The sequence below is a fragment of the Bradyrhizobium sp. Pa8 genome (genome assembly GCF_052588265.1).
In genome coordinates, this window is the sequence record NZ_CP176767.1 from 8,884,736 (window position 1) to 9,107,029 (window position 222,294).

General features: G+C 64.7%; 219 protein-coding genes, 4 tRNA genes and 2 pseudogenes (1 of these 225 running past the window's edge). 98 read left to right on the plus strand and 127 right to left on the minus strand.

The window, feature by feature from the left end; genetic code table 11:
• On the plus strand, nucleotides 1-117 hold the 3' portion of the coding sequence (locus ACKWRH_RS42140) for a YkgB family protein (RefSeq protein ID WP_014498377.1). 393 nt of this gene lie to the left of the window's left edge; the window shows 117 of its 510 coding nt (coding positions 394-510); the start codon falls outside the window, past its left edge; it ends in the stop codon at nucleotides 115-117.
• 73 nt (nucleotides 118-190) lie between these two features.
• Here ACKWRH_RS42140 and ACKWRH_RS42145 read toward each other — a convergent pair whose 3' ends face one another.
• Nucleotides 191-1,078, minus strand: a complete 888-nt coding sequence (locus tag ACKWRH_RS42145; RefSeq protein WP_445218345.1) for a LysR family transcriptional regulator — start codon at nucleotides 1,076-1,078, stop codon at nucleotides 191-193.
• Between the two features lie 127 nt (nucleotides 1,079-1,205).
• Here ACKWRH_RS42145 and ACKWRH_RS42150 point away from each other — a divergent pair, with 127 nt between their 5' ends.
• The 6 genes from ACKWRH_RS42150 to ACKWRH_RS42175 all read left to right on the plus strand — a co-directional run bounded on the left by ACKWRH_RS42150 (nucleotide 1,206) and on the right by ACKWRH_RS42175 (nucleotide 6,447).
• The gene (locus ACKWRH_RS42150; protein ID WP_445218346.1) at nucleotides 1,206-2,309 is read left to right on the plus strand and encodes an NADH:flavin oxidoreductase; all 1,104 of its coding nucleotides are present in this window, start codon (nucleotides 1,206-1,208) and stop codon (nucleotides 2,307-2,309) included.
• Between the two features lie 591 nt (nucleotides 2,310-2,900).
• Nucleotides 2,901-3,197 carry a putative quinol monooxygenase gene (locus ACKWRH_RS42155; protein ID WP_445218347.1) on the plus strand — a complete coding sequence of 99 codons (297 nt, stop codon included), beginning with the start codon at nucleotides 2,901-2,903 and terminating at the stop codon, nucleotides 3,195-3,197.
• Between the two features lie 113 nt (nucleotides 3,198-3,310).
• Nucleotides 3,311-4,036, plus strand: coding sequence for an alpha/beta fold hydrolase (locus ACKWRH_RS42160; protein ID WP_445218348.1), 726 nt, complete (start codon nucleotides 3,311-3,313; stop codon nucleotides 4,034-4,036).
• Nucleotides 4,037-4,263: 227 nt separating this feature from the next.
• Nucleotides 4,264-4,536 carry a hypothetical protein gene (locus tag ACKWRH_RS42165; protein ID WP_445218349.1) on the plus strand — a complete coding sequence of 91 codons (273 nt, stop codon included), beginning with the start codon at nucleotides 4,264-4,266 and terminating at the stop codon, nucleotides 4,534-4,536.
• Nucleotides 4,537-4,894: 358 nt separating this feature from the next.
• Nucleotides 4,895-5,221: a hypothetical protein gene (locus tag ACKWRH_RS42170; protein ID WP_445218350.1), complete on the plus strand. Its 327-nt coding sequence runs from the start codon at nucleotides 4,895-4,897 to the stop codon at nucleotides 5,219-5,221.
• 188 nt (nucleotides 5,222-5,409) lie between these two features.
• On the plus strand, nucleotides 5,410-6,447 hold the full coding sequence (locus ACKWRH_RS42175; protein ID WP_445216676.1) for an IS110 family transposase: 1,038 nt from the start codon (nucleotides 5,410-5,412) through the stop codon (nucleotides 6,445-6,447).
• Between the two features lie 386 nt (nucleotides 6,448-6,833).
• Here the strand turns inward: ACKWRH_RS42175 and ACKWRH_RS42180 are convergent, their stop codons facing one another.
• Nucleotides 6,834-7,586: an SDR family NAD(P)-dependent oxidoreductase gene (locus tag ACKWRH_RS42180; RefSeq protein WP_445218351.1), complete on the minus strand. Its 753-nt coding sequence runs from the start codon at nucleotides 7,584-7,586 to the stop codon at nucleotides 6,834-6,836.
• A gap of 95 nt (nucleotides 7,587-7,681) precedes the next feature.
• On the opposite strand from ACKWRH_RS42180, the gene ACKWRH_RS42185 reads away from it, so the two are divergent.
• The gene (locus ACKWRH_RS42185) at nucleotides 7,682-7,993 is read left to right on the plus strand and encodes an ArsR/SmtB family transcription factor (RefSeq protein WP_445218352.1); all 312 of its coding nucleotides are present in this window, start codon (nucleotides 7,682-7,684) and stop codon (nucleotides 7,991-7,993) included.
• Between the two features lie 361 nt (nucleotides 7,994-8,354).
• Nucleotides 8,355-9,197 carry an enoyl-CoA hydratase-related protein gene (locus tag ACKWRH_RS42190; RefSeq protein ID WP_445218353.1) on the plus strand — a complete coding sequence of 281 codons (843 nt, stop codon included), beginning with the start codon at nucleotides 8,355-8,357 and terminating at the stop codon, nucleotides 9,195-9,197.
• Between the two features lie 128 nt (nucleotides 9,198-9,325).
• On the opposite strand, the gene ACKWRH_RS42195 is transcribed toward ACKWRH_RS42190, so the two are convergent.
• Nucleotides 9,326-9,402, minus strand: a tRNA-Met gene (locus ACKWRH_RS42195).
• A 310-nt stretch (nucleotides 9,403-9,712) separates the two neighbouring features.
• Between ACKWRH_RS42195 and ACKWRH_RS42200 the strand changes: the two genes are divergently transcribed.
• Both ACKWRH_RS42200 and ACKWRH_RS42205 read left to right on the plus strand, forming a co-directional pair.
• Nucleotides 9,713-11,158 (plus strand): coniferyl aldehyde dehydrogenase, encoded by a 1,446-nt coding sequence (locus ACKWRH_RS42200; RefSeq protein ID WP_445218354.1) that lies wholly within the window; start codon nucleotides 9,713-9,715, stop codon nucleotides 11,156-11,158.
• A 144-nt stretch (nucleotides 11,159-11,302) separates the two neighbouring features.
• Nucleotides 11,303-12,901, plus strand: coding sequence for a GMC family oxidoreductase (locus ACKWRH_RS42205; RefSeq protein ID WP_445218355.1), 1,599 nt, complete (start codon nucleotides 11,303-11,305; stop codon nucleotides 12,899-12,901).
• 168 nt (nucleotides 12,902-13,069) lie between these two features.
• Here ACKWRH_RS42205 and ACKWRH_RS42210 read toward each other — a convergent pair whose 3' ends face one another.
• Entirely contained in the window at nucleotides 13,070-13,831 is a 762-nt protein-coding gene (locus tag ACKWRH_RS42210) for an SDR family oxidoreductase (RefSeq protein ID WP_445218356.1), read from the minus strand.
• 150 nt (nucleotides 13,832-13,981) lie between these two features.
• On the opposite strand from ACKWRH_RS42210, the gene ACKWRH_RS42215 reads away from it, so the two are divergent.
• The 3 genes from ACKWRH_RS42215 (at nucleotide 13,982) to ACKWRH_RS42225 (ending at nucleotide 16,391) form a co-directional block, all read left to right on the plus strand.
• Nucleotides 13,982-14,494: a CvpA family protein gene (locus tag ACKWRH_RS42215; protein ID WP_085403574.1), complete on the plus strand. Its 513-nt coding sequence runs from the start codon at nucleotides 13,982-13,984 to the stop codon at nucleotides 14,492-14,494.
• Nucleotides 14,495-14,622: 128 nt separating this feature from the next.
• The gene (locus ACKWRH_RS42220; RefSeq protein ID WP_014498394.1) at nucleotides 14,623-15,405 is read left to right on the plus strand and encodes an SDR family oxidoreductase; all 783 of its coding nucleotides are present in this window, start codon (nucleotides 14,623-14,625) and stop codon (nucleotides 15,403-15,405) included.
• Nucleotides 15,402-16,391 (plus strand): NADPH:quinone reductase, encoded by a 990-nt coding sequence (locus ACKWRH_RS42225; protein ID WP_445218357.1) that lies wholly within the window; start codon nucleotides 15,402-15,404, stop codon nucleotides 16,389-16,391. Before ACKWRH_RS42220 ends, ACKWRH_RS42225 begins: the two co-directional genes overlap by 4 nt.
• Before the next feature lie 4 nt (nucleotides 16,392-16,395).
• Here the strand turns inward: ACKWRH_RS42225 and ACKWRH_RS42230 are convergent, their stop codons facing one another.
• A complete protein-coding gene (locus ACKWRH_RS42230; protein ID WP_445218358.1) occupies nucleotides 16,396-16,827 on the minus strand; it encodes a DUF3775 domain-containing protein in 432 nt (143 codons plus the stop codon).
• 134 nt (nucleotides 16,828-16,961) lie between these two features.
• Between ACKWRH_RS42230 and ACKWRH_RS42235 the strand changes: the two genes are divergently transcribed.
• The 8 genes from ACKWRH_RS42235 to ACKWRH_RS42270 all read left to right on the plus strand — a co-directional run bounded on the left by ACKWRH_RS42235 (nucleotide 16,962) and on the right by ACKWRH_RS42270 (nucleotide 25,249).
• A complete protein-coding gene (locus ACKWRH_RS42235) occupies nucleotides 16,962-17,813 on the plus strand; it encodes an MBL fold metallo-hydrolase (protein WP_445218359.1) in 852 nt (283 codons plus the stop codon).
• 225 nt (nucleotides 17,814-18,038) lie between these two features.
• Nucleotides 18,039-18,881 (plus strand): fumarylacetoacetate hydrolase family protein, encoded by an 843-nt coding sequence (locus ACKWRH_RS42240; RefSeq protein WP_445218360.1) that lies wholly within the window; start codon nucleotides 18,039-18,041, stop codon nucleotides 18,879-18,881.
• Nucleotides 18,882-19,039: 158 nt separating this feature from the next.
• On the plus strand, nucleotides 19,040-19,651 hold the full coding sequence (locus ACKWRH_RS42245; protein ID WP_135175567.1) for a glutathione S-transferase family protein: 612 nt from the start codon (nucleotides 19,040-19,042) through the stop codon (nucleotides 19,649-19,651).
• Nucleotides 19,652-19,754: 103 nt separating this feature from the next.
• A complete protein-coding gene (locus tag ACKWRH_RS42250) occupies nucleotides 19,755-20,624 on the plus strand; it encodes an MBL fold metallo-hydrolase (RefSeq protein WP_445218361.1) in 870 nt (289 codons plus the stop codon).
• A gap of 220 nt (nucleotides 20,625-20,844) precedes the next feature.
• The gene (locus ACKWRH_RS42255; RefSeq protein WP_445218362.1) at nucleotides 20,845-21,993 is read left to right on the plus strand and encodes an alpha/beta fold hydrolase; all 1,149 of its coding nucleotides are present in this window, start codon (nucleotides 20,845-20,847) and stop codon (nucleotides 21,991-21,993) included.
• 67 nt (nucleotides 21,994-22,060) lie between these two features.
• Nucleotides 22,061-23,032, plus strand: coding sequence for an iron exporter MbfA (gene mbfA, locus ACKWRH_RS42260; protein ID WP_445218363.1), 972 nt, complete (start codon nucleotides 22,061-22,063; stop codon nucleotides 23,030-23,032).
• Between the two features lie 228 nt (nucleotides 23,033-23,260).
• Nucleotides 23,261-24,733, plus strand: a complete 1,473-nt coding sequence (locus ACKWRH_RS42265; protein ID WP_445218364.1) for an amidase — start codon at nucleotides 23,261-23,263, stop codon at nucleotides 24,731-24,733.
• A 162-nt stretch (nucleotides 24,734-24,895) separates the two neighbouring features.
• Entirely contained in the window at nucleotides 24,896-25,249 is a 354-nt protein-coding gene (locus tag ACKWRH_RS42270) for a nuclear transport factor 2 family protein (protein WP_445218365.1), read from the plus strand.
• A gap of 215 nt (nucleotides 25,250-25,464) precedes the next feature.
• On the opposite strand, the gene ACKWRH_RS42275 is transcribed toward ACKWRH_RS42270, so the two are convergent.
• Together ACKWRH_RS42275 and ACKWRH_RS42280 are read right to left on the minus strand one after the other, a co-directional pair.
• Nucleotides 25,465-26,370 (minus strand): DUF4175 family protein, encoded by a 906-nt coding sequence (locus tag ACKWRH_RS42275; RefSeq protein WP_445218366.1) that lies wholly within the window; start codon nucleotides 26,368-26,370, stop codon nucleotides 25,465-25,467.
• A gap of 3 nt (nucleotides 26,371-26,373) precedes the next feature.
• Nucleotides 26,374-28,491, minus strand: coding sequence for a TIGR02302 family protein (locus tag ACKWRH_RS42280; protein WP_445218367.1), 2,118 nt, complete (start codon nucleotides 28,489-28,491; stop codon nucleotides 26,374-26,376).
• Nucleotides 28,492-28,669: 178 nt separating this feature from the next.
• Between ACKWRH_RS42280 and ACKWRH_RS42285 the strand changes: the two genes are divergently transcribed.
• Both ACKWRH_RS42285 and ACKWRH_RS42290 read left to right on the plus strand, forming a co-directional pair.
• The gene (locus tag ACKWRH_RS42285) at nucleotides 28,670-29,053 is read left to right on the plus strand and encodes a carboxymuconolactone decarboxylase family protein (RefSeq protein WP_008567285.1); all 384 of its coding nucleotides are present in this window, start codon (nucleotides 28,670-28,672) and stop codon (nucleotides 29,051-29,053) included.
• A gap of 232 nt (nucleotides 29,054-29,285) precedes the next feature.
• Nucleotides 29,286-30,194 carry an NAD(P)-dependent oxidoreductase gene (locus ACKWRH_RS42290; protein WP_445218368.1) on the plus strand — a complete coding sequence of 303 codons (909 nt, stop codon included), beginning with the start codon at nucleotides 29,286-29,288 and terminating at the stop codon, nucleotides 30,192-30,194.
• A 179-nt stretch (nucleotides 30,195-30,373) separates the two neighbouring features.
• Here the strand turns inward: ACKWRH_RS42290 and lysA are convergent, their stop codons facing one another.
• The 3 genes from lysA to argH all read right to left on the minus strand — a co-directional run bounded on the left by lysA (nucleotide 30,374) and on the right by argH (nucleotide 33,444).
• Nucleotides 30,374-31,639: a diaminopimelate decarboxylase gene (gene lysA / locus ACKWRH_RS42295; RefSeq protein ID WP_445218369.1), complete on the minus strand. Its 1,266-nt coding sequence runs from the start codon at nucleotides 31,637-31,639 to the stop codon at nucleotides 30,374-30,376.
• 23 nt (nucleotides 31,640-31,662) lie between these two features.
• Nucleotides 31,663-31,953, minus strand: a complete 291-nt coding sequence (gene lptM, locus ACKWRH_RS42300; protein WP_445218370.1) for an LPS translocon maturation chaperone LptM — start codon at nucleotides 31,951-31,953, stop codon at nucleotides 31,663-31,665.
• Between the two features lie 93 nt (nucleotides 31,954-32,046).
• The gene (argH, locus tag ACKWRH_RS42305) at nucleotides 32,047-33,444 is read right to left on the minus strand and encodes an argininosuccinate lyase (protein ID WP_445218371.1); all 1,398 of its coding nucleotides are present in this window, start codon (nucleotides 33,442-33,444) and stop codon (nucleotides 32,047-32,049) included.
• Nucleotides 33,445-33,553: 109 nt separating this feature from the next.
• Here argH and tlpA point away from each other — a divergent pair, with 109 nt between their 5' ends.
• On the plus strand, nucleotides 33,554-34,219 hold the full coding sequence (gene tlpA / locus ACKWRH_RS42310) for a thiol:disulfide interchange protein TlpA (RefSeq protein WP_445218372.1): 666 nt from the start codon (nucleotides 33,554-33,556) through the stop codon (nucleotides 34,217-34,219).
• A gap of 10 nt (nucleotides 34,220-34,229) precedes the next feature.
• Here the strand turns inward: tlpA and ACKWRH_RS42315 are convergent, their stop codons facing one another.
• The 6 genes from ACKWRH_RS42315 to ACKWRH_RS42340 form a co-directional block, all read right to left on the minus strand.
• A complete protein-coding gene (locus ACKWRH_RS42315; RefSeq protein WP_014491648.1) occupies nucleotides 34,230-34,424 on the minus strand; it encodes a hypothetical protein in 195 nt (64 codons plus the stop codon).
• A 204-nt stretch (nucleotides 34,425-34,628) separates the two neighbouring features.
• A complete protein-coding gene (locus ACKWRH_RS42320; protein ID WP_014491647.1) occupies nucleotides 34,629-35,510 on the minus strand; it encodes a 3-hydroxybutyryl-CoA dehydrogenase in 882 nt (293 codons plus the stop codon).
• A 210-nt stretch (nucleotides 35,511-35,720) separates the two neighbouring features.
• A complete protein-coding gene (locus ACKWRH_RS42325) occupies nucleotides 35,721-36,665 on the minus strand; it encodes an electron transfer flavoprotein subunit alpha/FixB family protein (protein ID WP_445218373.1) in 945 nt (314 codons plus the stop codon).
• A complete protein-coding gene (locus ACKWRH_RS42330; protein ID WP_445218374.1) occupies nucleotides 36,665-37,414 on the minus strand; it encodes an electron transfer flavoprotein subunit beta/FixA family protein in 750 nt (249 codons plus the stop codon). The genes ACKWRH_RS42325 and ACKWRH_RS42330 overlap by 1 nt, the downstream gene beginning before the upstream one ends.
• Nucleotides 37,415-37,552: 138 nt before the next feature.
• Nucleotides 37,553-38,125 carry a cob(I)yrinic acid a,c-diamide adenosyltransferase gene (locus ACKWRH_RS42335; RefSeq protein WP_445218375.1) on the minus strand — a complete coding sequence of 191 codons (573 nt, stop codon included), beginning with the start codon at nucleotides 38,123-38,125 and terminating at the stop codon, nucleotides 37,553-37,555.
• A 2-nt stretch (nucleotides 38,126-38,127) separates the two neighbouring features.
• A complete protein-coding gene (locus tag ACKWRH_RS42340) occupies nucleotides 38,128-38,322 on the minus strand; it encodes a twin transmembrane helix small protein (RefSeq protein WP_014491643.1) in 195 nt (64 codons plus the stop codon).
• A 162-nt stretch (nucleotides 38,323-38,484) separates the two neighbouring features.
• Between ACKWRH_RS42340 and ACKWRH_RS42345 the strand changes: the two genes are divergently transcribed.
• On the plus strand, nucleotides 38,485-39,378 hold the full coding sequence (locus ACKWRH_RS42345) for a YihY/virulence factor BrkB family protein (RefSeq protein ID WP_028147307.1): 894 nt from the start codon (nucleotides 38,485-38,487) through the stop codon (nucleotides 39,376-39,378).
• Here ACKWRH_RS42345 and ACKWRH_RS42350 read toward each other — a convergent pair.
• A complete protein-coding gene (locus ACKWRH_RS42350; protein ID WP_445218376.1) occupies nucleotides 39,305-40,579 on the minus strand; it encodes an ATP-binding protein in 1,275 nt (424 codons plus the stop codon). The two genes, ACKWRH_RS42345 and ACKWRH_RS42350, sit on opposite strands and share 74 nt — an antisense overlap.
• A 103-nt stretch (nucleotides 40,580-40,682) precedes the next feature.
• Nucleotides 40,683-41,552: a tRNA glutamyl-Q(34) synthetase GluQRS gene (gluQRS, locus tag ACKWRH_RS42355; protein WP_445218377.1), complete on the minus strand. Its 870-nt coding sequence runs from the start codon at nucleotides 41,550-41,552 to the stop codon at nucleotides 40,683-40,685.
• A 182-nt stretch (nucleotides 41,553-41,734) separates the two neighbouring features.
• Here gluQRS and ACKWRH_RS42360 point away from each other — a divergent pair, with 182 nt between their 5' ends.
• Nucleotides 41,735-42,388 carry a DNA-3-methyladenine glycosylase family protein gene (locus tag ACKWRH_RS42360; RefSeq protein ID WP_445218378.1) on the plus strand — a complete coding sequence of 218 codons (654 nt, stop codon included), beginning with the start codon at nucleotides 41,735-41,737 and terminating at the stop codon, nucleotides 42,386-42,388.
• Here ACKWRH_RS42360 and ACKWRH_RS42365 read toward each other — a convergent pair.
• Nucleotides 42,385-43,272: a LysR family transcriptional regulator gene (locus ACKWRH_RS42365; protein ID WP_445218379.1), complete on the minus strand. Its 888-nt coding sequence runs from the start codon at nucleotides 43,270-43,272 to the stop codon at nucleotides 42,385-42,387. The two genes, ACKWRH_RS42360 and ACKWRH_RS42365, sit on opposite strands and share 4 nt — an antisense overlap.
• Nucleotides 43,273-43,453: 181 nt before the next feature.
• Here ACKWRH_RS42365 and ACKWRH_RS42370 point away from each other — a divergent pair, with 181 nt between their 5' ends.
• From ACKWRH_RS42370 to ACKWRH_RS42400, 7 genes are all read left to right on the plus strand, one after another.
• Nucleotides 43,454-44,428, plus strand: a complete 975-nt coding sequence (locus ACKWRH_RS42370) for an NAD(P)H-dependent flavin oxidoreductase (protein ID WP_445218380.1) — start codon at nucleotides 43,454-43,456, stop codon at nucleotides 44,426-44,428.
• 54 nt (nucleotides 44,429-44,482) lie between these two features.
• On the plus strand, nucleotides 44,483-45,658 hold the full coding sequence (locus ACKWRH_RS42375; RefSeq protein ID WP_445218381.1) for an ABC transporter substrate-binding protein: 1,176 nt from the start codon (nucleotides 44,483-44,485) through the stop codon (nucleotides 45,656-45,658).
• A 10-nt stretch (nucleotides 45,659-45,668) separates the two neighbouring features.
• The gene (locus ACKWRH_RS42380; RefSeq protein WP_445218382.1) at nucleotides 45,669-47,195 is read left to right on the plus strand and encodes an acyl-CoA synthetase; all 1,527 of its coding nucleotides are present in this window, start codon (nucleotides 45,669-45,671) and stop codon (nucleotides 47,193-47,195) included.
• Nucleotides 47,196-47,293: 98 nt separating this feature from the next.
• A complete protein-coding gene (locus tag ACKWRH_RS42385) occupies nucleotides 47,294-48,379 on the plus strand; it encodes a DUF2855 family protein (protein ID WP_445218383.1) in 1,086 nt (361 codons plus the stop codon).
• A gap of 77 nt (nucleotides 48,380-48,456) precedes the next feature.
• On the plus strand, nucleotides 48,457-50,232 hold the full coding sequence (locus tag ACKWRH_RS42390; protein ID WP_445218384.1) for a flavin-containing monooxygenase: 1,776 nt from the start codon (nucleotides 48,457-48,459) through the stop codon (nucleotides 50,230-50,232).
• Between the two features lie 61 nt (nucleotides 50,233-50,293).
• Entirely contained in the window at nucleotides 50,294-51,271 is a 978-nt protein-coding gene (locus ACKWRH_RS42395) for a peptidyl-alpha-hydroxyglycine alpha-amidating lyase family protein (RefSeq protein WP_445218385.1), read from the plus strand.
• Nucleotides 51,272-51,492: 221 nt separating this feature from the next.
• Nucleotides 51,493-52,050: an HNH endonuclease gene (locus ACKWRH_RS42400; protein ID WP_254123568.1), complete on the plus strand. Its 558-nt coding sequence runs from the start codon at nucleotides 51,493-51,495 to the stop codon at nucleotides 52,048-52,050.
• Between the two features lie 90 nt (nucleotides 52,051-52,140).
• Here ACKWRH_RS42400 and ACKWRH_RS42405 read toward each other — a convergent pair whose 3' ends face one another.
• Complete coding sequence (locus ACKWRH_RS42405; protein ID WP_445218386.1) at nucleotides 52,141-53,430, minus strand: NAD(P)/FAD-dependent oxidoreductase; 1,290 nt, start codon at nucleotides 53,428-53,430, stop codon at nucleotides 52,141-52,143.
• A 341-nt stretch (nucleotides 53,431-53,771) separates the two neighbouring features.
• Here ACKWRH_RS42405 and ACKWRH_RS42410 point away from each other — a divergent pair, with 341 nt between their 5' ends.
• A complete protein-coding gene (locus tag ACKWRH_RS42410; RefSeq protein ID WP_445218387.1) occupies nucleotides 53,772-55,730 on the plus strand; it encodes a WG repeat-containing protein in 1,959 nt (652 codons plus the stop codon).
• A 42-nt stretch (nucleotides 55,731-55,772) separates the two neighbouring features.
• Here ACKWRH_RS42410 and ACKWRH_RS42415 read toward each other — a convergent pair whose 3' ends face one another.
• Nucleotides 55,773-57,257 carry a GH1 family beta-glucosidase gene (locus tag ACKWRH_RS42415; protein WP_445218388.1) on the minus strand — a complete coding sequence of 495 codons (1,485 nt, stop codon included), beginning with the start codon at nucleotides 57,255-57,257 and terminating at the stop codon, nucleotides 55,773-55,775.
• A 2-nt stretch (nucleotides 57,258-57,259) separates the two neighbouring features.
• Nucleotides 57,260-58,261: a glycoside hydrolase family 16 protein gene (locus tag ACKWRH_RS42420; RefSeq protein WP_445218389.1), complete on the minus strand. Its 1,002-nt coding sequence runs from the start codon at nucleotides 58,259-58,261 to the stop codon at nucleotides 57,260-57,262.
• Between the two features lie 332 nt (nucleotides 58,262-58,593).
• Here ACKWRH_RS42420 and ACKWRH_RS42425 point away from each other — a divergent pair, with 332 nt between their 5' ends.
• Complete coding sequence (locus ACKWRH_RS42425) at nucleotides 58,594-59,841, plus strand: glycosyltransferase family 87 protein (protein WP_445218390.1); 1,248 nt, start codon at nucleotides 58,594-58,596, stop codon at nucleotides 59,839-59,841.
• 5 nt (nucleotides 59,842-59,846) lie between these two features.
• Here the strand turns inward: ACKWRH_RS42425 and ACKWRH_RS42430 are convergent, their stop codons facing one another.
• Nucleotides 59,847-60,728 (minus strand): DMT family transporter, encoded by an 882-nt coding sequence (locus ACKWRH_RS42430; RefSeq protein ID WP_445218391.1) that lies wholly within the window; start codon nucleotides 60,726-60,728, stop codon nucleotides 59,847-59,849.
• A gap of 146 nt (nucleotides 60,729-60,874) precedes the next feature.
• Between ACKWRH_RS42430 and ACKWRH_RS42435 the strand changes: the two genes are divergently transcribed.
• The 4 genes from ACKWRH_RS42435 (at nucleotide 60,875) to ACKWRH_RS42450 (ending at nucleotide 65,181) form a co-directional block, all read left to right on the plus strand.
• Nucleotides 60,875-61,096 carry a dodecin gene (locus ACKWRH_RS42435; protein WP_445218392.1) on the plus strand — a complete coding sequence of 74 codons (222 nt, stop codon included), beginning with the start codon at nucleotides 60,875-60,877 and terminating at the stop codon, nucleotides 61,094-61,096.
• A gap of 181 nt (nucleotides 61,097-61,277) precedes the next feature.
• The gene (locus ACKWRH_RS42440) at nucleotides 61,278-63,182 is read left to right on the plus strand and encodes a sensor domain-containing diguanylate cyclase (protein WP_445218393.1); all 1,905 of its coding nucleotides are present in this window, start codon (nucleotides 61,278-61,280) and stop codon (nucleotides 63,180-63,182) included.
• Nucleotides 63,183-63,402: 220 nt separating this feature from the next.
• Nucleotides 63,403-64,428, plus strand: a complete 1,026-nt coding sequence (locus ACKWRH_RS42445; protein ID WP_445218394.1) for a helix-turn-helix domain-containing protein — start codon at nucleotides 63,403-63,405, stop codon at nucleotides 64,426-64,428.
• Nucleotides 64,429-64,557: 129 nt separating this feature from the next.
• Nucleotides 64,558-65,181, plus strand: a complete 624-nt coding sequence (locus ACKWRH_RS42450) for an HAD family hydrolase (protein WP_445218395.1) — start codon at nucleotides 64,558-64,560, stop codon at nucleotides 65,179-65,181.
• 24 nt (nucleotides 65,182-65,205) lie between these two features.
• Here ACKWRH_RS42450 and ACKWRH_RS42455 read toward each other — a convergent pair whose 3' ends face one another.
• From ACKWRH_RS42455 to ACKWRH_RS42480, 6 genes are all read right to left on the minus strand, one after another.
• Nucleotides 65,206-66,174, minus strand: coding sequence for an ABC transporter ATP-binding protein (locus tag ACKWRH_RS42455; protein ID WP_445218396.1), 969 nt, complete (start codon nucleotides 66,172-66,174; stop codon nucleotides 65,206-65,208).
• Nucleotides 66,171-67,166 (minus strand): ABC transporter ATP-binding protein, encoded by a 996-nt coding sequence (locus ACKWRH_RS42460; protein WP_014491616.1) that lies wholly within the window; start codon nucleotides 67,164-67,166, stop codon nucleotides 66,171-66,173. The genes ACKWRH_RS42455 and ACKWRH_RS42460 overlap by 4 nt, the downstream gene beginning before the upstream one ends.
• Nucleotides 67,166-68,083: an ABC transporter permease gene (locus ACKWRH_RS42465; RefSeq protein ID WP_445218397.1), complete on the minus strand. Its 918-nt coding sequence runs from the start codon at nucleotides 68,081-68,083 to the stop codon at nucleotides 67,166-67,168. The genes ACKWRH_RS42460 and ACKWRH_RS42465 overlap by 1 nt, the downstream gene beginning before the upstream one ends.
• Nucleotides 68,049-69,008 carry an ABC transporter permease gene (locus ACKWRH_RS42470; protein WP_445218398.1) on the minus strand — a complete coding sequence of 320 codons (960 nt, stop codon included), beginning with the start codon at nucleotides 69,006-69,008 and terminating at the stop codon, nucleotides 68,049-68,051. The genes ACKWRH_RS42465 and ACKWRH_RS42470 overlap by 35 nt, the downstream gene beginning before the upstream one ends.
• A gap of 30 nt (nucleotides 69,009-69,038) precedes the next feature.
• Nucleotides 69,039-70,829: a peptide ABC transporter substrate-binding protein gene (locus tag ACKWRH_RS42475; protein WP_445218399.1), complete on the minus strand. Its 1,791-nt coding sequence runs from the start codon at nucleotides 70,827-70,829 to the stop codon at nucleotides 69,039-69,041.
• Between the two features lie 260 nt (nucleotides 70,830-71,089).
• Nucleotides 71,090-72,508 carry a M20 family metallopeptidase gene (locus tag ACKWRH_RS42480; RefSeq protein WP_445218400.1) on the minus strand — a complete coding sequence of 473 codons (1,419 nt, stop codon included), beginning with the start codon at nucleotides 72,506-72,508 and terminating at the stop codon, nucleotides 71,090-71,092.
• A 284-nt stretch (nucleotides 72,509-72,792) separates the two neighbouring features.
• Here ACKWRH_RS42480 and ACKWRH_RS42485 point away from each other — a divergent pair, with 284 nt between their 5' ends.
• The 3 genes from ACKWRH_RS42485 (at nucleotide 72,793) to ACKWRH_RS42495 (ending at nucleotide 75,159) form a co-directional block, all read left to right on the plus strand.
• Entirely contained in the window at nucleotides 72,793-73,764 is a 972-nt protein-coding gene (locus ACKWRH_RS42485; RefSeq protein ID WP_445218401.1) for a S1C family serine protease, read from the plus strand.
• A 35-nt stretch (nucleotides 73,765-73,799) separates the two neighbouring features.
• Nucleotides 73,800-74,870 carry a phospholipase gene (locus ACKWRH_RS42490; RefSeq protein ID WP_445218402.1) on the plus strand — a complete coding sequence of 357 codons (1,071 nt, stop codon included), beginning with the start codon at nucleotides 73,800-73,802 and terminating at the stop codon, nucleotides 74,868-74,870.
• An 82-nt stretch (nucleotides 74,871-74,952) separates the two neighbouring features.
• Nucleotides 74,953-75,159 (plus strand): hypothetical protein, encoded by a 207-nt coding sequence (locus ACKWRH_RS42495; RefSeq protein ID WP_028159206.1) that lies wholly within the window; start codon nucleotides 74,953-74,955, stop codon nucleotides 75,157-75,159.
• Nucleotides 75,160-75,238: 79 nt separating this feature from the next.
• Here the strand turns inward: ACKWRH_RS42495 and ACKWRH_RS42500 are convergent, their stop codons facing one another.
• The 3 genes from ACKWRH_RS42500 to ACKWRH_RS42510 all read right to left on the minus strand — a co-directional run bounded on the left by ACKWRH_RS42500 (nucleotide 75,239) and on the right by ACKWRH_RS42510 (nucleotide 76,902).
• A complete protein-coding gene (locus ACKWRH_RS42500; protein ID WP_445218403.1) occupies nucleotides 75,239-75,898 on the minus strand; it encodes a DsbA family protein in 660 nt (219 codons plus the stop codon).
• A gap of 98 nt (nucleotides 75,899-75,996) precedes the next feature.
• Entirely contained in the window at nucleotides 75,997-76,473 is a 477-nt protein-coding gene (locus ACKWRH_RS42505; protein WP_445218404.1) for a PaaI family thioesterase, read from the minus strand.
• 3 nt (nucleotides 76,474-76,476) lie between these two features.
• The gene (locus tag ACKWRH_RS42510; RefSeq protein ID WP_014491606.1) at nucleotides 76,477-76,902 is read right to left on the minus strand and encodes an acyl-CoA thioesterase; all 426 of its coding nucleotides are present in this window, start codon (nucleotides 76,900-76,902) and stop codon (nucleotides 76,477-76,479) included.
• A 111-nt stretch (nucleotides 76,903-77,013) separates the two neighbouring features.
• On the opposite strand from ACKWRH_RS42510, the gene ACKWRH_RS42515 reads away from it, so the two are divergent.
• Nucleotides 77,014-77,562 (plus strand): TetR/AcrR family transcriptional regulator, encoded by a 549-nt coding sequence (locus ACKWRH_RS42515; protein ID WP_445218405.1) that lies wholly within the window; start codon nucleotides 77,014-77,016, stop codon nucleotides 77,560-77,562.
• Between the two features lie 46 nt (nucleotides 77,563-77,608).
• Here ACKWRH_RS42515 and ACKWRH_RS42520 read toward each other — a convergent pair whose 3' ends face one another.
• Nucleotides 77,609-78,100, minus strand: a complete 492-nt coding sequence (locus ACKWRH_RS42520) for a hypothetical protein (protein ID WP_445218406.1) — start codon at nucleotides 78,098-78,100, stop codon at nucleotides 77,609-77,611.
• A 200-nt stretch (nucleotides 78,101-78,300) separates the two neighbouring features.
• On the opposite strand from ACKWRH_RS42520, the gene ACKWRH_RS42525 reads away from it, so the two are divergent.
• Both ACKWRH_RS42525 and ACKWRH_RS42530 read left to right on the plus strand, forming a co-directional pair.
• Nucleotides 78,301-78,588 carry a PsiF family protein gene (locus ACKWRH_RS42525; RefSeq protein ID WP_445218407.1) on the plus strand — a complete coding sequence of 96 codons (288 nt, stop codon included), beginning with the start codon at nucleotides 78,301-78,303 and terminating at the stop codon, nucleotides 78,586-78,588.
• A 101-nt stretch (nucleotides 78,589-78,689) separates the two neighbouring features.
• Nucleotides 78,690-79,775: an AbrB family transcriptional regulator gene (locus tag ACKWRH_RS42530; protein WP_445218408.1), complete on the plus strand. Its 1,086-nt coding sequence runs from the start codon at nucleotides 78,690-78,692 to the stop codon at nucleotides 79,773-79,775.
• Between the two features lie 145 nt (nucleotides 79,776-79,920).
• On the opposite strand, the gene ACKWRH_RS42535 is transcribed toward ACKWRH_RS42530, so the two are convergent.
• Nucleotides 79,921-80,463: a disulfide bond formation protein B gene (locus tag ACKWRH_RS42535; RefSeq protein ID WP_445218409.1), complete on the minus strand. Its 543-nt coding sequence runs from the start codon at nucleotides 80,461-80,463 to the stop codon at nucleotides 79,921-79,923.
• A 158-nt stretch (nucleotides 80,464-80,621) separates the two neighbouring features.
• Between ACKWRH_RS42535 and ACKWRH_RS42540 the strand changes: the two genes are divergently transcribed.
• Nucleotides 80,622-80,706: transfer RNA gene (locus tag ACKWRH_RS42540), tRNA-Leu, on the plus strand.
• A gap of 134 nt (nucleotides 80,707-80,840) precedes the next feature.
• On the opposite strand, the gene ACKWRH_RS42545 is transcribed toward ACKWRH_RS42540, so the two are convergent.
• The gene (locus ACKWRH_RS42545) at nucleotides 80,841-81,578 is read right to left on the minus strand and encodes an SDR family oxidoreductase (protein ID WP_445218410.1); all 738 of its coding nucleotides are present in this window, start codon (nucleotides 81,576-81,578) and stop codon (nucleotides 80,841-80,843) included.
• Between the two features lie 165 nt (nucleotides 81,579-81,743).
• On the opposite strand from ACKWRH_RS42545, the gene ACKWRH_RS42550 reads away from it, so the two are divergent.
• Nucleotides 81,744-82,439, plus strand: coding sequence for a TetR/AcrR family transcriptional regulator (locus tag ACKWRH_RS42550; protein WP_445218411.1), 696 nt, complete (start codon nucleotides 81,744-81,746; stop codon nucleotides 82,437-82,439).
• A gap of 144 nt (nucleotides 82,440-82,583) precedes the next feature.
• Here ACKWRH_RS42550 and ACKWRH_RS42555 read toward each other — a convergent pair whose 3' ends face one another.
• From ACKWRH_RS42555 to ACKWRH_RS42565, 3 genes are all read right to left on the minus strand, one after another.
• On the minus strand, nucleotides 82,584-84,335 hold the full coding sequence (locus ACKWRH_RS42555; protein ID WP_445218412.1) for a TRAP transporter large permease: 1,752 nt from the start codon (nucleotides 84,333-84,335) through the stop codon (nucleotides 82,584-82,586).
• Entirely contained in the window at nucleotides 84,332-85,000 is a 669-nt protein-coding gene (locus tag ACKWRH_RS42560; protein WP_445218413.1) for a TRAP transporter small permease subunit, read from the minus strand. The genes ACKWRH_RS42555 and ACKWRH_RS42560 overlap by 4 nt, the downstream gene beginning before the upstream one ends.
• Nucleotides 85,001-85,092: 92 nt before the next feature.
• Nucleotides 85,093-86,232, minus strand: coding sequence for a TRAP transporter substrate-binding protein (locus tag ACKWRH_RS42565; RefSeq protein WP_445218414.1), 1,140 nt, complete (start codon nucleotides 86,230-86,232; stop codon nucleotides 85,093-85,095).
• 102 nt (nucleotides 86,233-86,334) lie between these two features.
• Between ACKWRH_RS42565 and ACKWRH_RS42570 the strand changes: the two are divergent.
• Together ACKWRH_RS42570 and ACKWRH_RS42575 are read left to right on the plus strand one after the other, a co-directional pair.
• Nucleotides 86,335-86,635: pseudogene (locus tag ACKWRH_RS42570) on the plus strand (transposase); the annotation flags it as partial.
• Nucleotides 86,636-86,955: 320 nt separating this feature from the next.
• Complete coding sequence (locus ACKWRH_RS42575) at nucleotides 86,956-87,258, plus strand: hypothetical protein (protein ID WP_445218415.1); 303 nt, start codon at nucleotides 86,956-86,958, stop codon at nucleotides 87,256-87,258.
• A gap of 34 nt (nucleotides 87,259-87,292) precedes the next feature.
• On the opposite strand, the gene ACKWRH_RS42580 is transcribed toward ACKWRH_RS42575, so the two are convergent.
• A complete protein-coding gene (locus ACKWRH_RS42580; protein WP_445218416.1) occupies nucleotides 87,293-87,754 on the minus strand; it encodes a DUF6314 family protein in 462 nt (153 codons plus the stop codon).
• Nucleotides 87,755-87,877: 123 nt separating this feature from the next.
• On the opposite strand from ACKWRH_RS42580, the gene ACKWRH_RS42585 reads away from it, so the two are divergent.
• The 4 genes from ACKWRH_RS42585 to ACKWRH_RS42600 all read left to right on the plus strand — a co-directional run bounded on the left by ACKWRH_RS42585 (nucleotide 87,878) and on the right by ACKWRH_RS42600 (nucleotide 93,763).
• Nucleotides 87,878-88,111 (plus strand): hypothetical protein, encoded by a 234-nt coding sequence (locus tag ACKWRH_RS42585; protein WP_445218417.1) that lies wholly within the window; start codon nucleotides 87,878-87,880, stop codon nucleotides 88,109-88,111.
• Nucleotides 88,112-88,282: 171 nt separating this feature from the next.
• Nucleotides 88,283-91,030 carry a DUF2235 domain-containing protein gene (locus ACKWRH_RS42590; protein WP_445218418.1) on the plus strand — a complete coding sequence of 916 codons (2,748 nt, stop codon included), beginning with the start codon at nucleotides 88,283-88,285 and terminating at the stop codon, nucleotides 91,028-91,030.
• Between the two features lie 121 nt (nucleotides 91,031-91,151).
• Nucleotides 91,152-91,835, plus strand: coding sequence for a response regulator (locus tag ACKWRH_RS42595; protein WP_445218419.1), 684 nt, complete (start codon nucleotides 91,152-91,154; stop codon nucleotides 91,833-91,835).
• Nucleotides 91,832-93,763, plus strand: a complete 1,932-nt coding sequence (locus tag ACKWRH_RS42600; protein ID WP_445218420.1) for a sensor histidine kinase — start codon at nucleotides 91,832-91,834, stop codon at nucleotides 93,761-93,763. The genes ACKWRH_RS42595 and ACKWRH_RS42600 overlap by 4 nt, the downstream gene beginning before the upstream one ends.
• Before the next feature lie 130 nt (nucleotides 93,764-93,893).
• Here ACKWRH_RS42600 and ACKWRH_RS42605 read toward each other — a convergent pair whose 3' ends face one another.
• Entirely contained in the window at nucleotides 93,894-94,175 is a 282-nt protein-coding gene (locus tag ACKWRH_RS42605) for a hypothetical protein (protein WP_445218421.1), read from the minus strand.
• A gap of 226 nt (nucleotides 94,176-94,401) precedes the next feature.
• Between ACKWRH_RS42605 and ACKWRH_RS42610 the strand changes: the two genes are divergently transcribed.
• Nucleotides 94,402-94,626: a hypothetical protein gene (locus ACKWRH_RS42610; RefSeq protein WP_014491555.1), complete on the plus strand. Its 225-nt coding sequence runs from the start codon at nucleotides 94,402-94,404 to the stop codon at nucleotides 94,624-94,626.
• Nucleotides 94,627-94,684: 58 nt separating this feature from the next.
• On the opposite strand, the gene ACKWRH_RS42615 is transcribed toward ACKWRH_RS42610, so the two are convergent.
• The 6 genes from ACKWRH_RS42615 to ACKWRH_RS42640 form a co-directional block, all read right to left on the minus strand.
• Nucleotides 94,685-96,583: a hypothetical protein gene (locus ACKWRH_RS42615; RefSeq protein WP_445218422.1), complete on the minus strand. Its 1,899-nt coding sequence runs from the start codon at nucleotides 96,581-96,583 to the stop codon at nucleotides 94,685-94,687.
• Nucleotides 96,584-96,585: 2 nt separating this feature from the next.
• Nucleotides 96,586-97,068, minus strand: a complete 483-nt coding sequence (locus tag ACKWRH_RS42620; RefSeq protein WP_445218423.1) for a hypothetical protein — start codon at nucleotides 97,066-97,068, stop codon at nucleotides 96,586-96,588.
• Between the two features lie 360 nt (nucleotides 97,069-97,428).
• Nucleotides 97,429-98,112, minus strand: coding sequence for a hypothetical protein (locus ACKWRH_RS42625; RefSeq protein WP_445218424.1), 684 nt, complete (start codon nucleotides 98,110-98,112; stop codon nucleotides 97,429-97,431).
• An 87-nt stretch (nucleotides 98,113-98,199) separates the two neighbouring features.
• Complete coding sequence (locus ACKWRH_RS42630) at nucleotides 98,200-98,907, minus strand: hypothetical protein (RefSeq protein ID WP_038933193.1); 708 nt, start codon at nucleotides 98,905-98,907, stop codon at nucleotides 98,200-98,202.
• A 131-nt stretch (nucleotides 98,908-99,038) separates the two neighbouring features.
• A complete protein-coding gene (locus ACKWRH_RS42635) occupies nucleotides 99,039-99,287 on the minus strand; it encodes a hypothetical protein (protein ID WP_014491549.1) in 249 nt (82 codons plus the stop codon).
• Nucleotides 99,288-99,455: 168 nt separating this feature from the next.
• The gene (locus ACKWRH_RS42640) at nucleotides 99,456-100,421 is read right to left on the minus strand and encodes an NAD(P)H-dependent flavin oxidoreductase (RefSeq protein ID WP_445218425.1); all 966 of its coding nucleotides are present in this window, start codon (nucleotides 100,419-100,421) and stop codon (nucleotides 99,456-99,458) included.
• A gap of 108 nt (nucleotides 100,422-100,529) precedes the next feature.
• On the opposite strand from ACKWRH_RS42640, the gene ACKWRH_RS42645 reads away from it, so the two are divergent.
• Complete coding sequence (locus ACKWRH_RS42645; RefSeq protein ID WP_445218426.1) at nucleotides 100,530-102,092, plus strand: AMP-binding protein; 1,563 nt, start codon at nucleotides 100,530-100,532, stop codon at nucleotides 102,090-102,092.
• 422 nt (nucleotides 102,093-102,514) lie between these two features.
• Here the strand turns inward: ACKWRH_RS42645 and ACKWRH_RS42650 are convergent, their stop codons facing one another.
• The 7 genes from ACKWRH_RS42650 to ACKWRH_RS42680 form a co-directional block, all read right to left on the minus strand.
• Nucleotides 102,515-103,288, minus strand: a complete 774-nt coding sequence (locus ACKWRH_RS42650) for a thioesterase family protein (protein ID WP_445218427.1) — start codon at nucleotides 103,286-103,288, stop codon at nucleotides 102,515-102,517.
• 148 nt (nucleotides 103,289-103,436) lie between these two features.
• Nucleotides 103,437-104,405, minus strand: a complete 969-nt coding sequence (locus ACKWRH_RS42655) for an NAD(P)H-dependent flavin oxidoreductase (protein ID WP_445218428.1) — start codon at nucleotides 104,403-104,405, stop codon at nucleotides 103,437-103,439.
• Nucleotides 104,406-104,560: 155 nt separating this feature from the next.
• Nucleotides 104,561-105,961, minus strand: coding sequence for an aspartate ammonia-lyase (locus ACKWRH_RS42660; RefSeq protein WP_445218429.1), 1,401 nt, complete (start codon nucleotides 105,959-105,961; stop codon nucleotides 104,561-104,563).
• A gap of 27 nt (nucleotides 105,962-105,988) precedes the next feature.
• On the minus strand, nucleotides 105,989-106,528 hold the full coding sequence (locus tag ACKWRH_RS42665) for a hypothetical protein (protein WP_445218430.1): 540 nt from the start codon (nucleotides 106,526-106,528) through the stop codon (nucleotides 105,989-105,991).
• A gap of 122 nt (nucleotides 106,529-106,650) precedes the next feature.
• Nucleotides 106,651-107,253, minus strand: coding sequence for a YqaA family protein (locus ACKWRH_RS42670; RefSeq protein ID WP_445218431.1), 603 nt, complete (start codon nucleotides 107,251-107,253; stop codon nucleotides 106,651-106,653).
• A 133-nt stretch (nucleotides 107,254-107,386) separates the two neighbouring features.
• Complete coding sequence (gene hisE, locus ACKWRH_RS42675; protein WP_028147364.1) at nucleotides 107,387-107,791, minus strand: phosphoribosyl-ATP diphosphatase; 405 nt, start codon at nucleotides 107,789-107,791, stop codon at nucleotides 107,387-107,389.
• 163 nt (nucleotides 107,792-107,954) lie between these two features.
• Nucleotides 107,955-108,332 (minus strand): hypothetical protein, encoded by a 378-nt coding sequence (locus ACKWRH_RS42680; RefSeq protein WP_445218432.1) that lies wholly within the window; start codon nucleotides 108,330-108,332, stop codon nucleotides 107,955-107,957.
• Between the two features lie 227 nt (nucleotides 108,333-108,559).
• Here ACKWRH_RS42680 and ACKWRH_RS42685 point away from each other — a divergent pair, with 227 nt between their 5' ends.
• The 6 genes from ACKWRH_RS42685 (at nucleotide 108,560) to ACKWRH_RS42710 (ending at nucleotide 116,169) form a co-directional block, all read left to right on the plus strand.
• Nucleotides 108,560-109,609, plus strand: coding sequence for an ABC transporter substrate-binding protein (locus ACKWRH_RS42685; protein ID WP_445218433.1), 1,050 nt, complete (start codon nucleotides 108,560-108,562; stop codon nucleotides 109,607-109,609).
• An 88-nt stretch (nucleotides 109,610-109,697) separates the two neighbouring features.
• Complete coding sequence (locus ACKWRH_RS42690; RefSeq protein ID WP_445218434.1) at nucleotides 109,698-111,494, plus strand: glucan ABC transporter ATP-binding protein/ permease; 1,797 nt, start codon at nucleotides 109,698-109,700, stop codon at nucleotides 111,492-111,494.
• 176 nt (nucleotides 111,495-111,670) lie between these two features.
• Entirely contained in the window at nucleotides 111,671-113,140 is a 1,470-nt protein-coding gene (locus ACKWRH_RS42695; protein ID WP_445218435.1) for a D-alanyl-D-alanine carboxypeptidase family protein, read from the plus strand.
• A 190-nt stretch (nucleotides 113,141-113,330) separates the two neighbouring features.
• Complete coding sequence (locus ACKWRH_RS42700) at nucleotides 113,331-115,016, plus strand: long-chain fatty acid--CoA ligase (RefSeq protein ID WP_445218436.1); 1,686 nt, start codon at nucleotides 113,331-113,333, stop codon at nucleotides 115,014-115,016.
• A 16-nt stretch (nucleotides 115,017-115,032) separates the two neighbouring features.
• Complete coding sequence (locus tag ACKWRH_RS42705; RefSeq protein WP_445218437.1) at nucleotides 115,033-115,587, plus strand: DUF924 family protein; 555 nt, start codon at nucleotides 115,033-115,035, stop codon at nucleotides 115,585-115,587.
• Nucleotides 115,588-115,683: 96 nt separating this feature from the next.
• Nucleotides 115,684-116,169, plus strand: coding sequence for a peroxiredoxin (locus ACKWRH_RS42710; protein WP_007597501.1), 486 nt, complete (start codon nucleotides 115,684-115,686; stop codon nucleotides 116,167-116,169).
• Nucleotides 116,170-116,305: 136 nt separating this feature from the next.
• On the opposite strand, the gene rnhA is transcribed toward ACKWRH_RS42710, so the two are convergent.
• Genes rnhA through ispH form a run of 3 tightly spaced genes read right to left on the minus strand, consistent with a single transcriptional unit; the run spans nucleotide 116,306 to nucleotide 118,725 of the window.
• Nucleotides 116,306-116,770 (minus strand): ribonuclease HI, encoded by a 465-nt coding sequence (gene rnhA / locus ACKWRH_RS42715; RefSeq protein ID WP_014491534.1) that lies wholly within the window; start codon nucleotides 116,768-116,770, stop codon nucleotides 116,306-116,308.
• Nucleotides 116,767-117,750, minus strand: a complete 984-nt coding sequence (locus ACKWRH_RS42720; protein ID WP_445218438.1) for a homoserine kinase — start codon at nucleotides 117,748-117,750, stop codon at nucleotides 116,767-116,769. The genes rnhA and ACKWRH_RS42720 overlap by 4 nt, the downstream gene beginning before the upstream one ends.
• Nucleotides 117,751-117,756: 6 nt before the next feature.
• Nucleotides 117,757-118,725, minus strand: coding sequence for a 4-hydroxy-3-methylbut-2-enyl diphosphate reductase (gene ispH, locus ACKWRH_RS42725; RefSeq protein WP_445218439.1), 969 nt, complete (start codon nucleotides 118,723-118,725; stop codon nucleotides 117,757-117,759).
• A 265-nt stretch (nucleotides 118,726-118,990) separates the two neighbouring features.
• On the opposite strand from ispH, the gene ACKWRH_RS42730 reads away from it, so the two are divergent.
• Nucleotides 118,991-119,686, plus strand: coding sequence for a DUF1013 domain-containing protein (locus ACKWRH_RS42730; protein ID WP_445218440.1), 696 nt, complete (start codon nucleotides 118,991-118,993; stop codon nucleotides 119,684-119,686).
• 305 nt (nucleotides 119,687-119,991) lie between these two features.
• Here the strand turns inward: ACKWRH_RS42730 and ACKWRH_RS42735 are convergent, their stop codons facing one another.
• The 5 genes from ACKWRH_RS42735 to ACKWRH_RS42755 form a co-directional block, all read right to left on the minus strand.
• Nucleotides 119,992-120,198 carry a DUF6494 family protein gene (locus ACKWRH_RS42735; protein ID WP_100232227.1) on the minus strand — a complete coding sequence of 69 codons (207 nt, stop codon included), beginning with the start codon at nucleotides 120,196-120,198 and terminating at the stop codon, nucleotides 119,992-119,994.
• A gap of 25 nt (nucleotides 120,199-120,223) precedes the next feature.
• Nucleotides 120,224-120,493: a hypothetical protein gene (locus ACKWRH_RS42740; RefSeq protein ID WP_354121469.1), complete on the minus strand. Its 270-nt coding sequence runs from the start codon at nucleotides 120,491-120,493 to the stop codon at nucleotides 120,224-120,226.
• Between the two features lie 276 nt (nucleotides 120,494-120,769).
• Complete coding sequence (locus ACKWRH_RS42745) at nucleotides 120,770-122,680, minus strand: propionyl-CoA synthetase (RefSeq protein ID WP_445218441.1); 1,911 nt, start codon at nucleotides 122,678-122,680, stop codon at nucleotides 120,770-120,772.
• 334 nt (nucleotides 122,681-123,014) lie between these two features.
• Nucleotides 123,015-124,400: a tetratricopeptide repeat protein gene (locus ACKWRH_RS42750; protein ID WP_445218442.1), complete on the minus strand. Its 1,386-nt coding sequence runs from the start codon at nucleotides 124,398-124,400 to the stop codon at nucleotides 123,015-123,017.
• Between the two features lie 127 nt (nucleotides 124,401-124,527).
• Entirely contained in the window at nucleotides 124,528-125,292 is a 765-nt protein-coding gene (locus ACKWRH_RS42755) for a tetratricopeptide repeat protein (RefSeq protein ID WP_445218443.1), read from the minus strand.
• Between the two features lie 118 nt (nucleotides 125,293-125,410).
• Between ACKWRH_RS42755 and ACKWRH_RS42760 the strand changes: the two genes are divergently transcribed.
• Both ACKWRH_RS42760 and ACKWRH_RS42765 read left to right on the plus strand, forming a co-directional pair.
• Nucleotides 125,411-126,988: a cation:proton antiporter gene (locus tag ACKWRH_RS42760; RefSeq protein WP_445218444.1), complete on the plus strand. Its 1,578-nt coding sequence runs from the start codon at nucleotides 125,411-125,413 to the stop codon at nucleotides 126,986-126,988.
• 214 nt (nucleotides 126,989-127,202) lie between these two features.
• Entirely contained in the window at nucleotides 127,203-127,973 is a 771-nt protein-coding gene (locus ACKWRH_RS42765) for a hypothetical protein (RefSeq protein WP_445218445.1), read from the plus strand.
• A 189-nt stretch (nucleotides 127,974-128,162) separates the two neighbouring features.
• Here ACKWRH_RS42765 and ACKWRH_RS42770 read toward each other — a convergent pair whose 3' ends face one another.
• From ACKWRH_RS42770 to ACKWRH_RS42790, 5 genes are all read right to left on the minus strand, one after another.
• A complete protein-coding gene (locus ACKWRH_RS42770; RefSeq protein ID WP_063985858.1) occupies nucleotides 128,163-128,969 on the minus strand; it encodes an SDR family NAD(P)-dependent oxidoreductase in 807 nt (268 codons plus the stop codon).
• 46 nt (nucleotides 128,970-129,015) lie between these two features.
• Nucleotides 129,016-129,429: a DUF1850 domain-containing protein gene (locus tag ACKWRH_RS42775; protein WP_445218446.1), complete on the minus strand. Its 414-nt coding sequence runs from the start codon at nucleotides 129,427-129,429 to the stop codon at nucleotides 129,016-129,018.
• Entirely contained in the window at nucleotides 129,390-131,507 is a 2,118-nt protein-coding gene (locus ACKWRH_RS42780; protein ID WP_445218447.1) for a TRAP transporter permease, read from the minus strand. Before ACKWRH_RS42780 ends, ACKWRH_RS42775 begins: the two co-directional genes overlap by 40 nt.
• A 159-nt stretch (nucleotides 131,508-131,666) precedes the next feature.
• Nucleotides 131,667-132,614 carry a TAXI family TRAP transporter solute-binding subunit gene (locus ACKWRH_RS42785; protein ID WP_445218448.1) on the minus strand — a complete coding sequence of 316 codons (948 nt, stop codon included), beginning with the start codon at nucleotides 132,612-132,614 and terminating at the stop codon, nucleotides 131,667-131,669.
• A 196-nt stretch (nucleotides 132,615-132,810) separates the two neighbouring features.
• Nucleotides 132,811-133,290 (minus strand): hypothetical protein, encoded by a 480-nt coding sequence (locus ACKWRH_RS42790; RefSeq protein ID WP_445218449.1) that lies wholly within the window; start codon nucleotides 133,288-133,290, stop codon nucleotides 132,811-132,813.
• 197 nt (nucleotides 133,291-133,487) lie between these two features.
• Between ACKWRH_RS42790 and ACKWRH_RS42795 the strand changes: the two genes are divergently transcribed.
• Entirely contained in the window at nucleotides 133,488-133,796 is a 309-nt protein-coding gene (locus tag ACKWRH_RS42795; RefSeq protein WP_445222575.1) for a hypothetical protein, read from the plus strand.
• 148 nt (nucleotides 133,797-133,944) lie between these two features.
• On the opposite strand, the gene ACKWRH_RS42800 is transcribed toward ACKWRH_RS42795, so the two are convergent.
• Nucleotides 133,945-135,159, minus strand: a complete 1,215-nt coding sequence (locus tag ACKWRH_RS42800; RefSeq protein WP_445218450.1) for a hypothetical protein — start codon at nucleotides 135,157-135,159, stop codon at nucleotides 133,945-133,947.
• Between the two features lie 56 nt (nucleotides 135,160-135,215).
• Complete coding sequence (locus ACKWRH_RS42805) at nucleotides 135,216-135,842, minus strand: NUDIX hydrolase (RefSeq protein ID WP_445218451.1); 627 nt, start codon at nucleotides 135,840-135,842, stop codon at nucleotides 135,216-135,218.
• Nucleotides 135,843-135,913: 71 nt separating this feature from the next.
• Between ACKWRH_RS42805 and ACKWRH_RS42810 the strand changes: the two genes are divergently transcribed.
• The 7 genes from ACKWRH_RS42810 (at nucleotide 135,914) to ACKWRH_RS42840 (ending at nucleotide 141,448) form a co-directional block, all read left to right on the plus strand.
• Nucleotides 135,914-136,339 (plus strand): PaaI family thioesterase, encoded by a 426-nt coding sequence (locus tag ACKWRH_RS42810; RefSeq protein WP_028159161.1) that lies wholly within the window; start codon nucleotides 135,914-135,916, stop codon nucleotides 136,337-136,339.
• A gap of 308 nt (nucleotides 136,340-136,647) precedes the next feature.
• Nucleotides 136,648-137,670, plus strand: a complete 1,023-nt coding sequence (locus ACKWRH_RS42815; RefSeq protein WP_445218452.1) for an aldo/keto reductase — start codon at nucleotides 136,648-136,650, stop codon at nucleotides 137,668-137,670.
• Nucleotides 137,671-137,681: 11 nt separating this feature from the next.
• Nucleotides 137,682-138,998, plus strand: coding sequence for a tetratricopeptide repeat protein (locus ACKWRH_RS42820; protein ID WP_445218453.1), 1,317 nt, complete (start codon nucleotides 137,682-137,684; stop codon nucleotides 138,996-138,998).
• A 200-nt stretch (nucleotides 138,999-139,198) separates the two neighbouring features.
• The gene (locus tag ACKWRH_RS42825; RefSeq protein WP_445222576.1) at nucleotides 139,199-139,774 is read left to right on the plus strand and encodes a hypothetical protein; all 576 of its coding nucleotides are present in this window, start codon (nucleotides 139,199-139,201) and stop codon (nucleotides 139,772-139,774) included.
• A gap of 55 nt (nucleotides 139,775-139,829) precedes the next feature.
• Complete coding sequence (locus ACKWRH_RS42830; protein ID WP_445218454.1) at nucleotides 139,830-140,177, plus strand: DUF3088 domain-containing protein; 348 nt, start codon at nucleotides 139,830-139,832, stop codon at nucleotides 140,175-140,177.
• A 253-nt stretch (nucleotides 140,178-140,430) separates the two neighbouring features.
• Nucleotides 140,431-141,006: a cysteine hydrolase family protein gene (locus ACKWRH_RS42835; RefSeq protein WP_445218455.1), complete on the plus strand. Its 576-nt coding sequence runs from the start codon at nucleotides 140,431-140,433 to the stop codon at nucleotides 141,004-141,006.
• Nucleotides 141,007-141,127: 121 nt separating this feature from the next.
• On the plus strand, nucleotides 141,128-141,448 hold the full coding sequence (locus ACKWRH_RS42840) for a hypothetical protein (RefSeq protein WP_445218456.1): 321 nt from the start codon (nucleotides 141,128-141,130) through the stop codon (nucleotides 141,446-141,448).
• 32 nt (nucleotides 141,449-141,480) lie between these two features.
• Here ACKWRH_RS42840 and ACKWRH_RS42845 read toward each other — a convergent pair whose 3' ends face one another.
• Genes ACKWRH_RS42845 through ACKWRH_RS42855 form a run of 3 tightly spaced genes read right to left on the minus strand, consistent with a single transcriptional unit; the run spans nucleotide 141,481 to nucleotide 144,165 of the window.
• Nucleotides 141,481-142,749, minus strand: coding sequence for a flavin monoamine oxidase family protein (locus ACKWRH_RS42845; protein WP_445218457.1), 1,269 nt, complete (start codon nucleotides 142,747-142,749; stop codon nucleotides 141,481-141,483).
• A 9-nt stretch (nucleotides 142,750-142,758) separates the two neighbouring features.
• Complete coding sequence (locus ACKWRH_RS42850; protein ID WP_445218458.1) at nucleotides 142,759-143,469, minus strand: RibD family protein; 711 nt, start codon at nucleotides 143,467-143,469, stop codon at nucleotides 142,759-142,761.
• A 33-nt stretch (nucleotides 143,470-143,502) separates the two neighbouring features.
• The gene (locus tag ACKWRH_RS42855) at nucleotides 143,503-144,165 is read right to left on the minus strand and encodes an FABP family protein (RefSeq protein ID WP_063985871.1); all 663 of its coding nucleotides are present in this window, start codon (nucleotides 144,163-144,165) and stop codon (nucleotides 143,503-143,505) included.
• Between the two features lie 202 nt (nucleotides 144,166-144,367).
• Between ACKWRH_RS42855 and ACKWRH_RS42860 the strand changes: the two genes are divergently transcribed.
• Both ACKWRH_RS42860 and ACKWRH_RS42865 read left to right on the plus strand, forming a co-directional pair.
• Nucleotides 144,368-146,428, plus strand: coding sequence for an ATP-binding protein (locus ACKWRH_RS42860; protein ID WP_445218459.1), 2,061 nt, complete (start codon nucleotides 144,368-144,370; stop codon nucleotides 146,426-146,428).
• An 830-nt stretch (nucleotides 146,429-147,258) separates the two neighbouring features.
• A complete protein-coding gene (locus ACKWRH_RS42865) occupies nucleotides 147,259-147,486 on the plus strand; it encodes a DUF3551 domain-containing protein (protein ID WP_084795314.1) in 228 nt (75 codons plus the stop codon).
• Between the two features lie 126 nt (nucleotides 147,487-147,612).
• Here the strand turns inward: ACKWRH_RS42865 and ACKWRH_RS42870 are convergent, their stop codons facing one another.
• Entirely contained in the window at nucleotides 147,613-147,738 is a 126-nt protein-coding gene (locus tag ACKWRH_RS42870; protein WP_445218460.1) for a hypothetical protein, read from the minus strand.
• A gap of 156 nt (nucleotides 147,739-147,894) precedes the next feature.
• Here ACKWRH_RS42870 and ACKWRH_RS42875 point away from each other — a divergent pair, with 156 nt between their 5' ends.
• Both ACKWRH_RS42875 and ACKWRH_RS42880 read left to right on the plus strand, forming a co-directional pair.
• The gene (locus ACKWRH_RS42875) at nucleotides 147,895-148,278 is read left to right on the plus strand and encodes a PLDc N-terminal domain-containing protein (protein WP_445218461.1); all 384 of its coding nucleotides are present in this window, start codon (nucleotides 147,895-147,897) and stop codon (nucleotides 148,276-148,278) included.
• A 514-nt stretch (nucleotides 148,279-148,792) separates the two neighbouring features.
• Nucleotides 148,793-148,948 (plus strand): hypothetical protein, encoded by a 156-nt coding sequence (locus tag ACKWRH_RS42880; RefSeq protein ID WP_445218462.1) that lies wholly within the window; start codon nucleotides 148,793-148,795, stop codon nucleotides 148,946-148,948.
• A gap of 415 nt (nucleotides 148,949-149,363) precedes the next feature.
• Here ACKWRH_RS42880 and ACKWRH_RS42885 read toward each other — a convergent pair.
• From ACKWRH_RS42885 to ACKWRH_RS42925, 9 genes are all read right to left on the minus strand, one after another.
• Nucleotides 149,364-149,439: transfer RNA gene (locus ACKWRH_RS42885), tRNA-Phe, on the minus strand.
• A 184-nt stretch (nucleotides 149,440-149,623) separates the two neighbouring features.
• Nucleotides 149,624-149,806, minus strand: a complete 183-nt coding sequence (gene yacG, locus ACKWRH_RS42890) for a DNA gyrase inhibitor YacG (RefSeq protein WP_369719553.1) — start codon at nucleotides 149,804-149,806, stop codon at nucleotides 149,624-149,626.
• A 143-nt stretch (nucleotides 149,807-149,949) separates the two neighbouring features.
• Complete coding sequence (locus ACKWRH_RS42895) at nucleotides 149,950-150,579, minus strand: Maf-like protein (protein WP_148749902.1); 630 nt, start codon at nucleotides 150,577-150,579, stop codon at nucleotides 149,950-149,952.
• Between the two features lie 145 nt (nucleotides 150,580-150,724).
• Nucleotides 150,725-151,192 carry an arsenate-mycothiol transferase ArsC gene (locus ACKWRH_RS42900; RefSeq protein ID WP_028151427.1) on the minus strand — a complete coding sequence of 156 codons (468 nt, stop codon included), beginning with the start codon at nucleotides 151,190-151,192 and terminating at the stop codon, nucleotides 150,725-150,727.
• Between the two features lie 132 nt (nucleotides 151,193-151,324).
• The gene (locus ACKWRH_RS42905) at nucleotides 151,325-151,822 is read right to left on the minus strand and encodes a UPF0262 family protein (RefSeq protein ID WP_254123700.1); all 498 of its coding nucleotides are present in this window, start codon (nucleotides 151,820-151,822) and stop codon (nucleotides 151,325-151,327) included.
• Nucleotides 151,819-153,114 (minus strand): histidinol dehydrogenase, encoded by a 1,296-nt coding sequence (gene hisD / locus ACKWRH_RS42910; protein ID WP_445218463.1) that lies wholly within the window; start codon nucleotides 153,112-153,114, stop codon nucleotides 151,819-151,821. Before hisD ends, ACKWRH_RS42905 begins: the two co-directional genes overlap by 4 nt.
• Nucleotides 153,115-153,261: 147 nt before the next feature.
• Nucleotides 153,262-153,711, minus strand: coding sequence for a DUF2948 family protein (locus tag ACKWRH_RS42915; RefSeq protein WP_445218464.1), 450 nt, complete (start codon nucleotides 153,709-153,711; stop codon nucleotides 153,262-153,264).
• 81 nt (nucleotides 153,712-153,792) lie between these two features.
• The gene (locus ACKWRH_RS42920; protein ID WP_445218465.1) at nucleotides 153,793-154,452 is read right to left on the minus strand and encodes an NAD(P)H-binding protein; all 660 of its coding nucleotides are present in this window, start codon (nucleotides 154,450-154,452) and stop codon (nucleotides 153,793-153,795) included.
• Nucleotides 154,453-154,478: 26 nt separating this feature from the next.
• A complete protein-coding gene (locus ACKWRH_RS42925; protein WP_445218466.1) occupies nucleotides 154,479-155,417 on the minus strand; it encodes an SDR family oxidoreductase in 939 nt (312 codons plus the stop codon).
• Nucleotides 155,418-155,502: 85 nt separating this feature from the next.
• On the opposite strand from ACKWRH_RS42925, the gene ACKWRH_RS42930 reads away from it, so the two are divergent.
• Complete coding sequence (locus tag ACKWRH_RS42930; protein WP_445218467.1) at nucleotides 155,503-156,156, plus strand: TetR/AcrR family transcriptional regulator; 654 nt, start codon at nucleotides 155,503-155,505, stop codon at nucleotides 156,154-156,156.
• 137 nt (nucleotides 156,157-156,293) lie between these two features.
• Here ACKWRH_RS42930 and ACKWRH_RS42935 read toward each other — a convergent pair whose 3' ends face one another.
• The 5 genes from ACKWRH_RS42935 to ACKWRH_RS42955 all read right to left on the minus strand — a co-directional run bounded on the left by ACKWRH_RS42935 (nucleotide 156,294) and on the right by ACKWRH_RS42955 (nucleotide 160,438).
• Nucleotides 156,294-157,118, minus strand: coding sequence for an alpha/beta fold hydrolase (locus ACKWRH_RS42935; RefSeq protein ID WP_014491492.1), 825 nt, complete (start codon nucleotides 157,116-157,118; stop codon nucleotides 156,294-156,296).
• 114 nt (nucleotides 157,119-157,232) lie between these two features.
• On the minus strand, nucleotides 157,233-157,742 hold the full coding sequence (locus tag ACKWRH_RS42940) for a hypothetical protein (RefSeq protein WP_445218468.1): 510 nt from the start codon (nucleotides 157,740-157,742) through the stop codon (nucleotides 157,233-157,235).
• A gap of 233 nt (nucleotides 157,743-157,975) precedes the next feature.
• Nucleotides 157,976-158,284, minus strand: coding sequence for an EthD family reductase (locus tag ACKWRH_RS42945; protein ID WP_212484727.1), 309 nt, complete (start codon nucleotides 158,282-158,284; stop codon nucleotides 157,976-157,978).
• A 217-nt stretch (nucleotides 158,285-158,501) separates the two neighbouring features.
• A complete protein-coding gene (locus ACKWRH_RS42950) occupies nucleotides 158,502-160,208 on the minus strand; it encodes an FAD-dependent oxidoreductase (RefSeq protein ID WP_445222577.1) in 1,707 nt (568 codons plus the stop codon).
• A 41-nt stretch (nucleotides 160,209-160,249) separates the two neighbouring features.
• Nucleotides 160,250-160,438: a hypothetical protein gene (locus ACKWRH_RS42955; RefSeq protein WP_304491782.1), complete on the minus strand. Its 189-nt coding sequence runs from the start codon at nucleotides 160,436-160,438 to the stop codon at nucleotides 160,250-160,252.
• A gap of 318 nt (nucleotides 160,439-160,756) precedes the next feature.
• On the opposite strand from ACKWRH_RS42955, the gene ACKWRH_RS42960 reads away from it, so the two are divergent.
• Together ACKWRH_RS42960 and ACKWRH_RS42965 are read left to right on the plus strand one after the other, a co-directional pair.
• A tRNA-Thr gene (locus ACKWRH_RS42960) sits at nucleotides 160,757-160,831 on the plus strand.
• A 926-nt stretch (nucleotides 160,832-161,757) separates the two neighbouring features.
• Nucleotides 161,758-162,249 carry a septal ring lytic transglycosylase RlpA family protein gene (locus ACKWRH_RS42965; RefSeq protein WP_445218469.1) on the plus strand — a complete coding sequence of 164 codons (492 nt, stop codon included), beginning with the start codon at nucleotides 161,758-161,760 and terminating at the stop codon, nucleotides 162,247-162,249.
• Nucleotides 162,250-162,343: 94 nt separating this feature from the next.
• On the opposite strand, the gene ACKWRH_RS42970 is transcribed toward ACKWRH_RS42965, so the two are convergent.
• From ACKWRH_RS42970 to ACKWRH_RS42980, 3 genes are all read right to left on the minus strand, one after another.
• Entirely contained in the window at nucleotides 162,344-162,796 is a 453-nt protein-coding gene (locus ACKWRH_RS42970; protein ID WP_445218470.1) for a Crp/Fnr family transcriptional regulator, read from the minus strand.
• 197 nt (nucleotides 162,797-162,993) lie between these two features.
• Nucleotides 162,994-163,632: a ferric reductase-like transmembrane domain-containing protein gene (locus ACKWRH_RS42975; RefSeq protein WP_445218471.1), complete on the minus strand. Its 639-nt coding sequence runs from the start codon at nucleotides 163,630-163,632 to the stop codon at nucleotides 162,994-162,996.
• A gap of 11 nt (nucleotides 163,633-163,643) precedes the next feature.
• Entirely contained in the window at nucleotides 163,644-164,132 is a 489-nt protein-coding gene (locus tag ACKWRH_RS42980; RefSeq protein WP_445218472.1) for a Twin-arginine translocation pathway signal, read from the minus strand.
• A 370-nt stretch (nucleotides 164,133-164,502) separates the two neighbouring features.
• Between ACKWRH_RS42980 and ACKWRH_RS42985 the strand changes: the two genes are divergently transcribed.
• The gene (locus ACKWRH_RS42985; protein WP_445218473.1) at nucleotides 164,503-166,257 is read left to right on the plus strand and encodes a SulP family inorganic anion transporter; all 1,755 of its coding nucleotides are present in this window, start codon (nucleotides 164,503-164,505) and stop codon (nucleotides 166,255-166,257) included.
• A 13-nt stretch (nucleotides 166,258-166,270) separates the two neighbouring features.
• On the opposite strand, the gene ACKWRH_RS42990 is transcribed toward ACKWRH_RS42985, so the two are convergent.
• Together ACKWRH_RS42990 and ACKWRH_RS42995 are read right to left on the minus strand one after the other, a co-directional pair.
• Nucleotides 166,271-166,720, minus strand: a complete 450-nt coding sequence (locus ACKWRH_RS42990) for a DUF3085 domain-containing protein (RefSeq protein ID WP_445218474.1) — start codon at nucleotides 166,718-166,720, stop codon at nucleotides 166,271-166,273.
• Nucleotides 166,717-166,968, minus strand: coding sequence for a hypothetical protein (locus ACKWRH_RS42995; RefSeq protein WP_445218475.1), 252 nt, complete (start codon nucleotides 166,966-166,968; stop codon nucleotides 166,717-166,719). The genes ACKWRH_RS42990 and ACKWRH_RS42995 overlap by 4 nt, the downstream gene beginning before the upstream one ends.
• Before the next feature lie 397 nt (nucleotides 166,969-167,365).
• Here ACKWRH_RS42995 and ACKWRH_RS43000 point away from each other — a divergent pair, with 397 nt between their 5' ends.
• A complete protein-coding gene (locus ACKWRH_RS43000; protein ID WP_445218476.1) occupies nucleotides 167,366-167,584 on the plus strand; it encodes a hypothetical protein in 219 nt (72 codons plus the stop codon).
• Nucleotides 167,585-167,858: 274 nt separating this feature from the next.
• Nucleotides 167,859-168,866, plus strand: coding sequence for an LLM class flavin-dependent oxidoreductase (locus ACKWRH_RS43005; protein WP_445218477.1), 1,008 nt, complete (start codon nucleotides 167,859-167,861; stop codon nucleotides 168,864-168,866).
• Between the two features lie 12 nt (nucleotides 168,867-168,878).
• On the opposite strand, the gene ACKWRH_RS43010 is transcribed toward ACKWRH_RS43005, so the two are convergent.
• The 6 genes from ACKWRH_RS43010 to ACKWRH_RS43035 are packed head-to-tail and all read right to left on the minus strand — an operon-like array spanning nucleotide 168,879 to nucleotide 173,495.
• Nucleotides 168,879-169,754: an amidohydrolase family protein gene (locus ACKWRH_RS43010; RefSeq protein WP_445218478.1), complete on the minus strand. Its 876-nt coding sequence runs from the start codon at nucleotides 169,752-169,754 to the stop codon at nucleotides 168,879-168,881.
• A 13-nt stretch (nucleotides 169,755-169,767) separates the two neighbouring features.
• Entirely contained in the window at nucleotides 169,768-170,160 is a 393-nt protein-coding gene (locus ACKWRH_RS43015; protein WP_445218479.1) for a RidA family protein, read from the minus strand.
• Nucleotides 170,161-170,185: 25 nt separating this feature from the next.
• The gene (gene hpaH, locus ACKWRH_RS43020) at nucleotides 170,186-170,989 is read right to left on the minus strand and encodes a 2-oxo-hept-4-ene-1,7-dioate hydratase (RefSeq protein ID WP_445218480.1); all 804 of its coding nucleotides are present in this window, start codon (nucleotides 170,987-170,989) and stop codon (nucleotides 170,186-170,188) included.
• Nucleotides 170,990-170,992: 3 nt separating this feature from the next.
• Nucleotides 170,993-171,853, minus strand: coding sequence for a fumarylacetoacetate hydrolase family protein (locus tag ACKWRH_RS43025; protein WP_445218481.1), 861 nt, complete (start codon nucleotides 171,851-171,853; stop codon nucleotides 170,993-170,995).
• Between the two features lie 55 nt (nucleotides 171,854-171,908).
• On the minus strand, nucleotides 171,909-172,526 hold the full coding sequence (locus tag ACKWRH_RS43030) for a flavin reductase family protein (protein ID WP_028159130.1): 618 nt from the start codon (nucleotides 172,524-172,526) through the stop codon (nucleotides 171,909-171,911).
• Nucleotides 172,527-172,529: 3 nt separating this feature from the next.
• Nucleotides 172,530-173,495: a Bug family tripartite tricarboxylate transporter substrate binding protein gene (locus ACKWRH_RS43035; protein ID WP_445218482.1), complete on the minus strand. Its 966-nt coding sequence runs from the start codon at nucleotides 173,493-173,495 to the stop codon at nucleotides 172,530-172,532.
• 129 nt (nucleotides 173,496-173,624) lie between these two features.
• On the opposite strand from ACKWRH_RS43035, the gene ACKWRH_RS43040 reads away from it, so the two are divergent.
• From ACKWRH_RS43040 to ACKWRH_RS43050, 3 genes are all read left to right on the plus strand, one after another.
• Complete coding sequence (locus ACKWRH_RS43040) at nucleotides 173,625-174,425, plus strand: IclR family transcriptional regulator (protein ID WP_445218483.1); 801 nt, start codon at nucleotides 173,625-173,627, stop codon at nucleotides 174,423-174,425.
• Between the two features lie 184 nt (nucleotides 174,426-174,609).
• Nucleotides 174,610-175,905, plus strand: a complete 1,296-nt coding sequence (locus ACKWRH_RS43045) for an O-acetylhomoserine aminocarboxypropyltransferase (RefSeq protein ID WP_445218484.1) — start codon at nucleotides 174,610-174,612, stop codon at nucleotides 175,903-175,905.
• 4 nt (nucleotides 175,906-175,909) lie between these two features.
• The gene (locus ACKWRH_RS43050) at nucleotides 175,910-176,692 is read left to right on the plus strand and encodes an alpha/beta fold hydrolase (protein ID WP_445218485.1); all 783 of its coding nucleotides are present in this window, start codon (nucleotides 175,910-175,912) and stop codon (nucleotides 176,690-176,692) included.
• Between the two features lie 6 nt (nucleotides 176,693-176,698).
• Here the strand turns inward: ACKWRH_RS43050 and ACKWRH_RS43055 are convergent, their stop codons facing one another.
• Together ACKWRH_RS43055 and ACKWRH_RS43060 are read right to left on the minus strand one after the other, a co-directional pair.
• Nucleotides 176,699-177,652 carry a sulfonate ABC transporter substrate-binding protein gene (locus ACKWRH_RS43055; RefSeq protein ID WP_445218486.1) on the minus strand — a complete coding sequence of 318 codons (954 nt, stop codon included), beginning with the start codon at nucleotides 177,650-177,652 and terminating at the stop codon, nucleotides 176,699-176,701.
• A gap of 23 nt (nucleotides 177,653-177,675) precedes the next feature.
• The gene (locus ACKWRH_RS43060) at nucleotides 177,676-177,897 is read right to left on the minus strand and encodes a hypothetical protein (protein ID WP_445218487.1); all 222 of its coding nucleotides are present in this window, start codon (nucleotides 177,895-177,897) and stop codon (nucleotides 177,676-177,678) included.
• A gap of 392 nt (nucleotides 177,898-178,289) precedes the next feature.
• Here ACKWRH_RS43060 and ACKWRH_RS43065 point away from each other — a divergent pair.
• A pseudogene (locus ACKWRH_RS43065) lies at nucleotides 178,290-179,019 on the plus strand (SDR family NAD(P)-dependent oxidoreductase).
• A 204-nt stretch (nucleotides 179,020-179,223) separates the two neighbouring features.
• Here ACKWRH_RS43065 and ACKWRH_RS43070 read toward each other — a convergent pair.
• The 9 genes from ACKWRH_RS43070 to phnG are packed head-to-tail and all read right to left on the minus strand — an operon-like array spanning nucleotide 179,224 to nucleotide 186,203.
• Complete coding sequence (locus ACKWRH_RS43070; protein ID WP_028159122.1) at nucleotides 179,224-179,835, minus strand: pyridoxamine 5'-phosphate oxidase family protein; 612 nt, start codon at nucleotides 179,833-179,835, stop codon at nucleotides 179,224-179,226.
• Nucleotides 179,836-179,857: 22 nt separating this feature from the next.
• Nucleotides 179,858-180,454 (minus strand): phosphonate metabolism protein/1,5-bisphosphokinase (PRPP-forming) PhnN, encoded by a 597-nt coding sequence (phnN, locus tag ACKWRH_RS43075; RefSeq protein WP_445218488.1) that lies wholly within the window; start codon nucleotides 180,452-180,454, stop codon nucleotides 179,858-179,860.
• The gene (locus tag ACKWRH_RS43080; RefSeq protein ID WP_445218489.1) at nucleotides 180,451-181,608 is read right to left on the minus strand and encodes an alpha-D-ribose 1-methylphosphonate 5-triphosphate diphosphatase; all 1,158 of its coding nucleotides are present in this window, start codon (nucleotides 181,606-181,608) and stop codon (nucleotides 180,451-180,453) included. The genes phnN and ACKWRH_RS43080 overlap by 4 nt, the downstream gene beginning before the upstream one ends.
• A gap of 11 nt (nucleotides 181,609-181,619) precedes the next feature.
• Complete coding sequence (phnL, locus tag ACKWRH_RS43085; protein WP_445222578.1) at nucleotides 181,620-182,318, minus strand: phosphonate C-P lyase system protein PhnL; 699 nt, start codon at nucleotides 182,316-182,318, stop codon at nucleotides 181,620-181,622.
• Nucleotides 182,319-182,340: 22 nt separating this feature from the next.
• The gene (phnK, locus tag ACKWRH_RS43090) at nucleotides 182,341-183,138 is read right to left on the minus strand and encodes a phosphonate C-P lyase system protein PhnK (RefSeq protein WP_445218490.1); all 798 of its coding nucleotides are present in this window, start codon (nucleotides 183,136-183,138) and stop codon (nucleotides 182,341-182,343) included.
• On the minus strand, nucleotides 183,131-184,021 hold the full coding sequence (locus tag ACKWRH_RS43095) for an alpha-D-ribose 1-methylphosphonate 5-phosphate C-P-lyase PhnJ (protein WP_445218491.1): 891 nt from the start codon (nucleotides 184,019-184,021) through the stop codon (nucleotides 183,131-183,133). Before ACKWRH_RS43095 ends, phnK begins: the two co-directional genes overlap by 8 nt.
• Complete coding sequence (locus tag ACKWRH_RS43100; protein WP_445218492.1) at nucleotides 184,018-185,121, minus strand: carbon-phosphorus lyase complex subunit PhnI; 1,104 nt, start codon at nucleotides 185,119-185,121, stop codon at nucleotides 184,018-184,020. The genes ACKWRH_RS43095 and ACKWRH_RS43100 overlap by 4 nt, the downstream gene beginning before the upstream one ends.
• Before the next feature lie 4 nt (nucleotides 185,122-185,125).
• A complete protein-coding gene (phnH, locus tag ACKWRH_RS43105; RefSeq protein ID WP_445218493.1) occupies nucleotides 185,126-185,734 on the minus strand; it encodes a phosphonate C-P lyase system protein PhnH in 609 nt (202 codons plus the stop codon).
• A 4-nt stretch (nucleotides 185,735-185,738) separates the two neighbouring features.
• Nucleotides 185,739-186,203, minus strand: a complete 465-nt coding sequence (phnG, locus tag ACKWRH_RS43110) for a phosphonate C-P lyase system protein PhnG (RefSeq protein WP_445218494.1) — start codon at nucleotides 186,201-186,203, stop codon at nucleotides 185,739-185,741.
• A gap of 120 nt (nucleotides 186,204-186,323) precedes the next feature.
• Here phnG and phnF point away from each other — a divergent pair, with 120 nt between their 5' ends.
• Nucleotides 186,324-187,055, plus strand: coding sequence for a phosphonate metabolism transcriptional regulator PhnF (phnF, locus tag ACKWRH_RS43115; RefSeq protein WP_445218495.1), 732 nt, complete (start codon nucleotides 186,324-186,326; stop codon nucleotides 187,053-187,055).
• A 165-nt stretch (nucleotides 187,056-187,220) separates the two neighbouring features.
• On the opposite strand, the gene phnE (ACKWRH_RS43120) is transcribed toward phnF, so the two are convergent.
• The 4 genes from phnE (ACKWRH_RS43120) to phnC form a co-directional block, all read right to left on the minus strand.
• Nucleotides 187,221-188,069, minus strand: a complete 849-nt coding sequence (gene phnE / locus ACKWRH_RS43120) for a phosphonate ABC transporter, permease protein PhnE (RefSeq protein WP_445218496.1) — start codon at nucleotides 188,067-188,069, stop codon at nucleotides 187,221-187,223.
• Nucleotides 188,066-188,950: a phosphonate ABC transporter, permease protein PhnE gene (gene phnE, locus ACKWRH_RS43125; RefSeq protein WP_445218497.1), complete on the minus strand. Its 885-nt coding sequence runs from the start codon at nucleotides 188,948-188,950 to the stop codon at nucleotides 188,066-188,068. The genes phnE (ACKWRH_RS43120) and phnE (ACKWRH_RS43125) overlap by 4 nt, the downstream gene beginning before the upstream one ends.
• Before the next feature lie 74 nt (nucleotides 188,951-189,024).
• Nucleotides 189,025-189,960 (minus strand): phosphonate ABC transporter substrate-binding protein, encoded by a 936-nt coding sequence (gene phnD / locus ACKWRH_RS43130; RefSeq protein ID WP_445218498.1) that lies wholly within the window; start codon nucleotides 189,958-189,960, stop codon nucleotides 189,025-189,027.
• 59 nt (nucleotides 189,961-190,019) lie between these two features.
• Entirely contained in the window at nucleotides 190,020-190,829 is an 810-nt protein-coding gene (gene phnC / locus ACKWRH_RS43135) for a phosphonate ABC transporter ATP-binding protein (RefSeq protein WP_063979769.1), read from the minus strand.
• Nucleotides 190,830-191,003: 174 nt separating this feature from the next.
• Between phnC and ACKWRH_RS43140 the strand changes: the two genes are divergently transcribed.
• From ACKWRH_RS43140 to ACKWRH_RS43150, 3 genes are read left to right on the plus strand one after another with little or no spacing between them, the layout of a single operon-like run.
• Entirely contained in the window at nucleotides 191,004-191,675 is a 672-nt protein-coding gene (locus tag ACKWRH_RS43140; protein ID WP_445218499.1) for a transferase hexapeptide repeat family protein, read from the plus strand.
• Nucleotides 191,672-192,865 (plus strand): alpha-D-ribose 1-methylphosphonate 5-triphosphate diphosphatase, encoded by a 1,194-nt coding sequence (locus ACKWRH_RS43145; protein ID WP_445218500.1) that lies wholly within the window; start codon nucleotides 191,672-191,674, stop codon nucleotides 192,863-192,865. Before ACKWRH_RS43140 ends, ACKWRH_RS43145 begins: the two co-directional genes overlap by 4 nt.
• An 18-nt stretch (nucleotides 192,866-192,883) precedes the next feature.
• The gene (locus tag ACKWRH_RS43150; protein ID WP_445218501.1) at nucleotides 192,884-193,582 is read left to right on the plus strand and encodes a DUF1045 domain-containing protein; all 699 of its coding nucleotides are present in this window, start codon (nucleotides 192,884-192,886) and stop codon (nucleotides 193,580-193,582) included.
• A 3-nt stretch (nucleotides 193,583-193,585) separates the two neighbouring features.
• Here the strand turns inward: ACKWRH_RS43150 and ACKWRH_RS43155 are convergent, their stop codons facing one another.
• From ACKWRH_RS43155 to ACKWRH_RS43185, 7 genes are all read right to left on the minus strand, one after another.
• Nucleotides 193,586-194,179: a hypothetical protein gene (locus ACKWRH_RS43155; RefSeq protein WP_445222579.1), complete on the minus strand. Its 594-nt coding sequence runs from the start codon at nucleotides 194,177-194,179 to the stop codon at nucleotides 193,586-193,588.
• Between the two features lie 83 nt (nucleotides 194,180-194,262).
• Nucleotides 194,263-195,663 carry a selenium-binding protein SBP56-related protein gene (locus ACKWRH_RS43160; protein ID WP_445218502.1) on the minus strand — a complete coding sequence of 467 codons (1,401 nt, stop codon included), beginning with the start codon at nucleotides 195,661-195,663 and terminating at the stop codon, nucleotides 194,263-194,265.
• Nucleotides 195,664-195,953: 290 nt separating this feature from the next.
• Nucleotides 195,954-196,892 (minus strand): dihydrodipicolinate synthase family protein, encoded by a 939-nt coding sequence (locus tag ACKWRH_RS43165; protein ID WP_445218503.1) that lies wholly within the window; start codon nucleotides 196,890-196,892, stop codon nucleotides 195,954-195,956.
• 117 nt (nucleotides 196,893-197,009) lie between these two features.
• Nucleotides 197,010-199,091: a methyl-accepting chemotaxis protein gene (locus tag ACKWRH_RS43170; RefSeq protein WP_445218504.1), complete on the minus strand. Its 2,082-nt coding sequence runs from the start codon at nucleotides 199,089-199,091 to the stop codon at nucleotides 197,010-197,012.
• A 121-nt stretch (nucleotides 199,092-199,212) separates the two neighbouring features.
• On the minus strand, nucleotides 199,213-199,983 hold the full coding sequence (locus ACKWRH_RS43175) for an enoyl-CoA hydratase (RefSeq protein WP_445218505.1): 771 nt from the start codon (nucleotides 199,981-199,983) through the stop codon (nucleotides 199,213-199,215).
• A gap of 11 nt (nucleotides 199,984-199,994) precedes the next feature.
• On the minus strand, nucleotides 199,995-200,444 hold the full coding sequence (locus ACKWRH_RS43180; protein ID WP_445218506.1) for a MarR family winged helix-turn-helix transcriptional regulator: 450 nt from the start codon (nucleotides 200,442-200,444) through the stop codon (nucleotides 199,995-199,997).
• 45 nt (nucleotides 200,445-200,489) lie between these two features.
• Nucleotides 200,490-201,143: a TetR/AcrR family transcriptional regulator gene (locus tag ACKWRH_RS43185; RefSeq protein ID WP_445218507.1), complete on the minus strand. Its 654-nt coding sequence runs from the start codon at nucleotides 201,141-201,143 to the stop codon at nucleotides 200,490-200,492.
• A gap of 91 nt (nucleotides 201,144-201,234) precedes the next feature.
• Between ACKWRH_RS43185 and ACKWRH_RS43190 the strand changes: the two genes are divergently transcribed.
• From ACKWRH_RS43190 to ACKWRH_RS43200, 3 genes are all read left to right on the plus strand, one after another.
• Nucleotides 201,235-202,494 carry an HlyD family secretion protein gene (locus ACKWRH_RS43190; RefSeq protein WP_445218508.1) on the plus strand — a complete coding sequence of 420 codons (1,260 nt, stop codon included), beginning with the start codon at nucleotides 201,235-201,237 and terminating at the stop codon, nucleotides 202,492-202,494.
• On the plus strand, nucleotides 202,442-204,055 hold the full coding sequence (locus ACKWRH_RS43195; protein WP_445218509.1) for a DHA2 family efflux MFS transporter permease subunit: 1,614 nt from the start codon (nucleotides 202,442-202,444) through the stop codon (nucleotides 204,053-204,055). The genes ACKWRH_RS43190 and ACKWRH_RS43195 overlap by 53 nt, the downstream gene beginning before the upstream one ends.
• Before the next feature lie 120 nt (nucleotides 204,056-204,175).
• Complete coding sequence (locus ACKWRH_RS43200; protein ID WP_445218510.1) at nucleotides 204,176-205,885, plus strand: ATP-dependent Clp protease adaptor ClpS; 1,710 nt, start codon at nucleotides 204,176-204,178, stop codon at nucleotides 205,883-205,885.
• A gap of 50 nt (nucleotides 205,886-205,935) precedes the next feature.
• On the opposite strand, the gene ACKWRH_RS43205 is transcribed toward ACKWRH_RS43200, so the two are convergent.
• A complete protein-coding gene (locus ACKWRH_RS43205; protein ID WP_445218511.1) occupies nucleotides 205,936-207,597 on the minus strand; it encodes a tannase/feruloyl esterase family alpha/beta hydrolase in 1,662 nt (553 codons plus the stop codon).
• A gap of 298 nt (nucleotides 207,598-207,895) precedes the next feature.
• On the opposite strand from ACKWRH_RS43205, the gene ACKWRH_RS43210 reads away from it, so the two are divergent.
• The 4 genes from ACKWRH_RS43210 to ACKWRH_RS43225 all read left to right on the plus strand — a co-directional run bounded on the left by ACKWRH_RS43210 (nucleotide 207,896) and on the right by ACKWRH_RS43225 (nucleotide 212,375).
• Nucleotides 207,896-208,954 (plus strand): toxic anion resistance protein, encoded by a 1,059-nt coding sequence (locus ACKWRH_RS43210; protein WP_445218512.1) that lies wholly within the window; start codon nucleotides 207,896-207,898, stop codon nucleotides 208,952-208,954.
• Nucleotides 208,955-209,019: 65 nt separating this feature from the next.
• A complete protein-coding gene (locus tag ACKWRH_RS43215) occupies nucleotides 209,020-210,609 on the plus strand; it encodes a substrate-binding domain-containing protein (RefSeq protein ID WP_445218513.1) in 1,590 nt (529 codons plus the stop codon).
• Nucleotides 210,610-211,266, plus strand: a complete 657-nt coding sequence (locus tag ACKWRH_RS43220; protein ID WP_445218514.1) for a 5-bromo-4-chloroindolyl phosphate hydrolysis family protein — start codon at nucleotides 210,610-210,612, stop codon at nucleotides 211,264-211,266. It begins immediately after the preceding gene.
• A complete protein-coding gene (locus ACKWRH_RS43225) occupies nucleotides 211,266-212,375 on the plus strand; it encodes a hypothetical protein (protein ID WP_445218515.1) in 1,110 nt (369 codons plus the stop codon). Before ACKWRH_RS43220 ends, ACKWRH_RS43225 begins: the two co-directional genes overlap by 1 nt.
• 25 nt (nucleotides 212,376-212,400) lie before the next feature.
• Here the strand turns inward: ACKWRH_RS43225 and ACKWRH_RS43230 are convergent, their stop codons facing one another.
• The 7 genes from ACKWRH_RS43230 to ACKWRH_RS43260 all read right to left on the minus strand — a co-directional run bounded on the left by ACKWRH_RS43230 (nucleotide 212,401) and on the right by ACKWRH_RS43260 (nucleotide 222,196).
• Nucleotides 212,401-213,855: a GntP family permease gene (locus ACKWRH_RS43230; protein WP_445218516.1), complete on the minus strand. Its 1,455-nt coding sequence runs from the start codon at nucleotides 213,853-213,855 to the stop codon at nucleotides 212,401-212,403.
• Nucleotides 213,856-213,858: 3 nt separating this feature from the next.
• On the minus strand, nucleotides 213,859-214,878 hold the full coding sequence (locus tag ACKWRH_RS43235; RefSeq protein ID WP_445218517.1) for a patatin-like phospholipase family protein: 1,020 nt from the start codon (nucleotides 214,876-214,878) through the stop codon (nucleotides 213,859-213,861).
• A gap of 108 nt (nucleotides 214,879-214,986) precedes the next feature.
• The gene (gene serA / locus ACKWRH_RS43240) at nucleotides 214,987-216,231 is read right to left on the minus strand and encodes a phosphoglycerate dehydrogenase (protein WP_445218518.1); all 1,245 of its coding nucleotides are present in this window, start codon (nucleotides 216,229-216,231) and stop codon (nucleotides 214,987-214,989) included.
• 120 nt (nucleotides 216,232-216,351) lie between these two features.
• Nucleotides 216,352-217,584 (minus strand): rhodanese-like domain-containing protein, encoded by a 1,233-nt coding sequence (locus tag ACKWRH_RS43245; protein WP_445218519.1) that lies wholly within the window; start codon nucleotides 217,582-217,584, stop codon nucleotides 216,352-216,354.
• A gap of 73 nt (nucleotides 217,585-217,657) precedes the next feature.
• Nucleotides 217,658-218,839: a PepSY-associated TM helix domain-containing protein gene (locus tag ACKWRH_RS43250; protein WP_445218520.1), complete on the minus strand. Its 1,182-nt coding sequence runs from the start codon at nucleotides 218,837-218,839 to the stop codon at nucleotides 217,658-217,660.
• The gene (locus ACKWRH_RS43255; protein WP_445218521.1) at nucleotides 218,832-219,860 is read right to left on the minus strand and encodes an extracellular solute-binding protein; all 1,029 of its coding nucleotides are present in this window, start codon (nucleotides 219,858-219,860) and stop codon (nucleotides 218,832-218,834) included. The genes ACKWRH_RS43250 and ACKWRH_RS43255 overlap by 8 nt, the downstream gene beginning before the upstream one ends.
• A gap of 2 nt (nucleotides 219,861-219,862) precedes the next feature.
• Nucleotides 219,863-222,196 (minus strand): TonB-dependent siderophore receptor, encoded by a 2,334-nt coding sequence (locus ACKWRH_RS43260; RefSeq protein WP_445218522.1) that lies wholly within the window; start codon nucleotides 222,194-222,196, stop codon nucleotides 219,863-219,865.
• Nucleotides 222,197-222,294 lie beyond the last annotated feature (98 nt).

A 222,294-nucleotide genomic window follows, 5' to 3' on the forward strand; every position in this document is an offset into this window, starting at 1 on the left:
GCTGCGGGAGGCTTCCCCGCGATGACGGGCAACGTGCCCTTCCTGATGAAGGACGTCGTGCTGCTCGCAGTCTCCTTCTATCTGCTAAGGCAGGATCTGGTTCGCCTGACGCGGTAACGGTGGCATTCCGTCCAAGGCGACGCGTCGCCGGCGAGCTTTCCCGCTCGCCGGCGATTGCACGTCGCGACGATCACGGCAGTGTGCCCGCAAGCAGCCGTTTTCGCAGAGCATCAATGAACGCTCTTACCCGGACGGGCATTTGCGCGCGAGTCAGGAAAACCGCCCATATCCCAAGCTCAACCGGCGCGGCGTCCGCCAGAACGATGCGCTTCAACTCTCCGCGTTCAATCTGCTCGTACACATCCCAATAGGTCATCATGGCGACCCCCACGCCCGCAAGACAGGCCGCTCGAACAGCGTCGACTGTGCTGGCCGACAGCGGGCCGGCGATCCGGATCTGCTCCAATTCGCCTCCACGTACGAACGGCCAGGTCTCCATCGCATGAAGCTTGATGCAGGGGTGGCTCACCAGATCGCCCAAGGTTGCCGGTTCGCCGAAGCGCGCGATGTAGGCTGGCGATGCGCAGAGGATGTAAGGATTATCGGCGAGCCTTGTCGCGATCATGTCGGAAGGCTTCATCGGCGCCACGCGGATCGCAACGTCGAGACCCATCGAAGCGATGTCGACGCGATCGTCGCTCAGGACCAGATTGACCCGAAGCGCCGGGTTGCCCGCGATCAGCCCGGCCACGACGGGTACGATGACGGCATGGCCAATGACGTTCGGCGCTGTGACCTTGAGCACACCTGAGAGGCCCGAGCCGGCGGACGACACGGACTCGAATGCTGAATCGCGGGCGGCCATCAGGGCCGCGGCGTGAGGCAAAAAGGCTTCGCCCTCAGGGGTGAGCGATAGTGAGCGCGTCGTCCGATGAAACAGGCGCGCGCCCAGCTCAGCTTCGAGACCTGCGAGCCGTCGACTGACCAACATTGTCGTTGTGCCCATCTCTCGCGCCGCGGCGGACAGGCTGCCGGCGGTCACGATGCTGCGAAATAGGGCCACATCCGCGAAATCCATTTTATAACGATAATCGATAAAGTGCTTAGCTTCCAGCCGGACTTCTGTCGGCTCACGGCAGGCTCTAAATCGCTCTCCAGCAAGGGAGGCCACTCCCGAAGATAAAAGCCCTGGAGATTCAAGAATGATGGACAGCGAAGCGAAGGCCCTTTTTACGCCGATCGATATAAACGGCCGTACCGCGAAGAACCGTCTTGCTGTTGCGCCAATGACGCGCATCACGGCGACCCAGGATGGCCGGGCCACCGAAACCATGACGCGATACTACGAGCGGTTCGCGCGAGGCGGGTTTGGAGCGGTCATCACCGAAGGCATCTACACAGACCAGGCGTTCTCGCAGGGCTATGTCCATCAGCCCGGCATGACCGACGAAGTGCAGGCCAAGGCCTGGAAGCCCGTCGTCAACGGCATCAAGTCGCACGGAGCGGTGGCCATTGCCCAGATGATGCATGCCGGTGCGATCAGTCAAGGCAATCGCTTTCGCGATAGCACCGTGGGGCCGTCTGCCATTCAGCCCAGGGGCGAGCAGATGACATTCTATCACGGAAAGGACCGCTACGCGCTGCCGGCAGCCATCACCGAAGAGCAGATCGCCGACGCCATTGCCGGCTTCGCGGGCTCGGCTGCGCGAGCGATCCACGTCGCCGGGTTCGACGCCATCGAGATTCACGGCGCCAACGGCTACTTGCTCGACCAGTTCCTGACCGACTACGCCAACCGCAGAACCGATCGCTGGGGCGGCGCCACGAAGAACCGCGTGCGGTTAATCGTGGAAACCTTCAAGGCAGTGCGCGCGAAGGTCGGGAGCGCGGTGCCGGTCGGCGTCCGCATCTCGCAAGGCAAGGTGAACGACTATTACCACAAATGGGCGGGTGCGGAGCGTGACGCCGAAATCATCTTCGGCAGCCTCGGCGATGCCGGCGCCGACTTCGTCCATGTGACCGAGTTTGAAGCGTGGAAACCCGCTTTCGCCACGGACGGCCCGTCATTGATGCGCCTCGCCAAGCGCTACGCGCCCAAAGCGGCGATTTTCGCCAATGGCAGCCTGCACAACATCGAGCAGGCGGTGGCTGCGCTCGACGATGGCGCCGATGTCGTCACGATAGGCCGCGGGGCGTTGGCGAACCCCGACCTGCCCAAGCGTCTGTTGGACCGCAGCTCTCTGGATGAATTTGACGCTGCGATCCTCGGCCCCATCGCCGACATCAAGGACACCGAACTGATGGTGTGAGCGCATCCCGCGACGTCGATGCCGAGTGCCGGCGCTCTGAAGATAGTGCACGCATCGAAAGGAACGATCATGACGGACGCGATCTCCGATGCCTCGGTGGCGTTGTCGCTCATGCTGGAAGCATTGCGCATGCTCGATGGGCCCGAGCATTCGAAGGCTGCGGCCCACCTTCGAGCGGCCATCGAGGAGCTATCGCCTCACGCCGCGCAACCGTTGCTTCCACCTCTCGGTGAGGCTCCGAGCGGGTCCTAAGTCGTCGTCGTACGCGTGACCGCGACGATCTCATTCATCGTTTCGGCACCGCTCATCTCACCGCACGACCCGTGAAGACGGTCGGGCTGCGATGGTCGAGGCCACAAGTGATTTCATCAAAAGACTCCAGATATGAAGCTTATGAAGTTTCAAATTGATTCTCGATCACGACTCGCGACCAAAGGAATAGTTGGTATAAGCAACTGAATTTGCTTATTTATATTATTAACTTCGGTCACGACAAAGCGAACCAATCTCGCTCTAGTCTGATGTATTTTTATAAAAACGCATTTTAGTAGAGGCGTCCAACAGTCGGATGCAGCCGAAAGGATCAATGGCATGGCCAAGTTCGCCTTCTTCGTTGAGTTGAAAGCCAATCGTGGCAAAGAAGCGGAAGTCGAGGCGTTCCTGAAGCAGGGCGCCGTGATGGCGAAGGCAGAGGCCGGAATAGCGGCGTGGTACGGGCTCAAGGAAGAGGAGCCGGGACGTTACGGCATCATCGACACGTTCAATGACGAAGTCGGACGAGATGCGCATTTGAACGGCGAACTTGCAAAGGCGCTGTTCGCGAAGGCAGGCGAGCTGTTTTCCGAAGCTCCCAAGGTGCACCGGCTTCACGTCATCGCCCAGAAATAGAGCGTCTTACCGAGGCTCTTCGTTGCAAGACAGATGATGAGCTTGGGCGGCGCGACTTAACGAGCACTTCAGCGAAGCCACCTCCTCCGCAATTCTCCTGAAAAGGACTCACGATGAACCAGGAATCGCCCAAGCCCACTGTCGTCCTCGTGCACGGGGCCTTCGAAGACGCGTCAATCTGGAATGGAGTGATTGAGAGGCTCCAGCGCGACGGCTACCCGGTCGTCGCCTTCGGCAATCCGCTGCTGGGCCCGGCAATCGACACCGCGTACCTGCGCAGCCTGTTGGACAAGATCGAGGGGCCAGTGATCCTGGCGGCCCATTCCTACGGCGGGGCCGTCATCACGCAGGCCGGGGACGACCGCAAGGTCAAGGGCCTCGTCTACGCGGCCTCCATCATGCCCGCGGTCGGGGAGGCCGCAACCCATTTGCTCGAACGGTACCCCGGCAGCACATTCCCCACGTCCGTCGAGCCGACCACGTACACGCTGCCCGACGGTACCAGCGGCACGTACCTCCTCTACCAGCCCGACAATTTCCACAGCAACGTTGCCGCCGACGTGCCCGCGAGCGTGGCCGCCTTGATGCTCGCCGGCCAACGCCCCATGAACCTGGCGGCCCTGACCGAGCCTTTGACATCCGCGGCATGGACGAGCAAGCCGAGCTGGCAAGTCAGGCCCCTGCAGGATCGCGCCATTCCAGTCGACGAATACAAGTTCGAAGCCGATCGCGCCCACTCTACCGTCATTGAGGTGAACGCTTCGCACGCCGTCCCCGTCTCCAACCCGGACGTCGTGGCCGACGTGATCAAACAGGCCGCCCGCGCAGCAGCAAAGTAACGGCGTTCGCAAAGTGCGGTTGTTTGGCGTCATTCAAACAGGAGGCCCATCCGATGACGCAGGACGGTGAGCAAGAAGCAACGCCGCCCTGGGATGCGGCTCGGGTGAACCTCACATCGAACGAACTGGCCCCCGGCGTTTTCGCGGTCATGCCTCAAGCACCGTCTCCGGCGCTTCCGTGACTCCTCGAAGGGCGGCACAGGGAGACGATTACGACCCTTGCCCGCGTGCGCGACTTCCTGCCGGAAGAGGCGACCATCATTCCCGGCCACGGCCGACCGATGCGTCCCGCGGACATCGAATTCCCGCTTCGCTATCTTCGCGAGCTCGACAGCGCCGTCCGCACGGCGATCGCAGAAGGTCGATCGATCGAGGCCACGCTCGAGGCGGTCGCCATGGCGCACTACGGTGAGTGCAGCCTGTTCGATTGGGCGCACAACTCCGTCAACATGCCCGCCGCCTTCCGCCACCTGCAAGAGCCGGGCGGCGGATTGGCCTAGGGGAACACGCATCGGAATCGACCGCGAGCCCGGAGCATCTCGCCGTGTTCTCTCGATCGATGTAGCTGATATTACGTCGATTTTCCTTTGCATCGCCGGGAGAACGTCGATGCCGCTGAAGTGTGAACCCAGCAGCGATTGAAGCACTTGCTGTGCGCGTCACCTCATTGCCGGCTCGCAAGGCATCCCCTTTCGCTGATAGACACAGGGTCGGAGGCAGCTTTCGCCATGGAGCAGTTCGACTTGCTCCGAATCTTCCGGACCGCAAGTCGGAAAGCGACTGCGGATTGGTCGGTGCAAGGAAGTCTGCCCCCGTTGTGGTCTTCGCCCTTGGGCGATCAATTTGCGGGAGCAACCCTTGGCGAAAGGGTTACAGGAAGGGGAAATCAAGCAGGAGCTACAAAATGGCGGGCACCTGCGCAATGTCCTCATCATCACCAGGACGATTGAGGGTATGGCCGAGCACTTGGCCTATGTTCGGCCGAGCTGGCGACGCGAATTCCTGCCGCTGCGAACCTGGGGCGACAAGGAAGATCGTACCTACAAGGATCTGGACCGGCTGCTCGTGCTTCTCCGCGACGACTTCGGCTATCGGGGCTTCATTGGGCTCTACTTGGATGGTGATCCCGATCTCGTGCGCTATCGCGCGCTTTCGGAAAGCGAAGAGGCCGACGACAAGCCGTAAAGCTCGAATCTGACGGCGCCGCTGGCTCACTACGTGGCTCGCGGTGACATCAGGACTCTCACCCGCAGAAAAAAAATGGCTCGCTTGATGCGAGCCATTTTCTCATCGAGATGAAGTAACCGGGCACCGACCTCTCGGGCGCATAATACGTCGATCGATTCGCCCAACAAGATGAGCTGGAGATCCTGATGAATTACTTCGCTGGACTCGACGTGTCTCTGAAGCGCACCGCGATCTGCATCGTTGATCGAGATGGAAATATCGTCCGGGAAGGAGTGACGGATACCGAACCCGAGGCGCTAATTTCCTGGCTGAGAAATACCCGCTTCGCTTTGCAGCGCATTGGGCTAGAAGCCGGCCAATGTTCCTCCTGGCTGCACAAGGGGCTTTCGGAAGGCGGATTACCCGTCATTTGTGTTGAGACCCGGCACGCAAAGAGCGTGATGCAAGCCCAAACTGTCAAGACGGACCGCAACGATGCTCGTGCGCTTGCGCAAATGATGCGAACAGGGTGGTTTAAGGCGGTTCACATCAAATCTGAAGACAGCCAAAAGCTGCGCGCGTTGATGGGCAGTCGCCGGTGCCTGCTCGACAAGCAACGCGACCTCAACAATCATATTCGGGCGGCACTTCGAACCTTCGGATTCAAAGTGGGGCTTATCGGCCAAAGCCGCTTTGAAGAACGTGTCCGCGGGCTGATCGTGGCTGATGGAGATTTACAGGCCCTCGTCGTTCCATTGCTCGAAGCCCGGCGCATGCTCGGCGAACAAGCACGCGTGTTGACGCGCCTGATTGGGCGCCTGGTTCGGAGCGATGCTACTTGCCGTCGGTTCATGACGGTTCCTGGCGTTGGTCCCCTGACAGCTTTGGCATTCAAGACGACTATCGATAATCCAGGCCGCTTCCGTAAATCACGGCATGTTGGTGTCCATCTTGGACTGACCCCAGGCAAATACGCGTCGGGAGAGGTCGATTACAACGGGCGCATCACCCGGTGCGGCGATGCCTTTGCTCGAGAACACCTCTTTGAAGCCGCGCACTCATTAATGGTCAACACTAAACGGTGGTGCTCGTTGAAGGCGTGGGGCATCCGCATCGCTAAGCGTAGTTCAATGAAAAATGCGCTGGTAGCCGTGGCTCGCAAGATATCCGTCATCCTGCACCGTATGTGGTGCGACGGCAGCGACTTCCGGTGGGAAAGATCGGAGGTCGCAGCGGCAGCCTAACATCCGAATGCACTGATCAGCAGAACACGGCCGAAAGGCTGTCAAGGAGTCCGGTAGGACGAGGAATGGCGAGGGTGATAACCGGTCTGCAGCGCGAGCAAATCGCTCCGCGACTGCGTCCCCGAGATGGTCCCGCCACTTCTTCACGAACATCATCATGAGGCGGGGATCCCGACCTCGAAGAGAAGCGCGATCGCCGGATAGCTTTGACACCACGGTAGGTTCGGAAGGCACAACCACAATGCGGTAATTGGATCAGATTTCGTACTTGACGTCTCAACCCCGGTTAGAGAGGACCGGTTAAGTCCGAACCCGGCTGCGGGGGTACACCACCACCGACCATGCTGGCCCTTCAGCGATCTCGGGCCGCCAGGGCGCGTCACGCGTTAGCGAAGGCCGCCGGTGACGTGAAGTGTCTCGCCCGTGACGTAGGACGCTTCGTCCGAAGCGAAGAAGGCCACCGCGGCAGCGATCTCCTCCACCTTGCCGATGCGGCCAAGCGGGGTGGTGGATTCGATCCAGTTGCGCATGTCGCCCTCGTGCAGGCCGGCAGACACGACGCCTTCGGTGGCGATCATGCCCGGATTGACGGCGTTGACGCGGATCTTGCGCGGCGCGAGCTCCTTCGACAGGACGGAGGAGATCGCATCCACCGATGCCTTCGTCGCGGTGTAGACGGCGGTGTTGGCCGGCGCGATGGTCGACACGCCGGAGCTGATGTTGATGATGCTGCCGCCGTTGGGATTGAAGTGCTGCACCGCTTCCCCCGAGATCAAGAGAAGGCCGAGCACATTGAGGTCGAAATGCTTGTGGAAATGCTCAGGCGTGATCGCCTCGAGCGCCGCGAACTCGTAAATGCCCGCGTTGTTGACGAGGATATCGATCGCACCAAACGCCTTCACGGTCTCCGCGACGACGCTCTTCACGTCCTTGGCATCGGCCAGGTTGCCGCGCACGGCGACGGCTTTGCCACCCTTGGCGATAATGGCGGCGACCACGCGGTCGGCGGCCTCTTTGCTGGCGCTGTAGTTGACGGCAACCGCCGCACCCTCGGCCGCGAGCCGGGCGGAGATTTCGGCACCAATGCCTTTGGATGCGCCGGTCACGAGCGCAACTTTGCCTTCGAGTCTCTTGGTCATCGCATGTCTTCCGTTGTTCGGCGGGATGCCGATATTCAATAGTTCAATACTAGTGAACTATTGAATGAGTTCAAGGGACGTGCTATATTTTAGGCATGGTCCAGTTCGTTCACCCATCGCGGGACGAGATTACACTCGCCGGGGTGCTTGGAGCTCTCGCGGATCCGATGCGGCTGCGCATCGTCAAAAGCCTGGCCTCGCAAAACGATTGCATGTCGTGCACCGAGGCGGCGCCTTGCCCCGACATGGCGAAGTCGACCCTGTCGAACCATTTTCGGATCCTGCGGGAGGCCGGCCTGATCCGGACGTCAAAGCAAGGCGTCCAGCACCGCAACGTTTTGCGCGAAGAGGACATCAACGCACGGTTTCCGAAACTGCTGAAAATGATCCTGAGCTTTCCGGACTGAGGGCATTCGCGCACGCTGGCACCGGTCTCGGAATCAATCGGTTCGCGCAACCAGGAAATGCGACCGCAGGTTCCGGTGCCGCATGGCTCGAAACGGACATGCGAGCAGGCGTCAGCCGTCTGCCAGGCTCCGACGAGAGGTTCGGACCGCGCCGATTGCGCCGAGAAAGCCAGTACCGGCCGAGGCAAGACACAAAGCGGACTAACCGCACGACTTGGGACGCGCGCATGGGGCGTACCCCGGCAACCGTGCGTTTGCGTAATGGACGCCCCATCCCGGAATACGCTCGACGCCACGCTGATACGTTGGCCGTTGTTTTCGGACGGCCACGTTACAGGCCCAGAAATCGGGGGATCGGTCGATGATATCGCAAACCGACGAGACCGCGCGGTCCACGCTTATGGCCGACATTCCGTACGGTCAGCAGACGAAGATCACCATCGAGCGCAAAGGCCAAATCGTACTGATTGGCATCAATAGGCCCTACATCGACAACCGGCTGGATCCGGACGCGACAGAGAGCTTGGCGAGAGCATACTACGACTACGATCGAGATCCCTCGCTCCGTGCGGCGGTCCTGTTCGGCTATGGCGACCGTTTCTCCAGGGGTGTCGATGTCAATGCCTACAAGGCATTCGCTCAGTCGGGAAAAACGATGATGGATGGGCCCGACTTCATCGACCCTCTCGGGCGAACCAAGCCAGCACTCACGAAGCCTCTGGTTATCGCGGTGCATGGCGATACCTGGAATATGGCGCACGAGCTTTTCCTTGTGGCGGACATACGCGTAGCGTCGGAAGACGCGGAGTTCGGTCAGGATGAGAACACGCACGGTCGCTTTCCCGGAGGCGGCGCAACGGTTCGTTTCCCCAGAGAGGCCGGATGGGGAAATGCCATGCGCTACATTCTAACAGGCGATCATTGGGGTGCGAAGGAAGCCCTCCGAATGGGAACGGTTCAGGAAGTGGCCCCAAACCGAGATGCGGCTCTCGCAAAGGCTATCGAGATCGCCAACAAGATCGCCGCATGCGGCCCGCTCGGAATAAAGACGTCCCTGGCCTCCTCTCATATGGCGCTTGAAGACTCTCAGACGGCGCTGGCCAAGCTCGGCGACCAATATCGTGCGCTGCTCGCGACCAGGGATTTCCAGGAAGGCCGTGATGCCGAGGCCCAAAAGCGTCCACCCGTTTACGAGGGACGGTGACAACAAGCCCGCGGACGGCCGTGTGCGTTCGCATGCCCTTGCAAGACTGTCGGCACACAGGTCGCAAAACAAAAATGGCCCGCGTGATGCGGGCCATTTTCGTATCGGAACCGGTAAAAGTCCGAATTTGGTTGCGGGGATAGGATTTGAACCTATGACCTTCAGGTTATGAGCCTGACGAGCTACCGGGCTGCTCCACCCCGCGTTAATCGTTGCGCGCCTTCGTCAAAATGCCGGGGACGTGGTTGGAGGGCCGGCGCTGTTCGCGTGGCTTGCTCTCACGTCCCAAAGACTTCCTTGGAAGGCAACCCCGGGCAAAGCCCATCGGGTGCGAGGGGTATGTACCAACCCGGGCTGCCTTTGGAAAGGGCCGCGGGGACGTTTTTTTCGACTTTATGACAGTGAGTTGGGCCGATTTCCGGCCCGTTTGGTGCGCTCTTGCCAGAAGTTCCACAAAGGCCCAGCTTGCGGGCAATAAAACCAGGGGCAAACGCCATTTTCAGGGGAGACCGCCCATGGACCACATCCTCGACCAACCCTTGGTGAGTGCGCCACTCCCGGCGCTAAAGGATGCCTTCGAGGCGATGGTTGCGCGGGCGCGCGCCGAGCCTGCACCTGACCTGGCCGAGCGGCTCGACCGGCTGGCGCGGCTGCGCACCGTCGTCGCCGACAACGAGGAGCGTTTCCGGCAGGCGATCTCGGCCGATTTCGGCCACCGCTCGGCCGTCGAGACCACTATCGCCGAGACGATGCTGGTGTTCTCCGAGATCCGGCATGCGACCAAGCATTTGAAGAGCTGGATGGCGCCGCAGCGCGTGGCCACCGCGCTGCAATTCCTGCCCGCGCGCAACCGCCTGATCCCGCAGCCGCTCGGCGTCGTCGGCATCATCGCGCCCTGGAATTATCCGCTCCAGCTCGCGCTTGCGCCCGCGATCGGCGCCATCGCTGCCGGCAACCGCGTCATGATCAAGCCGAGCGAACTCTCGCCGCACTTCTCAGTGCTGCTGAAGGAGACGGTGGCCGCGAAATTCGATGCCACCGAGCTTCTGGCGACAGGCGTCGAGCACGAAATCGCAAAAGCCTTCGCACACCTCCCCTTCGACCATCTCGTCTTCACCGGCTCGACCCGGGTCGGGCGGCTGGTCGCGGAGGCCGCCGGGCGCAATCTCACGCCCGTAACGCTCGAGCTCGGCGGCAAGTCGCCGGCGATCATCGACGCCTCCGCCGATCTCGAGGAGGCGGCCGAGCGCATCGCCTACGGAAAGCTGCTCAATGCCGGGCAGACCTGCATCGCACCGGACTATGTGCTCGTGCCCGAGCGCTCGTTGCAGGCCTTCGCCGAAAAAGTACGCGCGCAGATGCGGCGCATGTTCGGCACCGACCCCGCCAACAAGGACTACACCTCCGTCATCTCCGACCGGCACTATGCGCGGCTGGAAAATCTCGTCGCGGATGCCGCCCAGCGCGGCGCAAAGATCCTGCAACCGGCGAAGGCGGACGATCCGAACTGGAAAGCACACCGCAAATTCCCGCCGACGCTGATCGTCGGCGCGACCGAGGCGATGGCGGCGATGCAGGAGGAGATTTTCGGCCCCGTTTTGCCGGTGCTGGGCTATCGCGATCCGGCGGAGGCGATCGCTTTCGTCAACGCCCGCGACCGGCCGCTCGCGCTCTACTGGTTCGGCAAGGATCGCGCCGCCCGCGACGAGGTGCTGTCGCGCACGATCTCCGGCGGCGTCACCGTCAACGACTGCCTGTTCCACTTCGCACAAGCCAACCAGCCGATGGGCGGCGTCGGCGCATCCGGCACCGGCGCCTATCACGGCGAATGGGGTTTTCGCACGTTCAGCAAACTGAAGCCGGTGTTTTATCGCTCCAAGTTCAACCGCCTCGCCGACCTCTATCCGCCCTATGGCGGCAAGATCGCGCGGCTGGAGAAGTTGATGCGGTTCATGTCGTAGGTTTCCGTCATTCCGGGGCGCGCATAGCGCGAGCCCGGAATCCATTTGGCCGCATCACAGGTGGCGAAATGGATTCCGGGCTCGCGACTTCGTCGCGCCCCGGAATGACGACCAACAAAAAGACGCTCAGAGGGGGAAACATCAGTGACTGACACATTCGATTTCGTCGTCGTGGGCGCGGGCTCCGGCGGCTGCGCGGTGGCCGGGCGGCTGTCGGCGGATGCGGCGACATCTGTGGCGCTGCTCGATGCCGGTGGACGGAACGACAATTGGCGGATCACCACGCCATTCGGGCTCGCCCTGCCGTACAGCGCGGCCAATTGGGCCTTCGATACCGTGCCGCAGAAGGGATTGAACGGCCGTATCGGCTATCAACCGCGCGGCAAAGGCCTCGGCGGCTCCTCGGCGATCAACGCGATGGTCTATATCCGCGGTCATCGCGCCGACTACGACCATTGGGCCTCGCTCGGCAATGCCGGCTGGTCGTACGCCGACGTGCTGCCCTACTTCAAGCGCTCGGAGAACAATTCCGATTTCGACGGCGAGTATCATGGCAAGGGCGGCCCGCTGCATGTCAACAGACTGCGCTCGGAGAATCCGATCCATGGCATCTTCCACCAGGCCGCGCGCGAGGCGCAGTTTCGCATCCGCGAGGACTTCAATGGTGAGGACCATGAAGGGCTCGGCAGCTACCAGGTGACGCAGCACCATGGCGAGCGCTGGAGCGCGGCGCGCGCCTATCTGCAACCTCACATGGACAAGCGCGCGAATCTGCGCGTCGAGACGGGGGCGCAGGCCACGAAAATCCTGTTCGATAGCGGGCGCGCGGTCGGCATCGAATATGTGCAGGGCAAGCAGACAAAGCGGCTGCGTGCCCGCCGCGAGGTGATCCTCGCCGGCGGCGCATTCCAGTCACCGCAGCTGTTGATGCTGTCAGGTATCGGCGATGGCGAGGCGCTTCGTACGCACGGCCTCGGCGTCACGCAACATCTGCCGGGCGTCGGGCGCAATTTGCAGGACCATCCGGATTTCGTGTTCGTCTACGCTTCCGACTATCCGCACTTCGTTCACTCGTCACTGGGACGGCTGCCATCCCTGCTCCGCGCGATCCAGCGGTACCGCAGGGAGCGACGCGGCCTCATGACCACCAATTTCGCGGAGTGTGGCGGCTTTCTGAAGACCAGCCCCGACCTCGATGTGCCGGATATTCAGCTGCACTTCGTCATCGCGATGCTCGACGACCACGGCCGCAAGAAGCACAAGGAGGCGGGCTACTCGTGCCATGTCTGCCTGCTCAGACCGAAGAGCCGCGGCAGCGTATGGCTGAAGAGCGCCGAACCGCTCGCTGCACCCATGATCGATCCGAACTTTCTGGGCGAGGCGGAAGATCTCGAGTCGATGGTCGCGGGCTTCAAGACCACGCGGCGGCTGATGGAGACGCCCGCGCTGCGCGCCTTGCAGAAGAAAGACATGTTCACGTCGGATGTAAGAACGGACGACGACATCCGCGCCATCCTGCGCAATCGCGTCGACACCGTCTATCACCCCGTCGGCACCTGCAAGATGGGCACCGATGCGATGTCGGTGGTCGATCCGAAGCTGAAGGTGCACGGCATCGAGGGCTTGCGCGTCGTTGACGCCTCGATCATGCCGACGCTGATCGGCGGCAACACCAACGCGCCGACCATCATGATCGGGGAGAAGGCGGCGGATATGATCAGGGCGGAGGTGCGTGCGAGTTAGCGCGACGCCGCCACCCAATTCTCCGTCGTCGTCCCCGCGAACGCGGGGACCCATAACCGCAGGGTGGAGTTCTGGGGCAAGATGGCAACTCCGAGTCTTCGCCAAACATCTCCCTGTGGCTATGGGTCCCGGGCTCGCGCTACGCGCGCCCCGGGACGACAGCGGGGCTCAATTGAGCAGAAACCCGCCATCCACAGTGATGACACTCCCCGTCATATATCGCGACGCCTTCGAGGCCAGCAGCAAAATCGCGCCATCGAGATCGGACTCGGCGCCGACGCGGCGCTGCGGGATGCGCTTGGTCAGGCGTTCGCCCGGCGGGGTGGACCAGAAGGCGTGATTCATTTCGGTATCGATATAGCCCGGCGCCAGCGCGTTGATGCGGATGTTCTGGCCTGCGAGCTCCAGCGCCATCGCCCTGGTCGCCTGGAGGATGCCGGCCTTGGAGATCGCGTAGGGCGACACCGCCTTCAGCACGCCGGTGCCGAGCACGGAAGCGATGTTGACGATGTTGCCTTCCTGCTTGCGCGCGATCATGCGGCGCGCGACTTCGGTCGCGAGGAAATAAGCGCCCTTCAGATTGGCGCCGATCACGGCGTCCCAATCGGATTCGGTCTGCTCGGTCGCGAGCTTCTCGATGGCGATGCCGGCATTGTTGATCAGCACCGTGATCGGACCGAGCGCGGCTTCCGTGGCATCCACGGCCCTCGCGATCGATGACATGTCAGTAACGTCGAGCGCGACCGCGGCAGCGCGGCCGCCCTTGCCGCGGATCTCCTCCTCCAGGCTCTTCAGCTTGTCGGTTTGCCGCGCAGCGAGCGCGACGGCCGCGCCATGGGACGCCAGAACCCGGGCAAATTGCCGCCCCAACCCCTGGCTCGCGCCCGTCACAAGGATGGTTTCTTTACTGACGTCGAATAGGTCTGACATGATGCTTGCCTTGACGCTTGCCTTGAGCGTTTTCCCTGAGCTTTGGAGCCACCAATACAGACGATTTTAACGATCTGAAACCGGAATGATCGGTCCGGCGTTCATTCGTTCCATCGACGCAAGCGTTCCATCGAGGCAGGCCTGACGCTCATGAACAGTTTCGATCTCGCGGTCTATGCGGCACTCGTCGTCGCGATCGGCTTCGGTTTCAGGACTGGCCTGCTCGGCAGCGCCATGACCATCCTCGCCTATCTCCTGGCCGCTCCCATCGCCGTCGCGCTGATGCCGCTGATCGTGCCGCAGGTCGCGACCAATCCGAACGCGCCGCTGCTGCAAAACTGGATCTGGTTCTTCGGCATCTTCGTGGTCGTCGGCATGCTCCTTGGATATATCGGCCGCCTGGCGCTGAACGACACGATACGCGAAGCCGGGATCGGCGACCGGCTCGCCGGCGCCGCACTCGGTGCCGTCAGGGTCGGCCTTGTCGCCACCACGCTGGTGCTGGTGTTCGACCAGATCGTGCCGGCCAACCGCCAGCCGCCGTTCCTCGCCGGTTCGCATCTGCGGCCGCTGTTCTCGGCGGCCGGCAAGATGGGCTTCAAGACATTGCCGCCGGAGGCCGCGGCCGCGATCGACCGCCTCAAGCAGGAACGGCGCATCTGATCCGGCGCATTTGCATCGCCGCGCGGACGTGCATGCATTTAGGTGCGAGCCCCTCCCTTATCAGCGGCGCCACGATTGGCTAAGGTGCGGCCCGTCCAAAACCTGCCTGACATTACGGGAGTGAAACAGTGGATCTTGGGATCAAAGGTCGCCGCGCCATCGTCTGCGCATCCAGCAAGGGCCTCGGCCGCGCCTGCGCCATCTCGCTGGCTGAAGCCGGCGTTGACGTCACGCTGACCGCGCGCGGCGCCGAAGCCCTGAAGAAGACGGCCGACGACATCCGCAAAGCCTATCCGGGCGTGAAGGTCACCGAGATCGTCGGCGACATCACGACGCCTGCCGGCCGCGAGGCCGTGCTGAAGGCCTGCCCCGAGCCGGATATCCTCATCAACAATGCCGGCGGCCCGCCGCCCGGCGATTTCCGCAACTGGACCCGCGACGACTGGATCAAGGCGATCGACGCCAACATGCTCACGCCCATCGAGCTGATCAAGTCGACCGTCGACGGCATGATGGCGCGCAAGTTCGGCCGCATCGTCAACATCACCTCGGCAGCGGTGAAGGCGCCGATCGACATCCTCGGTCTCTCCAACGGCGCGCGCGCCGGCCTCACCGGCTTCATCGCCGGCCTGTCGCGCAAGACCGTGATCAACAACGTCACCATCAACGGCCTGTTGCCGGGCCCGTTCGAGACCGACCGCCTGACCGGCACTGCCAAGGCCGAGGCCGACAAGCGCGGCACGACGCCGGAGCAGATCCTGGCCGAGCGTGCCAAGCTCAACCCCGCCGGCCGCTTCGGCCAGCCCGACGAGTTCGGCTATGCCTGCGCCTTCCTCTGCGGCGCCAAGGCCGGCTTCATCACGGGCCAGAACATTTTGCTCGACGGCGGCGCCTTCCCGGGAACGCTGTGAGAGCGGTCTGGTACGAGCAAACGGGACCGGCCGTCGACGTCCTCACCTATGGTGAGATGGCGACGCCGGTCGCGGGTCCAGGCGAGGTTCGCATTCGCCTGGAAGCCTCCGGTGTCAATCCGGCCGATGTCGGCCGGCGCGGCGGCAGCTATCGCGCGATGGAATTTTCGCGCGTCATTCCGAACAGCGACGGCGCGGGTTTTGTCGACCAGATCGGCGACGGCGTGACGCGCTTCAGGAACGGCGACCGGGTCTGGTTGTTCAACGGCCAACGCAACGGCCGCGCCTTCGGCACGGCGGCCGAATATATCGCGCTCGCCGAGCAGCTGGTGACGTCGCTGCCGGACAATCTTTCATTCGCGGAAGGCGCAACGCTCGGCATCCCCGCGATGATCGCATGGTGCTCGCTGTTTGCGGACGGGCCGATCGTCGGCAAGACCGTGCTGGTCACCGGCGGCGCCGGCGCGGTTGGCCATTATGCCGTGCAGCTCGCCAAATGGGGCGGCGCGCAGGTGATCGCGACAATCAGCTCGGCGATGAAGGGCGAGCAGGCCCGGCGCGCGGGCGCCGATCTCGTGGTCAATTACAGGGACGAGGACGTCGTTGCCAAGGCGATGGCGTTCACCGGCGGACGTGGTGTCGATCGCGTGGTCGATGTCGATTTCGGCGGCAACATCGCGACCACGTTGAGGTTGATGGCGGTCAATTCGACGATCGCGGTCTACGCCACCAACGGCAACCGCACGCCGGTTGTGCCGATGCGCGAGCTGATGGAAAAGTGCATCGCGCTGCGCTCGCTCGTCTTGTTCGCGCTACCGCCGGCGCTGCTTGCGGCGGCGCAGGCCGATATCACGAAATGGCTGGCGGCAGGGCCGCGCATTCACAACGTCGCGGCGCAGTTCGCGCTGTCGGACACGGCGCAGGCCCATCTCGCCGTCGAGAAGGGCGACAAGCTCGGCACCGTGATCGTCGACTGCGCGCGGTGACGACTTAGGATACCGGCGTGGTCCGCTCGTCGGTCCAATCGATGCCGAGCTCGTCCATGCCGTCGGCCAGGAGATCGCCCAGCATCGGCTCACCCAGCAGGTATTGCACCGCCTCGCGCCGGGGCGCCTTGTATTCGGCGCGGGCCTCGGCGGCGCGGGCACGCAGATCGTCCCACTCCTCGACTTCGCCATCGCCGCGGCCGAGCCACATCAGCGTGACGAGGTCGAGCTGCTCGTCCTCATTCATCGCCTGGATGAAGCCGGAGAGTTCGGCTGCGACCGGATCGGAATTGGTGTCCTCCAGCACGTCGATCTCGTCATCGTCGGTGGCGTTAGACCCCGAGTCCGGATCGGACGCCGCTTCCTTGACGTCGAATTCGCGGGCCTTCTCGATGATGAAGGCGACCTTCTCGGCGGAAATGGCAAGCTCTGGCATGGGTTTCCCCTTTGCTCGTGGTTCTTACTGGCTCGGGTTCCTGCGATAACGCAACATCGCGACAGATGATCCATTGCCTTCGACTGCGGAAGACCGCATCTTTCGCGAAAGCAAGAAAATGAGGGGCGCGCCGCATGCCGTGGACCGTGGGCAAGGTCAAAATCACCAAGATCGTGGAATTGGAGACGGTGGGCTCGACCCGCTTCATCCTGCCGGCCGCGACCAATGACGAGATCCAGAAGCTGCCCTGGCTGATCCCGCATTTCGCCACCGAGGAGGGCCGGCTGAAAATGTCGATCCATTCGCTGGTGGTGGAGACGCCGACGCGCCGCATCGTGGTCGACACCGGGCTCGGCAACGACAAGCAGGGCCGCGGTGTCCCGGTCTGGAATAACCGCAGCACGCCATTTCTGGAGACCATGACGGAAGCGGGCTTTCCGCCTGACAGCATCGACACCGTGCTGTGCACGCATCTTCATGTCGACCATGTCGGCTGGAACACGAAGCTGGTCGGTGGCAAATGGGTGCCGACTTTCGCCAACGCGCGCTACCTGTTCGGCAAGACCGAGTACGAATATTGGCGCGACTATATGGCTGAGCCGGACAAGGTCGCGGTGTTCAACGATTCCGTGAAGCCGGTCGTCGATGCTGGCCTCGCCGAGTTGATCCCGAGCGACCACCGGCTCTGCGAGGAGATCAGCGTGATCCCAACCCCCGGCCACAGTCCCGGGCACATGAGCGTCCTGATCGAGTCCGGCGGCGAACAAGGGTTGCTCAGCGGCGACGTCGCCCATCACCCCTGCCAGATGGCGCATCTCAACTGGTGCTCGGTCGTCGACACCGATATCGCCCAATCGGCGGCAACCCGCCACAAGGTGTTCTCGCGCTTTGCCGATACCCCGACGCTGGTGATCGGCGGCCATTTCTCGGCCGGGCACATCAAGCGGGACGGGGACGCGTTCAGATTTGTGGCGCTGCAATCGTAGGGTGGGCAAAGCCACCGGGTCGCGCGAAATGCGCGCCCGATGACAGGCTCCGCGTGCCCACCATACCGGGCCATCAGAAAGAATTGGTGGGCACGGCGCTCCGCGCCTTTGCCCACCCTACAAAGGAAGGGCTGCAATGCGCCCCGTTTTGAGCGGTTGAATTTCCCGCCGCCCTGTTCCATGAAGCTATTTAACCGATCGGTCCATCTCCAGGGAGAAACGAGAATGAAGCTTGTTCGTTATGGCGAAAAGGGTGCGGAAAAGCCCGGCCTGATCGACAAATCCGGCCAATTGCGCGACCTGTCTGCGCATGTGAAGGACCTGACCGGCGAGGCCTATTCGCCTGATAGCCTGAAGAAGCTGGCGGGCCTTGACCCGGCCTCCCTGCCCGCCGTCTCCGGCAAGCCGCGCTTCGGCGCGCCCGTGACCGGCATCTCGAAATTCGTCGCCATCGGCCTCAACTACAGCGACCACGCCAAGGAAACCGGCGCAGCGATCCCGACCGAGCCGATCATCTTCATGAAGGCCAACACCTCGCTGTCCGGCCCGAACGACGCGGTCGAGAAGCCGCGTGGCTCGACCAAGCTCGACTGGGAAGTCGAGATCGCCGCCATCATCGGCACCCGCGCGAAGTATGTCTCGGAAGCCGACGCGCTGAACTACGTCGCCGGCTATTGCGTCTGCAACGACGTCTCCGAGCGCGCCTTCCAGATCGAGCGCCTGGGTCAGTGGACCAAGGGCAAGTCGCACGACACATTCGGCCCAGTCGGCCCGTGGCTCGCCACCAAGGACGAGATCAAGGACGTGCAGAACCTGTCGATGTGGCTCGACGTCAACGGCCAGCGCCGCCAAACCGGCTCGACCCAGACCATGATCTTCTCCATGGCCAAGTGCGTCTCCTACGTCTCGCAGTTCATGACGCTGCTGCCGGGCGACATCATCACCACCGGTACCCCGCCCGGCGTCGGTCTCGGCATGAAGCCGCCGACCTTCCTCAATGTCGGCGATGTCGTTACGCTCGGCATCGAAGGCCTCGGCGAGCAGCGCCAGGAGATCGTGGCGGCGTAAGCCACGACCGGCGCACCACTCGTCGTCATGCCCGGGCTTGTCCCGGGCATCCACGTCTCACAGTCTTGCCGCGCGGCAGCGCGTGGGTGGCCGGGTCAAGCCCGGCCATGACGGAGGAGACGCCGTTCGCTCAAGACCGACCGCAGGGAATTGTCCCCATGAAACTCTCCTTCTCCGCCGCCTCGCCCTTCGCCCGCAAGGTGCGCATCGCCGCGATCGAGCTCGGGCTGATCGACAAGATCGAGCTGACGCCCGCGACCGTCGCGCCGGGCACGGCCAATGAGGATTATTCGCGCATCACGCCGCTGAAGAAGCTGCCGGTGCTCATCACCAATGACGGCGACGTCATCTTGGATTCCTACGTGATCGTCGAATATCTCAACGAGATGGCCGGCGGCAGCCTGATCCCCGATTACGGCCCGCGGCGCTGGAAGGCCAAGACCAATCACTCGCTGATCAACGGCATGCTCGATTCCATGCTGCTGTGCCGCTACGAGAAGATGGTGCGGCCGCAGGGCCTGCAGTGGCAGGCGTGGTCGGACGACCATTGGAACCGGGCCTGGACCGGCATGGCGCGGTTCGAGAACATGCCTGACGTTCTGAACGGTCCGTTCGACATCTCGCAGATCGGCCTCGTGTGCGTGCTCGGCTATGCCGACTTCCGCTTCGCCGATTGCGGCTGGCGCAAGGCCTATCCGAAACTCGACGCCTTCCACCAGAAGATGCTGGAGCGCCCCTCGGTCAAGATCTCGGTGCCTCCAGCCGCCTAAAGCGCGATGAACATCATCGCGCTTTAGAGTTGTTGTTTGAGCATGATCTTTTCGGAAAACCGCTGCACACTTTTCCGGATCATGCTGTAAAGCGGGAGTTCTCATGAGCCTGAAATACGCGGTCGGCGATCTCACCATCCATCGCGTCATCGAGCAGGAGACCTCGTTCGTCCCGGCGCTGGAAATGCTGCCGGGATTGACGGCCGAGGTGCTGGCCGAGAACCGGGCATGGATGCGGCAGGCCAAGGCACTGGACGAGCAGGACGTGCTTCTCCTGTGCTTCCAGTCCTATGTGGTGAAGACGCCGCATCACACCATCCTGATCGACAGCTGCATCGGCAACGACAAGCCGCGCCCGCAGCGGCCGAAATGGAACATGAAGACCGACGATACGTATTTGCGCGGACTCAATGCCGCCGGGTTCGCGGTCGACGACATCGATTTCGTGATGTGCACGCATCTGCATGTCGATCACGTCGGCTGGAACACGCGGCTCGAGAACGGCCGCTGGGTGCCGACCTTCCCGAAGGCGCGCTACGTCTTCGCCAAGCAGGAATTCGATCACTGGTCCGAGCAGAACGCGAAGGCGGAGATCCCGCCTTTCGCCGACAGCGTGTTGCCGGTGGTCGAGGCCAGGCGCCACGAGTTGGTCGGCAACGATCACCAGATCGGCGATCACGTCCGCATCCTGCCGACGCCGGGACATACGCCCGGCCATATCGCCATCGCGATGGGCCGCGGCAAGGACGATGCCGTGTTCTCCGGCGACCTCATGCATTCGCCGCTGCAAACGCTCTATCCGGAGCTGTCGATCAAGTTCGACGTCGACCCCGCCGCAGCGGCGAAAACGCGCCGCGGCTTTCTGGAGCGCTATTGCGACACCGACACGTTGTGCTGCACCGCGCATTTCCCCTCGCCCTCGGTCGGGAAGATCAGGCGCAAGGGCAGCGCGTTCGTGTGTGAGGCGGTTTGATGTAAGGCGGTTGCACCGCGAACTCCCATCCTCCCCTGGAGGGTCCGAGACGAGCGTAGCTCGCTCGTGGATCGGTTCGCATGCAGCGAAGCGAAATGTGAACCGAGGTGGGGTGGCGGCCTCTCCTCGCTGAACACTGCCCGAGTGGAGAGATCACCCCGCCCCGCTCGCGCTTCGCGCGATCGACCCTCCCCCTCCAGGGGAGGGTAAGGAGGAAATAATGACAACACTCCCCGACATCCCCCTCCCCGCCGGCATCCGCTCGCGTTATGTCGACGGCATCAACGGCTTGCGCATGCACGTGCTCGAAGCCGGCTTCGAAACCAAGGGGCGGCCCTGCATCCTCTTGCTGCACGGCTTTCCCGAGCTCGCCTTCTCCTGGCGCAAGGTGATGCCGGCGCTGGCCGCGGCCGGCTATCACGTGATCGCGCCGGACCAACGCGGCTATGGCCGCACCACGGGATGGACCGCCGATTACGACGGCGATCTCACGCCGTTCTCGCTCCTCAACCTCGTACGTGACGCGCTCGCCCTGGTGTCGGCGTTCGGCTACAGGCAGGTCGATCTCGCCGGACATGATTTCGGCAGCCCGGTCGCGGCGTGGAGCGCCCTAATCCGGCCCGACGTGTTTCGCTCGGTGACACTGATGAGCGCGCCGTTTGGCGGGGCGCCACCGATGCCCTTCAACACGGTCGACAGTCCGGCAAAGCCGCCGGCGGAAGATCCCGTGCATCGCGACCTCGCCGCGCTGCCGCGCCCGCGTAAACATTATCAATGGTATTACGCGACGCGGTCGGCCAACGCGGACATGCAGCACGCACCGCAGGGCGTGCACGATTTGCTGCGCGCCTACTACCACCACAAGAGTGCGGACTGGACCGACAACAAGCCATATCCGCTGCAGTCGTGGTCCGCGGGCGAACTCGCCAAGCTGCCGACCTACTACGTGATGGACGCCGGCGAGACGATGGCGGAGACGGTTGCGAAGGAGATGCCCTCGCCGGCCGCGATCGCCACCAACCAATGGCTGCCGGACAGCGACCTCGCCTATTACAGCGCCGAATACGGCCGCACCGGATTCCAGGGCGGCTTGCAATGGTACCGCTACGGCACGTCGGGCATGCTCAACAGCGATATGCAGCTGTTTGCGGGACGCAGCATCGACGTGCCCTCCTGCTTCATCTCGGGCAAACAGGATTGGGGCACCTATCAGCGCCCCGGCGTATTCGAAGCGATGCAGGGGCGCGGCTGCACGAAGATGCTCGGCTGCCATCTCGTCGACGGCGCCGGCCATTGGGTGCAGCAGGAACAGCCGGCCGAGGTGAGCCGCCTGCTGCTCGATTTTCTGGCGAAAGCCGGCGCGGCCTGATTTGACCCGGGAACCACGGCGCCCTATATATTTTAGAATAATTCTAAACTACTAGAACAGGGCCGCCGTGAAGAGTTTTGCCGATCTGACCGAGCGCGAAGTGCTTGCGGTCGCGATCTCCTCCGAGGAGGAGGACAGCCGCATTTACATGACCTTCGCCGAGGATCTGAGGGAGCGTTATCCGGATTCGGCCAAGATCTTCGAGCAGATGGCCGAGGAAGAGCGCGGGCATCGTCACATGCTGCTGGAGACGTACGAGCAGCGTTTCGGTCCGCACCTGCCTCCCATCCGCCGCGAGGACGTCAAGGGCTTCCTGCGTCGCCGCCCGGTCTGGCTCACCAAGAACCTGTCGCTCGACACCATCCGCAGGGAAGTCGAGACGATGGAAATGCAGGCCGAGCGCTTTTACGTGAAGGCCGCCGAACAGGCGCAGGATGTCGGCGTGCGCCGTTTGCTCGGTGATCTCGCCGAAGCCGAGAAGGGCCACGAAGAGATAGCCGCAAAGCTGGCAGACCAAATCCTCAGCCCCGATGTGCGCGCGGAGGAAGATCGGACCAACCGCCGCATGTTCGTGCTGCAATATGTGCAGCCGGGCCTCGCCGGCCTGATGGACGGATCGGTCTCGACGCTGGCGCCGCTGTTCGCCGCAGCTTTCGCCACCCACCAGAACTGGCAGACGTTTCTGGTCGGCCTCGCCGCCTCGATCGGCGCCGGCATCAGCATGGGCTTTGCGGAAGCGCTGTCCGACGACGGCTCGCTGACCGGGCGCGGCTCGCCATGGCTGCGCGGCATCACCTGCGGCGCGATGACGACGCTCGGCGGGCTCGGCCACACCCTGCCTTATCTCGTCCCAGACAGCTGGCCGAACGCATTCTGGATCGCGACGGGAGTAGCCGGCGTCGTCGTGTTCTTCGAATTGTGGGCAATCGCCTTCATCCGCGCACGCTACATGGACACTCCGTTCCTCCAGGCCGTGTTCCAGATCGTGCTCGGCGGCGCGATCGTGCTGGCGGTGGGGATCCTGATCGGGGCGGCATAGGGCCTCGGTGTCATGCCCCGCGAAGGCGGGGCATCCAGTACGCCGCAGCCTATCGATTCAATCACAACCGTCTCTGGAATACTGGATCGCCCGCCTTCGCGGGCGATGACACCGACTTTTTGGCCTGCACCGGGGGAGCCTCACCGGCATATCAATCGCGATCAAACGGCGGTTGCGGCTTTCGGCCAAACTGCGCATCATCCTTTCAGGGAAGCGCAGGAGCATGTCGTGGCGAAATCGGAATGGAGTTTCAAGAGCGCGGTCGAGCTGTCGGCCGCGTTGGCCGCAAAGAAGGTCTCCGCGGTCGAGCTCACGCAGGATGCGATCGACCGCATCGAACGTCACGACGGCAAGGTCAACGCGATCTGCGTCCGGGATTTCGACCGCGCACTGAGCGCTGCGCGTGACGCGGATGCAGCGTTGGCTCGCGGCGAAAGAAAGCCGCTGCTTGGCCTGCCCATGACGGTGAAGGAATCCTACAACATTGCCGGCCTGCCGACGACCTGGGGGATTCCTGCGCAAAAAGACTTCATTGCCAAGGAAGATTCGCTGCCGGTCACGCGGGTGAAGGACGCCGGCACCGTCATCGTCGGCAAGACCAACGTGCCGCTGGGGCTCGGCGACTGGCAGAGCTACAACGACATCTACGGCACCACCAACAACCCCTACGATCTCGGCCGCACGCCGGGCGGCTCGTCCGGCGGCTCCTCGGCTGCGCTCGCTGCGGGCTATGGCCCGCTGTCGATCGGCTCCGACATCGGCGGCTCGCTGCGCGTGCCGGCGTTCCATTGCGGCATCTATGCGCACAAGCCGACCTTCAATCTCGTCGCGATGCGCGGCCACACACCACCGCCGTTGCCGCCCTTGCCGTTCGAGCGTGACCTCTCGGTGATCGGCCCGATGGCGCGCAGCGCCGCCGACCTTTCGCTGGTGCTTGACGTGATGGCCGGGCCCGATCCGATCGACGCTGGCCTCGCCTACCGGCTCGAGCTGCCGGCGGCGCGCCACACGGCGTTCAGGGATTTCCGCGTGCTGGTGATCGACACCGATCCGGTGATGCCGACCGACACGGCGGTGCGCGGCACCATCAACCGGCTGGCCGACAATCTCGCCAAGGCTGGCGTCAAGATCGAGCGCGAGAGCCCGCTGCTGCCGGATTTCGCGGCCTCCTCGCGGCTCTATATGCGGATGCTGATGTCGTTCCTCGGCTCGACTTACGCGCCCGACATCTATGCCGGCGCCAAGGCAGCCGCGGCTGCGCTGCCTGAAGGCGACAACAGCCTCGCTGCCGAGCGGCTGCGCGGCATCGCGCTGCGCCACCGCGATTGGCAGGCGGCTAACGGCGGACGCACCCGCCTGCGCGCGCAATGGCGCGAGCTGTTCAAGACGTTCGACGCGGTGATCTGCCCCGTCATGCCCACGGCAGCCTATCCGCACGACCATTCGCCGGACCAGGAAACCCGCCGCATCAAGATCGACGGCAAGGAGCACGTCTATCCCGACCAGCTCGCCTGGCCCGGCATCGCGACGCTCCCTGGTCTGCCCTCCACTGCGATCCCGACGGGCTTTGCGGCTGATGGACTGCCCATCGGCGTGCAGATCGTCGGCCCGTGGCTGGAGGACCGCACGCCGCTCAAGCTCGCCGAACTAATCGAGCGCGAGTTCGGCGGGTTCGTGCCGCCGAAGATGTTTGATGATTAGTGCCGCCGCGTCATTGCGAACGAAGCGAAGCAATCCAGTCTGTCACCGCGGAGAGATTCTGGATTGCTTCGTCGCTTCGCTCCTCGCAATGACGGAGTAAAAAAAATATCGGGATTCCGGGGCCACGCTCGGCGCGCCCGGAATGACAGGGAGGACAATGCAATGAGCCAGGACCTCGACCAGCTCACCGCGCTCAACCGCGACTATGTCGCCTCCGTACAAAACTGCGACGTCAAGCGTTTCGACGAAATCCTGGCACCGGAGTTCTATTGCTCCAATCCAGACAAGACATTGGTCGATCGCGCAGCCTTCCTGGAGCAGACGGCACGGCCGATCGCGATCCGCAATCTGCATGCGCATGATGTCATCATCCGCATCATGGGCGATTTTGCCATCATCCACGCCGCAACCAGCTACACCACCGCCGACGGCCAGCAGGCGACGGGGCGGTACACCGATTGCTGGACGAAGAAGAACGGGAAGTGGCTCGCGGTATCAGCGCACGTGTCGCGGTGAGTTGAGGTCAGCCATCCTCACACTCCGCTGTCATGCCCCGGCCTTGACCGGGGCATCCAGTACGCCGCGGCCTCTCGATTCAATCACAACCGGTCTCTGGAATACTGGATCGCCCGGTCCCGTCTCAGCCAAGGGGCTTCGCCGGGCCAAGAACTCACTCGGCCGCCGAAGCCTTAGCGAAGGCGGCAAGCCGGGCGATGACACCGAGGGTGACGTCAAAAATCCTTCAGCAGACGCTCGAGGTAGTCGAGCTCGATCTGCGGACGCGCGGGATCGCTCAGGCGGCGGCGGAGCTCTTCGAGGATGCGGCGCGCGCGCTGGGCATCGATCTCGCCGGGAATCTTGACCGTGTAGTCGTCGCTATATTCCTTGCCGCGCAGCGGCCGGCCCAGCGGGTCGGTCCGTTCGCCGCCGCTCTGCTGACGGCCCACCGCCTGACCGGGGCCGTCACCGTCGCCCGGATCCTGGCCTTCGCCGTTCTGCTGTCCGCCGAGCGCGTCGGCGAGATCCTGCATGCCCTTGCGCAGGGCGTCGATGGCCTTGCCCTGCGATGCCGTCGCACCGTCGGCATCGCCTTCGCCGATCTGATTGCCGGCATCTCCCATGGCGTTCTCGGCGGCGTCGAAGCCGTCATCGCCATCCTGGTCGCCGTCCTGACCCTGACCTTGGCCCTGCTGACCTTGCTGGCCCTGCTGCCCCGGCTGCTTCTGCCCGCGCTGGCCCTTCTGGCCATCCTGCTGCAAGCCCATCTCGGCGAGCTTCTTCTTGAGGGCCTCCAGCCGCTTCTTCAGTTGCTCCTGCCGGCCCTGCGTATCCTGCGACCCTTCGCGCGAGGCGGAGGGATCGTTCGGATCGGGGTAGAGATATTTCTCCATGTCCCTGATAGCCCGGGACTGCTGGCCGATGCTCTCGTCCGAATTCTTGTCCTTCAGGCTGTCGGCGGATTGCTTCATCGACCGCTCGGCGCTGTCGAGCAGTGCATCCAGACTCTTCTGGTCGGCGCGCGACGACTGGGCGAGACCAATCGAAGCCGTGGAACAGGACAGCATAAGCACGAGACAAGCCGTGGCGAGCCTTCCGCGCGCGACCTTGCCGTTCTGCCAGAATGAGGTGTGTTTCATGAGCTATCTCGCTCCCTGGGATTCACGCCAGGTCCTGAGCTCTTCGCGCAAGGCGTCCTGCTGCCTTGCCAGGTCCTCCAGCTGACCGCTGGTCGCGCCGCGCGTCTTCTGCCGCAGCTCTCTCGATTTGCGCAGGATCTCCGCGACCTTGGGCGGCAGAGGCTTGGTACGTTGGCCGCGCTTGGAGTCCTTGCTCTGCCGGTCGGTTTCGTCGCGAAGCGCATTCTGCTCCCGGAGCAGATCGTTCAGCTCGCGCGCAATCTCGTCCATCTCCTTTTGCTCGGCGCTGGGCGGCCCCGGAGGATTTTCCAGCGCACGGGCCAGGCGGTCCAGCTCGCGCGCCGCCGCTTCGCGGTTGCCGCGCTGGATCAGCCGCTCGATGCGCTTCATCTGGTCGTCGAGGCCGATGGCCGGCCGCGCCAGCGGATTGCTGCGCATCTGCTGCGCGTACTGGCGCATGTAATTGTCGAGCGCGGTCCGCAGATTGTCCATGAGCTTCTTGAGCTCTTCGTCGCTGGCGCCGCGCTGAAGCGCCTGCTTGAGCGCGTCCTGCGCCGCGCGCAACGCCTTGGCAACGTCGCTGATGTTGCCGTCCTCGATCGTCACCGCAAGCGCCCACAGGCTCGCCACGACCTCTCGCAGCGAGTCGTCGGTGCGCGCCGCCTCGAGCTGGCGTGCGACACTGTGCAGGCCGAGATACTGCCCGGCCTCCGGCGTGAACATCTCGGGCGCGATCATCAGCGCGTCGAGCGCGGTGTAGACGTCGGAATTCTTGTTGGCGTCGAGCGCGAGGATGCGCCGTTGCTCGATCAGCGCGCGGGCGAGCGGCTTGGTGAACAGCCGGCCCGGCAAGCGCATGTTGAAGGGCTCGCTCTTCGCCTCGTTGCCGGCCTCGTCCTTGGCGGTGAGCGTCAGCGTCACGTCCGCACCGGAATAAGGATCCTCGCTGAGGTCCTTCACGGTCTGCCCGACGCCGTTGCGGGTCCGCGCATTGGGCAGGGTCAGCGCGAATTGCGGCGGCTGGAACAGCGGCCGCGCGGCCTTGCCGTCCGCGCCCTTGGTTCCGTCCTTGTCTTCGGTTGCGCGCGGAACGAATTGCGCCGCGGCGCCCGTGACGCCGTAATCGTCCTCGATCTTGTAGGAGAGCTGCAACGCGCCGTAGGCCTGACGCTCGGGATGCTTGGCAAGCGCGATCGTCGGCGGGCGGTCCGGCGTCGCCGCGAAGGCCCATTGCGGCTGGCCGGAAGGCGCGCGGACATGCGCGGTGCCGTCGCCGGTGATGGTAAAATGCTTCTCGTTGGTGCCCTTCGGCGCGGCCTCGGTGGGCGCGACCTCCTTGAGGCCACCGGAGGTGGCGACATCGAGGCTGCTGCCAGAGGAGCGTACGATGAGGGTCGAGCCGGCCGGAACTGCGAGCGGGCCGCTGGCAGGCAGCGCTGCGGCTTCCTTGTTGGCGGCCGACAGGATGACCGGCGGCTTGCCGGTGTAGAGCGGCGGGGTGATCCAGGCATCGACGCGGACATTGGTCGGCGCCAGCACGCCGTTCCAGTCGAACGCGGCACCTAACCGCATCGCGCGCTCGTCGCCGGCGGCGAAGAAGGTCGCGACCAGCATCACCATGACCAGCGCGCGCAGCGCCCAGGGATCGTGCAGGGCGAGGCGCGGATGCGGCAAGCCGGCACGGATGCGCTTGAGCGAAGCCAGCGTGCGCTCGCGCTGCGCCTGCCACAACGCCAGCGCGACCGGGTCCTTCGAGCTCAGCGTGTCCGTCAGCGTCGTCGCCGGGCGGTGACGGATACCGGAGCCACGGTCGAGCCGGCTCAGAGCCTCGTCGCGGCCCGGCCAGCGGAAGCGAATCAGCGGGACCAGAGCAGCGATTGCGATGCCGGCAAAAGCCACGAGACCGATGGCACGGATGACGGACGGCAGCACCAGCCAGAGGCCGGCCCACGACACCACCAGGAACAGGCCGACGACAGTCAGCACCCGCGCCAGATGTGGCCAGGCACGTTCCCACGCGATGGCATAAATGGCCCGATCAAGGGCCTGCGCCAGCTTCAGCCGCGACAGAGCGTCGCCATCGCGGATCGGGTCTGACGGGTCGGGGGTGACGCCGTTCAATCAACTCTCCAGGTTGCCCGGTAGAGAAGCGTATCACAACGGCAGCACTGAGGCATCCGTTCCGGTACGGGAGAGACCCCTTTTCCCGCATAACACGAGGACGTGACTGGCCGGGCGCAACCCCGTAATTTCCGCGCGCCATTCCCGAGGAAAACGCAAGGGACATAGAGGAAACGCCATGGACAAGAAGATGCACGACAAGGGCCTGGAAGTCCGCAAAGCGGTGCTGGGCGAGGCCTATGTCAACAATGCCCTGAAGAACGTCGACGATTTCAACCGTCCGTTCCAGGAGATGCTCAACGAATATTGCTGGGGCACCGTGTGGGGCCGCGAGGAACTGCCGCGCAAGACCCGCAGCATGCTCAACATCGCCATGATCGCGATCCTCAACCGTCAGCACGAGTTTCGCGCGCATCTGAAGGGCGCGCTGACCAATGGCGTGACCCGCGACGAGATCCGCGAGATCCTGATGCAGGTCGCGATCTATGGCGGCATGCCCGCCGCAGTCGACAGCTTTCGCATCGCGCGCGAGGTGTTCGCGGAGATCGACGGCAAGGCGTGAGGAAAGGCTTGAGGCCAACCTCTCTCCGACGTCGTCCCGGGGCGGGCGAAGCGCGAGCCCGGGACCCATAACCACGGGCAGATGTGGTTAGCGGGACTCGGAGTGACCGCTTTCGCGCAACAACTCCTCCCTGCGGATATGGGTCCCGGGCTCATCGCTTCGCGATGCCCCGGGACGACGAGCGGAAAATGTGACTCCGCTCTCATGCACAACAACAAGCAAAGGAAACACCATGCACATCGGATTCATCGGCCTCGGAAACATGGGTTTCCCGATGGCGCGGCGGCTGGTCGACGCCGGGCACAAGCTCGTCGTGTTCGACACCCGCAAGGAGGCCGTCGACAAGCTCGTGGCGCGCGGTGCCACCGCTGCAACCTCGCCGAAGGACGTCGCCGACCAGGTCGAGACGGTCATGGCGAGCCTGCCCTCGCTGCAAGCGTCGCTCGAGGTCGCGACGGGTGCGAACGGCGTGATCGAAGGTAGCCGCGCCAAGCGTTTCATCGATCTCTCCACCGTCGGCTCGACGATGGCGGCGAAGATCCACGGCCTGCTGGCGAAACGCGACATCGTGCAGATCGACTGCCCCGTCTCCGGCGGCGTCGGCGGCGCCGAGAAGGGCACCCTGGCGGTGATGGTCTCAGGGCCCAAAGCCGAGTTCGAGCTGCTCAAGCCCGCTCTCGACGTGGTCGGAAAAGTGTTCTTCATCGGCGAGAAGCCGGGCGCGGCGCAGACCATGAAGCTCGCCAACAATTTCCTGTCGGCGACCGCGATCGTGGCGACCTCGGAAGCGGTGGTGATGGGCGTCAAGGCGGGGCTCGATCCCGCCGTGATGATCGACGTCATCAATGCCGGCTCCGGCATGAACACCGCGAGCCGCGACAAGTTTCCGCGCTCGGTGCTGCCGCGGACGTTCGACTTCGGCTTTGCCACGGGGCTGATGGTGAAGGACGTGCGGCTGGCGCTGGAGGAAATGAAGCAGCTCGGCCTTTCGATGGAGGTCGCCGATGCCGTCGGCCGGCTGTGGGAGACCGTGATCAGCGCGGAAGGCGCCGAGTCCGACTTCACCGCGGCGATCAAGCCGATCGAGAAGAAGGCGGGAGTTGTGGTCGGTGGAGCGAAGGGTGGATTGGCAGGGAAGTAGCGCCACACACTCAGCTCGTCGTCCCGGGGCGCGCGAAGCGCGAGCCCGGGACCCATAACCACAGGGAAACGTGTGGCGAAGACTCGGAGTTACCAGCTTCGCGTACAACCACTCCCTGAGGTTATGGATCCCCGCCTACGCGGGGACGACACCGCAGTTGTTCAGCCGGCTTCGCCAACTCACAACCACGGCGCCGGCGTATCCATCGCGATCAGCTGCTCCACCTCGATGCGCGGGCGCACCACGGCGTATTGATCGCCCTTCACCAGCACCTCGGGCACCAGCGGCCGCGTGTTGTAGGTGCCGGCCTGCACCGCGCCATAGGCGCCGGCGGTCATGATGGCAATGAGATCGCCAGGCTTCGGCGTCGGCAGCGTGCGATCCAATGCGAGATAGTCGCCGGTCTCGCAGACCGGGCCGACGACGTCGGCCATGATCGTGGCGGCGCCCGCGGCCGGCCGCGTCACCGGCAGAATGTCGTGATGCGCCTCGTACAGCGTCGGGCGGATCAAATCGTTCATGGCGGCGTCGATGATGACGAAATTCTTGCCGTCGCCGTGCTTCACGTAGATCACCCTGGCGACCAGGATGCCGGCATTGCCGACGATCATGCGGCCGGGCTCGAACATCAGCGTGCAGCCGAGATTGTGGCTGACGCGCTTGACCATGGCGGCATAGGCGTCGGGCGCGGGCGGCGCCTCGCGATCCATGTAATAGGGAATGCCGAGGCCGCCGCCGAAATCGACGTGGCTGATGTTGTGGCCGTCGGCGCGCAACGTCTGCACGAATTCGGAGAGGATGCGGAACGCGGTCTCCATCTTGGAGAGATCGGTAATCTGGCTGCCGATATGCACGTCGGTGCCTGTGACCTCGATGCCCGGAAGCTTTGCGGCGCGCGCATAGACCTCGCGGGCATAGGCGATCGGAATGCCGAACTTGTTCTCGGACTTGCCGGTCGAGATCTTGGCGTGCGTGCCGGCATCGACATCGGGATTGACGCGCACGGAGATGCGCGCGGTCTTCCCCATCTCGGTCGCAAGCCGCGACAACAGCTCGAGCTCGGGCTCGGATTCGACGTTGAGGCAGAGGATGTCGGCGGCCAGCGCGGCGCGCAGCTCGTCTTCCGTCTTGCCGACGCCGGAGAACAGGATCTTGTTTGGCGGAATGCCGGCGGCCAGCGCGCGCTTCAACTCGCCGCCCGAGACCACGTCGGCGCCCGCGCCGAGCTTGGCCAGCGTGCGCAGCACCGACTGGTTGGAGTTCGCCTTCATGGCGTAGCAGACCAGCACCTTCTCGCCGGCGAAGGCGTCGACGAAGACGCGATAGTGCCGCTCCAGCGTCGCGGTCGAATAGCAGTAGAACGGCGTGCCGATTGTTGCGGCCAGCTCGGACAGGTTCACCGCCTCGGCGTGCAGCACGCCGTTGCGGTAGTCGAAATGGTTCATGGCGCTAGCTCAGTTGCCCCAGCCTATCGGCTGGGTCTTTCGTCCAGGAGCGGGTCGAGGATAAACGATTTCTTCTTGCCCTTGGCGGCGGCAGGCGCCGCGTCCGCACCGTAGGTGGGATTGAACACGCTCGGCGTCCTCTGGGCTTCGGCCTCGGTGTCGGTTGGACCTGCGACATTGGCCGTGGATGCACTGGAGGCGGTCGGCGGCAGATCCAGCGGGCCCTTGCGGCCGCAGCCGGCAAGCGCGAGCGCCGTCAGGCTCAAGACAATGATGGCCCACCCCGAGCCGGCCGGGCGAAACTTTGACGTCACGACGAAATCCCCACTACGCGGGCCGCACCATACAGAGATTGGCGCGCTCTGGCGAGAGCCGGATGACCATGAAACATAAGCGAAATTTTGCCCTCAGCCCAATTTTCGCTCTTTTTCCAGCCGCTTCGCCCAGGCCTTGGCCTGCGACGCCACGTTCTTCGGCGCGGTGCCGCCGAAGCTGGTCCGGCTCTTCACCGACGATTCGACCGAGAGCACGCCGAGCACCTCCTTGGTGATCTTGGGCTCGATCGCCTGCATCTCCTTCAGCGGCAGCTCGTGCAGCGCCACGCCGCCCTCGGCGGCCTTCGCCACGATGCGGCCGGTAACGTGGTGGGCGTCGCGGAACGGCATCTTTAGCGTCCGCACCAGCCAGTCGGCAAGGTCGGTCGCGGTGGCATAGCCCTCGCCCGCCGCCGCCTTCATGTTCGCTTCGTCGGGCACGAGATCGCGGACCATGCCGGTCATGGCCCGGATCGCGAGCGACAGGGCAGCAAAGCCCTCCATCGCGCCCTGCTTGTCCTCCTGCATGTCCTTTTGATAGGCGAGCGGCAGGCCCTTCATCACGATCAGGAGGCCATTGAGCGCGCCGATGACGCGGCCGGTCTTGGCGCGCACGAGTTCGGCGGCATCCGGGTTGCGCTTCTGCGGCATGATCGAGGATCCCGTGGTGAACTTGTCGCTGAGGCGGATGAGACCGACCAGCGGCGAGGTCCAGATCACGATCTCCTCGGCAAAGCGCGACATGTGCACGGCGCAGATCGAGGCCGCCGACAGCGTCTCCAACACGAAGTCGCGATCGGAGACCGCATCGAGCGAGTTCGCCATCGGGCGGTCGAAACCGAGCGCCTTCGCGGTGGCGTGACGATCGATCGGGAACGAGGTGCCGGCGAGCGCGGCGGCGCCGAGCGGCGATTCATTGAGCCGCTTGCGGGCGTCCTGGAAACGGCCGCGGTCGCGCGCCGCCATCTCGACATAGGCGAGCAGATGATGGCCGAAGGTCACGGGCTGCGCGGTCTGCAGATGCGTGAAGCCGGGCATGACGGTCGCGGCATGTTCGAGCGCGCGATTGACGAGCGCGGCCTGGAATGCGGCGAGCGCGGCATCAGTCTCGTCGAGAACGTCGCGGACATAGAGACGGAAATCGGTCGCAACCTGGTCGTTGCGCGAGCGCGCGGTGTGCAGCCGGCCGGCGGCGGGGCCGATCAGCTCGGACAGGCGGCTCTCGACGTTCATATGGATATCTTCGAGCGCGCGCTTGAACGTGAAGCCGCCCTTGCCGATCTCTGACAAAATCGTGTCTAGACCCTTGCCGATATTTTTCGCATCAGAGCCCGTGATGATGCCCTGCGCGGCAAGCATCGCGGCGTGCGCCTTGGATGCGGCAATGTCCTGGGCGAAGAGGTGACGATCGACGTCGATGGAGACGTTGATCTCTTCCATGATCTCATCGGGACGTTCCGAGAACCGGCCGCCCCACATCTTGTTGCTCATGATCGCCTGCTCACGCCTTGCTTGCCGCTGCTGCCGCACGTTTGCTGGCCGGAGCCAGCCGTATTAAGAGGCCCCTGATAGCCATATCTGCGACCGGATGACAAACGATATGCTCGACAAGACGCCCTCCGCCACGCGCCGCATCCCCCTCATCATCGCCACCGTGGCGATCGGAGGGCTGGCCGGCTTCGCCGCGCTGTACGGGCTGGGCCTGAACCGGGCGCCCTCAGGCGATCCGGCCTGCCGGGCCGCGGTGGCAACGGCGCAAAAAATCGCCCCCCTCGCCCATGGCGAATTGGCCGCCCTGACCATGGCGAGCGCGCCGCTAAAGCTGCCCGACCTGGTCTTCGAGGACGCCGACGGCAAGCCGAAGAAGCTGTCCGATTTCCGCGGCAAGACGCTGCTGGTCAACCTGTGGGCCACCTGGTGCGTGCCCTGCCGCAAGGAAATGCCGGCGCTGGACGAGCTCCAGGGCAAGCTTTCGGGCCCGAATTTCGAGGTGGTGGCGATCAACATCGACACCCGCGACGCCGAGAAGCCCAAGACGTTCCTGAAAGAGGCCAATCTGACCCGGCTCGGCTATTTCAACGATCAGAAAGCCAAGGTTTTCCAGGATCTTAAGGCGATAGGCCGGGCCCTGGGCATGCCGACCTCGGTGCTGGTCGACCCACAGGGCTGCGAGATCGCGACGATCGCGGGGCCGGCGGAATGGGCGAGCGAGGACGCGCTCAAGCTGATCCGGGCTGCGACAGGCAAGGCCGCCGCGTCGCTGTAGGCGGAGTGTCTTAAGCGGTGACGTTGAGGTTGCCGCCGACGCCGGCGCCGACATTGGCGAGCGAGGGCTGACCGGCGCCAAGCAGCGTCAGGACGGTGGACTTCTCCGCGTCCGCGTTCTGCTTCATCAGCGTCGCCGTGATATTCGACTGCAGCGCGCCTTGCTGAGCGGCCAGCATGGTGCTGACCATCGCCATCATGTCCATTACGCAAACCCTCGTACTGGGCGCAGCCTAGGGGCGAGCGGTTAACGCGACATGAATTGTCACGGTGCGGATGCGCGGCCTGAGGGCGAAAGCGCCGTAGGGTGGGCAAAGCGAAGCGTGCCCACCAATCTCCACCGCATAATTGGAGAGATGGTGGGCACGGCGCTTTGCGCCTTTGCCCACCCTACGGCACCGGAAATTGGATCAGCGCGTCGGAACCGGCTTGGCGCCGCGGTAGTCGTAGAAGCCGCGCTGGGTCTTGCGGCCGAGCCAGCCGGCCTCGACGTATTTCACCAGCAGCGGGCACGGGCGATACTTGGAGTCGGCGAGGCCCTCGTGCAGCACCTGCATGATCGACAGGCAGGTGTCGAGGCCGATGAAATCGGCGAGCTCGAGCGGGCCCATCGGATGATGCGCGCCAAGCTTCATCGCCGCGTCGATGGCCTCGACATTGCCGACGCCTTCATACAGCGTGTAGATCGCCTCGTTGATCATCGGCAGCAGGATGCGATTGACGATGAACGCCGGGAAATCCTCGGAGACCGCGACCTGCTTGCCGAGCTTGCCGACGAATTCCTTGGACGCCTCGAAGGTCTGGTCGTCGGTGGCGATGCCGCGGATCAGCTCGACCAGCTCCATCAGCGGCACCGGATTCATGAAGTGAATGCCGATGAAGCGCTCGGGCCGGTCGGTGGCGGCGGCAAGCCGCGTGATCGAGATCGAGGAGGTATCGGAGGCGACGATCGCCTCCGGCTTCAGCACCGCGCAGAGCTCATGGAAGATCTTGCGCTTGACCTCTTCCTTCTCGACCGCGGTCTCGATCACGAGGTCGCAATCGGCGAGGTCGTCGAGCTTCTCGGCGAGCTTGATGCGCGCCATCGCCTTGGTTTTGTCGTCCTCGCTGACGGCCTTCTTGGAGACCTGGCGGGCCAGATTACCGTTGATGGTGGCCATGCCCGACTTGAGCCGGTCGGCCGAGACGTCGTTGAGCACCACGTCGAAACCGGCCAGCGCCGCGACATGCGCGATGCCATTGCCCATCTGACCCGCGCCGATCACGCCGACCTTCTTGATCACTGCCGCCATAATGTCATCCACCGGAACGGCGCGCAGATCGCGCCTGCCTCATCCCCCGAGCCGGGAGGTCCGATTTAATCAGAAACCCGATTAGATCAGAATCCTGGCTCGAAACCTAGATTGGATCGCTTCCCCGGCGTGCCCCACGCCAAAGAAAACGCCTCGAAAAAGAAAAACCGGCCGGAGTGTACCACTCCGGCCGGTGTTTTTAGCGCGTTTTTACTTGCCGAGCTTGGCGAGCTCGTCGGTGAGCTCAGGAACCGCCTGGTAGAGGTCGGCGACCAGGCCGTAATCGGCGACCTGGAAGATCGGCGCGTCCTCGTCCTTGTTGATCGCGACGATCACCTTGGAGTCCTTCATGCCGGCCAGATGCTGGATCGCGCCGGAAATGCCCACCGCGACATAGAGCTCGGGGGCCACCACCTTGCCGGTCTGGCCGACCTGCCAATCGTTCGGCGCATAGCCGGCATCCACCGCCGCGCGCGAGGCACCGACGCCGGCACCGAGCTTGTCGGCGAGCGGCTCGATGTACTTGGCGAAGTTCTCGCGGCTCTGCATGGCACGGCCACCGGAGACGATGATCTTGGCCGAGGTCAGCTCGGGGCGGTCGCTCTTGGCGACTTCCTCGCCGACGAAGGACGACAGGCCCGGATCGGCCGCCGCAGCGATGTTCTCGACGGCGGCGCTGCCGCCTTCACCCGCCGCCGCAAAGGTCGAGGTGCGCACCGTGATGACCTTCTTCGCGTCCTTCGACTTCACCGTCTGGATGGCGTTGCCGGCATAGATCGGGCGCTCATAGGTGTCGGGGGCGACCACCTTGGTGATCTCGGAGACCTGCATGACGTCGAGCAGGGCCGCGACACGCGGCATCACGTTCTTGAAGCGCGAGGTCGCGGGCGCGACGATCGCGTCATAGCCGGAAGCCAGCGAGACGATCAGCGCGGCCAGCGGCTCGGCGAGATCGTGGGCGTAAGTCTCGCCCTCGGCAAGCAGCACCTTCTTCACGCCGGCAAGCTTGGCGGCGGTATCCGCCGCAGCTTTGGCGTTCTGGCCGGCCACCAGCACGTCGACATCCGCGCCGAGCGCGGCAGCCGCGGTCAGGGCCTTGTTGGTCGCGTCCTTCAGCGACGCATTGTCGTGTTCGGCAATCAGAAGCGTCGTCATCAGAGCACCCCGGCTTCGTTCTTGAGTTTCGACACCAGCTCGGCGACGTCCTTGACCTTGACGCCCGCCTTGCGGCCCGCCGGCTCCGTCGTCTTGAGAACCTCGAGACGCGCGGCGACATCGACGCCGTAGTCGGCGACGGTCTTCTCCGCGATCGGCTTCTTCTTGGCCTTCATGATGTTGGGCAGCGAGGCGTAGCGCGGCTCGTTGAGACGGAGATCCGTGGTGACGATCGCGGGTCCCTTCAGCTTGACGGTCTGCAGACCGCCGTCGACTTCGCGGGTGACCTTGAAGTCAGAGCCTTCGACCTCGAGCTTCGAAGCAAACGTCGCCTGCGACCAGCCGAGCAGCGCGGCCAGCATCTGACCGGTCTGGTTGCTGTCGTCGTCGATCGCCTGCTTGCCGAGGATGATCAGGCCGGGCTGCTCTTCTTCCGCAACCTTCTTCAGGATCTTGGCAACCGCGAGCGGCTCGACGGTGCCCTCGACCTTCACCAGGATGCCGCGGTCGGCACCCATGGCGAGACCGGTGCGGATCGTCTCCGAGGCCTGCGCCGGTCCAATGGAAACCACGACGACCTCGGTGGCCTTGCCGCCTTCCTTCAGGCGCAACGCTTCCTCGACCGCGATTTCGTCGAACGGGTTCATCGACATCTTCACGTTGGCGAGTTCAACGCCCGATCCATCGCCCTTGACGCGGACCTTGACGTTGTAATCAACCACCCGCTTTACCGGCACCAAGACCTTCATCGATCCTCTTTCACTCAATTTGGGAGGGGGGTTATCAACTGGCGCGGAACCTAAAGGCCTGATCCGGCCCGGTCAACGCGCGACAGAGCCAAATTTTAGACCTTAGAAATATCGAGCTCAATGGGCAGAATCTTGGGGTCAGCGATTCTGGCCCGGAACCCAGAGCACGTCGCCGGCACCGTTATGGTTGGCGGCACGGCTGGCGACGAACAGGAAGTCGGACAGGCGGTTCATATACTGGATACCAGCAGCGCCCACGGGCTCGCCGGGCCGGGCCGCCAGTTCCACCATCACGCGTTCCGCCCTGCGGCAAATCGTACGGGCAACGTGGAGGTAGGCGGCGGCGGGCGTGCCCCCCGGCAGCACGAAGGAGGTGAGCGGCGCCAGCTTGTCGTTGAGCGCGTCGATGTCGCGCTCGAGCCGCTCGACCTGGCTTGCCACCACCCGCAGCCGCTCGGCCTTGCCTTCGCGCTCGGGCACTGCGAGGTCGGCGCCGAGGTCGAACAGATCGTTCTGGATGCGGCCGAGCATCGCGTCGAACTCGGGCATGTCATGGGTGTGGAGCCTGACAACGCCGATCACGGCATTGGTTTCGTCCACGGTGCCATAGGCTTCGATGCGCAGATCGTATTTCGGACGGCGTTCGCCAGTTCCGAGCGCTGTCGTGCCGTCGTCACCGGTCTTCGTGTAGATGCGATTCAACGTGACCATTTTTAACGCCCCATCGCCCAGACCGCGAGCATGGCAATGACGATCGCCACGAACTGAAGCAGCACGCGCCAGCGCATCAGCTTCTGCGAGGTGTTGGGCGAGCCGCCGCGCATCATGTTGACGAGACCGAGCAGCAACACCAACGCCACGGCGCCGGCTGCCACCGGCAGGATGAAAGTACTCAGGAGAGATGCCATCAGCGGTAGATAACACCGTGTGCGCTGGTCCGCCATGGCGTTCCCGATCTGGCTTTTAAGCCAATAATATCAGAAGCTAGCTGGATGAATTCCGATTTGCGCTCGTCGCCTGTCTTCTTCGCCTCTCCCCGCATGCGGGGAGAGGCGAATCCGGAGTAAGCTGTGAAGGCCATCCGCTACATCTACGTTGTCGTGGAAGACGCCTTCTACACCTTCCTCGCCGATGACGGCTGGGCGATCGCGAGCCATATCGCGCTGTCGACCCTGATGGCGCTATTCCCGTTCCTGATCGTGCTGACCTCGCTCGCCGGCTTCTTCGGCTCCAAGGAACTTGCCGATCAGGCCGCAAGCCTGATGCTTCAGGTCTGGCCGAAGCAGGTCGCCGATTCGATCTCGGGGGAAGTCCACGACGTGCTGACCACGACCCGCACCGGCGTGCTGACGATCGGCGCAGCGCTGTCGGTATATTTCGCCTCCAACGGCGTCGAGGCGCTCCGCGTCGCACTGAACCGCGCCTATGCGGTGGTGGAGATGCGGCGCTGGTACTGGCTGCGCCTTGAATCGATCGGCTACACGCTGGTCGCGGCCTTCACCGCGCTTGCCATGGCGTTCCTGATCGTGCTCGGACCGCTCTTCATCGAGGCGGCGCGGCGCCATATCCCGCTGTTCGTCGAGTCCAACGAGAGCATCCTCACCTGGCTGCGCTACGGCATCACCGTGGGCGCGCTGGTGGTCGCGCTGATCATCCTGCATGCCTGGCTGCCGGCGGGACGGCGCACCTTCCTCCAGATCCTGCCCGGCATCGTCTTCACCATCGTGGCATCGCTGATCTCGGGCATCGTGTTCGGCCAATATCTGGCGCGCTTCGCCAACAACTACGTGACGATGTATGCGGGGCTCGCCTCGGTGATCATCGCGCTGGTGTTCCTGTATTTCATCGCCGCGATCTTCGTCTACGGCGGCGAGCTCAACGCCGCGATCATCAAGTCGCGGCTTCCTCACGGCGTTTCGCTTCAAGCAGCGCAGTCGCTAAAGCGCGCGGAGACACAGGCTTGACCAGGAAGGCGTCGGCGCCGGCCTCGCGCGAGGCCGCCTCGTCCTCGCCACGGCCGGACACGCCGATGATGGGGATCTGAGCCAGCGGCGCCGGCATGGTCCGGATCCGCCTGATGGCCTCAACGCCGTCGATGCCAGGCAGCACCATGTCCATCAGCACCGCATCGAACGCGCCTTGCGCAAGCCGGTTCACCGCATCCTCGCCGCGCCCGATGAACTCGGCATGGTGGCCGAGCTCGGTCAGGATGGTGTTGAGCACGACGCGGCCGAACGGGTTGTCCTCGACGCTGAGCACGCGCAGCGCGGCCATCGCGTCAGCCTCGGCTTCGCCCTTCGACTTGCGGGACTTGCGCGATTCCGTCGCGTCGAGCGACATGGTCAATGTGAAGGTGGCGCCGCCGCCGCGCCGCGGAGCGACCGTGATGTCGCCGCCCATCGCGCGCGCCAGTTGCTTGACCGAGGAAAGGCCCAAGCCGGCGCCGCCGAAGCGCGAGGCGATGGTGACATTGGCCTGGGTGAAGGGGCGGAACAGCCGCTTGATCTCGGCCATGGTCAGGCCGATGCCGCTGTCGGACACCGCGAAGGCGACGCCGACCTTGCCCTTCGCCTTGTCTCCGGCCTTGCCTTTGGCGGGACGCCAAGGCGCGACCGCGAGCGCGACACCGCCCTGCTCGGTGAACTTGACGGCATTGTCGATCAGGTTCTCGAGCGCGGCGCGCAGGCGGACGGAATCGCCGACCACCAGCCCCGGCAGCTTCTCGGAGATATCGACCTGGGCCTGGAGGCCCTTGGCCGCGGCGCGTCCGGCGAGGGAATCGCCGGCGCTGCGGGCGAGCGCGCGTAAATCGAACAAATCCTGCCGCAGGGCACTTCCACCCTTGCCCGCCCCCTTGCCGGTCCTGGCGGCATCGACGAACAGGGTGGCAAGGCTTGCCAGATGCTCGGCACCGGCCTTGATGGTGTCGGCCCAGCGCCGCTCGCGCTCGCCGAGATCGGATGTGGCGAGCAGGTCGCTGATCGCGAGAATACCGGTCAGGGGGGTACGGACCTCATGGGCAAACGCGGCGAGCGCGGCCTGGACCACGTCCGGCGCCACGGCCTTGGCGCTGCGCTTGCGCAACCGGCCGGTCGCCCCGGACCGCTTCCGAGGCGGTCGCCTGGACGTTCGCGTGGTGCGCGCTGAGCGCGTTTTCGCCGCCATGAATCCCTTCGAAGGGTCCCCTTCGATCCCCAGGCTCTCAAGCAAGCATCGCACGGCGGAACCCCTGGAGTCACGGCGGCGTTTTGCTAACCCCCAGAGAAACTTAACCTAATCCCACCAACCGGCGGATGCCGGCGGGCGCGGCGCCGTCAGCACGCAGCTCGTGCAGGCCGGTCGAGCGGCCCGATTTCGACAACTTCCGGCCCGCCTCGTCCAGAATCAGCACGTGGTGGCGATAGGCGGGTTCCGGCAGATCGAGCAGGACCTGGAGCAGGCGGTGAACCGAGGTGGCGTGAAACAGGTCCTGCCCCCGCACGACCTCGCTGATGCCCTGAAGCGCGTCGTCGACGACGACGGACAGATGGTAGCTGGTCGGCGTCTCCTTGCGGGCCAGGATGACGTCGCCCCAGGCCTCCGGTCGCGCCGCGACGATGCCGTGCTCGCCATCGGGCCCCTCGCCAAGCTCGTTCCAAGTCAGACCGGCAACGCGTCGGCAGGCGGCCGCCATGTCGAGCCGGAGCGCGTAAGGCACGCCGGATGCAATGAGCCGGCCGCGCTCGCCGGCCGACAGCGATCTGGCGTCACCCGGATAAAGCGGTGCACCGTCGGGATCGCGAGGCCATGGCCCGGCGGTCTCGCGCGCGGCCACGAGCCTGGCGATCTCCGCGCGGCTCTCGAACGCGGGATAGACGAGACCAAGCGCCGAGAGTTTTTCGAGCGCGGCGCGATAAGCCGCGAGATGCTCCGATTGCCGCCGCACCGGCGTTTCCCAGGCGATGCCGAGCCAGGCGAGGTCGTCGTAGATCGCCGCCTCGAACTCCGGCCGACAGCGCGTCGCGTCGATGTCCTCGATCCGCAGCAACAGCCGCCCGCCGGTCTCGCGCGCGCGGTCGAAATTGAGCAACGCCGAATAGGCGTGGCCGAGATGCAAGAGGCCATTCGGGCTGGGGGCAAATCGGAAAACGGGTGGCATGAGTTCTCGGTGTATTCGTCATTGCCGGGCTTGACCCGGCAATCCATCTTCCAGGACTCTGTTACGATAGGAGATGAATGCGCGGGTCCCGCCTACGCCGAAGGCTTCGGCGGGCGTCTCGGTATTGGGCCGGCGTAGCCTTAGCAGAGACGGCAAGCCCGCGCATGACAAGTTGAGCCACCATGACCATCCACCTCGAAACCCAGTCCGATCTCGAAGAAGCCGTCCACGCGCTGATCAAGCGCGACCCGCGCCTCAAGCCCGTACTCGATATCGCCGGCATGCCGGCCTTGCGGCGGCGGGAGCCGGGATTTGCAGGGCTGGCGCATATCGTTTGCGGGCAGCAGCTCTCAACCGCAAGCGCCGCGGCGATCTGGGGACGGCTGTCCGCCGCGTTCGATCCGTTCGACCATGACGCCGTGCGCCGCGCCCGCACCGATCGGCTGGGGCGGCTCGGCCTGTCCGCCGCCAAGATCAAGACGCTGAAACATCTCGCGCGCGAGATCAGCGCGCAGCGGCTGAACCTCGACGTGCTCGCCGAGGAAGACGCCGAGGCCGCGCACCATACGCTGATCACGCTGCCCGGCATCGGTCCGTGGACGGCCGATGTCTATCTGCTGTTCTGCCTCGGGCACGGCGATGCCTGGCCGGCCGGCGACATCGCCGTGCAGGAGGGGATCAAGGTTGGCCTGGGGCTCAAGGCGCGGCCGACGGAAAAGCAGATGGCGCCGCTCGCCGAACCCTGGCGGCCGCTGCGCGGAGCAGCCGCGCATCTGTGGTGGAGCTATTATCGCGTGATCAAGAAGCGCGAAGGTGTCATCGGCAACCAGCCCTAGCCCCGCAGCCGCTCGCGATCGGCGCGGGCGCATTCGGCCACGAAATCGACGACGGCGCGCACTGCGGACAACTCGACCAGATCGGGATGGGCGAGCAGCCAGAGATCGGCGACGCTGACGAGTTTCTGCGGCGCGACGCGCACGAGGTCCGGATAGCTTTCCGCAACGAAGCAGGACAGCGCGGAGATTCCGATTCCCGCGCGCACCGCGGCCAGCATGTCGCCCTGCGACGAGCAGCGCATCACCATGATTCCCTGGCGCGTGATCGCATCGCTCCAGCGCGCCAGCTGCGCGTTCGAATCCTGATCGGCAAAGCCGATCACGCTGTGCCCCTTCCACTCGCCACTCCGCTCCGGCAAGGACCGGCCGGCGGCGTAGTCGCGCGAGGCATAGAAACCCGTGCCGAGGCGGCCAACCCTGCGGCCGACCAGGTTTTCCTCGCCGCTGTCGACCGGTCGCAGCACGACGTCGGCCTCCCGCCGGCGCACGCTGGCCGGAAACGGATGGGTGATGATCTCGAGCCGGATATGGTCATGTGCGCCGAGAAAAGAGCGCAGCCGCGGCATCAGCCAGTGCGAGGCCAGCGTCGCCCCGATCGACAGCTTGACCGTGCCGCGCGCCTTGCGCCCACCGGCGCCAACGGCGGCTTCGGCGCGAAGCGCGGCAGCCGCCATTGCCTCGGCATGCTCACGCAGCGTACGTCCGTCGGCGGTGAGCACGAATCCATCCGCGGCACGCGCCAAGAGCTTGGTGCCGAGCTGCGCCTCCAGCGCCGCGATCTTGCGGCTGACGGTCGGATGACTGGCATGCAGACGTTTTGCCGCAGCGGTGAAGCTGCCGGTGTCGGCGACCGCGACGAAGGTCTTGCAGAGATCCCAATCCACCGCCGGCTCCGTACAAATCTGAATATCCGCTTGTTCAATATTGAACGATCCCCTGCCCGCCGTCCAACCCTATAGTGGGGTCAAACACGCAAGCGGCGGACGGCCCGCCCACGCGACAATCGACATGGAAGCGCTCACTCCCGGCCGGAAGGCTGGCGAAGCGCTTTGTCAGGAGGATCGGATGGCACTGCCCGCTCTGCTCAAGAACAATCTGGAGCTGCCCGTCGTCGGCTCGCCGCTCTTCATCGTTTCCGGCCCGGAGCTGGTGATCGCCCAATGCAAGGCCGGTGTCGTCGGCTCGTTTCCGGCGCTCAACGCCCGTCCGGTGGACAAGCTCGACGAGTGGCTGAGCCGCATCGAGGACGAACTCGGCGAATACAAGTCGCGCAATTCCGGCAAGAAGGTCGCGCCCTATGCGGTCAATCAGATCTGCCACGCCTCCAACGACCGGCTGATGAAGGACATGGAAACCTGTGTGAAGCACAGGGCGCCCATCATCATTACTTCACTTCGGCCGCCCGCCGAGATCGTCGAGGCCGCGCACTCCTATGGCGGGTTGGTGTTCCACGACGTCATCAACGTCAAGCATGCGCGCAAGGCCGCGGAGCAAGGCGTCGACGGACTGATCCTGGTGTGCGCCGGCGCCGGCGGTCATGCCGGCACGCTCTCGCCGTTCGCGCTGGTACGCGAGGTCAAGCAATGGTTCGACGGCGCGATCCTGCTGTCGGGCGCGATCAGCGACGGTTTTGGCATCGCCTCCGCGCTGACGCTGGGCGCCGACCTCGCCTATATGGGCACGCGCTTCATCGCGACGCAGGAAGCCAATGCCGACGAAGCCTACAAATCCGCGCTGACGCAGCACGCCGCGCACGACATCGTCTACACCAACCTGTTCACCGGCGTGCACGGCAACTATCTCGGCCCCTCGATCGCCGCTGCGGGGCTCGATCCGGACAATCTCCCGGTTGCCGACAAGACGAAGATGAATTTCGGCTCCGGCGGCAACATGAAATCCAAGGCGTGGCGCGACATCTGGGGATCGGGCCAGGGCATCGGTCAGATCCTGGATGCGCCGCCGGTGGCCGAGCTGGTCGACCGGATGAAGGGCGAATTCGATCAGGCGCGTCACGACCTTATGCTGCGCGCCAGCGCCTGACGGCTTGGTCCGACAAGAAAATTGGACTGACAAGACAAACGGGAGGAGGACACCATGAAGCTGACAGCCGCGCTGACAGGCCTGTCGTTGCTGACGCTTGCCGCCGGCAGCGCCGGTGCGGACGAGATCCGGATCGGGCAGACGCTGCCCTATAGCGGTCCGGCATCCGGCTTCGGCGCGATCGGACGGACGCAGGAGGCGTTCTTCGAGAAGGTCAACTCGGAAGGCGGCATCAACGGCCGCAAGGTCAAGTTCATCACGCTGGACGACGCCTACTCGCCGCCGAAGACGGTCGAGCAGACCCGCAAGCTCGTAGAGCAGGACGAGGTGCTGATGATCTTCGGCTCGCTCGGCACCGCCACCAACAGCGCCGTACAGCGTTACCTGAACGCCAAGAAGGTGCCGCAGCTGTTCGTGCTCTCGGGCGCCACCAAATGGGCCGATCCGCAGAAGAATCCCTGGACGATGCCGGGCATGGCGGCCTACGAATCCGAGGGCGTCGTCTATGCCAAGTACATCCTGCAGGCCAAGCCCGACGCGAAGATCGCGATCCTGTCCCAGAACGACGATTTCGGCCGCGACTATGTCGCGGGCTTCAAGCGCGCGCTCGGCGCCAAGGCGGCCGGCATGATCATCGCGGAGGCGAGCTACGAGACCAGCGCGCCGACGATCAGCTCGCAGCTCTCGACCCTGAAGGCGTCAGGCGCCAACGTGCTGTTCGGCGTCGTGCTCGGAAAATTCACCTCGCAGATGGTCAAGGGCGTGGCCGAGATCGGCTGGAAGCCGGAGCTGTTCTTCGTGCCGACCTCGGCCTCCTCGATCTCGTTCCTGGAACCGGCGGGCCTGGACAATGCGGTCGGACTGATCTCGTCGAGCAACCAGAAGGACACGATGGACCCGCAATGGGCCGACGATCCCGGCGTGAAGTCATATTTCGCGTTCATGAAGCAATACATGCCGACCGCGGATCTCTCGAACTCCAACTATGCCGCGGGCTATCACTATGCCACGCTGCTGATGACGGTGCTGAGCGCTTGCAAGGACGATGTCAGCCGCGACAACATCTTGAAGCAGGCCGCGTCGCTGAAAGAGGTGAAGCTGCCGCTGCTGCTGCCCGGAATGAGCGTGTCGACCGGTCCGGACGACTATCTGCCGTTCCAGCAGCTTCAGCTCCGCCGCTTCAACGGCAAGAGCTGGGTGCCGTTCGGCGACATTCTCGATGACCGGTAGAGGACGTCCCATGATCATCAGCGGCGAGCGCCGGATCGACTATGCAGAACTCCATGCGCGGATCAGACGGGCTGCAGGCGGGATCAGCACGCTCGGCGGACGCGAGAGCGCGCCGGTCGCCATGATGCTGCGCAATGACTTCGCCCTGTTCGAAGTGGTCGCGGCCTCCGCCGCGCTCGGCCGCCCGGTGGTGCCGATCAACTGGCACCTGAAGGCCGCCGAAGTCCGCTATATCCTGGCCGACAGCGGCGCCGACATCCTGATCTGCCATGCCGACCTGCTGCCGCAGATTCACGACGGCCTGCCGGAGGGCCTGGCGCTCATGGTCGTGCCGACGCCGCCGGAGATCGCCGGCGCGTTCGATATCCCCGCCGCGCGCACAAGGGTGCCGGACGGATTGACCGATTGGGACAAATGGCGGGATAGCCAGGCGGAACTCGCGCAGCCGCCACGTCGCGGCGCGCCGATGTTCTACACGTCGGGCACGACGGGCATGCCGAAGGGCGTGCGGCGCATGCCGATGCGCCCCGAGCAGGTCGCGGCCTCCGAGCGCGTCGGGGCGATCGCCTACGGCGTGAAGCCGAACGAGGATCAGGTCGTGCTGATGAACGGCCCGATGTACCATTCCGCTCCGCACTCCTACGGCATGCTGGCCTATCGGAGTGGCTGCACCATCGTGCTGGAGCCGCGCTTCGATCCCGAAGACCTGCTGCAACTGGTCGAGCGCCATCGCGTCACGCACATGCACATGGTTCCGACGATGTTCGTGCGCCTGCTGCGGCTGCCCGACGAAATGAAGCGACGTTACGACTTGTCCTCGCTGCGCTTTGTCGTTCATGGCGCGGCACCCTGCCCGCCCGACGTGAAGAAGGCGATGATCGATTGGTGGGGAGGCGTCATCAACGAATATTTCGGCTCGACCGAGACCGGGATTCCGGTGTGGCACTCCGCGGCGGAGGCGCTGAAGAAGCCCGGCACCGTCGGCCGCACCATCGAGGGCGGTGTCGTCAAGATCTTCCGCGCCGACGGCAGCCCGTGCGACGTCAACGAACCCGGCGAGATCTACATGCGGCAGGCCTCGGTGCCCGATTTCGACTATCACGGCAAGGCCGAGGCGCGCACCGAGGCCGGCCGCGACGGTCTCGTCAGCGTCGGCGACGTGGGCTATCTCGACGAGGATGGCTATCTGTTCCTGTGCGACCGCAAGCGCGACATGGTGATCTCCGGCGGCGTCAACATCTACCCCGCCGAGATCGAGAACGCGCTGATCGGAATGCCCGGCGTGCGCGATTGCGCCGTGTTCGGCATTCCCGACGCCGAATTTGGCGAGCGGCTCTGCGCCTATGTCGAGCCGGAGCCCGGCGCAGCGCTCTCGCCCGCCGCGGTCCAGTCGTTCCTGCGCGAGCGGCTTGCCAATTTCAAGGTGCCGAAGGACGTCGAATTCCGCGACGCGCTGCCGCGCGAGGCGACGGGAAAGATCTTCAAGCGCAAGCTGCGGGAGCCGTATTGGGCGGGCCACGCACGCGCCGGCGCGTAACGAACGGCTGCGAACGGCGTTTTAAACTATGTTGCTGTTGCAAAAGGATCATGGGTGAACGATGAAATGCCGGCACGGACAGAGCCGGGATCAAAGCCATGACATCGATCGACTTCGTCGTTACGAAAAATGACCTCGACCAGTGCAAGGTGATCACGACCGAGCTTCCCGGCGCGGATGAGCTGCCGCCTGACGCCCTGCTCGTGAAGATCGACCGCTTCGCCTTCACCGCCAACAACATCACCTACGCGGTGATGGGCGACGAGTTGAAATACTGGCAGCTCTTTCCCGCGCCGAACGGTTTTGGCAACATTCCAGTATGGGGCTTTGGCGAGGTGGTCGCCTCCAGGCATCCGAACGTCGCCGTGGGCGAGCGCCTGTTCGGCTATTTCCCGATGGCGACGCATCTCGTCATCGAGGCGACCGATGTCGGCAAGCGCGGCCTTCGCGATGGTGCCGCACACCGGCAGGGCGTGGCGCCGGTCTACAACGCCTATGCCCGCGTCAGCGGCGATCCCGCTTACGCCAACAGAAATGGCGACTACCAGGCGCTGCTGCGGCCGCTGTTCATGCTGTCGTTCCTGGTCGACGACTTTCTGGCCGAGAACGACGACTTCGGCGCACGCACCGTGCTGCTCTCCAGCGCCTCGAGCAAGACTGCGTTCGGCCTCGCCCATCTGCTGCACACCCGCGGCCGCAAGGTGATCGCGCTGACGTCCGCCGGCAATGCCGGCTTCGTCACTTCGCTCGGCTGCTATGACGAGGTCATCACCTATGACCGCATTGCGTCGTTGCCATCGGATGCGCCGGTCGCCTTCGTCGACATGGCCGGCAACAGCGCGCTGCGCGCCGGATTGCATCAGCACTTCGGCGACCGGATGAAATGCTCCGTACGCGTCGGATTGACGCATCGCGCTACCGAGCCGGACGAGGGCGCGCTGCCCGGGGCAAAGCCGCGCTGGTTCTTCGCGCCCGACCAGATCCGCAAGCGCGCCAAGGAATGGGGCCCGGGCGGCATCGAGCAGCGCTTTGGCGCGGCATGGTCCGGCTTTGCGCCGCTGCTGGAGAGAAGCCTGACCGTGGTCGAGGGCCGCGGCCCCGACGCGGTGCGCCAGGTGTTTCTCGACACGCTGAAAGGGCGTATTCCGCCGGAGCAGGGCCACATGCTCTCGTTGCTCGGGTAAACCGCTTTCGAGGCCCATCGAACCGGTATAGCGTCAACCTCAGAGGAAACGCCGCGAAGACGGCCACGAGGTCGCGCATGCTGGATAAGACGAAGGATATTTCCGTCTCGGCGCAAGCCTGGCTCGACGAGTTCGAGCGCACGCTCGGCAAGCCCGATGCGGCCGCACTCGACCATCTCTTCCTCACCGACAGTTTTTGGCGCGATGTGCTGGCGCTGAGCTGGAACCTGCAGACGATCGCTGGCCACGACCGGATTGCCCAAGCGCTGAGGGCGCTCGCGCCACCGGCGGTGCCGACCAGCTTCACGATCGCGCCCAACCGCGCGGCGCCGCGCTGGGTCACGCGCGCCGGCACCAGCAATATCGAGATCATCTTCAATTTCGAGACCGTGATCGGCCGCGGCAGCGGTATCGTCCGGCTCGTGCCCGATACCGGCGATGGCGACCGGCTGAAGGCGTGGACGCTGCTCACCGCGCTCGATGAGCTCAAAGGCTTCGAGGAGCAGCTCGGCACGTCGCGTCCGCGGGGGCAGGCCTATTCACGCGATTTCCGCGGGCCGAACTGGCTCGATTTGCGTAACGCAGCGCGCGACTACGCCGATCGCGATCCTGCCGTGCTGGTGGTCGGCGGCGGCCAGGCCGGCCTTGCGATTGCAGCACGGCTGAAGCAATTGAAGGTCGACACACTGATCGTCGATCGCGAGACGCGGATCGGTGACAATTGGCGCAAGCGCTATCACGCGCTGACCCTGCATAACCAGGTGCAGGTCAATCATTTGCCCTACATGCCGTTCCCGCCGAACTGGCCGACCTACATCCCGAAGGACAAGCTCGCCAACTGGTTCGAAGCCTATGTCGACGCGATGGAGCTGGATTTCTGGACCGGCACCGAGTTCGAGGGCGGCAGCTATGACGACGCGAAGGGCTGCTGGACCGTCACGCTGCGACGCGCCGATGGCAGCAAGCACACCATGCAGCCGCGCCATGTTGTGATGGCGACCGGCGTCAGCGGCATCGCCAACGTGCCTGATATTCCGACCCTCGCCAATTTCAAGGGCACGCTGCTGCATTCCAGCCGCTACGAGGACGGCGAGAACTGGACCGGCAAGCGCGCCATCGTGATCGGCACCGGCAACAGCGGCCACGACATCGCGCAGGATCTCTGCTCCAGCGGCGCCGAAGTAACGCTGGTGCAGCGGTCGCCGACGCTGGTCACCAATATCGAGCCGTCGGCCCAGCTCGCCTATGCGACCTACAACGAAGGCACGCTTGAGGATAACGACCTGATCGCAACCTCGATGCCGACGCCGCTCGCGAAGAAAACCCATGTGATGCTGACCGAGCAGTCGAAGGAGCTCGACAAGGAGCTGCTCGACGGCCTGCGCAAAGTCGGATTCAAGCTCGACTTCGGCGAGGCCGGCACCGGCTGGCAGTTCAAATACCTCACCCGCGGCGGTGGCTATTACTTCAATGTCGGCTGCTCCAACCTCATAGTCGGGGGCGCGATCGGGCTGAAGCAGTTCGACGACATCGAGGGCTTCACGGCCGAAGGCGCACGGATGAAGGACGGCGCGACCATTCCGGCCGACCTCATCGTGCTCTCCACCGGCTACAAGCCTCAGGAATATCTGGTGCGAAAACTGTTCGGCGACGGCGTCGCCGACCGCGTCGGACCGGTCTGGGGCTTTGGCGACGGCCTCGAGCTGCGCAACATGTATGCACGCACCGGGCAACCCGGCCTCTGGTTCATCGCCGGCAGCCTCGCGCAGTGCCGGATCAACTCGAAATATCTCGCGCTCCAGATCAAGGCGATCGAGGAAGGGATTTTGGGGCGTGAGGCGGGTACGGCTTGAGCCCCTGGTCATTGCGAGCGCAGACCAGCGGGTCAGACATAGCTAAAGGAAGGAAAGATCAATGCCTGCCACTCTCGGCACCGGCGAGCACCGCTACCGCGTCGTCGACAATTTTGCGAAGCTGCCCGACGGCTGGACGCTGACCGACGTCGCCTCGGTCGCCGTCGACAGCAAGGACCGCGTCTACGTCTTCAACCGCGGGGCCCATCCGATGGTGGTGCTGGATCGCGAGGGCAATTTCCTCCGGAGCTGGGGCGAAGGCCTGTTCTCCCGCGCGCACGGCCTGCACATCGATGCCGAAGACAATCTCTATTGCACCGATGACGGCGACCACACCGTGCGCAAATGCACCACCGACGGCAAGGTGCTGCTGACGATCGGCATCCCCGAGAAGCCGTCGCCGTTCATGAGCGGCGAGCCGTTCCATCGCTGCACCCACACCGCGCTGTCGCCGAAGGGCGAGATCTACGTCTCCGACGGCTACGGCAATGCGCGCGTGCACAAGTTCACGCCCGACGGCAAACTGATGAAGAGCTGGGGCGAGCCCGGTACCGATCCCGGCCAGTTCAACATCGTGCACAACATCGCCACCGATGCAGACGGCTGGGTCTATGTCGCCGACCGCGAGAACCACCGCGTGCAGGTCTTCAATGGCGAGGGCAAGTACGAGACGCAGTGGAACAATCTGCATCGCCCCTGCGCGCTATGCTGCTGCGGCGGAGCCAAGAGCCCGACCTTCGTGATCGGCGAGCTCGGACCCGGCCTCGACATCAACCGCAACGTGCCCAATCTCGGCCCGCGGCTGTCGATCGTGGACGCCAAGGGCAACCGCATCGCGCGGCTCGGCGGCGAGAACGGGCCAGGCGTAGCCAGCGGGAAGTTTTTGGCGCCGCACGGCCTCGCGCTGGACTCCAGGGGCGACATCTATGTCGGCGAAGTCGGCGTCACCAACTGGAAGGCCAGCTTCGGAGACCAGGAAATGCCGGCCGTGGTGCGCGCGACGCGGTGTTTGCAGAAGCTGGAGCGGATGCGGGAATAGTTGGGCGGGCGAGGCCGCGATGCGCTGTCGGGTCGACCCTGCCTCCCGCGGCGGCGTCCTCGCCCCCCCAAATCACGGCGGTTTTGAGCGCTTTGCCACCCCGCCGCCGCATTGCTTGCATCTGAATAAGTCGCTCAACGGGCTTCACAATCCCGTCACGCTGCATGTAGTATGTCAGTACATGCTGCTTCGCAGCGTATATTGGAGGCCGGGAGCGTTACTTGAACGCACATGTCTCGCAAGGTAGTTGGCCGGTGTTGGTGCTGAATGCGGACTTCCGGCCGCTGAGTTACTACCCGCTGTCTCTCTGGTCGTGGCAGGACGCGATCAAGGCGGTGTTCCTCGACCGCGTCAACATCGTCGCGCATTACGATCAGGCGGTTCACAGTCCCACGCTGCAAATGCAGCTGCCGAGCGTCGTCTCGCTCAAATCCTTCGTCAAGCCGACCACGCATCCCGCGTTCACCCGGTTCAACGTCTTCCTGCGCGATCGTTTCAATTGCCAGTATTGCGGCTCGCCGGAAGACCTCACCTTCGATCACATCATCCCGCGCAGCAAAGGCGGCCAGACCACCTGGGAGAACGTGGTCGCGGCATGCTCGCCCTGTAATCTGCGCAAGGGCAATCTGACGCCGGCGCAAGCAAAGATGTTTCCGCGCCAGCACGCCTTCGCCCCGACCGTGCACCAGCTCCACCGCAACGGCCGCCTGTTCCCGCCGAACTATCTGCACGACAGCTGGCTGGATTATCTCTACTGGGATACGGAGCTGGATCCGTAGGGCGACGCTGTTCGCGCTCGGCCGTTCGTGCGACCTGCTGAAATCGAAAGATCGACGACCCGTCGGGTCCTCGGTTCGTTTCATCGAACGTCACGCATTCTGCGCCAGCGAATGAGCCTCGATTCGTTGGCGGATATCGGGCGAATTGATCAGGTCGAACGGCTCTATGAGTTGCACGACATCCGAGAACGCGCGCTGGACCACCGGATCGGCCACGACAGCCCGGAATAGAGCGGCTTCGAACTGCCGGCTTTCCTCGTACCGCTCCGGGCGCTCGCCGTGCGTGGTTGGATAGGCGAAGTCAGCGTTCACGCCCATGTTCCAGGGTGCCTGAAGCAGCGCGCCCACTTCGGACATGAACCCAGCCTGGAGGGCCTCGATCGGGTCCGCCTCCCCGGCGACGCGATCCAGGATCTCGCGCAGCAACTTTGCCTCTCGCGCGGCGACCGTCATGCCCTGCCCGTAGACCGGATTGAACCGGCACAGCGAGTCCGCCACGGGGAGAATCCCGCGCGGCAGCCGCTTGAGCCGTTCAAAATGCCGCCAGCGGCTCGCGTCAAACACGAAATGCCGGAGGCCTCCGGGTGGCAAGAGCTTGTAGACTGCGTTGTAGATCGCCGGCGTCTTCAATTGGCGCGCAGCCGCAAGATAGTCCTCCCACGTGCCGGGGCGATTCGTCGCGCCGTGATGGGAGATCGATGTAAACCAGCGCCCGCCTTCGAGAGGAATGATCAAGCCGGCTGTCGCCGACGTGGCGGGATCGGGCAACGTGACCAGATTTTGCCAGTCGAACGAGGTTCGCCCCGGCCGCAGAACCGCGGTGGTGTAGCTGATGTCGACGCCCACGACGGTCTCCTGCGGCCGCTCCCAGCCAAGCACATCGAGCAGGCCGAGCGTCGGCGCGCCGCGGCCGGATGCGTCCACCACGAGATCCGCCTCGATCGCCGCACCAACACCTGCGTCGTTCTCGAATTTCACCATCGGCCGGGTTGCAGCCGGCACAATCTCCATCACGCGGCTCTGCGATTGCACTTTGACATTGGCGATCGCAGTCACCTTTCGGCGCAGCGTATGCTCGATCAGCGGCCGCGAGCCACACAGCAGCGACGTCCCGCAGTCACGCCTTGGCAGCGCGCCAACATCTGGCCGCTCGTACTGGACGTCCTTGAAGACATTCACGGGAACTGCACCGGCGGCGGCAAGATCCTGCGCGAAACCCGGGAAAAGGGAGTCGAGGGCCTGCAGTCCACCGGCCAGAAGAAGATGCGGATGCCGATCCTGGGGAACGCCGGCGCGGGACATGATCGAAGCCGGCAGGACATCGCGTTCGAGAATGACGACTTCCTGGAAGGAGGAAGAAAGCGCACCGGCGGCAGACAATCCTCCAATCCCAGCTCCGATGACAACCGCGCGTTGCCCAAAATGACGGCTCATACTTATTCCTTTGGTTCGATTCACCACCTTTCTGTGCGTAGACCGCACTACGGGAATGTTTCGAATCGCGGGATCTTTGTTTCGATTGCAACGGAGCGGCCGCGATGCCCAAGCGTTACGACAGAACGCCGCGTTCAGCTGCGGTACTCGCCAGACTCGATGCGGCGCAATCTCTTAGGTTGTAACATCATGTTTTGACACGTTCTCGCCACGGATCATCGGTATTCGACCAAAATCGGAATACCGGGAAAGTCGCGATGGGTGCATGCAGCTGGTTCAGAGTCGCATTGTTTGTTCTCGCGTTCACGAATGGCGCGACTGCACAGGACATGCCGTCGGAGCTTACGCCTGTCGGCAAGGCCGTCCTTCAAGCCGAGATCGCGGCCAAGGACCGCTCGGGATCCGGCAAGCTGGTGGACTCTCCGTTGGCCGTGTGCACCTTCCCGGGCGGCCTGTGCGGCGCGGTTCGGCCTGACGGTTCGGTGGCCGTGCCGCCGCGATACGATTGGGTCGGCGACTTCTCGGACAAACGCGCCGCAGTTCGCAGCGGAGGACTGTACGGCTTCGTCGACAACGAAGGGCACGAGGTCGCCGCACCGCAATACGGCCTCGTGGACGACTACAAGTTTGGCTTTGCGCAAGTCGAGGTCGGGGGCAAGTCGGGCCTGATCGATCGTGACGGCAAGATGATCTTCGCGCCGACATACGGCTTCATCGAGGCGATCGGTCCCGACCGCTTCCGCGTGTCGGATTTTCCGCGACGCGGCGGAACCATTGGCGCCGAGGATTTCTCGGGGATAAGGACCACCTACACCTCAAACAGCGTCAGTGTCTCCGCCCCCCTCGAATTCAAGACGAATGGCGTGATCGATCTCTCCGGACAATGGATAGAACCGGCGGCGCCGCCATCGCGCGAATTCGACAAGACAAGTCCATCAGTTCGCTGGGTTGAAAGAGGCGGATTGTGGGGGTTGTTGCAAGCCGATGGAAGCTGGCTGGTCGAGCCGAAGTTTCAGCGGGCGGAAGCCCTAAGTGACGGCCTGGCGCGCGTGACTCTCAGCAGCAAGGTTGGCTTCATTGATGGCACAGGGAAATTCGCCATCGAGCCCGTCTTCGACACGGCTTGGCCGTTCAGGCTCGGCCTTGGGCGCACATCGGCAAAACGAGACGGCAGCTTCGGCGTGATTGACAAGTCTGGATCCTGGATATTCCAAACCAATCACCAGCAAATTTATCTGGCGATTGCGCGTAACGGAGGCTCCTCCGAGGTGCCGTACGGATGGCACTTCAAGCAGGCGGACCACTGGGGTCTTCTGGACCTCGACGGCCGTACTGTGCTCGACGCAGCGTTCGATCAACCCGTCCAGTATTGTGAAGACAAGCGGCTGATCGCCTACAAGAACAAGCAATGGCTGTATTTCACGGAAGGCGGAAATCCTCTGCAACCTCCTGGAAGTCGGTTGATCGATGCGACATGTGGCGCCGCACCGCCGTACACCCTGCAAACCGGAGACACGTTCCAGCTTGTTGACGCACGCTTGCAGCCTATCGCGCCGATGCAGTTCGAGGCAGTCGTGCGAATAGGACGGGATGCCAGGAATGCCAAAGTCGATGGCAAATGGGGACGCATCAGGTCCGACGGGAGTTGGCTCGTCGAGCCCCGATTCGACTACCTTTCGACCAATCCCGATCCTTTTGTCGCGTCCATTGACGGTAAGCGCGGCGTCATGAAATCGGATGGGACATGGCTGATCGAGCCCAAATTCGACGCCGTTCGAATCCGACAAGACGGCACCGTCTTTGCTTCGACCGACGGAGCGACAGGCATCATGCGGCTCAAGGATCAATCCTGGGTCATGCAACCTCGCCCGGGCGTCATGTGCGATATCGGCAACGCGATCATGTCCCAAGCTGGCGGAAAACGCGTGATCCTGTCTCCCGCCGGCGAGGTCTGGATCGACGCCGACGCCGAACGCGTCGGTATCAACCTCGACTTCGGATTGCTGACGTTCTTGAGAAACGGAAAGTGGGGGCTGGTCGACACCGCCGGGCATGTGATGGTCGAGCCGCAATATGACGAGCCGGTCTATTTCGGGCCGCGCGATCGTGGCATTGCCTGGGCCAAGCAGGCCGGCAGATGGTGCCCGATCGACCGACGCAACCATTCAGTCCCAGGGATCGCCTGCTCCGATGTCAATCCGGCACCATCCCTGGCACCGCGGTTCGAATGCAAGATCGAGCCATGAGTTCGATCTACACAGGCCGATGATACGTGCTTTGGTTCCAGCTCAAACTCCGATCGCGTTACGCATCACCACATCCCGATAGAATGCCGCGCTCAGCTTCGGCACGCGCGCTTGGGTCTCGAAGTCGACCCGGTAGAGGCCGAAGCGCTTGCCGTAGCCGAAGACCCATTCGAAATTGTCCATCAGGCTCCACAGGAAATAGCCGCGAATCGGCACGCCCTCGGCGATCGCACGCTGCATCTGGGTCAGGTAATTGCGCAGGAACATGATGCGGTCGAGATCGTAGACCTGGCCGTCACTGGCGATCTTGTCCTCGGACGAGGTGCCGTTCTCGCTGATATAGATGGTCTCGATGTTCCAGATTTTTGCGGCGAGACGCGGGGCCCAGTAGATCACCTCGGGGCCGACCCGCAGCCATTCCGAGTTCATGTGCGGGAACGAGGTCGGGAACGGCAGCACGCGGAAGCCCGACGCGCGATCGGAGGCCGCGACGTAGTATTGCGGCGCGTAGATGTTGAGCCCGACGAAATCGTTCGGCGTGCCGATGATCTTCAACTCCTCAGGGGTGAATTTCGGCGCATCCGCGCCGGCATAGGCGAGGAAGCCGTCGGTGTACTTGCCCTCCAGCACCACGCCAAGAAACCCGGCGTTGAGCTCACGCGTTGCGATCTCGGCAGCGCGGATATTTTCCGGCGTTGCGATCGCGGGCACGCAGGCTGCGATATTCTCGGCCGCACCGACACGGGTGCCGGCGCGGCCCGACGCACGGATCGCCTGCACGGCGAGCCCATGCGCCAGCGCGACGTGATGGCGCGCCTGGTTGAGCTGCTGCACCGGCAGCTTGAGGCCGGGCGCGTCGATGCCCCAGCCATAGCCGAAATTCACGAAGCGCCCGACCTCGTTCACGGTGAAGATGGTTTTGACCCGATCGGTCAGGCGCGCGGCGACATAGGCGGCGTAATCTGCAAAGGCCTTCGAGGTGTCGCTCGACTGCCAGCCGCCGACGCGATCCTGGAGCGCCTGCGGCAGGTCCCAGTGATAGAGCGTCGCATAGGGCTCGATGCCGTTCGCGAGCAGCTCGTCGACGAGCCGGTTGTAGAAATCGAGCCCTTTCGGATTGGGCTGGCCCGATCCATCCGGAAACACCCGCGGCCACGCAATCGAGAAGCGGTAGGCCTTGACGCCGAGCGCCCCAATCAACGCGACGTCATCCTTGTAGCGGTGATAATGCTCATTGGCGCGGTCGCCGGTCGAGCCGTCCTCGATCTTGCCGGGCGTGTGACTGAAAATGTCCCAGATCGACTTGCCGCGGCCATCCTCATCGACGGCGCCCTCGATCTGGTAGGACGAGGTCGCCGTGCCCCACAAAAAATCCTTGGGAAAGGGCGCGTGCGCGTGGCGATCGGCCGGTGCGGGCGTCTCATTGTCTGCAGCCTTGTTATCTGCAGCCCTGGCACCCGCCGCTGCACCAAGCGCGGCGAGCCCCGCGAGCTTCGCAAGATCGCGCCGCGAGACATCAGCTGACATCGCTATCTCCGAGCCTGCTCCATATCGATCTGATAGGCGGAAATCCGGTCGATCTCGAATGCGACGGTGGGCGGCGATTCCGCATCGACGGGGCCGACGCCGACAAAGAATTTCGATCCGATCGCGAGATTGACGATCATGTACATGGGATCGTCGAAGCCGATCGGCACCTTGATGTCGGAGACCGGCTTGCGGTCGATGAAATAGACCAGGCGATCCTCCTCCCACAGCACACCATAATTGTGGAACACGCTGGAGGCGTCGCCGACCGCATAGTCGAAGCCACAGGACTGGATCTTCTGGGTCGACGGAATCCGCCAATGCGTAGTCATCACGAGATCGCCGGGCCGCTCGCCGCGGCCTTCCAGCACGTCGACCTCCGGCGGCCAGCCGCCGTCGTCCGCCAGCATCCAGAACGCCGGCCAGACCGCATGGCCGACCGGCACCTTGGCGCGGATTTCGAAATAGCCGTGCTTCTGCGCGAACGTGCCCTGGGTCGTCAGGATTCCCGAGATGTACTCGTTGTTGAACAGAACGGACTTCAGCTCCGGCGGCGTGCGGCTGGCGACGATCGAGAGCACACCGTCCTTCACCTTGAACGGATCAAGCCCAAGCGGCGTCCCCGCACGCCCCGAATAGCGCGGATCGACGTAGATCTGCTGCTCGCCATTGGCGCTGGTCTTGCGCTTGAAGTCGGAGCCGTCGCCGCCCCAATAGCGCGCTTCCGGCCACGCCGCACCGCCGGCGTAATGCGGCACCCAGCGACCTGTCGCAAGCGGATGCTCGTCAAAGTCATCGTTGAAAGTCCGGCGCAGCGGCAGGAACGCGAGCAAGGCGGGATTGGCCGTTTCAAGCTTGCGGCACTCGATCATGGAGGGATCGGTGGTCACTTGCAGCGTCATCGTGCCGGGCGCAGCATCGAGATCGTCCTGCGCGACGCCCGGCGCGGGCACGGCAGACAGGCCGATCGCAACCAGAGCGCCCTTTGTCCAACTGTCGATCATCACCGCACATCGAACATGGCAGAAAACTTGGCAGGATATGAGCAGGTTAGCTCGCCTGTCTTCGAGCGGGCAAGCACGGCCATCTGTGCGGGCGGGCGATTTCGAAGAGGTCATCTCGACATCGCATTCGCGTCGGCCGGAAATCGCGTCAGCCCGGGCGCACTATCGGCGCCAACCGGGCCAGTTCCGCGCGCCCCGGCGCCGCCAGAGAGGCGCCGGTCCCAAATCCTTCCGCATTCGTTACCGTCCCTTAAGCCTCCGATGGCAGTTTGGCCGGGATCCGCGGCCCTGCCCGTCGAACCGCCGATCCATCAGGTCCAAGGTCGTCGCTCATGTTTGCCGAGACGCTGGAAGCGGTTCAGTCCTCGCCGTCGAAGCGGGCTGCATATATCCGCTTCGTGCTGGTGGCGCTGGCGTCGATCGCGGTCTTCAAGGCCTTCTGGTTCGCACGCTTCGGCGGCTGGACGGATCGCGAGCTCGCCGACTTCGATGCCTTCCACATCGTCGCGCAGCACGTCTGGCGCGGCGATCTCGACCAAGTCTATCATTTCGATGCCCTGCTGAAGATGCAGATGGAGGCCGCCGGCGGCGCCACCGGCTTCATGCCCTGGACCTATCCGCCGCAATACGACCTCCTGCTCGCGCCGTTCGCATTCCTGCCGGTCGGCGTCGGCTATCTCCTGTTCACCGCCGCGACCCTTGCGCTCTATCTCGTGACGCTCCGGGCGATCGCCGGCCGGAATTTCGCGCAGGTGCTGGTGATCCTGTTTCCGGCGATGGCGATCACCATCGGCTGCGGGCAGAACGGCTTTCTGACGGGGGCGCTGATCGGGCTGGTCTGTCTCAACGTGGAGCGGCGGCAGCTGTTGGCCGGCCTCGCGCTCGGCGCCATGGTGATCAAGCCGCACCTGGCGATTGCCGCCGGCGTCTATCTGCTGGTGACGCGGCGCTGGATTGCGCTCGGAACGGCCGCGGCCGTCGTATTGGCGAGCTCACTGCTCTGCACGCTCCTCTTCGGGTGGCAGATCTGGTTCGCGTGGCTCGGGGCGATCAGGGAATCGGCAGGCTATCTCGAGCAGGGCTTCTATCCACTCTTCCGCATGATCTCGACCTATGCGGCGCTGTACAAAGCCGGCCTTCCCGCAAGCGCCGCCTTCTGGGGACAGACGGCCGTTGCCGGGCTGGCCTTGTTCGCCGTCCTTCTCGGTGCGGCGCGGGGCGCTGCACCGGCCTTCACGCTCGGTGCCGCCGTGATGGTATCCGTGATGATCAGCCCCTATGCCTATGATTACGATCTGCCGATGGTCGGGATCGGTCTGGCCCTGATGCTGCCCGATCTCGCCAGGATGGCGAGCCCGCGCGAGCGGAGCGTCATATACGGGCTGATCCTGTTTGCCGGAGCCTATGGTCTGTTGCAGTCGGGGCGGCTCGCGGTGCAATTCGGGCAGAAGGCCGATCCCGACCAACATTTCGCGCCCGCCCTGGGCGGCTTCGCCCTGATGACGCTCCTGATCCTGCTGCTGCGGCTGCTGTGGCGCGGGACGCAGCCGGCGCCCATCCTGTCGCAGGCCGCAGAATAACGGCTCTAGGCCCGCTGCAACGCCAGCGTCACGCCGCCGAGCGTTAGCGCCATCGCCGCCCATTCGCGCAGGCCCAGCGGCTCGCTCAGGATGATCGCGGCGGAGACGACGCCGATCACGGGGACGATCAGCATGCCGGTCGAGGCCGAGGTCGGCGGCAGGCGGCGCAACGTCTCGAACCAGGTGACGTAACAGACGCCCATCGGCACCAGCGTCATATAGACGAAGCAGCCGAGTCCCAGCGGGGTGATCGCGGTGATATCGGGTTGCTCGAACAGGATGCCGAGGATCAGCATCGTGGCGCAGCCGAGCCCAACCTGCCAGGCGACGACCACGAGCGGCGGCATCGGCAGCGGCTTGCGGTTGAGCACATTGCCGAGCGCGAACAGGATGGCGCAGAGCAGCGCGAGCGCGATGCCGAGCAGCTTGTCGGCGCCGAACGCAAAGTCGTGGCCGCCGAGGAGCAGCGCGACGCCGGCGACACCGAGGACGAGACCCCAAATATCCCGCATGGTCGGCCGCGTACCCAGCACCGGCCAGGCGAACAGCATGGCCCAGATCGGCATCGTATAGGCGAGCAGAGCCCCCTCGCTCACGGTCACATATTTCATCGCGACCGTGCCGAGCCCCATCCAGGCAAGGACGTTGGTGAGGGTCGCAAACAACAGCCGCGGAATCGCCTCGCGCGGAACGGCGAAGGATTCCTTCCGGCTCAGTGCCAGCGCGCCGAGAATGAGCGAGGCGCAGACGCCGGCCAGCCCGCGCGCGAACAGCGGCGGCCATTGCTGGAGCAGCAGCTTCATCAATGGCCAGTTCAGCGCCCAGCCGAACGCGGTCACACCGAGGCAGAGAAAGCCGATCGTCCTGTCGCGCCGCGCCGAATCCATGGACAGCGCTTAGCAGGCGGGTGCGGCGCACTCCACCTCGGCTGGCGCATGCGGGCCATGGCGGACGATGGAACCCGGAACGCCGGTACCCGTTCAAATGGGAGCGGGTGGCGGTGGTGCCGCAACGCAAACGAGGGAGACGTACCATGCCCACAGCCGAGACGGATCACGTCTACAAGATCCTGGAGCTGGTCGGATCATCCGAAACCTCCATCGAGGATGCGATCAAGAACGCGATCAGCCGCGCCGCCAAGACCATTCGCGAAATGAAATGGTTCGAGGTGGTGCAGACACGCGGTCACATCGAGAACGGCGCTGTCCGCCACTACCAGGTGACGCTACGCGTCGGCTTCACGCTGATGGACTGACGCGGCGGACGCCGCGCGAAACCGTCATGCCGCGGCGGCGTGGTTAACATCCGACGATGAGAGTCGATCAAAATATCGACGACCTCATCCGGCGGACTACGGACGCGCAAAATCATCGCGGAAGTTGCAACAGGCCGTTAAGACCAAAGTGAGAGGTTTGCACCGATTTGGAGCAAGCCCGATGGTGACGAGCCGCGAACTCGGCAAGACGCGCCTTCCGCTCTGGGCGGCGGGCTTCGTCGTGCTGATCTGCGTCGCGATCCTCGGCTTGAGCGTCTGGCGCGAATGGGAAACGCACAATGCCGATCTCAGGAACGCCGAGGTCGACGTCGCCAACCTCGCGCATTCGCTGGTCCAGCACGCCGACGACACGTTCGAGCTCGCCGATACGATCCTGGTCGGACTGGTTCATCGGCTCGAACTCGACGGAACCGGCCCGGACACGATCGCAAAGCTCCAGACTTATCTGCCGACCCGCAAATCATCGGACCGCATCCGCGGCATCTTCGTCTATGACGCGACGGGTCGCTGGCTTGCCACGACCGAGCGCCTCGACTTCTCCAAGCTCAACAACAGCGACCGCGAATATTTCCAGCACCATCGCGACTCTCCGGACACGGGCACGCTGATCGGACCGCCCATCAAGAGCCGCGCCGGCGGCCAGTGGATCATCACCGCGTCACGCCGGATCAACCACCCCGACGGCAGCTTTGCCGGCGTCGCGCTGCTCACGCTCGACGTCAGCTATTTCGTCAAGTTCTACGAGCGCTTCGATTTCGGGCCGAACGGCTCGGCGTCGCTGCTCAACAACGCCGGTATCATGCTGGCGCGCAGCCACGACGAGAACAGCGCCTTTGTCGGCCGCAACCTGTCCAAGGCGCCGCTGTTCAGGGATTGGGAGAGCCGTCCGGCGGCGGCGGTCTACTATTTCAAGTCACCGCTCGATGGCGTGCAGCGGCTGAGCTACTACCAGCGCAGCAGCCGCTATCCGCTGATCGTGCTGGCAAGCAAGTCGCAGGACGACGTGCTGGCGCCCTGGCGACGCGCGGCGGCCGTACGCACGGCCTTCGTGCTCGGCCTGGTCGTGCTGATCGCGGTGATCGGCTTCTACCTGGTCCGCCAGCTCTGGCAGCGGCAGCGAATGGCGCAGGCCCTGGTCGCGAATGAAGCCCATTTCCGCCTGCTCGCCGAGCAATCCAGCGATATGGTATCCCGGATCGGGCTGGACAACCGACTGCTCTACGTCTCTCCCTCGTGCGTACGCATCATCGGCTGGTCTCCCGACGAACTGCTCGGCAGCTCGGCGGTGGCCGGCATCCACGCGGACGACATGGAGCGGGTCGAGCAGGCCATCGCCGCGCTGAAGAACGGCGAGGCCGAGGAAGCGCGGTTCGTCTATCGCCAGCGCCATCGCGACAAAGGCGATATCTGGGCCGAGGCGGCGTTGCACGTGACCCGCGCCTCCGACAGCGGAGAGATCGACGGCGTCGTCGCGGTCGTGCGCGACATGACCGAGCAGAAGGACTTGCAGGACAAACTCGCCTCGCTCGCGACCACCGATGGCCTGACCGGCCTTGCCAACCGCCGCGCGTTCGACGAACGCCTCGCGGAGGAATGGGCGCGCGCCCGGCGCGACGGCACGCAGATCTCGCTCCTGTTGATCGATGTCGATCATTTCAAGAAGTTCAACGACCATTACGGTCATCAGGCCGGCGACGGATGCCTGCGCGCGCTCGGCCGGATCCTGTCCACTCAGGCCAGGCGCCCGGCTGACCTCGCGGCGCGCTACGGCGGCGAGGAATTCGCCGTGCTGTTGCCGAACACCGGCCCGGAGGGTTGCGCCGAAGTCGGCGAAGGGATTCGCCAGGCACTGCACGATCTCGCCATGCTGCATGCGCAGAATCAACCCTCCCGGCTGGTGACGGCAAGCATCGGCGCTGCGACGAGCCTTCCGTCTCAGACCGTGCTGGACTGCAACACGCTGGTCGCTGGCGCCGACCGCGCGCTCTACGCCGCCAAGGACAGCGGCCGTGACCGCATGGTGACGTCGGGACAGGTCGTGCCCTGGCCCGCGAAGAGCGCGTGACGAAGCCTGCCAGGCGCCGCCCTTTCCTGGGTAGCTGGCAAGCGCGGCTAGCGCGGTGTGCACATGCGGCACATCGGCGCGCGCCAAATCCTGCCCACCATCGCTTGCGCACTGATTTCTGAATGGCTACATGCCGAGGCGATGTTGGGGGACCGCCGGACTTCGACGATCGAGTCCGTGCGGTACGGCCTCATCGTGGGGCAATGCAGACGAGACGGCCGTGAACGAGACCATGCCGGCGGACATCCCGGGGCGCGGGGTGGACGCGCTGAGACAGTTGCGCGCCATGACGGCCGACATCTGCGATGTCGTTCCGCTCACCGCAGAGGACGATTTCCATGTCACCACCGTGACGATGATGACCCGCAATGCGTTGCTGGTCGATACGCGCGCGACCGATCAGGAATACGACCGGACACCCGCGCACGTCGCCCGCGGTGCGATGGATCACTTTCAGATCACCCTGTGTGTCGAAGGCGAGATGCGGTTCAGCTCGGGCCGACGCGAGGTGACGATGGAGCCCGGCGCCATCTGCCTGATCGACATGGCGCAGCCGAACCGGACCGTGCTGCGCGGCGGCGGCAGTCGTACCCGCCTGATGGCGATCATCCTGCAACGCGCCATGCTGGCACCACGGCTCGCGCATCCGGATTCGGCCACGGCAACCTTGCTGCCGTCAAACCATCCTCATACGCGCCTGCTTGCCAGCCATTACGCTGCGCTTACGCTGCCACCCGAGCCCGAGGCCGGCAGCGCCGAAGCCACGATCGAAGCGATCGCCGACATCGTTGCCGCAGCCGCCGGCGGGACCGCCGACATTGCGGCCGGAGTCGAACGCGCCGAGCGGCATCTTTATCTTGCGATGATCAAGCGCCGCATCGCGGACAATCTCGAGACCGATGCGCTCACCGCAGACGAGTTGTGCCGCCACTTCCAGATCTCGCGCGCGACCCTCTATCGGCTGTTCGAGGCGGATGGCGGACTCTCGCACTACGTGAGGGAGCAGCGCCTCAATCTCGCTTTCCGCCAGCTGATATCGCCGTCCGCGGAGGACACGCGGCTGATCGACCTCGCCGTCGGCATGCGCTTCAGCAGCGATTCCACCTTCATTCGCGCATTCCGCCGCAAGTTCGGCTTGACGCCGGGCGAACTGAGGGAGCTGGCCGACCATTGGCTCCGCGAGACCGGTGCGGTCCCGACCATCGACACGGTGCTGCATCAACTGGCCCGCCGCCGCACCTCGTAGCCACGAAGCTGCTACGCTCGACACCCGTATCGCAACGTTCGGCCTTTGCGCCCGGATTTGTCGCCCGCGTTCCGGTGGGATATGACTTTGAGCACGGCCGGATGTTTCGGTCCGGCCGGGAGCGTTCCCGTGCCTGACGAGATCAAGCTTGTCCTCTTTGACATGGACAATGTCCTCTGCGAATACGACAGAGGAAGGCGCGTCGCGTTTCTGGCGGAGCTTGCGGGGACCACCAGTGAGTTCGTCTACACGGCGATCTGGGAGACCGGATTCGAGCTTCTCGGCGACTCCGGCACGCTCGATGCCGCCGACTATTTGCGGGGATTTGGCGAACGCATCGGCTATCCTCTGTCGCTCGATGAGTGGGTGGAGGCACGCCGCCGTTCGATGAAGGCCGATCGCGCGATGCTGGAGATTGCCCGCCGCCTGCATGAGACCATCGATGTTGCCGTCCTGACCAACAATACCACGCTGGTCGCCGACCATATCGACACGCTACTGCCGGAATTGCGTCCGCTGTTCGGCTCCCGCATCTACACTTCGGCCCGGTTCAAGGCGGCGAAGCCGGACCCGCGCTGCTATCGCCTCTGCCTGTCGGAGCTACAGAGGACGCCGCAGACCGTTCTGTTCGTCGATGACCTCGCGGCAAATGTCGCCGGCGCGCGGGAAGCGGGCCTCTTCGCGCATCATCACACGTCGGTGGAGGCTTTCCGGCAGGCCCTTTCGGCGCACGGCCTGCTCAGGGACGGATGAACGGGCGCACCGCCTCGCGCGACGTCAGGCGAGGTGGCACGCCACGAAGTGCCCGCCCGCGCCTTCCTTCAGCTCCGGCGCGCTTTCCGAACACCGCGGCTGGGCGATCGGACAACGGGTGTGGAAGTGGCAACCGGACGGCGGCTTCATAGGGCTCGGCACGTCGCCCTTGAGGCGAATGCGTTCACGCTTGAGCTTGGGATCGGGCACCGGTACCGCCGACAACAGCGCCCTGGTGTAGGGATGCTGCGGATTGCGGTAGAGATCGCTCGCTTTCGCCAGCTCGACGATCCGCCCGAGATACATCACGGCGACGCGGTCGGAGATGTGCTCGACCACCGACAGGTCGTGCGCGACGAACAAATAGGTGAGGTTCAGCTCCGCCTGGAGATCCTCCAGCAGATTGATCACCTGCGCCTGGATCGACACGTCGAGCGCGGATACCGGCTCGTCGCAGACGATCAGCTTCGGCTCGACCGCGAGCGCCCGCGCGATCACGATGCGCTGGCGTTGGCCGCCCGAGAATTCGTGCGGGTAGCGGCGCATGTGCTCCGCCTTGAGGCCGACCTTCACGAGCAGGCTGGCGACGCGCTCCTCGCGCTCCTTGGCCGACGACCCGAGCTTATGGATGATCAGGGCCTCACCGAGGATGGCGCCGACCGTCATGCGCGGATTGAGCGAGGCGAACGGGTCCTGGAACACCAGCTGCATATTCCGCCGCATCGCGCGCAAATCATTGCCGCCGAGCTTGCGCACGTCCTGGCCGTCGAAAGTGACCTCGCCGTCGGTCGGCTCGATCAGGCGCAGCACGCAGCGGCCGGTGGTGGATTTGCCGCACCCGGATTCGCCAACGAGGCCAAGCGTCTCGCCGCGGTTGACCGAGAACGAGACCCCGTCGACCGCATAGACGCTGCCGACCTGGCGCGACAGCAGGCCGCCAAGCACGGGGAAATATTTCTTCAGGCCGCTGACGCGGAGCAAGGGCTCGGTCATGCCGTGCCTCCCAACTGCGTATCTCCGAGGTGACAAGCCATGCGATGGCCGGGCGCGATCTCGCGCAGCAGCGGCTCCTTCTCGGTGCAGACGTTCATGGCAAACTTGCAGCGCGGGGCGAAGCGGCAACCGACCGGCGGATTGATCAGGATCGGCACCGAGCCGCCGATCGCTTCGAGCCTTGTCTTGTGCTCGCTGTCGAGATCGATGCGCGGGATCGAGCGGATCAGCCCCTGGGTGTAGGGGTGGCCGGGATTGCCGAAGAGGTCGTCGACGAGCGCTTCCTCCACCACCTTGCCGGCATACATCACGACGACGCGCTGCGCGGTCTCGGCGACGACGCCCATGGCGTGGGTGATCAGCATCACCGCCATGCCGAAGCGCTCCTTCATGTCCTGCAAGAGGTCGAGGATCTGCGCCTGGATGGTGACGTCGAGCGCGGTGGTCGGCTCGTCGGCGATGATCAGCTTCGGCCTGCAGGCGAGCGCCATCGCGATCATCACGCGCTGGCGCATGCCGCCTGAGAACTGGTGCGGATAGTTGTGCACGCGGCCTTCGGCGTTGGGGATCTGCACCAGCTTCAGCATCTCGATGGTGCGCTCGAGCGCCTGCTTCTTCGTCACCGCTTCATGCCGGCGCAGGCTCTCTGCGATCTGCTCGCCGATGGTGAGCACCGGATTGAGCGAGGTCATCGGCTCCTGGAAGATGAAGCCGATCTCCTTGGCCCTGATCTCGTCGAGCTGACGACTCGTCAGCGGCACGAGATCGCGGCCCTCGAAGATGATCTGGCCCGCCGCGATGCGGCCGGGCGGCATGGCGATTAGCTTCAGGATCGACATCGCGGTCACGGTCTTGCCACAGCCGGATTCGCCGACGACACAGAGCGTCTCGCCCTTGTTGATCGAGATGTCGACACCGTCGACGGCCTGCAGGATGCCGTCGTCGGTCGAGAAGTGGGTTTTCAGCCCTTTGATTTCCAGCAGCGGCGCCATCAGATCACCCGCCGCGCATCGAGCGCATCACGCAGGCCGTCGCCGATGAAGTTGATGGCGACCACCGCGATGAAGATCGCGCCGCCCGGAAACAGCGCCCAGTGCGGGCCGATGTCGAGGAAATCCTTGGCGTCGTACAAGAGCCGGCCCCAGGTCGGCGTATCCGGCGGAAAGCCGAGGCCGAGGAAGGACAGCGTCGATTCCGCGATGATGGCGGCCGCGACGTCGATGGTGCCGGCGATGATCACCGGACCGAGCGCATTGGGCAGGATGTGCCGCACCACCTGGCGCACCGGACTTGCGCCGAGCGCACGGGCGGCCTCGACGAACTCCTTCTCGCGGATCGACAGGAACTGCGCGCGCACCAGCCGCGCGACCGGCATCCAGCGCAAGCCGCCGATCACGAGCACGATCAGGATGAAGATGCCGCCTTCGGGACCGAACGTCTGCTTCAGCCCGTCGCGGAAGAGATAGATCAGCAGCAGCAGCAGCGGCAGTTGCGGCAGGGACAGGAAGAGATCGGTGAGCCACATCAGGCCGTGGCCGAGCGCGCCGCGCGACATGCCGGCGAGCGCGCCGATCAGGACACCGATGAAGACCGAGACCAACATCGCGGCAAGGCCGACCGCGAGCGAGATGCGGCCGCCATAGATCATGCGGGCCAGGATGTCCTGCCCGAGATCGTCGGTGCCGAACGGATGGGCGAACGACGGCCCCTGCATGCCCGCCACGATGTCGATGTCGTCGATCTTGACCCGCCAGACGAAGGGGCCGGCCACCACCGCCAGGATCAGAATGAGGAGCAGAAACGCACTGACCACGGCGAGCTTGTGGCGGCTGTAGCGCCGCCACATCTCGCGCCAGGGCGAGTAGACGCGCCGCTCAGCGGAGGGAGATGCGAGGGTCAAGCCAGCCATAAAGGACGTCCGCGATGAGATTGAACAGCACGACGAGGCACGCGAAGACGAAGGTAACGGCCATCACCACCGGCGTGTCGTTGGAAAGGATGGAGGAGATCAGCAGCGAGCCGATGCCGGGGATGCGGAAGATCTGCTCGGTGACGATGGCGCCGCCGAACACGGCCGGCATCTGCAACGCAATCAGGGTGACGACCGGGATCATGGCGTTCCGCATGACGTGCTTGACGATGACCTTGGCCTGCCCAAGACCCTTGGCGCGGGCAGTGGTGACGTAGTCGAGCCGGATCACGTCGAGCATCGCCGAGCGAACGAAACGCGTCATCGACGCCGCCTGAAACAGACCGAGCACCGCCACCGGCATGATCGCCTGCCGGATCATCTCCAGCACCCAATGGATGCCGGTGCCCTTGATGTCGGTCGTATAGACGAAAGGCAGCCAGTCCAGCGTGACCGAGAAGATCAGGATGAACAGGATGCCGGTGAAGAAGGTCGGCAGCGAGAAGCCGATGAAGGCCAGCGTGTTGGCGATCTGGTCGAACAGCGAATAGGGCTTTGTCGCCGCGTAGACCCCGACCGGGATCGCGATCAGGAGCGCCAGAATCTGCGCCGAACCGATCACATAGAGCGTCGCCGGCAGACGCTGGAGGATCAGCGTGTCGACGTTCATCCGGCTGACGAAGGAGAAACCCCAGTCACCGTGCAGCATGGCGTTGAGCCAGTGCAGGTAACGAAGGTAGATCGGATCGTCGAGGCCGAACTTCGCCCGAAGCGCAAGAGCGACCTCGGGCGGCACGTTCGGATTGGTCGCCAGTTCCGAGAAGGGATCGCCGGGTGCCAGGGCAAGCACGACGAACAGCACCAGGGAGATGCCAAGCAGACTCGGAATGGCGATCAGCAGACGACGCAGGACATACTGACTCATAAAGGACGATCCCGGTTTAGGCCTGCGTGATCATTCCTCCCGGTACCAGTCGAACAGATTGTCGGTCTCGTTGGCCCAGCCGGAAACGACCGGCCGCAGATTATTGGCGGCCGCCTCGACCTTCAGGCGGTGCTGCACCGGAATGAACACGGTGTCCTGGTACATGAGGTCATTGGCCTTGATGTAGAGCTCGGCACGCTTGACCGGATCCATCTCGCCGTCCGCAGCCTGGATGGTCGCGTCGTACTCCTTGTTGACCCAGCGCGGGAAGTTGGTGCCCTGCCACTTGTTCTCCTTGGTGGCGACCAAGGTCGAGAGATAGCGGCGCATGTGCTGCGACGGATCGGGCTGGCTCAGCGGGATCTGGAACATCTCCATGTCGGCGTAGAACTTGGAATAAGTGTCGGGATTGCCGACGTCGGAGGAAAAGAACACGGAGGCGACGACGGATTTCAGCTCGACGTCGATCCCCGCCTTCTGGCAGGCCTGCTTGACGATCGCCTGCGTCTTCTGGCGCGGGCCGTTGATCGAGGTCTGGTAGAGGAGCTTCAGCTTCTTGCCGTCCTTCTCGCGGATGCCGTCGGCGCCCGGCTTCCAGCCGGCTTCGTCGAGGATCTTCGAGGCCTTCTCCACGCTGAATTCCCACGAGGTGTTCTTGGACACGAACTTTTCGGGACCGTTGAGGAAGTTGGCGGTGGTGCGGCCGGCGCGGCCGTAGATCGCCTTCTTGACCGACTCGCGATCGATCAGCAGCGAGATTGCCTTGCGCACCGCCGGATCGGAAAACAGCGGGTGCTTGGTCTTCATCGACGAGCGTTCGCCATCGACCTCGGTGTTGGGGTCGGTGAAGTTCAGTGCGATGAACTCGGTGTCGCCGCCGACCGCGTAGACGGTCTTGCCCTTGCCGCCCTTCTCCAGGCGCAGCAGCACGTCGTCCTCGACCTGGATGTTCCAGCCGAAATCATACTCGCCGGTCTGGATCACCGCGCGCGCGGCGGAGACGGCATCGCCGCCGCCCTTCATCTCGATCGAATCGAAATAGGGGCGGTTCGGCATGTGGTAATCGGGATTGATCACGCCGCGGACAAGATCGCCCGGCTTGAACTCGACGAACTTGTAGGGGCCGGTACCGACCGGCGAGAGGTTGGTCGGCGCCTCCCGCGATTTGGACCCCATATAGTCCTTGAACAGATGTTTCGGGATGATGGTGTTGGGAGCCCCGACAAAGGCGTCGGCCCAGAACGGCGTCGGCTTGTTGAAGAGGATGCGGACCGTGAGGTCATCGACCTTCTCGACCGTGATGTCGCGGAGCGTCGCGATCGTCAGTGCGGAGGTCGCCGGATCCTTGGCATATTCCCAGTTGAACACGACGTCGTCGGCTGTGAAGGGCGTGCCGTCATGCCATTTGACGCCGGGCTTGAGCTTCCAGGTCACCGACTTGCCGTCGGCGGCGAGGCCACCGTTCTGGATCGAGGGAATTTCGGCGGCCAGAACCAGCTTCATGTTGCCGTCGGGATCCCAACAGGCGAGCGGCTCGTAGAACAGGCGCGCGCCGTCCTGGTCCTTGGTGCCGGTGGCAAAGTGCGGATTGAGCAAGGTCGGTCCCTGCCACCACAACAGCTTCAGCGCACCACCACCTCCACGCTTGGTGGGCTTGTAGGTGGAGGCGCCCTCGGCCATGGCGACGCCGCCAAGCGCGAGGATCTGGTTGGCGAGCGGCGCCGTGAGGCCGACCGCGGCCATGCGCGTGATGAAGGCGCGGCGGTCCATCCGGCCGTCCTTCACCTGACCGATCATCGAACGCAGTTCTTTATCCAGCATCGTTGTCCCCCGTCTGGTTCCCGTATGGATGCAGGCAGCCGCGCCGCGGCCGCCGGGTTTTGCTGGCGGTAGATGGCACACCGAATGGGCCGCGCGTCAACTGGGACCGTGTGTATGCAAACGGTCTTCTGACTGTCTGTTGGGCAAAAGCAACGTTGGCAGCCCATCCGCTCGGCAATCCAGCATCAAAACTCGCTGGATTTCGCGCTGCACTGCGGAAAATTTGTTCGCCGGATCAGACGAAGTATCGAGGCGAAATTCTACGCCACGGACATGTTCAGCGGCGGCGAAACGTGGTCCGGCAGCGGACAGACATAAGGCGTCTTGGCGGTCCGCTTCTGCAAGTCCGCTTTAGCGGCCTTGATCAGCTCCGGATCCGTCAACGCCTTGATGCCGATCCCGGCCATCGCCTTGGCCGCCTGCACCATTGCCTTGTGAGCGTGTCCGCTCTTGCCCTGCGCCACCACCTGCCAGGTGTGGAACGGCGTGCCGATTGCAACCGTTGGTGCGTGAACCTGCACGGTCGGCACCACCCAGCTCACGTCGCCGACGTCGGTCGAGCCGACCAGCGGGTTGCGCTTGGCATCGAGCGGCACCAGGAAGTCGGCCAGCGGCCGATCGGTCGGCTCCATGCCGATCGCGTAATAGACCGACGCGATGTCCTTGTCGCTGAGCGTGGCGCGGATCTGGCTGGCAAAGCCCTTGTCCGCGTCGTCGAAATGCGGCGGCCCCAGCTCTTCCATCACCCGGTGCAAGGCCTGCTCCAGCGGCGTATTCGGCAGGATGTTGGAGACCGCGGAGATGATCTTCATCTCGACCTTGGTCTCGGTCATCAACGCCGCGCCTTCTGCGATCTTGCTGACGCGTCCGACCAGCTCGTTCATGCCGGGAAGATCACGGGCGCGGATCGAATAGCGCACGCGCGCATGCGCCTGCACCACGTTGGGGGCGATGCCGCCGGTATCGAGCAGCGCGTAATGCACGCGGGCGTCGCTCGGCATGTGCTCGCGCATGTAGTTCACGCCGACATTCATCAGCTCTACCGCGTCGAGCGCGGAGCGGCCGAGATGCGGCGAGGCCGCCGCATGCGAGGTGCGGCCGGTGAAGATGAAATCCGCGCGCGTATTGGCGAGCGACGGCGTCACCGCGACTTCCCAGAAGCTGTGCGGATGCCAGGTGATGGCGATGTCGGCGTCTTCAAACGCGCCCGAGCGCACCATGAAGGCCTTGGCTGCGCCGCCCTCTTCCGCCGGGCAGCCGTAATAGCGCACGCGGCCGGGCACCTTGTTCTCGGCGAGCCAGTCCTTCATCGCGGTCGCGGCGAGCAGCGCCGCGGAACCAAGCAGATTGTGGCCGCAACCATGGCCATGGCCGCCGGTCTCGACCGGACGGTGCTCGGCGACGCCGGCCTCCTGGCTGAGGCCCGGCAGCGCGTCATATTCCCCCATGAAGGCAATGACCGGACCGCCCTCACCCCACTCGCCCATCACCGCGGTCGGGATGCCCGCGACGTTCTCGGTGATGCGGAAACCCTGGTGGCGCAGCTCGGCGAGATGCTCGGCGGCGGACCGCGCCTCGGTGTAGCACACCTCGGGCATGCCCCAGACCCTGTCGCTGAGGTCGATGAAACGCGCCTTGATCGTGTCGACGCCACGCCAGATGTCGCTGCGGTTATCCATGCTTCGGTCCGTGATCTCTTGGTCAAACGAAGCGGCAATGGTTAGCAGCTTCATTGCACCCCGCCTAGCACGTCGCGGGACAGCAGCCATGCGGCCGGTGCCGGATCGGGCGGCCGCTTGCCACCTATGCGGGCGTCCTGTGCCTGTCGAAGATTTCACGCGGCGATCTCCGGAATAGTTGGGAACGAGGCTTTCAAGACGGCCTCCTCCAGCTTAAATTATGAATGCTTCGCGCGTCGTTCCGCCGGCCAAGGCGGAGCAATGCTCTCAGCCAGGAGAACTCCATGCCCGCCCTGACCGAATGGAGAGTGCCGCCGGCCAATCAGCCGCGCGCGAACGATTACGGTTTCGATCTCGACCGCGCGCTCGCGTCCGTCGTTGGCCTGCACGCCATCATCCCGCCCGACGCCTTCAGTGCCGAAACGCTGGGCACCGAACGCGCCGGCAACGGCGTCGTGATCGACAACGGGCTGGTGCTCACCATCGGCTACCTCATTACCGAGGCGGAATCGGTGTGGCTGCATCTCGCCGACGGGCGCGTCGTCGAGGGGCATGCGCTCGGCTTCGATTCCGTCACCGGCTTCGGCCTCGTGCAGGCGCTCGGTCACCTCGACGTCGAACCCTTGCCGCTCGGCAACTCGGCGAAAACAAGGGTCGGCGACCGCGTCGTAGTCGGCGGCGCCGGCGGCCGCACGCGCTCGGTCGCGAGCCAGATCGTGGCCAAGCAGGAATTCGCCGGCTATTGGGAATATCTGCTGGACGAGGCGGTCTTCACCTATCCCGCGCATCCGAACTGGGGCGGCACGGCGCTGCTCAACGAGCGCGGGGAGCTGATCGGCATCGGCTCGCTGCAGCTCGAGCGCGAACGCGACGGCAAGGCCGAGCACGTCAACATGATCGTGCCGATCGACCTGTTGAAGCCGGTGCTCGACGATCTGCGCAAATTCGGGCGCGTCAACAAACCGTCGCGCCCCTGGCTCGGACTCTATTCGACCGAGATCGACAACCGCCTGGTGGTGATCGGGATCTCCGCCAATGGCCCCGCCGCACGCGCCGAGCTGAAGACCGGCGATGTCATCCTTGCGGTGGACGGCGAGGAGGTGACGAGCCAGACCGCCTTCTACAAGAAGATGTGGGGGCTCGGCGCCGCCGGCGTCGACGTGCCGCTGACCGTGCATCATGAAGGCGTCACCTTCGACGTCACGGTGACGTCGACCGACCGCTTCAAGCTCTTGAAGGCGCCGAAGCTGCACTGACGAGATCGAACCGACATCAGGCAAGGAAAGCGGCGATGAGCGAGGCCGTCGTTGACGACATCGTGAGCGTGCTGCGGCCGCTGCTCAACGCGCTGGAAGCACTCGGCTTCTTCACCCGGCATCTGCATCCGCCGGCCTTTGCCTCGGTGATGAATGCGATCGGCGCGCCCGACGAGGCGCTGCAGGCGGCGCACGCTGCGATCGGTGCCTGGCCCGAGCAGTTCATCGGGCTGCGCGAGCGGCTCGACCGCGCCTGCAACGAGACGCTCGCCGCCTTTGCCGGCATACGCGAGGTCGAGCGCGGCAATGGCGATCTCGTCGCGGTCTTCCGCGCGCTGCGCCATCTGCCTCGTGCACAGGAGGCGCTGTATCCGCTGTCGACCCAGTTTCCGCCGGTGAGCAGCTTCTTCCTCAACGCCGCCAATCGCGAGAATGACGACCTGCTGGCGCGGCTGGAAGCCGGCGCGAGCGAACACACCGGCATCTTCCACGACCACAACGAGCCCGGCAGCCGCGGCGGCTTCTCGGTCTATGTGCCAGAATATTATTCGCCGGAGCGCGCCATGCCGCTGGTGATGGCGCTGCATGGCGGCAGCGGCAACGGTCGCGGTTTTCTCTGGAGCTGGCTCCGCGACGCCCGCAGCCTTGGCGCGATCCTGGTGGCGCCGACTGCGACCGGCCCGACATGGGCGCTGATGGGCGACGATAGCGACACGCCGAACCTCATGCGCATTCTCGACACGGTGCGCAGCCGCTGGACCATCGACGGCTCGCGCCTGCTGCTGACCGGCATGAGTGACGGCGGCACCTTCTGCTACGTCACCGGGCTCGACGGCGCCTCGCCCTTCACGCATCTCGCGCCGGTGTCGGCGACCTTCCATCCGCTGATGGCGGAGATGGCGGACGCCGTGCGCCTGCATGGACTGCCGATCTTCATCACCCACGGCAAGCTCGACTGGATGTTTCCGGTACAGAGTGCGCGCCAGACGCAGGCGGCCCTCTCCGCCGCCGGCGCCGACGTCACCTATCGCGAGATCGACGACCTCAGCCACACCTATCCGCGCGAGATCAACGCAGGGCTGCTGGAGTGGCTGAACCGCGGATGAACGAGTCGTCCTTACCTGCGCCGTACTGCCGCGGAACCATCACTCCGGGCCGACGTTATCGCCCGTCACCGGAGGTTCGCAGATGCAGACGTTTTTCGGAATGATTTTGGGCGCGCTGCTGCTCGGTTGCGGCGTGTACGTCTATGACTCCATGCAGACGTCGTCGGTCGCCAATGGCGAGGTCGCGACGACCAATCGCACCATCGTGAATTGGGACGTCGCCAAGGCCGATTGGGATGCGCTGCGCGATCGCGCGCACAAGGACTGGGTCCGCATCTCGTCGAAGTAACGACGCCGTATCACGAACAAGGCGCCGTCGCGGGTCCGCGGCGGCGCCTTTGCGTTGACGGCGATCGATCCGGCTCGCGTCAGTTCATCTTGGCCTTGCGGGCATCGGCGATGACCTGCTCGAACTCGGTCATGCTGAGCACGCCCGGCACGCGGTACTTGCCGACGATGAAGGAGGGGGTACCGTTGAAGCCGAAGGCTTCGGCCTGCTCGTTGTTGCGCTTGAGGACGGCGTCGATGTCCTTGGCGCGGTCGGCGAGATCGCGCTTCAGGCGGTCCATGTCGACGCCGGCGGCCGCGAGCAGCTCGTTGATGCGCGGCTCTGTCAGGCGCGAGCTGACACCCATCATTGCGTCATGCGCCTGATGGTATTTGTCCTGGAATTTTGCCGCGAGCGCGATCCGCGCCGCGGTGACCGACACCGGCCCGAGGATCGGCCAATCCTTCATCACCAGCCTCACCTTGCCGTCGTCCTGGACGACCTGGCGCAGCTCCGGTTCGAGCTTGCGGCAATAGGGACAGTTGTAGTCGGACCATTCGATGATGCTGATGTTGCCGTCGGGATTACCGGCCACGGGAACATCGGGGTCGCGCAGCACCTTCGCTTCGGTCAGCACCTCGTCATCGGCGGCGGCCGCGCGCGCAGAGGTGATCCGACCTGCCGCAAGGGCACCCGCCCCGATCAGCGTCAGCGCCGCACGCCGCGTCGCCACGAGGCCCTTGTTCCTGAATCCAGCCATATCTCGTCCCGTTTCGGTCCCATCGCTGCAAATACGGTTCGCGACCGGGAACTGTTACGCGTCATATAGAGCGTTGCGGGCGCGATGTCATCGCCGTGCTATGCGCGGATCGCCGCCGGCGCTGGTGAAGCCGCAGCGCGAGGCAGCATCGCCATCAGCGTCGCGGTCATGGTGGCGATCAGCGTGGTGTTGCCCTCATGCTCGGCAAAGGCCCTCGCCTCGCAGAAGGTCAGCGTGCGGCCGGGCTTGACCACCTCGGCCTTGAAGACGAAGCGCGCGCCGCGGGCGGGTGCCAGCAGCGTGGTCTTGAACTCGACGGTCAGGATGTCGGCCTCGCGCGGCATCAGGGTGAAGGCGGCGACGCCGCAGGCATTGTCGAGGCCTGCCGTGATGATGCCGGCATGGACAAAACCGTTCTGCTGCGTGAAGGCCGCCGAATGCAGCATGGCCAGTTCGACCTCGCCCGGCGCGAGGCGGACGATCACGATGCCGAGCGTGCGCATCGCCGGCTGGCCGTCGAACATGGCAATGGCAGCAGCGCGATAGCCCGGATTTTTCGGCTCGAACGTGGCCATGGCTCAGGCCTCGGCCGGCTCGGCGAGATGCTGCAGAGCGACCGCGCGGATCGCATCCGTGAACGGCGCCGACTTCCGCTGGCTGCGGTCCATGTGCACACCGGTGATGTCGCAGAACGCGGCGATCTCGCCGGTCTCGGCATTGGTCATGTCGTGCCGGAAGCGGATCGACTTGTCGCGGACCTCCAGCAAATGGCTGCGGATCTCGACGATGTCGCCGGCGAGCAGCTCCCGCCGGTAGGTGATGTTCTGCTGCACGGCGGCCATGCCGCGGCCGGAAGAGCGCAGATAGCTCGGCGTCAGCCCGAGGCGGGCGAACAGATTCCAGTTGGCCTCGTCGAATTTGCCGACATACCACATGATATTCATGTGGCCGACGTGATCGCACTGCCACGGATAGACCGTGCCGCGATAAGTCGCCTCCTGCATCGCAATTCCTCCTGCCGTTTTTCCGCCCTTTGATCATTGATACGGTAGCGTATCAGCGCCTCCTCGCGTTAGCAATACGGTACCGTATCAAGAACCGGTGAGGCTTCCTTCATGAACGACGGCAAGGGCGATGTCTGGGTCGAGGCAGGGTTTACCGAGCTCGCCCGCTCGGGGGTCGAGGGTGTCAGGGTCGAGGTGCTCGCCAAGAATCTCGGCGTCACCAAGGGCGGCTTCTACCGCCGCTTCGCCGACCGTGCCGCGCTGCTCGCTGCCATGCTGGAACGCTGGCGCGAGGGACGTGCGGCGTCGATCGCGCAGCAGACAAGCCTCGATGGGCAAGAGCCCCGCGAGCGGCTGAAGGCGGTGATCCAGCTCTATTCCGAGCGGCTCAATCCGGAGGGCATGGCGATCGAGCTCGCGATCCGGCAATGGGCCCGCTCGGACGAAAACGCCGCCGCGGCGGTCGCGAGCGTGGACGCGGCGCGGCTCAAGCACGTCGCGGAGCTCTATCGCGCGACCGGCCTCGAGGCCGAGGCGGCCGAGGCGCAGGCCTTCCTGTTCTATTGCTTCATCTTCGGCCAGAGCCTGCTGTTCGTCGAGCGCGGTCCGCGCAAACGCTCGCAGCTGGTGGCGAAGTCGGCCGAGAAGCTGTTGGACTAAACAAAATGGCCGGAGCTTTGCTCCGGCCATCGCATCATGTCGAAGCTCAGGCGGCGCCCTTCAGCTTCTTGTTGCACTCGCTGTAATAGCCGCCGCCCTTCTCGATCCACTTCATGCCGCCATTGCCGTTGGTGGTCTTGTTGGCGTTGTACTGGTCGACGCAGGTGTGGAGGCGGGCCTTGCCGGCGGTCTCCTTGGCGTATTTCGGGTCGACCGCATTCGGATAGATCGCGGGTCCGGCCGGCAGGGTTGGCGCGACAGCGGGGGCCGCCTCCTTCTTCGCCTGCTTCGGCTCGGCCGGCGCCGCTGGAGCGGCCGGAGCTGCCGCGGTCGGCGCCGCGGCAGGCGTCGCATCCGCTCCGCACTGGGCCTTGCGGAAGTCATTCCACTTCGTGGCGCCAAGCGAGCCGTCCTTCTTGGCGGCCTGATATTTCGCGCTGCACTCCTGCGAGGTCAGCGCCTGCGCCGGCGCGCTCGCGATCAGCGCCGCAAAGCCCGTCAACGCCACTGCACACAGCAATTTCGATTGAATGGTCATCCTTGGATCCTCCTCCTTGGTCTTCCCCGACGGAAGCGAAACGAGGATTGCTATCCTAGCGTGCCGCCCGCTCGCGACAAGGAAGCGATGGCCCTGCCGCCAAAATATAGTGATCCCCCCGGCTCGGATTATTCATGTCGTGTTCAGCAAGGCGAGCCGACGTTCCCAACCCTCCGCAATTCTCGCAAGAGTGCACCACCATGACCTTCACGTCTCGCCTCGCCGTCATCGCCCTGACCTCCCTGCTCGCTACCGGCACCGCCTTCGCGCAGACCGCCGCGCCGGCTGCCAAGACCGACGCCAAGACCACAACTGCTGCCGCCCCCGCCGACAAGAAGGCGCCGAAGGAGCGCTCGGCTGAGTCGCTCGAATGCTCCAAGCAAGCCGACGCCAAGGCACTGAAGGGCAAGGAGCGCAAAAAATTTCGCCGTGAGTGCATGAAGGAAGCGAAGGCCGGCACCGCCGCCCCCGCGGCCGACAAGAAGTAAATCCGTCACACTACGGTTCGCGAGCGTCCGTGAGAGGCGCGCGCATTGCGGCATGACGAGGCTGCAATTGTGTGCCTCTCGCTGATTTGCGATAAGGTGGCGTGAAGCAAATCACCGCCTCCCTGCCGTTCGAATGGCCAAGCCGTGCCAAGATCTTGAGCACGGTGGAGACGCTCGTCATCGGTACCGCCGGAGGCCTCCTGTTTCTGGTCGCCGGCCTTCCCGGGGGACTGATCTCGGGCTCGATGATTGCGGTCGGGATCGCCGCGATCTCCGGCCGCCAGCTGGCGCTGCCGCCGATCCTGACCCAGACCGTGCTGGTGCTGCTCGGCATCTCGCTGGGCTCGGTCGTCTCGCGCCATCTGCTGCAACAGGTCAGCGCCTATCCCCTCACCATCGGCCTGCTTGCGCTCGCCACCTTCTGCTCGACATTCGGCTCGAGCTATTACCTCCAGCGCATCCATGGCTGGGACCGCACCTCGGCGTTTCTCGCCGGCAGCCCCGGCGCGCTGTCGCAGATCACGATCCTGGCGGTCGAGCGCGGCGCCGACCTGCCCGGCATCGCGGTGGTGCAGACCATGCGCGTCATCATCCTCACCGCGGCGCTGCCGATGGTGCTCGCGTTCGCGGGCGTGGCGCCCTCCGTCGCGCCGTCGCTGACGACGACGATCGCCTCGCCGCTCGAGCTCGGGGAGCTGGTCGCGGCCTCGCTGGCCGCGGCGCTCCTGCTGCGGCTGATCAAGTTTCCGGCGAGCTGGATGTTCGGCGCGATGATCGCCTCCAGCGCGCTGCATGGCGCAGACTGGGTCGAGGGCGGCCTGCCGAACTGGGTGCGCGGCGTAGCGCTGATCGGCATCGGCGCCTTGATCGGCAGCCGTTTCGCGCGGATGCGGATCAAGACGCTCGCCGGCCACATCCATGCGGCGCTGGGCTCGTTTGCCGTGGCCATCGCCGTCTCCGCCATCTTCGTCGGCATCGTCGCGCTCACCACGCAGGTGAAATTATCGGATGTCGTCGTCGCCTTCGCGCCGGGCGCGATGGACGCGATGCTGGCGCTCGCGCTCACGCTGCACATCGACCCGATCTTCGTCGGCGCCCATCATTTGTCGCGCTTCGTGTTCGTGACGATCGCGACCCCGGGCATCGTGCACCTGTTCGGCCGCACGCAGGACGATGTGGATGATTGACGGGACGCAGCTCCCGTAGGGCGGGCAAGGGCGCGTTAGCGCTGTGCCCACCATGCCTCCGCAATCTCGGTACAGATGGTGGGCACGCTTCCGCCTTCACTCTTCGAGCTACGGCGGACAAGTCGCTTTGCCCACCCTACGGCAGCTACGCGCGCTTCGCCGTCCGCAAAAATCCCCACGCCGCAATCGCGGCCATCAACAGCGAGATCAGCACGTTGTAGCCGGCGAGCGAGAGGCCGAGGAAGCGCCACTGCACCTCGTCGCAGCGCACCACCTTCACGGTATCGAGCTTGGACAGCAGGTCGGCGGCATTGCCGAGATTGATGACGGGACCGGAGCAATCGGTCGGGCCCTTCCAGAAACCCCATTCGACGCCGGAGTGGTAGGTGCCGAGGCCGGCATTGGCGAGTGTCGCCAGCGCGAGGATCGCAAGGCCCGCGAGCAGCAGCGGCCGCGGCGCCCCGCTCCGCGCCGCAAGCGCCGTCAACACACCGACCGGGATCGCGAGATAATAGGCGTAGCGCTGCTCCAGGCACAGCGGACAGGGCAGGATCTCCAGCACGAGCTGGAAGAACCAGGCGCCGGCGATGGTCGCGGCGGCAATCAGCGTGACGAGCACCGAGGCGGTCAGCGCGGGACCGGTCCCAGCCGGCCCGAATGCAGGTATTGCGGCACTCTGGGTCGTCACGGCAGCCTCTTCCGGATGGGTCGCTTTCTTAAGGCTCTAACCCCGGCCCAGGCGGCTGTCGAGAACAGACGGGATCACTTTGGCGCGGGTTGACCCTGCCCTGTCCATGGCTATAGTCCAGCCGCTTTGCGAGGCCCTTTTCCAGGGGCCGACCGGGAGCCCCTGTGGCGGAATTGGTAGACGCGCTCGACTCAAAATCGAGTTCCGCAAGGAGTGCTGGTTCGATTCCGGCCAGGGGCACCACGCTTCGCCTTCCTGTCCCGGCATATCTCGAAGGGTGACGACGGACGGCTACAGGCAGACGCCTTGATTGTTGCATGACATGACACCGGCAACTCTCGTCGCATTATCGTCGACGCAAAGAAGGGGAAGCTGGATCACCAGGGAACGACGCCAGCATCGTTGAAGAAGCTGCCGCTGGGTCCATCGTCGGGAAGTGTCGCGAGCTCGACCACGATCTCTGCCCCTTCCTCGACGGTGCGGTTGCCGGTGTGGTTGTTGAGATCTGTCGCGACATAGCCGGGCGTTGCGGTGTTGATCTTGATGTGCGCGTGGGCGGCGCTGCGATGGAAGGCGTTCGCATATTGCACCGTAAGCATCGTGACGGCCGTTTTGGATGACGCGTAGGCAACGATCGTGTCCGTCTGGCCGAACAGGGTGGTCGGATCGCTGGCGAGTGTAAGCGAGGCCGTTGTACTGGCGATGTTGACGATGCGAGGGTGCTTGGACTGCTGAAGCAGTGGCAGCATCGTGTGGATCATGCGCACCACACCAAAGACGTTGGTATCGTAAGTATCCTTCATCTCCGCCGAAGTGATCTCGAAAGCCGGGCGGCTCACCAGAATCCCCGCGTTGTTGACCAGCACATCGAGCCGCCCATGTCGAAGATCGAGCTCCTTGGCTAGTGCAGCAACGCTTTCGTCGCTGGTGACGTCCAACTGGACAGCGACGACATCCAGGCCCTCGGCAACGAGCTCGCCGGCGGCCTTTTCTCCGCGCGCCTGATCGCGGCTTCCAAGGTAGGTGCGCAGTCCGCGCCTGCCGAGCTGCCGTGCGACCTCGTTTCCGAGCCCTTTGTTGGCGCCCGTGACAAGCGCGATCGATTTTTCGGTCATTGCCGCTCTCCGAAGGCAGAAAGGCCGCGACCGCGGCCTGGGTTGATGTCGGATCGGTTCAGCTCGCCAGCGATCGCGCCCGGGATATTGTCCCGATCCCGAGCGCATTGAGCGTCGCCGGCGGTCATGTTATTTGAGGAACGTCTCAAATATGGTTATTAGAGAATGGTCTCGCATAAGGCAAGTGTGTCGGCGGTCGGCGCAGAACCGGTTCGACGGAACGGGCGGGAGCGCTTTGCGGCGATCCTCGACGCAGCCGTTGCGCTATTTGGCACCCGGGGATTCGGCGCAACGACCATGTCGGACATTGCCAGCCAGTCCCATACGGCAGCCGGCTCGCTCTATCGCTTTTTTCCCACCAAGGAAGTTGTCGGGGACGCGGTCGTCGTGCGTTACGCCGATCGCTTCGAGACCCGCTTCGCGTCGCTCGCGGAGACTGCGCATGAGCTCTCGCCGGCCGGACTTGCTCGGGCTGTTGCCGATCTCATGGTGGAGCTCGAGGACGACCATGCGGCTGCCATCAGCGTCGCCGATGGCGGGGGCATAACAACAATACAGCAACAAACTCAGACCCGGCGCGTGATGAATGTCATCGCGCGGATGATCGGACGAGCCTTTCCGAGTCTCGCTTCGAGCGAGATTCCTATCCGTGCCTTCACGGTCATGCAGATACTCAAGACATTCACGCTGGTGTCGAGAAGCCCATTACCCGAAGCGACAGACGCCGTCCCGCAGATCAGGTTGGTGATCGAACAGTATTTTTGCGGACTTGGCGAAGGGCACGTGAGGAGCGGCGGCAATAGGAGTGTCAACCTGATCCGGCCACCGAGCCTGCCAAGAAATCGCCCTCGAACATCTTGATCGACATTGAAATCGAATCGGGCAGATGAGGCTTCGGACCTTCACGTTCAATCAATCGCAAGGATCGGGTGTTGCGCTTCCGCGATTTGAACTTGCAAAAATTTCGGCCCGACTAGACCAGCGCCCGGAGCTCCCCGCTGCGCCTCAACCCCCGTACAGATAGTTCGGCAGCCACAGCGTCATGCCGGGCCAGAGGTACATGATGACCATGCACAAGATGACGATCAGCATGTAGGGCATCATGCCGGCGAAGATCTGGTTGAGCGTGACATGCTTCGGTGAGACGCCCTTGAGGTAGTACGCTGACATCGCGACCGGCGGCGACAGGAACGCCGCCTGCAAGTTTACGAACACCAGCGTCCCCCACAGGATCGGGTCGATGTTGAAGTGCTTCAGCATCGGCAGGAAGATCGGCACGAAGATGATGATGATCTCGGTCCATTCGAGCGGCCAGCCGAGCACGAAGATGATCGCCTGCGACAGGAGCATGAACTGCACCGGTGTCATGTTGAGCGAGAGTACCCATCGCTCAAGCAGCGCCTGCCCGCCGAGAATTGCGAACACTGCCGAGAACAGCGCCGAGCCGACGAACAGCCAGCACACCATCGCGGTGGTCTTCGCGGTTAGGAACACCGCTTCCTTGGTACGCTTCCAGTCGAGCGTGCGGGCTTGCAGCGCCAGCAAGAATGCGCCAAAGGCGCCAACGGCGGCGGACTCGGTCGCGGTGCAGATTCCGAACAGGATAACGCCGAGCACGACGGTGGTGAGAACGCCGAGCGGCATGGTCGACGAGGTCAGCAGTTTCACAACCGAGAGCCGCTCGGCGTTGAACCTCCAGTAGTAACGGACCTGCAACAGCGCACAAACAGCCGCGATGCCCCAGTACCAGAGGTAGAATTGGAGCCCTGGCCCCGATTCAGCGGGCGTGGCCTCGTGCGTAACCAGCTCTGGCGTGCCCAATTGCTGCACGCCGGTTACCGGGAGTTCGATGGCAGCCTGCTGGTGAATAACCACGTACCACCAGATGGTGGCCATCGTGCCGGCGACGATCGTAAACGGCACCAGCGCGTAACCGAAGCTTGAGAGCAGCATCCAGTAGCTGACGGGACGGCCTTCCACGTCGATTCGCCTTGCCCGCGACGGAGAGATCAGCCCCTTGATCAGCGAGATCAGGATCGTTTGCGATCGATAGGTGTCCTCGAACTTCGACAGCCACGCCGGCACCGGAACCTTCGTTTGGTCCTCCGGCAATGGCGGAGCGATCTTCGGACTGATCATCGCCCAGGCGACTATGTAAATGAGATACAGGAACGACAGAAAGAAGCCCGGAAACATTGCCGCCGCGTACAGCTTGACGATCGACTGACCGGCGACCGCAGCATAGACGATGATCATGACCGACGGCGGAATCAGAATGCCGAGCGTGCCGCCCGCCGTGATGACGCCGGAGGCGAGCTTCACGTCGTATCCCGCCTTGAGCATGGGATTGAATGCGATGACGCCCATCAGCACCACCACCGCGCCGACAAGGCCGCTCGCGATCCCCCAAAACGTGCAGACGATGAGGGTGGCGACCGCAAGCGAAGCCGGCACGCGGCGGAACGCGAGCTGGATCGAGTAGAACATCCTGTCGACCAGCGCGCCGCGCTCCATCACGTAGCCCATCAGCACGAACAGCGGGATGGAGATCAGGACGTCGTTGGTCATGGCGCCGTAGGTGCGCTCAACCATCAAATCGAACACGCGGTTGTCGGCCCAGGAACGCGTCGAGTCATAAAACGCGATGTAGCCAAAAACGATGCCCAGGCCCATCAGCGTGAACGCTGTCGGGAAGCCCATTATGATCACAACCACGATGAGCGTGAGCATCAGGAGCCCGAGTGCCGGATCGCTCATGTGTTCAGGTCCCCGCCCATACCGCGCTGGCGCGCACTTTCGTCGATTTCATGCGCCCGCTCGATGGCGATCTTGCGCGACTCCTCGTCGACATATTCGCTGTGGGCGAGCTGCTGCTCGATGACGTCGATCTCCGCGACGTCCTTCAGCCGGCTGGGCCATTCGCCGGTCTTCAGGCAGACGACGCAACGCACGATCTCGGCGACGCCTTGCAGCATCACCAGCGCGCCGGCGATGGGGATCACGGATTTGAAGTGATAAACCGGCGGCCCATCTGCCGTCACGTTCGAATGCTCCGCGATCCGCCACGAGTCGGCAGCGTAGTCAAAGCCCGCGTATATGAGGGCGGCGATACCGGGGATAAAAAAAACCGCATAGAGCACGATGTCCAGCCACGCCTGCATGCGCGGTCGCATCGAGCTGTAAAGGAAGTCGCCGCGGACATGAGCGTTCTGCGCCAGCGTGTAGGCGCCGCACAGCATAAACGCGCTTCCGTACAGCATGTTCTCAAGGTCAAAGATCCACGACGTCGGCATGTTCAAGATGTAGCGCTTGAACACTTCGACGCAGACGACGGCCATCAGCAATATGATCAACCAGGCCGCGGCTTTGCCGCACCACGTGCTGATTTCGTCAATGACAAGCAGAAATTTCTGGACGGTCATTGGTCGCCGCCGATTAATCCGGGGAAGGAATGAAATGACAAGGCATCATCCGGTCGCCGTCCCGAACGGTGCCTTGCCGAGTCAATATGTCGTCAGGTCTTCTTCGCGGTCCCTTTTGGCCCGAAATAGTAATCGAACGCCATCTTGCGGTTGACGACGGTGTCCTGTTCCCATTGCGTCGCCCGCCGGGCAAACGCGATCTGCGATTCGACGATTTCCTTGAACAGCGGATTTTCCGCCGATTTTTTCTTGACGATTTCGTCGTAGATCTCGAGCTGCGCCTTGAGAATGGAGTCCGGCGTCTTGTAGAACTTCACCTTGTCCTTGGTCTGAAGCTCGATGTAGTCCTGCGAATAACGGTCGATCGCCTTCCATTGCATCTCTTGCGAAGCCGCGCTGACCGCATTGGCAATGATCGCCTTCATCTTGTCTGGCAGCGCGTCGTACTTGGTCTTATTGAAGGTGATTTCGAGCTGCTCGGCGTTCTGGTGGTAGCTCTGTAGCATGCAGACCTTGGAGACGTCGGCGAAGCCAAGCAGGCGGTCCGACGAGGCGTTGTTGAACTCGGCCGCGTCGAGCAGGCCGCGGTCCATCGCCGACACGATTTCGCCGCCCGGCAGCGCGTTCACCGCGGCGCCCATGGCGGTGTACATATCGATGGAGATGCCGACAGTGCGGAATTTGAGGCCCTTGAGATCGTCGATGCCGGCGACCGGTTTCTTGAACCACCCGAGCGGCTGTGTCGCCATCGGTCCGTAGGGGAACGAAACGACGTTCAGGCCGACCGATGCATACAGTTTGGCGAGAAGTTCCTTGCCGCCGCCCCACCTGTGCCAGGCGAGCAACATGTTGGCGTCCATGGCGTAGCCCGGGCCCGAGCCCCACAGCGCCAGCGCGTTCTGCTTGCCGTAGTGGTAGACCAGCACGCCGTGGCCGCCGTCGAGCGTGCCTTTCGATACGGCATCGATCAGCCCGAACGCCGGCACCACGGCGCCGGCGGGAAGCACGTCGATCTTGAGGTCGCCGCCGGTCATGTCGTTGACCGTCTTGGCGTAGTCGAGCGCGTATTCGTGGAAGATATCCTTCGACGGCCAAGTGCTCTGAAAGCGCATACCAATTGGGCCCTGCGCGCTAACGATCGTCGGCGCGGCTACCGTCGCGACGGCCCCCGCAGCAGCGACCTTGAGAAAGCTGCGGCGGCTGGAAGTACTCCTCTTGTTTGATTTGGTCATGGTTTCCTCCTCCCTTTTGAATAGCGATCCTTTGCGGATCAGCCTTTTTATTGGGAGAAGTCAAAGACTTGCGCAGGGGATTGGCAAGGAATGTTCGGGATGATGCGACGCTACGACGCGGATTACGGCAATGACGCGCCGCACGAGGATCAGACCACGAAGCGTAGCTACTTTTCAGAAGAGCAGATCATCGGAATTTTGAATGAGCATGAGGCCGACGTTTCCGTTGCTGATCTGCCGCAAGCATGGCGTCAGCGACGCCAGGCTCTACAGATGAAAAGCGAAGCTCGACGGGATGGAGGTGTCGGAGGCCAAGCGGCTGAAGACGCTGGAGCACGACAACACGCGGCTGAAGCGGTTGCTGGCCGACGCCATGGACAATGCGGCTTTGAAGGACCTTCTTGAGGGTGGATTGCTGTTACAGCCAGGCCAGCATGAGATCCGCGCACGCGGTTCAAGCACTGGCGCCTTAAATTATATAGTTATTTCAATAATATGCGAGTTCGTAGTTTTATTCTGAATGGTGCACCAGCCTTCGCTGCTTCGCAGCTACGGCTGGGCGAGCCAGGCGCAAGTCTATCCATGCGAAGCAGCGAAGGCTGTCCCGCCGAAGCCTTGGCGAAGGCGGACTAGATCAACGAGCCCGGTATTTCCCTCCCCTTCCAATCGTCACATCCCACCTGTATAAACCGGTAGCTTCTTCTGTAACTCGAAGGAGCTCACATGAACGACCTGCATACGTGGCTTTCGCAACAGCACCACGGCCTGCGCACCTTCCGGACATTTCAGCAAAAGCTCGAGACGCTTGGCCGGGACGATCCCGCCCAGCGCGGTCTTTGCCGCCTGTTGAGCGGCCTCGTCGGCAGCTATGTCGAGGCCTTTGACGAGGCCCCGCTGCCGGTCGAAATCGCCGACGGCGCCTATCACCGCCTGCTGACACTGGTGGCCAGCATCGACCTGAACGCCGACGCCAACCGCCGGCTCGCCGACATCAACCGCGTGGCGGAGAGCGAGCTCTGGCGGTGAGAGGCGGCACGCCGTCGCCATCGCGTCGGCGTGATCACGGGAGACGCGTATAGGTCGTGTTCATCGTGTAGTCCTTGCGTGGACCCGACACGACATGACGGACGACGAACGTTCCATCCGGCAGGAACATGTAGGCCGACTGATAGTCGTCGTGCTTGCAAAGATGGCGCGCACGTCCGCTCAGCTCTCCTCCGGAAGATGCGGACAGTGAAATCTCGTGAAACAGCCGCGGTGGATCTTCCCTAAAGAGGACCTTGAATCCTCCGTCGCTGTTGCTGAAGATGTATTCGCGTTCGGCCTGCACAATGGTGCCGTTCGCGAGCTTCAGATGTCCCTGCTCGCGATAGGCCAACCACCCCCCGTCCAGGGGCGTGAAGATCGCGACACCCTGCATCGTAGCCTGGCCTTCGATGACACGGTTGAAGGACCACGAGCCGGTCAGCTTTTTCGTGACGTCCGTGGCGGCACCCCAGCCATCGCTCGTGGCTTCGTTCATATCTTCAGACCTGCACATTAACCAACGGGTCCAACCTCACAGGACCCGCAGCCGGGAGTTCGACTTCAGCGAGCCGATACCTATATCCTACTGCAATGAATGGTGATCCAGTGAGCAGCTTCGATGGCCAGGAGACGCACGACGGAAGCGGACGCCGACGACCTCCCCCGCTATTTCGTCTGGGTCCGGGGCCTCGAAGGCCCCGAGCCGCAGAAATGGACGGCGATGGATTTCGGCATCGGTGACTGGAAGCGGCCGCAAGTGCTGGCCTTTCTTGAGCTGCCGGAAGGCGAACGGCACCTGCCGCTGTCGGCGCTGGCGCGGCGCTATCCGCCGCCGAGGGTTGAAATCCTGTAGCCCCGCGGTTGCGCGAATCCTGGTGGCGCAGCGGCGCGATCCCGCTTGCTACCTCAACGCGACTATGCACAGAATGCACCTGTTTTTCATGACGCAACCATTGATTGAAATTGTGGAGTGCTGAACGGCTCCAGCCTGAAGTGCTTCACCGTCGATTGCCAGAGGGGCCCCATGACCCAGCATGATGGCGTGCAGAATGGCAATTCTGCCAGCCCCAAGCACACGCATGACGATGCAAGCGCCGGCGGGACGACCGCCGCCCCCCTGTCGAAGCGCCAGCTCGTGCTATTCGCCGACGGCACGGGTAACGCGTTCACCGCCCAGGAATCCAGCGTCTGGCGTCTCTATGAAGCGCTCGACCACACCCAGCCGGACCAGATCGCCCACTACATCAGGGGCGTCGGCACCGCCGGCTGGGCGCCGCTCGCCGCCATCGACGGCGCCACTGGCATCGGCGTTCCCTCCAACGTCCGCAAGCTCTATCGCTTCCTGTGCTGGAACTGGCGCGAGGGCGACGAGATCTACATCTTCGGCTTCAGCCGCGGCGCCTTCACTGCGCGCACGCTGGCCGCGCTGATCGCGAGCCAGGGATTGGTGCCGGCGGAGATCAAGGGCGAGCCGGTCTCGCATGCCGAGATGGAGCGCAGCGCCATGTCCGCATGGCGGGAATACCGCAAGGAATCGGTGGGCTATCGCAGCCTGCCGACGATCTGGATTGCGCGCTGGATTCGCGACCTGCTGCTCATCATCTACCATTTCGTCTGCGGGCACCGCTCCTATTGCACGGTCCGCAAGGCCATGGCCGGCCGCAAGAACGTCAAGATCGAATTCCTCGGGCTGTTCGACACGGTCGAGGCTTTCGGCGTACCGATCGAGGAACTGCGCGTCGCGATCGACTGGGCAATTTGGCCGATTTCGTTCCGCAATCACCGGCCCTCGCGCAAGGCGAAGCACATCTGTCACGCGCTCGCGCTCGACGACGAGCGCACCACCTTTCATCCGCTGCGGATCGACCAGAGCCGTCTAGCGAATGACCAGACTGTCAAGGAGGTGTGGTTCGCGGGCGTCCATTCCGACATTGGCGGCGGTTACCCGGAATCCACCCTCTCCTTCGTTCCGCTGGTCTGGATGGCCGAGCAGCTCGGTGACCAATTGCGCTTCCAGAAGGGCACGATTGAGCGTTTCCGCGAGTATCAATCGGCGATCGGGCCAAAGCACGATTCACGCAGCGGCGCCGCCGTGCTTTACCGCTACGGTCCGCGGCCGATCCTCGAAGGCGATGCGAACGGTGGCAAACCGGTCGTTCACTTCGCCGTGGTCGAGCGAATGCTGTTCGGATGCGACGACTATGCGCCGATCATGCTGCCGGCGAACGCGCGGGTGCTGATGCCCGACGGAAGCATCAGGGAGCTCACCAATGACGGCGCGCACCAAGCCATGCATGACGCCTACGTGAAGAAAGCGAGGCGCCCGATAAGCAAGGAGGAATCCGACGCCTTCACTGGAATGAAAGCGCCAGACGCGGAGATGGCGAATCTGGCGCGCGGTGCAGTGTGGTGGCGACGCGTGGCCTATTTCGCTCTCCTGATCATGACGGGCGTCATCGCCGCCTGGCCGTGGATCGCCCACAAGATCATAGATACATCCGGCAAGAGCCTGCGCGATTTTGTCAGCGACATCGACTGGGGTTTCAGCGCCATACTCGGCTCCGTCGCGAACCTGCTCAAGAACGTGTTGCCCTCCTATGCGGGGCCATGGCTCAATATCGCACTCTATTATCCTGTCGCGACCTCACTCGTCGTGCTGGTCACGTGGTGGGTCTGGAGCATCAACGCCTCGCTGCGTGATGGCATCCAGGAGCGTGCGCGGCTCGCCTGGTACCGGCCGGAACGGAAGGCGAGCGCAAAAAACCTCAGCCGGATGAGTTTGTTGTTCAGGTTTGGCGGCTTGATGCAGCGAAATGCACGGTGGATGAGCTTTCCGTTCACCAAGATCATCTTTCCCATCGTCTCCATCGTCGTCATCTACGCCGCGGCCTTGCTGATCGCCTCGAGCAGCTTCTTCACCTGGCGCGTCGCGACCGGACAGGTTTGTGTAACCCCGGAAACAAAAGCCGCAGAGGCGAAGAAAAAGGGAGTGAACGTCGCGGTAGACATTCCGCCAGCCAAGCCGGTGGGCGACAACGCGCTTCCTGCGACCGAGCTTTTCAACGTCAACCAGTTCTGCTGGGCCAGCAGGCTCGCCGTAGAGAAGGGCCGCAAATACCGGGTCTGGATCGATATCGACCAACGCTGGTTCGACCGCACGATCATGACCGGCGTCAACGGATTCCAGACCTACGAAAACCACCACTACCTCGCTCTCCCGACCCGGCGACTGCTCGGCGCGGACTGGTTCCAGCCGGTCGTACGCGTCGGCGAGAAGGGCCTGAACGATCAGCCGCTGCAGGCCATGAACGTGATGTCGGCAGATGAACTGCCGCGCCGCATTGACCCGACCCTCCCCGAGGAAAATGCTCAGGATGAGCCAAAAAACAGATATCCCGTCCACATCGAAAACGCTGAGGAATCGAGCACGGACGATGCGGCTAAGCTGACGAAACTCAAGGCTGATATCGCGAAGATGGGCACATTCGATACGCTTCCGCCGGACGAGTCGGCACGCAAGGTCTGGGACACGCAGAAACTTGCAGACCGGATGGTGGCCGAATTCACCGCACCTGATTCCGGCGAGCTGTTCTTCTACGTCAACGACGCCGTGCAGATCGTCCCGGGCTTCCTGCGATGGCTAGCCCCGGCAAACTACGCCGACTATTTCGGGCCGGACGAACAATACTACAAGAACAACAGCGGCACGGCGCGGATCACGGTACAGCGTCTGCCCGCACCGCCGACGCCATCGGCTGCGGCAAAGCAGTAGCCGCCGGCCACACTGGAGCGGAAGAGTGACAACGCCCCCATGATTATGGGTGTCGCGGCGTCCGCGCCGCGGCTAAACTTGGCCTCGCGCCGCGGGGGACACGCGGTGCGGGACGATGAACATGAGCGAACAGGGCGAGACGGGTGAGGCCATCACCATCCTCCTCGTCGAGGACGACGCGCCGACCTGCTGGCGGCTCCAGGATGCGCTGGTCAAGGCGGGCTACAAGGTGCGCAGCGCAGCCACGCTCGGTGAGGCGCGCCAGGCCCTGAACGGCGGCGCGCCACGCGTGCTGCTGACCGATCTGCGGCTGCCCGACGGCCATGGCATCGAGCTGATCCGCGAGACCCGGCAGCGCTTTCCCGACACCGAGATCATGGTGATCTCGGCGCTCGGCGACGAAGAGAGCGTGATTTCGGCGATCACCGTCGGCGCCACCGGCTATCTGCTCAAGGACGCCTTCCCGACCGACATCGCCACCACCGTGCGCGATCTGGTCGCCGGCCATTCCCCGATCTCGGCCTCGATCGCCCGTTTCATCGTGCGCAGAACGCAAGGCTCCGCGCCGAGTTCGGCCGAGCCGCCGCGCGGGCCTGTGCTCAACACCGCACGACTCACCCCGCGCGAGATCGATATCCTCTGGGGCATCGCAAAGGGTTTCAGCTACGCCGAGATCGCGAGCCATCTCGGCCTGTCCAGGCAGACCGTACCCGGCCACATCAAGAACATCTATCGCAAGCTCGAGGTGCACACGCGCAGCGAAGCGGTGTTCGAGGCGGTGCAGCAGGGCCTGATCAAGCTGTGAGCGAGATAGCGGCGAAGGCACCTACACGCCCGCGGCGCCGGCTGATTGGGTCGCGCCTGGTGCCTTATCTGCTGCTCCAGGCGCTGATCGTGATCGTCACCATCCTGGGGCTGCGGCTGCTCCAGCCCAGCGACCCCGACGATTTCGCAGTGAGCGGATTTTCGCTGCGGGAGGACGGCGCGAGCCGTCCCGTGACCTTGCCGCATTTCACGTCGTCGCGCTATTCGCTGTCAGATCCTCCGCTCTACACCGGCACCTTCACTTTCAGAAACGGCGATGCCGGATGGTCCGTATTCCTGCCGCGCTTCAGCAACGCGGTGGAGGTCGCCGTCAACGGCGTGGTCGTGCTCGACTCCCGCCGCGATGCCAATGCCAACCGGCCAGACCGCAACACGCCGCAGATCGCGCTCATCCCCGCCTCGCTGCTGCATGACGGCGACAACGAGATCGCGGTGCGGCTGTTCGTCTGGGGACCGCTGAAGGGCTTTCTCGACACCGTCTATGTCGGGCCGGATGCTGCCCTGCGTCCGTCCTACGAGACACGCACATTGCTGTTCGTCACGCTGCCCGTGGTGTTCTCCGCCTGGCAATCGATCCTCGCCATCATGTGGCTGATGCGGCGCCGCGAGCCGGTCTATGGCGTGCTGGCGGTGGCGATGGTGCTCGGCGTGGTGCAGGCGTTCGTACCGCCGCCGGTGCCGCCGGCCACGACATCGCGGCTCGCCGCCGTGCTGCTGGCATCGGCGCCGACCGAGAGCGCACTGATCGTCGTCTTCGCCCTGCTGTTCTTCGGTTGGCGCTGGCCGCGCTATGGCGCCCTGCTGTTCGTGCCGGGCATCGTGGTGTTCGCGGTCGGACTGGTGGGCGGCCCGCCGCTGCCGCGCATTCTCTTCCTGGTCCTCGGCATTCCCATGGTCGGCGTCTGTCTATTGCTGATGGCCAGCATCACGGCGACACAGGTGGTGCGGCGGCAGGACGCCGCAAGCTTTACGCTCGGCTGCGCAGTGACCATCGTGCTGACCTGCTGGGTCCACGACATGCTGTCGGTGTTCGAGATCATGACCAACGAGCGCATCTTTGTCTCGCGCCTGTCCTATTCGGCGATGCTGGTCGCGATCGGCGCCGGGCTGACCTGGCGCTTCGCCCGCGCCCTGAACCAGGTCGACAGTTTTGCCAGCCAGCTCGTGACGCGCGTGCGCGAGGCGGAGGAGCGGCTGAAGGCGAGCTTTGCGCGCGAGGAGGAGCGTGCGCGAGCCGCCGCACTCGCCAACGAGCGCACGCGGCTGATGCGCGACCTGCATGACGGCCTCGGCGGCCAGCTCGTCAGCATCGTCGCGCTCTCCGAGCGTGGGCACGAGAGCTCAGGCATCACGGACGCGGCGCGCGCCGCGTTGAAGGATCTGCGCCTCGTCATCGATTCCATGGACGACATCGGCGGCGACCTGATGCTTGCGCTCGGCTCCTGGCGCGAGCGCGCGGCGGCACAATTGCGGCCGCACGACGTCGCACTCGGATGGCACGTGGCGACGCCGCAGGGCCTGCCGCTGCATCCTGAGCTGCGGCCATGGCACGTCATCCAGATCGTGCGCATCCTCGACGAGGCCGTCACCAACGCGGTCAAGCACGCGCAGGCGCGCCATATCGTTGTTACCATCGAGACGCTCGACGATGGCCAAGGAGATGGCCAAGAGAACGGCCAAGGACCGCGTGGCATGATCAGCGTCGCGGACGACGGCAAGGGCTTTGCGCTGCCCGGCAACGGCGAAGCCGGCAGCGCGGGCCAGACCGCGCGGGGGCTGCGCAACATGCGAAGCCGTGCCGCGCGCTGCGGCGCGGTGCTGGATCTGGCCTCGGATTCCTCGGGTACGCGCGTACGGCTGCAACTGCCGAAAATATTTCCCGATAGCGACGCCGCCGCCACGGGCTGAAAAGCCCCCTCCCCGAACGTGTGGGACGCACGGAGAGAGGGAACGGGCCGGATCATGCGGAGGACGGGGGTTCGTCCGCACGTCATCCTTTCGCCCGAAGCGATGCAATCAACTCAATCAAACGAGATCGTCATCGCACGCCGACGCGATTGACCGGGCCTCCGCGATTCATCGGCGTTCCCGCACGAACGCCGACGCCGGGCGCGCCGACGCCGGGCGTCGCCACCGCGACCGCGGCGGCCGGCGCGACCACCACCGCCCCGGTCGGCCGCACCACGCAGCCCTTGGGCACGCCGACCGTCTTGCAATAGACAACCGCCTGCGCCGGGCTCGTGCCCAGCGACACCATCGCCGCACCCGCGAGCATCATGACCGTCAGCCCGGCGCTCAGCGCTCCCATTTTTTTCGACATCTTGCTCTCCTGCTTCCCGTTCGGCGCCCCGATGCAATCACCGGGTTTCGCAGCCGACGTGCAGCCTGAATGGCAAAAGACGGCGCGCGGATACATGCCATGAAGATGGGGGTGCGGCGGGCGAGCCGATGCCATGAACATGGCATGGACCGGCCACGGGCCTTCACGAGATGGTCCGGCTCACCCGATCCCAGCGGGACCCGTCACAATCCCAAAGAGGTGCTTCATGAAGACTTCAGTTCTTGCCGCGCTGCTGCTCGCTGCCGCCATCCTGCCCGCCGCTGCGCAATCCGGTCCGACGCCGCAGGAGCAGATGGCCTGCCGCGGCGACGCCGGCAAATTCTGCGCCGAACATATCGGCAAGCCGCCGCAGATGAATGCCTGCCTGCGCGAGAACAAGACCAAGCTCTCGGACGCCTGCCGCAAGGTGGTGGAGTCGCACGGGGGGTGAGCAAGCCGTGATTCCGGGCTCGCGCCGTTGGCGCGTCCCGGAATAATTGCGTCCGGCGCTAATGCGTCAGGCCATAGACGTCGATGCGGCCGTCATAAGTCGGGCGATAGATACGGCCTTTCCAGACGATCGGACGGTTGAACTTGGGATGCATGAAGGCGTGCTCCGGCCCCCAGTCCTCGCTGTCCCAGATCACCTGGAGCCGTTTGGAGCCATCCGGATTGGTGGCGAAATTCTGCGCATCGTAGACCAGGAAGCGGCCCGGACTGAGAATCATGTTGCTGTCCTGATAGGGCACCATCGCCACGATGATGCCATCGGTGCCGTTGTTGGCGGCAAGCGTGATGCTCCAGCCGGGCATGCCGCCCGGCGGACGCGGCGATTGCGGCGAGGCGATCTCGTTGCCCCCGGCGAGATAGGTCGTTGTCCCGTCGGCCGCAATCGACCAGGCCCGCAAGGCACTGTTCTCGCCGCCCACGAAATGCATGGTGCCGTGGGTAGCGGACTGGAACAGCAGGGGCGTGCCGTGCAGATGCCGCGTCGCGCCGCCTGGAAACAGGTTCAGCTCCATCGGCGACGCCGGTGCCGGCGGCACGGCGGGATCGAAATACGTGTACAGGATCGGCGGCATGCGAAGCCTGTTGTAATTCGCCGCGAAATGGCCGGCCGCAAGTTCGCCCGGCTGAGTCTTGCCGAGCGCATTGGCATTGCCGGTGTAGAGGATGCCGTCCTTGCCCGCGGCCAGAATGGCATGGGCGGAGACGACATAGACCGGACCGCCGGAACCGAAATCCTGGTCGCCCCACATCGACTCGTTCATCGCCTCCATGTGATGCGCCACGACCGGCGCGATCTGCGCATCGGTTGCACTGCGACCCGAGGTGACCGCGACACGCGGCATCTCGCGCGCATACCGAGGCTTCAGCGTCATTCCCATGCGCCTTGCATGCGCGATCACGGAGGGCAGGGAAACGTTCGACGGCAACGCCGGTTCGTCATTGTCGTCATCGTCGGCGGTTGCTGCGTCCGCGTCCGCGGCCGCGCCGACCCGGTTGGCGTCGGTCCATGGCGCCCACCACGACATGACCTCGAAATGCGCATTGTTTCCGGTGTGCAAGGCGAGCCGCACGATGCTCTCGCCGAAATCGCCATGCTGCGGCGAGAACGCTCCGTTGCCGGTGATGACGTAGATTGAACCGTCGGGAGCAAGAGCCGGGCCGGCCCCGCTCTGCCACAGCCCGCCGCCCGAGCCGGTGACGGTGGAGCACCACGACGCAGCGAGCCGCCAGGCATGGACGTCGACCGCGAGCAGCCAGCCCCGCGCCGTCTTCGACGTCTCGGCGATCGTGCCGAAGGGAATCAGCACATGGTTCCGCGTCAGCGTCAGGGCGCTGCGCTGCTTGCGCTGGGCCGAGACGAATTTCTGCACCGGCAGGCCGCTCGGCGGCGTGTAGACCGCGCCCTCCAGGTTCAGCAGCCCGTGAACCTTCGAGCCGTCGCGGATTCGCAGCGCCGCGAGGAAATGCTGTCCCTTGGCGACGCTGCCGTCGTCGCTGATCCAGGCGCAGGCATAGAGAATGCCCGCCCCCTCGTCGATCACCGGGGTCGAGAGAATGCCCCAATGGACGTTGGTCATGTGGCCGTCGATCGCCCTCGTTCCGACGATGGGACGTCCGAGGTTGGTCGCCCAGATCTTCTCGCCGCTCACAGCGTCGAATGCATGGATCCAATTGCCCATGCTGGCCTGGAAGATCAGATCGCGGGTCTTGCCGTCGGCTGTGTGCACGCCGCCGACCGCCAGCGGCTGCGCCTCGAGCCTGGGATCGTCGGGAATCGGAAGGCTGAAGAGTTTGACGATGCCCCTGGTGCGGACGGCGGTCGCCGTCAGCACCGTCTCGGAATTGTTCGTACCGGTACGGGCACGGTCGTAGCTGCGGGTCGTGACGGAGGCGACCATGGTCAGGCTCCGTAGGCGAGGAGGCTTCCGGCCGCAATCAGGCAAGCCGCTGCAAGCGGTCGTACGTCGCGCAAGCCTGCGCGCCACGCGCGCGACACGACGGCTCCGCAGGCAAAGCCGAGCCCGGCCATGATCGCGCTCGACAGTGCGGCAACGGCCGGCGCATCAGGCACGCGCGACACGAGATTGTCGATCGCCAGCAGCGGTGGCAGCGCATAGAACCAGCCCGGCGCATTCAAAAGACGTTGCGCGATGGGGTGGCGCACCACCAGCGATGCGCCGCACGCGATCAACAGGATCGCGACGAGCCCGTTCGCGATCGGCATCGTGACGCCGAGCGCGGAACCCAGCGCATCGCAAGCGCCGAACATCAGAATGAGCGGCAGCACATGCCGTTGCGGAACGATGAATGAGAGTGCAAAGGCAACGACGAGACTGTCCGCGGACGTCCACAACAGATGTATCGACATGAGATGTATCGACATGGAAACCTCTAAAAGGTTTGCAATGCGAGATAAGTGAGGTCAGTCGAGAAGGTCGCCCCGCCGTCCGCCTTCGAGGGCAATTGCAGCGCGGTGAGGCCGCGATTCCGCGCATGTCGCGCGAGAAAGTGGAGCAGCCAAGCAACGCCGGCTCTATCAACTGGCGCCGGCACGGTGACGCCATCGCCGTACGGCGTGAAGAAGCGACCCCAAGCTAACAGCGCTACGCCCATGACGCGGCCTTTGGCTAGCCACGCCAATCATGCATTGAACGGAGATCGTCTGGAAGTTGAAATTCGAGGCAAGCGCGTCCGCAGAACGAACCGTCGCTCACGATCGCGTGCGCGACGGCGAGGATGGGCGCTAATCGTCGTCAGGCCCGAACAGCCTGATCTGCGGCAAGCCGCCGCGCGGCCGGCTCGCGACATCGCGCGCATCGGAATCTTCGCGGATGTTGCGCGCGACGTCATCCCAATCGGTGCGGTCGCGCATGCCACGCGGCTCGCGGGAGTCGTAATGCCGGCGCTCGGCCCAGCGCTCGCGGCGCTCCATGCGGCGCCGTTCGGACGCGGCGCGCTTCACGTCGGAATCCCTGGCCTTGGCATAGGCGTTGTCGGGTGAAGATGGCTGCTCTGTCGATGCCTGCTGCTCGGCGGGCCTTGCGAGTTGCAGAGGCGATGCCGGCGCCGGCTTGGGCGGCTCGGCCGCGGCCGCCTGGGAAGGCTGCGGCGCTGGCGGCTCGGCGTTCGCCTGACTTGCCTGCGTGTCGGACTTTGCAGGTTCGGATTTGGCTTCGGCCTGTGCCGGCGCGGCGATCATGGCGCCGAAGGCTTGCGAGCCGGTGAGATATTGCAAGCGCTCGGAAGGCGCGTCCGTCGTCGCGGGTCTGGCGGCTTCAGCGCGCTGCGCCATCTTGCTCGTGTCCGGCCCCTGCTTGGGCGCGACCGGATTCATGATATTGCCAGCAACGATGCCGCCACCGAGACCAATGGCGATGGCCGCAACGATCGTTCCGGCACCGACGAAATAAGCTGTCGAGGCGCGCATTGGTCCACTCCCTCTCTGGAGCGGGCAACGCCTGTCGATTGCCGGATGTTCCTGATGCGGGGCGCAGTTCCCGGAGGAACTTGCGCGTCAGATCTGCTGCGCGACCTTCTCCAGCCCGATGATGCGGGCGAGCTTGCGCACTTCTTCCTTCTGGTCGTCGCGCAGCTGGAACAGCAGCGGCATCGCGGCCGATTTCAACTGCTGGACCTCGTCGCAATTCGGATCGATCGGCACGCCCGGCGCGTTCGGATTGGAGAGCTTGTTTGCCGAGATCTTGCGGACGACATTACGCAGCGCGGTCTCGACCGAAGGCCAGTAATATTCCTGCGACGACGACAGCTTCAGGCGATCCCTGATGCCCGCGATCTGGGCCTCGGACAGCAGCGAATAGGATTTCTGCGGCGGCGGCTTGGCGACGACCTTCGGCTTGGCCGGGACTTCGACGGCAGGAAGCTCTGCCGCGGCCGGCGCATCATGCGCACTTGCCTTGGGCATCGGGAAGTCGGACGGCGTGGCGGCGGCAAAAGCCTGGCGCAGCGGCTCGGTCAGCACCGGGGTCTGCGAAAGCCTGTCGGCGGGCACCTGCACCGGCTCGATCGCGGCCGAAGCCAGCGCCAGCGTCGGAACCAGGCGGTCGGCCTTGGCGGCGCGGTTGGTCGCGAGCGGCTTCGGCGGGGCCTGTGTGATCATCTCGGCGCTGACACTGGGTACGCTGTCGCGGCCGAGAATAGCGGTGGTGGCGGCGCCGAGGACGAGGAAACAGGTCAGCACGACGATGGTGATGGCTTTGGACAAACGTCTCTCCGCGCCCAACTTCAAGTCCACGTGATCAGTGCCCGGAAACTGGGCGGTAATTAAGGCTTAACGGTGCCAGCGTAGCGGCAATCGCACGGACTGCGGCGACATGCCCCGAAATCTCAAGGAAATCAGGCAGCTAGCGCCAGGTCGTAGGCATCCTGGATGTCGGCCACGATCTCGGAGGCCTCCCAGACCGCGCGCGGCTCGACCGATTGCAGCGTCACCGTCCAGTTGCCGCCCCGGCGGGTGCGGGGGACGCTGACGATGTCGAAGCGCACGTTGCGGCACAGCGGGTGACGGGCCAGCGCATGGGCCACGCGGACCCGGATTTCGTCCAGCGTCGCGGCTGTCTTGCTGTTGAGAAAATCGAAGTCCATCGCCTGTCCCTCTCGGTCCTGATTGGCGGCCGTGAGGGGATTCTTGGCGGGCGTTGGTTAATCTGCCGTTAAGTACGGGGCTGCGGAGGAGCGCTCGATTAACTGTGATCGGGAGCGACGGCGCCTCCTCTCCCTCCCCCACAAGCGGGGCGAGGGGCAGGGCGCCGCCTACCGCCCGCCCGCATCGCGATATTCGGCGAGTGTCCGCGCCACGAGATCGTCGGCCGCCATCACGTCGGTCACGCCCGATGTCGCGTGTCCCCCGCTCCAGATATCGCGCCAGCGTTTCGGCCGGTTTTCGCGCGCATCGACGTCAATGTCCTTACCGATGTCGATCGCGCCGCGTGCCGGCAGATCGTCGGGATCGAGGCCCGCAGCCACGATCGACGGCTTCAGCATGCTGGTCTGCAACCCCGTGAACGCGGTGGTGAGCAGGATGTCGTCGGCGCTGCTGTCGACCAGCATGTCCTTGTGGCGCTCGTCCGCCATGCTCTCGCGCGTCGCGATGAATTTCGTGCCCATGTAGCCGAGGTCGCAGCCGAGGACTCCAGCCGCATGCAGCGCGCGGCCGTCGCTGATGCCTCCGGCGAGCACGATGATGCCGTCAAAGAACGCGCGCACCGCGCGGACGAACGCGAACGGATTGAGCCAGCCGGTCTGCCCGCCTGCGCCCGCGGTGAGCAGCACAAGCCCGTCGGCGCCGGCTTCCGCCGCGCGCTGGGCGTGGCGGATCGAGGCCACGTCCGCCATCACCAGCGCGCCCGCTTGGTGCAGCGGCTTCAACACCGGAGCGGGCGATCCAACAGAGGTGATGACGATCTCCGGCTTGTGTCGCAGCAGCACAGCGAGATCCTGCTCCAGCCGCGCGTTGGAGCGATGCACGATCAGGTTCGGGCAAAGCGGCGCGGCCTTGCGACCCGTGTGATCTTCGTGTTGCCGCAGTCGCGTTTCGATCTCTGTGAGCCACGCCTCGAGCTGTTCCGTATTGCGGCAATTCACGGTTGGGAAGCTGCCGATCACGCCATTGCGACAGGCCGCGACCATGAGCTCGACGCCCGACACCAGAAACATCGGCGCCGCGATCAGAGGCAGAGCGAGACGATCACGGAAGTGTTGCAGTCGATCGGATACCACTCACGCCTCCTTGCGCGGGCTTTGTCGTTCCATCCCGCCTTCCCTGTGCTAGCGTTGCGCGCAAACATTGGCACGTCAAAAGCCGATGACAAAGCAACGGGGAAACATATGTCCGATCCGCTCCACGCATCATCCCCGACTTGCGCGCAGACGCTGCGGGCACTGTCGCGCTATCCCGGCCGCACCGCTTTCGCCTGGCCCGGTGGATCGCTGAGCTATCAGGGCACCATCGACCTGATCGGACGGATCCAGGCCGTGTTCATGCGGTTGGGCTTGCAGCCCGGCGCGCGCGTCGCCTTCCTCACCGCCAACCGCGCCGACACATGGTGCGCCGGTGTCGCCGCGCAATTATCCAGGCTCTGCATCACCTGGCTGCATCCGCTGGGATCGCGGGCAGACCAGCTCTTCCAGCTCGAGGATTCCGGGGCCGAAATGCTGGTGGTCGATGCCGCCACCTTTCGCGATCGCGGCGGCGAGCTCGCCGCGAGTGCGGGCCGGCTCAAGGCTGTCTTCACCATGGGAGCTGCCGACTATGGCGTCGACCTCCTGCAGGCGATCGAGATCGAAGGCCATGCCAGCGCGCAGTGCCTCGCCGGCCCCGACGATCTCTCCACGCTGAATTACACCGGCGGCACGACCGGCAAATCCAAGGGCGCGCTGCGCTATCACCGCGAGAACGCCGGGGGTGCTGCCGCGATCCTCGCCGACTTCGAGATCCCGGACACCCCGCACTATCTCGCGGTTGCCCCGATCAGCCATGTCGCCGGCACGAAAGTAGTGCCGACCCTGATGCGCGGGGGCACTGTGCACATGCTGAAAGGCTTCGATCCCGAGGCGGTGCTGGCGATGATCGCGCGCGAGCGCATCAATTTCACGCTGTTCGTGCCGACCATGATCTATGTGCTGCTCGATCATCCCGCGCTGAGCAGGACCGATCTCTCCTCGCTCGAGCTCGTGCTCTACGGCGCCTCCGCTATGTCGCCGAGCCGGCTGGTCGAGGGCATCGAACGGATTGGGCCGGTGTTCTCGCAGCTTTACGGGCAGACCGAATGCTATCCGATTTCGGTGCTGCGCAAGGCTGATCACGATCCCAGGACGCCGGAGCTGTTCCTGTCATGCGGCTTCCCGATCTCGGCCTGCGAGGTCAGGATCCTCGACGACAACGACCAGGAAGTGAAGACGGGCGAAGCCGGCGAGATCTGCGTGCGCGCGCCGCATGTCATGGCCGAATACTGGAAGCGGCCCGACATCACGGCCGAGACGCTGAAGAACGGCTGGGTCCACACCGGCGACGTCGCGCGCAAGGACGAGCGCGGCTACATGTTCATCCTCGACCGCAAGAAGGACATGATCGTTTCCGGCGGCTTCAACATTTTTCCGCGCGAGGTCGAGGACGTGCTGTCGCGGCATGCGGATGTCGCGATGGTCGCGGTCGTCGGCATTCCCGACGAGAAATGGGGCGAAGCCGTCACCGCCATCGTCGTGCCGCGCGAGGGGGCAAAGCCCGATCCGGACGAGTTGATCAATCTGGTGAAGACGCGAAAAGGCTCGGCACATGCACCGAAGCAGATCCAGTTCGTCAAGCAGCTGCCGATGACCGGCGTCGGCAAGGTCGACAAGAAGGTGCTGCGCGCAGGCTTCTGGAGCGGACGGGACCGGATGGTGGGGTAGTCATCCCGATCTGCAACTTGTGGCAGGCAGCGCCGCACGGATTCCCGCGGCCGGCCCCCGGGGTTCTACGGGTCGCTGTGACCCGCGAACAACAGCTCGGAAGGGACTTTTCAGGCACGCCGTCCGCGCAATTGCAGGCGAATCAACGAATCAACTAGACCGCTGACGGGGCTGGGAAGCGGAGTATCAAATGAGAGTCGCTTCCTTGGAAAGTGCGTTGGCCGCGATCACGTTGATCACGGCTATCATCGTCCTGCTGTGGGAGATCAAGATCGTCTACGGCAGCTGAACTGGCAGGACGCTGGCGTCGAACAGAGACCTCCGGACAAGAAGAGGTTCGCGACCAGGGCATCCCTTCCGCGGCGGCGGAAGTCTGCCGTTCCATCGGCTCAAAGGAGCGCTCACAGCGCTTGCCGTCACGTTTACCGCTTTTCGATCACCAGACTCTGCACCGCGCGGCCGAAATAGCCGTGACGATCCGCGAGCCGCGACATCGCGAGGCCGGCGCCGTCGGGGCCGATCCAGGATTCGCCGTCGAGCAAGATCCACTCTCCGGCCGGCTGGCGCGACAGGTTCACCGTGAGGTCGGCATTGATGTAGGTCCAGGCACGGAAGTCGAGCGTCGAGGCGGTGCCGTTGGAGAAATCGGCGGCGACCACGGCGCGCATCGCCTGCGAGACCGCTTCGCCTTCGACCAGCGGATGGTCGAGGCGAAACCAGATCGCGCCGGCCCCGGCCTGGCCGAAGCGGCCGCGCGCGGCGCGCATCGAGACCATGCCTGCGAACGGACTGGTCGCGCCATGGCCGTCCTCGACCAGCGAGTCCTCGGGCGACGGCAGTGTGACCGGCAACTCCTTGACGTCGTCCGGCAACGGCTGTGATTGCCGCTTGATCTTGAGCACGGTGGCACCGACGACCTGAACACCGTCGGCGAACAACTTGATCTCGCAGAGCTGGATCTTGCGCCCCTCGCGCAAAACCTCGCTCTCGATCGTGAGCGGCGCCACCGGCACCGGGCGCATCAGGTCGATGGTGACGCGCGCAACATTCATCGGCACCGGCGTCGGAATGCGTTCGGCCGCCCACGTCACCAGCGCAGACGGCGCCGAGCCGTGCTGCATGCGCCGGTCCCACGGACCGGCAGCATTGGGGCTGGTGACGACGTTGTTGCCGTCGACGCGGTAGATAGCGGTCATGTTTGCACGATTCTCGGCTGGCGTTCCCCGGACGCAGCGCAGCGCGTAAGCGGTGCGCTGCAGAGCCGGGGTCCGTGTGCTGCAGCGATGGGTCCCGGCTCTGCGCAGCAGCGTTGCACGCTGCAGCGCGTCCGGGACACGAGAGCGGTTAGAGCGGCGGATCGATCGCCTCGTCATATTCCTTCTTGAAGCGCGCGATCAGATCGGCGGCGGGGATGATGCCCTCGACGCTGCCGATGCCTTGGCCCGAACCCCAGATCTCCTTCCAGGCCTTCGGCTTGGCGCGCTCGCCGGAGGCATCCGTGCCAAAGTTCATCTTGGACGGATCGGACGTCGGCAGGTTTTCCGGATCCATGCCGGCCGCGAGGATCGACGGCTTCAGATAGTTGCCGTGCACGCCGGTGAAGAGGTTGGAGTAGACGATGTCGTCGGCCGTCGAGCCCGCGATCATCTCCTTGTATTGCTCGACCGCGTTGGCTTCCTTGGTCGCAATGAAGGCCGAGCCGATATAGGCGAAGTCTGCGCCGAGGATGCGCGCGGCGCGGATCGCCTTGCCGTTGCCGATGGCACCCGACAGCGCGATCGGGCCGTCGAACCATTTTCGCGTTTCTGCAACGAAGGCCAGCGGCGAGATGGTGCCGGCGTGGCCGCCGGCGCCGGCAGCAACCAGGATCAGGCCGTCGGCGCCCTTCTCGATCGCCTTGTGGGCGAACTTCTGGTTGATCACGTCGTGGAAGACGATGCCGCCCCAGCCGTGCACCGCTTGATTGAGCTCCTCGCGCGCGCCGAGCGACGAGATGATCATCGGCACCTTGTACTTGGCGCAGAGCTGCATGTCGTGATCGAGCCGGTTGTTCGACTTGTGCACGATCTGGTTCACCGCGAACGGCGCCGACGGCTTGTCGGGATGGGCGCGGTCATAGGCCGCGAGTTCTTCGGTGATCCGCGCCAGCCATTCGTCGAGCAGCTCCGGCGGCCGCGCGTTCAGCGACGGAAACGAGCCGACCACACCGGCCTTGCACTGCGCGATCACGAGATCGGGCACCGAGATGATGAAGAGCGGCGAACCGATCACGGGGATCGACAGGCGTCCCTTGAACAAGGCAGGCATGGACATAGGCGAAACGATCCTTTGGTGGCGAGCAAATCGAAAGCTGGAGGCCATACCAACAAGGCAATCTTTCCACTGTCAAGTATTGCGTTTTGACGCCGTGGCGGATGCCGTTACCGCAATTCCAACATGCGGAATTCGCTGCGCAAACGCCGGCGGCATCACCCAATCAGATCCGGATTGATCAGCCGCTCGAACGAGAACATCTCGTCCCATTTCTGCGGTGTCAACAGCTTGCGCTCGACCACCACGATCTGGTGCAGCGACTTGCCGCTCTTGTAGCCTTCGCGCGCGATCTCGGCGCATTGCTTGTAGCCGAGCAGCGGCTTCAGCACCGTAACGATCCCCAACGAGTTCAGCACCATGTTGCGGGTGTGCTCCTCGTTGGCGGTGATGCCGACAACACAGTTCTCGCGCAGGCTGTTGACCGCGCGCTCCATGGTGCGGATCGAGAAGAACAGCGCGAACGAGATCACCGGCTCCATCACGTTGAGCTGAAGCTGGCCGGCGGAAGCGGCGAGCGTCACCGTGGTGTCGAGGCCGATGACGAGGAAGCTGGTCTGGTTGACGACCTCGGGGATGACGGGATTGACCTTGCCCGGCATGATCGACGAGCCCGGCTGGAGCTGCGGCAGGTTGATCTCGTTGAAGCCGGCGCGCGGGCCCGAGGCCAGCAGGCGGATGTCGTTGCAGATTTTCGTCAGCTTGCTCGCCGTGCGCTTGAGCACGCCGGAGAGCTGCACATAAGCGCCGGTGTCCGAGGTCGCCTCGACGAGATCGCCGGCGAGGATGAAGTCGACGCCGGTCAGCGCGCTCAGATGCCGGACCGCAAGTTTTGGATAGCCGACAGCCGCGGTGACGGAGGTGCCGATCGCGGTGGCGCCGAGATTGATCTCGCGCAGCAGCGCGCGCGCCTCGGAGATGCGGTCGACCTCCTCACCGATCGTGGTGCCCCAACCGCGGAATTCGGCGCCGAGCGACATCGGCACGGCGTCCTGAAGATGCGTGCGGCCCATCTTCAGCACGCGCTCGAACTCGCGGCCCTTGGTGAAGAAGGCCTCCTGGAGCTGGCGCAGCGCCGTCATGTAGCTCTCGAGCCGCAGGATCAGCGCCAGCCGGAACGCGGTCGGATAGGTGTCGTTGGTCGACTGGCCGTAATTGACATGGTCGTTCGGGCTGACATGCTGGTAGTCGCCCTTGCTGAAGCCGAGCGATTCCAGCGCGAGATTAGCGATCACCTCGTTGGCGTTCATGTTGGTGGAGGTGCCGGCGCCGCCCTGGATGAAATCGGTGACGAACTGATCCATCATGTCGCCGGCGATGACGCGGTCGCAGCCCTCGATGATCGCGTCCGCAACTTTCGCATCGACCGCGCCGAGGTCGCGGTTGGCCATCGCGGCAGCCTTCTTGACGTAACCGAGCGCCTTCACGAAGTAAGGCTCCTGGTTCATCGGAATGCCGGTGATGTGGAAGTTCTCCTTCCCGCGGATGGTCTGGACGCCGTAATAGATGTCGTCAGCGATCTCGCGCTGTCCGAGGAAGTCCTGCTCCGTGCGGCTCATGGGCGCTCCTTTGCTGGCGCTACGTCCTCAGTTCTGGCACAGCGCGCTGGTGACGAAGGTATCGGTGCGGCAGTCATCCGGTTTGCGTTGCCGGCCCGGGATCAGAACCTTGGCCGAGCATTTTTCCGCGGAATCGGCGTTCAGGCTCTTGCCTTCCTTGTAGCCCTTGCTCCGGCAGAGTTGGTCAGCGGCTTGCTTGCAGTCGGGCGCGCCATTCGAGGAGGCGGGGCAGGCCATGCGCCCCGACACCATGGCCGACGGCGTCGCCAGCCGCGACAGATCGTTCATGGTCTCGCTCGGGCTTTTGATCGGCGGCAGGATCGAGGGCAGCTTGTCGAACAGCTTGCCCATTTCGTTGATCAGCCCGGGATTTTCCTCGCGCGCCGGCGGCGATGAAGGTGCTGACATCGAGGGCGGCGGCGCGGTCTGCGGTCCCTGCTCCTGCAAGCCGAGCGCCGGCGGCGCGGATTGCGGCCAGCCGGTGCCGCCGGCACCGAGCAGGAGCGAAAGCACTGCAAATATCAGCGTCCCCAGTCGGAGGACCGGATTGCCGGATCGAACCATCATGACGGCAACCGTAGCCGAACCCGGGGCAGCGGCAAAGCGCGGGGTCATCGAGTAAGCATGATCTTTGCGGAGAACCGCTTCACGCGTTGCGCTGATGCGGATCTTCAGGTCCGGATCATTCTCTAGATCAGCTTGACCGCGACGACGAAGCCGAGCACCAGCACTATGGCGCCGATCGCCACCCAGAGACCGAGATGCTTCTCGATCCTGACGCGGATCCAGTCGCCATAGCGGTTGAGCAGGATCGCGACGATGAAGAAGCGGCCGCCGCGCGCGACGATCGAGCACAGGATGAACAGTCCGATATTGTAACCGGCAAAGCCCGAGGTGATGGTGACGAGCTTGTAGGGGATCGGCGTCAGGCCCTTGAGCAGGATGATCACCGCGCCCCATTCCGCATAGGAGGCGCGGAAGGCATCGACCTTGTCGCCGAGGCCATAGACCTGGATCAGCCAGTGGCCGACCGAGTCGAACAGCAGCGCACCGATGGCGTAGCCCAGGAGACCGCCCACCACCGAGGTCGCGGTGCAGACCGCGGCGTAGAGCCAGGCGCGCTGCGGGCGCGCCAGCGACATCGGGATCAGCATCACATCCGGCGGGACCGGAAAAAAGGAGCTTTCTGCGAAAGCCACGGCTCCCATGATCCAGAGCGCGTAGGGCTTGTGGGCGGCGTCGATGCACCAGTCGTAGATACGTTTCAGCATGGCGCCGCGATGAAGCACCATGGGACGGATTTGTCCATCGCGAGTTTTGTGACGATTTGGCGTGATCCGGAACAGTGTGTCGCGGTTTTCCGAAAGATCACGCGCAAACAACAACCTAAAGCGCGATGACGCTTTGCTCCGGTTTCACCGCGCTTTAGTGGCGCTTGCGCGAGACGCGCCCCTCCAGCGCGACAATTGGCCGCCTGGCGGCGACGCGCGGTGACGCGACTTTGGGCAGCTTCATCGGCGACTTCGGCAGCTTCTCGGCAATGCCGAGCATGTCTTCCCGCCGGGCCATCTCGCGCCAGACATCCTCCGGGCGCACGCCGGCCGAGGCCCAGAGCACCGTGAGATTGTAGAGCAGGTCGGCGCTTTCCCGGATCACGGCCTCGCTATCGCCATTGACCGCGTCGATGACGACCTCAATGGCCTCTTCGGCCAGTTTCTTCGCCATTTTGGATGGCCCACGCTGAAACAGCCGGGCGGTACGCGATGTTGCCGGATCAAGATCCTTGGCCGCGAGCACAGCCAGATATAGCCGCTCAAGCGAATCACTCATGGTACTCAAAACTACCCTAAACCAATGGCGAGCGCGTTAACGCGCAGGGTTAAAAGCGAAAAACAGGCCGCCGCGGCAAGCGCGACGGCCTGTTTTGGTCAAGACTTGGTAGCCAGGGACTTGGTAGCTAAGAACTTGGTAGCCAAGAACTTGGTAGCCAAGGCTAGTAGCAGTTCTGCATGTAGCCCTGGCCGCAGAGCTCCGACGGAGCCGAGCCGCCATAGCGCTGATATTGGTAGTTCGGGCCCGGGCCGTAGTAAGGACCGTAGGCGGGGCCACTGTAATAGGCAGGGCCGCCGTAATAGCCATAACCCGGACCCGGACCGTAATCATAAGCGTAGGCGTCACGGGTCGCAGCGATCGCAAGGCCGGTGCCGATGATGCCGGCAAAGGCCGCGGCAGCCGCGGCACCGCCGCCACCGCCATGCCAGTGGCGGCCGCCTGCGTACGAGGCAGTCGGGGCGACCGCGGTCAGCGCCAACACCGCAGCGGTGGCAAGGACGGCCTTGCGGCCGGCAAATCCCGAAAATCTGTCAAACATGTCCTGGACCCTCCTTGGGACCTCGAATGGTGCCTGACGACAGGCTCATGTCTTTCAAACACCCGCAGCCCATGTTGGGTTCCCGAACCCCAACAGAAGCTGAACGGGGTTGCGTGATCATGACGCAACCCCCACTCATCCGCCGTTCATGTTGGCGCGCGCAGGCTCGTCGCCAGCCGGCGCTGCGAGCGTCACGAAACCACAACAATGCGGGACCGGCGCGACTGATGTTTGCATTCAAGACGATCGCCCTTCGCGGCCTGCTGGCCATTGCAATCTCGCTTGCCGCGCTGGCTGCGCGCGACGTCAGCGCGGCCGAGACCGCTGCGCCGTCCACTGCAATCCACTTCACATTCGATCGTCCTGTCGATGCGAGCATGGCGCCGTTCTTCCTCGCCGCCAAGGACGGCAATTTCGGCGCCGAGCGTCTCAACGTGTCCTTCAATAGCGCAGCCGGATCGCCGGAGGCGCTCGCGCGCGTCGCCAAGGGCGACAGCGAGCTCGCGCTCGTCGACATCAACGAGCTGATCCGATTTCGCGACAAGGACGATGCCGCGCCGGTCAAAGCCGTGTTCGTGTTGTTCAATCGCGCGCCTTACGCGATCGTCGCGCGCAGGAGCCGCGGCATTCACTTGCTGCCAGACCTCGACGGCAAGACCGTCGGCGTCGCCGACGGCGATCTGTCGATGCGGCTGTGGCCGGCGCTGGCGCAGCAGAACGGCATCAACGCGTCGCAAGTGAAATTCCACAAGATCAGCGCCGCCGTCCGCGAGCCGATCCTCTCCGCAGGCCAGGTCGATGCGGTCGCCGGCTTCAGCTATCTCTCGGCGGTGAACCTGCGCGACCGCGGCGTGCCCGGTGGCGATCTCGTGGTACTCCGCTATGCCGACTATGGCTGCGAAGCCTATGGCTTCGCCGTCGTGGCCAACCCCGCTTTCGCCGCCGCGAAGCCCGACACCGTGAAGGGATTCGTCCGCGCATTGATCGCCGGCGTTAACGCGACCATCAAAGAGCCGGCCCGTGCGGCAGACGAAGCCACGAGCCGGATCGACGACGGCGACCGCGACCTCGAGCGGGAACGCCTGCGCAGCGTGCTCATCGACAACATCCTGACCGACGAGGTCAAGCGCAACGGTCTCGGCGGCATCGACCCGGCGCGCCTGGACCGCTCAATCGACCAGATCGCGCAGGATTTCAAATTCCGCAAACGGCCGGCGGCGGGCGATATCTTCGACGACCGGTTCCTGCCGCCGGTCGCGGGACGGCTGATCAACTGAGCAAAACCCGCAGCTTCCGCTGTATCTCACCGGCGATCCCTGATTAGAATGCGGGCTCACGTTTTGTCCGCCCGAGTTCGTCCCCCGCATGTCCATCCTCCGTCTCTACACCCGCGTTCTCGAACTGCTCGGCAAGGAGGCGCGGCTGGGCTGGTTGCTGGCGTTTGCCAATCTCCTGCTTGCGGCCTCGCAGTTCGCGGAACCCGTGCTGTTCGGCCGGATCGTCGACGTGCTCTCCGGCAAGACGGTCGCCGGATCGAACTCGGCCTGGCCGTTCCTGCTGGCCTGGGTGGCGTTCGGGCTGTTCACCATCGCTTGCAGCGCGCTCGTGGCCTTGCAGGCCGACAGGCTCTCGCACCGCCAGCGCCAGGCGGTGCTGACCGACTATTTCGAGCATATCTTGCAACTGCCGCTGACCTTCCATTCAGGCACCCATTCGGGCCGGCTGATGAAGGTGATGCTCAACGGCACCGATGCGCTGTGGCGGCTGTGGCTCGGCTTCTTCCGTGAGCACTTTGCCGCGATCCTCTCGGTCGTGGTGCTGCTGCCGCTGTCGCTCTACCTGAACTGGCGGCTCGCGGTCCTGCTGTTCGTGCTCTGCGTCGTCTTCACCGCGCTGACGACCTTTGTCGTGCGCCGGACCTTCGGCATGCAGATGCAGGTCGAGGAGCACTACAGCGAGCTCTCCGCGCGCGCCTCCGACGCCCTCGGCAACGTCGCTCTGGTGCAGAGTTTTGTGCGCGTCGAGTCCGAGGTGAAGGGCTTGCGCTCCGTCGCCGATGAACTGCTCGCGGCGCAGATGCCGGTGCTGTCGTGGTGGGCGCTCGTCACCGTGATCACGCGCGCCTCCACCACCATCACGGTGCTCGCGATCTTCACACTCGGCATCGCGCTGCACGACCAGGGGCTGACCTCGGTCGGCGAGATCGTGATGTTCGTGAGCTTCGCGACTATGCTGATCCAGAAGCTCGAGCAGGTCGTGAGCTTCATCAACAACGTGTTCATGGAAGCCCCGCGCCTGCGCGAGTTCTTCAACGTGCTCGATGCGGTGCCCGCGGTCCACGACCGGCCCGACGCGATCGATGCGGGGCGGCTCTCCGGCCTCGTCGAATTCAACGACGTCACCTTCTCCTATGACGGCAAGCGGCCGGCGGTCGAGGACCTCTCCTTCACCGCGCTGCCCGGCCAGACCATCGCGCTGGTCGGCGCGACCGGCGCCGGCAAGTCGACGGCGATCGCGCTTCTGCATCGCGCCTTCGATCCGCAATCCGGCTTCATCAGGATCGACGGCATGGACGTGCGCGGCGTGACGCTGACGTCGCTGCGCCGGAACATCGGCGTGGTGTTCCAGGAGGCGCTGCTGTTCAACCGCTCGATCGCGGAGAATTTGCACGTCGGCAAGCCGGATGCGACCGAAGCGGAGATGCGCAAGGCCGCAGAGCGCGCGCAGGCGCTCGAATTCATCGAGCGCAGCGGCGGCTTCGAGACCAATGCCGGCGAGCGCGGCCGCATGCTCTCAGGCGGCGAGCGGCAGCGGCTGTCGATCGCCCGCGCGCTGCTGAAGGATCCGCCAATCCTGATCCTGGACGAGGCCACCAGCGCGCTCGACGCCGTCACCGAGGCCAAGGTGAACGCCGCTCTCGACGAAGTGATGAAGGGACGCACCACATTCGTGATCGCCCACCGTCTCTCCACCATCCGCAATGCCACGCGGATCCTGGTGTTCGAGAACGGCCGCGTGATCGAAAGCGGAACTTTCGATGAACTCGTGGCCAAAGGCGGCCATTTTGCCGAACTCGCCAGGGCCCAATTCATGGTTCAGGAAAATGCACGGGCCAGCGTGACGGCCGCTGAGGCTGCAGCGACTGCGGCCAAGTCCCCATAGCATCGTCGAAATTCGGCCTATTTCATCGCGGAATACCCGGCCGAAACCCCTATTCTCGACGCACGAGCCGGTATAGGTTTGCGACGCCGCAAGCGGCGGCGCCGGATTTCAGAACCGAACATCAGATCACGAGAGCCGACCGGAACCGGCGGGTCTCCAAGGACCGGAATCGGATAGTGCACGCCCTTCGCCCGCTGCTTCGCAAGTCCCTGTTCAACCTGTTCGCTGCGGCCCTCGCATCCGCGCTGCTGCTTGCGCCGCGCACGGCGGGCGCCGAAGCACTGCTGCTGATCGAAGCCGACAGCGGCAAGGTGCTGCAGGCGGAGAACGCGACCATCCCGTGGTATCCGGCCTCCGTCACCAAGATCATGACGGCCTATGTGACGCTGAGGGCGGTGAAGGACGGCCGGCTCACGCTCGACACGCTGCTCACGGTGTCGCCGACGGCGGCTTCGCAATCGCCGTCGAAGATGGGGTTCCGTCCGGGAACGCAGCTCACCGTCGACAACGCGTTGAAGATGATGATGGTGAAGTCGGCGAACGACATGGCCGTGGTGCTCGCCGAAGGCGTCGGCGGCTCGATCGACGGCTTCTCGGCGATGATGAACGACACCGCGCAGAAGCTCGGCATGACGCAGACGAGCTACGTCAATCCGAACGGTCTGCCCGCCGACGGCCAGATCACGTCCGCGCGCGACCTCGGCATTCTCGCGCGCTCGTTCCTGCGCGACCTGCCGGAATACGAATACTTCGTGCACATCCCGGCGATCCGCTTCGGCAAGCGCGTCACCGGCAATTTCAACAAGCTGATCGGCCGCTACCCCGGGGCCGACGGTTTCAAGACCGGCTTCATCTGCGCCTCCGGCTACAATCTCGTGGCGTCGGCCACGCGCAACGGCCGCCGGCTGATCGCCGTCGTACTCGGCGCCAACTCCGGCACTGCGCGTGCGGTGAAGGCGGCGCAGCTGCTCGAGCGCGGCTTCAGTCAGGACAATCTCACCTGGCTCCGCCCCTCGCTCGGCACCGTCGACAGGCTGGTGCCGGTCGACGCCTCGCCGCCGAACCTGCGCGAGGACATGTGCGGTGGTCATCGCAAGCGGCCGGCCAGCGACGATGACGACGCGCTGATCGCCGCCAATGGCGGCACCTCCGGATCGGCCTCCGCCACCGGCGGCGAAGCCCAGGTCACCTTCTTCACCGCGGGCCTTCAGGCGCCCCTGATGAAGGCCTCCGAGTTGATGGCGTCCGCCCCCGCTGCGGCCGAGCCCGTGCTGGTCTATACCGGCCCGACCCGCACCGGCACCGCCCTGATCGCGGCGGTCGCGGCCGATGCCGACCAACAGGCCACGCCAAAGCCGCGTGGCAAGAAGTCGCGCGTCGCCAGGAAGCCCGACGCGACCGACAAGCCAGCCGACAAGCCGAAGGATGCCAAGACGGCGGCGGCAAAGCCGGGTGCCGCCAAGCCTGACGCCAAGAGCGAAACCAAGAGCGCTGCGAAGCCGGCCGGGACCAAGCATGCCGCGGCCAAGCACGATGCGGCGGCGAAACCCGCCGAGAAGCCTGCGGCAAGCGGCGATCAGGCGGCCAAGCCCGCCAAGCCCAAGGCCGCGACCAAGCCCGCTGCCAAGCCGGCCAACAACAGTTAACGGCACCCATCGCAAGCCGCGCCCGCGCTTCGCACTGCGGCAGAGCGGCTTGCGACAATTCCAGTAGCCACTCCCGGACCTTTGTCCTAAGCCTCGACCGGCTTGCCACCAGTTCCGGCAGGCTCGATACTGGCCGCAATGAGGCAAGCCCGAGACACAACGGGCTCTGGTAAATTGAGGGGAGTTTTCCATGGAGCGCATCTGGCTCAAGCAATATCCGCCCGGCGTGCCTGCTGATATCGAGCCGACCCAATACGCATCGCTGGTCGACCTGCTGGAGGAGAGCTTCGCCAAGTTCGCCGACCGCAAGGCGTTCATCTGCATGGACAAGGCGATCAGCTATCGCGACCTCGACCAGATGTCGCTGGCGCTCGCCGCCTATTTGCAGGGCCGCGGCCTGCAACGTGGCGCTCGCGTCGCGATCATGATGCCGAACGTGCTGCAATATCCGGTCGCCACCGCGGCCGTGCTGCGCGCCGGTTTCGCGGTGGTCAACGTCAACCCGCTCTACACGCCGCGCGAGCTCGAGCATCAGCTCAAGGATTCCGGCGCCGAAGCCATCATCGTGCTGGAGAATTTTGCCCACACGGTCGAGCAGGTGATCGCGAAGACGCAAGTCAAGCATGTCATCGTCGGCAGCATGGGCGACCTGCTCGGCTTCAAGGGCGTGATCGTCAATCTCGTCGTCCGCCGCGTCAAGAAGATGGTGCCGGCCTGGTCGCTGCCGGGCGCGGTGTCCTTCAACGACGCGGTATCGGGAGGCCGCGGCCTGACGTTCAACAAGCCGAAGCTGTCGCCGGGCGACGTCGCCTTCCTGCAATATACCGGCGGCACCACCGGCGTCTCCAAGGGCGCCACCCTGCTCCACCGCAACATCGTCGCCAACGTCCTGCAGAACGACGCCTGGCTCCAGCCGGCACTCGCCGCGCCGCCGCATGTCGATCAGCTCATGATCGTCTGCGCGCTGCCGCTCTATCACATCTTCGCGCTGACGGCCTGCTACCTGCTCGCGGTGCGCGCCGGCGGCTGCAATCTGCTGATCCCCAATCCGCGCGACATCGCGGGCTTCGTCAAGGAGCTGGCGAAGTACCAGGTCAACAGCTTCCCGGCCGTGAACACGCTCTACAACGGGTTGATGCACCATCCCGACTTCAAGAAGCTCGACTTCTCCAAGCTGAAGATCTCGAACGGCGGCGGCATGGCGGTGCAGCGCCCCGTCGCCGAGCAGTGGAAAGCGGTGACGGGCTGCTTCATCGCCGAAGGCTACGGCCTGTCGGAGACCTCACCGACGCTGACCTGCAATCCCGCGACCACGACCGAGTTCTCGGGATCGATCGGCATCCCCGTGCCTTCGACTTGGATCTCGATCCGCGATGACGACGGCAACGAAGTCCCGCTCGGCCAGCCCGGCGAGATCTGCGCCAAGGGCCCGCAGGTGATGTCGGGCTACTGGAACAGGCCGGAAGAGACCGCCAAGGTGATGACCGCCGACGGCTATTTCCGCACCGGCGACATCGGCGTGATGGACGAGAAGGGCTACACCAAGATCGTCGACCGCAAGAAGGACATGATCCTGGTCTCGGGCTTCAACGTCTATCCGAACGAGATCGAGGAAGTGATCGCCAGCAATCCGGGCGTGCTCGAATGCGCCGTGATCGGCATCCCCGATTCCAAGTCGGGCGAGGCGGTGAAGGCGTTCGTGGTGAAGAAGGATCCCAACCTCACCGCGGAAGCCGTGATCAAGTTCTGCCAGGAGCAGCTCACTGGCTACAAGGTGCCCAAGCACATCGAATTCCGCACCGACCTGCCGAAGACCAATGTCGGCAAGATCCTGCGCCGGCAGCTCCGCGACGAGAAGAAGGCGGAGGCGGCGTAGGCCGCGCCTTGGGTTCATGACTGACGTCGGCGACATCACGCCATCAGGCATTCTCGCCTTCTGGCGCGAGGCCGGCCGCGAGCGCTGGTACAAGCCCAGCGACGCTTTCGACGCGGAGGTCAGGCGTCGCTTTCTTCCGCTATGGAAGCGGGCGACCGCCGGCGAGCTGGCCTCCTGGGAAGAAAGCGACGAGGGCGCGCTCGCGCTCGTCATCGCGCTCGACCAGTTTCCCCGCAACATGTTTCGCGGCACGCCGGAAGCCTTTGCCAGCGACGCGCTGGCGCGCGACGTCGCCCGCCGCGCAATCGCGCGGGGCGTCGATCGCAGGATCGATCCCGTCCTGCTCGAATTCCTCTATTTGCCCTTCATGCATTCCGAGCACCTGCCCGACCAGTTGCATTGCGTCGCGCTGTTTCAGAACACCGACAATGCCGAGAACCTGAAATACGCGCGGGAGCACGCGGACATCATCCAGCGGTTCGGCCGCTTTCCCCACCGCAACCGCCTGCTCGACCGCGCCACCACTGAGGAAGAACAGGCCTTCCTCGACGCCGGCGGTTTTGCCGGCTGATGACATAACGGTGAAGGACCGCGACCCTCGCCGCCAATGTTGTGCAGCGCCGCCGCACGGTCTAAAAAGCGGGACCGATTTTCAGGGAGACTGACGATGGCGATCCAGACTGGCGACAAGCTGCCCGAGGCGAAATTCCGCGTGATGACGGCCGAGGGTCCGCAGGTGAAGACCACCGACGACATCTTCAAGGGCAAGAAGGTGGCGCTGTTCGCAGTGCCCGGCGCCTACACCGGCACCTGCCACAAGATGCATCTGCCGAGCATCTTCCTCAACGCCTATGCTATGAAGGACAAGGGCGTCGACACCATCGCCATCGTCTCGGTCAACGACGCTTTCGTGATGAACGCCTGGAAGCGCGATACCGACCAGCGCGACGAGGCCATCTTCCTCGCTGACGGCAATGCCGACTTCGCCAAGGCGATCGGCATGGAGCTGGACGCCTCCGGCAACGGCCTCGGCATCCGCTCCAAGCGCTATTCGATGCTGGTCGAGGACGGCGTGGTGAAGAAGCTGAACCTCGAAGCGATGCCCGGCAAGGTCGAGGTCTCCGGCGGCGATACGCTGCTGGGGCAGCTGTAAGCGCTCAAACGCGCCCGTATCCAAGAATGACGTCATGCCCGGGCTTGTTCCCGGGCATCCACGTTCTTGGTCACTCGCGGGAAGGCGTGGATGGCCGGGTCAAGCCCGGCCATGACGTGTGGCGAGAGCGAGCGCCCTACTCCCCCACCCGCTGCTGCAACCGCGCCTTCACGATCCCGTCCCGCGCGAGCTGGTCCGCGCGCTCGTTCTCCGGGTGCCCGGCGTGGCCCTTGACCCAGTGCCAGCGGACCTCGTGCTGCTTCAGCGCCGCATCGAGCCGCTGCCATAGCTCGACATTCTTCACCGGCTTCTTGTCGGCGGTGCGCCAGCCGTTGCGCTTCCAGCCGTGGATCCACCCGGTGATGCCCTGCCGCACATACTGGCTGTCGGTATAGAGATCGACGGTGCACGGCTTCTTCAGCGCTTCGAGCGCGGAGATCGCGGCCATCAATTCCATCTGGTTGTTGGTGGTGTGGCGCTCGCCGCCGTTCAGCTCTTTTTCCTTGTCGCCGAACTTCAGGATCGCGCCCCAGCCGCCGGGCCCGGGATTTCCCGAGCAGGCGCCGTCGGTATAGATCGTGACGATGGGAAGCTCGCTCACGCGACCAGTCCTGACGGCATCAGCCCGTAGTCGCGCACGCTGGAAACGCTCTGGTGGAAGCGCAGCTTGCGAAAATATTCCAGCGGGTCCTTCGGCTTGACCAGCGCGCCCTCGGGCACGTTGAGCCAGTCGACCAGCCGCGTCAGCAGGAAGCGGATCGCGGCGCCGCGCGCGAGCAGCGGCAGCGCGGCTTCTTCCGCCTCGGAGAGTTTTCGCACACGGCCATAGGCATTGAGGAAGGCGCGCGCCTTGGTGACGTTGAACGAATGGTCCGGCTCGAAACACCAGGCATTCAGGCAGATCGCGACGTCATAGGCCAGCATGTCGTTGCAGGCGAAGGTGAAGTCGATGATGCCGGAGAGCTTGTCGCCGAGGAAGAAGACGTTGTCGTTGAAGAGATCGGCGTGGATCACGCCTTCAGGCAGATCAGTCGGCCAGACCCCGCTCGAGAGATAGTCGAGCTCGGCGGCGAGGAACGCACGCAGGCCCGGCTGGACCTCGTCGGCGCGGCTTGCCGCCGCGTCGAACAGCGGCCGCCAGCCGGAGACCGACAGCGCATTGCCACGCTTGACCGCGAAATTGGCGCCGGCCAGATGCATCCTGGCCAGCCCCTCGCCGACGCCGGCGCAATGGGCCACGTTCGGCTTGCGCGGCCAGACGCCTTCGAGAAAGGTGATGATCGCGGCCGGCCGGCCCGACAGCTCGCGCAGCGCCTCACCGTCCCCGGCCTTCACCGGCAGCGGGCAGGTGACGCCGTGCTCGGCGAGATGCGTCATCAGCGCGAGGAAGAACGGCAGGTCGTTCTTCGCCACGCGCTTCTCATAGAGCGTGAGGATGAACGATCCCTTGCTGGTGTGCAGCAGGAAGTTGGTGTTTTCGACGCCCTCGGCGATGCCCTTGTAGGAGAGCAACTCGCCGAGATCGTATTGCTTCAGGAAATCCGCAAGCTCGTCGGCGGCAACGTCGGTGTAGACCGCCATAAAGGTCTACTCGGCGGCGGCTTCGGGGCGCACCTGGCGCGGCAGCGGGAAGAACTCGTTCTCTTCCGCGGCAGAGACCGTCTCCACATGCAGCGTGTAGCGCTCGGCGAAGGCGTCCATGATCTCCTCGACGATCACTTCCGGCGCCGACGCGCCCGCGGTGATGCCGAGGCTCTTGATGTTGCCGAACTTGTCCCAGTCGATGTCGGCGGCGCGCTGCGCCAGCACGGCGATCCCGCAGCCCTCGCGCTCGGCGACCTCGCGCAGGCGCTGCGAGTTCGACGAATTGGGGGCGCCGACAACGATGAGCGCGTCGACCACCGGCGCCACCTTCTTCACCGCGAGCTGGCGGTTGGTGGTGGCGTAGCAGATGTCTTCCTTGTGCGGGCCGTTGATGTTCGGGAAGCGCTCCTTGAGCAGCGCCACGATCTCGGCGGTGTCGTCGATCGACAGCGTGGTCTGGGTCACGAAGGCGATGTTGTCGGGGTTCTTCGGGACGATTGTCTTGGCGTCCTCGGCGGTCTCGATCAGGGTCACGGCGCCAACCGGAAGCTGGCCGAGCGTGCCGACCACTTCAGGGTGGTGGGAGTGGCCGATCAGGAAGATCTCGCGGCCGCGCTTGAAGTGGATCGCGGCCTCGCGGTGCACCTTGGTTACCAGCGGGCAGGTCGCATCCAGCGAGAACAAATTGCGGGACGTGGCGTCGGCCGGGACCGATTTCGGCACGCCATGGGCCGAGAACACCACCGGCGCGGTGGTGTTTTCCGGGATTTCGGCGAGCTCTTCGACGAAGATCGCGCCCTTCTTCTTCAACCCGTCGACGACGTATTTGTTGTGCACAATCTCATGGCGAACATAGACGGGGGCGCCGTATTTATCGAGCGCCCGCTCCACGGTGTCGATCGCCCGGACCACCCCGGCGCAGAAGCCACGGGGAGAACAAAGCACGATCTTGAGGTCTGGTTTGGCTGACATTGAGCGATCTCGGGACCGAATCACCCGTTTCGCCTTCTGGCGGGGGCGGTCAATGGATGGAATTGAGCTTTAATGGGTCTGCTAGGACTTTACAGGCGCTTCCAAGGGAATTGGGCCCCCTTTCGGGCGCTGTCAAGGCACTATCTATAGCAGAACCATTGCGTGGCTAGCCCCTCCGGGCTTATATAGCGCGAATTCCCTGTCATCGCTGATGACCACCGGTTTCGCCTCCAGAGGGGTGGGCGAAGCACAAAGGAGATTTGCCATGAGCAACGCACCTCTGATGCCCAAGGCGACCGCCGTCTGGCTGCTCGACAACACCGCGCTGACCTTCGACCAGGTCGCCGATTTCACCAAGATGCATCCCCTCGAGGTGCGCGCGATCGCCGACGGCGACGCTGCCCAGGGCATCAAGGGCATGGATCCCCTCTCCAACGGCCAGCTGACCCGCGAGGAGATCGAGAAGGGCGAGAGGAACCCGGACTACCGGCTCCGCCTTCAGGAGAGCAAGGTCGTGCTGCCGCCCCAGCCCAAGCGCAAGGGCCCGCGCTACACTCCGGTCTCCCGCCGCCATGAGCGCCCGAGCGCCATCCTCTGGCTGCTGCGCAGCCATCCGGAGCTCAAGGACGCCCAGATCATGCGCTTGGTCGGCACCACCAAGAGCACCATCGCCAGCGTTCGTGACCGCACCCACTGGAACACCTCCCAGCTGACCCCGATCGACCCGGTGACCCTTGGCCTTTGCTCGCAGATCGAGCTCGATTTCGAAGTGGCGCGCGCCGCGAAGGAAAAGCCGATCGACGCAGCCTATGGCGGCGCGACCCTGCTGCCGGCTTCCGAGACCACCAAGAAGGACGAGTTCGAGCCGGCCGAGCGCTCCAGCGACGACCTCAACGTCGACGCCGTGTTCGCCAAGCTGAAGACGCTCGGCGGCAAGAAGCAGGACGAGGAGGAGGAGTAAGGCTCCGCTCTCCGTTGCTATCGAATGCAAACGCGGCGGAAAACCCGCCGCGTTCTTGTTTTCCGGAGACGAGGAAGAGAGTGCCTCGCCGCTCCACTGCCTCCGCGTCGTCATTGCGAGGAGCACTTGCGACAAAGCAATCCAGGATCGCATCCGCCGATGCAGTTCTGGATTGCTTCGCTGCGCTCGCAATGACGGATCAAGCGGAAAGCGATGCACAGCTTACGGCCGCTCCGGATGGCTCAGTGTACGCTGGCGGCGGTCGGCACGGGAGCCGTCAACGTGCGATTCACGCAAACGGCAAATCAGCCCAGCTCGATCGTGTTGTTGACCTCGTGGACGAGTCCGACGCTGTCGATCGTCAGCACCATCTTCGCGTTGAGCTTCTCATGGCCCTTGATCCGGCCCGCCGCGATGGCGTCGCGCACGGCCTTCTCGATCTCACGCTGCGAGGTGACGCCGACTTGCTTCAGGAATTTACGCAGGCTGGTGTTGAACTGGTCCTCGTTCATAACGGCCTCCGTTGAGCGGGGCGGCCTACGGCCGCTCGGGATGGTTCAGCATGTACTCGCCGAGATCGCGCTGACGGCGGTCGGACCGGGCGGTGGCAGCGTTGCGCTGGACGTCGCGGTCCTTGCGGCAGGCCACGTATTCGGGCGAGCCCTGCGCATAGCCGCGACTCTGACAGACCGCGTCGTCATCGTCACCGCCCACCGCCACCGGCGTCTGGTAGCGCGCGGAGCAGGCGGAGAGAGCGACGGCGAGCAGCACGGCGACAAGCAGGCGCGGCGCGGTGGCGAGTGGCATACGAGGTCCCCTGTTGGCCGGCCCTGTTTAGCCCGGAATGAGGAGATTGTAAGTCGGCAAGGCCCGGTTTCCCATTGCGGTCATGCCCCGCGACCCGGCTACGCCAAGGCTTCGCCGGGGTTGAGATCCAGGGGCGCCGAAGCTTTAGCGTAGGCGGCAGGCGGGGCATCCAGTACTCCGCGGCGGTCATTGGGTCACACAATTACGGCCGCGGAGTACTGGATCGCCCGCATGCGCGGGCGATGACAGCAGAACGCGTTCAAAGGCCGTCGCGCCTCACACCCTGCCCTTCAGCGCCTCGCCGATCTCGTCCAGCACCTTGGGATCCTCGATCGTGGCCGGCATGGTCCAGGCTGCGCCATCGGCGATCTTCTTGATGGTACCGCGCAGGATCTTCCCCGAGCGCGTCTTCGGCAGGCGGCCGACGGTGATGGCGAGCTTGAAGGCGGCGACGGGGCCGAGCCTGTCGCGCACCAGCGCGACGATCTCTTTCTCTATTTCTGCCGGCGGCCGCTTCACGCCGGCCTTGAGCACCAGGAAGCCGCAGGGCACCTCGCCCTTGATCGCATCCTTGACGCCGAGCACGGCACATTCGGCGACATCCGGATGCGAGGCCAGAATCTCCTCCATGCCGCCGGTGGAGAGCCTGTGGCCGGCGACGTTGATGATGTCGTCAGTGCGGCCCATGACGAAGACATAGCCGTCCTCATCCTTGTAGCCGGCGTCCGAGGTTTTGTAGTAGCCGGGGAATTCAGTGAGATAGGCGTCCTTGAAGCGCGCATCCTGATTCCACAGCGTCGGCAGGCAACCCGGCGGCATCGGCAGCTTGATGACGATCGAGCCCATGGTGTTGGGGCCGACGGGCTTTGCGGCTTCGTCGACGACGTCGACCTGGTAGCCCGGCATCGGCACCGTCGGCGAGCCATGCTTCACCGGCAGCATGCCGAGACCGACCGGGTTGCCGGCGATGCACCAGCCCGTCTCGGTCTGCCACCAATGGTCGATCACCGGCACCTTCAACTGCTGCTCCGCCCATTCCACCGTCGGCGGATCGGCACGCTCGCCGGCGAGGAACAGCGTGCGGAATTGCGACAGGTCGTATTGCCGGATGAACTTGCCTTCCGGATCCTCCTTGCGGATCGCGCGGAACGCCGTCGGTGCGGTGAAGAAGGCGACCGCCTTGTGCTCGCTGATGACGCGCCAGAACGCGCCGGCATCGGGTGTGCCGATTGGCTTGCCCTCGTACATGATCGACGTCGCACCATGCAGCAGCGGGCCATAGATGATGTAGCTGTGGCCGACCACCCAGCCGATGTCGGAGCCACACCACCAGACCTCGCCCGGCTTGACGCCATAGAGATTGAACATCGACCATTTCACCGCGACGAGATGGCCGCCATTGTCGCGCACGACCCCCTTGGGGATACCTGTGGTGCCCGAGGTGTAGAGGATGTAGAGCGGATCGGTGGCGGCGACAGGCACGCAAGGGGCCTTCTTGCCGTCGTTCATCGCCTTGCGGCGCAGGCTCGCCCAATCGTAGTCGCGGCCCGGCGTGAGGTCGCAGATGTGCTCGGAACGTTGCAGCACGATGCAGGCCTTCGGCTTCGTGCCCGCAAGCTTGATCGCCTCGTCGAGCAGCGGCTTGTACTGCACGATCCGGCCGGGCTCGATGCCGCAGCTTGCGGAGAGAATGAGCTTCGGCTGCGCGTCGTCGATGCGGGTTGCGAGTTCCTTGGCGGCAAAGCCGCCGAACACCACCGAGTGCACCGCGCCGATGCGCGCGCAGGCGAGCATCGCGACGACGGCCTCCGGCACCATCGGCATATAGAGGATGACGCGATCGCCCTTGGCGACGCCAAAATCCTGCATGATGGCGGCGAGCGCCTGCACCTCACCCAATAGCTCGGCATAGGTGAACTTGGTGACCGAGCCCGTCAGCGGCGAATCATGGATCAGCGCGACCTGGTCGGCGCGGCCGCGTTCGACATGGCGGTCGAGCGCGTTGTAGCAGGTGTTGACGACGCCCCCCATGAACCAGCGGCCGTAGACGCCCTGCGAGGCATCGAAGATCGTCTTCGGCGGCTCGATCCAGTCGATCTCCGTGGCCGCCTCGGCCCAGAAGCCCTGGGGATCAGCCAGCGAGCGCGCATGGACCTCGTGATAGAGGCTCGTTCCCTTGACGTTCATTCCCGCGCTCCCGTTCCCTTTTCGCCTGGCCTCGACCTGACCGACAGGACGAGCGTCCCGCCATGACAGGGATCAAGTGCCGGCGTTGTTTGAGGGGTATTTTCCCGGGAACGGGCCGCGGTTCAAGCTGAAAAGGATGGGCCTTTTGGGGGAGGGAAGAAAGGCCATCGAGGCAAGCTGGAGCCACAGCAAAGGTGGGCCCTCTCCCCCCTGCGGGGGAGAGCGGGACAGAGGGGTGGCCACGAACTCAGTCTGGAGTTTGTGGCTTCCCCTCTCCCGGGCCCTCCCCCCCCCGCAAGGGGGGAGGGAACGCAGTGTGCGCGTAGAGGCTCTCTCAACTCTCCATCGCATTCAGCCGCTGCAACCGATCCTGCATGATCTTCTTCAGATCGTAGCCCGGCCGGCCGAAGCTCGCATTCCGGGTGGCGAGGAAATCGCGCTGGGTCCTGCGGAGGTCGCCGGCCGAACGGCCTTTCGTGACCTTCAGCACCCGCTCATAGGTCTCGGCGATCTGGCGATCGAGCACGCCGAGTTGCGGATCGGCGCAGATCACCTTCTCGACCTCGCGCTTCGCCGTGGCGCAATCGAACGACGGGCCGTTGCCGGAATTCGCCGCGAGCGGACGCAGCGGCTCGGCGCCGAACTTCGCGATCTCCGCGATCACAGTGCGGCGGCCGTTGGCCGCATTCTCGTTGCCGGGATCGAGCTTCAGCGCCGTCTCGTAATCGGCCAGCGCCTTCTTGCGCTCGCCCATCTTCTTGTAGAGCACGGCGCGGTTGTTGTAGGTCTGCGCGAAATTCGGATCGATCTTGAGCGCAGCCTCGTAGTCGCTGAGCGCCGCGCCAAGCTCGCCCTTGAGCTGGTAGGAATCGCCGCGGTTGGTGAAGAAGTTCGGCCGCGGCGCCAGCCGCAGCGCCTGGTCGTAGTCGGCGATCGCCTTGTCGTACTCACCCATCGCGGCCAGCACCAGGCCACGATTGTCGTAGTATTCGGGGACCTTCGGATCGAGTTTGATCGCCTCGCCGTCATCGGCGGCCGCCTTGTCGAGCTGGCCGAGCTTCTTGTAGGCCGCGCCGCGATTGGTGTAGGTGCGCGGCCGGTTCGGATCGAGCCGCAGCGCCTCGCTGAGATCACGGATCGCCTTCTCGTTGTCGCCGCCGAGATAATGGTTCACGCCGCGGTCGGACCAGGCCTGCGCATCATCCGGCTTCAGCTTGATCGCCTGATCGTAATCGGCGAGCGCGCGGTCGAGCCGGCGCTGATTGGTGTAGACGACGCCGCGCAGCTCGTAGGCTTCCGCGTCCTGCGGATCGAGTTCGATGGCCCTGCTGAGGTCAGCCGCGGCACGATTGAGATCGCCGCCGGCCTCGCGCAGCAGGTCGCCGCGCAGGCGCCATGCCTTTGCATTCTTGCCGTCCAGCGCGATGGCGCGGTCGATATCCCGCAGCGCCTGCGTGAGGCCGCCTGAGGTTCGCGCATTGGCGTCGGCGCGCACCAGCAGCGCGGCGGCGCGGTCGGAGCTCGAATTGGTGGTTTGGTCGATGATGGCGCCGCACGCCGTGATCAGTTCGGCAGGCGCAGCCTTGCTACCCATCACGCAATCGACGGCAGCAGAGGCCGGGGCGGCGAGGACAAGGCTCATCGCGGCGCTGAGCAGGAAGGCGCGAAGCGGGATTTTGGCAAACGGGAACATTTGCGCGGAAGAACGCGTGCCGCACATCAGGAAGACTCCGTGACATCAGGTTTTCACCATTGTCGCGGCGGGCAAGGGATGGGTTCAATTCGGCCCTGTTGGGACGTAACGCCGCCTGCTCCCTCGCCCCGCTTGCGGGGAGAGGCGAAGAACCTCAATACCCATCTACCCCGTTGATCCGCTGCAGCCGCTCCTGCATCGCCTTCTTCAGATCATAGCCCGGCCGGCCAAATCCGGCATTGCGGCGGGCAATGAACTCGTCCTGCGCGCGCTGAAGCGCCTTGGCTTCCGCGGGATTGCGCGCCTCCCGTATCACGCGGGCATTCGACGCAAAAATCTCCCGATCGAGATCGGCGAGCTCGCGGTTGGCGCAGATCGCCTTCTCGACCGCCCGGGCCGCACTCCTGCAATTGAAGCTGGGCTTGCCGGCCACCGCCATCTGCGCGCCGATCCGCTCGAGCTCGCGCGCCATCGCCTTGTGATTGGCCTTGGCCTTCTCGTGGTTCGGATCGATCTTCAGCGCAGCGCCGAAATCCTGCACCGCCTTCGGCTTGTCGCCCTTCTTCAGCCAGAGTTCGCCGCGGGCGTTGAAGAGGTCGGCCAGGGTCGGATCGAGCTGAAGAGCGCGGCTGTCGTCGGCGATCGCACGGTCGACCTGGTCATGCCGCGCATAAAGCGCGCCGCGCGCGACCAGCGCCTTGACCAGGTCCGCCTTGGCCGTCTTCTCGTTGTCGATGACGGAAGCGCAGGCGGAGCCGGCCTTGTCCATGTCGTCGGCGGCAGCAGCAGCGAGGCACGGCGCGACATCGACCTGCACGACGGCGGCGGGCTCGCCGCCGGTCGCGGCATGGGCCGCCCCGAGCGAAAGCGCACAGAGCGCCACCGCACCAGACAATCGAATGAGATTTTGAGAACGCATGCTTGCTGCAGTCGGAAAGTCTTGGCTTGAATCTTGGCCTGGATCTTGGCTTGGGTCTTGGCTTGGGTCTTGCCTTGAGGGCGCACTATCCATCATACGGCCGGATTGGTGCTAGCTTGTGGCACAGCCAAAATCGGTTTCGGGGATCAACGTGTCGACATTCGAATGGATCATCGTGCTTCTGCTCGGCGCCGTTGCATTATCGGCGCTGGCGCGGCGGATCAAGGTCCCCTACCCGACCTTTCTCGCCATCGGCGGCGCGCTGATCGCCTTCGTGCCGAACAGCCCGTCCTGGACGCTCGAACCCGACCTCGCCTTGGCGCTTTTTGTCGCACCGGTGCTGATGGATGCCGCCTTCGACACCTCGCTGCGCGATCTCCGCAACAACTGGGTTCCGGTCTCGACCCTGGTGGTCGCCGCGGTCGGCCTGACCACGGTCGGCGTGGCCTTCGTCGCGCACCGGCTGATGCCTGACATGCCCTGGGCCGCCGCCATCGCGCTCGGCGCCATCGTGGCACCGCCGGATGCCGCGGCCGCGGTTGCGATCCTGAGCCAGGTCAAGCTGCCCTATCGCATGGTGAAGGTCCTGGAAGGCGAGAGCCTGCTCAACGACGCCAGCGCGCTCCTGATCTATCGCATCGCGGTCGGCGCGGTCGTCATGGAGCATCTGAAATGGAGCGAGGTCGCGCCGACGATTGCACTCGGGCTGGTCGGCAGCGTCCTCGCCGGTCTTTTGGCCGGGCGCATCATCCCGCTGTTGCTGGAACGCGTAAAGGAAGCGCCGAGCGCGATCATCGTGCAGTTCGCCACCACCTTCATGGTCTGGATCGCAGCCGAGCATCTCGGCCTCTCCGGCATCCTCACCATCGTCGTCTACGCCATCACCGTCGCGCGCACGGCGGGGGCGCGCATGCCGGCGCGGTTGCGGGTGCCGTCCTATGCGGTCTGGGAGACGATGGTGTTCGTGCTCAACGTGCTCGCCTTCATGCTGATCGGCATGCAGATGCGGCCGATCTGGACGCGGCTCGACGCGGAGGTGCGCTGGGAATATTGCGTGGCTGCCGCCTGGATCCTGCTCACGGTGGTCCTGGTGCGGCTTGCCTGGATCACGTTCTACCGCACCACGCTGCGCGTCCTGATCGCGCACGGCATCTATCACCCGAAGGATCCGAAGCAGGTCGCCTCGCCGAAGGGCGGCCTCATCATCTCCTGGTGTGGCATGCGCGGTCTCGTCACGCTCGCCACCGCCTTCGCCCTGCCGGAAAACTTCCCCTATCGCGACTTCATCGTCTTCATCGCCTTTGCGGTGGTGCTGGGCTCGCTGGTCATCCAGGGCCTGACCCTGCGGCCGCTGATCCTCGCCTTCGGCCTCAAGGACGACGATCCCGTCGGTATCGAGGTCGCGCGCGCCCGCGCAATCGCCTATCGCGCCGCGCTCGATGCGATCGAGGACGATCCGTCGGAGGAAGCCGAAATCCTGCGGCTCGAATACCGCGCCATCCTGATGCAGGCCGACGACGATCCGCACGGCGGCATCGCCAACGGCGAGTTGCCCGCCGATCCCCTGCGCCGCCGCGCCATCGAGGCTGCGCGCAAATCGATCCTCGGCCTTCGCGATACCGAAGTGATCGGCGACGACGCGTTTCACCGGATCGAGGAAGAGCTCGATCGCGCAGAATTGAGCGCGGGGGGATAGGTCCGCAAACGCCGCCGTCGTCCCGGACAAGCGAAGCGCAGATTCGGGACCCATACGCCGCAGCAATAGTTTTGCGAAGACTCGGAGTTACCAGCTTCGCGTCAAACCGCTCCCTGTGGTTATGGGTCCCGGGCTCGCGCTACGCGCGCCCCGGGACGACGTTGAAGGGGCGGTCTGCGTTGAACCAAACGCACCCCACCCAGACTCATTCCAGATGACGACCTTGATCGACGACCGTCGTGTACGCGCGCGTGATGCGTCGCCTGCACGGCATTTTTATCTTAATATGGCACTGGCCTGTGCGGCCACCGCGTTTCTCGGCTTCGCGCCGACCTACTTCGTACCGCTCGCACAGCGGACGTTTTCGGCGAGCCCGGTAATTCATTTTCACGGCCTCTTGTTCTTCACCTGGTCTCTCTATTTCGTGATCCAGACTTGGCTCGCGGCGTCGGGCCGCGTGGTCAATCACCGCGCGCTCGGGATTGCCGGCGTGTCGCTTGCGACCGCGATGACGATCTTCGGCTTCCTCGCCTCGGTGCATGTGATGCAGCACGCCGCCGCACTTGGGCAAAAGGATGCCGGCATCGGCTTCTCGATCGTGCCGATGAGCGGCATCGCGTTCTTCGCGGTGGTGTTCGTGCTCGCGATCATCAACACGCGAAAGCCCGAGCTTCACAAGCGCCTGATGCTGCTTGCCGCGGTCTCGATCCTCGATGCCGCGATCGCGCGCTGGTTCATTACTTTCCTCGCGCCTCCCGGGCCGCCCGGCCCGCCGGCGGTGCCCGTCACGATCGCCCCGGCCGTGGTCGCCTCGCTCCTGCTCGTCGTCGCCATGGTGCGCGACTGGCGCGCCGATGGCCGCGTGCACCCGGTCTACATTTACGGCACGCTCGCGCTGCTGGCGGTGAAGGTGCTGAACTGGCCGATCAGCGAGAGTGCCGCGTGGCATTCGTTTGCCGGAGGCATTCTGGCGTTGGCGCAGTAGTCGCCAAACACTCCACTGTCGTCCCGGACAAGCGCAGCGAAGCGGAGCGCCGATCCGGGACCCATAACCACAGGAAGTGGTTTGGCGAAGACTCGAAGTTACCAGCTCGCGCTACGACTGCTCCCTGTGGCTATGGGTCCCGGGTTCGCGCTTTGCGCGCCCCGGGACGACAGCGGAGTATGAGGCGCGTTAAGCCCCCGCCTTGCACGTGATCCCGCCGTCGACGACCAGCTCGATCCCCGTCACATATTTCGACTCGTCCGACGCAAGGAACAGCGCGGCATTGGCGACGTCCCAGGCCTCGCCCATGTGCCCCATCGGCACCTGCGCATCGCGGGCGCGCCACATCGCTTCGACGTCGCCCTTGGCGTAGCTATTCGCGAGACCCGCGGAATGCTCCACCATCGGCGTCTTCATCAGGCCGGGCAGGATTGCATTCACCCGCACATGGTTCTTCGCGAACTCGATCGCAGTGGAGCGCGTCAGCTGGTTCATCGCCGCCTTGCTGGCATTGTAGCTGACATACGAAATCCCGACATGCCGGATCGAGGCGATCGAGGAGATGTTGATGATCGAGCCGCCGCCCTGCTTCACCATCACGGGGACGACGTGCTTCATGGCGAGATAGGCGCTCTTGAGATTGACAGTGAAGACGCGGTCCCAGCTCTCCTCGGCGACCTCGACCACGCTGCCCATCTCGGCGATGCCGACATTGTTGTCGAGCACGTCGATGCGGCCATAGGCCTTCAGGCACGCCGCCACCATCGCCTCGATCTCGCTCGCGCGCGAGACGTCCGCGGTGAAGGCAGTCGCATTGCCGCCCTCACCCGTGATGATCTTCGCGGTCTCCTCGGCTGCAGCACCGTTGCGGTCGACGCAAAACACCTGCGCGCCCTCGCGCGCAAAGGTCACCGCGGTCGCCTTGCCGTTGCCCCAACCGGGCCCGATCGAGCCGGCGCCCACCACCATCGCAACCTTGCCCTTGAGCCGATCCATCGCGTGTCTCCCGTGTTGTTGTTCATTGTAGCCCGGGCGTGGCGAGCTACGGATCGTTGCAGACCTTCATCGTCGTGACGTTAGCACCAATGGGATGCCCGACAATCTCCGAAAGAGTCCGGCAGCTTCCATCATGGCATAACCGCCATTCCCCGGCCGCGCCCGAATTGCCGAGCACGACCTCCGGCATCGGTGCACGCTGCGGCTGCCATTGAAACCAGCCGTCGACGAGCCGTGCCTCGGGCGGCGGCTCCATGCCGGGGCCGGTGCCTTTGACCCGCGCCTGCACCAGTTCGAGGCCGGCAGGCGTGATGCGCCAGTCCTCCTGCCAATCGACCTTCGCGATCGAATGCGTCCACACCAGCGTGAAGGCTGAAAGCGCCAGCGCTTTCGCGCCTGAAGCTGTTGCGAAGCAGAGGCTCACGCCGCTTCGACGATGGCCGGCGGACGCTGCCGCCATTGCCACAGCACGAGCGCGGCGGAGAGCAGGAAGCCCACGGTGTCGCTGAAGGCGAAGTCGCCGAGCAGGCACAGCGCGGCGCCGAGCGCGACCACGCGTTCAAGCAGCGTCAGCCGCGTGAACAGGAAGCCGATCGCGACCATGCCGAACAGCGCGATCGCCACCAGTGCCTTAAAGCTCGCGAGCGCCACCGCGCCGTAGAAGCCGAGCTTGGCCGCCATGGGATCGCCGGCCTGCAACATCAGCGCCGGCGAATAGACGAAGATGAAGGGGATGACGTAGCCGGCAAGCGCGATGCGCATCGCCTCCCAGCCGATCTTGTCCGGGTTCTCCTTCGCGATCGGCGCCGCCGCCAATGCGGCAAGCGCCACCGGCGGCGAGAGGTCGGCCATGATGCCGTAATAGAACGCGAACATGTGGCTCGCGATCAGGGGCACGCCGAGCTTCGCCAGCGCCGGCGCGGCAAGCGCGGCGGTGATGATGTAGGTCGGAATGGTCGGGATGCCCGTGCCGAGCAGGATCGACAGCAGCATGGTCATGATCAGGGCCAGGAACAGGCTCTTCTCGCCGAGCCCGATCACCCAGCCCCCGAAGATGGTGCCGACGCCGGTCTGCGACATCATGCCGATGATGACGCCGACAATGGCGCAGGCCATGCCGACGGTGATCGCGGATTTGGCGCTCTCGGCCAACGCATCGCGGCAGTCGCGCAGGGCTTTAAACCCGCCACGGACGAACGCGGTGATCACGATCAATCCGACCACGACGCTCGCGACCGGCACGATCTGCAAGCCGTCACGCGACAGCGCGGCAACGACGAGTGCAAGCCCGATCCAGAAGATGTAGCGGATCACCATCGACGAGGCGCCGGCGGTAATGCTGGCACCGAGGATCAGCGTCACCGTCAGTGCGAGGCCCATGCTGCCGGCATAGAGCGGCGTAAAGCCTTCGAACAGCATGTAGACCAGCGCAGCGAGCGGCAGCACGAGGTACCAGCGCGTTACCAGCGCCTTCCAGGCGCTCGGGATTTCCGAGCGCTTCATGCCGACGAGACCGTGCTTGCCGGCCTCCAGATGCACCATCCAGAAGGCAGACGCGAAATAGAGGATGGCGGGGATCGCCGCCGCCTTGACGATTTCCGAGTACTGGACGCCGAGCGTCTCCGCCATGATGAAGGCGACCGCGCCCATCACCGGCGGCATGATCTGCCCGCCCATCGAGGCCGTCGCCTCGACGCCCGCCGCAAACGCGCGGCGATAGCCGAACTTGATCATCAGGGGAATCGTGAACTGGCCGACCGTGACGACGTTGGCGACGCCGGAGCCGGAGATGGTGCCCATCATGCCCGAGGCGAACACTGCGACCTTGGCGGGGCCGCCGCGGGTCCTGCCAAATAGCCCTAGAGAAACGTCGGTGAACAGCTGGATCATGCCGGCGCGTTCCAGGAACGAGCCGAACAGGATGAACAGGAAGATGTAGGTCGCCGAGACGTAGATTGGCACCCCATAAAAGCCTTCGGTGCCGAATGACAGATGCGTGACGATCTGGTCGAAATCATAGCCGCGATGGTTGAGCGGCGACGGCAGATACTGCCCGAAGAACCAGTAGACGAGACACGCGCCGCACATCAGCGGCAGCGCCGCGCCCATCAGGCGCCGCGTGCCCTCGAAGATCAGCACCGCGAGCAGGGTGCCGACCGCAAGATCGAGCCGCGTCGGATCGCCGTCGCGCGCGATCAAATCGGCATAGAAGATCCATTGATAGAGGCCGCAGAAGAAGCCGGCGGCGCCGATCACCCAGCCAAGCGCGCGACCGGCATTGCTCTTCGCGGTGAAGTTGGCGATCAGGCCGAAGGTAAGGAGAACGAGGAAGCCGACATGGACGCCGCGCACCACCTGGCTCGGCAAATAGTTGAATGCGGCGACATAGAGCTGGAAGGTCGCAAACGCGATGCCGATCCAGTAGGCGAGATTGCCCCACCAGCCCGGGCCAAAACCTTCCGGAAAACCATGCTCGAAATTGTCGAACTCGACCTTGACCTTCTCGGGCGCCGCCGCGGTGCCCTCTGCCTGCAACATCGATAATTCCCCGCGCCCTGTTGGGTCGTCGTTATAGCAAAGGCACTGTTCCCGCACACGTCATGGCCGGGCTTGTCCCGGCCATCCACGGTCACACCGCCTCCAAGAACGTGGATGCCCGGGACAAGCCCGGGCATGACGATACGGAGGAAGCCGATCTTACTTGATCAGCCCTTTTTCCTTGTAGTAGCGGATCGCGCCGGGGTGCAGCGGAACCGGGCTGCCGGTGGCGGCGGTCTCGAGCTTGATCTCCTTGCCCGCGGCGTGCGCGTTCTGCAATTCCGGCAGCGACTCGTAGATCAGCTTGGTCATCTGGTAGGCGAGATCGTCCGACACCGCGGAGCTGGTGACGAGGTAGTTCACCACGGCAGCCGTCGGGACGTCCTTGTCCTGGCCGGTATAGGTATTGGCCGGGATGATCGCCGAGATGAAGGGCGGGCCGATCTTGTCGACGGTCTCCTTCGGCACCGACACCACCGTGATCGGACTCGAGGTCGAGAGATCCTTCAGCGAGGCGACGCCAAGGCCGGCCGACTGGAGGGTCGCACCGAGCTGGCGGTTCTTCATGAGATCGACGGATTCGGCGAACGGCAGATACTCGACCTTGCCGAGGTCCTTGTAGCTCATGCCGGCAGCGCCGAGGATCGCGCGGGAATTGAGCTCGGTGCCCGACTTCGGCGCGCCGACCGACAGGCTCTTGCCCTTGAGGTCTGCGAGCGTCTTGATGCCCGATTCGGCGGTCGCGACAATCTGGATGTAGTTCGGATAGATCGCGCCGATGGTCCTGAGCTTGTCGAGCTTGGTCTTGAAGCCGGCTTCCTCGTCGCCGTCCCAGGCGGCTTTGAGCGAGTCACCCAGCGTGAAGGCGATTTCGCCGCGGCCCTGCTGGAGCAGGATCAGGTTCTCGACCGACGCCTTGGTGGCCTGCACCTGCGTCTTCACGTTCGGAATCTTGTCGCCGTAGATCTTCCCGATCGCGACCCCGAGCGGATAGTAGACGCCGGAGGTGCCGCCGGTCAGCACGTTGATGAAGGATTGCGCATGCGCGCAAGGTCCGGACGCCGCCAGGGCAAGAGCCGCGGCCACGCCGAAAATCGTCCGTTTCATGGTTGTTGTACTCCCCAAACCGGCCGGGAAATTGGCCGGATGAGGGGGACGGGTCAACCCATCCAAAAGTCACAACAGGACTGCGGTAAACGGCTGACCCGGCTCGATTTTTGGGGAACCCTCGAGGTGCGGCGTGGTGGCGCAGTCAGGGTCTGGCGCGTGTCTCGCCGCGCTGGCAAGCCTTACTCGCAAGTCCTTATTGGAAGGTCATGTCCAGGCACTTGGAGATGTCGGAGCCGAGGCCGGAGGAGATGATGATGCAGCCGCGCACTTTCTGCGCGCTGACGTCGGCGGCCCAGACCGAGTAGCCGCCGGGACCGAAGAACGAGTTGGTGTTCGGCGGCTCGGTCTCGGTGGCGTCGAAATCGTAGTGGCCGTCGGTCTCGAAGATGCGTGGCTTCTTGGTGCAGCCGCCGTCGGTCTGGACGTTGATGACTTCCTTGTTGTCGCGGGTCAGCGCGAGCGAGACCTGGCAGCGGAAATATTCCGAGGTCTTGGTATTGAAGAGGTAGGTGTAGGACTTGCAGGTCGCGGTGTTCAGCTTGCCCGGGGCGAGGCCACGGCTGCACGAAATCCGCTGGTTGTGGCTGAGCTGGTAGTCATCCGCCCGGGCCGCGGGCGCTAGCGCCGTCACCAACAGCGCGGCGGCTGAGCAGGCTTTCACGACATGGTTCATCCGAATCATCCCCCTACCAATATTTTTGTCGAATTGCGTTCTAGACTGAAAGCGGAACATAGTCGCGCGGGGACGAAGGGAAAATCACAAACTGCTGGCCAGGACTTGATGCGCTGCGGCGCTTTCGCAAATTGACCTGTAAACGCCGTTCGTGATTTGTTCAAGACGGCAACCCCAATGATGGGGAGGATGGGATGATGGCATTTTCAACGAAGACATTTGCACTTGCACTCACGGCAACGCTCGGCGCATTCAGCGCACCCGCATTGGCGCAGACCGCGGCAACGCCCTGGGAGCTCAAGCCCGACACGGGCTATGCCTATGACAAGGAAGGCAAGACCTTCTCCTACAAGATGGGCACCAGCAATGCCGGTGAACTCCTGAAGGGCGCCAAGAAGGTGCCGAAAGGCACGCTGTTCTTCATCGGCCACAACGGCCAGCTCTACATGCGCAGCGGCCCGTATCTCGAAGGCGACGGCAAGTTCAAGTTCGGGTCGGATCAGTAGGAAGCCGGCGCCACTCACTCGGTGTCATCACCCGCGAAAGCGGGTGATCCAGTATTCCAGAGGCCGTTGTGATTGAATCGAGAGGCTGCGGCGTACTGGATGCCCCGGTCAAGCCGGGGCATGACAGCGGAGGATGTGGCAGCGAGGACTAAAACGCCCCTGCCAGCTCCCGCGCGCCGGCATTGTTGCTGTTCGAGTCCATCCGCGTGTCCGTCACCGCCAGCAGCTTGGCCACCGTGTTGTGGCGGATCGCGACCGGGTTGCGCTCGTATCCGCCGCGCTGGAAGAAATTCGAGGTCGGCACCTGCTCGCGCATCGCCGGCGGCATCGTCACCATGTCGAGGCCGGTGCCGTCGCCGGTGAGGTTCATCATCTCGAGCTCGGCGGCGCTGAGCGGCCGGGTGTAGCCCTTGGCGCGCGCGAACAGCACCGAAGTCAAAAGCTTGTGGGTTTGCAGCATCGGGCCGATGTCGATGTCCAGCACCATGGCATGCATGGCCCAGCCCTGCGCGGTGTTGCCGATCTTCTCGTGCTCCGACCAGGTGTCCGGCACCGACTTCGCCTGCGCCACCATCTTCTTCAGCACGGCAAGCTTGTGCTCGAGCGGCTGGCGCGCCGGCCCCGACGTCCGCGCCACCTTGTCGGAAAGCGCACGGATGAGTTCATGCCCCTGCTCGGCCAGCAGCTCGACGCTGTTGGTGGTCAGGAGCTGGTTGTAGCCCATCGCGGTCGAGATCGCGCGCTTGCCGCCGTGTTCGATTCCGGCCTGCACGTCGTAACTGCCGGTGCCGCCGGTCTCGAACGAATAGACCCGCACCGCCTGCTCGCGCGTCAGCCCCGAGGCGAGCGCGTAGCGCGCATAAGCGCGCTTGAACTCGACCTCGCTGGACGGCCGCTGCGGCGTGAACTGGTAGAGCTCCCGCGCCGCCTGCAGGAGATCGGCGACCACCGGTATCGGCTTTCTGGCCGGGCGATCCGGCGTTTCCTCTGGCTCCGGATTCACCGGCCGCTTCGGCCCGTTATAGAGCGGCGGATGCTGCAGCACATAATCGTCAAGCGTCACCTGCTGTCCGCTGCGCCGCTTGGCGTTGCGGCCTTTCCGCTTCTCGGAGATCTGGCTCCAATAGGCACCCGCCTCTTCGTCGAAGGCCGCGCGCGCCGCCTGATATTCCTGCAGCTTGCGGCGATATTCGAGCACGGCCGGCGACGCCCCACCCTGCGCAAAAAACTGCGACAGCAACTGGGCCTTGGCATCGCGGACGGCGGGCGGCAGCGCGTCCGCCTCGCCGCCGCGCGCGGCGGGCGCAAGCAGGACGAGCGCGAATGGAACCAGCGCGAGATGTTTTCGAATCGAATGATGCATGCTGCCCTCTTAGCAGGCATCCGGTAACCGTCACGTTAACGCGCCGTTTACCATCGTCACTTCCAGGCGAACACCGGCTGTTCCAGCTCGGTGACCCGGGTGTGACGTCCCGCCAGCACCTCGCGGAACTGGTAGATCAGCGCCGCGGTCGGCGCGTGAATCAGGCTCGTCTCGTGATGGAAGCGGATCACGCGGCGGGAGCTTTCGGGGATCGCGATGAAGTCGAACGCGTCTTCGCGCTCGATCGTGGCGAGCGAAATGCGATGGACGGAGGCGACCTCATCCGGGTTCGGCCGGATCGCGGCACTGTCGGCCGTCCAGACCACCACCGGCGTGATCAGATAGCCGGAGCGAGTCGGATAATCGTCGAGCGTGCCGAGCACCTCCGCGTGCGTGAGGCGAAGACCAAGCTCCTCATCCAGCTCGCGCAGCGCCGCCTCGACCGGCGTCTCGCCGGCATCGCAGCGACCGCCCGGCAAGGCCCATTGGCCGCGATGGGCGCGCAGGTGTGACGCGCGCAGCGTGAGCAGGAATGCGGTGTCATCGCCGTCACTCGCCGCGGTCAGCGCGACCGCCACCGCGGCACGCTTCAATGCCCCCGGCGCATCATCTTCCGGCAGGCGCATGAAGGCCGCGCAGGCAGCCGCGATATTCCGCCGTGTGGCATCGTCGAATGGTCTCATGATACTTGACTACACCACGTCCGGCCCCGATGAAATGAGCTCGCAAGGCCCGCGCAGCAATGGACGACGATATGACCAACAAGGCCGCCGCAAGGCTCAAATCGGACGGCTGGAGCATCCTGGAGACCACGGGCTTCATGCACCTGATCGGCCCGTTATGGGAGCGCAAGGTCGACGGCCATTACGAATTCGCGCTCGCCACCGAGGACAAGCACCACAATCGCCGCGGCATGGTCCAGGGCGGCGTGATGATGACGTTTGCGGACCGCACCTGCGGCATGACCGCCCGCTACGTTTCCGGCAAGGAATTCATGGCGACGGTGCAGCTCGACACCCATTTCGTCGAGGCCGGCCAGATCGGCGACATCCTGATCTCCCGCCCGCGCGTGGTGCGCTCGACGCGCAGCCTCATCTTCATGAGCACCGAAGTCACCGTCGACGGCCGCTGCATCGTGATGGCGAATGGCGTGTTCAAGATCTTGAAGGGGCCGGCGTAGCGGCGCGCGGTCGGCCTGCCGCCGCTGCGTGCCATACCTACCACTGTCGTCGCCCGGCTTGACCGGGCGACCCAGTACGCCGCAGCCTCTCGGCTCAATCACATCCGCCTCGGAATACTGGATCGCCCGATCAAGTCGGGCGATGACACCGAGTGTGGGGCACGATCGTGCCCCAATCTCGTCATTGCGAGCGCAGCGGAGCAATCCAGCATCTTTCCGCGGACGCATCTCTGGATTGCTTCACTGCGCTCGCAATGACGAAACGAGATGGCTATGCTAGCGCTAACGAAGGCATCGAGGACCCGCCCATGCAATACCGCCAGCTCGGCCGCACCGGCCTGAAAGTCTCGCCGATCTGTCTGGGCACCATGATGTTCGGCGGGCCGACCGATGAAGCCGCATCAAATCGGATCATCGCCAAGGCGCATGAGGCCGGGATCAATTTCATCGACACGGCGGATGCCTATTCGAAGGGCGCATCCGAGGAGGTCGTCGGCCGCGCCATCGGCAACAACCGTCACGCCTGGGTGCTCGCTACGAAACTCGCCAACCCCATGAACAACGGAATGGGCGACGATCCCAACCGTGTCGGCCTGTCGCGCCGCTGGGTGTTGCAGGCAGCCGACGAGAGCCTGAAGCGGCTCGGCACCGACCACATCGACATCTACTATCTGCACAAGGAAGACCATGCGACGCCGCTGGAGGAGACGGTGCGCGCGATGGGCGATCTGATCCGGGCCGGCAAGGTGCGCTATTTCGGCGTCTCGAACTACCGCGCCTGGCGCGTCGCCGAGATCTGCAACATCTGCGACCGGCTCGGCATCGACCGTCCCGCGGTGAGCCAGCCTTATTACAATGCGATGAACCGCATGCCGGAGGTCGAGCATTTCCCGGCCTGTTCCTATTACGGCCTCGGCATCGTGCCCTACAGCCCGCTGGCACGCGGCGTGCTCACCGGCAAGTACAAGCCCGACGCGGCCCCGGACAAGGAGACACGCGCCGGCCGCAACGACACCCGCATGATGCAGACGGAATGGCGGCCGGAATCGCTCCAGCTCGCGCAGGAGATCAAGCACCACGCCGAGACGAAAGGCATCACCGCCGGCCAGTTCGCGGTCGCCTGGGTGCTGAACTCCGCCTTTGTCAGCTCGATCGTCGCCGGCCCGCGCACCGAGGAGCAGTGGGACGGCTACATCCGCGCGCTCGACTACCGCTTCACGGCGGATGACGAGGCGCTGATCGACAGGCTGGTCGTGCCGGGCCATCCCTCGACGCCGGGCTACAACGACCCGGCCTATCCGATCGAGGGACGTCGCGCGCGGACGGCTTGAGAGCTGAGACGATGACGGCGCACGAAGACCGCTACGGCCTTTCGCTCTCGACGTCTTCGCACGAGGCGGCAGCCGCCTATCGCGAAGGCGTCGATCTCATGCTGGCCGGCTGGACCGGCACGGCGGAGGCGCTGGAACGCGCGATTGCGGCCGATCCGGATTTCGCGCTTCCCCACATCGCCCGCGCCCGCGTCCATGCCTTCTATCAGCAGGGCGACCTCGCGCGGCAGAAGGCGGCTGTGGCACGCGAACGCGTCGCCAGGCACGGCACGGAGCGCGAGCGCTCCCATGTCGAGACCCTGGCGCTTGCGATCGAGGGCCGGCTGCCCGAGGCGATCGCATCGACGCTGAAGCATGTCGAGAGCTGGCCGCGCGACGCGGTGGTGCTGTCGCTGCCGCTCGGCGCGTTCGGTCTGTTCGCGTTCTCGGGCATGCCCGATCACGACCGCGCGCGGCACGAGCTGTGCGAGCGCGTCGCGCAGCATTATGGCGAAGACTGGTGGTTTCTCACCATGTCCGGCTGGGCCATGACGGAGAATGGCGACGTCGCGCGCGGCCGCGGCGTCACCGAGCGTGGCTTCGACCTGCGCCGTCAGAACGCCCACGCCGCGCACGCCGTGCTGCATGCGATGTTCGAGGACGGCTCGATCGACGCGGCCGACCGTCTCGTCGACGAATGGATCCCCTCTTACGACCGCACCGGCATCCTGCACGGCCATATCCGCTGGCACCAGGCGCTCGGCGCGCTCGAGCACGGCGATGCGGCGCGCGCGCTTGCGATCTACGCCGACGTGCTTCAGCCCTCCGCCACGCAGGCGCCGCCGCTCAACGTCATCACCGACGGCGCCTCGCTGCTCTGGCGTCTGTCGGCTTACGGCCACACCGTGCCGGAGGCACTCTGGCTCGAGGCCCATGCCACCGCGCAAAAACTGTTTCCGAGATCGAGCCTGCCCTTTGCCGACGTCCACATGGCGCTGTTCGCCGCGGCGACGCAGAACCAGGAGGCGCTGGCCGCGCGCCTTGCGGCGATCGAGCAGCGGCTCGGCGACGGCAAGCTGCCGGCCGGTCCCGTGGTGCCGGCGATCTGCCGTGCGCTCGTGGCCTTTGCCCGCGAGGATTACGCGTCATGCGTGCAAACGCTCGCGCCCGTCCTCAGCGAGGTCGTGCGTATCGGCGGCAGCCATGCCCAGCGCGAACTGATCGAGGATACCTACATCGTCGCGCTCATGCGCGGCGGCGAGCTGCCCCGCGCCCGCGCGCTGCTCGACGCCCGCCTGCACCGCCGGCCCTCCCTCCGCGACGCGCGCTGGCAGACGGCGACGGGCTAGCTCTGCCACGAAAAAAACATCGGTCTGGCAGCAAGTGCCTGCTAGGACGGGATGGGCGACCGGGTGAATCGCCGATGGGTGGTGCGGTGGTATTCCAGGCGGGCTTGGCTGAACAAACGGGATCGCAACCAATTTGCGGTTTGCTCGTTGTTGAGCGGAACTTTTCCGCCGCCGCGGCCCCCTGGCATACGAGCCTGATGATGCGCCTCCGCCGACCGGTCCTCGCCGCGGCCCTCGCGGCTCTCGCAAGCCCTTGTTTTGCCGAGTCTTCTGCGCCCATCCCCGTCAACAACCCGCCGGCGCAAAACGCCTTCATCGACCTGCTGGCGCTGATGTCGGGCCACTGCAAGACGCTGAAGGTCGCGGGGCGCACCTTCGCTTGCAAGACGGTGGCTTACGCCCATGGTGACAAGGGCCGGGTCAATTTCGCGGTCGCCGTCGACGATCCCTCCGACGCGAACCACGTCGTGTCGTTCTCCGGCGAGAACGGCCAGCGCGCGGACGACAATTCCTACGAGCTGCGAATCGACCGCATGCTGCTCAATTCCAAGGACCGGCCCAAGGTCGACGGCCTGCCGGTGCCGGCCGAGCAGACCTCGACCGGCGTCTGCCGCCAGACCGGCAATTTCGCCGCAAAGAAAGTCACGGACGTCACCTGCACCGCGACCGACAGCGAGGGCCGCCGATACGAGCTGCTGTTCGTCTCCGACGGCAAGCCGGTGAGCGTGCGCCGCATCCGGCAATCGTCACCATCGATCCAGGATCCGTTCAAGTAACGGCATCGTCCGCTGCTGCCGGCATGTATGATCGCGCCATGCTTTGGAGCGATTCATGACTCGCGACCGCCTGTTTCTGCTGCGCCCTGGTTTCGAGGACCCCGCCTTTCCGGGCCAGCGCTTCTATTGCTGGCATTGCGCGCTGATCGAGGGCGTGCTCGCCTCGTTTCCGCAGCTCGCGGAAAAGCTCGACGCTGAGCGCATCGCATGGCCGCGGCCAAGGCTGCCGGTGATCGCGCTGGTCGGCGAGGAGAACCAGTCGCTGCCGCTGCTCGTGCTGGCCGACGGGACGACGTCGCCGCACCGGACCGGTAGCCACCAGGGCCGCACCTTCATCGCCGACAAGGACGCGATCCTCGCCGCGCTCTCCGAACGCCACGGGTTTCCCGATCCGCATCCGTGAGGCCCGAGCACTCGCGCAGCTCTCCGTGTCCCGGACGCGGTGCAGCGCGTAGCGCTGGTCCGCAGAGCCGGGACCCATGCCGCACAGATCGCACGTGGAGACATGGGCCCCGGCTCTGCAGCGCACCGTCGAAGAGACGCTGCGCTGCGTCCGGGGCACGAGAGCTGTCGCGAAACGAGGGAAAATCGACATTGCCTGCCACGTCGGTCACCCCGCATACTACGCGCAGCAAGCAAGTCTGGAAGCCGCTCCTATGTCCCACCCCCTCCCCGCCCTCGTCGTCGTCGACGTCCAGCGCGCATTCGACGAATGGGAGGCCGCCGGCAAGCGGCGCAACAATCCGGATGCGGTGGCGCGCATCGCCGATCTGCTCAAGGCATTCAGGAAGCGCGGCGCGCCGATCTTCCACATCCGCCACGAGGGCACCAAGCCGACCTCGTCGTTCCTGCCGCAAAACTCCGGCTACGCGGTCAAGGACGAGGCGCGCGAAGCGCCGGGCGAGGCGGTGATCGTCAAGCGCGTCAACAGCGCCTTCATCGGCACCGATCTCGAGACGCGCCTGCGCGCGGGCAACATCAGGACGCTGGTGATCTGCGGCGCCACCACCAATCATTGCGTCGAGACGACGACGCGGATGGCCGGCAATCTCGGTTTCGACGCGAGCCTCGTGCGCGATGCGACCTGGACCTTCGACCGGATCGGACCAGATGGCGACAAGCATTCGGCTGAAGAGATTCACGCGATGACGCTGTCGAATCTCAACGGCGAATTTGCGCGCATCGTCGCCGCCGCCGACGTGATCGCTTCGCTCGAAGCGATGCGACAATAGATCGCGCCACATCATTCACACGTCGATCGGAATTCCGTCTGCGTCGTTTCGACGCCCGCACTGGCCGGAACGCAGCGGACAGCCATCTGTTATCACGCGACTTCTCAACTGGAGTGATGACATGAAGTATCTCTTTGTCGCGATGGCTGTGGGTGCAGCGGCGCTCGCCGGCGGATCCACGGCCAACGCGGCGGGCAAGGCCAGCGCGAAGCAGAACGCGCCAGCCGGCCAGTCCACCGACATCAGCGCGCAGCACAGGCACCACCACCACGGCCATCGCCATCACCACTGGCGCCATCACAACCACGGCTACTATCGCCCGCACTATCGGAGCTACGGCTATTACCCGAGGCACCACGGCTATTACGGCGGCGGACCGTACGGCTACTATGGTGGCGGAGGTCCCGGCGTGACGTTCAGCTTCGGCGGCGGCCGCTGGTGAGAGATTAGGCCCGCCTTGTGCGGGCCTTTTTTTCATCCCCGCAAAATCATCTCCGCAGTCTCCAGCCCGCTCGCCAGCGCCGCCTCGACCGTTCCCATGTCGCGGCCGCGATAGAGCGCTTCGCCGGAGAACAGCACCGGGCCGTCGGCGCGCGCGAGGATCGCCTGGGCCTCGCGCGTCCGCGGCGTCGACCAGGAATAGGCGCCGCGGGCGAAGGGATCGTGCAGCCAGTTGGTCGCCGCAGTCGCGACGAGATCGCGCGCGATGTCGTCCCGCGACACGCCGAAGATGGCCGCAAGCGAATCGACCCCGGCATCGATCAGCCCTTGCCGATCGAGCTTCGCAAGCTCGGCCGTTCGCGGCCCGCCGAACCAGCCCGTGAGCACGGGATGCTGGTCCGGATGCCGCGTCCACCACACCGGGATCGACTGGTCCGACAGCAGGAAGGTCATGTCCGCGAGATCTTCGTTTCGCTCGCGCCACCACGGCCGCGCGAATCGCAGCAGGATCTTTATCACGCTGCCGAAGCCGATATCGTCAGCTGCCGCAGCCTTCGCGCGTGCGGGCTCCGGAAGCGCGATCTCGCGCAACAACGGCAGCGGCACGGTGAGGACCGCGCGATCGCAGCCATGCGCGTCGCCGCCGGCGCAGCGGACGGCCAGCGCGCCGCCCGTCTCCTCGATCGCCGATACCGCGCAGCCGAAGCGAAACGTCACGCCAAGCCCGCGGCACTCGCCCTCTAGAAAATCGATCAGCGCACCATAGCCGCCGACGATGCGCGCCTGGGTGTGATGCCCGCCGTCCATCCATTCCTCGCGCAGCGCCAGCGTCGAGGCGCGCTCGGGGTCGGCGGCGTCGTAGCCCTCGACCATACGCTCGATGGAATAGCGCAGCTGAACATACTCGGGCACAGCGAAATAACTGCGGAGGAAATCGGCAACCGTGAGATCATCCTTCAACGCCCCCAGCGCGGCTTGAAGCTCTGCCTCGTGCGGATCGTGACGGTCTTCGCGCGAGAGCCTCGTGCCGTCAAAGCTCCACTGGATGCCTTCGATCTCCTGCAGCGACAGTCCCGCCTCGCGCACGAGCTTGCGCGTGACCGGCGCCTCGCCATGGACGAATTCGGCGCCGCCATCGGCGGGGCAGCCGAACTCCGACGGCGGCAGCGGATGGATGCGTCCGCCGCAGCGTTCGCGCGCCTCCAGGATCGTGACCGTCCTGCCCGCACGTGCCAGCTCGCGCGCCGCCATCAGCCCGGCCGCACCGGCACCGACGATGACGATATGCTCCGGTTGTCCCATGCCGATGCCTTACTTGGGCATCGCTTGCGGGTCGTTCTTGATCAGATACCGCAGCAGCAGAACGCCGCCGCCGAGGTCGCGCGTGCTCTCCAGCGTCATCGCGGCGAGCGGCGCGCGCTTGTCGCTGTCCGCATCCGTCGAATCGAACACGAAGGGTGCGCCCCTGGCACCGTCGATCGCGGGGCTGAGGATCAGGTTGAATTCGTCGATGAGGCCGGCGCGCAGGAAGGCGCCGTTGGCGACGCCGCCGCCCTCCACCAGCAGGCGCTTCACCCCCAACTCCCGATTGAGGATGTCCAGCGTCAGCGCCAGGTCGATCTCGGATTTGCCGGCGAAGATATAGGACACACCCTCGTCGCGCAGCCCCGCCAGATGCGAATCCGGCACGCCCTCGGTCAGCACCACCACGATCGGGTCACCGCCGATGTCTGACCGGCCCCAGCCGATCTTGCCCTGCGCATCGAGCACGACGCCGTAGGTTTTGGCATCGCGCCGCGCGAACCAGCTTTGGCGGGGAAATGTCTCGCCCGCCGTTGCGGGATAGGGCTTGCCCTTGGCGAACTCGGAGCCGGTGACGCGGCCGATCACCCAGGCGTCGCCGCCGAGCTCGTCATGGATCTTCTCGAACCAGTCTGTGCCCGCTCCCTTCGGCCGCCAGCGGCTGGCATGCGTGCGGCCGTCCAGGCCGGAATGCATCAGGCAAATGACGTAGGGCTTCATGCAATTCTCCGAGTACGCTTCAGGGAGTACGCTTCAGGCCGCTGATCCATCGCGCCCGGCGCGATCCTTCACGATCACCGCCAGTGGATTGAGCTTGGGCGGCGCGACGAGCTTGAGCGTGTTGCTGTCGTGATGGTTGAACGGCGCGCCGCGCACGAACAACTCGGTCTGGATCAGATAGCTCCAGCTTCCGTCATCGTTGAAGGTGATGTCGCAGCGATAAGAGTCGGTGCGGAAGGCCTGTTCCAGGAAATCGGTCGAGCAGATTCCGTAAGCGGTATCGCCGCGCTTCGCCGTGACCGATATCTTCCTGTCATCTGGCCCGGCCTTGCCCGAGGCGAGCAAGACCTGTCCGCGCGGGATCGCGAGCGTCTGCATGATCAGCCCGGTCGCGGGCTCCCACAGCCAGTAGCCGACCTGGTCGTGGAAGGTGATGTCTTCCTCGGGCGTGTTGATGTGGATGTGATAGCGCAGCCCGTAAAACAGCTGCGGCCCGTTGGCCTGCGGGTCGATCGGATCCATGCGGATGCGCTCGATGAAGGTCCGCCGCTCCGGCCCCTCCGCCTTCGGATTGATGTCGATGCCCTTGTCCGCCTGCCAGCTCCCTGCGAGACGGCGGAGCGGACCGAGATTGGCAAGGCCGTCGGGCGAGACGTCCTCGGGCTCGGTGAAGATGTCGGCTGGAATGGGGAGCATGGGAACCTCGCGTCGTTGCGGGGAGCAGCAATAGCACAAGGACGGCGGGAATCGACTGGAATGGAACCAGAGCGCGCGCCGGGTGTTATCTGCGCTTGAGTACGAGCCCTCGAAATACCGGCTCGAATGGGCAAGGACGCCCATGTCACGCGTAGCGGGGGGTCCGGTGCTGTCGGAGAAAGCTGCTCGGCAGTCAACTGAAATGGACTTCCTCGCTGACGGAAGTGAGCTGGGCGCGATGATGAACGCCCGCGACTGGTCGGATTCTCCGCTCGGTCATCCCCGCGATTGGTCTCAGGCGCTGAAAGCGACGGTCGGCATGCTGCTGGCCGCGCAAGCCCAGATCGTCCTGTTCTGGGGGCCTGACTTCGTCGCGCTCTACAATGACGCCTACGCCCCGGGCATCGGCGCCAATCACCCTCGCGCCCTCGGTCGCCCCGCGATCGAAAACTGGGGAGAGCTGTGGGACGATCTCGAACCGCTGCTATCAGGCGTGCGCCGAACCAGAAAGACGTTCGCCGCCAAGGATCGTCCGTTCTACGTCGAGCGCCACGGCTACGGCGAAACCAGCTACTGGGACGTCTCCTACTCGGCCGTGCAGGACGATGACGGCTCGGTCGGCGGAGTGCTCTGCATCGTGTCCGAGACGACGGAGCGCGTGCTGGGCGAGACGCGGCTGCGGGCGAGCGAAGCGCGATACAGAGAGCTGACCACGACCCTCGAGCAGCGCGTCGCCGAGCGAACCGCCGAGCGTCATTTGCTGGCGACGATCGTGGAGACCACCGACGGACAGATCCAGGCGCTCGATCTCGATTATCGCTGGCTGGCGATCAACACCTCCTGCGCCGATGCCTATCAGCGCATCTACGGCAAACGCCCGAAGGTCGGCGATTCCCTGCACGAATTCCTGGCCGACCGGCCCGGGCATCTCGCTGGGGCAACCGCGATCTGGAGCCGGGCGCTGGCCGGGGAAGCCTTCACCAACATCGATGAGTTCGGCGATCCCCGGTTCGACCGCCGCGTCTACGAGATGAAGTTCGAGGTGCTACGCGCTCCTGACGGCACGCGGATCGGCGCGTTCCTGACCGGGGTCGACGTGACGGATCGCCTGGAGGAGCAGGCGCGGCTCGCGCAGGCCGAGGAGGCGCTCCGCCAGGCCCAGAAGATGGAGGCCATGGGCCAGCTCACGGGCGGCGTCGCGCACGACTTCAACAATCTGCTCACGCCGATCGTCGGCCTGCTCGACCTGTTTCAGCGCAAGGGCATCGGCGGCGAGCGCGAGCATCGCCTCATTGCCGGTGCAGCACAGGCGGCCGAGCGCGCCAAGACGCTGGTTCAGCGCCTGCTCGCTTTCGCGCGCCGGCAACCGCTTCAGGCCATTCCCGTCAACATCGGTCTCCTCGTTGCCGAGATGGGAGACCTGATCTCCAGCACGACCGGACCGCAGATCCAGGTGACCGTGGACACGCCGGAAGACCTTCCCGCGGCCATGGCCGATCCCAACCAGATCGAGATGGCGATCCTGAACCTCAGCGTGAACGCCAGGGATGCGATGCCCGACGGCGGCAAGTTGCGCATCTCGGCGAAGGCCCGCACGGTTGGAGACTCTCACAATTCCGAGTTGGCACCGGGCGCCTATGTCTGCATCTCCGTCGCCGACACCGGCATCGGCATGGACGAGTTCACGCTGGCCCACGCCGTCGAACCGTTCTTCTCGACCAAGGGCGTCGGGCGAGGCACCGGTCTTGGCCTCTCGATGGTTCACGGCCTCGCGTCACAGCTCGGCGGCGCGCTGACGATCAGGAGCGCCGTGGGGGCGGGGACGACAGTCGAGCTGTGGCTGCCGGTCAGCCACGCCGTCGCGGGTGCCATTGATGCCGTCCCGCAAGCAAGACTGCGGCCACAGCCCGTCGGCACGGCTCTGCTGGTGGATGACGAACCGCTGGTGCGCATGAGCACCGCCGAGATGCTGGGCGAGCTCGGCTACGACGTCGTCGAAGCCGGCTCGGCGGAGGATGCGCTTCAGCGCGTCAGGGCAGGCCTGCGGCCGAACTTGCTCGTCACCGACCATTTGATGCCCGGCATGAGCGGAACAGACCTCGGCCTCGCGCTGCGCAATCAATATCCCGAGCTCCAGATCCTCGTCGTGTCGGGCTACGCCAACAACGAAGGCATCACGCCGGACCTGTCGCGGCTGACGAAGCCGTTCCGAAGCGATGAGCTGGCGGCGAGTTTGGCCGGCTTGGCGAAGGCGGGAAGGTAGTCGACGCAAGCGGCGAGCAGCTCGCATGAGCGAAAGCGACATGCCGGTGCGATGATGTGTATCGGCGATCACGCCGTGATTATCGATGCGCGGGCGACTGTACCCCAGCCCGATCGGAGGAGGCTGCCCCGCGGACGAACCTCCTCGACCCCAGCCGCATCTACTTCAACGCCAGACTCTGGGCGTGAACTGAGAAGACCGAGGTGGAGGCCCGCCGGTTCACGCTGGCGGGCTCGCTACGTTCTGAGAGCGTCAACCGCGTGGGCGACGAGAACGCCAATGCTGAGTACGATCAGGCAAATAATCGCCGCTTGAAATAACATCGGAGTAAATTCCGTGGGACAGGGTCGGCTTTTATAAGCCCTCACATTCCGCCAGCATTTGGCCACCCAGAAGGCGCTTCGGTGTCCGCCTCGTTACAAGTATGCAAGGTTCATTGGCCTTGCGCGACGACGTCGCACTCCTTCAAGGCGGTGCGAGAATCTACCAGACGATCAGCAGCACAACGATTACCAACATGGCGTAGATAGTCCTGCGGCCGATCCGGTTCATTCGAGAACCTCGTATTCGAACGCCACTCCCTCAGGATCGTTCTCGGCGCCCGCCTGCCGCAGGCGGCGCAGATGAAACGGGGCTCGATATCCGAAAGCCGTACGTCATCCGGCCAGCGGTCCGCATTCAAGGACACGCAATGGCAATTGTTAATAGCATGAGCGCTTTTCGCGCCAGGTAGCATCAATAAACGCCCCAGCGTCTGGCAAGGGCTTTTACTGGCGGCATTCCCCTCGCGCCGCCAGTATATTCACCTCCATCCATCCACGGAGATCGATATGCATCGTGTCGCTCCGATGCTGACGTTACTCACTGCCGCTGTATTCCTTGCTTTTTTGGAGCCAGTCCGAGCTGCCGAGGCGGATAGATACTGCCTGCGAGGTCGCAATTGGGGCTTCCCGGGCAATTGTCAGTTCGCCACCCGCTCGCAATGCCTGGCTGCTGCTTCTGGCACGAACGCATATTGCGGCATCAACCCGCGCTACGCCGCTCCGCGGCGGCGCTAATCACCGCTCGGAGCTATTCGGCGGCACGGCATGGCAGAAGCGGTCAATCAAGGAAGGCCCCCGATGCGAAAGCTTGCACTGTTCGTCATCCTGCTCTCGTTCGCAGGAATGGTCCCTTCCAGCGAATCATTTGCTCAGAGCGCGCTGCGAGGTGCCGTCATCGGTGGTGCTGTTGGTGGTCGCCGCGGCGCTGCCATAGGGGCGACGGCCGGAGCCATCGCGGGCGCCCACCGGCGACATCACCATTGGCATCGATATTATTGGAGGAACGGCAACTGCTGGTACCGCTCGACCAGCGGAAGGTCGCACCGCGTGTCGCATCGGTACTGCCGTTGAGCCTTCGCGTAGCGGGCCGTGCGACTGGCCTGCAGAAAAGATCGAGAACGGCAACTCAATAAGGAGATCGCAATGTTCTTCGCTCAGGAGGGATTCACATATCGAAATTTTCTGATGGATATAATTGCTGTATTCGCATTTGTCGTTTGGTTCTGGCTGCTCATTGTCATCTATGGCGACCTGTTCAGGCGCCACGACATTTCCGGATGGGGTAAGGCACTGTGGGTGCTTGCACTTGTTCTGACCTCCTACCTCGGCATCTTTGCTTACCTCATCACCCAAGGCAGGGGGATGGCGGAACGCAGCGCTGAGCAGGCTCAGCGGGCGCGCGAGGAATTACGGCACATCGTCGGCTTTAGTGTCGCCGACGAGCTTTCCAAGCTCGATCAGCTCAAAAAATCGGGGTCCATAACCGACACCGAGTACGGGCGCCTTCGCTCCAAGCTGGTCTCCTAACCATCGGTGAGGGAAGCGGGGAGGCCCATGATGTTCGCAAAGCCTTTTGGCACCGTTGGAGCTCTTATTGCTGGCTTTGCAATTGCGTGGACTGAAAGCGCGCATGCGGAAATATTCATAACAACCGCCACCATATCGCAGGGCGAGTTGGTCATCGTCGGAAGAGTAAGACGGCCCCGCGAGCCCAGCGTGGAAATAAAGATCAGTCCGAGCAAAACCGTGAAAGTCGAGAGCACTTCGACCGGAGGATTTCGGTGGATTGGACCGGAGTTTCCATCGACTTGTATCGTAAAGATTACGTCCGGATCAGATACGAGAGACGTGGTGATACAGAATTGCGGCCTCCCCGGGCCAGCGGGTCCTCCAGGGCCGGCCGGACCTGCAGGCCCGATCGGACCGCCCGGGCCCAAAGGGAACTAGAAGGCAGACTTCGTCTTGCGGGCTTGCAGGTTGCCCACCGGATCGCTCTCGCATCAACAATCGAGGTGTCGGTTCGAAGTTCTGACGTGGCCTCGTGCTGCGCAATCAATATCCCGAGCTCCAGATCCTCGTCGTGTCGGGCTACGCCAACAACGAAGGCATCACGCCGGACCTGTCGCGGCTGACGAAGCCGTTCCGAACCGATGAGCTGGCGGTGAGCTTGGCCGGCTTGGCGAAGGCGGGGCGGTAGGCGACGCAAGCGGACGTACAGCTCGCATGAGCGAATCGCCGAACCCTGCAACTTGATTCGGCGCCAGGTCGACCTGGTCAGGCTCGCGCAGTCGCTCACCGGTGTAATCCGCGGGATGAAGGTGACGGTGCGCTCGTCCGCGGCCGCTCTCGTCATCCGCCCGTGGTGATCAACCACTGGAATAACGTCATCAGAACGGCGACCGCGATGGCCACGACGACGAGGTTTGGTTTGGCTCCGGCGGAAATCATCGTCACGTTCCGCCTTGAAGCGGGCGCAGCCATGAATGAGCATCGTCAGCAACACCGCGCCCGCTGAACCAAGGTTCGCGCTCAGCCACGATGCGTGGCGTTCCTGGAATAGGTCGGAGAAATTGGCGTCAGCGGATGCCGGAGAACAAGGGCACACACCAAGATGGTGCCCAGGGGCGGAATCGAACCACCGACACTGCGATTTTCAGTCGCATGCTCTACCAACTGAGCTACCTGGGCGTGCTCCAAAGAGGGGCCAAGGCCCATCGAGCGGGCGGTTTATAGTGGGCTCGGAGCGGCATGTCCACCCGGCTTCGCCAAGAGGCTTCGCCGGGCGCGGCCCGGCTGTGCACAAGGTGGGGCGGGCTTGCTGCGGCTGGTGCGCGGAGAATCGGACGCTGAAATAACAGATTGATATTATTAGCTATTCTTCGCCGTCGACCTCGTCATCGCGGCCGGGGATGACGTAGGAGCCCTTCAGCCAGCGGTTCAGGTCGACGTCGCGGCAGCGCGAGGAGCAGAACGGGCGGGTGGCTTCCGACTGCGGCTTGCCGCAGATCGGGCAGGTTTTGAGCGGGCCGGCGGGCTTTTTGACGTGGTCGTCCATGATGTCGGCGGCTTACTCGGTGAAGGCGTTCAAGAGCCTGTCGGCAAAGCGGTTCCTCGGGCGGACGCGCAGGCGTCGCGGGCCGGGTCCGGCCGGCCCATTCTACTGTGCATGGGGTTGTTTTCGAGATTTTTGTCGGCGCGCTAGATGGCCGTGGCGTTGAGCCAACCGAAGCGGATCGGAAAACCCTCGCCGCCGAGCAGCGTCGTGGTCTCGTAGAGCGGCAGGCCGACGACGTTGCTGTAGGACCCGACCATCTTGACCACGAAGGAGCCGGCGATGCCCTGCACGGCGTAACCACCGGCTTTGCCGCGCCATTCACCGGAGCCGATATAGGCCTGGATGTCGTCCTCGGAGAGGCGCTTGAAGCGGACGCGGGTCTCGACCAGGCGCTGGCGGAAGGCCTCGCGCGGCGTGACCAGGGTGATTGCGGTGTAGACGCGGTGGTTGCGGCCCGACAGCAGCCGCAGGCACTGCGCCGCCTCGTCCACGAGGTTGGCCTTGGGCAGGATGCGGCGGCCGACCGCCACAACCGTGTCGGCCGAGAGGATGAAGGCGCCGCGCAGCTCGTCGTCGAGCTGCACCGATTTCAGCGCCGCATCGGCCTTGGCCCTTGCAAGACGGTTGGCGCAGGCGCGCGGCAGCTCGCCCCGCTTCGGCGTCTCGTCGACGTCGGCCGGCCGGAGCGCGTCCGGCTCGATGCCGGCCTGGTTGAGCAGCGACAGGCGCCGCGGCGAACCGGAGGCAAGTACGAATTTGGGGCGGCCGAGCATCAGGTGATTGGGGGATGAAGCAGGGGGTGAATTGCGCGCGGAACCTATCGGAAGGGGGCTGATTTCACAACCCGGGAACCCGGACTTTACTGATTCGAGGCGTCCCACATGCGTGTGCCCTCGGTCTGTGACGCGGGTGTTACGGCTAACCGCTCGCCGCGCCGACCTTCGCAAATCGCCTGCGGATGCGCATCAGGAGCTGGTCGCAGACCTCGCGGTAGGCGGCGAGCTTCTGGTCGCGGCTGCCTTCGATGGTGGTGGGATCCTGCGTCGGCCAGTATTCGACGTCGGCGGCGAGCGTACGGGTCAGCTCCAGCGCCTTGTGGTGCGCTTCGGGCGAGAGCGTGATGATGAGGTCGAAATTCAGCCCCTCCCAATCCTCCAGCTCCTCGAAGGTCTGCGGCTTGTGGGCGGAGATGTCCTGCCCCAGCTCGTCCATCACGGCGACCACGAAGGGATCGAGCTCGCCTTTCCTGGCGCCGGCCGACTTCACGTAGAGGCCCTGCGGAAACATGTGCCGCAGCAGGCTCTCGGCCATCGGCGAGCGCACGCTGTTCATCGCGCAGGCGAACAGCACCGATTGCGGATCGCGTGCGCGTGGCGGCGCCGCCATCGCGCCTAGCCTCTTTTGAAAGAGGGCATGGCCTTGTCGGAAAACCGCTGCACACTTTTCCGGGCCATAAAGCCTTCTGTCTTGCGCATGATCTGGTCCGAAAACCGGCGTCCACTTTTCGGGATCATGCGCCTAACCCTTCCAGTGCAGGACGGTGATGAGCGTGAACAGCCGGCGCGAGGTCTCGAAGTCGACCCGCACCTTGCCCTTCAGCCGCTCCTGGAGCGTGCGCGATCCCTCGTCATGGATGCCGCGGCGGCCCATGTCGATGGCCTCGATCTTGTCCGGCGTCGCCGTGCGGATCGCCTGATAGTAGCTGTCGCAGATCATGAAATAGTCCTTCACGATCCGCCGGAACGGCGTCAACGACAACAGATGCGCGACCACGGGCGCACCATCCTCGCGGCGGATGTCGAACATCAGCCGGCTGCCGGTGATGCCGATATGCAGCGTGAACGGCCCCTTCCCGTCGGCGCCATCGGGTGCGAACAAATTCTGCTCGATCAGATCGTAGATCGCGATCGCGCGCTCATGCTCGATGTCGGGCCCGGAACGGCCGATCGAGTCCTCGTCGAGGGTGACCGCGACGATGCGATTGGTCGAGTCGTCCTGTTCGGGCGGCTGGGTCATGACAGATTGAGGCGCAATCCAATCGAGCGCGAATGAGCGTCCAGCCCCTCCGCTTGTCCGAGCGTCATCGCGGCGGGTCCGAGCGCACGCAGCTGGTCCGGGCCGCATTTCAGGATCGAGGTGCGCTTCATGAAGTCGGCAACTCCGAGGCCCGAGGAGAACCGCGCCGAGCGCGCCGTCGGCAGCACGTGGTTGGAGCCGCCGACATAGTCGCCGATCGCCTCAGGCGTATGCGCGCCGAGGAACACCGCGCCGGCATTGCGGATCTTTGCGGCAAGCGCATCGGGATCATCAGTCATGATCTCGAGATGCTCGGCCGCGATCGCATCCGCGAGCGGAATGGCGTCGGCAAGATTCTTCACCATGATGATGGCGCCGAAATCGGCCCAGGAGGCGCCGGCAATTGCTGTGCGCGGCAATGTCTTCAGCTGCGCTTCGACGGCCTTTTCGACATCGGCGGCGAGGCGTGCGGAATCCGTGATCAGGATCGATTGCGCGCTGGCGTCGTGTTCGGCCTGCGCCAGCAGATCGGCGGCGATCCAGTCGGCATTGCCGGTGTCGTCGGCAATCACCAGCACCTCGGAGGGGCCGGCGATCATGTCGATACCGACCTTGCCGAACACCAGCCGTTTTGCGGCGGCGACATAGGCGTTGCCGGGGCCGACGATCTTGGCCACCGGCGCGATCGTCGCGGTGCCGTGCGCGAGCGCCGCCACGGCCTGCGCGCCGCCGACGCGGTAAATCTCGCTGACGCCGCCAAGCGAAGCGGCCGCCAGCACCAGCGGATTGAGCTTGCCGTCCGGCGACGGCACCACCATGACGAGGCGCGCGACGCCGGCGACCTTCGCGGGTACCGCGTTCATCAGCACCGAGGAGGGATAGGCCGCGGTGCCACCGGGCACGTAGAGGCCCGCGGATTCGATCGCGGTATAGCGCCAGCCGAGCTCGACGCCGAGCGGATCGGTGAAGCGCTCGTCCTTCGGGAGCTGGCGGCGGTGATAGGTCTCGATGCGGTCGCGCGCGAGCTTTAGCGCATCCAGCGTCGCGGCATCGCAGGCCTTCACGGCCGTCTCGATCTCGGCGGCGGTGACGCGAAGACCGGATGCATCCAGCTTCAGCCGGTCGAACTTTGCCGTGGCCTCGAGCAGGGCCGCATCGCCCCGCCTGGCGACGTCGTCGACGATGGCGCGCGCGGCGGCCTCGACGTCGGCCGAGACCTCGCGCTTGGCGGCGAGGAAGGCCGCGAATCGCGGGTCAAAATCGGCGCTGCTGCGGTCGAGACGAACGGGCATTTTTGGCTTGGCTTCCGGCTGGTCTTTGGGGCGGATTGGCTCACCCGACCCCCTGCTCAATGGCGCGGCGGGGAAGCGGCGTCAACCCTCGGGAGATGCCGTTCCGGCAGCAGCCCGACCTTGTTTGACTGGTATACAGGGCACACGTCACCCCTCCTCCTCGATGCCCAGTCCCGCCCCCAGCTCGTCCGCCCCCAGATCGGTCAATTCGCATTCCAGACATTCGACGTCGAGGCGGATGGCGCCGCCATGGGCGAACAGCAACAGGGCGCTGCCGCCGGGCTCCTCGTCGCGGCCGTCCTGGGGGTGAAACTCGATGCCGACGAGGTCCAGAACCTCGTCCTGCGCGCCGAGGTCGATGTTGCGTGACTTGCAGGCGAGCACGCGGTCGAAGCGGAGCGCGGCGACCAGCCGGCGGGGTTCGGCCTCGCCGTCCAGCGACTGCTCCCAGTCCAGCCGGCTCATCCCGACCACCAGCCGCTTCTCGCTTTGCCGCCAGATGATGTCCGCGGCCTGAACGCGGGCGTCCTGCACATGGGTCGAGATCACGGCGAGATCGTCGGCGTCGAGCGCGATCAGTTTGAGCTGGGGAGACATCGCCGGCATTTCTCCTCGGGGACCGATAAGGCTCAACGCGCGCGAACGCGGAAATTTCCGTGAAACTAACGGGCCAGCCGACTAGAGGCTATTGATATCCTCCATCTCCAGCACCTTCCGCGGATACCCCTCCCGGGCGACACGAATCATGGCGCGGCCCATCTGCTCGGTCGTGGTGACGAGCCGCGGCGAGATCCGGCGCAGCGCGGACCAGAGCGGCCCGGTTGCGGCATACACGGCCTGCACCCAGGCGGTCTTGGAGCGGGCGCCGTGCAGGGGCTGGATCGCCCCGGGCCGGAACATGTAGGCGCCCCGGAACGGCAGCTTGAGCAGATCGTTTTCGGTCTTGCCCTTGATCCGCGCCCACATCCGCGATCCCTGCTCGGTGGAATCGGTGCCGGCGCCGGTGACATAGACGAACGTCATCTGCGGATTGAGCTTCGCGAGTGTCGTCGCTGCCGCGAGCGTGAGATCGTAGGTGAGATGGCGATAGCGATCCTCGCTCATGCCGATCGAGGAGACGCCGAGGCAGAAGAAGCAGGCATCGAGGCCCGTGAGCTGCGCTTCGATCGTCGAGTAGTCGGTGAAATCGCCGTGCGTGATTTCGGTGAGCTTGGCGTTGCGGACGCCGGTCGGGCTGCGGCCAACCACGAGCACGCGGTCGATGCCGGTGTCGATCAGGCATTCGCGCAATACGCCCTGCCCGACCATGCCGGTCGCGCCGAAGATGATGACTTGCATCGTGACGTCCCCAACCGGCGCGCGGCTCATGCGGCAACCGCGATCTCGTCGAAGGATACACCGGTCAACGTCGCCGAGACATCCCACAACATGGCGGCCGCGGCGAAATCCTTCGTCCGCGGCATGATCTTCGCCGGCGTGGGCGGCCCCTTCAATTCGTAGAACCAGTTCGGACCGTAATAGCCACCGGGCTCTGCAGCCGGTGAGGTCGCCGCGAACAGGGTGGGCAGCGCGCCCTCGGCTGCGGAGTGGCTGATGAAAGGCTGGAGCCAACGGCTCACACGCGACTGGAAGGTGTTCGCGCCCGGCCCGTTCGGAATGAGATCGGTCCGCGCGTAGCCGGGATGGGCAGCAAGGCTCGTCAGGCCCCAGCCGGCAGCGAGGCTGCGGCGCTGCAGCTCCAGCGAAAACATCAGCATCGCCAGCTTGGACTGGCAATAGGCGCGCCAGGGACGATAGGAACGCTTGCCTTGCAGATCGTCGAAATTGATCGCGCCGGAGCGGTGCGCGAGGCTCGACAGATTGACGATGCGCGGCGCTTTCGCGCGGCGAAGCTGCGGCAGCAGCTGTGCCGTCAGCGCGTAATGGCCGAGATAGTTGGTGCCGAGCTGCATCTCGAAACCATCCTCCGTCTGCTGCCGCTTCGGCAGCGCCATCACGCCGGCATTGTTGATCAGGAGATCGAGCTGCTCGTTGCTGGCCGCAAAGCGCCTGGTAAAATCGGCGACGGAGGCGAGACTGGCGAGGTCGAGATGCTCGTAGGCGATCAATGCGTTGGGAAACCGCTCGCAAATGCCCTCGATCGCCCGCAGGCCCTTTGCGTCGTTGCGTCCGGTGAGTATGACAATGGCACCGGCGCCCGCCAGCGCCATCGCCGTCTCGTAGCCGAGGCCGCCCGTCGCCCCGGTCACGACGGCGGTCTTGCCGCTGAGGGAGGGGATGTCTGCCGTGCTCCAGTCGGTCATGCCGTATCTCCGTTCGGGGGCAGGAATGAGGCCCGCGACCGGTCTAAATGTGCACTGAGTGCAAGTTTGCAAGAGGTGAAATAATTTGAAGGCTTCGAAGCCCGGCGGGAAATCGGTCAGGACAGGCGCCAAGCCATTGCCGGCAGGAGCAAAATCCCCTGATGGCCCCGGCCTGCGCCAGCGTAAATTGCAAGAGACCCGCGAGCGGTTGACCCGCGCGGCGATGGCACTGTTCCTGGAGCGTAGCTTCGAGGCCACGACCATCGACGACATCGCGACCGCGGCCGACGTGTCACGCCGCAGCTTCTTCCACTACTTCGCGTCGAAAGAGGACGTGGTCGCCGCCTGGCAGGAGGGCGCAGCAAGCGCGCTGGTCGCAGAGGTCGTGGCGCGGCCAGCGAGCGAAACCATGCTGACGGCGGCGGAGAATGCGATCGCGGCGGCGGTCAGGCGGATCGACCCGGCGGAAGCGGCGGCGATGTCGCGGCTCAAGCGCGACAATCCCGCGCTTCAGGCGCGCGATCAGCTCAAATACGAGAAGCTCGAGCGCGCGCTGGCCGAAGGGCTTTCGCAGCGCGCCAAAACCAAATCGGACAGGCTGAAGGCACGGCTCGTCGCCATGATCGCCACCGGCGCGATGCGCGTCGGCGGCGAAAGCTGGATCGGCGAAGGTGTGCGGGAGAAACCGGAGGTTTTCGTGAAGCGCACGTTCGATGCGATCAGGGGGATATTGAAGTGAGCGCGCACCCTCCCCTGGAGGGGGAGGGTGACGGTCCCTCCGCATCGAACAGTGCCCGAGGGGAGAGATCACCCCACCCCGCTCGCGCTGCACGCGATCGACCCTCCCCCTCCAGGGGAGGGTAAGATATCAGTCCCTCACGCCTTGAAGAACGCGAGCAGGTCCGCGTTGATGGTTTCGGCGTGCGTGGTCGGCATCCCGTGCGGGAAGCCCTTGTAGGTCTTGAGCGTGCCGTTCTTCAGCAGCTTGGCCGACAGCGGCCCGGCATCAGCGTAGGGAACGATCTGGTCGTCGTCGCCGTGCATCACCAGCACGGGCACGCTGATCTTCTTCAGGTCCTCGGTGAAATCGGTCTGCGAGAACGCGACGATACCGTCGTAATGCGCCTTCGCGCCGCCCATCATGCCCTGGCGCCACCAGTTCTGGATCACCGCTTCCGACGGCTTTGCGCCGGGGCGGTTGTAGCCGTAGAAAGGCCCGGAAGCGAGGTCGCGGTAGAAGCCGGTACGGCTGGCGGCGAGTTGCTTCTGGAGATCGTCGAACACGCTCTTCGGCAGGCCGCCCGGATTCGCGGCCGTCTGCACCATCAGCGGCGGCACCGCCGAGAGGATCGCAGCCTTCGCCACCCGGCTCTCGCCGTGACGCGCGATGTAGTGCACGACTTCACCACCGCCGGTGGAGTGGCCGACATGGATGGCGTTCTTGAGGTCGAGATGCGCGGTCACCGCCGCGAGATCGTCGGCATAATGATCCATGTCGTGGCCGTCGGCGACCTGAGACGAGCGGCCGTGGCCGCGGCGGTCATGGGCGATGACGCGGTAGCCGTGATTGGCGAAGAATATCATCTGCGTGTCCCAGTCGTCGGCCGACAGCGGCCAGCCATGGCTGAACACGATCGGCTGGCCCGAGCCCCAATCCTTGAAAAAGATCTCGACGCCGTCCTTGGTGGTGATGGTGGGCATGAATGGCTCCTTCAGTGAAAATCAATCCGGAACTCGCAAAACGCGAGCCAGCAATCCGGAGATGGTCGGGCGATATCACGAGGTCGATGCCGCGCACCGACCGCGAACGTGCAATCAGGCAAACGTCATCGGCTTGTAGCGGCGCCAGGCGCCGATGGTCAGCACCACGAAGAACACCAGCACGATGCCCTGCACCACGGCGAAGACGGGGCCTCCCGGTGGATTCGGCGGCACGGCGGGCGCGAGCGCGGCGAGCGCCGGCACCTTCAGGAACGACTGGATCACCAGCACGAAGCAGTTGAAATAGAGCGAGATCATCGCGGTGACGATATAGACCGGACGCCACACACCTTTGAGCTTCATGCCGTAGAGCGCGAGGCAGGCGATCGCGAGCAGCACCAGCGAGATGATGCCGATGATATGCGACGGCAGCAGCTCCTTGAACGGAAACAGGAAGCCGGTGGCGCTGGTGAGGATCGTGAACAGCAGGAAGATCGCGGTGAGGCCCGGCATCGACTTGGACCCGAGCAGGCCGAACATGACGACCAGGCCGGCGACGATGCCGATCAGGCTGATGATGACATGGATCAGCGTCAGTGCGGGCAGGCTCAACCCAAGAACCATGGCATCTCTCCTACTCTCTGCATTGAGATCAGGCGATTGATATTACGGTCCTCATCGGATGGCTACATACGCGATGTCACAGGCTCGTGCGGAGCCATGCGCCGTCGTGCGAATCGACAAGCGCATGACTGAATTTTTTGCACCGCTGTCACAAACGACGGCAGGCTTTCGACGAAAGTTGAATCGATCGTCGCAACATCGGTCCGCGATCATCGGGCCGATGCGAACTGGCCTCACACTTCCTTGGTGTCGAAGATCAGCAGATCGGCGCCGCCGCTGGCGAATTTCGGCACGTCGCCCGCGGCCGCCTTGCCTGCTTCGCTGCCGAATGCCGCCTGGATCGCGGCCACGTTGTCGAAGCTGAGAATGGCGACGAGATGGACCCCGGAAGGTCCGGCGGGGGAGCCGACCGTCCCCGTGCTGACGGCGTACTTCTTCAAGCCGGGCAATTTCTTGGCGAGCGGAATGTGGGTCTCGGCATAATGCTTGTCGAAGGCGGCAGCGTCCTTGGGCGTCTTGTAGAGCACGACGAGTTCGGCCATTTAGTCCTCCCATTAAGCGTTTTGTTTGTAGATCCTCATGGCGAGGTGCGTGCGAAGCACGCTTGCGGACGATGCCTTCGCATCGCCGCGCGAACCATGAGGTCCTCAATCCTTCGAGACGCCGCTGTCGCGGCTCCTCAGGATGAGGGGATAGTCTGTGGGACACGTCAGGATGGCAAGCCTCATTCGACTTGCCATTCCCTTGTCTTGTCCTTGACTAAAGCGCCGGTTTTGCGGCGTCGCCGAGATAGCCGTGCAGGGAGGCCACGACCTGCGCGCCTTCGCCGATGGCGCCGCCGACGCGCTTGACCGAGCCGGAGCGGACGTCGCCGACCGCGTAGACGCCGGGCACCGAGGTCTCCAGTGGGGCCACCAGCTTGCCCTGGTTCAGCTCGGACTGTGCGCCCGTCACGACGAAGCCGCCGCGATCGAGCGTGACGCCGCAGCCGTCGAGCCAGCTGGTGGCGGGATCGGCGCCGACGAACAAAAAGAGATTCTTGATGTCGGCAGAGTCTTCATCGCTCGACAACCGGCTCTTCCAGCGGATGCGCCGCAACAGCGAGGCCTCGTCACCCTCGAGCGCGGTGATCTCGGTGTTGAACATCAGTTCGATGTTGGGTGTCGCTTCAATGCGCTCGATGAGATAGCGCGACATGCTGGCCCCCAGGCCCCCGCCGCGGATGATCATCAGCACCTTCCTGGCGTGCCCCGACAGGAACACGGCCGCCTGCCCCGCCGAATTGCCGGCGCCGACCAGGGCCACCTCCTCGCCGGCGCAGAGCCGCGCCTCGACCGGAGAGGCCCAATACCAGACGCCGCGGCCCTCGAACTTGTCGAGGTTCTCGATCTCGGGGCGGCGATAACGCGCGCCGCTCGCAACCACGACTGCGCGCGAACGCAGGGGATCGCTGCCGTCGAGCGTCACCGCAAAGGCGCCGTCCCTGCGCGTGCAGTCGAGCGACTTCACCGTGACGGGGATCATGATGTCGGCGCCGAACTTCTGCGCCTGGTTGAACGCGCGCGCGGTCAGGGCCTGACCGGAAATGCCGGTCGGAAAGCCCAGATAGTTTTCGATGCGCGCGCTGGCGCCGGCCTGGCCGCCGAAGGCGCGGGTGTCGAGCACGGCAACCGAAAGCCCTTCGGAGGCGGCATACACCGCGGTTGCCAGCCCGGCGGGTCCGCAGCCGACAATCGCGACATCGTAGATGCGGTCGTTGCGGGGGCCGCCGATCATACCGATCGCGCGCGCAACCTCGGTTTCGCTGGGGTTGCGCAGCACCTCGCCGCTCGCCGCGACGACCAGCGGCCAGTCTTCCGGCTTCGGCGAATAGCGCGCGATCACCTCGGCGGCGTCGCGGTCACGCTCGGGATCAAGCAGATGATGCGGCTGGCCGTTGCGGGTGAGGAAGCCCTGCAAGCGCACCACGCCGGCCGAATGCGAGGGACCGATCAGCACCACACCGCCGACGCCGGCCTGAAGCAGATTGACCCGGCGCAGGATCAGCGCGCGCATGATGCGCTCGCCGAGTTCCGCCTCGGCGACCAGCAGCGCGCGCAGGCGCGGCGGCGGCAGCAGCAGCGTCTCGACCTCGCCTGCCGCGCGGCCGTCGACCAGCGCCGGCCGGCCCGAGAGCTGGCTGAGCTCGGCCAGAAATTGCCCCGGCCCCTGGTCGATCAGCGGCGTGACGTTGCCGAGCCCGTCGCGCTGCGTGATGGCGACGTGGCCCTTCAGCACGACGAACATGCCCGGACCGGGCTTGCCGGTCTCGAACAGGAATTCGCCGTCGGCGTAAGTGCGTATCTCGCCGAAATTCCGCATGCGCTCGATCTCGGCCGATGTCAGCGCCGGAAAGGTCTGCTCAGGGCGCGTGAACCGCGACATCTGCGCGTCACCATCGTTTCGTTGCTGCTCGTCCTGCCCCATTGCCACGTCCATGCACTCCAAAAAATTCTAATCGCCAGACTTCAATCGCCAGTCTTGCCGGCGGCCCCCTCATCTAGGGAAGCATCGTCGTTCTGCGAGGGGTCGGTGATCGCGGCGCGTTCGCGCGCCTGCACCTTCCGCCGCTTCAGGTTTTCGCGCAGCGCCGATTTCAGCCGGTCGTCCCGCGCCCCCCTCGCCTGTCTCGTGCTCTTGTCGTTCTCGTCAGCCATCCGCGGTCCATTACAGCGATCCGCGATAGCATGCCCGGAGAATGCGGCAGCTCAAGAGGCCCCTCGCGAACTGTTCGTGCGAAAATCCAAAATGGGCCGAATGCCATGCCCCGGCCAACTGGCCAGTTGGCCGGGGATATCGGAACCGAAATCGGCGGAAAGTCGGTACTTTCAGGTGAAAATGGGCATTTTGGCCCCGATATCGACCCGATTTTCTCGTTTTGGCGGAGCTAGCAAGCTTGCACAGGAGGGGGGCTTGTGGCAGATATCGGCCCGCTTGGTAGGCCCCCTCGGCGGCCGATTCTTATCCCAGCACATGCTGCCGTAGCTCAGTGGTAGAGCACTCCATTGGTAATGGAGAGGTCGACAGTTCAATCCTGTCTGGCAGCACCATTCTCTGGCTCACATCAGGCACAGATCAGCATTCTCGCGGCACCTGGCGCCCGAGCTTTGCTCTCCTCTTGCGCCCTCTTCCGTGAAGAGGGCGCAGGGAAGGCCGGGTGCCGGCTGGCACCCATGATCCGCTGCGCCAGGAATTTGCACACGCAAATGCGCAGGCGGGAAACAGGTGGGCCGGAAAACACCCGGCCTTCCCTGCGCGATGGTCTGACGGCTTATGCGCGCTCTCCCCAGAGCCGAGTTCCTTCTGGCCTCCGTCACCTCGCGAATTGGCGATGCCTCGAAACCCGGTAGAGCCCCGATCCATCTCCGCAAGGCTTGACCGTAGCAACGACGTTCAGGACCACGCGGTTTCGTCGTACGCAGCGATCCAGCTCCGCCCAAGGGCTTCGCCGGACACAGGCGCCGTCCGTTCCGCACGCAGTCAAGGCCCTCACGAGGTTCATCTCGCCCTGGTCCCGCACTCGCGTGCCCGGCACTGCCGCGTCCACCGCACCCCGGCCCACGTTCGCGACGACGTACGATCGCCCCTCTTCTCGGGCCGGGATGGCGGAGACAATGCCGCAATTCCGAATTTCGGTAAAGTGGAATAATTTTGCTGAAGAGGATTGATGGGTTTGTGCGAGCAGCGGGTGTTTTGCCCGACGGATCAATTAGCGCGAGCATGTCAGCTTGTGGCGACATCGCACGTGCCACTCACCGCAGGTTCCATCAGGTCATGCTGCTGACGCATTCTCTGTCTTAGTCGGTGACAACCTAAAACACTGCGTGCGGACCGCTCTGGTTCGCACATCGGTTCCGTAGCCAGGGGTTGGCTCGAATCCGCAAAGCATTGGTGCAAGTTCATGAACGCTTCCGCGTTCGCTTGACCATGCGTGCGGTGTCGGAACCGGACGATCGAAAAAATCACAGGAGTTATAATGCTGTTCCGCTCGAGCGCCGCAATTTGCGGCGCCCTGGTTGCGCTTGCCGTTTCCATTACCGTTGCTCGAAGTGAAGCGCGTGGCGCTCACTCAAGCGCCGTCGTCGATGCCGCCTCCGGGGAGGCGATCGTTGGCGCCGCATCCATGTACAATCCGTTCAAGCCCGGCAAGGAAGAGGGCGGTCCGAACACAGCCTCCGGCGAGCGCTATGATCCCTCTGTCTGGGCGGCTGCCATCAAGACAAATTTGCGCGGGAAATTTGGTGGGGTCCAATTTGGCGCGAGGCCGAAATATGCCCTGGTCGAGGCCGTCGGCAAGAAGGTCATCGTCAAGATAAACGACGTGGGGCCATTAAGGCCTGGCCGCATCATCGACCTCAACGAGCGGACGATGCGCCATTTCGATCCAAGCCTGGAGCTCGGAGTCATTGTTGGCGTAAGGGTCAGCCCACTTTCAGGGGACGATTGGATCCCGGGGCCGGTGGGCTGAACGTCCCGCGCGAAGTGGCGTAGCCCGGATGGCGCGCAAGCGTAATCCGGGGCCACATTCATCGCGCAGGGGTTTCGTCTTCGCCCGCCTGGTGTCAGGTGAGGCGATCGTCGGCGCGGCGCAGTCGCCGGCATAGCTCGCGATTGACGTTCTGCAGGACGATCACATAGGCGTGGATATCGGCCTTGTAGCAGGCGTAGAGCTTTTGCGCCGTCAGCTCGTACAGCACCGTCGGACTCTCCGCGACCACCGTGGCGGAGCGATTCTGCATTTCAATCAGCGTCATTTCGCCGAAGAAATCGCCAGCCTCCAGAACGGAAATCGGGATGACGTTCCCCGAGTTCGCCCGCTTGCTCACCGCCAGCCGGCCGGATTTGACGATGAACAGCGAGCGTCCCGGCTCGCCTTCCGCCACGACGGTCGCGCCGGCATCAAAGCGGCACTCGACCAGCATCGAAATCAGCAGGTCGAGGCTCGGGTCCGGAAGACCGCCGAAGAACGGCGTCGCGAGCAGGAACGTTTTCAGCTCGGGGGCACCTACAACCATCGCGCTAAGATAAGCTTCATCGCCATCTGCGGCAAGCAGAGCAGACGTCGGCGGTGACGACGCTCAGCGTGTTCGAACAATATGACCAGCAAAAGTTTCGTAGGATTGGTAGAGCGAAGCGAAACCCATCGAGGGCTGGTTGGTGACGAAGCATGATGGGTTTCGCAAGTGCTCTACCCATCCTGCGCGAGGCCATGTCACTGCGGCGCAGTGCTCTCGCCGCGCAACGTTCTTCGCTTTCGCCATACCTGGAGGTCGACCATGGCTTTTACGGTTGCCGCGAGGACGAGCGCGCAGAGCGCCGCCTTCGAGATCGTCTCCATCGTCCCCTCGATCAGCAGGCAATGGACCACGCTGCCTGCGACGATGACGATCGCGAGGGGCATGTGAATGAAGCGCCAGGTTCGCGGTCGCAGTCCCAATCGCCGGCGCAGGGCGGCCAAGAGCGCGACCGCGAAGATGGCCCACATCGCGGTCACGCCAAAGGGAGAGAACGGCGTCGGCGATGAGAAAGTTAGCGCGTCGATCATGTCGGGCGGGCTGGTGATCCAGAGGCCAGCGACATGGATCACGATCGCCGCGACCAGCGCACCGCCGATCCAGTGATGCGCACGCCGTCCGCGATAGGCCGGGAATCCCGGCAGGTATCCGCCAATCAGCAGGGGCTGAACGAGCACGAGGCCGAGGGCAACAATCCCCGCGAATCCGGCCAGGATGTAGAGCGGACCGCGCCATGCGAGCTGCTCGCTTCCCGCTGCCGCGGCGATCGGCACGCCAATGGCCAAGGCAAGGGCGACCCAGATCAGGATCACCCGGGCCAGTCTCCACCCCTTCATTCGCAACCCGGTCAGACCGGCTGCAGGACGAAGTGCGCTTCCAGGCTCGTCTCCTTCGCGCTCCGCATCACCGGCCGCAGAAAGACGGTCTTGAACTCACCGCTGTCATAGGCGAGGTGACCATGGGGCTGGCCGAAGATGGGAATGATCTGCGGCATCTCGAGCCGGAACTTGCCGTCCTTGTCGGTGAGCGTGGCGCCATGACTCTGCGGCTCGTGTTCCTGCCCTTCGGTCGTGTGCGCCCAGATCTGGATGCGCTGCCCGGCGAGCGGCGCCCCGTCGCCTGCGCGGCGAACGGTGCCGCTCATCCAGAAGCCGCCCTTGCCGATCCGGTCCATGATCGCCGCGCCCTTGCGGTAGTTGTTCGCGCCACCCGACATCGACTCGGTCGGTGCGAGGCCGTCCGCGCGGGCTGGCAACAGGAGCCCGGACACCCCGGCCGCCAGGACCGAGCCGCCGGCGGCGAGGAGATAACGTCGGTTGAGTACGACCATCGTCATGTCAGTTCCTCCTCGCGACCCCAGCAGTCGTTTCACCAAGGGTACAGCAACAGGCGCAAAACGCCCAGTTGAGACAAAGGGCGCCATAGGTCGCAATAACAGGGTTGTGAACGGAGGTGCGGGCGACGCGAACAGCCGCGAACGAACGCCATTCTCGCGACATGAAACGCCCGAGTTCGGTTTTGGTCCTTCCCCTCTTCCGTGAAGAGGGCGCAGGGAAGCCTTGGTGCCGGCTGGCACCCATGGCCCGCTGTGCTGCCTCGGCCATAGCGCCGGGCCACTGTTCAGCCTGCTGCGGGCGTAATAGCCTGATCGGTCCAACACATCATGCGGGGCAAACTTGCTCAATGCGGGCTGGGAGAGACCTTCAATGAAGCGCCGGTTGCCCGGACTCGACACTCTCCGCCAATATGAGGCAGCATGGCTTCCGCACGATATCTTCGCCGGCATCGTCCTGGCGACAATGCTGGTCCCGGTCGGCATTGCCTATGCAGCTGCATCGGGCCTGCCGGGCATCTACGGTTTGTACGCAACGATCGTGCCGCTGCTGGCCTACGCGCTGTTCGGCCCAAGCCGCATTCTCGTCCTTGGCCCGGACTCGGCGCTGGCGGCAATACTCCTTGGAGTCATCGCTCCCCTGGCTCAGGGGGATCCCCTGCGGGCCGTGACACTCGCGGGCATGATGGCGATTGTCTCAGGGACGGTCTGTATCCTGGCAGGTGTCGCGCGCCTTGGCTTTATCACCGAGCTTCTCTCGAAGCCGATACGCTACGGGTATATGAACGGAATTGCCCTGACCGTACTGATCAGCCAGCTGCCCAAGCTCTTCGGCTTTTCCATCGAGAGCGAGGGGCCACTGCGAAGCCTGTGGGCGATTGTCAGCGCGATCCTTGGGGGGCAGATAAACCGGGTCGCATTCGCGCTTGGCCTCGCCACGTTGATCGTGATCCTGCTTCTCAGGAACAACAGGCGGGTACCAGGCCTTCTGATCGCGGTCGTTGGGGCTACGCTCGTCGTCGGGGTGCTTGATCTCGGGACGCAATACGGCGTCAAGGTGCTCGGCCCCCTTCCCCAGGGCCTGCCGGGTTTCGTTGTCCCATGGATCACCTCCAGCGACCTCGTCCCGGTGCTGATCGGCGGTTGTGCAGTAGCGATGGTTTCGTTTGCCGATACGAGCGTACTTTCACGTGCCTACGCTGCGCGATTGGGGTCTCGGGTCGATCCCAACCAAGAGATGGTCGGGCTCGGTGCCGCCAATCTGGCGACGGGATTTTTCCAGGGCTTCCCGATCAGCAGCAGTAGTTCACGGACACCCGTTGCGGAAGCCGCCGGTGCCCGCACTCAACTCACCAGCGTCGTAGGCGCGCTTGCCATCGCGTTGCTCCTCCTGGTCGCGCCGAGCCTGCTTCAACATTTACCCACCGCCGCATTGGCCGCCGTCGTCATCGCATCGGCGATTGGCTTGATTGAAGTTGCCGACCTCAAACGAATCTATCGCATTCAACGGTGGGAATTCTGGCTGGCGATCGTCTGCTTTGTCGGTGTAGCAGTGCTCGGAGTCATTCCAGGAATTGGTCTTGCGATCGCAATCGCTATCATCGAGTTCCTGTGGGACGGTTGGCGCCCACACTCCGCCGTATTGGGACGCGCCTACGGCGTCAAAGGCTATCACGACATCACACGATATCCGGATGCGCGCCGGGTCCCCGGGCTGGTCCTGTTTCGCTGGGATGCACCTCTGTTTTTTGCCAACGCCGAATTCTTCAGGGAACGCGTCCTGGATGCCGTAGCGACATCGCCAACACCCGTGCGTTGGCTAGTTGTTGCCGCGGAGCCGGTCACGAGCGTAGACGTCACCGCCTGCGACGTGGTTGCCGAACTGGACCGATCGTTGCACGCGCAAGGCATAGAGTTTTGTTTTGCCGAACTCAAAGATCCCGTGAAGGACAAGCTGAAAAGATTTGGCCTCTTCGCGCAGCTTGGAGAGCATTACTTCTTCCCGACAATCGGCGTAGCCGTCGCCCGTTATCTCGAAACCAACAACGTGGAATGGGAGGACTGGGAGGACGACGATATGCAGGGCTTGGAGAGAGTAGCGGGCCAAGATACCGCGTCTGGTCCTTAGCCGAGATTCAGGCTCACACCCGACAACTGCGTCCTGATGTGGTGTCATTTTTGTCCCGGATGCGCAGCGATTGCAGTCGTATGCTCGCCGTTCCTTTTTCGACGATAGCCACTGTCATCGTGTCGGGCTCGAAGGTCACCTCGACGTCGGCGCCGGCATCGACGGCAGTGCCGATCATCACCAGATCGACGAATTCCCTCCCATCGTTATCGCCGAAGATGGCGCGCTTGATACCCAACCAACTTTGGACCGGCACCCTGAGCGGGTCGCATTCGTTTGCGTAGGCCAGAGTCACGCTGCCCCGAGGCCTGGCGCCGTTATGCACGAGATAGATGCCTTGGCCACCGACAAGCCAGAAACCGGGTGAATCTCGGCCGTTCATGGCTCGCACCGAAACCGGCCATTGCCGGACGGCCTCGTTCCAGAGCGCCTTCAGCCTTGCATGAGGGAAGGTCAGCTTCACTGAGGTTGGTTCCGCCGAGCTGCGTAGTTACGAGCTGCGTGGTTATCCGTGATCGCGTCGGCAATCTGGTCGCGTGGCACAACGCACACGATCTGGGCATCATTCGGCAGGGCGAACGTCAGCCAATAGGTTTCGGCGTCGTACGCGGCGATCACCACGACGGCTTCGACGTAGGCAGCCTTGCTGTTGTCGGCGATGGAAAACCCAGCGTCCGTCAGCGCGGTGCGTTCCTGTTCGTCAAACTTCACGGCGTCATCTCGTGTCTGGAGGACGCCCCCCGCGACGCGCGGTTTACCCACACCGCTTACGGAAACCTCGTTAAATCGCATTAAGGTTGTGAAGGATTGGCAATGTCCGGCGACGCGGGAGCCCGACGACTCCAGCGTCACGGCTGCGCGAACGAGACCCAAGCCATTGAATGATCTTTCTTGTCAGCGCCGCGTCCCTCAACATTCAGCAGGCATCCACTGGTGGCGCCGCAGCGCCCTACCGCGACTGCGTCCGGATGTCGCGCTCCTTCGTCCACGGTCAGGACGATCGGCATCGGCTTCGGCTGGATCGGTTGTTACCGCGATTTAACTGGCTGATCTCTCCGGATCGGGCGAGGGCTGCGCGCGAGCACACCGTCCGCGAGAACGACCAACAATGCCGGAAATTGAAATCACCGACGAGTGCCGCGCTCTGATTGCGGCCGAGTTCCCGTCCGACGATACCGGACAACGCCTGGCAAGCGGCAAATGGCAGATACAGATCGATGAGGTGACGTGGCAAATGCTGCACAAGGTACGGCGGCCCGGCGAGTCAGTATCGGACTGCATCATTCGCGTTATCATCATCATCCAGCACAAGCGCGGCTTGCTGTAGCTGCCGCCAACGGGAGGTGCCGAACTATCTGCCGCTCTTCGACGTGCCACGTGGAATGGGAACGGCAGAACAATTCACGAGATGGAGCCAAAACTAGCAGGACGATTTCGCTCCTGAGAAGCAAAAAGGTGAATCCTGGCCCGCCACATCGTCTTTGACGTTAGCACAGCAGATTTGGATTGCATTTGCGCGCTACGGCCGCGCTAACATTTCCATAATAAGCCACTACATGTGAGGCCGCAGCGCACATCGCACTCCCACCCGGTACCCACCCATGATCCCCTTCTCCGTGCTCGACCTCGCTCCCATCCGAAGAGGTGGCGATGCTGCGCAGGCGTTCCGCAATTCGCTCGATCTCGCCCAGCATGCCGAGGCGTGGGGTTTCAAACGCTTCTGGCTCGCCGAGCATCACAACATGACGGGCATCGCGAGCGCGGCGACGTCGGTGGTGATCGGGCACGTCGCGGGCGGGACCAGGACGATCCGGGTCGGGTCCGGCGGGATCATGCTGCCGAACCATTCGCCGCTGGTCATCGCCGAGCAGTTCGGCACGCTGGAGTCGCTCTATCCCGGGCGCATCGATCTCGGGCTCGGCCGCGCGCCGGGCACCGATCAGTTCACAGCGCGGGCATTGCGGCGCGATCTCGCCACGAGTTCCGAAAATTTTCCGCATGACGTGCTCGAATTGCAGGCGCTGCTCGGTGATGTCCAGCCGAACCAGGCGATCCGCGCCGTGCCCGGCTTTGGGACGAAGGTGCCGCTCTGGATCCTGGGATCGAGCACCTTCGGCGCGCAGCTTGCCGCGATGCTCGGGCTGCCATTCGCGTTCGCCTCGCATTTCGCGCCCCAAATGATGATGCCGGCGCTGCGCGAATATCGGGCGCGCTTCGAGCCGTCGGCGCAGCTCGACAAACCTTACGCGATGGTCGGCGTCAACGTGTTCGCCGCCGAGAGCGACGCGGAGGCGCAGCGGATGTTCTCTTCGCTGCAGCAGCAGTTCATCAATCTGCGCCGCGGCACGCCCGGCCCGCTGCCGCCGCCGGTCGACGACATGGACGCGCTGTGGTCACCGGCCGAGAAGGCCATGGTCGGCCAGTCGCTGTCCTGCTCCGCCGTCGGCTCGCCTGAAACGGTCGAGCAGAAGCTGAAGGCGCTGATCGCCGAGACCGGCGCCGACGAGCTGATGACGACGGGCCAGATCTACGACCACGCAGCGCGGCTGCGCTCGTTCGAGATCGCAGCCGAGGTGCGGGATAGGTTGGGGAAGCAGCCGGGGGTGTGAATCAATTGCGCCCTAATCCGGAAAGCCGAACATTTTTGCCGGATTGTGCACCAGGATCTTCTCCAGCTCGGCCTGGTCGGGCGCGTAGCGGTACATCAGCTCGAGCAGGTCGGCGTCGTTGGGCGGCTGCTTGACGGAGACGGGATGCGGCCAGTCGCTGGCCCAGACGCAGCGGTCGATTGCGGCCTCGATATAAGCGCGCGCGATCGGGATCACGTCGTCATAAGGGGGACCGGCCTGCGAGGTCTTCTCGCCGAGCGACAGCATGACCCAGAAATTGCCCTTCTTCAGCAGCTCCAGCATCTTGCGCAGGTTGGGATCGTCCCTGCCATTCGCGGGCACGGGCCGCGCCATGTGGTCGATCAGCACGGGGACGTCGAGATTCTCGTACTTGGCGACGCTGGAGACGATGCCGTCCTTCTCGGGCTGGATCTTCACGTACCAGCCGAGCTCGCGGATGCGCGCGATGGCGCGGGCGAAATCGACGTCCGACAGCACGGCGCCGAGCTCCTGGCGGAAACTGAAGCGCGCGCCGCGCACGCCCGCGTCATGCAGCTTGGCGAGATAAGCGTCGTTCGCCTCCGCGAACACCAGTGCGTTGGCGCAGCCGCGATAGTTCGGGCCCATCGCCGCAAGACCGTCGAGCACGACGGAATGATCCGCACCATAGGTCGTTGTCTGCACGATGATGCCGCGCTCGATGCCGAGCGTCTTGTGCACGCGCAGCGCCGCTTCCCAGGTCGCGCTCGGCATCCGATAGGCCGCACCGGGCCGCTCCGGATATTTGTCGATGGGCCCCAGCACGTGAAACTGGCTGTCGACGGTCTTCGGCGGCGGCGCCTTGACCGGGCGGCGGGGATTCGGATCGAACGGCAGATAGGTCGGCATGCAAAATGCTCCTTCAGTCGATCACGGCGGTGAAGTCGCACTGCACCAGTGCGCCGCCGTCCATGTTGTCCATCGGCAGCGCGTGGCGCGCCGGGCGCGAATGCTCGTCCGGAAACATCTTCAGCCACTCGACATTGACCGGGCCGCGCTGCGTGCGGTCCTTGAGCCACACCGTCATCTTGATGATGTCGTCCGTGGTGCCGCCGGCGGCCTCCACCGTTGCCTTCATGTGCGCGAACATGTTGGCGCATTGCGCATCCAGGCTCGCGGGCATCACGCCGGCCCCATCACGGCCGAGGATGACACCGGACATCACGAGATTGCCGATGCGGCAGGCGTTGGGAATCGGGTTGGCGTGCTTAAAGCCGCCAATATGGATGCTCTTGCGCCGCGAATGACCCGTCATGATGCGCTCCCTCTTATGTGTTGGTTCAGACGAACTGGCACGACACCGAGCCGAACGCGCCATAGTCGGCGTGGAAGGTGTCGCCGCGGCGGATGTCGACGGGACGGGTGAACGATCCCGCCAGCACCACCTCGCCGGCCGCGAGATGTTCGTCGTGCGGCGCGAGGCGATTGGCGAGCCAGGCGATGCCGTTGGCGGGATGGTTGAGCACGCCGGCGGCAAGCCCGGTCTCCTCGACCTCGCCGTTGCGAAACAGCAGCGCGCCGATCCAGCGCAGGTCCGCGTCCATGGGGCGGAACGGCCGGCCGCCGAGCACCAGCGCGGCATTGGCCGCGTTGTCCGAGATCGTGTCCATGACTTTTCGCGTTTTGCCGGTCTCTGGATCGACGCGATGCATGCGCGTCTCCAGGATTTCGAGCGCAGGCGTGACGTAGTCGGTGGCGTTGAGCACGTCGAAGATGGTGCAGTCAGGTCCGCGGAGCGGCGCCTTCAGCACGAAGGCGAGCTCGACCTCGATGCGCGGCGCGTGGAAGCGGTCGAACGGGATGGGCGTGGCGTCGGCATAGAACATGTCGGCGAACAACACGCCGTAGTCAGGCTCGGCGATGCCGACCGCGTTCTGCATCGCCTTCGAGGTCAACCCGATCTTGTGCCCCTTGATGACGCGTCCTCGCCCAAGCTGGAGCTTGGTCCACGCGCGCTGGACGGCGTAGGCATCCTCGACGCTAAAATCGGGATACTCTTTCGTAAGCATCGGGATCAGCGCCTTGGTGCGCTCGGCCTCATCAAGGCGCGCGGCGAGGCCTTCGATCGTGGCGGTATCAAGCATGGCTTACTGCTCCGCGGCGATGACGTTGCGCAGCACGCCGATGCGCGTCGATTCGACCTCGACGACGTCGCCCACCCTAAGCCAGCGCGGCGGATCGAAACGGGCGCCCGCGCCCGTCGGCGTGCCCGTTACGATCATGTCGCCGGGCTTCAGGGTGGCAAAGGTCGAGAGATAGGAGATCAGGAAGTCGAACGGGAACATCAGCCGCTCGGTCGTGTCCTGCTGCCGCACCTCGCCGTTGACGCGCGTGATGAGGTCATGCGGCCCGCGCGGATCGAGCTCGTCAGACGTAACGATCCACGGCCCGATACTGCCGGAGCGGTCGAAATTCTTGCCCTGGGTGACGTTGAACTTGCCGTGGCGCAGCCAGTCGCGGATCGTGCCCTCGTTGCACAGGGTCATGCCGAAGATGTGCGCGAAGGCTTGTTCGCGCGGGATGTGACGGCCGCCCTGCCCGATCACGATGACGAGCTCGCCCTCGTAGTCGAGCTGCTCGGATACATGCGGCTTCTCCAGCGGCTGGCCGGAGCCCGTCATCGACGACATGCTGCGCACGAACAGGCTGGGATATTTGGGCAGGTCCGAACTGTCTTTATACTCGGCATTGCGCTCAGCGTAGTTGACGCCGATGCACCAGAGCTTTTCCGGCGCAAGCACCGGCGGAAGCAGGACTAGGCTTTCCAGCGCGTGGTCGGGCTTTTGTCCGGCCACCGCTTCCTGCGCGTCCGCGAGCGCGTTGGCCGCGATCAACGCTTTCACGTCGGAAAAGTCGCGGCCGATCCGCCTGGTCAGGTCGACGACGCCGCCATCTACCGCCGCGCCGTAGCGCGGCTCTCCGTCCAAGAGATAGCTTACGAGTCGCATTGTCGTGTTCTCCAATGGTCTTCAGGCACAAGGGCCGGCGCGATGGGCCGCGCGCTCAGTCTTTGGATTTGGGCGTCTGGAAGACGGTGTTCAGCGTCACGATCTCGCCGAGACGGGCGTAACGCGGGCCGCCGATGCGCGCGATCGGGTCGAGCGCCGCGGTCTCGACCTTGCCGTCGTTCACGAGGCCGTCGCGGATGTGGAACATCACGACCTCGCCGACGATGAGCCGGCTGCGGGCCTCGCCGAATTCGAGGCACTGCCGGAAGCGGCATTCCATCGCGACGGGTGCCGCCGCTAGCCGCGGCACCTTGATCCGCTCGCACGGCAGCGTCTCCAGCCCGAGATGCTCGACCTCGCTGATTTCAGGCGGATGCTCGACCGAGCTGTCGTGCACCGCGCCCATCAACGGAGTGTCGGCGATGTGGATGACATATTCCTCGGTGTCGAGGATGTTGTGCGCGGTATCCTTGTAATCGGCACCTTTGCGGCCGACGCTGATCGCCAGCATCGGCGGCTTCTGCGAGACGAAGGTGAAGGCGCTGAAGGGGGCGAGGTTGAGCACGCCGGAGCGCGACAGGCTCGTGACCCAGGCGATCGGGCGCGGCACCACGATGCCGGTCATCAGCCGGTAGATGCGCTCCGCGCCGAGCTCGGTGGGGTCGATCCGCATCGATCAGTCAGCCTTGATGTTGGCCTTGCGCACGACCGGAATCCACTTGGCGTCCTCGCGCTCGAGATAGGCCTTGAACTCGTCCGGCGCCATCGGGGTGGATTCGCCGCCAAGCTTTTCGAACTTGTCGACCACACCGGGATCTTTCAGGATCGCAACCAGAGTCTCGTGAAGTTTGTCGACGATCGGCGCCGGCGTGCCGGCAGGCGCGAACAGGCCCGTAAAGGTCTGGCCGTCGAAGTCCTTGTAGCCGAGCTCGGCGAAGGTCGGCACGTCAGGCAGCGACTTCAGGCGATGCGGGCTGGTGACGGCGAGCGCACGGAACAGGCCGGCCTTGATGTGCTGGAGGCTGACCGTGAGCTGGTCGAATGCGAACTGCACCTGGCCGCCGAGCAGGTCGTTGATGGCAGGCGCATTGCCGCGGTAATGCGCGGTGACCCATTGCAGATCGAGGCTCGACTGCATCAGCTCGCTGAGCAGATGGTTGGTTGTGCCGGGGCCGGGCGAGGCCATCGTCAGCTTGCCGGGCTCGCGCTTGGCGAGCTCGATGAATTCCTTGAACGTCGTGGCCTGCACGGACGGGTGCACTTCGAGCACCAGCGGCGTCATCGAGATCGTCGAGATCGGAAGAAAATCCTTCTTCCAGCTGTAGGCTTCGCGCTTGTTGATCTCGGTCGCGAACAGCACCGGGCCGTTGGCGCCGACGAACAGCGTGTAACCGTCGGGCGCCGATTTCGCAAAAGCTTCGCCCGCGATCATGCCGCCGGCACCGGCCTTGTTCTCGATGATGAAGGGCTGGCCGAGCTTTTCCTGGAGCTTGTCGGCGACGATGCGCGCGGCACTGTCGACGTTGCCGCCGGCCGGATAGGGCACGATCAGCTTGACGCTGCGCGCCGGCCATTGCTGGCCCGATGCGGGTCCCGCCAGCATCGCGGCTGCGGCAGCTATGGCAATCCAGATTAATCTCATGTTAACCTCCCGGCGGCGCTTCCAATTCCATATCGAGTGCCGTGACGTCGCGCATGGCGCTCGATCGCGGCGCAATCTCCAGATGAGCGCTTTACCTGTCGAGTGAATTGTGGCGTTCTTGTCCATATTATGGACAAGACAAACTCCGCAAGATCCGCCCGCGGAACGGCAGAGCCGCGACAGGGCGCGCAGGCGATCCGGCGCGCGCTCGCGGTGCTGCGTATTCTTGCCGCAGGGCGCGAAGACGGCGTGCCACTGGCCGAGGTCGTGCGCGCGACCGGCCTCACCCGCCCGACCGTGCATCGCATCGTCCATGTGCTGATCGAGGAAGGCATCGTCGAACGTTACGAGCGAACCGGCCGCTACGCGATCGGCAACCAGGTGCCGGAGCTCGCACTTGCGCGCCCGCGGCCGTCGCGACTGCTGGTCGCCGCAAATCCGTCGTTGCGGCGTGCCTCCACCGAGATCGGCGACACGCTGTTCCTGACGGTGCGGACCGGCAACGACACGCTGTGCGTCGATCGCAGGATCGGAATCTATCCGATCCAGGTGCTGTCGATCGAGGTCGGCGCGCGCCGGCCGCTCGGCGTCAGCAGCGCAGGCGTGGCCATCCTCGCCGCGATGCCGGCGCAGGACGCGCGAAAAATCGTCGCGGCCAACGAGAAGCGATTCGGGGCCTACCGGACCGACGTCGCGACGGTGCTCGGCCAGGTCACCGCCGCGAGACGGCTGGGGTACGGCATGCGGGAGATCGGCCTCGTGCAGGGCACGAAATCGATCTCCACCTGGATCAAGACCCCGGACGGACAGCCTGCCGCGGCGATCACCGTCTCCGCCGTTCGGACGAGGCTCGGCCCGCGCCGCGAGCAGGAGGTGGCGGAGATTTTGCTGCGGGAGGCGCGGATCATCGAGCAGGCGATCCGGGGCTAGCTCCGCCTCCCCCGGCGTGCGGTAAGTCAATCGCATATGAGCTGGGGCGCACTAAGGCCATCACAGCGTCATGGCCGGGCTTGTCCCGGGCATGACGACCTCTTGCGAATAGTCAATGGGCTGACGTTCCCCGCCATTTTGTGGCACAAGAGCCGCCTCCGCCGATCGACCAACGAGGCCACGCATGCCCGCGCCGAAACCGCCTGCCTTCGAGACCCTGAGCCTGCATGCGGGCCAGCATCCGGATCCCGCGACCGGCGCCCGCGCAGTGCCTATCTACCAGACCACGTCCTACGTGTTCCAGGATTCCGACCACGCCGCCGCGCTGTTCAATCTGGAGCGCGCCGGCCACATCTATACGCGCATCTCCAATCCCACTACGGGCGTGCTGGAAGAGCGGCTCGCGGCGCTCGAAGGCGGCGTCGGCGCGATCTGCACCGCGAGCGGCATGGCCGCGCTGCATCTGGCCATCGCGACGCTCTTGAATGCCGGCGACCACATCTTGGCGTCGAGCTCGCTCTACGGCGGCACCATCAATTTGCTGGCGCACACGCTGCCGCGCTTCGGCATCACCACGACCTTCGTCAAGCCGCGCGACCTCGACGCGTTCCGCGCGGCGATCAAGCCGAACACGAAACTCGTGATCGGCGAGACCATCGGCAATCCCGGGCTCGAAGTGCTCGATATCCCGAAGGTTGCGGCGATCGCGCATGAGGCAAAGATTCCGCTGCTGATCGACAATACCTTTGCCACGCCCTATCTCAGCCGCCCCATCGAGCTTGGCGCCGACATCGTCATGCACTCGGCGACCAAATGGATCGGCGGCCACGGCATCGCGATCGGCGGCGCTATCGTCGACGGCGGCCGGTTCGACTGGCGCGGCTCCGGGAAATTCGGCGTGCTGACCGAGCCCTATGGCGGTTATCACGGCATCGTCTTCGACGAGCAGTTCGGCACGGCCGCCTTCATCATGCGCGCGCGCACCGAAGGCCTGCGCGATTTCGGCGCCTGCCTGTCCCCGACCAACGCGTTCCAGCTCTTGCAAGGCGTGGAGACGCTCGGCGTGCGCATGGACCGCCACATCCAGAACACACATCTGGTTCTGGAGGCGCTGAAGTCGAACAAGGCCGTCGATTGGGTCCTGCATCCCTCGCTGGAGGACCACACGGACTATCAGCTTGCAAAGCAATTGCTGCCGCGTGGCGCCGGCTCGATCGTCTCCTTCGGCATCAAGGGCGGGCGACCCGCCGGCCGAAAATTTATCGAATCGCTGCGCATGATCAGCCATCTCGCCAATGTCGGCGATGCCAAGACATTGGTGATCCACCCGGCCTCGACCACGCATCAGCAAATGGACGCCGAGCAGCTCAAGGCCGCCGGCATCGGCGAGGAGCTGGTGCGGCTGTCGGTCGGCATCGAGACGGCAAGCGACATCATCGACGATCTTGCGCAGGCGCTGCGCATCTCGCAAAAGGTCTGACGCCATGAAGCTCACTGTCAACGGCGCCGAGGTGTTTGTCGCAAACGGTGGCCGCGAGTTCGACAAGTCCCTGCCCGCGGTCGTCTTCATCCACGGCGCCGGCTTCGATCATTCGACCTGGGCGCTGCATACGCGCTGGTTCGCCCATCACGGTTTTGGCGTGCTGGCGCCCGACCTGCCCGGCCACGGCCGCTCGACCGGACCTTCGCTGTCAAGCATCGCCGAGATGGCTGACTGGACTGCGGCATTGCTCGCTGCGGCCGGCGTGCCGAAGGCGCACCTGATCGGCCATTCGATGGGATCGCTGATCTCGCTGGAGACGGCGGCCCGTCACCCCGACAAGGTCTCCGCGCTGAGCCTGATCGGCACCGCCGCGACCATGACGGTCGGCCCGGATCTCCTGAAAGCGGCCGAGGCCAACTCGCAGGATGCCAACGACATGGTGTCGATCTGGGGCCTCGGCTTCAACGCCGAGCTCGGCGGCAGCCTTGCGCCGGGCCTGTGGATGCATGGCGGCGCGCAGACGGTGCTGAGGTCTTGCGAGCCCGGCGTGCTCTTCAGGGATCTGTCGGCCTGCAATTCTTATGCGAATGCGCTGACTGCTGCTGCGAGCGTGCAAGTGCCGACGACGCTCATCCTCGGCGAACGCGACATGATGACGCCCGCGAAGGCGGGCAAGGCGCTCGCCGCGGCGATCCCGCATGCCAAAACCGTCGTGGTGCCGGGCGCCGGCCACATGATCATGGCCGAGCGCCCGGATGAGTTGCTGGCGGCGTTGAGGGGCTGAGCCCGCTTACGACCCCGGCGTCCACTTCCAGACGATGTCGGAGACGTTGACCGGCTTCGGGATCAGGCCGAGTTTTGCAAAACGGTCGGCGACGGCCTGCTGGGTCCTGATCACCTCCGCGTCGAGCGGCACCACGCTGTAGACGGAGCGATTGACGAAGCGCCTGACAGCTTCGATGTCGACGCCGGTCGCCTCGGCCTGCGCCTTTGCGACCTCCTCGTGATGCTGCTCCGCCCACTTGCCTTCGGAGGCGAAGGTCGTGTTGAGCTTCGCGACCAGCGCCGGATATTTCTCGACGAAGTCGGTGTTGGCGATGTAGTAGGCGTTCGGCTTGTGCACGTCCTTGTCGAAGACGAGAACGCGCGCGCTCTCCTTCAATTCGGCGAGCGCGAGATAGGGATCCCAGATCGACCAGGCGTCGACCGAGCCCTTCACGAAGGCCGCCGTCGCATCGGCCGGCGCGAGCGGCGCGGGCGTGATGTCGGACCAGGACAGGCCGGCCTTTTCGAGCGAGGCGACCAGGAGATTGTGCGCGCTCGATCCCTTGCCGAAGGCGACGCGCTTGCCTTTGAGATCAGCGAGCGTCTTGATCGGCGAATCCTTCGGCACGATGATCGCCTGGTTGTCACCTTCGGACTTCACGGCCGCGACATACTTGATTTTTGCGCCGCCGGCTTGCGCGAAGATCGGCGGAGTGTCGCCGACGAAACCGAAATCGACGCTGCCGACGTTGATCGCCTCAAGCAGCGGCGGACCGAACTGGAAGTCGATCCATTTGACCTCGATGCCCAGCGGCCTGAAGGCGCTTTCGAGCGTTTGACGCTGGCGTACCGCCGGGAAGAAGCCGCCCTTCTGGGTACCGATGCGGATTTCCGCCGGCTTGTCCTCGGCGCGTGCTGGTGCGGCCAGGGCGGTTGCAAGGAGAAGCGCTGCGGTCAGGATATGTCGTCGTGCAAGCATGTTGCGGTCCTTTGCGTCGGGGTTCAGTTGGCGAAGAGTGTGGAATTGGCGCGACGGCTCCGCTCCAAAAACACAGCACGCGCGGCTCGTTCGGCCTCGCGCGCCGAACGGAACTGGCGACCTTCGAGGCTGTCGAACAGGCGCTCCGAAGAGAAGAAGCGGAAGCCGCGCTCATCCCTTGTGATGATGCCGGCGGCACGGTCGTGGATTTCGATGATGTAGGCGTTGGACTGGATTTGGGACATGACTGCTCGTTCGCCGGAATTTCGGCGTTCCTGTCGCGGGATTTATGCTGTGGGAGGTTGCTAGGAGGCGATCAGCAACAACAACAGGCGCCTGTTGCCGCCGAGAAGCAGCGCCGCGTCATGCACGCGTGCATGTCGTCAAGGTTACGCTGGTGATCGGTTCTCATAGTGCGGCATCAAGCTCGAGGAGCAGTTTCGATGCTGCGAATATCGAGCGATTGGCGCGTTCGGTCAATGAAATGGCCATCCATATTTGGCAGCGGCGCGCTGAGGCGCTTCTCCCGCCGCAAGCGCCGACAGACGGATTCATCTCGCGATGAGTTCAACAGGCTCGGGCGGCAGGCATGGTACGCTCGCGCAAGGTCAAAATAGGAAATTTGGGAGATCCGGACATGGCGGATGATCTGAAGGGGCGCATCGCGCTCGTCACCGGTGGCTCGCGCGGGATTGGCGCAGCCGTCTGTCGCGCCCTGGCCGCATCAGGCGCGGCGGTGGCGATCAACTGCCGGGAGCAGATCGGGCAAGCCGAGCAGCTCGCAGGCCAGATCGGCAAGCAGGGCGGCCGTGCCATCGTGATTGCCGCCGATGTCTCGCAGCGCGACGCCGTGGCCGGAATGGTCGAGCGCGTCACGGCCGGGCTCGGGCCGATCGACATTCTCGTCAACAACGCCGGCATCGCGATCACGCGCGGCGTCGACGATCTCACCGAGGACGATTTCGACCGCACCATCCTGGTCAACCTGATCCGTCTTCCTGTGCACACAGGCGGTGCTGCCGGAGATGCGCGCGCGGAAATGGGGCCGCATCGTGAACATTTCCTCCGGCGCCGCGCGCGGGGCCGGCTCGATCGGCCCGCACTACAATGCATCCAAGGCCGGCATGGAGGGCCTCTCGCGCGGTTATGCGGCGCGGCTGGTGAAGGAAGGCATCACTGTCAACGCGGTAGCTCCGTCGCTGATCGAGACAGACATGATGAGCGGCCAGCCCGGGCTCGTCAGCCGCATTCCGCTCGGCCGCTTCGGCACGGCCGATGAGGTGGCGAAAGCCGTGATGCTGCTGGTCGGCAATGCCTACATGACCGGGCAGACCATCGCGCTGAGTGGCGGGATGGCGTTTAATTGAGGAGCTTGGCGTCTTCGGCGCATGCGCTCTTGCTTCTCGCCTTGCGGGAGAAGCCGTAGGGTGGGCAAAGCGGAGCGTGCCCACCCCTTCTATCGCGGTGTTGGATAGGTGGTGGGCACGGCGCAAGTGCGCCTTTGCCCACCCTACGAATCCGGAAGCGCGGATAGAGCTCTCACCCGTCTCGCAAGGGGAGAGCGCGAGCGCTCACCACATCGTCGCGGCAGCCCGCTCGGGCCAGATGCGATCGTACTCCGCGCCGCCGACCTTGTTCTCGCTCATCTCGGCAAGGATCTGGCCGGGCGTCGGCAGCGTCTTCGGATCGATCCGCTTGTCGGGATTCCAGAGGTCGGAGCGGACGATGGCGCGGGCGCACTGGAAATAGATTTCGTCCACATTCATCACCATGACGCTGCGCGGCGCCTTGCCCTCGACCTTGAACGAGGCGAGCAGCTCGGGATCGACGGAGAGATGGGCGCGGCCGTTGGCCCGCACCGCGTTGCCGGAACCGGGGATCAGGAACATCAGCGACACCCTGGGATCGCGCACGATGTTGCGCAAGGAATCGACCCGGTTGTTGCCGCGGCGATCCGGCAACATCAGCGTCTTCGGATCATGGATGCGGACGAAGCCGGGGAGATCGCCGCGCGGCGAGCAGTCGATCCCCTCCGGCCCGATGGTGGCGAGCGCGGCAAACGGCGCCTTCTCGATGAAGATGCGGTAGAGCGGGGTAACGTGGTCGGCGACTTTCACGGTCGAGGCATCACCAACGGCACCGTAGATGGCCTCCAGCTGTTCGACCGTTTCAATCACCGACATTCCGTTCTCCTTGTTGCGCCGGCTATTCGTGCCAGCCTTCGTTCCTGATCACACGCACGAGCTGGCGGCTGTGATAGTCAGCGCTGCCCGCATTGAGGATGGTGACATCGGCATTGGCCGATGCGTCGTCGACGCTGCGCGCGAGGCGATCCGCGATATCGCCGTCGCTGTGCCGGGCCCGGGCAGCAAGCCGCTGCGCCAACACGTCCGGCGGCGCCGTGATCGCGACCACGACGACGTTGGCATAGGCCTGGCGCAGCGCGCCGATCACCGTGCGCGAGACATTGGCGACGACGGCCCGGCCAGCGAGGATGTCATCCTTGATTTCGAGCGGAAGAGCGTAGGAATGACCATGCGCTTCCCAGTGCACGGCGAAATCGCCGTGCTCGCGCGCGCGGCGGAATTCGTCCTGGCTCATCGCCATGTTGTCTTCGGCTTCGGAGGATTCGCGCGTCACGACACGGCGCGGAAAGACGATGTCGTGATCATCGATGCAGGCCGCCTGTGCGAGCCGCAACAGCGTGTCCTTGCCGGCACCGCTGGGACCGACCACGAGCACGAGCCGCCCGGGTCCGATCCCGCTGGCCTCATCGTATGCCATGGTCGCGGTCTCGCTCATGCGACGCGGTTTCCTTCGCGCCAGACGCTGCGGACCACGGGAACGTCGCCTGCGACATGGACGCGGATCAGGTCGGCCCGCTTGCCGATCGCGACCTCGCCACGATCCGACAGGCCAACCGCCTCGGCCGGCGCCTTCGTCACGGTGCGAACCGCGGCCGGAAGGCTGATCGCGGGCACATGCTCCGGCAATTGCAGCGCGGCCATCAGGAGGCTGGACGGGATGTAGTCCGACGACAGGATGTCGAGCAGGCCCTCGCGGGCAAGATCGACCGCGGCGATGTTGCCGGAGTGCGAGCCGCCGCGCACGACGTTCGGCGCACCCATCAGGATGTCGATGCCGGCTTGATGCAGGCCGCGCGCGGCCTCCAGCGTGGTCGGGAATTCCGCCACCGACACGCGATCGCGCACGGCGTCCGCGACGTTCTCCTCGGTGGTGTCGTCATGGCTCGCGAGCGGAATATTGTATTTGTGCGCCAGCGCCACGATCTCGCGCATGTTGGTCGCGGCATAAGTCTTCTGATACTCGAAGCGCTTCGCGAACAGCTCGTCGAGCTCGGCATCGGTCTTGCCGCCGCCCTTGCCGCGGTAATAGTCGCGCAGCTTGACCTCGTCGCGGAACTGGCGCTGGCCGGGCGTGTGGTCCATCAGCGACATGAGCTTGACGTCGGGACGGTCGATCAGCTCCCTGGCCTCCTCCACCACGCTCGGCATCGGGATTTCGCAGCGCAGATGCAGGAAGTGGTCGGCACGCAGCAGGCTGGCGTCGCGTGCGGTGGTGATGGCGGCGGCGAGCACGCCGGCGCGGCCATCGACTTCCTCGGCGCCGTCCTCGCGCCAGACCCGGAGCGAGTCGAACACGGTGGTGATGCCCGAGGTCGCGAGCTGGCCGTCATAGGAGATGACGGCAGCGACCGGATTCCAGAACACTTTTGGGCGCGGCACGTAGTGGGCTTCGAGATGGTCGGTATGGAGCTCGATCAGACCGGGCATGATGAGGTCGCCGCCGGCATCCTCGGCGCCCGCGGGCGCCTTGCCCTCGCCGATCTCGGCGATGCGTCCGTCGGCGAGAGCGAGCCAGCCCTGCTCGATCACCCGGTCAGCCAGCACGATCCTGGCGTTGGCGATCACAGATTCTTTCGGCTTGGCGTTCATTTCCATTTCCTTCAGGCCGCGGCGGCAAAGCTGGTGACGTCAACAATACGGTCGGCAATCAAATGGCGGATTTCGTCGTCATGGACAATGGCGACCATAGCGACGCCCTGGCGCTTCTTCTCGGCGACCAGATCGACCACGACGGCGCGGTTGGCGGCATCGAGCGAAGCGGTCGGCTCGTCCAGCAGCAGGATCGGCAGGTCCGAGATGAAGCCGCGCGCGATGTTGACGCGCTGCTGCTCGCCGCCGGAGAAAGTGGCGGGCGGAAGCTGCCAGAGTCTTTCAGGGATGTTGAGACGATGCAGCAACTCGCCGGCGCGCTGCTGCGCCTCCGCGCGCGCCAGGCCGTTCACGATCAGGGGCTCGGCGACGACGTCGATGGTCGCAACCCGCGGCACCGCCCGCAAAAACTGACTGACATAGCCGATGGTGGAACGGCGGATATTGAGAACCTGCCGCGGCTCGGCTGTGGCGAGATCGACCACCGCGCCGTGGTGGCGGATGCCGATGCGGCCGGAGTCACAGCGGTAGTTGCCAAAAATCATCTTCAGGATCGACGACTTGCCGGCCCCGGACGGGCCTGAGAGCACGACGCATTCGCCCGGGTCGACGTGGAAGGTCACGCCGCTGACGACAGGCAATTCGATGCCGCCCTGCAGGTGCATCGTAAAGGTCTTTTTCGCGGCGTCGATGTCGATCATGGCGGTCATCGGAAAACTCATCTTGGAAAACTCATGGCGGCAGAATCGAGGAGACGAGGAGCTGGGTATAGGGCTCGCGGGGGTCATCGAGCACCTGGTCGGTGAGACCGGTCTCGATGACACGGCCGCCCTTCATCACCATCACGCGATGCGACAGCAGCCGCGCGACCGCGAGATCGTGGGTGACGATGATGACAGCGAGGTGCAGCTCGGCGACGAGGCTGCGAACGAGGTCGAGCAGGCGCGCCTGCACGGAGACATCGAGGCCGCCGGTCGGCTCGTCCATGAACACCAGCCGCGGCTCGGTGACGAGGTTGCGCGCGATCTGGAGACGCTGACGCATGCCGCCGGAATAGGTGCGCGGCGCGTCGTCGATGCGCGCGATGTCGATCTCGACACGGGTGAGCCAGTCCGACGCGGTATCGCGAATGCGGCCGTAGTGATTCCAGCCCACCGCCATCAGCCGCTCGCCGACATTGGCGCCGGCCGAGACCGCCATGCGCAGGCCCTGCGCGGGATCCTGGTGCACATAGCCCCAGTCGGTGCGGAACAGGAAGCGCCGCTCGGCTTCGCCCAGCGTCGTGAGATCGCGGGTGACGCCGTCGCGCATCCGGTAGGAGACCTGGCCGGCGCTCGGCGCGAGCTGGCCCGACAGCATTTGCAGCAGCGTCGACTTGCCCGAGCCGGACTCGCCGACGATCGCCAGCACTTCGCCGGGGTAGAGCGAGAAGGAGACGTCGCGGCACGCGGCGATGCGGCCATAGGACTTGCTGAGCGACTCCGCGACCAGCAGCGGCTGGTCGTTTTCGAGCTTGTCGAGATCAACCATGTGAGCCTGCCTTGTCCTTGTACGGCGCGGCGCTGAGGCTGCCGTGATGGCCGGCGGCCTGACGGCCCTCGCAATAGTCGGTGTCCGAGCACACGAACATGCGCCCGCCCTTGTCGTCGGTGACGATCTCGTCGAGATAGGAATTCTCGGCCGCGCACAGCGCGCAGGGCGCGTTGAAGCGGTACGGCTCGAACGGGTGATCCTCGAAATCGAGCGACACCACCTGCGTATAGGGCGGGATCGCATAGATGCGCTTCTCGCGACCGGCGCCGAACAATTGCAGCGCCGGGCAATTGTCCATCTTGGGATTGTCGAATTTCGGCGTCGGCGAGGGGTCCATCACGTAGCGCGCGTTCACCTTCACCGGATAGGCGTAGGCGGTGGCGATGTGGCCGAAGCGGGCGATGTCCTCGTAGAGTTTTACGTGCATCAGGCCGTATTCGGCCAGCGCATGCATGCGCCGCGTCTCGGTCTCGCGCGGCTCGAGGAAACGCAGCGGCTCGGGGATCGGCACCTGATAGACCAGCACCTGGTTCGCGTGCAGCGACGTCTCGGGGATGCGGTGACGGGTTTGGATCACGGTCGCATCTTCTGTTGTCGTGGTCGTGGCGACGCCGGCGGTCTTGGCGAAGAACTTTCGGATCGAGATCGCATTCGTGGTGTCGTCAGACCCCTGATCGATTACCTTCAGCACGTCCTGGGGACCGAGGATCGCGGCCGTGACCTGCACGCCGCCGGTTCCCCAGCCGTAGGGCATCGGCATTTCGCGGCTGGCGAACGGCACCTGATAGCCGGGGATCGCGATCGCCTTGAGGATCGCGCGGCGGATCATCCGCTTGGTCTGCTCGTCGAGATAGGCGAAATTGTAGGCGGGCGCGTTCATTCCGCGGCCTCCTTCATGGCATCGGGCGCGTTGGCCTCGGCAAACTCCTTGCGCAGCTTGCGGAGCAGGCCGAGTTCGGACTGGAAGTCGACATAGTGCGGCAGCTTCAGATGCTCGACGAAGCCGGTGGCCTGGACGTTGTCCGAATGCGACATCACGAATTCTTCATCTTGCGCCGGGGCCACGGCTTCTTCGCCGAGCTCGCGGGCACGCAGCGCGCGGTCGACCAGCGCCATCGACATGGTCTTGCGCTCGCTCTGGCCGAAGGCGAGGCCATAGCCGCGGGTGAAGCACGGCGCTTCCGTCGCCGAACCCTTGAACTGGTTGACCATCTGGCACTCGGTGAGCTCGATCGAGCCGAGCGGCACGGCGAAGCCGACGTCTTCCGCGAAAAATTCGACCTCGACCTCGCCGAAGCGGATCTCGCCGACGAAGGGATGGTTGCGGCCATAGCCGCGCTGGGTGGAATAACCCATGGCCAGCAGAAAGCCTTCGTCGCCGCGCGCGAGGTTTTGCAGGCGCAGATCGCGATCGGCCGGGAAGTTCAGCGGTTCGCGCGTGAGATCACCGACGTTGGCGCCCTCTTCGGCCCGCGGCGAGGATTCGATCAGCCCGTCGCGGCCCAGAATGTCGGTCACACGCGGCGTGGGCGCCGTCGAAGCTTCGGCCGTCGCCGGCACTTCAGGCACAAAGCCCTGGCCAAGCGAGGGATCGAGCAGACGATGCGTGTAGTCGAAGGTCGGCCCGAGGATCTGGCCGCCGGGAATGTCCTTGAAGGTCGCCGACACCCGCCGCTGCACGCGCATCGCGCCGGTGTCGACCGGCTCGCTGGCACCGAAGCGCGGCAGGGTGGCGCGGAAGGCGCGGACCAGGAAGATCGCCTCGATCAGATCCCCGCGCGCCTGCTTGATGGCGAGCGCCGCGAGCTCGCGGTCGTAGAGCGACCCTTCGCTCATGACGCGGTCCACGGCGAGGCCAAGCTGCTCCGAGATCTGATCCAGCGTGACTTCGGAAATGCTCTGGTCGCCACGCCGCGCATTGGCGAGCAGGCGATGGGCGTTCTCGATGGCGCGCTCGCCGCCTTTGACTGCGACATACATGCGACTAGCTTCCCTTGTTCACGACACGCGTGGTGCGCGGGATCGCAACCACGGCATCATCGGCGACCAGCACCAGATCGATGCCGCGCGGAAACAGCGCCTCGTTGAACCGCAGCCGTTCGAACAGGTCGAAAGGCCTGATCGAGGCCTGAAGCGTCGCGACGCCGTCGATGCCGGGGCCACGCAGTTCGAAGCTGCGCCCCGAATCCAGGCTCTCGACCTGAAGGATCACCGTGGTCGAACGATCCGGATACTCATTCGTGCCCAGTGCGAAGCGCTCGAGCGACGGCAGCGCCGCGCCGTCGCTGATCAGCGCGAAACTCGCGATCGAGGAGTCCTGCACCACCGGCGCGCCGGTGTGGAACTTGAGCCACTTCACCACGTCCGACCTCTCCGCCATCCGCGCATCGAGCCAGAGCGGCGTGTCGTGATCGAACAGCGTCAGCGCGATCGCGGCAGTGCCGCGCATCGTTGGTCCGGGCGCTCCCGCCATCGGCACGATGCGCTGGACCGAGCCCGGCCGCGCCATCGCGTCCATGACGGAACGAAAGGTCGATTGCGCCGACAAGACCTTGTCGACGAAACCCGGCGGCAGTTCCGCAATCGTGGTCATGGCCTCACCCCTCACCGCGCACCATGGTGTAGAAATCAACCTTCGTCGCGGCGGTCTCGGCCGCCGCCTGCTTGCGCTGGATCATAAGCTGCTCGCGCAACGGCGCGATAACGTCACGCTCCACCGCCTCACCGAAATCACTGGACTGCGCCAGCGCGTCGCACAGCGCGATCAGCCGCGCCTTTTCGCCATCGCGCCCCAGCGTGTAGCCGAAGCCGACCTCGCCGCTCGCGAGCCGGACCGCCGCACGCGACACCGTGGCTTCACCGAGATTGAATGGCGCGCCGTCGCCGCCGACCCGGCCGCGCAGCATGACGAGACCGTTTTCCGGCGCGCGCAGCTCCTGATGAGCCGGCAGGGCGAGAGCGCGGAGGCGAGCGGCGATCTCGCCCGCCTCCGCGTGCGCCAGCACGGCCATCGCGGCCTTGCGCTGGACTTGCTGCTTGTTGTGCTGGGTCACCAAATCCACCGAACTTTTCTGCAGAACTTGCCGAATCCAAGTTGTCTATGATAATAGACAACTTGATACGGAAGCGCCATGACTGTTTCGTGACAAACGTGTGATTTCTGAAGTAGGCTTCTCGGCGACATGAGCATGCAGGACACAGCCTCTTCGGGCGTCGCGCTGTGGCGCCTCGTTGCCGACGGCATCGAGCGCGGCATCGCCGACGGCCGCTTTGCAGCCGGCGACAAGCTGCCGGGCGAGATGGAGATCGCCGAAACCTATCGCGTGAACCGCCACACCGTGCGGCGCGCGCTGGCCGCGCTTGCCGAGCGCGGCCTCGTGCGCGCCGAACGCGGCAGCGGAACCTATGTCGAGGCGCAGCGCCTCGCTTATCCCTTGCGCTCGCGCACCCGCTTCTCCGAGATCGTCGGCGCCGACGGCCGCGAACCGCATGGCCGGCTGATCGAAGCGTCCGAAGACGTCGCGACCCGCGAACTCGCGCGCGAACTGGGATTGAAGGCCGGCGCACCGCTGGTGCGGATCGAGGCGATCCGCCTCGCCGACCGCACGCCGATCTGCGTCTCCACCACCTGGCTGTCAGCGGAATTGTTTCCGGGCGCGGGCGAGGTGTTCGCTGCGACGCGCTCGATGACGAAGCTGCTCGAGCATTACGGCGTCCGCGACTACAGCCGGGGCGCGACCCGGATCACCGCCGGCATCGTGGACGCGACCGATGCCGCGCGGCTCGATCTGCCGCTGGGACGGCCGATCCTGGTGGTCGACGCGACCGACCACGATCTCGCCGGCAAGCCGCTGGTGACCAAGCACTCGCGCTTTGCGGCGGAGCGGGTGGAGTTTCTGGTGGAGAACGGGTGAGGCTGCACTTCTTCACCCTCTCCCCTTGCGGGAGAGGGTGGCTCGCCGCGTAGCGGCGAGAGGGGTGAGGGGTATGTCTCCGCAAATACCGATCTGAGTTTGAGGAGGCAGCCCCCTCATCCGGCGCTTCGCGCCACCTTCTCCCACAAGCGGAGAAGGAAGAAATCACGCCACCGCCCGCTTTCCGATGATGGCAAACCGCAGCTTGCTCGATATGAAATCAATCGCGGCGACCGCGACCAAAATCATCAGGATCAGGAACGACACCCTCTGCCATTCCAGCACGCGGATCTGCTCGGCGAGCTGGAGGCCGATGCCGCCGGCGCCGACGATGCCGATGATGGTGGCCGAGCGCGTGTTGGATTCGATGAAATAGAGCACTTGGCCGGCGATCACGGGCAGCACCTGCGGCAGCAGGCCGAAGCGGATCTCGTGCAAAGCGCTGCCGCCGGAGGCGCGGACGCCTTCGACCTGCTTCTGGTCGGCACCCTCGATCGCCTCCGAAAACAGTTTTCCGAACGCGCCGAAATCCGACACGGCGATGGCGAGCACGCCGGCGAACGGGCCGAGCCCGACCACGTTGATCCACACCAGCGCCCAGATCAGCGTGTCGACGCCGCGGATCGAATCCAGGAAACGTCGCACGGGGAAGCGCAGGATCTTTGACGGCACCACGTTGCGCGCGGCCAGCAGGCTGACCGGAAGCGCGAACAGCGCGGCGAGCGTCGTGCCGAGCAGCGCGATCGACAGCGTCTCACCCAGCGCCTTCAGATAGACCGGCAGCGAAGAGCCGGGATCGGGCGGGATCATCATCAGGCTGATCCAGCCGAGCTGGCTCAGCCCTGTGAAGAACCGCGACGGCGAGAAGTCGAGATCGACGAGGCCATAGACCAGGATCGCGAACGCCGCGACGATCATTGCCGGCATGGCGAGCCGCGCCGAGGCGGGCCGGTCGAACACATCGGGGTAGCGCGCGCGAAGCTCTCGCGTGTCGACCTGCTGCGGCCCCGTCACGTCCGTGCCTCCCTGCCGAACAGACGGCCGCGCAGCCAGCCCGTGGTGATGTCGATGATGAAGACCGTGATGATGATGGTGAGCAGGATGGCGCTGACGTCGGAGTAATAGAACTTGCGGATGGCGACGACGAGCTCCTGGCCGATGCCGCCGGCGCCGACGAAGCCCATCACCGAGGCCTCGCGGACATTGATCTCGAAACGCAGCAGCGCATAGCTGGCGTAGCCCGCGGTCACCTGCGGCACCACGGCGAAGCGCATGCAGGAGAGCCAGCTCGCGCCGGTCGAGCGGATGCCTTCGACCGGCTTCATGTCGGCATTCTCGACGATCTCGGAGAACAGTTTGCCGAGCGCGCCGGTGGAGTGGATCGCGATCGCGAGCACGCCGGCCATCGGCCCGAGGCCGAACGCGATCACGAAGATCAGTGCGAAGACGATGCCCGGCACGGTGCGGGCGAATTCGAGCAGGCGACGCACCACAAAGCGCAGCCAGGGCGACGGCGAGGTGTTCTCGGCCGCGAAGAAATTCAAGGCGAAGGCGAAGGTCGCGCCGATCAGCGTGCCGACATAGGAGATCAGCAGCGTCTCGCCCAGCATCTTCAGCCATTTGCGCCAGCCCCACAGCCACTCGCCGGCGTCGGTCCAGACCCGCTGGCCGCTGTCGAGCGTGAGGATGCGGTCGAAATAACTGATGAAATTGCCGAAATGGGCGAAGAAGGTGCGCAGGTTCACTTCCGCGCCGATCGCGGCAAGAAACAGCGCAGCGGCAAAGGTCACCAGCCCCAACAGGAGTCGAAGACGCTTGCGCGCGACCGCCTGGCGATAGGCCGCGTTGAGCACGGCGAGCTGCTGCTCGGGGAGGATCGAAACCGCGACGGTCATCGGATGAGGAGTGGCCGATCAAAAGAGAAAGAGCCGGGTCCATCGACCCGGCTCCAGTGCTATCGTCCCGAAACTCAGGACGCCTTCTTCTTACGCAGTGCGTCGACGAACTTGATCAGCTCGATCGTGCCGTCCCAGTCCTTGGTGGTGGCGTGATTAAAGCCCTTTTTCTGGCCGTCCTGGAGGCGATCGAACGCCGCCTTGTCCTTTGCCGGCGCGTCGAAGAAGGCCTTGGCGATGGCCGCCTTGGCGTCGTCCGGCAGATCGGAGTTATAGGCGTAGGGACCGTTGATGATCGGTGCCGACTTGTGGATGATGCGGAAATCGTCCTTCTTCATCGCCGAGCCGTCGGCATTCTTCAGCATGCCCTTGGTCAGCATCTGCGCCAGCGTCGAATCGTCGTCGGTGGTCCACTGGTTGGCCGCGACGTCGACCGTGCCCTGCGACAGCGCCAGCATCGCGTTCTCGTGGCTGCCGGTGAAGACGACCTTGCTGAAATAGGTGTCGGCATCCGGGATGCCCATCTTGTCGAGCTCGAAGCGCGGCACGTTGTTGCCCGACGTCGAGTTCGGATCGACGAGGCCGAGGTTCTTGCCCTTGAGGTCGTCGATCTTCTTGTAGGCGCTGCTCGCCTTGACGAAGAACACCGAATAATAGCCGGTCGAGCCGTCGGCGTTGATGTCGTTGGCGAATGCGTCGGTCTTGACGCCGGTCAGGCGGGCGCGGGCGAACGACGCCGAGCCGTAGCTGGCGATATGGATGTTGCCGGCGCGCTGACCCTCGATGACGGCGGCGTAATCGTTGGCGATGCGCAGCGTGACCTTTACGCCCAATTCCTTGGAGAGATAGCTCATGAACGGCGCCCAGCGCTCGGTCACGCCTGAGGCGTTCTCGGCCGGGACGACCGCGAAGGTCAGCTCGGGATATTTGGCTTTCCAGTCGTCGGCGGAGGCTGAAGTCGTGAACGCGAGCGCGGCGGCGCCGGCAAGAACCAGTCTGCGAGTGATCATGATACCCTCTTCATCGGTTGGGGTCGGTTGACGCAAAATTTGGCAACTACAGGCGCAGCTCAGGCGGCCGCGGCCGTTCCGAGCGCCGGCACACCCTCAGGCACCGGCACGGGCATTCCGCCCATGACGTCGGAGGCTTCGAGATCGTAGAGCTCGCGCGCGACGTGGTCGGTCAATTCGGCCGGCGCGCCGTCAAACACCACGCGCCCCTGCGCCATGCCGATCAGGCGGTCGCAATAGCTGCGCGCCAGATCGAGCGAATGCAGGTTGCAGAGCACGGTGATGCCGAAATGCTTGTTGATGCGCAGCAGCGCATCCATCACGATCTTGGTGTTGCGCGGGTCGAGCGAGGCGATCGGCTCGTCGGCGAGGATGATGTCGGGCTGCTGCACCAGTGCGCGGGCGATCGCAACACGCTGCTGCTGGCCGCCGGAGAGCTGGTCGGCGCGCTGGGCGGCGAGCGAGGCGATATCGAACTGTTCGAGCGCCGACATCGCCAGCGCCTTGTCGTGCTCGGGCCAGGTCTGCGTCAGCGAGCGCCAGGCCGGCATCGTGGCAAGACGCCCCATCAGCACGTTGGTGAGCACATCGAGCCGGCCGACCAGGTTGAACTGCTGGAAAATCATCGCCGAGCGCGCCCGCCACTGCCGCAGCTCCTTGCCGCGCAGCGCGGTGACGTCGAGGCCGTCGAACAGGATGCGGCCCTGCGTCGGCGTCGCCAGGCGATTGATCATGCGCAGCATGGTCGACTTGCCGGCGCCGGACCGTCCGATCACGCCGACGAAGCCGCCGGGGGAGATTTGAAACGAAGCGTCGTCCACCGCGGCTTTTGCGCCAAAGCGGCACGTCAGACCTTCAACCACCAGCATAGAGGGCTCCAGAGTAGCTGGCTGCCACCGCTAACGCTGGCACTTGACACTTGTGTGACACCGGCGTTGCGGTGCGGCGATCCTACACACCTCTTCCCTTGTCATCGCATCGTCATGACATTGTCATCAGGCCGCTCGAAGAGGTACGCCCGCCCTCGACCTATCGGATGTAGCATGGCCGGCAAAACGCTCTCGGTTCAACCGACCATCGACCCTTCGGCGAAGCTGCATGAGACCAGGCTCGGCACCTATACCGAAGTCGGCGCGCGGACCGTCCTGCATGAAGTCACGATGGGCGATTACTCCTATGTCGTGAACGACGCCCAGATCACCTACACCACCATTGGAAAATTCTGCTCGATCGCGGCGATGACGCGCATCAATCCCGGCAATCATCCGATGCATCGCGCGACGCAGGCGCATTTCACCTATCGTTCCAGCGCCTACTTCGAGGGCGAGAGCGACGACACCGAGTTCTTCGACTGGCGGCGCCAGCATCACGTCCATATCGGCCACGATGTCTGGATCGGCCATGGCGCGATCGTGCTGCCGGGCCGCAACATCGGCACCGGCGCGGTGATCGCGGCCGGCGCCATCGTCACCAAGGACGTGCCGGCCTACACCATCGTCGCCGGCAATCCGGCACGCATCGTGCGGCGGCGGTTCTCGGAAGACGTCGCCGGACGGTTGGCGCGGCTCGCCTGGTGGGACTGGGATCACGACAAGTTGCGTGAAGCACTGCCCGATTTCCGCAAGCTCGGGATTGAAGATTTCCTCTCGACATATGAAGCACGGACAAGCTCCCTCACCCGTTCTCCTGCCAGCAAACGAAGCGCGGTCGCGTGACAGACATCTTCCTTGAGGGCGGCCGGGCCCTGATCGGCTCCGAGCTCGTCGAAACTTCCATTCTCGTGTCCGGCGCGGACATTGCGCAGGTCGATGCCTCTCGCGGCCGTGCGCGGCTGGCGATCGATGCGCGCAACCTGCTGGTGCTGCCCGGCATCGTCGATCTGCATGGCGATGCCTTCGAGCGCCAGATGATGCCGCGCGCCGGCGTCGACTTTCCGATCGACGTCGCGCTCGCCGACAGTGACCGCCAGGCGATCAGCAACGGCATCACCACCGTGTTTCACGCCACGACCTGCTCGTGGGAGCCTGGCCTGCGCAGCGCCGGCAATGCGCGCGCCCTGATGGAGGCGATCGAGCGGCAGCGCCCGCAATTCGCCGCCGACACCCGTTTCCACCTGCGGCACGAGACCTACAATCTCGATGCCGAGACCGAGATCGGCCAGTGGCTCACCGAGGGCCGCGTCGACCTGTTCGCCTTCAACGACCACATGGACGGCACCGTTGCCGACATGGCCAAGCCGCGCAAGCGCAACCGCATGGTCGAGCGCACCAGCCTCTCGGGCGAGGAATTCGACCGGCTGGTCGAGCGTGTGCTTTCGCGCGCCAGTGAAGTGCCGGCTTCCGTGTCGCGGCTCGCCGCAACTGCTCGCGCGGCCGAGGTGCGGATGCTCTCGCATGACGATGCGACGCCGGCGATGCGGCAGGGGTTTCGCGAGCTGGGCGCTGACATCGCGGAGTTTCCGATCAACGAGGAGACCGCGCGGGCGGCTGCAAACCAGGGCGATGCCATCGTCTACGGTGCGCCGAACGTCGTGCGCGGTGGCAGCCATACCGGCTGGACCCGGGCATCCGACATGATCGCGAAGGGCCTCTGCTCGGTGCTGGCGTCGGACTATTACTATCCCGCGCAGCTGCTCGCCGCGTTCCGCCTCGCCGCCGACGGCGTGCTGCCGCTGACCGAGGCCTGGAGCCTGGTGTCCGCAGGACCGGCCCGCGCGACCGGCCTTGCCGATCGCGGCGTGCTCGCGGAAGGACGCCGCGCCGACATGCTGCTGGTCGACGACAGCGTGCCGCTGCGGCCGCGGCTGATCGCGGTGGTATCAGGCGGAAAGCTCGTACATCTCACCGATGCGACGCGACTGCTCGCTGCGGCGGCGACGCCGCGCGAGGCTGTTGTTGCAGCCTGAACCGGTTATGCTCAGGCAATGACAGATTTTCCCCGCTACGCGATCTACTTTGCCGCCGGCGCCGACAGCGCCCTCACCCGCTTCGGCGCCGAGCTGCTCGGCTACGATGTCTACACGGGCGACGAGGTGCCGTTCCCTGCCGACGCATCGCGTGTTGCGCCGGACTGGCGCGACGTCACGGCCGATCCCCGCAAATACGGTTTCCACGGCACGCTGAAGGCGCCGACAGCGCTGGCGCCCGGCAGGACTGAAGCCGAGCTCGTCGCAGCCTGCGCGGCTTTTGCCGGCAAGGCGCGGCCGATGCCGTCAATCCGCCCGGTCGTCGACTCCATCAGCGGCTTCATTGCGGTGATTCCGACCGAGCCGGTAGGCGCGCTCCAGCAACTTGCCGCCGATTGCGTCCGCGAATTCGACGACTTCCGCGCGCCCATCACGGCGGAAGACCGCGCGCGGCGCAAGCCCGACAAGCTCAGCGAGCGGCAGCGCGACTATCTCGACCGCTGGGGTTACCCGTACGTGATGGAAGAATTCCGCTTCCACATGACGCTGACGGGACGGCTGGATGCGGAGCGGCGCGGGCCGATCCTGGAGATGCTGCGCGCGAGGTTTGCGACGCTCGGTCTCGAGACGCTGGCCATCGACCGGATCGCGCTGTTCAAGCAGGATGATACCAGGGCGCGCTTCCGCTTTGTCGGCGAGTGGGCGTTGGCGAGGTAGGCCTCAGCGCCAGCTCGCGAGATTGAAGGCGAGCGCCACGACGCCAACCAGAATGAGGCTGGTCGCCCAGATTGCATCCAGATTGAACCAGCTTCGCGCGACGAACCTCAAGCCCAGATAGCGGTAGACCAGCCACGCCAGACATCCGCCGGCACCGACCATGGCGACAACGTGCACCAGGGACACCAGCACCACCATCCCGAGATTTGCCTTCATCAGCGCGCCCGCCGCCTGATGCCCGGCATCGAGCTCGAAGGCCTGGCAGAGCCCGAGATAGATCGGCACGAGCATCAAGGCCGCGCCGTGAGCAATGGCAACGGCGAATGACCAGAGCGCCAATTGCGTGGGCGGAATTCGTGCCAGCGTGCGCGGATGGCGCCGCTCGATCAGCCGATAGACGCCGAAGCCGATGACGAGAAGGCTCGCACCGAGCTGGATCGAACGCTGCCACTCGGCCAGCACGAGCAGGAACGCGAATGGCAGCAGCACGAGAAGTGTTGCCAGGAGATGTCCGGCCGCCAGAGCCCACAACGCACGGAACAGCGCGCGCGGGCTCTTGTCCATGAGTCCGGCCGACACGGCCAGCGGCCATCCCATTCCCGGATTGACGCCGTGATAGAGACCGCTCGCAACAAGAGCGAGCCACAGCCAGCCGAGCGGCCAACTCCCGTGCTGCCAGCCTAGGCCGACGGGTAGCAAAAGGAGTCCGTCGAACAATCGCCGCCCTCCAGCCTGATCTGGTGCGCACGATATCCGTCGGGGAAGCTCACGAAATAGTCCTTGGCGAGCTCGAGGCCGCCGTCGCGACCGACATTGGCCATGACTTCCACGCCCGGAACCCCATCGGGATAGAATTGGTCATCCCAGGTGGAATACAGCGAATTGGTCCAGTACACGCGCCTGCCGTCGCGGCTGATCTCGACCATCTGCGGACCGGCCGCAAATACCTTGCCATTCGGATGGGGCGTGCGGCGCGCGATGCCGCCGATGTGAACCGAGCCGGCAAGCTTCGGCTTTCGCGGATCACTCACATCGTACTGGCGCATTTCACCCGTGCCCCAGCACGAGACATAGAGAAACCGGTCATCCATCGACAGGTCGATGTCGGTCACCAGCGGCGGCACGGCGCCAAATCCCTGCAGCAGCGGCGGGAGCTTCTCCTTTGGCGCGGGCTCAGGCGGGATCGTCGCCGTCTTCTCCGCATGGAATTTTCCGCCTTCGCGCCACCAGGTCCAGATCGACGCTTCGAGGTTGGTGGTGTCGACCACAACGCCAACGAAACCGTATTCGCGGACCGGATCGTGCGCGGGCCGCACCTCCAGCGCCATCTGATGATTGGCACCGAGGTCGATGGTCTGGACGTTGCGACGGGCGCGGAGATCCCAGAAGTGGAGACGATGGCCATATTTGTTCGCCAGCAGATCTTCCGCGACGATCCCGTTCTCGAACTGCGGTGGCAACGCCCATTCGCTCGTCACCATGTAGTCGCGCGGCAGGTTCCACCAGAAATCATAGTGCAGCGTCTGCGGACCGCGGTCGATCTCCCACCGTCCGAGGACCTCGAACGTCTCGCAATCCATGATGAAGACGCCTGGAGGCCCGTTGGTGCCGTCCTTGCCGCCGCCGCCCAGCGTGCTCACATAGACGCCGTCCGGCCCGCAATGGATGGTATGCGGCCGCGAGTAGCCGGTCTTCTTGAAGATTTCCTCGGGCTCGATGATCTTGTGGATTTTGGCTTTGGTCGGATCGGGCTTGGTATCGATGATGTAGATCCGCGACGAGCGTATCCCGGGGATGATGAGATAGCGCCGCTCGATGAAGGCATGTCCGGCGAGCGGCGACAAGGCGGAGGAGCAGGCATTCCAGCCGAAGTGATGAAACTCATCGCCCTTGTTGGGCATCGTCACCGTGTGGACGATTTGGCTGTAGGTCGGCGATCCCGGCTTGACGTCGATGACCGCGAGAGCATCCGGCTTTGAGAAATCCGGACTGAGCAGCAGCGTGTAGGCAAAGTTCTCCGCCGGTGCTTCCATCGCCAGCTTGGGCGATGCGTGAAAGGTGGGATCCGGCCTCATCGTCATGGCACTGCCTCCCTGTTTCGTCGGCTCGCTCCAGCCTGGCTCGGAATAGCGGCATAATGAAGAGCTGCTCAGCGACGTCTTGAGAAGCTCCGCGGACCTGGTTGGCGAGCGTGCAACGAGCGTACAATATGTCATCGCCGGACCGCGGGAAACCGCCCGAACCGCGCCAATTCGACGCCTTCAGCAGATGGAAGCCGGCGGGATCAGGCCAGGGTGCGCACCATCGGCGTCGCCCCCCCGCGAAGGCGGGGACTGCCGAGAGGCCTGGCGACAACCGAGTGGGTGCGGCGCTACTTGCCCCACCGCAACGCCAGCGCATCCCGCTCCTTCGCGAGCTCCAGGAGCCCAGCCCGCGTCGCCGGGTGCAGCGGCTGGAGCGGATGCCGCACGGCGTCCGACTTGATCACGCCGCCGGCCTGCATCATGGCCTTGCAGGCGATCAGGCCGCATTGGCGGTTTTCGTAGTTGATCAGCGGCAGCCAGCGCTCATAGGCGGCCTTTGCCTCCTCGCGCTTGCCGGCGAAATAGGGATCGACGATCTGGCGGATGCCGTCGGGATAGCCGCCGCCCGTCATCGCGCCGGTGGCGCCGGCGTCGAGATCGGCGAGCAACGTGATGGCTTCCTCGCCATCCCACGGTCCCTCGATATCCTTGCCGCCAGCCTCGATCAGGCTGCGGAGCTTTGCAGCCGCGCCGGGCACCTCGATCTTGAAATAGCGGATGTTGGCAAAGTCGCGCGCCAACCGCGCGAGCAGCTCGACCGACAGCGGCGTTCCGGCGACAGGCGCGTCCTGGATCATGATTGGAATGTTGATCGCGCCTGAGAGCACCTTGAAGAACTCGATGATGCCTTTCTCGGGCACGCGGAAGGTCGCGCCGTGATAGGGCGGCATCACCATGACCATCGCGGCCCCCGCCGCCTCGGCCTGCTGGCTGCGCGCGGCGCAGACGGCGGAGCTGAAATGCGTGGTGGTGACGATCACGGGAACCCGGCCCGCGACATGCTCCAGCACCGCATGCATCACGGTTTCGCGCTCGGCATCAGTGAGCACGAATTGCTCGGAGAAATTGGCGAGGATGCATAGACCATTCGAGCCCGCATCGATCATGAAATCGATGCAGCGGCGCTGGCCCTCGAGGTCGAGCTCGCCGCGCTCGTCGAAGATGGTGGGCGCGACCGGGAACACGCCGCGATAGGGGCGCTGGGCGTTGTGTGGGGTGGCCGGCATCGAACTCTCCATCCTTGATACGTCTGTTGCTGCACTCCCGCAGCGGCACAGATGTACCCGCCGCGTGAAGCGGCGGCAATGCCGTTCGCGCGACGACTGGACGGATGACGATCGAAGTTATGCGGTCTTCACGGCCCCCAAAAAGCCCTCGACTGCGACGCGAAGACGATCGGCATCGCCCGACATCTTCTTCACGGATTCGGACAGCACCGTGCCGGCGTTGCCGGTTTCCTGGTTGAGCCTGGCGACGCTGCCGATGGTGTCGGTGACCTCGCGGGTGCCCTGGGCTGCCTGCTGGAAGTTGCGCGAGATCTCGGTGGTGGCCGCGCGCTGCTCCTCGACGGCGGCTGCGATCGCCGTCATCTTCTCGTCGATGCCGCTGATGGCGCCCCCGATCGAGCGGATAGCGGTCACGGCCTGACCCGTCGCGCCCTGGATCTCCTCGACCTGGCGCGAGATTTCCTCGGTTGCGGTTGCGGTCTGCGCGGCGAGGCTCTTGACCTCGCCGGCGACCACGGCAAAGCCGCGGCCGGCCTCGCCCGCACGCGCCGCCTCGATGGTCGCGTTCAGCGCCAGGAGATTGGTCTGGCCGGCGATGGCGTTGATCATCTTCACGACCTCGCCGATCCGGCTCGCGGTCTGATCGAGGATCTCGACCGTCGCGTTGGTCCGCTCGGCCTGCGAGACGGCCTCGCGCGCCTCGCGGGCGCTCAACTGCACCTGTGCGGAGATCTCGCCGACGGATGCGGAGAGTTCCTCGGTCGCGGCCGCGATGGTCTCGAGATTGTTGGTGGCCTGCTCGGCCGCGGAGGAGACGGCCGCGGTCTGGCTGGTCGATTCCGAAACCAGCGTGCGCACATCGGTCGCGGTGGCATCGAGCTCCCTCGCCGACGCCGCGACGCTGTGGATCACCGCCTGCACGGTGTCGTCGAAGCTGCGGCATGCGTCGTCCACGGTACCGGAACGGGCGAGTTGCAGCGCCTGCTGCGATTCGCGTTCCTGGCCCAGCCGCTCGGCGGTCGCCGCGCTTTCGCGCAGGCTCTCGAGCGCGGCAGCCATGGTGCCGAACTCGTCCGGATATTTCGACTGCGGCACCGGCGTCGCAAAATCGCGGGCGCCGATTCGCGCGATGGCGTCGAGGATGGCGCGGACCGGGCGCATCAGGCGATTGCGCACCACGTAGACGCCGGCGAGGGTCACGCCGAGCGCGAGCAGAAACGCGAGCGACTGCACGATGAGGTTGGTGAGGGCCTTGGCCTGCACGGCCTCGGCACGCGCGATCGACTGATCCAGCGCCTTGGTCGCGACCCCGACGATGAGCGGGAACGGCGACTGGCACAGCGCATTCCACTCCGAAGCGGGCATCGCAGGCTTGCCGCTGCCGTCGAAATTCTTGGTGAGATCGCCGATCTGCTTCAGGACGCCATCGGTCTTGGCTTTCGCGTCCGAGGCTGCCGTCACCAGCTCCGCCGTCACGTCGGGCGCAGCCAGCAACTCGGCCATGCCCGCCCAGCCGGAGCTGATCGTGCCGTCCCATTGCGCCACTGACCGCTTCTGGGCGTCATCGAGCGGCTTGCTGCTGTTGACGTTCGAGCGAAGCGACGAGCAATGGATTCCATAACGGTCGCGCACCTGCCAGGCGAAGCGGCGAACCTGGATCATGCGGGCGATGTAGGGATCGTTCATCCAGGCGCGGTTCGACACCGCGGTGGAGGCGAGGTTCGCCGTGTCGATGACCTTGGTGACGGCGTCGTACCAGGAATTGGTTCGCTCCATCTTGCGCTCGGCGCGCGAAAGCCTGGCCTCGTCGTAGAACAGCTGGAATTGCGGCGCGGCTTCGTTCCATCGCTGCTTCAGCGTGCTGGCGAGCTCGTCGCGGCGTGCGAAATCAACGGTCGAGAGTGCAGCGCTGATCCCTTCATAGCCGCCCTGCTCGGCCTTCTCGGCTTCAGCGAGTTTTACCTTGGGGTCGTCCTCGCCAAGGATGGCGCTCTGGGCATCGCCACGATTGTTGCGCAACGCGAGCACGCCATGGAAGATCGCCTTGTCCGCAGCGGCGAGCCGCGCCGTCTCGAGACTGTCGCTGTAGCGACCGAACGCTCCGAACATCTGGATCGCCGTAGAGGCCAGCGCACCGGCCGCAAGCAGAGCCATCAGGGTCAGGAGAAGCGAGCTTACCGATTTCTTAAACATTGCCATGAGTCAGGGGGCCTGCATTGTACTGCCGGCCACCCTGCATCGCGACATGCCAAGGATCGGTTAAGGTTTTAGTCAAATTGCCGGGAGTGCCCGGTCTGTAAGCGCTTTAAGACTAGCGAAATCAGGCAACCTTGGTGAAATCCGGCGGCCGGCGCTCGGCGAAAGCGGTGAATGCCTCACGCGCCTCAGCGGTGCGCAAACGCTGTCCGAACTGCTCACCCTCGGCATTCATCTGGGCGACCAGAGCCTCGCCGTTGCGCATCAGCTTCTTGGTTGCCGTGAGCGCGCCGGCCGGCTGGCGAGCGAGCCGCTGGGCGAGCGCGAGCGCCTCGGCATCGAGCTTGTCGAGCGGCACCACGCGGTTGGCAAGGCCCCATTCCAGCGCGGACCTGGCCGGTACGGTCTCGCCCAGCGCGAACATCTCGTAGGCGCGGGCGTAGCCGATCCGCGCCGGCATCAGCAGGCTGGAGGCGGCCTCCGGCACCAGCGCGAGGCTGACGAAGGGCGTCGACAATTGCGCATTGTCGGCGAGCACGACGAGATCGCAATGCAACAGCATCGTGGTGCCGACGCCGACGGCGCGGCCCTGCACGGCGGCGACCAGCGGCCGGGTGCAGCGCGCCAGCGACTGGATGAAGCGCACAACGTTGCGGCTGCCTTCGGACTTGCCGGCTGCGACGGCGGCGAATTCGCCGACATCGTTGCCGGCGGTGAACATGTCACCCTCGCCGCGGATCAGGATCACGCGGACGGACGGATCGAACTCGGCGGATTCGATCGTGTCGGCGAGCTTGCCGTACATCGCATCCGTCAGCGCGTTCTTCTTGTCGGGGCGCGCCAGCGTGAGGGTGAGTATTCCGTTGTTGTTCTCGATCCGGACGTGCTCGGTCATGGGGCTCTCCTTTAGTCGTCGGAAGGTCTTGGAAACTTGTCCTGAATGCTGGTCAGCCAGCGCGCGACGATGTCGATCTCCGCGCTGGTAAATCCGTCCGTCAACGCGGCGTTGATCTGCGCCGCGTCGGTCTTCGCCTGCGCCAGCACGGTGCGCCCCTTCGGCGTCAGCCATACGCGCCAGGCCCGACCGTCCTCGCGATCGGCCCGCCGCTCGACCAGCCTCGCCGCAGCCGTGCGATCGACGAGGCCGGAAATTCCGGCCGGCCCCATATCGAGCGCCGCGCCCGCCTCGCCCATCAGCACGCCGTCCTGCTTGCCGAGGATGAACAACAGCCCCGCCTGCGCCGGCGTGACCTCGTTCTGCGGCTGCGCCGCCATCCAGCGCTGCAAGCGGCGTTGCGCGACGTTCAGGAGGTAAATAAGCCGATGATGCCTCGCTGCGGCGCCTTTATTTCGCATGCGAAATAGATAACCGAGCCGAACCGGATTGTCAAAGGGCAACCGCTACGCGGCGCGGCAGCCATCGAGGAACAGGGACGCGCAGGTCTGCACGCGGCGTTCGATCTGCTTGCGTGACGGCAGCGGCATGCCGCCATAGATCGCCGCGCGCTGCGGCGCCGATGCGACCATGCCGATCAGCATGCCGGCAACTTCCTCCGCATCGTCGATGGCGATGCGCTTGCGCTTGACCTGGACGCGCAGCCAGCCGGCAAGCGTCCTGACGGTGCGGGAAATGCCGTTGTTGTAGAAGTTGGCGGCGAGCTCGGGGAACGCGGCGGATTCCTGCAGCACCATGCGCTGCAACGCCACGACCTCCGGATCGAGTGCGAGATCGGCGCAGGCCAGCAGCGCGGCACGCAGGCCCGTCTCGATATCGACCTCGTCACTTCCTTGCAGATCGACGGCGGAGAGCAGCTGCTCGAGCCTGTCCGCGCACATCGCCTCGAACAGCGCGGCCTTGCCCGGAAACAGGCGATAGAGCGTCTTGGTCGAGATGCCGGCGCGGCGTGCCAGCTCTTCGGTGCTGGTCGCGGCATAGCCGTCGACAGCAAAGGCGTGGCGCGCGGCGTCGAACACGATCCGCCTCGTCTCCTCGTCGCTGCGCAGTTGCGGCCGCCCGCGGGGGCGGCATTCACCTGATGGTTTTGCCTGAGCCATGCTTTTAAATGACGCCTGTCATTCCATTGACAATTCCAAAGCTAGTCTCATTTTGGAAATCGTCAAGTTTCCTAATTCAGGGGAGCCGGCCATGACCGTCCACACCACCCCATCTGCTGCGACCCAAACCGCTATTCCAGCAACAGTGCTGGAGGGCGTGCTGCCTACCGCGCCGACCGGCGTCCGCCGGCAAAAGCTCAATCTCCGCAAGCTGTTGCTGATGGGTGCAGCGATCGTCGCGCTGGCCGGCGCGAGCTGGTACGGCTACGACTACTGGACCGTCGGGCAGTACCTCGTCTCCACCGATGACGCCTATGTGAAGGCCGACAACACGACGATCGCGCCGAAGGTCAGCGGCTACCTCGACCGCGTCCTGGTCGGCGATAACGAGCATGTGAAGGCCGGCCAGGTGCTCGCCAGGATCGACGATCGCGACTTCCGCGTCGCGCTCGACCAGGCCAAGGCCGATGTCGCCGCCGCGAATGCGACGGTGACGAGCAAGCAAGCGCAGCTCGAGGTCCAGGAGGCCGTGATCGCGGCGGCAAGAGCGACCATCAATGTCGACAATGCCGCGAAGGTTTTCGCGAAGCAGGAGAACAAGCGCTACACCGATCTCGCGGCAACGGGTTTCGGCAGCGTGCAGAACGCGCAGCAGGCGCAAGCGCGCGACGCCGGCGCAGACGCGGCGATCCAGCGCGATATCGCCAATCTCACCTCCGCTTTGAAGCAGGTCGATCTCCTCAACGCCGAGATCTTGCAAGCCAAGGCCGCCGCCGCGCGCGCGGCCGCACTCCAGCGTCAGGCCGAGCTCAATCTCGGCTACACCACGATCGTCTCCCCGATCGACGGCGTGGTCGGCAACCGCTCCTTGCGCGTCGGCCAGTTCGTGCAGGCGGGCACGCAGCTGATGGCGATCGTGCCGGCCGAGGGCGCCTATGTGGTCGCCAATTTCAAGGAGACGCAGCTCACCCACGTGCAGGCCGGCCAGGCCGTCGATATCGAGGTCGACACCTTCCCGGGCCAGGTCGTGCACGGCCACGTCGATTCCATCGCCCCGGCCAGCGGCCAGGAATTCGCGCTGCTGCCGCCCGACAACGCCACCGGCAATTTCACCAAGGTGGTGCAGCGCATCCCCGTCAAGATCGCGCTCGATGCCGAAACGCACTCTGCGATCGCGCTGCGGCCCGGCATGTCCGTGATCCCGACCATTGCAACACGTTCGACCGCGCCGACCGCGAATGCGGCCGCGGCGCCCAAGACAAACGTAAAGGCGAAGCTCGTTTCCGGAGGGTCGTGCCATGTCAAACAGCCTCTCACTTTCGACGCCAGCGACACCGGCCGCGACGCCTGATCCGGCGATAGCCGACCCGAACCGCGCGAGTGCCGCGATCTGGATCGCCGTGCTCGCCGCCATGATCGGCTCGTTCATGGCGATCCTGAACATCCAGATCACCAACGCCTCGCTGGCCAACATCGAGGGCGGCATCGGCACCGGCGCCGACAACGGCTCCTGGATCTCGACGTCGTATCTGATCGGCGAGATCATCGTGATCCCGCTGACCGATTTTTTGAGCCGCGTGTTCTCGTTCCGCCGCTACATGCTGGCGAGCGCGACGCTGTTCGCCGCGTTCTCGGTCGCCTGCGCCTTCACCCATGATTTGCCGTCGATGATCGCGATGCGCGGCCTGCAGGGCTTTGCCGGCGGCGTGCTGATCCCGATGGCGTTCACGCTGGTGCTGACCAAGCTGCCGAAGCCGCAGCAGCCGGTCGGTCTTGCGATCTTCGCGCTGTCCGTCACCTTCGCACCCGCGATCGGCCCGACCATCGGCGGCTATCTCACGGAGAACTACGGCTGGCGTACCATCTTCTTCGTCAACGTGATCCCGACCGCGGTGATGGTGGCCGCGCTCTATCTGACGCTGGAGAAGCAGAAGATGCAGCTCGGTCTCTTGAAGGAAGGCGACTGGGCCGGCATCTTCACCATGGCGATCGGGCTGTCGGCACTGCAGGCCGTGCTCGAGGAAGGCAACAAGGACGACTGGTTTTCCTCGCCCTTCATCGTCAAGCTCGCCGTGATCGCGGCCGTCAGCCTGACGCTGTTCGTCACGATCGAGCTCACGATCGAGAAGCCGCTGATTCGGCTGCGCCTGCTGACACAGCGCAATTTCGGCTTCGGCACCATCGCGATGACGATGGTCGGCTTCGCGCTGTTCGGCTCCGTCTATATCCTGCCCGCCTATCTCGGCCAGGCCCAAGGCTACAATGCCGAGCAGATCGGCAACGTGCTGGCCTGGACCGGCCTGCCGCAGCTGGTGCTGATCCCGCTGATCCCGAAGCTGATGCAGCGCTTCGACACGCGCTACATCGCCATCACCGGCCTTCTGATCTTCGCCTATAGCTGCTTCATGAACACGGCGATGTCGCCGGACTATGCCGGCGACCAGCTCTGGATTCCGAACATCGTGCGCGCCGTCGGCCAGGCGATGGTGCTGACGCCGCTGACCTCGGTGCTGACAGGCGGCATCGCGCCGCAGGACGCGGCCGCGGCCTCCGGCATCAGCAACATGTTCCGCAATCTCGGCGGCGCGATCGGAACGGCGACGCTCGCGACCATCATCACCAAGCGCGAGCAGTTTCACTCCAACATCATCGGCCAGTCGGTCACGCTCGGCCGCGAGGAAGTCCGCACCCGCATCGCGCAGATGACGGACTACTTCATGGCCCACGGCGTACCGGACCCCCACGCCGCACGCGAGCAGGCCATCATCGCGCTCGGCAAGACGGTCAAGCGCCAGGCGCTGGTGATGGGCTATACCGACGCCTTTGCCGTGATCGGCGCGGTGCTGGTGCTCGCGGCGATCGCGGTGGTGATGACCCGGCGCGTGAAGGCGGCGGGTGGACCGGCGCATTAGGGCCTCGCCCATCGATTGAAATTTGTCGCGGCCGTCACGCTTGACGGCCGGTTCTTTTTATGTTCCCTATTCGTTCTATTCAATCATAGATTGTTCCGGAGACCTTTCGTGATGAATAGTATGCGTGGCGAGAACCAGCCGACCCAGCTCGTAATTCATAATGACGACGACACGCCGGACCAATTCGTGATGGACATGCTCCGTCAGGTTTTCGGCAAATCGGAGCGTGAAGCGACCGCGCTGATTACTCAAATCGAGCAGAAGGAAAAGGCGGTTTGCGGGCCTTACCCGCAATCCGTGGCCGAAGCCCTTCTCAAGTCCGCGCAACAATCCATCTGCCTGGCCGGCCACCGACTGCAGGTCACGCTTGAGGTGATCAAGACTTCTTGCGAACTGTGTGGCAAGCCGGAGGGACAGACGGACGTTCGGATCGGCAATCGCACCGTCTGGCTGTGCCGCGAATGCATGCGTGCAGCGGACGGGCCCTCGAGCGAACAAGAAGACAATTTCGACTTTGCTTGCGACGTTCTTGATTGGCACTTTGCCAGCACGGCGCGTAGCAAACTCGTGACCACGATCCGCCAATTTCCCGGCCACATGCGGGTCGATGTCCAGGCAGCAGTGGACCGGCTCTTCGGCAAGGCCATCCGGTTGTTCGGGCTGAACGAGGAGCATCGCTACGAAACGCTGTCGATTTCGCGGCTCCTCAAGAGCGGCCGCTATGCGGTCGCAATTGCCCCGCTGCAATATTCCGACGTCGACGTGGGCGAGAAGAGCCCGGTCAAGTGTCTGGATAACGGACTGTGGCTGTGCGAGCAGGACGCTCTCCGCTATGCGGTCTTGCTCTGCGCACACCGCGAATACAGCCGCGAGCCGGGTATTCGGATCGAGATCCTGGTACCATCAGGCACCGCGGGCGCAGATCTCGTCCAGCAATGCTTCAGTGAATTGGAAGAGGCCGTGCAAACCGCGCGGACCTATCGCGGCAAAATCCTGTCGCTCGATGCCGACTCGGACTATCGCGGGCGCTCGCGCGGCATCACCGTGCATCGATTGCCTGAGGTCGCGCGCAACGATGTGATCCTGCCGGAGCAGACCTTGCGGCTGCTCGATCGCAACGTGCTGACCTTCGTCAACACCCGCGAACAGTTGCGGCGGCTCGGTCAGTCGACGCGCAAGGGCATCTTGCTGTACGGGCCGCCGGGCACCGGCAAGACCCATACGATCCGCTATCTCGCGACACACCTGCCCGGGCATACGACGCTGATCATTACCGCCGAACAAATCGGTCTTCTCGGGGCATATATGAGCCTGGCGCGGCTGCTCCAGCCGTCGATGGTCGTGATCGAGGATGTCGATCTCATCGCCCGCGACCGCGATGACATGGGACCGTGCGAGGAATCCATGCTGAACAAGTTGCTCAACGAAATGGACGGGCTGAAAGAGGACGCGGACATCCTGTTCGTCCTGACCACGAACCGGCCGGAGGACCTCGAAGGCGCCCTCGCCGGTCGCCCGGGCCGCATCGATCAGGCCATCGAAGTGCCCCTTCCTGATGAGATCGGCCGCGGCAAGCTGGTCAGGCTTTACGGCAAGGGACTGCCAATCGAGGACGCGGTCATCGCCGAAGCGGCCCGCCGCAGCGAGGGCACGAGTTGCGCGTTCATCAAGGAATTGATGCGACGACTGGCGCAAGCGAGCCTCGCGCGCGACGGGGGCAATTCCGTCGTGTCAGCCGACATCGATGAGGCGCTCGACGACATGCTGTTCTCCGGCGGCCGGCTCAATGCGCAGTTGCTGGGAGGCGCACAGGCGATGGCGGCGGGATGAGCGGTGCGTATGTCCCTCGCCTTGCCCTTCGTCAGGCGACGTTGGCCGCCTCACGGCGCGCAAGTAAAACTCGCCGCCTCCGTCACCGGGCCGCTCTTGTAGTGCGGCCAGGACGGCCAACGGCACAGCGGCATCGCGCGCGTCACCGCAAACGACGGCGCCTCGACCTTCTGCTCGGCGACTTCGAGATCGCCCGGCGCCTTGCCCTTCTCGACCCAATCGACCAGCGCGCTGAGCATGTCGACATTGGCCGGCGCGCCGGAGCCGACATGGTCGACGCCGGGCGCGGTGTAGAGCCGCGCGAATTCCGCCGTCTCGGCCTTGCCGAGCTTGCGCTCGACGCTCTCGAAATAGCGGATGCCGGCATAGGGGCTCTGCGCATAATCCGCCATGTGCTCGAGCATGATCAGCCGGCCGCCGCGTCCGCGAAAACGGCTGAGATCCGGATCGGTCGAATCCATCAGGCTCGAGACCTCGATCAGCCGGGCCTTGTGGTCCTCCACATTGTAGGTGGTGACGTCGAGCTTGGGGTCACGGGCGAACACATATTGAATGCCGCCGGCGCCGTAGATCCAGGCGATGCCGTTGTTGGGCGCGGGCGGCTGCGCCGGTGGCGCGCTGCCGAGCCACCACGCGGACCAGCCGCCGGTCGGACCGATCGCCGGCGTGTCCTCGCCCGAGACGCCCCAGCCCGGATAGTCATCGAGGTCATTGGCGAGCACGAACGGGAATTTGTAGGTCCCATGCAGCGTGCTGACTGCCTTGATCTGCGCCTCGGTCAGGCACTGATCGCCGGTCTTGCCGGCCTCGCACCGCAGCGTCTCGACCTTGAACACGGCCTTGCAGGCCACGGGATCGTGCACCAGCGTCTTATCGGAGCCGTCGGCCTTGTCGCAGGCAGTGCGCACCGCATCGGCAAAGAGCTTGACCTGCGTCGGATTGATCCAGCCCTCGCCCATGGTCACAAGGCCCGAACGCGTACCGGCATGCTGCAGGCCAACCCAGTTGATCACGGGCACGCGCGCGAAGATGCCGTCGAAATCGTCGGGGTAGCGCTGGGCCATGGTGAGGCCTTCGCGGCCGCCCTCGGAGGAGCCCATGAAGTACATTTTTTCCGGCTTCTTGCCGTAGGCGCGCTCCATCAGCGCAACCGCAGCGTCGCGCACCTTCTTGTAGGCGCGGTGAGCGAAATTCTCGAAGGCTTCGTCGTTGAGTGCAAATACCTGCGGCGGCTCGCCCGGCTTGGACTCATGGCCGGAGTCCGTGCCGTAGGTGACAAAACCGCGCGCCAGCGGCGACGGCTTGTCGAAGGGATAGGCCGGCGGCAGCCCAAGGCCGGTGATCAGCACGCCGTTAAAACCACCGCCGCCATATTGCACGGAGCGCCCGTTCCATTCGATCGGCAGGTTGACCTGAAACTTGATCGGCGGCGCCTTGGGATCAATGGGGTCGATATGGCCAAGCACCTTGCAGAAGGCGGGATTGGCCGGCGTGACGCGCCCCGACGGGGTCGGCCCGCGTTCGGCGACGGCCAGTTGTGACGGCGCCAGCAATGTCGCGGAATCGATCTTCACGGCATCGGCGCCGCCGATGAGCCCTTTGCAGACCGTGTCGGCATTCTCCGCCAGCGTCGCGGCAAACGCGCTGCTCGCGCTCAACGCGGCCGCGGCACCCGCAAGCCACACACTCAGCTTCGCAATCCTGCGCGCCATCGTTTCCATCCCTGCTGCCTTGTTATCGTTCAGGCGGTCGATTCAATGCATCGGATTGCCGGTCGTCAATCGCCGCGACGCGCGCCGCGATCGCCATCAACGGAAACATCGCCCTGCCCGGTCGCCCCACGCACCCATAGAGATCTGACTTTTATGGGAAATCCTGCCCCTGCCCCGAATTCGGAAAGCCTCGCGACCGACCAAATCCACAGGCTGTCATCAATCTGTCATACGACCTGGAGTTACCTGCCTGTCTCGTCGGCATGCTATCATGACCGTGCAGAACAAGGAGCAAGTGGTGAGCGAAACGATCAATGTCCCGGCGTTACCGACGGATGCCTCTGTGGTCGCACGCATCAAGTCCGAGATCGACATTTCGGACCGGTCGCGCCTCGTGACATTCGGCGAGCGCGCGCAGCGCTCCGTGGTCGAATTCGCCGACCGCATTCTCGCCCAGACCCAGAACCGTGAGCTCGGCGCCACCGGCAAGCTCCTGACCGACATCCTCGGCAAGGCACGCGGGCTCGATCCGGCCGATCTCAAGGACAAGGGCTTTCTCGCGCGCCTGTTCTCGTCGGCCGAGGCACGGCTGCGCCGCTTCACCGAACAGTTCAACGACGTCGCCTCGCAGATCGACCGGGTCTGCGTCGAGCTCGACCGCAACAAGGAAGTCCTGCGCCGGGACATCGCGCTGCTCGACGACCTCTACGAACAGACAAGGGGCGCGCTCGGCCAGCTCGATGCACATATCGCCGCCGGCAAGGCCTTCACCGAGGAGTTCCGCGGCGGCAAGCTCATCGAGATGGAGCGGAGCGCGAAGGCGCAAGCTGCCGGCAGCGACGCCATGCTCGCCGCGCAGACCTATCAGGACGCGGTCCAGGCGCTCGACCGGCTCGAGAAGCGCGTCTTCTATCTCCAGCAGGCGCGCCAGATCGGCATCCAGCAACTGCCGCAGATCCGCATCGTCCAGTCCGGCGACGAGACGCTGATCGAGAATTTGCAGGCCACGACCGAGCTGACGATCCCGGTGTGGAAGCAGAAAATGATCCTGCTGCTCGGCCTGAACCGGCAGAAATCGGCGCTGGAGCTGCAAAAGACCATCACGGACGCGACCAACGAGATGATGCGCCAGGCGTCCGAGATGATGAAGACCCAGGCGATCGAGATCGAGAAGCAGTCGCAGCGCGGCATCGTCGACATCCAGACCCTGGAGAAGACCAACCGGGATTTGATCGACACCATTGCGGGCGTGCTCTCGGTACAGCAAGAGGGCCGCGACAAGCGCGCCGAGATCGAGCATCGGATGGCGCAGCTGACGGACGAATTGAAGTCCGCGATCTCCAAGGCCACGCCTTGATGCGCCTCACGCAACGGTTTCTCGATGAAGCGTCTGCATAAGAACTGCGGCATGAAGGCTCGCGCATGAGAACTTTCCGTTTCCTGCGGCGCCCGCTGGTGCTGCTTGCGGCCGTGCCGCTGATGGCCGCGCTGCTGTCGGGCTGCGGCGCCCCGGGGCCGCAATTCACCATTCTCTCGGGTTCGGAGAACGACATTCTCGAGCCGCTGGTGCAGGAGTTCTGCAAGTCGCGTAACGCGACGTGCACCATGCGCTATCAGGGCTCGCTCGACATCGCGCTCGCGCTGAAGGCCGGCGATCCCGGCGCCGACGCCGTCTGGCCGGCCGCCTCGATCTGGATCGATATGTTCGACACGACGCGGCGCGTGAAGATGGTCAAGTCGATCGTGCAGATGCCGGTCATTCTCGGCGTGCGCCGCTCCAAGGCGCAGGCACTGGGCTGGATCGGCGCCAAGGTGACGGCGAAGGACATCCTCGCCGCCGTCGAAGGCGGCAAGCTGAAATTCCTGATGACGTCGGCGACGCAGTCGAATTCGGGCGCCGCCGCCTATCTTGCAATGCTGGCGGCCGGCATCGGCAAGCCCGACCTGATCGAGGCCGGCGATCTCGACAAGCCCGAGGTGCTGGCGACGGCGCGCGGATTGCTGAAAGGCGTCGAGCGCAGCGCGGGCTCGAGCGGCTGGCTCGCCGACCTCTATCGCGACGGCGAGCGCAGCGGCGCGCATTACCAGGCGATCTGGAACTACGAAGCCGTCATCAAGGAAACCAATGACAAGCTGATCGCCGACAACCACGAGCCACTCTACGCGATCTATCCGGCTGACGGCGTGGCGATCGCGGATTCCCCGCTCGGCTTCGTCGACCGCGGCCGCGGCAAGGTCGTCGAAGGCTTCTTCACCGATCTGCAGACCTTCCTGCTCAACGGCGACGCGCAAGGCAAGATCGCCAAGACCGGCCGGCGGGTCGAGATCGGCCGCGCCACGCCGCTTGCGGCCGACCCGAAGACGAATCTCGACCCATCGCGGCCGGTAACCGTGATCCGCCCCCCCGAGCCGGCGGTGATCCAGAAGGCGCTGCTGATCTATCAGGAGGCGTTGCGGCGGCCGTCGCTGACCGCGCTCTGCCTCGACGTCTCCGGCAGCATGCAGGGCCCGGGCGAGACTCAGTTGCTCGACGCCATGCGCTTCCTGCTCACGCCGGCGCGGACGCGCGAGATGCTGGTGCAATGGACCAAGTCGGATCAGATCCTGATCATGCCGTTCAGCGATCACGTCTTGTGGACGGCGCGCGCCAGCGGTGAAGACAACGAGCAGGCCGGCCTGCTCGCGCGTGCGCTCGAATTGCGCGCCAACGGTGGCACCGACTTCTACACTTGCGGCGCGCAGGCGCTCGCCTTGATGAAGCCGCTGCTCCAGGACGGCCAGCATCTCCCGGCCATCGTCATCATGACGGACGGCAAGAGCCAGGGGGCGATGTCGACATTCGAGAGCGCATGGCGCGCCGATGGTCATCGTGTGCCGGTGTTCGGCGTGACATTCGGCTCCGAGGTCGACCGGGCCCAGCTCGACAATCTGGCAAAGCTGACCGGAGGCCGCGTGTTCGACGGCAGCAAGAGCCTCACCGACGCGTTCCGCGCCGTACGGGGATACAACTGAATGGCCGCAATGCCGTCCGGGCTTGGCTGGATCGCCGGGGGAGTGGCAGCCGCAGCACTGCTGCCGTCGCTCGCGATCGGGCTCGCCATGCCGTTCTGGATCGCGCTCGCGATCAGCGCGGCCGCCGGGGGCGGTATCGTCGTGGCGCTTGCGCCGCGAAACCGGTTTGCCGCACTGGAGGCCCGCGGCGTCGCGCGCGGCAAGATCGAGTTCGCAAACGAGCTGCTGGCCGAAGCAGAGCCGCTGGCCGAGCGGATGGAATATACGGCATCGGCGATCCGCACCCGCGCGGTGGCAGATCGCATCCGCCACCTGGTGCAAATTGCACGCGACATCTTCGCGGCCATCGAGCGTGATCCGCTGCGGCTCGACCGGGTGCGCCGGTTCCTGACCTACTATCTGCCCCGCGCGGCCGAGATCGCCGAAGCATACCGCGCGCTCGAGAAGAGCGCCGTGCCCGACACCGCGCGCCTTGCGGCCACGGGCGACATGATCGACCGGCTCGACGGCGCCTTCACGCGCTACGCCGCCAATCTCCAGGATGCCGACCTCGACAAGCTTGATATCGAGCTGAAGCTGTTGAAAGGCTCGCTCGACGAGGACATCGGCCCGACGCCGCCGGCAGCCCCGGTCAAGACCAAGAGAGGAATGTCCTGATGGCCATCTCGCGCCGCGCCTTCGGCATCGGCCTCGTCGCTGCGAGCGCGGCGGCGACCGGCGGCTATGTTTATCTGCGCGAGCATCCTGAAATCGCCGGCCGCTTCGGCGAAGCCAAGCGGCTGTTCGGCTTTGCCGGCGGCGAGAAGGAGGGATTTCTCGCCAACGCCCGCGTGAAGAACGTGCTGGAGCGCCGCTTCGGGCTGATCCTCGACGGACGCCGGGCCGGCTCGGTCGAAATGGTCCGCGAGCGCGCGCTGCTCGACCAGAAGCCGCAGTTCCTCTGGCCGTCGTCGTCCGTGCTGGTCGAAGTGGCGCGGTCCTCGGGCGTCAAGATCTCGCGCGACCAGGTGATCTTCAACTCGCCGATCGTGCTCTATTCCTGGGATCGCATCGCGGACGGTCTGGTGAAGGGCGGCATCGCCCAATCGGCCGGCGGGCCGCGCTACACGGTGGATCTGTCAAAGCTGCTCAAGGCCATCATCGCGGGGGAGAACTGGTCCGCGATCGGCGTCGCCGACCTGTTCGGCCGCGCCCGCGTGGTCTCGACCGATCCCAACAAATCCAATTCGGGATTCATGTTCGCCGGCCTTGCGGCGAGCCTGTTGTCGGGCGACGTGGTGATGCCGGAGACGCTGAGCAAGATCGACGGCTATGTCGCCACCGTCTTCCGACGCATGGGTTTCAAGCCGCCGTCCTCGGGTAAGCTGTTCGACGACTATGTCGCCGGCGGCGCCGGCGCGCAGCCGCTGATCGTCGGCTACGAGAATCAGCTGGTCGAATGGGTGCTGCAGGACGCTGAGCGCTGGAAGCGGCTCGAGGCCAATGCGCCCGCAAAGCCCGTCATCCTCTATCCGCAGCCCACGGTGTTCTCGGCCCATCCGATGATCAGCGTCGAGCGCCAGGCAGACGACCTCATCGAGGCCCTGATGAGCGAGAGCCTGCTCGAAATGGCCTGGGAGGATCACGGTTTTCGCGGGCCGCTCGGCACCATCGGCAAGGCGCGCAACGCGTTGCTGCAATCCCGCCTGCTGGAGCGGATCGACGCGGTGCTGCCGATGCCCGACGCGCCGGTCATGCTGGCCCTGCTCGACCGGCTGGCGGCTTAGGCAGCCGCCCGCGGTTGCGCGTTGGTCAGAACGATCCGAGGGCACTACCCAATGCGATTACGGCGACCAGCGCCAGCAGCGACGTCACGATCCCGACCATCACGATGTCGAAATAGCTGTCGCGGTGCGTCAGGCCGCAGATCGCGAGCAGGCTGACCACCGCACCATTGTGCGGCAGGATGTCGAGCGTCCCCGAGCCGATCACCGCGACGCGATGCATCAGCGCGGGGGCGATGCCCGTCCGCGCGGCGAGCTCGACATAGGTCTGGCCGAGAGCGTCCAGCGCAATGGTCAGGCCGCCTGACGCCGAGCCGGTCAGCGCGGCCAGGATGTTGGTCGCGACCGCAAGCGAGACCAGCGGTCCGCCTTCGATCGCCAGCACCCAGTCGCGCACGATCGTGAACGCCGGCAGCGAGGCGACGACCGCACCGAACCCGACGAGGCTCGCGACGCTGAACGCGGGCAGGACGGATGCATTGGCCCCGGCGTCCATGGTGCGGCGAAGCGCCGGCAGGCGGGCCCGGTTCAGCGCGATGGTCGTGACGATGGCCGCAGTCAGCGCGACCGCGACCGACCACACGCCCGCGACGGCCGCGAGCGTCGTTTCACCAAAACGCTGCTCGGCGAGATAGCTGACATCGAGTCGCGGCAGCACCACGAGCGACATCACCAAATTCACGGTGACGACGACGATCAGCGGCGCGATCGCACTCCACACGGGCGAAGGCCGCTCGCTGCGCTGACCGTGCTGGAGTTCCGCCGGATCGAACTCGCGCGCGGTCGTGGCGCGCTCGCGCACGAGCTCGTCAGCGGCGGCGCGCTCGGTCGCACCCTCGATATCGTCGCCATAACCTTCTCCGGCACGGCGCGCCGCAGCTTCGGCGCGGCGGAGCCACCACAACCCTGTCCCGAGCATGATGAGAGAACCGATGATGCCGAGGCCCGGCGCGGCAAAGGGCGTCGTGCCGAAGAACGGCATTGGTATCGCATTCTGGATCGACGGCGTGCCCGGCAAGGCCGACATGGTGAAGGTCGACGTCCCCAGCACGATCGCAGCCGGGATCAGGCGACGCGGGATCGAAGCTGCGCGAAACAGCGAGCGGGCCATGGGAACGATGACGAAAAACGCAACGAACAGGCTGACGCCGCCATAGGTCACCGCGGCACCGGCGAGCACCACCGCCAGGATCACGCGACGCTCGCCGAGGCGCTCCGCCATGAAGGCGGCGACCGACGTGACCGCACCGCTATCGTCCATCAGCTTGCCGAAGACCGCGCCAAGCAGGAAGATCGGGAAGAACTGCGCCAGAAATCCGGCCGCATGCACCATGAACACCTGGGTCAGGTTCGCAAGCAGCGGCTCGCCGCCGAACGACGCGGCAACGAGCGCTGCGAACGGTGCCAGCAGAAGCACGCTCCAGCCGCGAAAGGCGAACAGGACAAGCAGGGCGAGCCCGACGAGGAGGCCGAGAAGACCCATGTCTCAGCACTCCGACAGGAGGACGTCGAGATCGGCGGTCGATTGCCGGCCGATGTCGGCACCGTGCGCGGCGAGAAACGTGTCCGCGGCTAGGCGCCCCTCGGCGCGCAGCATCGAGACGAACTCCCATTCGGCGTTGAGCTTGGATGACGCGCCGAACTTCGCCAGCATGTCGCTCTTGATGCGGTGGGTCCGCATCTTTGCCCAGCGCGCGCCCTCGCCGCTGCCGGGGTCGGCCGCCTGGCGCAGCAGCGCGATCATGCGCAATTCCTTCATCAGGGGCGAATTGAACGAAATCTCGTTCAATCGATTGAGAATCTCCGCAGCCGTCCGCGGCTCTTCGAGCGTTTCGGTCGGATTGATCTGCACCAGGATGGTGTCGTGCGCATCGCTCTCGCGGACCAGCGGCGTGATCGTCGGGTTGCCGGCGAAGCCGCCGTCCCAATAGGGCTCGCCGTCGATCTCGATCGCACGGAACATGGTCGGCAGGCAGGCCGATGCCAGCAGCACATCCGCCGTGATCTCCGCGTTGCGGAAGATGCGGCCGCGCCCGGTGCGCACCCGCGTTGCGGTGATGAACAGCTGGATCGGCGAGCGCACGAGGCGTTCGAAATCGATGCTCTCGGTCAGCACCGCGCGCAGCGGATTGTAACCGGTCGGATTAAGATCATAGGGCGAGAGCACCCGCGACATCAAATCGGTAAGGATGTAGGCCGGCGACGTATCGAGCGTCCAGCGCCCCATCAATCGATCGAGCGGCGAGCGCTGCAGCGGACTGAAGGCCGCAGCCTTCGAGACGCGGCGCCAGTATTTTTCGAGCGCGTCGCGCGCGCCCTCCGCGCCACCCGCGATCCACCCGTCTGCGAGCACGGCCGCATTCATCGCGCCCGCGGAGGTGCCGGAGATCGCGGCGATGGTGAGCCACTTCTCTTCCAGAAGACGGTCGAGCACGCCCCAGGTGAAGGCGCCGTGAGAACCGCCACCTTGAAGCGCGAGATCGATCAGTACGGCGTCCCGTTCCATGGCGGCACCCACGCAACTGAAGCTCAAATTCGACGTGCTTTTTAGTACCCGAAGATGACAGCAGTGTAGAGAGCCCTGGCTACAGATTGCAACCGGAACGTGGGCGTTCTAGTGCTCGAATACCAGCCGTGCGCCAACCGTGCCCTCGAGCGCCCGGATCTGCGCAAGCAGCGCGGCCGAATCCTCGCCCCCGAGATCGGCGTCGAGCACGACGTAACCGAGGTCGCCGGCGGTCTCCAGATATTGCGCGACGATGTTGATGTCGCGCTGGAGGAAAACCTCGTTCAGCCGCCGCAGCATGCCCGGCACGTTGCGGTGGACATGGCTGAAGCGCGCACCCGCGGGACGTAAGTGCAGTTGCACCTCCGGGAAATTCACCGCGCCCATGGTCGATCCCGTGATGAAGTAGTCGACCAGCTTGCGCGCGACTTCCCCACCGATGCGCTCTTGCGCCTCCTCGGTCGAGCCGCCGACATGCGGGGTGAGGATCACGTTGTTGAGGCCCTGCACCGGGCTCTTGAATCGTTCCGCGTTCGAGGACGGCTCAACCGGGAACACGTCGATCGCAGCGCCCGCGATGTGACCGTCGCGCAAGGCGCCTGCGAGCGCATCGAGATCGACCACGGTACCACGGCTGTTGTTGATGAAGAATGAGCCCGGCTTCATCGCCCGCAGTTCCTTCTCGCCGATCATGCCGGCGGTCTGCGGCGTCTCCGGCACGTGCAGGCTGACGACGTCGCTCTGCGCCAGCAGCTCTTCGAGCTTCTCGACCGGCTCGGTATTGCCGTGGCGGAGCTTGTCGGTGCGATCGTAATAGATCACGCGCATGCCCATGGCTTCAGCAAGGGTCGAAAGCTGCGAGCCGATATTGCCATAGCCGACGATGCCGAGGGTGCGGCCACGCACCTCGCGGCTGCCGGCAGCGGACTTGTCCCAGCCGCCTTCATGGGCGGACACCGAGCGCGGAAAGATCTGACGCAGCAGCATCACGATCTCGCCGATCACGAGCTCGGCGACGCTGCGGGTGTTGGAAAAGGGCGCGTTGAACACGGGAATGCCGCGCTTGCGGGCCGCCAGGAGATCGACCTGGTTGGTGCCGACGCTGAAGCAGCCGACCGCGAGAAGCCCGTCCGCGGCCGCGAGCACCTCATCGGTGATCTGGGTGCGCGAACGGATGCCGAGCAGCGACACGCCCTTCAGCGCGCGCCGCAGGTCTTCGCCGTCCAGCGCCTTGGTCAACCGCTCGACATTGGTGAAGCCCGCACTCCGGAACAGGTCGACAGCGCTGTCATTGACGCCTTCGAGCAGCAGCGCCTTCGCGTTCCGCTCGGGGCTTTGGCCTGGGGCTGGCATGGAATCTCCGTAGGTCACAGCTTTGCCGCAGCTCATAGACCGCGGGGGAGATGCAGCACAATAGGGTTTGGATATGGGGAGAAGATGGCGAGGCGGTAAGTGTTTACGGTGGCCGCCCGGTCAGATCACATAAAACCCATGCGTGCCGTCGAGCCGGAGTTGCTCGACGAGACCGTATTCCCAGTCGAGATAGGCCTGCATCGCGCGCTCTGCGACGTCAGTGCCCTCGTAGGGCCGGCGGTAACGATGTGCCGGGTCGGGCTTGGGCAGCACGCGCGGCGGGCCGACCTCGAGCCCCCCATCGTAACCGCCTTCGAGGACGTAGACCTCCCAGCCCATCTGCGCGAGCCAGGATGCCGTCATGTCGGCACGCACGCCCTGGTCGTCGGTCAGGAGGATGCGCGCGCCGCGCACGGGCGCGGCCATGTCGGTTTCCTGGACGAGCTGGCCGCCGGGATAATGCCGGAAGCCCGGAAGATGACCGGCCGCAAACTCCTCGGCGTCGCGTACGTCGAAACGATAGAGCGTGCGATCGGTCTGCGCTGCAAGCGCCTTCGCCCCGTTCGCGCCGATATGGCGAACAGCGGCGCGATAGGCGACGTCGCGGGCATTGGCCGGGCCACCCTCGAACGGTCCGATCGCACCGCGCCGTTCAGCGCCATGATCGAGCGTGTGCCGCGCCAGCGTCCAGCCGATCGTGCCGTTGCGCAGCGCGCGCACCTTGTTGGGCACGCCGGCATTGATCAGCGACTGGGTGCCGATGATCGAGCGGGTGCGGCCGGCGCAATTGACGATGATGGTGGTGTCGGGATCGGGCGCGGCCTGCCCTGCCCGCAGCACCAGCTCAGCGCCGGGCACGCTGACCGAGCCCGGAATGTTCATGGTCGCATATTCGTCGAAGCGGCGGACGTCGAGGATCGCGATGTTGGCCTTGTCCGCAATCAGCTTTGCCACTTCGTCGGCGCTGAACGACGGCGTGTGCCGCCGCGCCTCGACCAGCTCGCCGAAGGCCTTGGAATAGGAATTGACGTCCTCGAACACCTGATAGCCCGCATCGCGCCAGGCCTTCAGCCCGCCTTCGAGCGCACGGACGTTGCTATAACCGAGCGCGGCAAGCCGTTCGGCGCCGGTCGCAACAAGCCCCTCACCATCATCATAGAGCACGATCGCGACGTCCTTGCGCGGCAACCGCAGCTCGGCCTCGATCGCGATCCGGTCCGCGGCCATGTTGGCGGCAAACAGCGGATGCCCGGTGGCGAAGCCGGCCTCGTATCTGAGATCGAGCAGCGCGATCTCCTCGCGCAGCAGCAGCGCGCGCCGGATATCGGCGGGAGTGACGGTCGGAAGCTTCATGGCGTGAACCCTGGCAAGTACGGCCAAGGGCTTTTGAACGATTGTCGCGCGCTTGGCTAGTCTTCGCGGCCGTTCACTCGCCCGGAACCAGCCGCCCGAGCGGCGGCTGCGCGGGACGCCGCAGCCGGCGGCGCGACAGATAAAGCAAAATGCCGGTGACCGAGAACAGCGGCATCAACGCTGCTGCAATCATGAAGGCGAGCTTGCCGGGCCAACCCAGGAACGCGCCGCGATGGATGTCGAGCACATTCGCGATGATCTTCTCGCCGAGCGTCTTGTCGGCGTAGCGCTCCGCCGAGACGATCTGACCGGTGACGGCATCGACACGGAATTCGTCACGTGTGGTATCGAGCGTCGAGTCCTTCGGCCACGACCGGATCCGGATCACCGTGCCCGGACCAGTTGGCAGCGTCAGCAGCGCTTTGGAGAAACGATCGCCCTCCTCGCGCTGGAGCGTCGACCACGCAAGATCAAATCCCACCGGCTGAACCGGCTCGGAACGCCCTGCGGCGCGCGGCTGCTTCGGCTGCATCTTCGCGGCGACGACATGCGGACGCGCCAGCAGCCAGACGACGCCATCCTTGTACCAGTCGAACGAGTACCAGAGCCCGGTCAGCGTCATCACCAGATAGATCGGCAGCACCCAGGTGCCGATCACCGCGTGCAGCGAACGGTGCAGGCCGCGGCCGCTGAGACCGAGATTTGGCTTCAGCCACATCTTCACGCTGCCGGCGCGGCGCGGCCAGCGCAGCACGAGGCCCGAGATGAGCATGACGATCAGGCCGAGTGCGGCGATGCCGGTGATCTGGCGTCCCCACCCCTTGGCATCGCCGGGGATCAACAGCCAGCGATGCAGCCTGCGGACGGTCGCGAAGAACTCCTCGCCACGCGGCGCACCCAGCACGTGTGCGTCGTAGGGATCGACATAGAGCGATGTCGGCCGCGCGCCCTGCTCGTCGCGCGCGAAGCGAACACGCACCGCCGCGGCCGGATCGCTCGACAGCGTGACGGCCGAGACCTTGCCGAGATCCTGCCCCGCCTTCAGCCGGGCCACCAGTTCATCCGGCATCAACGCCGGCGCCTGGCGCGGCGCGACCTGCATGAGGCCGGCGTTGAGATGATCGCCGATCTCGTCCTCAAAGCTCATGATCGCGCCGGTCAGCGCGATCAGGGCCAGCAGCAGCGCGAGCACGAGGCCCGCGATCGAGTGAATCTGGTGCAGAGCAGCCTTGATGTGATGCCCCACCTTACTCATCGAAGCCAACCTTCTTGATAAGCGAGATCGCGGCCTGCTGATGTGCGGCGATCCGGTCGATCGAAATTGCATCGGCGATGAACGTGCCCATTTCGGCAACGATGGGGGCACGCTCCGCTGCTGCAAGCACGGGGTATTCCAACTCGGCAGCGGCAAAGATCCGTTGCGCTGCCGGCGTGACAAGGAATTCGAGGAACTGTCGCGCCAACGCCGGATGTGGCGCCTGTTTCGCGATGGCCGCGCCGGTGAGGTTCACATGCGTGCCGCCTCCCTTGAATGTCGATGGCACCGCCTTGACCTCGATCGCCCAGGCACGCCAGTCGGCCCCTTCGCGTCCGTCGCGCAATTGCGCCAATGCCACGGTGTTGCCGATGCCGATCTTGCACGTGCCTTGCGCGACCTCGCGGATCACGTCGTTGTCCTTGCCATCAGGTTTGTGCGCGAGATTGGCCTTCAGGCCGGCGAGCCAGGCCTCCGTCGCGGCCTCGCCGTGATGCGCGAAATAGGCCGCAACCAGCGCGACATTGTTCTGATGCAGCGGCGAGCGCATGCAGAGCTTGCCGCGCCAATTGGGAGCGGCGAGATCTTCATAGTCGATCGAAGCAAGCGTGCTGTCCCTGCGCACAAATGCAACACGCGGTCGGACGGAAAGCGCAAGCCATTGTGCGCCGTTACCGCGGAGATTTGGAGGGACGACCTGGTCGAGACGCGACGACGTGAAGGCTTGCGTCAGACCGCGGGTGGAGAGCTGGGTCGTCTTGTCCAGCCCGATCGTCATCAATACATCGGCGGGCGATGCGACGCCTTCCGACGCAAGTCGCTTGACGAGGCTATCCTCGACGAAGACGATTTTCACCTTGACGCTGCTGGTTTCCGTGAAGGCCGCAACGACAGGCTCGACCAGGGCAGCCTCCCTGGTCGAATAGATCGTGATCTCCTCGGCGCGGCTCGCACCCGTGGCGGCAAGGCAGGCGGACGCCGCCGCGATCAGGACCGCGATGGCTTTGTGCCGCACCGCCATCCCTAGAACTTCACCGTTGCCGACAGCGACACGCGGCGCGCATCGCCGATCGCGACGTTCAGATTGTTGACGGCGGAGGGGTAATAGACGGTGTCGAACAGATTCTTGACGTTCAGCTGATAGATCACCGGCGTGTTCTGGTATTTCGTCTCATAGGTCGCGAAAATATCGGCGACCACATAGGACGGCAAGAAGAAGCTGTTGATCGCATCGCCGGGACGATCGCCGACATAGCGCGCGCCGCCGCCGAGGCGGAGCTGGCCCGGCAAAGCTGTACCGAAATCATAGACCAGATAGAGCGAGGCCGTGTTCAGTGCGACGTTCTGCAGCTTCCTGCCGAGCAGCGTCACATCCTCGGACGCCGTCACGCGGGCGTCGGTGTAGCCGTAGCTGCCGATCAAGGCCCAGCTGTCGGTGAGCCTGCCGGTGACATCCAGCTCGACGCCCCGCGAGCGGGCGCGACCGACGGTGTGGAGCTCGACCACGCCCGCGCTGTTCGTCTTCGTCGTCTGCACGTTCTTCTTGTCGAGATCGTAGAGCGCCAGCGTACCTGAGATACGCTTATTCAGATCGAACTTCACGCCGGTCTCGTATGACACGCCTTCTTCCGGCGCGACACTGGAATCGATCACGATGCCGATCGGCGCAATGGTCGAGTTCGGCTTCAGCGACTGGGTGTAGCTCGCATAGAGCGAGACCTCCTCGGTCAGCTTGAGAATAGCGCCGCCGAGGGGAAGCACCTTGTCTTGCGACACGTTGGTGTTGGTGACGAATGGCTTTCCGCGCCCGGCGATCTGGTCGTAGTCCATGTAACGGACGCCGCCAACCAGGGCGAACCGTTCGGTGAGATGCAGGGTGTCCTGGAGGAACAGCGACCATTGGCCGAGCTTGTCGGTCTGTGCGCTATCGCTGTTCGATACCGTCGTGCCCGGTCCGACCAGCCCGTAGACGGGATTGTAGACGTTGATGGCGGGAGTCGCCTGCCGGATCAGATTGTCGCGATAGATGGTGCGATACTGGCCGTCGCCGCCGAATACCATCTCGTTGCGCATATTGCCGAGCCAGAAGCCGCCGGAAATGTAAGACGTTCCATAGCTGGCATTGCTGAGCGAGCCCTGCGTGCCGTCGTTGCTGCGCGTCTCGACGCCCGTCGTGAAGTTGAGGGTGGAGATGCGGAGCTGGTTGGCGCTGAACGTTTCGGTGTTGTAGCTGTAGCCGGCGTAGAGCTTCCAATCCCGGTTGAAGCGATGCTCGATCGAGGCTTGCATCAAGTCCGAGGTGCCCCAGGTGTTGTTGAAGGGCTCATCGAGCCGGCGCGTGGATGGCACCGCGAGCGGTGCCTTGGTCACCGGATTGAACGCCGTGCCGCGATCGAACGGATAGATGAACTCGCGGTGCTCGTAGTTGAGCTGCACCGTGGTGTCCTGGCCGTGCCAGGCCAGCGACGGTGCGACCAGCATCTCGCGGTGACGGCCGAAATTGCGCCAGTAATCCTCGCTGACGCCGTAGCCGATGAAGCGATAGGCAAGGCCCTGATCGCCGATCGGACCGGTAACGTCGAGCAGGCCGTCGGCACCGGTCTTCGAGGCACTGAATGCCGAGCCGAGCAACGTGACCGAACCGTGCTGATAGAGCTCCGGTCGCTTGCTGATGGTGTTGACGATGCCGCCGGGATCCATGATGCCGTAGAGCAGTGAGGCCGGCCCCTTCAGCACCTCGACGCTTTCGACCGCGGGGTTGAAGCTGCGGCCCTGCACCAGCGGCATCCCGTTGCGCATGATCGAACCGTCACGATTATCGCCGAAGCCGCGGCGGATCACCGCGTCCTGGCTGCCGGCGAGCGTGTTGGTCTGTGTGATGCCGGAGACATTGATGAGCGCATCGTCGATGTTCCGCGGGAGCTGATCTTTCAACACCTGTTCAGGCACGATGTTGACCGCCTGCGAGGTATCGAGGGGCGAGGCGCCGCTGCGCAGTGTGGTCGAACTCGGCATCGCGCGGTAACCGAGCTTGGCAGCCTGCTGCGCGGCGGCCGCGGCGGCTGCACGTTCCGATATTGTCGGTGCTGCTGGTGTGGCGGCATTCCGGCTGCGCTGGCGCGCGGCGGCTTGCGTCCGGCGCTGGGGCGATTCAGATGCGCGCGCCGGTTTCGGTCGCTGCACCGGCGCTTCCACTGTCACCGGCGGCAGCGCCGATTGCGCCTGCGCGGTCGTCGTGTTCGAGGGGGATTCGATGAGCAGCACCGCTGCGCCGATGAGAAGACCTGCACGGCTCTTGCCGGCACGATGACGATGGCCGCTGACGCGCTGGCCATCCACGGGGGCACGCACTTTCATTCCACTTCAAGTCAAGAACATTGAAGTGTGCGCCTGTAACAGTCGGCGGGATCGAAGAGAACCGTAGGCGAGCTTGAATCGCTCTAGTGTTGAATCGT

Bases quoted from the DNA above. Each gene is read 5' to 3' on its own strand.
- ACKWRH_RS42145 (WP_445218345.1), bottom strand. From the start codon at position 1,078: ATGGATTTCGCGGATGTGGCCCTATTTCGCAGCATCGTGACCGCCGGC.
- ACKWRH_RS42150 (WP_445218346.1), top strand. From the start codon at position 1,206: ATGGACAGCGAAGCGAAGGCCCTTTTTACGCCGATCGATATAAACGGC.
- ACKWRH_RS42155 (WP_445218347.1), top strand. From the start codon at position 2,901: ATGGCCAAGTTCGCCTTCTTCGTTGAGTTGAAAGCCAATCGTGGCAAA.
- ACKWRH_RS42160 (WP_445218348.1), top strand. From the start codon at position 3,311: ATGAACCAGGAATCGCCCAAGCCCACTGTCGTCCTCGTGCACGGGGCC.
- ACKWRH_RS42175 (WP_445216676.1), top strand. From the start codon at position 5,410: ATGAATTACTTCGCTGGACTCGACGTGTCTCTGAAGCGCACCGCGATC.
- ACKWRH_RS42180 (WP_445218351.1), bottom strand. From the start codon at position 7,586: ATGACCAAGAGACTCGAAGGCAAAGTTGCGCTCGTGACCGGCGCATCC.
- ACKWRH_RS42185 (WP_445218352.1), top strand. From the start codon at position 7,682: ATGGTCCAGTTCGTTCACCCATCGCGGGACGAGATTACACTCGCCGGG.
- ACKWRH_RS42190 (WP_445218353.1), top strand. From the start codon at position 8,355: ATGATATCGCAAACCGACGAGACCGCGCGGTCCACGCTTATGGCCGAC.
- ACKWRH_RS42200 (WP_445218354.1), top strand. From the start codon at position 9,713: ATGGACCACATCCTCGACCAACCCTTGGTGAGTGCGCCACTCCCGGCG.
- ACKWRH_RS42210 (WP_445218356.1), bottom strand. From the start codon at position 13,831: ATGTCAGACCTATTCGACGTCAGTAAAGAAACCATCCTTGTGACGGGC.
- ACKWRH_RS42215 (WP_085403574.1), top strand. From the start codon at position 13,982: ATGAACAGTTTCGATCTCGCGGTCTATGCGGCACTCGTCGTCGCGATC.
- ACKWRH_RS42230 (WP_445218358.1), bottom strand. From the start codon at position 16,827: ATGCCAGAGCTTGCCATTTCCGCCGAGAAGGTCGCCTTCATCATCGAG.
- ACKWRH_RS42235 (WP_445218359.1), top strand. From the start codon at position 16,962: ATGCCGTGGACCGTGGGCAAGGTCAAAATCACCAAGATCGTGGAATTG.
- ACKWRH_RS42240 (WP_445218360.1), top strand. From the start codon at position 18,039: ATGAAGCTTGTTCGTTATGGCGAAAAGGGTGCGGAAAAGCCCGGCCTG.
- ACKWRH_RS42245 (WP_135175567.1), top strand. From the start codon at position 19,040: ATGAAACTCTCCTTCTCCGCCGCCTCGCCCTTCGCCCGCAAGGTGCGC.
- ACKWRH_RS42250 (WP_445218361.1), top strand. From the start codon at position 19,755: ATGAGCCTGAAATACGCGGTCGGCGATCTCACCATCCATCGCGTCATC.
- ACKWRH_RS42255 (WP_445218362.1), top strand. From the start codon at position 20,845: ATGACAACACTCCCCGACATCCCCCTCCCCGCCGGCATCCGCTCGCGT.
- ACKWRH_RS42270 (WP_445218365.1), top strand. From the start codon at position 24,896: ATGAGCCAGGACCTCGACCAGCTCACCGCGCTCAACCGCGACTATGTC.
- ACKWRH_RS42275 (WP_445218366.1), bottom strand. From the start codon at position 26,370: ATGAAACACACCTCATTCTGGCAGAACGGCAAGGTCGCGCGCGGAAGG.
- ACKWRH_RS42285 (WP_008567285.1), top strand. From the start codon at position 28,670: ATGGACAAGAAGATGCACGACAAGGGCCTGGAAGTCCGCAAAGCGGTG.
- ACKWRH_RS42290 (WP_445218368.1), top strand. From the start codon at position 29,286: ATGCACATCGGATTCATCGGCCTCGGAAACATGGGTTTCCCGATGGCG.
- lysA (WP_445218369.1), bottom strand. From the start codon at position 31,639: ATGAACCATTTCGACTACCGCAACGGCGTGCTGCACGCCGAGGCGGTG.
- argH (WP_445218371.1), bottom strand. From the start codon at position 33,444: ATGAGCAACAAGATGTGGGGCGGCCGGTTCTCGGAACGTCCCGATGAG.
- tlpA (WP_445218372.1), top strand. From the start codon at position 33,554: ATGCTCGACAAGACGCCCTCCGCCACGCGCCGCATCCCCCTCATCATC.
- ACKWRH_RS42315 (WP_014491648.1), bottom strand. From the start codon at position 34,424: ATGGACATGATGGCGATGGTCAGCACCATGCTGGCCGCTCAGCAAGGC.
- ACKWRH_RS42320 (WP_014491647.1), bottom strand. From the start codon at position 35,510: ATGGCGGCAGTGATCAAGAAGGTCGGCGTGATCGGCGCGGGTCAGATG.
- ACKWRH_RS42325 (WP_445218373.1), bottom strand. From the start codon at position 36,665: ATGACGACGCTTCTGATTGCCGAACACGACAATGCGTCGCTGAAGGAC.
- ACKWRH_RS42330 (WP_445218374.1), bottom strand. From the start codon at position 37,414: ATGAAGGTCTTGGTGCCGGTAAAGCGGGTGGTTGATTACAACGTCAAG.
- ACKWRH_RS42335 (WP_445218375.1), bottom strand. From the start codon at position 38,125: ATGGTCACGTTGAATCGCATCTACACGAAGACCGGTGACGACGGCACG.
- ACKWRH_RS42340 (WP_014491643.1), bottom strand. From the start codon at position 38,322: ATGGCATCTCTCCTGAGTACTTTCATCCTGCCGGTGGCAGCCGGCGCC.
- ACKWRH_RS42350 (WP_445218376.1), bottom strand. From the start codon at position 40,579: ATGGCGGCGAAAACGCGCTCAGCGCGCACCACGCGAACGTCCAGGCGA.
- gluQRS (WP_445218377.1), bottom strand. From the start codon at position 41,552: ATGCCACCCGTTTTCCGATTTGCCCCCAGCCCGAATGGCCTCTTGCAT.
- ACKWRH_RS42360 (WP_445218378.1), top strand. From the start codon at position 41,735: ATGACCATCCACCTCGAAACCCAGTCCGATCTCGAAGAAGCCGTCCAC.
- ACKWRH_RS42370 (WP_445218380.1), top strand. From the start codon at position 43,454: ATGGCACTGCCCGCTCTGCTCAAGAACAATCTGGAGCTGCCCGTCGTC.
- ACKWRH_RS42375 (WP_445218381.1), top strand. From the start codon at position 44,483: ATGAAGCTGACAGCCGCGCTGACAGGCCTGTCGTTGCTGACGCTTGCC.
- ACKWRH_RS42380 (WP_445218382.1), top strand. From the start codon at position 45,669: ATGATCATCAGCGGCGAGCGCCGGATCGACTATGCAGAACTCCATGCG.
- ACKWRH_RS42385 (WP_445218383.1), top strand. From the start codon at position 47,294: ATGACATCGATCGACTTCGTCGTTACGAAAAATGACCTCGACCAGTGC.
- ACKWRH_RS42390 (WP_445218384.1), top strand. From the start codon at position 48,457: ATGCTGGATAAGACGAAGGATATTTCCGTCTCGGCGCAAGCCTGGCTC.
- ACKWRH_RS42395 (WP_445218385.1), top strand. From the start codon at position 50,294: ATGCCTGCCACTCTCGGCACCGGCGAGCACCGCTACCGCGTCGTCGAC.
- ACKWRH_RS42415 (WP_445218388.1), bottom strand. From the start codon at position 57,257: ATGTCAGCTGATGTCTCGCGGCGCGATCTTGCGAAGCTCGCGGGGCTC.
- ACKWRH_RS42420 (WP_445218389.1), bottom strand. From the start codon at position 58,261: ATGATCGACAGTTGGACAAAGGGCGCTCTGGTTGCGATCGGCCTGTCT.
- ACKWRH_RS42425 (WP_445218390.1), top strand. From the start codon at position 58,594: ATGTTTGCCGAGACGCTGGAAGCGGTTCAGTCCTCGCCGTCGAAGCGG.
- ACKWRH_RS42430 (WP_445218391.1), bottom strand. From the start codon at position 60,728: ATGGATTCGGCGCGGCGCGACAGGACGATCGGCTTTCTCTGCCTCGGT.
- ACKWRH_RS42435 (WP_445218392.1), top strand. From the start codon at position 60,875: ATGCCCACAGCCGAGACGGATCACGTCTACAAGATCCTGGAGCTGGTC.
- ACKWRH_RS42440 (WP_445218393.1), top strand. From the start codon at position 61,278: ATGGTGACGAGCCGCGAACTCGGCAAGACGCGCCTTCCGCTCTGGGCG.
- ACKWRH_RS42455 (WP_445218396.1), bottom strand. From the start codon at position 66,174: ATGACCGAGCCCTTGCTCCGCGTCAGCGGCCTGAAGAAATATTTCCCC.
- ACKWRH_RS42460 (WP_014491616.1), bottom strand. From the start codon at position 67,166: ATGGCGCCGCTGCTGGAAATCAAAGGGCTGAAAACCCACTTCTCGACC.
- ACKWRH_RS42465 (WP_445218397.1), bottom strand. From the start codon at position 68,083: ATGGCTGGCTTGACCCTCGCATCTCCCTCCGCTGAGCGGCGCGTCTAC.
- ACKWRH_RS42470 (WP_445218398.1), bottom strand. From the start codon at position 69,008: ATGAGTCAGTATGTCCTGCGTCGTCTGCTGATCGCCATTCCGAGTCTG.
- ACKWRH_RS42475 (WP_445218399.1), bottom strand. From the start codon at position 70,829: ATGCTGGATAAAGAACTGCGTTCGATGATCGGTCAGGTGAAGGACGGC.
- ACKWRH_RS42480 (WP_445218400.1), bottom strand. From the start codon at position 72,508: ATGGATAACCGCAGCGACATCTGGCGTGGCGTCGACACGATCAAGGCG.
- ACKWRH_RS42485 (WP_445218401.1), top strand. From the start codon at position 72,793: ATGCCCGCCCTGACCGAATGGAGAGTGCCGCCGGCCAATCAGCCGCGC.
- ACKWRH_RS42490 (WP_445218402.1), top strand. From the start codon at position 73,800: ATGAGCGAGGCCGTCGTTGACGACATCGTGAGCGTGCTGCGGCCGCTG.
- ACKWRH_RS42495 (WP_028159206.1), top strand. From the start codon at position 74,953: ATGCAGACGTTTTTCGGAATGATTTTGGGCGCGCTGCTGCTCGGTTGC.
- ACKWRH_RS42500 (WP_445218403.1), bottom strand. From the start codon at position 75,898: ATGGCTGGATTCAGGAACAAGGGCCTCGTGGCGACGCGGCGTGCGGCG.
- ACKWRH_RS42505 (WP_445218404.1), bottom strand. From the start codon at position 76,473: ATGGCCACGTTCGAGCCGAAAAATCCGGGCTATCGCGCTGCTGCCATT.
- ACKWRH_RS42510 (WP_014491606.1), bottom strand. From the start codon at position 76,902: ATGCAGGAGGCGACTTATCGCGGCACGGTCTATCCGTGGCAGTGCGAT.
- ACKWRH_RS42515 (WP_445218405.1), top strand. From the start codon at position 77,014: ATGAACGACGGCAAGGGCGATGTCTGGGTCGAGGCAGGGTTTACCGAG.
- ACKWRH_RS42520 (WP_445218406.1), bottom strand. From the start codon at position 78,100: ATGACCATTCAATCGAAATTGCTGTGTGCAGTGGCGTTGACGGGCTTT.
- ACKWRH_RS42525 (WP_445218407.1), top strand. From the start codon at position 78,301: ATGACCTTCACGTCTCGCCTCGCCGTCATCGCCCTGACCTCCCTGCTC.
- ACKWRH_RS42545 (WP_445218410.1), bottom strand. From the start codon at position 81,578: ATGACCGAAAAATCGATCGCGCTTGTCACGGGCGCCAACAAAGGGCTC.
- ACKWRH_RS42550 (WP_445218411.1), top strand. From the start codon at position 81,744: ATGGTCTCGCATAAGGCAAGTGTGTCGGCGGTCGGCGCAGAACCGGTT.
- ACKWRH_RS42555 (WP_445218412.1), bottom strand. From the start codon at position 84,335: ATGAGCGATCCGGCACTCGGGCTCCTGATGCTCACGCTCATCGTGGTT.
- ACKWRH_RS42560 (WP_445218413.1), bottom strand. From the start codon at position 85,000: ATGACCGTCCAGAAATTTCTGCTTGTCATTGACGAAATCAGCACGTGG.
- ACKWRH_RS42565 (WP_445218414.1), bottom strand. From the start codon at position 86,232: ATGACCAAATCAAACAAGAGGAGTACTTCCAGCCGCCGCAGCTTTCTC.
- ACKWRH_RS42575 (WP_445218415.1), top strand. From the start codon at position 86,956: ATGAACGACCTGCATACGTGGCTTTCGCAACAGCACCACGGCCTGCGC.
- ACKWRH_RS42580 (WP_445218416.1), bottom strand. From the start codon at position 87,754: ATGAACGAAGCCACGAGCGATGGCTGGGGTGCCGCCACGGACGTCACG.
- ACKWRH_RS42585 (WP_445218417.1), top strand. From the start codon at position 87,878: ATGGCCAGGAGACGCACGACGGAAGCGGACGCCGACGACCTCCCCCGC.
- ACKWRH_RS42590 (WP_445218418.1), top strand. From the start codon at position 88,283: ATGACCCAGCATGATGGCGTGCAGAATGGCAATTCTGCCAGCCCCAAG.
- ACKWRH_RS42595 (WP_445218419.1), top strand. From the start codon at position 91,152: ATGAGCGAACAGGGCGAGACGGGTGAGGCCATCACCATCCTCCTCGTC.
- ACKWRH_RS42605 (WP_445218421.1), bottom strand. From the start codon at position 94,175: ATGTCGAAAAAAATGGGAGCGCTGAGCGCCGGGCTGACGGTCATGATG.
- ACKWRH_RS42610 (WP_014491555.1), top strand. From the start codon at position 94,402: ATGAAGACTTCAGTTCTTGCCGCGCTGCTGCTCGCTGCCGCCATCCTG.
- ACKWRH_RS42615 (WP_445218422.1), bottom strand. From the start codon at position 96,583: ATGGTCGCCTCCGTCACGACCCGCAGCTACGACCGTGCCCGTACCGGT.
- ACKWRH_RS42620 (WP_445218423.1), bottom strand. From the start codon at position 97,068: ATGTCGATACATCTCATGTCGATACATCTGTTGTGGACGTCCGCGGAC.
- ACKWRH_RS42625 (WP_445218424.1), bottom strand. From the start codon at position 98,112: ATGCGCGCCTCGACAGCTTATTTCGTCGGTGCCGGAACGATCGTTGCG.
- ACKWRH_RS42635 (WP_014491549.1), bottom strand. From the start codon at position 99,287: ATGGACTTCGATTTTCTCAACAGCAAGACAGCCGCGACGCTGGACGAA.
- ACKWRH_RS42645 (WP_445218426.1), top strand. From the start codon at position 100,530: ATGTCCGATCCGCTCCACGCATCATCCCCGACTTGCGCGCAGACGCTG.
- ACKWRH_RS42650 (WP_445218427.1), bottom strand. From the start codon at position 103,288: ATGACCGCTATCTACCGCGTCGACGGCAACAACGTCGTCACCAGCCCC.
- ACKWRH_RS42655 (WP_445218428.1), bottom strand. From the start codon at position 104,405: ATGTCCATGCCTGCCTTGTTCAAGGGACGCCTGTCGATCCCCGTGATC.
- ACKWRH_RS42660 (WP_445218429.1), bottom strand. From the start codon at position 105,961: ATGAGCCGCACGGAGCAGGACTTCCTCGGACAGCGCGAGATCGCTGAC.
- ACKWRH_RS42665 (WP_445218430.1), bottom strand. From the start codon at position 106,528: ATGATGGTTCGATCCGGCAATCCGGTCCTCCGACTGGGGACGCTGATA.
- ACKWRH_RS42670 (WP_445218431.1), bottom strand. From the start codon at position 107,253: ATGGTGCTTCATCGCGGCGCCATGCTGAAACGTATCTACGACTGGTGC.
- hisE (WP_028147364.1), bottom strand. From the start codon at position 107,791: ATGAGTGATTCGCTTGAGCGGCTATATCTGGCTGTGCTCGCGGCCAAG.
- ACKWRH_RS42680 (WP_445218432.1), bottom strand. From the start codon at position 108,332: ATGTTTGACAGATTTTCGGGATTTGCCGGCCGCAAGGCCGTCCTTGCC.
- ACKWRH_RS42685 (WP_445218433.1), top strand. From the start codon at position 108,560: ATGTTTGCATTCAAGACGATCGCCCTTCGCGGCCTGCTGGCCATTGCA.
- ACKWRH_RS42690 (WP_445218434.1), top strand. From the start codon at position 109,698: ATGTCCATCCTCCGTCTCTACACCCGCGTTCTCGAACTGCTCGGCAAG.
- ACKWRH_RS42700 (WP_445218436.1), top strand. From the start codon at position 113,331: ATGGAGCGCATCTGGCTCAAGCAATATCCGCCCGGCGTGCCTGCTGAT.
- ACKWRH_RS42705 (WP_445218437.1), top strand. From the start codon at position 115,033: ATGACTGACGTCGGCGACATCACGCCATCAGGCATTCTCGCCTTCTGG.
- ACKWRH_RS42710 (WP_007597501.1), top strand. From the start codon at position 115,684: ATGGCGATCCAGACTGGCGACAAGCTGCCCGAGGCGAAATTCCGCGTG.
- ACKWRH_RS42720 (WP_445218438.1), bottom strand. From the start codon at position 117,750: ATGGCGGTCTACACCGACGTTGCCGCCGACGAGCTTGCGGATTTCCTG.
- ispH (WP_445218439.1), bottom strand. From the start codon at position 118,725: ATGTCAGCCAAACCAGACCTCAAGATCGTGCTTTGTTCTCCCCGTGGC.
- ACKWRH_RS42730 (WP_445218440.1), top strand. From the start codon at position 118,991: ATGAGCAACGCACCTCTGATGCCCAAGGCGACCGCCGTCTGGCTGCTC.
- ACKWRH_RS42735 (WP_100232227.1), bottom strand. From the start codon at position 120,198: ATGAACGAGGACCAGTTCAACACCAGCCTGCGTAAATTCCTGAAGCAA.
- ACKWRH_RS42740 (WP_354121469.1), bottom strand. From the start codon at position 120,493: ATGCCACTCGCCACCGCGCCGCGCCTGCTTGTCGCCGTGCTGCTCGCC.
- ACKWRH_RS42745 (WP_445218441.1), bottom strand. From the start codon at position 122,680: ATGAACGTCAAGGGAACGAGCCTCTATCACGAGGTCCATGCGCGCTCG.
- ACKWRH_RS42750 (WP_445218442.1), bottom strand. From the start codon at position 124,400: ATGTGCGGCACGCGTTCTTCCGCGCAAATGTTCCCGTTTGCCAAAATC.
- ACKWRH_RS42755 (WP_445218443.1), bottom strand. From the start codon at position 125,292: ATGCGTTCTCAAAATCTCATTCGATTGTCTGGTGCGGTGGCGCTCTGT.
- ACKWRH_RS42765 (WP_445218445.1), top strand. From the start codon at position 127,203: ATGACGACCTTGATCGACGACCGTCGTGTACGCGCGCGTGATGCGTCG.
- ACKWRH_RS42770 (WP_063985858.1), bottom strand. From the start codon at position 128,969: ATGGATCGGCTCAAGGGCAAGGTTGCGATGGTGGTGGGCGCCGGCTCG.
- ACKWRH_RS42775 (WP_445218446.1), bottom strand. From the start codon at position 129,429: ATGGCGGCAGCGTCCGCCGGCCATCGTCGAAGCGGCGTGAGCCTCTGC.
- ACKWRH_RS42780 (WP_445218447.1), bottom strand. From the start codon at position 131,507: ATGTTGCAGGCAGAGGGCACCGCGGCGGCGCCCGAGAAGGTCAAGGTC.
- ACKWRH_RS42785 (WP_445218448.1), bottom strand. From the start codon at position 132,614: ATGAAACGGACGATTTTCGGCGTGGCCGCGGCTCTTGCCCTGGCGGCG.
- ACKWRH_RS42790 (WP_445218449.1), bottom strand. From the start codon at position 133,290: ATGAACCATGTCGTGAAAGCCTGCTCAGCCGCCGCGCTGTTGGTGACG.
- ACKWRH_RS42795 (WP_445222575.1), top strand. From the start codon at position 133,488: ATGGCATTTTCAACGAAGACATTTGCACTTGCACTCACGGCAACGCTC.
- ACKWRH_RS42800 (WP_445218450.1), bottom strand. From the start codon at position 135,159: ATGCATCATTCGATTCGAAAACATCTCGCGCTGGTTCCATTCGCGCTC.
- ACKWRH_RS42805 (WP_445218451.1), bottom strand. From the start codon at position 135,842: ATGAGACCATTCGACGATGCCACACGGCGGAATATCGCGGCTGCCTGC.
- ACKWRH_RS42810 (WP_028159161.1), top strand. From the start codon at position 135,914: ATGACCAACAAGGCCGCCGCAAGGCTCAAATCGGACGGCTGGAGCATC.
- ACKWRH_RS42815 (WP_445218452.1), top strand. From the start codon at position 136,648: ATGCAATACCGCCAGCTCGGCCGCACCGGCCTGAAAGTCTCGCCGATC.
- ACKWRH_RS42820 (WP_445218453.1), top strand. From the start codon at position 137,682: ATGACGGCGCACGAAGACCGCTACGGCCTTTCGCTCTCGACGTCTTCG.
- ACKWRH_RS42825 (WP_445222576.1), top strand. From the start codon at position 139,199: ATGCGCCTCCGCCGACCGGTCCTCGCCGCGGCCCTCGCGGCTCTCGCA.
- ACKWRH_RS42830 (WP_445218454.1), top strand. From the start codon at position 139,830: ATGACTCGCGACCGCCTGTTTCTGCTGCGCCCTGGTTTCGAGGACCCC.
- ACKWRH_RS42835 (WP_445218455.1), top strand. From the start codon at position 140,431: ATGTCCCACCCCCTCCCCGCCCTCGTCGTCGTCGACGTCCAGCGCGCA.
- ACKWRH_RS42840 (WP_445218456.1), top strand. From the start codon at position 141,128: ATGAAGTATCTCTTTGTCGCGATGGCTGTGGGTGCAGCGGCGCTCGCC.
- ACKWRH_RS42845 (WP_445218457.1), bottom strand. From the start codon at position 142,749: ATGGGACAACCGGAGCATATCGTCATCGTCGGTGCCGGTGCGGCCGGG.
- ACKWRH_RS42850 (WP_445218458.1), bottom strand. From the start codon at position 143,469: ATGAAGCCCTACGTCATTTGCCTGATGCATTCCGGCCTGGACGGCCGC.
- ACKWRH_RS42855 (WP_063985871.1), bottom strand. From the start codon at position 144,165: ATGCTCCCCATTCCAGCCGACATCTTCACCGAGCCCGAGGACGTCTCG.
- ACKWRH_RS42860 (WP_445218459.1), top strand. From the start codon at position 144,368: ATGGACTTCCTCGCTGACGGAAGTGAGCTGGGCGCGATGATGAACGCC.
- ACKWRH_RS42865 (WP_084795314.1), top strand. From the start codon at position 147,259: ATGCATCGTGTCGCTCCGATGCTGACGTTACTCACTGCCGCTGTATTC.
- ACKWRH_RS42870 (WP_445218460.1), bottom strand. From the start codon at position 147,738: ATGCCAATGGTGATGTCGCCGGTGGGCGCCCGCGATGGCTCCGGCCGT.
- ACKWRH_RS42875 (WP_445218461.1), top strand. From the start codon at position 147,895: ATGTTCTTCGCTCAGGAGGGATTCACATATCGAAATTTTCTGATGGAT.
- yacG (WP_369719553.1), bottom strand. From the start codon at position 149,806: ATGGACGACCACGTCAAAAAGCCCGCCGGCCCGCTCAAAACCTGCCCG.
- ACKWRH_RS42895 (WP_148749902.1), bottom strand. From the start codon at position 150,579: ATGCTCGGCCGCCCCAAATTCGTACTTGCCTCCGGTTCGCCGCGGCGC.
- ACKWRH_RS42900 (WP_028151427.1), bottom strand. From the start codon at position 151,192: ATGGCGGCGCCGCCACGCGCACGCGATCCGCAATCGGTGCTGTTCGCC.
- ACKWRH_RS42905 (WP_254123700.1), bottom strand. From the start codon at position 151,822: ATGACCCAGCCGCCCGAACAGGACGACTCGACCAATCGCATCGTCGCG.
- hisD (WP_445218463.1), bottom strand. From the start codon at position 153,114: ATGCCCGTTCGTCTCGACCGCAGCAGCGCCGATTTTGACCCGCGATTC.
- ACKWRH_RS42915 (WP_445218464.1), bottom strand. From the start codon at position 153,711: ATGTCTCCCCAGCTCAAACTGATCGCGCTCGACGCCGACGATCTCGCC.
- ACKWRH_RS42920 (WP_445218465.1), bottom strand. From the start codon at position 154,452: ATGCAAGTCATCATCTTCGGCGCGACCGGCATGGTCGGGCAGGGCGTA.
- ACKWRH_RS42925 (WP_445218466.1), bottom strand. From the start codon at position 155,417: ATGACCGACTGGAGCACGGCAGACATCCCCTCCCTCAGCGGCAAGACC.
- ACKWRH_RS42935 (WP_014491492.1), bottom strand. From the start codon at position 157,118: ATGCCCACCATCACCACCAAGGACGGCGTCGAGATCTTTTTCAAGGAT.
- ACKWRH_RS42940 (WP_445218468.1), bottom strand. From the start codon at position 157,742: ATGGTTCTTGGGTTGAGCCTGCCCGCACTGACGCTGATCCATGTCATC.
- ACKWRH_RS42945 (WP_212484727.1), bottom strand. From the start codon at position 158,284: ATGGCCGAACTCGTCGTGCTCTACAAGACGCCCAAGGACGCTGCCGCC.
- ACKWRH_RS42950 (WP_445222577.1), bottom strand. From the start codon at position 160,208: ATGGGGCAGGACGAGCAGCAACGAAACGATGGTGACGCGCAGATGTCG.
- ACKWRH_RS42955 (WP_304491782.1), bottom strand. From the start codon at position 160,438: ATGGCTGACGAGAACGACAAGAGCACGAGACAGGCGAGGGGGGCGCGG.
- ACKWRH_RS42965 (WP_445218469.1), top strand. From the start codon at position 161,758: ATGCTGTTCCGCTCGAGCGCCGCAATTTGCGGCGCCCTGGTTGCGCTT.
- ACKWRH_RS42970 (WP_445218470.1), bottom strand. From the start codon at position 162,796: ATGGTTGTAGGTGCCCCCGAGCTGAAAACGTTCCTGCTCGCGACGCCG.
- ACKWRH_RS42975 (WP_445218471.1), bottom strand. From the start codon at position 163,632: ATGAAGGGGTGGAGACTGGCCCGGGTGATCCTGATCTGGGTCGCCCTT.
- ACKWRH_RS42980 (WP_445218472.1), bottom strand. From the start codon at position 164,132: ATGACGATGGTCGTACTCAACCGACGTTATCTCCTCGCCGCCGGCGGC.
- ACKWRH_RS42985 (WP_445218473.1), top strand. From the start codon at position 164,503: ATGAAGCGCCGGTTGCCCGGACTCGACACTCTCCGCCAATATGAGGCA.
- ACKWRH_RS43000 (WP_445218476.1), top strand. From the start codon at position 167,366: ATGCCGGAAATTGAAATCACCGACGAGTGCCGCGCTCTGATTGCGGCC.
- ACKWRH_RS43005 (WP_445218477.1), top strand. From the start codon at position 167,859: ATGATCCCCTTCTCCGTGCTCGACCTCGCTCCCATCCGAAGAGGTGGC.
- ACKWRH_RS43010 (WP_445218478.1), bottom strand. From the start codon at position 169,754: ATGCCGACCTATCTGCCGTTCGATCCGAATCCCCGCCGCCCGGTCAAG.
- ACKWRH_RS43015 (WP_445218479.1), bottom strand. From the start codon at position 170,160: ATGACGGGTCATTCGCGGCGCAAGAGCATCCATATTGGCGGCTTTAAG.
- hpaH (WP_445218480.1), bottom strand. From the start codon at position 170,989: ATGCTTGATACCGCCACGATCGAAGGCCTCGCCGCGCGCCTTGATGAG.
- ACKWRH_RS43025 (WP_445218481.1), bottom strand. From the start codon at position 171,853: ATGCGACTCGTAAGCTATCTCTTGGACGGAGAGCCGCGCTACGGCGCG.
- ACKWRH_RS43030 (WP_028159130.1), bottom strand. From the start codon at position 172,526: ATGCGGATCGACCCCACCGAGCTCGGCGCGGAGCGCATCTACCGGCTG.
- ACKWRH_RS43035 (WP_445218482.1), bottom strand. From the start codon at position 173,495: ATGAGATTAATCTGGATTGCCATAGCTGCCGCAGCCGCGATGCTGGCG.
- ACKWRH_RS43040 (WP_445218483.1), top strand. From the start codon at position 173,625: ATGGACAAGACAAACTCCGCAAGATCCGCCCGCGGAACGGCAGAGCCG.
- ACKWRH_RS43045 (WP_445218484.1), top strand. From the start codon at position 174,610: ATGCCCGCGCCGAAACCGCCTGCCTTCGAGACCCTGAGCCTGCATGCG.
- ACKWRH_RS43050 (WP_445218485.1), top strand. From the start codon at position 175,910: ATGAAGCTCACTGTCAACGGCGCCGAGGTGTTTGTCGCAAACGGTGGC.
- ACKWRH_RS43055 (WP_445218486.1), bottom strand. From the start codon at position 177,652: ATGCTTGCACGACGACATATCCTGACCGCAGCGCTTCTCCTTGCAACC.
- ACKWRH_RS43060 (WP_445218487.1), bottom strand. From the start codon at position 177,897: ATGTCCCAAATCCAGTCCAACGCCTACATCATCGAAATCCACGACCGT.
- ACKWRH_RS43070 (WP_028159122.1), bottom strand. From the start codon at position 179,835: ATGTCGGTGATTGAAACGGTCGAACAGCTGGAGGCCATCTACGGTGCC.
- phnN (WP_445218488.1), bottom strand. From the start codon at position 180,454: ATGAGCGAGACCGCGACCATGGCATACGATGAGGCCAGCGGGATCGGA.
- ACKWRH_RS43080 (WP_445218489.1), bottom strand. From the start codon at position 181,608: ATGAACGCCAAGCCGAAAGAATCTGTGATCGCCAACGCCAGGATCGTG.
- phnL (WP_445222578.1), bottom strand. From the start codon at position 182,318: ATGACCGCCATGATCGACATCGACGCCGCGAAAAAGACCTTTACGATG.
- phnK (WP_445218490.1), bottom strand. From the start codon at position 183,138: ATGGTTGATCTCGACAAGCTCGAAAACGACCAGCCGCTGCTGGTCGCG.
- ACKWRH_RS43095 (WP_445218491.1), bottom strand. From the start codon at position 184,021: ATGAACGCGCCCGCCTACAATTTCGCCTATCTCGACGAGCAGACCAAG.
- ACKWRH_RS43100 (WP_445218492.1), bottom strand. From the start codon at position 185,121: ATGTATGTCGCAGTCAAAGGCGGCGAGCGCGCCATCGAGAACGCCCAT.
- phnH (WP_445218493.1), bottom strand. From the start codon at position 185,734: ATGACCACGATTGCGGAACTGCCGCCGGGTTTCGTCGACAAGGTCTTG.
- phnF (WP_445218495.1), top strand. From the start codon at position 186,324: ATGAGCATGCAGGACACAGCCTCTTCGGGCGTCGCGCTGTGGCGCCTC.
- phnE (WP_445218497.1), bottom strand. From the start codon at position 188,950: ATGACCGTCGCGGTTTCGATCCTCCCCGAGCAGCAGCTCGCCGTGCTC.
- phnD (WP_445218498.1), bottom strand. From the start codon at position 189,960: ATGATCACTCGCAGACTGGTTCTTGCCGGCGCCGCCGCGCTCGCGTTC.
- phnC (WP_063979769.1), bottom strand. From the start codon at position 190,829: ATGCTGGTGGTTGAAGGTCTGACGTGCCGCTTTGGCGCAAAAGCCGCG.
- ACKWRH_RS43140 (WP_445218499.1), top strand. From the start codon at position 191,004: ATGGCCGGCAAAACGCTCTCGGTTCAACCGACCATCGACCCTTCGGCG.
- ACKWRH_RS43150 (WP_445218501.1), top strand. From the start codon at position 192,884: ATGACAGATTTTCCCCGCTACGCGATCTACTTTGCCGCCGGCGCCGAC.
- ACKWRH_RS43155 (WP_445222579.1), bottom strand. From the start codon at position 194,179: ATGGGATGGCCGCTGGCCGTGTCGGCCGGACTCATGGACAAGAGCCCG.
- ACKWRH_RS43160 (WP_445218502.1), bottom strand. From the start codon at position 195,663: ATGACGATGAGGCCGGATCCCACCTTTCACGCATCGCCCAAGCTGGCG.
- ACKWRH_RS43165 (WP_445218503.1), bottom strand. From the start codon at position 196,892: ATGCCGGCCACCCCACACAACGCCCAGCGCCCCTATCGCGGCGTGTTC.
- ACKWRH_RS43170 (WP_445218504.1), bottom strand. From the start codon at position 199,091: ATGGCAATGTTTAAGAAATCGGTAAGCTCGCTTCTCCTGACCCTGATG.
- ACKWRH_RS43175 (WP_445218505.1), bottom strand. From the start codon at position 199,983: ATGACCGAGCACGTCCGGATCGAGAACAACAACGGAATACTCACCCTC.
- ACKWRH_RS43180 (WP_445218506.1), bottom strand. From the start codon at position 200,444: ATGCGAAATAAAGGCGCCGCAGCGAGGCATCATCGGCTTATTTACCTC.
- ACKWRH_RS43185 (WP_445218507.1), bottom strand. From the start codon at position 201,143: ATGGCTCAGGCAAAACCATCAGGTGAATGCCGCCCCCGCGGGCGGCCG.
- ACKWRH_RS43190 (WP_445218508.1), top strand. From the start codon at position 201,235: ATGACCGTCCACACCACCCCATCTGCTGCGACCCAAACCGCTATTCCA.
- ACKWRH_RS43195 (WP_445218509.1), top strand. From the start codon at position 202,442: ATGTCAAACAGCCTCTCACTTTCGACGCCAGCGACACCGGCCGCGACG.
- ACKWRH_RS43200 (WP_445218510.1), top strand. From the start codon at position 204,176: ATGCGTGGCGAGAACCAGCCGACCCAGCTCGTAATTCATAATGACGAC.
- ACKWRH_RS43205 (WP_445218511.1), bottom strand. From the start codon at position 207,597: ATGGCGCGCAGGATTGCGAAGCTGAGTGTGTGGCTTGCGGGTGCCGCG.
- ACKWRH_RS43215 (WP_445218513.1), top strand. From the start codon at position 209,020: ATGAGAACTTTCCGTTTCCTGCGGCGCCCGCTGGTGCTGCTTGCGGCC.
- ACKWRH_RS43220 (WP_445218514.1), top strand. From the start codon at position 210,610: ATGGCCGCAATGCCGTCCGGGCTTGGCTGGATCGCCGGGGGAGTGGCA.
- ACKWRH_RS43225 (WP_445218515.1), top strand. From the start codon at position 211,266: ATGGCCATCTCGCGCCGCGCCTTCGGCATCGGCCTCGTCGCTGCGAGC.
- ACKWRH_RS43230 (WP_445218516.1), bottom strand. From the start codon at position 213,855: ATGGGTCTTCTCGGCCTCCTCGTCGGGCTCGCCCTGCTTGTCCTGTTC.
- ACKWRH_RS43235 (WP_445218517.1), bottom strand. From the start codon at position 214,878: ATGGAACGGGACGCCGTACTGATCGATCTCGCGCTTCAAGGTGGCGGT.
- serA (WP_445218518.1), bottom strand. From the start codon at position 216,231: ATGCCAGCCCCAGGCCAAAGCCCCGAGCGGAACGCGAAGGCGCTGCTG.
- ACKWRH_RS43245 (WP_445218519.1), bottom strand. From the start codon at position 217,584: ATGAAGCTTCCGACCGTCACTCCCGCCGATATCCGGCGCGCGCTGCTG.
- ACKWRH_RS43250 (WP_445218520.1), bottom strand. From the start codon at position 218,839: ATGAGTAAGGTGGGGCATCACATCAAGGCTGCTCTGCACCAGATTCAC.
- ACKWRH_RS43255 (WP_445218521.1), bottom strand. From the start codon at position 219,860: ATGGCGGTGCGGCACAAAGCCATCGCGGTCCTGATCGCGGCGGCGTCC.
- ACKWRH_RS43260 (WP_445218522.1), bottom strand. From the start codon at position 222,196: ATGAAAGTGCGTGCCCCCGTGGATGGCCAGCGCGTCAGCGGCCATCGT.